A 228,719-nucleotide genomic window follows, 5' to 3' on the forward strand; every position below is an offset into this window, starting at 1 on the left:
CGCTGGTCGCTGCACCTGGCGATCGACGTGGTCGGCACCGATCCGGACACCGCCCAGCCGGGCCGCCCGGAGATCGTGGTCAGCCGGCACGCCGGCCCGGGTGACTCGTTCACCCTGATCCACGCGCTGGTCAACTGGTTCGCCCGGGAGCCGCGGATCGTGCTGAAGGCCGCGCTGCAGTGGGATCCGGCGGTCGACGTGCTGCTCAACCGCCTGCCGAACCGTTTCATCACCCCGGGGCGGACGGCGACGGAGACGCTTGAGGATCAGATCGGCGAGCTCGCCACCGGCCTGGACGACAACGACGCCTTCGTGATCTTCCCGGAGGGCGGCAACTTCACGCCGCGCCGCAAGGTCAAGGCGATCGCCCGGCTGCGGGCCAGCGGTCTGGACGACATGGCGGTCAAGGCGGAGAACCTGCACAACCTGCTGCCGCCGAAACCGGGTGGCCTGCTCGCGGCGATCGACGCCGCGCCCGACGCCGGCGTGATCTTCGTGGCCCACACCGGCCTCGACCGGATGGTCACGGTCGGCGACGTGTGGCGTGAGCTGCCGATGGACAAGCGCCTGGTGATGCGGTTCTGGAGTGTCCCGCCGGAGGAGGTGCCGGTCGGCGAGCAGGAGCGGATCGACTGGCTCTACGCCTGGTGGGCGCGCATCGACGCGTGGATCGACGAGAACCGGCCGGCGCCACGGCCGTTGTGGATCGACCGCGGCGCCGGCTGAGAAGGACTACTTGCCGCCCAGCGCCTGGTAGACGTTGTCCGGCGCCTCGACGATCTGACCGGCCGGGGGCTTCTCGGTGGTCACCGTCTGGCCGTAGTCGCTGTACTTGACGACCAGCGGCTGCGCCTCCCGGTTGTCGACCGCCGGCAGCCGCAGCGTCAGCGTCTCGAGCCGGTCCTGCGGGTCGAGCGTCGCCTCGAACGGCACCTTCTGCGCGTCCGCGCCGTACCCGTCGACGGTGACCTTGCTGATCCCGGCCACCCCGGCCGCCTTGGTCAGGTCGAGCGTGCCCGAGTAGGCGCCCTCACCGGCGGTGGTCACATCGGTGGTCGACTTGAGCAGGTCGGCGGTGTTGGCCGGGTCGATCTGCCCGGGCTTGAGGCCGATGTTGGCGCTGTCCGGCAGGCGGGCCATGTCCACGTGCGTCCAGGTGTCGCCCTGCGTGATGCCGGGGATCTGGGCGTACAGATCCTGCCCGAACAGCAGCGTCTTGACGGTCAGCGCGGTGTTGCTGCCCTTGGCGACCACCTCGGCGTTGCCGTTGCCGTGCGGCGCGTCGATGTTCGCGGTCAGCTGGAAGCCGGCGCCGTTCGTCATGGTCATCTTGAAGCTGGTGTTGCCCAGGGCCGCCGCCGCGTCCGACAGCGCCTTGACCGCGGCCGGGTCGGCGCTGGTGGAAGGTGCGGCCGAAGCCGCCGGGGCGCTCGATGACGAGGTCGCCGCTGTCCCGTTCGCGGTGCAGCCCGCCACCGCGATCGCGGCCGTGGCCACGGTGAGAGCGAGCCGTGTAGTCCGCATGGCTGTCCTTCCTGTCGGTGAGAACCGTCGATGGCGAAGGTTCCCGATCGTGGTGACGAGCAAACGGACACTCTCTGCCCGGTTGGCCGCTGCGACCATGGCCGGGGCATGATGAACCGATGTTGTTCAGACAGGGGGAGGACTCGTGAGATTCGAGGTCAGCAAGGTCCTCGACGCCATCGAGGCCCGGCTCACCACGGACCCGGCTCTCGCCCGGGCCGTGGTCGATCTGTCGGAGGTGGTGCGCTACGCCGACCTCGACGGCGGCCGCCCGGCCAGCCTGGTCCGGCTCGGCCTGCTGGTCGACGCGTTCGGGCGCTACGTCGCCGAGGAGAACGTCCCGGTCTACGTGATCGCCCCGCGCGGTCTGCTCTCCGACACCGACCTGACGTCCAACGAGCGCATGGTGGTGCGTCGCTGGGCCGACGACGGCAAGGTCGAGGTCGTGCCGCAGATGGACGACCGGGTGCTCGAGGTGGCCGAGATGCTCGGCCTGCCGGTGCTCACCCGCGACCGGGAGGATCGTTTCCGCGCCACCCGTCCGTGGGTCGCCGAGCCGGGCCGGTTGCTGGCCCTGGTGTCGCAGCAGGGTGGCCCGACGCTTGTCGCCCGCGTCGGCCGGGGCGAGGCGGTCAAGCCGTCGCCGCGGTCCCCGCTGGGTGAGCGGCTGCTCGCCCGGCTGTGGAAATGTCCGGACTTCAACTGCACCACGTTCGGCTCGGGCGGCGACTCGGACAGCCCGTTCGCCGACATGCGCACTTTCACCAGCCCGGTTGCCCAGCCGCCGCCCGCACTCCGGGCCGGCGTGCCGACCTGCCCGCGCCACGGCGAGCGCCTCAAGGACGCGGGTCCCCGCCCGGCCACCGAGGTGCTCTCGGTCCGCATCGACGGCGTGATCCGCCAGCGGTTCGCCGTCTCCGAGGACCAGCCGATCGTTGTCGGTCGCGCGCCGGAGGGCAACGGCGGCGTCATGCTGGGCCAGTGGCTCACCGCCGACGCCCGCAAATGGATCAGTCGCGGTCACGTCCGCTTCTCCCTGCGCGCCGGCGAGATCACCGCGAAGGACATCAGCACCAACGGCACCGGTGTCCGCCCGGGCGGCTCGCAGAACGACGACGAGCGGATCACCCTGCACCGGGACGAATCGCGCGTCCTCGCCCCGGACGACATCATCGAGCTCTACGCCGGCGTCCACGTCGGCCGCGCCAAGCTCTGGTCGAACGGCGGCGTCGTCCAACCGCAATCGGTCATGGCCGAAGCCCCGACGATGGCGATCCGCCCGGTCGGCCGCTGATCTGAAGCGGACATAGGACCGAAGATCAACTTCAAGATCTTCATGTCCTATGTCCGCCGTGGTCCAGATCGTCGCTCCCGCGGGGACCCTTCCGACCCTCGCAGGCCGCTGGCGCGGCCAAAACGCGAGGCCCGGAAGGGCGACGTGGTCTTTTGGTTGCGGTCAAACCAACCAAACCGTCGACGCCTCCTGAAGCCCCGGAGGTCCCGCTCCGAGCAACAGACCCCACCCACGCCCGAAACCATCCACCAGCGTCCCGTGCGTCAGCCCACGCACGGCTGCGGCCTACCCCAGCCCCAGCCGCGCTCCCGCCCGTCGGCTGGCGCTGAGGGCTGCAAAAACGGCCGGATACAACCCTCAGCACCAGCTGAGCCCGCAACCCGCGCCGCTGGCTGAACCTGGGTCGGCGCCGCGCGGGGTGGACGTCGCGCGGGGTGGACGTCGCGTCGGGTGGGCGTCGCGGGTGGTGACTGCGGCGCGGGGCCCGGCGGGGCTTGCGCCTCGCGTCGAGGCGAGCCTCAGGCGGGTGTCAGGCGGCCAGGACGGCGGCGAGCTGGGCGACCGCGTGGTCGAGGTCTTCCTCGGTGATCACCAGGGGCGGGGCGAGCCGGATGGTCGACCCGTGCGTGTCCTTGGCCAGGACGCCCCGCTCGGCCAGGCGCTCGCACGCCTCCCGCCCGGTCATCAGCGCCGGGTCGATGTCCACCCCGGCCCACAGCCCGCGGCAGCGCACCCCGACCAGGCCCTGGCCGATCAGCGCCGAGAGACCCGCTTCGAGCCGCTCGCCGAGGCGGGCCGAGCGCTCCTGGAACTCGCCGGTGCGCAGCAGCCCGACCACGGCACTGCCGACCGCGCAGGCCAGCGCGTTCCCGCCGAACGTGGAGCCGTGCTCGCCGGGCTTGAGGACGCCGAGCACGTCGCGGTTCGCGGCGACGGCCGAGACCGGCACGATGCCGCCGCCGAGCGCCTTGCCCAACACGTACATGTCAGGAATGACGTTCTCGTGGTCGATGGCGAAGGTCTTCCCGGTCCGGCCGAGCCCGGACTGGATCTCGTCGGCGATCAGCAGCACGTTGTTCGCGGTGCAGGCCTCGCGGACGGCCGTGAAGTACCCGGCCGGCGGGATCAGCACGCCGCCCTCGCCCTGGATCGGCTCGACCAGCACGGCGACCGTGTTCGGGGTGATCGCCGCGGCCAGCGCCTCGGCGTCGCCGTAGGGCACGATCACGAATCCGGGCGTGTACGGCCCGAAGTCGGCCCGCGCCTCCGGGTCGGTCGAGAAGCTGACGATCGTCGTGGTCCGGCCGTGGAAGTTGCCGTCGGCCACGATGATCTCGGCCTGGCCGTCCGGGACGCCCTTGACCTGGTAACCCCACTTGCGGGCCACCTTGATCGCGGTCTCCACGGCCTCGGCGCCGGTGTTCATCGGCAGCACCAGGTCCTTGCCGCACAGCTCGGCCAGCCCGCCGCAGAACGCCGCGAACTGGTCGTGCACGAACGCGCGGCTGGTCAGCGTGAGCCGGTCCAGCTGGGCGTGGGCGGCGCCGATGAGCGCCGGGTGCCGGTGCCCGAAGTTCAGTGCCGAGTACCCGGCCAGCATGTCGAGGAAGCGCCGGCCGTCGACGTCGGTGACCCAGGCGCCCTCGGCCTCGGCGACCACGACGGGCAGCGGGTGGTAGTTGTGCGCGGTCCAGCGCTCGGCCTCGGCCAGCGCGGAAGGCGTACGGAATTCAACAGTCGTCACGAGCGCACCTCCAACGTGCAGCACTTCGGGCCGCCGCCGGCCTTGCGCAGCTCGGAAACGTCGACCCCGATCGGGTGGTAGCCGCCCTTGCGCAGCGCCTCGGTGAGGTGCGTGGCCTGCACCGGCAGCACCACGTTGTGGCCGTCGCTGACCGCGTTGAGGCCGAGCACCTCGGCGTCCTCGGGCGTTGCGATGATCGCATTCGGGAACAGCTGCCGGAGGACGGATAACGAACCCGGCGAGAACGCCGACGGCAGGTACGCGATGTTCGTCTCGTCCAGCACGCAGAGCGCCGTGTCCAGGTGGTAGTACGCCGGGTCGACCAGCTGCAGCGTGATCACCGGCCGGCGCAGGAATTCCTGCGTCTCGGCGTGTGACGCGTGCGAGGTGCGGAACCCGGTCCCGGCCAGCAGCACGTCCCCGGCGAGCAGGATGTCGCCCTCGCCCTCGTTGGTGTGCTTGGGCATCTCGACCTCGAAGCCCGCCGCGGCGAACCAGGCCGCGTAGGCCGGCGCCTCGTCGGCCCGCTCGGCGTCCCGGAACTGCACGCCCAGCGCCCGCCCGTCGACGATCGTCCCGCCGTTGGCGGCGAAGACCATGTCGGGCAGCCCGGGCAGCGGGTCGACCAGGTCGACGGTGTGCCCGAGGTCCAGGAACGTCTGGCGCAGGCTTTCCCACTGGCGGACGGCGAGCGCGTTGTCGTACGGCGCGGTGGGGTCCATCCACGGGTTGATCCGGTAGGTGACGGCGAAATGGGTGGGCCGGCACATCAGATAGCGGCGCTTGGCGGTCATGGTGAAGACGCTAGGGGCGCTGGTCATCCACGTACCCCGGCGTGATGTTGCGTGCTCCGGCGGATCATTGCGTGATCCCGGGGGAGGCCGGCGAATCGTTGTGTGGATACCACACAGGCGCCGGGGGCGGCATTCTCATGCCACTCCCGGCGCCTGTGCGGGTCGACCGGCGAACCGCCGGACAGGCCCGGCGAACCGCCGGAGAATTCGGGGCGGGCCGACGAGGGGTCGTCCCGGTTCCGAAGGGTGTACCGACCACAGTATCGCTGTCGGTAAATGTCAGTTACCCGTCAGAACCGGTTTGCAAACTGTGCGTCAAGCCACTCCCGCAGGTTCGACGCCGGCTGGACGTCGGTGCCGAGCCAGCTCAGCTGACCGTTGAGGGCGAGCACGCCCAGCACGATCGCGCCGATCGAGACGGCGATACCGATCAGGGCGTCGCCCTTGCCGGCGACGTGCTGCTTGCGGGTGGCGCCCAGGCCGGCCAGGGACAGGAGCAGGCCGAGACCGGCGACGCCGATGCCGTAGCCGGCCATCGGGCCGGAGAGCACGAGCGCGATCCCGGCGATGCTGACGATCAGGCCGAGCGTGGCCAGGCCGCTGGTCCGCGGACGCCGGACGACGGCCGGCTTGACCGGCTCGGCCGGGCGGCCGACCGCGATCGGCTTGCGCTCGGCCGCCGTGGGCGGGGTGACCGTGCTGGTCCGCGGCTTCACGAGGGTCTGTGTGGTGCCCTCGTCGGTACGCGGCTTGGTGATGTTCTGAGTGGTGGGCTCGTCGTCCCGGCGGGGCTGCACCGGAACCCGGGCCGTCTCGTCGGTGTCGGTCGTCGCCGTACGCGAAAAGGTAGGCATCCTCACGTCAGCACCTCCTTCAACGGGGGGTCATCTGACGTGGCTCTATACCCGGGACATCCGGAAACGACACGAGGGACGCACCTTTCGTGCGCCCCTCGTAACAAAATCGCAGGTCAGACCAGCGAGGACACCGCGTTCACGTCGGACGCCTTGCTGATCACGTGGTCGACCAGCCCGTAGTCCTTCGCCTGCTGGGCGGTGAACCAGCGGTCCCGGTCGGAGTCACGCTCGATCTCCTCCGGGGTGTGCCCCGAGTGGAACGCGATCCGCTCGTTCATCACCTGCTTGATGTGCAGCATGCTCTCGGCCTGGATGGCGATGTCGGCGGCGGTGCCACCGATGCCGCCGGAGAGCTGGTGCATCATCACCCGGGCGTGGGGCAGTGCATACCGCTTGCCGGGGGTGCCGGCGCAGAGCAGGAACTGCCCCATCGAGGCGGCCATGCCCATCGCGATCGTGGCCACGTCGTTCTTGATGTACTGCATGGTGTCGTACACCGCCATCCCGGCGGAGATCGAGCCACCGGGGGAGTTGATGTACAGCGCGATGTCGCGGTCGGCATCCTCGGAGGCGAGCAGCAGCATCTGCGCACAGATCCGGTTGGTCACCTCGTCATTGACCTCGGAGCCGAGGAAAATGATCCGCTCTCGGAGCAGACGCTCGAAGACCTGGTCGTCGAAGGACGCGCCGCCGCCGCGCATGGTCGGTTCAACACTCATGGGTCAACCCTTTCGCATCCGCTCTTCTACGTCTCACACCTTCTCCCACAGGGCGTGTCGAAACCCAGCGATTCCCCTCAGGGCGAATCCGCTCACGGCAGAATGGTCGGGTCGTGGGTGGCACTGATCACGCTCGGCCGGGAGCCGGACGCGCTCCGGATACCTTTGGCGGGTGCCGGAGGGACATACCATTCACCGCCTCGCCACCCGCCATCGCGAGCTGTTCGCCGGCCGCGCGGTGGCCGTCTCCAGCCCGCAGGGCCGCTTCGCGAGCGGCGCCGCGCTGCTCGACGGGCTGGTGCTGCGCGACACCGAGGCGTACGGGAAGCACCTGCTGCACCACTACCAGGGCGATCGCACCCTGCACGTGCACCTCGGGCTCTACGGCAAGTTCACCGAGGGCGAGCCGCCGCTGCCCGACCCGGTTGGCCAGGTCCGGATGCGGATGGCCGGCCCCACGCACTGGCTCGACCTGCGCGGGCCGACCGCCTGCGAGGTGCTCGATCCGCCGGCCGTGGAGTCGCTGCGGGCCCGCCTCGGCGCCGACCCGTTGCGCGACGACGCCGACCCCGCGCGGGCGTACACGAAGGTCAGATCCAGCACCAAGCCGCTGTTCGCCCTGCTCCTGGACCAGTCCATCGTGGCCGGCTGCGGGCTGATCTACGCCAACGAGGTGCTGTTCCGGGCCGGCCTGTCGCCGCTCACCCCGGGCACCGCGATCGACCGGGAGCTGTGGTCGGCGCTCTGGGACGATCTGCGCGCGCTGATGAAGGAGGGTGTCGCCCGGGGCCGCATCGACACCGTGCACACCCGGCACACGCCGGAGGCGATGCGGCGGGCGCCGCGCGTCGACCGGCACGGCGGCGAGGTGTATGTCTACCGCCGCGCCGCCCAGCCGTGCCTGGTCTGCGGCACGGCCGTCGCGATCGGCCCGCTGGCCGGCCGGAACCTTTACTGGTGCCCGACCTGCCAGCCCGCTAGGAAGTAGCGGTCGGCGTCGCCGAGGCGCTGACCGTCGGCGTCGCACCCACGGGCGGTGCCTCCGTGCTGGCCGACGGGGACGGGGTGGCCGGGGTCGGCGCGGTCGTCACCGGGGTGCGCGGGGTCTCGCCGGTGCCGGAGGGGACACCCAGCTCGAAGTTCGCCTTCAGCCAGGGCAGCAGTTCCTTGTAGGCCGCGATGGTGTCCGGCTGGTTGAAGTCGTGCGAGAGGATCACCGCGCCCGGCTTGACGCCCTTCTTCACCGACGCCACGACCCGCTTGATGTGATCGGCGTCGGTCTCGTTCTCGGTGTGCTCCCAGTCGCGCGGGTCGACCTCCCAGTAGAGCGAGGCCATCCCGGCGCCGTGCGCCACCTGCACGAGCTTGTCGTTGAAGTTGCCGCCCGGGGCCCGGAAGAACGGGATCGACGCGCCCGGGACCGCGGCCCGGATGGCCGCGCTGGTCTTGGCCAGGTCGGCCCGGATCTGCTTCGGGGTCTTCTTGGCGATCGCCAGGTCGTGGTTGTACGTGTGGTTGCAGAGCGTGTGACCGGCCGCGACGATCTGCCGCACCATCTCCGGATGCTTGGCCGCCTGCTCGCCGACCAGGCAGAACGTGGCCTTCACGCCGTACTGATTCAGCATTGCCAGGATCTTGGGGGTCTGCTCCGGGTCCGGCCCGTCGTCGAAGGTCAGCGCGACCTGCTGACCGCCGGTGGTGAGCAGCGACTTGCCCGGGCCGGCGCCCTGGGGCAGGGGTGTGGCCGGGTTGAACTGGGCCGGCTTGCCGGTGACGGTCGCCTCCGGGGTCGGCTTGGCGGTGCTGCCGGCGACCGGGTCGGCCTGAGCCTCGCCCGGCTTCTCCCCGGCGTCGCCGGCCTTGCCGCGCTGCTGCGCCGCCTGGGCCGAGGCCGCGGCCTGCGCGGCGGCGGTCAGCGAGCCCGGGTCGCTCTTGCTCGGCTGCGACAGCGGCACCGCGGTGATCAGCAGACCGGCCACCACGAGCGTGCCGAGCACGGTCGTGGGCCGGTTCTTGGCCGCTTCCAGCCACGTCTCCAAGGGGAACGTGCCGGGCGCGCGGTGCGAACCGGTGACCGGTCGTTTCCCGCGGGACCGCTTCTTCTCCGCGGCGCGGCGCGAGCTTCGCGACGACGATTCCTTGACGGTACGGACGGTGCTGTACGACCCGGTGTCACCCGCTCGGTGGCGGGCCCGGGCGGCGCGGGTCGGAGCTTCGGCGACGGCGGGAGCGTCCACAGCGGAGCGCAGCGACGGCCCCAGGACCTCCGTGCGCGACCTCGGCCGGGGCACAGTCGTCTCCGAGCCGTCGGCAGAGTCCGGCCGACGGTGCCGCCCACCCGTCGCGGCTACGTCGCCGGAGCTCGTCAATTGCGGCGAGGTATACGGCGGCATTCGTCATGCCTACCGGTTGACAAGATCAGGCGCGATACCAGATCGGTCATCGCGCCGTCACTCATCGCTGTTTCAGCTGGTCACTCACCGTATTCCTGTGAGCAATATCTGTTGCCATTCAGCTGAGATTCTCGTCGCGTTCCGTCTCGCCGCGGGTCATCCGGGCCAGCCGGTCCACCACCCCGGCCACCGGAACACCCTTGGCAAGCAACGCCCGCTGGCGCGCGGCCCCCGTCCCGCGTGATCGCAATCGGTCGCTCAGCACGGTCACCAGTTCCGAGTCGCCGTGCCGTTCCAGCTCCGGCCGGACGTAGTCGACCAGCTGCCGCAACAGCTTCCAGGCGGGCCGCGGCTCCCGGCTGGCCATGTCCAGGCCGAGCCCGTCGAGACCGTCCTTGGCGGCCCGCCAGTGCGCGGCCATCAGCAGCGGATGCGGCACGTCGGGCGCGTCCACGCCGTCCCGCACCTCGTTCAGCAGCGTCGCGACGAGCGCCCGGGCCAGCGCGGCCAGCAGCATCGCGTCGTCCAGGGTGGGCGTCACGTCGCCCATCCGGATCTCCACGGTCGGATAGTTGGCCGACAACCGGGCGTACCAATAGAGCATTCCCGCGTCGAGCATCGCGCCGCTCGCCTCGAGATCCGCGATCAGGGTCAGATAATGATCATGCGATTGGAGGTACGGCGTGGGCCCGACCGTCGGCCAGCGCTCCCACATCATCGAGCGCCAGCTGGCGTACCCGGTGTCGCGCCCGCCGAACAGCGGCGAGTTCGCCGTCGCCGCCTGCAGCACCGGCAACCAGGGCCGCAGATGATTCAGGATGCGTACGCCGGTCTCGTCATCCGGAATGCTCACGTGCACGTGCGTCCCGCACAGGCCCTGCCCCGGCGACAGATCGCCGAACCGTTCACGCATCTGGTGGTAGCGCGGCTTGTCGACCAGGCGCGTGTTCGGCCCGGCGGCCGGCCCACAACCCACCGCGAGCAGCCGCGAACCGGCGCGCTCGGCCGCGTCGGCCAGCTCGGTCCGCAGCTTGGTCATCGCCTCGTAGAGGCCCATCAGTTCCAGCTGGGGTGGACTCGCCACCTCGATCTGGCTGCGCAGGTATTCGTGCTGCACGCTGGCCCGGAGATCCTCCGGGACCTCGGCCAGCACCGCCTCCACGGTCTCCACCCCGCGGGGCTCCACCGCGTCGACGAGCAGGTACTCCTCCTCGATCCCCAGTGTCAGAAGATCCCGTCGCTCGGCTCGTGCGGCCAATCGCGGGTCGATAGTCGTCGTGCCCTCGGCAGCGGCATCCATGGCCAGCGGATACCCTCCCGGTTCTTCCGGGAAACCGCAGCTCAGGGCCGGGTTGCCAGGTCGAGCTAGGCTTCATCCCATGCTGTTGGTCGGGTACTGGGCGCTGGCGGGCACCGCCCTGCTCGAACCCGGCCTGAGCAGCGGGCCCCGCCTGGTCCTGGCGCTCGCCCTGGTCACCGCCGCGCTGCTGGTCGTCGCCGCGGTCGCCGTCCCGGTCCTGTTCGCCGGCCTGATTCCCGGCCTGCGAGCCTTCGCCCGCCGCTCCCGCGCGTCGGCGCCCCGCCTCCTGGACCCGGACGCCGCCGGTCGCCCGCGCCCCAGAGCCCCGACCGCCAACCCCGCGGCCGCGTAGCTTCTCTCGCGCTGCCGCCTAGGTGTCCTACTCGTTCCGGACCCTTGGGGTACGTCCATGTCTGTCACCGGTCTGTTCCACGCTGTCGTCAACGCCGCCCACACCGCCATCACCGCCCTGGCCACGCACCTGGACCCGGTCGCCGGAAGCCTCGCCGCGGCCGTCGCCATCGTCGTCTTCACGCTGCTGGTCCGCGCGTCCCTGACCCCGCTCACCTATCTGCAGATCCGCACCGAGCGCCGCCGGGCCGTCCTCGCTCCGGACCTCGCCGCGCTCCGCAAGAAGCACAAGGATCCGATGGAGCTGGCCACGGCCACCCTCGCCCTGCAGCGTGAACACGGCATCGGCCCGTTCGCCGGCCTGCTCCCGGCGCTGGTCCAGGCCCCGTTCTTCATGGTCATGTACCGGGTCGCCCTGAACCCGCCGGCGGGCGCGATCGCCGGAGTCCCGCTGACCGCGCACCTCTCGGCCGGTCTCCCGGTCTTCGCCGTGCTGCTGGCCCTGTCCGCGGCCATCGCCTGGTGGTCCTCCCGCCGGGCCGTCCCGCCGGCCCCGGCCGACCCGGCCGACCCGACCCAGCAGGCGGCCGCGATGACCGCCAAGCTGCTCAAGTACCTCCCGTGGCTGAGCGTCCTGGCCGTCGCCTGGCTCCCCCTGGCCGGCGGCCTCTACCTGGTCACGTCCGCGGCCTGGACCGCCGCCGAGCAGGTGGTCCGCCGCCGCCTGGTCCCCGCCCCGCTCACCACCGCGAGCTAGCACTTCCGCAGCCGGCTCTCCGGGCTTCCTCTCACCACCGCGAGCTAGCACTTCCGCAGCAGGCTCTCCGGGGTTCCTCAACCGGCCCGACCCACCCTGAGCGCCAGCCGGAGAGTCCGAGCTGGTGTTCAGGGTCGTCTCAGGGGCCCGGAGGCAGCCCTGAGCGCCAGCCGACGACCGCGAGTCGTGGCTGGGGGCTGGGTGGGCCGCCGCCTCGCGGGCCGTGGGGCACGGGGCTCAGGCGGGTGGTCTCGGGGGTGGGCGGGTTTGTTGCTCTGAGCGTGACCAGAAGACCACGTCGCCCTTTCGGGCCTCGCGTTCTGGCCGCGCCAGCGGCCTGCGAGGGTCGGAAGGGTCCCCGCGGGAGCGACGATCTGTACCCCGGCGGACCGAGGCAATGAAGATCTTGATGGGTTATGACGTATCGACGTTCGTTGACAAGTTGCGGAAACAAGCGTGCAATCTTCTCCTGAGAGCGCTCTCACACACCCATCCCCCTCGAAAGGGCGTGTTCCCTCATGGCAGCTCCCCGGAGACTCCTCGCGACAGCCGCCGCGGCATTGACGATCGTGGCGTCCGTGACCTTTGTGAACTCTGCCGAGGCGGCCGTGCCGGCGCCGCCGAGCGGGATGTCGCTCGTCTTCAGCGACGACTTCACCGGCGCGGCCGGCACTGGGCTGAATCGGTCGAACTGGCTGTACGACATCGGCACCGGATATGCCGGCGGCGCGGCCAACTGGGGCACCGGCGAGGTCGAGACGATGACCGACTCGACCGCCAACGTCTACCAGGACGGCGGCGGCAACCTGGTGATCAAGCCGATCCGGAGTTCGTCCGGGGCGTGGACGTCGGGTCGGGTGGAGACGCAGCGGACCGATTTCGCGGCGCCGGCCGGTGGCAAGGTGCGGATCGAGTCGCGGATTCAGCAACCGAACGTGAGCGGTGCGGCGGCGGCCGGTTACTGGCCGGCGTTCTGGGCGCTGGGTGCCGCGGCGCGGCCGGTCGGGGCGACGAACTGGCCGGGCATCGGCGAGTGGGACATCATGGAGGACATCAACGGCCGGTCCTCGGTCTTCGCGGCGCTGCACTGCGGGACGAATCCGGGCGGTGTCTGCAACGAGACGACCGGCCTGACCAGCGGCGAGCGCGCGTGTTCGGGCTGCCAGACCGGCTTCCACACGTACGCGATCGAGTATGACCGCAGCACCTCCCCGGAGCAGCTGCGGTGGTATCTGGACGGCAACAACTACTTCACGCTGAACTCGTCCCAGGTCGACGCGACGACCTGGAACAACGCGACGCACCACGGCATGTTCGTGATCCTGAACGTGGCGATCGGCGGTGGTTTCCCGGCCGCGTTCGGGGGCGGGCCGACCTCGGCGACCCAGTCCGGGGTGCCGATGCTGGTCGACTACGTGGCGGTCTACCAGTCGTCGGGCGGCACCACGACCACGCCGCCGACCACGACGCCGCCGGCGAGCGGGACGCGGGACGCGTACGCGCAGATCCAGGCCGAGTCCTACAACGCGGCGGCCGGCGTGACGGTCGAGACGTGTTCCGAGGGTGGTCAGGACGTCGGTTACATCGCGAATGGTGACTGGCTGCAGTTCGACAACGTGAACTTCGGGTCCGGCGGGGTGAAGGACTTCGTGGGCCGGGTCGCCTCCGGTGCCGGAACCGCGATCAGTGGGCTGGTCGAGGTCCGGGTGGACAGCCGCAGCAACGCGCCGATCGGCAGCTTCGCGCTGGCCTCGACCGGCGGCTGGCAGACCTGGACGTCGGTACCGGCCAATGTGGCCAATGTGACGGGCACGCACACCGTGTACCTGACCTTCACCAGTGGCCAGCCGGCCGACTTCGTGAACGTGAACTGGATCCAGTTCCGCAAGTAGAAAAGATCGTCGATGAGCCGTGCCCGCTGACCAGCGGTCACGGCTCGTTGTCGCGCCATCACCACGGATCGAGATTTAAAGATATTTAAGGTTCATACCCCCTTTACTTTTACTGTTAACAGTCTTAAAGATTGAACCATCTCACCGGAGGCGCATGGAAGGACAGCTATGAAGCGCTCCCGATCGGTTCTTCTCGCGACGGTCACGGCGGTAGTCGCGGCCGGCACCGCCACCTGGTTCGCCGGCGATGCGTCGGCCGCCGCGGCCTGCGCCCCGGCCTGGAGTTCGACGGCCACGTACGTCAAGGACAACGTCGCCTCGCAGAGCGGCCACAACTTCACCGCGAAGTGGTGGACCCAGAACGAGTCGCCGGCCACCCACAGTGGCCAGTGGGACGTCTGGATCGACAACGGGACCTGCGGCGGGGGGACGACGCCGACGAGCAGTCCCACCAGCAGCCCGACCAGTAGCCCGACCACCAGTCCTTCCCCCAGTCCGACCGTGAGCACCAGCCCGACGACCCAGCCGACCGGCACCGGATCCCTCCCGGCGCACTTCCTCACCGGTTACTGGCAGAACTTCGTCAACGGCGCGGCCCCGCTCAAGCTGGCCGCCGTCCCCAGCACGTACGACCTGATCGCGGTCGCCTTCGCCGACGCCACCTCGACCCCGGGCGCAGTCAGCTTCACCCTCGACTCCGGCCTGGCCGGCGCGGTCGGCGGTTACACCGACGCGCAGTTCAAGGCCGACATCGCCACGCTGCACTCGCGCGGCAAGAAGGTGATCATCTCGGTCGGCGGCGAGAAGGGTTCGGTGAGCGTCTCCAGCGACGCCGCGGCCACCGCGTTCGCGAACTCGGTCTACTCGCTGATCCAGGCCTACGGCTTCGACGGCGTCGACATCGACCTGGAGAACGGGCTCAACGCCACCTACATGGCGAGCGCGCTGCGGTCGCTGCGGGCCAAGGCCGGCGCGAACCTGATCATCACGATGGCGCCGCAGACCATCGACATGCAGAGCACCGGGTCGTCGTACTTCGCGCTGGCACTGTCGATCAAGGACATCCTCACGGTCGTCCACACGCAGTTCTACAACTCGGGCGCGATGCTCGGCTGCGACCAGATGAACGCGTACAGCCAGGGCACCGAGAACTTCCTGACCGCGCTCGCCTGCATCCAGACCCAGAACGGCCTGCGGCCCGACCAGGTCTCGCTCGGCCTGCCGGCCAGCACGAGCGCGGCCGGGGGCGGATACGTCGCGCCGTCGGTGGTCAACGCCGCCCTGGACTGCCTGGCCCGCGGCACCAACTGCGGAACGTTCAAGCCGCCGGCGACCTACCCGGGCATCCGCGGCGCCATGACCTGGTCGATCAACTGGGACGTCACCAACGGCAGCAACTGGGCCAACACGATCGACCCGCACCTCGCCACCCTGCCCTGATCCGACCCCATCCCTCTCATCCCCCTCGGAGCTCCCATGCGCACGAGCAGGAAGATCGCCCTCGTCTCGGCGGTCCTGGCCACCAGTGCGGCCGCGGCCGTACTCCCGATGACCTTCGCCAGCGCGGCCACGGCCTGCGCCCCGGCCTGGAGTTCGTCCGCCACGTACGTCAAGGACAACGTCGCCTCGCAGAGCGGCCACAACTTCACCGCCAAGTGGTGGACCCAGAACGAGTCGCCGGCCACCCACAGTGGCCAGTGGGACGTCTGGATCGACAACGGCGCCTGTGGCGGCACGACCACCCCGACCACCACCCCGCCGACCGGGCCGACCACGAACCCGCCGACCACCGGCACGAAGATGGCCTCGGCGCCCTACGTCTACCCGGGCTGGGGCAACCCGCCGGCGCCGGCCACGGTCGTCAACGCCACCGGCATCAAGTCCTTCACGATGGCGTTCGTGCTGGCCAACGGCTGCAACCCGGTGTGGGACGGCGAGTCCGGCCTGACCGGTGGCGTGCACGCCAGCTACATCTCGCAGATCAAGGCGGCCGGCGCCGACGTCATCCCGTCGATCGGCGGCTACAGCGGCAACAAGCTCGGCCCGAACTGCACCACGGTCGACGCGCTGGCCGGCGCGTACCAGAAGGTGATCAACGCGTTCGGTCTCAAGGCGATCGACGTCGACATCGAGAACACCGACGAGTTCGAGAACACCGCGGTCCAGGACCGGATCCTCGGCGCCCTGAAGGTCATCAAGGCCAACAACCCGTCGGTGAAGACCATCATCACCTTCGGCACGCTGCCGACCGGCCCGAACTACTACGGCACCCGGCTGGTCCAGCAGGCCAAGGCGCTCGGCGCCAACATCGACATCTTCACCCAGATGCCGTTCGACTTCGGCGGCGGCGCGGACATGTACGCCTCCACCGTCGGCGCCACCGAGGGCCTGAAGAACCTGGTCAAGACCACCTTCGGCTACACCGACGCGCAGGCCTACTCGCACATCGGCATCTCCGGCATGAACGGTCTCTCCGACCAGCAGGAGCTGACCTCGGTCGACACCTGGACCCGCCTCCGGGACTACGCCAAGAACAACAACCTGGCCCGCTTCACCTTCTGGGCGGTCAACCGGGACCGCGGCTGCGCCGGCGGCGGCGTGGTCTCCGACTGCTCCGGCATTGCGCAGTCCGACTGGGCGTTCACCAAGATCAGCGCCGGTTTCTGAGCCCTTTTTTAAAGATCAACACCGATTTGCGCGTACGGCGTGAAGGAGCGCGGTCGTCCACCCGGGCGGCCGCGCTCCGCCGTTCCCGCACGTCTCAGGAAGCGCGAGCGCCCGCGCTCCGCCGTTTCCGCACCTTCTTCGTGATCCACCAGCCGACGGTGATCGCGAAGAAGGCCCAGACCCCGTAGTCGAACCAGTGGCTGTACTTCTCCACGTCCTGCCAGCGCGACCCGAGCGCATACCCGGCCCCGACGAACAGCGCGTTCCACACCCCGCTGCCGATCGCCGTGAACAGCGCGAATCGTCCGAGCGGCATGCGATTGGCCCCGGCCGGGATCGACACGAGACTGCGGACCACCGGAGCGCAGCGCCCGACCAGCACGGCCGCGTTCTCGTGGCGCTCGAACCACCGGTCGGCCTGATCGAGATCCTCGGCGTCGACCAGCGGGATCCGGTCCAGCCACCGCCGCAGCCGCTCCTCGCCGAGCCCGCGGCCCAGCCAGTAGAGCAGCAGCGCCCCGATCAGCGCGCCCAGCGTCGCGGCGGCCCAGACCAGGGTGAGGCTGACCCGCCCCTCACTGGCCAGATATCCGGCCATGGACAGCACGATCTCGCTGGGGATCGGCGGAACCAGGTTCTCCAGGGCCACAAGCAGGCCGACACCGGTTTCGCCGAGCGTGTCGATGACCGATGCGACCCAGCCGGCCAGTCCGCTCAGTTCTGCCATCCATCACTGGTACCCGGTGATCGCGACGGCAACCACTTCCGTATATACCGATGATCGGTATATTCTTCCGCCATGAGCGACGTTCCCATGCGGGAGCCCACCTTCCTGGTGCTCACCGCGCTGGCCGAGGAGCCGCGACACGGCTACGCCGTGATCGAGGACGTGGCCGCCATGACCGACGGGCGGGTCCGGCTGCGCGCCGGCACGCTCTACGCCGCCCTGGACCGTCTGCGGGTCGAGGGCCTGATCGAGGTCGACCGGGAAGAGGTCGTCCAGTCCCGGCTCCGGCGCTACTACCGGCTCACGGGGGCCGGCGAGCAGAGCCTGGCCGCCGAGACCGCCCGCCTGCGCCGGCAGGCCGCCATCGCCGAGCGCCGGTTGCGCGCTCGCCGCACCGAGCTCGGGGGAGCCCCGGCGTGACCACTTTGGAACAGCGTTATCGCAGGCTGCTGCGGTTCTACCCGCCCGCGCACCGGGACGTCTACGAGGAGGAGATGCTCGGCGTGCTGCTGGCCGCCGCGCCGCCGGGTCGTCGCTTTCCCGGCCCGGCCGATGCGTTCGACCTGGTCCGCGGGGCCCTCACGGTCCGCTTCGGGCGAGGATCAAAAGCCGATCACGGTACGGCGTGGCGCGACGCCGCCGCGCTCAGCGCCCTCCTCGTCGCCCTGCTGATCGGCGGCTTCGCCGTCGCGACGTTCACCGAGGCGGTCGCGGATCTGGCCCGCGGTGTCCCGCTGCGTCTGGCCGGCCCGGCCGGTCTGGCCGATCCGGCGTTGCGGTCCGTGGCCTGGCTCGCGGTCGCCGTGGTCGCGCTGACCGGGCGGTTTCGTGCCGCCGCCCTGCTCTCCGGCCTCACCCTGCTGGTCGAGTTGGGCACGCTGGCCTTCTGGCTGGGTGTGACCCCGTGGGCGGCGTCGCGTCTGGCCTGGACGCCGAGCATGGCGATCGTGGTGACCGTCGCGTTCGCCGTGGCCGCCCCGGCCCGCCCGATCCGGGTGTTGACCGGCCGGTTCGGTCTCGGGCTGATCGCCGTGGCCGCGGCGGTCACCCCGTTCGCGACGTGGGCGGTCGAGACGACCGCGTTGCAGCCCGACGATCTGTCGGTCTGGTTGCCCTTCGCGCTCTTCACCGGTGTGCTGGTCGGCACCGATCGGCCGGTGCGGTGGCGGGCGGCGCTGCTGTTCCTGGGGATGCTGCTGGCGCCGATCGTCCTGATGACGGGCTGGGACTCGACGGTGCTGGCGGGCATGACCTCACGGGTCCCGGAGGTGATCTCCCTGCGCGGGGTGGTGCTCTCCCTGGCACCGCTGGGGATCGTCGCGATTGCCGGGTTCTGGTTCGCCCGACGTTTTGCCGTCCGGGGGCGGGGACATGTAAAGGTGCATGAGTGACCGGTGGTACCAGCAGGCGGTCGTCTACTGCCTCGACATCGATACCTTCGCCGACTCGAACGGGGACGGCATCGGGGACATCCCCGGGCTGATCGGCCGGCTCGACTATCTGGCCCGGCTGGGGGTGACCTGCATCTGGCTGAACCCGATCCACCCGTCGCCGGACCGCGACGACGGTTACGACGTGGCCGACTTCTACAACGTCGACCCGCGGTTCGGCACCCTCGGGGACTTCGCCGAGCTGCTGCATCAGGCCGGCAACCGGGGCATCAAGGTGATCATCGACCTGGTGGTGAACCACACCTCGGACAAGCACCCGTGGTTCGTCTCGGCCCGGTCGTCGCCCGACTCTCCGTACCGTGATTGGTATGTCTGGAGCGAGACCGCGCCGCCGGACCGCAACCAGGGCATGGTTTTCCCCGGCGAACAGGCCGAGACCTGGAGTTACGACCGGACGGCCAAGCTCTGGTACTACCACCGGTTCTACAAGTTCCAGCCGGACCTGAACATCAAGAATCCCGAGGTCCGCGAGGAGATCAAGAAGATCTGCGCGTTCTGGCTGCAGCTCGGGGTCGCCGGGTTCCGGATGGACGCGGTGCCGTTCATCATCGAGGAGACCGTTCCCGGCAAGCCGGACGCGGCCAAGGATTTCGGCTACCTGACCGAGCTGCGCCAGCACCTGCAGTGGCGCAAGAGCGACGCGGTGCTGCTGGCCGAGGCCAATGTGGAGCCGGCGCAGCTGGTCACCTACTTCGGCGACGAGGGCGGCTCGGGCAACCGGATCCACATGCTGTTCGACTTCATGCTCAACGCGAAGATGGTGCTCGCGCTGGCCCGGGAGGACCCGGAGCCGATCATCGACGGGCTGCGGGACACCCCGGCGCTGCCGCCTGGCGGCCAGTGGGCGACGTTCCTGCGCAACCACGACGAGATCGACCTGTCCCGGCTGACCGCCGAGCAGCGGGCCGACGTCTTCGCGAAGTTCGGCCCGGACGAGGACATGCAGCTCTACGGCCGGGGCATCCGCCGGCGCCTGGCCCCGATGCTCGGCAACGATCGTCGGCGGCTCGAATTGGCGTACTCGCTGCAGTTCAGCCTCCGGGGAACCCCGGTGCTGAGGTACGGCGAGGAGATCGGCATGGGCGACGACCTGGCGCTTGAGGGCCGGGACGCGATCCGCACCCCGATGCAGTGGTCCGGCCTGGCCAACGGCGGGTTCTCCACCGCCCCCGCGGACCAGCTGGTCCGCCCGGTCGTCACCGACGACGGCTACGGGTACGAGCAGATCAACGTCACCCGGCAGCGCCACGACCCGGCCTCGCTGCTGTCGTGGTTCGAGCGCATGATCCGCACGCTGCGCGAGGCGCCCGAGGTCGGCGTCGGTTCGTGCACGCACGTCGACGTGCCCGCGCCCCGCAGCCTGCTCGTGCACCGGGCCGACGGGCCCGCCGGGAGCATGCTGTTCCTGCACAACCTCGGCCCCGACGACGTGACCGTGGACCTGAGCAGCCTGGAGGGCGAGGCGGAACTGCCCAACGACGTCCTGGCCGACTCGGAGTACCCGGAACCGGGCAAGCTCGACGACCTCAAGGTGTCCGGACATGGTTACCGCTGGATCCGACTCCACAGGACCGTGTGACGCGGATTAGAGTCACCCGTCAGGAGCAGCGAAGATCACAACGGGAGGCCGCAGTGTCGCAGTCCGCATCGTCGAGGGTCGCCATCGTCACCGGAGCCGCGCGCGGCATCGGTGAGGCCATCGCACTCAAGCTCGCCGCCGACGGCCTGTCCGTCGCGGTCGTCGACCTCGACGAGGGCGCCTGTGCGAACACGGTCACCGCGATTCACGACGCGGGCGGCACTGCGGTCGCCATCGGTGCCGACGTCGCCAAGCCGGAACAGGTGACGGCCGCGGTGGAGCGGGTCGTGGCCGAGCTCGGCCCGCCCACCGTGCTCGTCAACAACGCCGGGGTGCTCCGCGACAACCTGCTCTTCAAGATGACCGAGGACGACTGGGACATCGTGATGAGCGTGCACCTGAAGGGCTCGTTCCTGTTCAGCCGCGCGGTGCAGAAGCACATGGTCGACGCCGGCTTCGGCCGGATCGTCAGCCTGTCGAGCACGTCGGCGCTGGGCAATCGCGGTCAGGCCAACTACGCGGCGGCCAAGGCCGGTCTGCAGGGCTTCACCAAGACGCTGGCCATCGAGCTCGGCAAGTTCGGTATCACCGCGAACGCGGTCGCGCCCGGATTCATCGTCACCGACATGACCCGGGCCACCGCGGCGCGGATGGGCGTCGACTTCGCCGACTTCGAGAAGGCGTCGATCGGTCAGATCCCGGTGGCCCGCGCGGGCCGTCCCGAGGATGTGGCGAACACCGTCTCGTTCCTCGCGAGCGAGGGTGCCGGATTCGTGTCCGGTCAGGTGATTTATGTGGCCGGCGGGCCCAAAGATTAATACTGGCAACTTGCTGAGAGCGGCTACAAAGAAGTGATGAACCGACGCATGAGCTCCCGCAGCGTGTCGCTGACCAGCACATTTCTGCTGCTCGCGGCCGGTGGTGCGGCGGCTTGTGACAACGACCGCTATCACGACGAGGGCTTCTACTGCGCCGACGAGAACGGCGTGATCGTCGATGAGGACTACTGCGACGACAACGGCGGTTATCGCAACGGCGGGCCGTATTACATCTACCACTCACCGGGCTACCGGTCGGGCTATCGGGTCGGGCAGAAACTGCCGTCCGGCGGCAGCCGGTTCGCGTACAACGATGCTTCCTCGCGGAGCACGTACGGGCTGCCGTCGACCGGCCGGGTCGGCAACGGGACGGTCAAGACCGGCGTCGTCGGCAAGGGCGGCAGCGGCAGCAAGGGCTCCTCGGGCAGCCACGGCTCCTCAGGTGGATGATCAGTAGATGCGGCGGATTCCGTACGGGCCGGTCCGAGACGGTTGGCGACTGACCAATTTCAGTCTCGGACTGACGTACAACGACGACGTGCTCCCCGACGGGTCGATGTACTCGTACTGGCAGGAGGGGCCGTACTACGACTTCACGGCGGCCGAGATCGAAGAGCTGGAAACGGCCACGGCGACGCTGTACGACATGTGCCTCGAAGCCGGCGACTGGATGGTCGAGCAGTGCCCACGCCGTACCGTCGAAGGTCGTAAGAAAGGGTTTTTCGGTTCTGTCTGCACGCCCGAGGCCTGTTTCCTGAGCCGCATCGGCATCCCGGAATACACGCACGAGCAGATCATCCGGACCTGGTTCGACGGCGACGCGGAGACGTGGACGCACTACGACAAGGATCCGGACATGCGCACGCCGATGCAGACCCCGGACTTCTCGCCGACCGTCTACGGCCGCTTCGACCTCTGGTACAACGGCGCCGGCAGCACACCGCGGCTGCTCGAATTCAACGCGCAGACGCCGACGTCGCTGGTCGAGGCCGCGGTCATCCAATGGCACTGGATGGACCAGACCGGCATCACCCGGCACCCGTGGCGGCAGTGGAACTCCATCCACGACCGCCTGGTCGGCTGGGAGGCGACCCCGGACGGCGAGCCGGCCGAGCTCGGCGCCTGGAAACGCAACATCGCCAAGCTCCGCGAGGCCCGTCCGTGGCTCCCGGAAAAACCCAAGATCTTCTTTGCGTACGAGACGTCGGACACCTCCGGCGAGGACCGGATGAACGTGGCCTACCTGATGGCCACGGCCGAGGAGGCCGGCTTCCCGGTCGAGCTGATCGCGATGAGCCAGATCGGCTGGGACGTGGCCGGTGACCGCGTGCTGTTCGTCCCCGGCCCCGGCCGGGAGAACGAGGCCCAGCCCATCGACGTGATCTTCATGCTCTACCCGTGGGAATGGTTCTGGCACGAGGAGGGCGGCAAGGCCTTCTTCCGCAACATGGCCGACCCGGCCAAACGCGGCACGGTGTGGATCGAGCCGCCGTACAAGGCCGCGCTGCTCGGCAACAAGGCGCTGCTGCCGGTCCTGTGGAAACTCTTCGGCTCCGACCCCGAGCGCGGCAAGTACCTGCTGCCGGCCTACTTCGCGGAGTCCACCGCGGCGGCAAAACTCACGTCGTACGCGAAAAAGCCCGTCTGGGGCCGGGAAGGCGGCTCGGTCACCCTGGTCCGCGACGGGGTCCCGATCATCGACAACCCTTCCGAGTACGGATCGGACGGGCGCTACATCGTGCAGGAACTCTGCGAACTGCCGTCCTTCGACGGGCTGGAGGGCACGGTGCACCCGGTCATCGGTTCCTGGCTGATCGACGGCGAACCGGCCGGCATGGGAATCCGCGAGGGCATCGGCGTCGAAGGCCTGGTCACCAAGGACAACTGCAACTTCCTCCCGCATGCCGTCGAGTCCGAGAACTGACCGTTCAGATCTATCTTAAAAATAGACAAAGTGGTATGATCCCCCGGGAAGCTGCTTAATGTGTTCGGCGCCGCGCGGTCTCGTGCGGCGCCGTTCGCATCCCCGGAGGTTTCCGTGAGCTCCGTCGAGCAGTTCTTCGACACGTTCACCACGCTCGCCCCCGACCAGATCGGCGATTGCTTCGCCGACCACTTCCTCATCGCCGACCCGACCGGCGCCCGCCCGATCAGCCGGGCCGACTTCCTGCACGCCCTGCCTCGCCGAGCCGAGATGTTCGCCACCCTGGGAATCGGCCGCGCAGAACTGTCAGAACTCACCAGCACACGACTGGATCAGCACTATGTGCTGGCCCGGACAGAATGGACAGCCCCGCGTCTGACCGGAGGTGATCCCGTGACGATGATCTCCTCCTACCTGCTCCACGACGACGGCACGGGCCTCCAGGTAGTCCTCTACCTCAACCACAAGTCCCCACTAACCACCTGACCACCCCCACCCCACAACCATCACCACCAGCCGAACCCCGCAAGCTGGCGCTGACGGTTGTTCCGGACGCTCTTTGGAGCCCTGAGCGCCAGCCGATCCCCGCAAGCTGGCGCTGATGGTTGTTCCGGACGCTCTTTGGAGCCCTGAGCGCCAGCTGAACCCCTCGAGCTGGCGCTGGCGGTTGTTCCTGGCGTGTTTTGGAGCCGTGAGTGCCAGCTGGGCGCCGTGAGCTGGTGCTGATGGCTGTTCTGGGTGTGTTTTGGAGCCGTGAGTGCCAGCTGGCTGACTGCCTGCGGCGGTTCCTGACCTGAGGCGGCGGCCGTGCCCATCTGGCCACAGCTTGCGGCGGCAGCGACCTTGACCAGGGCGGAGGTGGCCTGGAATGCGAACAGTGCCCAGCAGCACCCGAGAGCCGCGAGGCGGCGGTGACCAGCCGCCGACATTGCGGGGTGGGCGGGATGCGGCCGAAAGCCGCGTGACGGCAGGCCGAGGGTCGCGTGGCGACAGGCAGCCACGGTCGTGGCGGTGGTGACGGGCCGCGGACGCGCGTCATGGCGGTGGCGGCGGGGCGTGGGCGGGCGTCGTGGCGGTGGTGACGGGCCGTGGGCGGGCGTCGTGGCGGTGGCGGCGGGGCGTGGGTGCGTGTTGTGAGGTGGGAGGGGCGTGGGCTGTAGGGGTGGCGTCCTACTGCATGACCCACCCTCCCTGGGGGGCCACCTCCACGACCGTAATTATCGCTCGGAACAGCGGCAACCGGCGGCCGCCCTGTGGACAACCGGCTTGTGTGGATAACCCCGATCCCCCCAGCAGGCCATGAAAGCCCAGCTCACCCCTGCGGCCGGTGACGCCAGATCCACCACAGCCCGATGAACGGCAGGATCAACGGCACGTACCCGTACCCGCTGCCGTACCGGGACCAGACCGTGTCATCGGGAAACGCCACCTTGTCGGCCACGCTGAGCGTGCCCACGACGAGCACCCCGACCAGTTCGATGCTGCAGCTCACCAGCGCGATCAGCCGCCCCCGGACGCCGCCCACGGCCAGCCCGACGGTCGCCGCGATGTAGACCACTCCGGCCAGGGCCGAGAGCAGGTAGGCGAGTGGTGCCTCGCCGAAGTGGGTGCTGATCTGGACCAGGGCGCGGGCGCTGGCGGAGAGCGCGAATGTCCCGTACACCAGCAGGAGGACCCGGCCGAGGCCGGTGCCGAGGGCCGCGTCGCGGGGTCGGGTGGAGGTGGTGGAGGGGGTTTCGTCAGGCACCGGTCACCGACGCGATCTGCTGCAGCCGCAGCACTAGGACGGGCAGGACGATGGCGCCGACGCCGAGGATGAGGCTGCCCCAGCGGGTCGGCTCCAGCTTGGCCAGCCAGGTGGCGGCCGGGGCGAAGCAGATGGTGGTGACCAGGTAGCCGCCGAACGTGGCGGTGTCGGACGGGCGGGTGCCGTCGAAGAGGCCGATCACGGCGACCACGACGAGGACTGCCACCAGGGCGCTGAGCGCGGTCATGGTGAGCAGGTCGAGGCGGCTCGGCGCGCGGTCGAGCGCGGAGCGCAGGAGGTACCACGCCGCGAGGAGGAGAGCGACGACGATGGTCGCCACCGAGAGGGGACCGTTCACCCGGCACAGGTTACTGACGTGGCTCTGGGCTGGTAACTTCCGGCCCCGGGAGATCTTTTCAGGAGAGTGGGCAAACAGTGCGCTTCGGATTGTTCGGTACGGGTCCCTGGGCACACATGGTGCACTCCGAGGCTCTGGCGCGGCACCCGGAAGTCGAGCTGGCCGGGGTGTGGGGGCGTAACCCGGCCAAGGCCGAGGAGTTGGCGGCCAAGCACGGCAGTCGCGCCTACGCGGACGCGGACGCGCTGCTCGCCGATGTGGACGCGGTCGCGATCGCGCTTCCGCCGGACGTGCAGGCGCCGATCGCCATCCGGGCCGCGCGGGCCGGGCGGCATCTGATCCTCGACAAGCCGGTTTCCCTCCGTACGGAGGAAGCCTCTGAATTGGCCTCGGCCGTCGCGGACGGTGACGTGGCGTCGGTGGTCTTCTTCACCCGGCGGTTCGTGCCGGAGACGGAGAAGTTCCTGGCCGAGGCCGTGGCCGCGGGCGGCTGGACCGAGGCGCGGATCGACCACCTCGGTTCGATCTTCACGCCGGACAACCCGTTCGGCGCGTCGGCCTGGCGGCGCGAGCGCGGCGGTCTGTGGGATGTCGGCCCGCACGCGTTGTCCCTGGTGTTGCCGGTGCTGGGTCCGGTGACCGAGGTGACCGGCCTGGCCGGCGACCACGACCTGACCGCGCTGGTGCTGCGCCACGAAAGTGGAGCGATCAGCCGTCTCACTCTTTCGGTGGACGCCCCGGCCGCGGCCGCGCGGCAGTCGGCCGAGTTCGCCGGTGAGGCCGGGGTGTGGCCGGTGCCGGCGGTCGAGTTCGACGCGGTGGAGATGTTCGGCCGGGCGATCGGTCAGCTGTTGTCGGCGGCCGCGGGCGGGCCGGCGTCGGCCGTGGACGTCCGGTTCGGGCTAAGGGTGACCGCGGTCCTGGCCGCGGCCGACGAGGCGATCGCGCAGGGGCGGACGGTCCGGCTCGGCTGAGCCGGCCGCCGCGCGTTTTCCCTGCTAGGGGACGGTGCGTTCGATTGCCGCGGCGCCGTCGCGTTCGAGTTCGGCGCGGGCTCGGGCGATGTTTTCCGGCGTCGGGTCCTTGCCCTGGGCCACGGCCAGATCCTCGGGGTCCCAGGGCTGCTCGGCGCCGGTGCGCCAGACGGGTGGCGCGCTCTCCTCCGACGTTGACCGGATCTTGCTCATGGTCCTCACCTCCGTGTGACCGACCGGGCTGTCTGCGTGCCCGCAGTCCCATTCTGTACGCCGGGTCGGGGCAAGGGGGCCCGAACTGAGCGCTAACTGGACAGAACCTGCGCGTTACGGATGGACGCAAAGTAGCGAGCCGAATACATTTTCGCCTGTCATGTACGCCCGGGGCGGACCGTCCCGACTTCCGGCCTGGCGGGCCGTGGGGTTCGGCGTGCGTGAGGTGAGGGGACTGGATCTGCATGTCGGACTGCACCGAGCGCGGTATTACGGGTGACGGCCGGGAGGGAACGCCGGAAGCCGGCGCGGCATGACCGGCCTCTGGGACGCCGAGCGGGACGCGGGCGAGGTGGTGCGGGCGCTGAACGGCCTGGCCGCCCTGCTGGGCCGGGATCCGGAGGCCTCGCCACCGGACGCGGACACTCTGCGGATCATGCGACAGCTGGTCGAGAGCGGCGTGACGTCGGCCGCCCGGGTGCAGGGCTATCTGCGGGATCTGCGCGGCCCGGGGGACGGGGACGCGGTCGCGCTGTCGCCTGTGCTGGCGCCGTGGCGGGACTGGACGCCGATCCACGGCCACATGTTCGGCGCGCATCGTGGGCCGGCGGCGCGGGGTGCCCGCCGGATCAACGAGGTGCCCCAGCCCCGGCGGTGTGACCCGGGGGAGTGATTTCTCAGCCGGGCCGGCGCAGGGTTTCCGAGGGGGAGACCCCGAACCGTGCCCGGTACGCCGAGGCGAACCGGCCCAGGTGCGCGAAGCCCCACCGGTTGGCCACCGCGGCCACCGTGACCAGGCCCGGGTCGGCTTCCCGCAGGGTCTCGTGCGCCCTGCTCAGGCGGGTCTGCTGCAGGTAGGCCATCGGCGTGCACCCGAGGTGGCGCCGGAATCCCTCCTGCAGCGAGCGCACGCTCATCCGCGCGATCCGGGCCAGGTCGCCCACGGTGAACGCCCGGTCCGGTTCGTCGTGGATCGCGTCCAGTGCCCGCCGGATCGCTCGGGGCGGACCGGCGCCGGCCGGCGTGATCAGTTCGTCGTGGTAGCGGTGCGGCACGCTCAGCAGCAGCCCGCTGAGCACGCTGCTGCACAGCTGCTCGGCGATCATCGGCTGGAAGATCAGGCTGGTCTCGTGCTCCAGTTCGTCGTGGAGCAGCCGGATCAGCCGGCTCCAGCTGTGCGCGGGGCCGGTGGTCAGGTCGAAGGCGGCCGGCAGGTCGATCGTTCCCTCGATCGGATGACCGAGCAGCGCCGCCAATTCACTCTCCAGGGCCCACCGTTCGATCCGTACGTCGATCTCCGCCGAGGGGGCTTCGGGTCGCAGGTAGACCGGGTCGCCGGGGCGGAACGCGACCGCGGTGGCCGGTCCGGCGGTGACGTCGTGCCCGTTGCGGCGGGCCAGGACGCGCCCGATCAGCGGCAGGGTGACGTGATAGGCGTCGGCCGCGGCGGCGACCAGGGTTACGCGTCCGGCGAACGAGAGATGACCGACGGTGAGCGGTCCGAGTTGGATCACTTCCACGCCGACCTTGGCGTCCGTGCTCTCCGGGGCGGCCAGGGACACCGGGTGATAGAAACGATTCAGGACGTCACGGGCCTCGTTAACGCCGACGCTGTCGAAGTAGACGGTGCCCGGGGCCGGCCTTGAGCCGGCACCAGGTACGGCCTCACCCATGCCGTCCGGTGCTCCATCGCATACGGTGAGTATTCGGCCAGATTCAGTGGACAGTCAACGTGGCCGCCACGCACTGACCGTTCCAGCACATTCCGGCCATATGAACTACTCTGGCGTTCCGCGCCTACGTGGCGTAACTTGCAGACCAGCGGATTGTTGTAGGAACGCGGGTTCCTGTGGCGTCTCCCAGCGAACGCCGCGTGCGTACGACCTCTTCTCCGGGCCGTCGCACCGTGTCCCGCGGAAAGTCGGTGTCGGACCTCCCGCCACCAGAAGAGAGGGCAGCTGTGTATCTGCCGATCACGACCCGCCAGCTGGCCGACGGCACTGTCGAGATCGCCCCGAGCGGCGAGATCGATCTGGACAACGCGCACGTCATGCGGGACGCCGTGAATGACGTCCTGACCACCATGACACCCAGCAAGATCTGTCTCGACCTGCAGCGCGTCATGCTGATCGACAGCATCGGGATCGGCATTCTGGTGGCGTGCTTCCACACCGCTGCGGCCAGCGGTATCAAACTCGTGGTGAGCCACCCCAGTGCCACGGTCTACCGGCAGCTCTGGGTCTCCGGCCTGGTCGGCCTGCTCGGCTGCGCCGAGCCACCCTCGCCGCGCACCTCGGTGGGCCTGCGGCCCAACTGAGAAGCCGCGCGCGATCCCACGGCCGTTTTACCCTCGCGGGTGGCGACGGCTGACCGATTTCGACATGAAAAAGGCGCGACCCCACGGTGGGGCCGCGCCTTTTTCCGACATTCCGACTGATCAGTGCAGGGCCGCGGTGGCCTGCTCCTGGGCCGCCCGCTCGTCGCCCGAGAGCGTGGAGAGCGGCTTCTCCTTGATGAACAGCACGGCGATCACGGCCAGGAACGCGACCGGCGCCCCGATCATGAACAGGTGGGCGGTCGCCGTACCGTAGATGTCCTGAACCACCGCGAGGACCTCGGGCGGCAGGGTGGCCAGGTCGGGGACCTTGGCCGTGCCCCCACCGGAGGCGGCGGCGCCGAACTTCTCGGCGAACAGCGACGTCACCTTGTCGGCCAGGACCGCGCCGAGCGCGCTGACCCCGATCGAGCCGCCCATGCTGCGGAAGAACGTGAGTGCCGACGTGGTGGCGCCCAGCTCGGTCGCGGGCACGTCGTTCTGGGCGGCCAGCACCAGGTTCTGCATCAGCATGCCGACGCCGATGCCCAGCACGGCCATGTAGGCCGAGATCAGCGGCACCGAGGTATCGGCCCCGATGGTGCTGAGCAGCAGCATCCCGCCGGTCATGATCACCGCGCCGGCGACCAGGTAGATCTTCCACCGGCCGAACTTGGTGATCAGCTGGCCGGCGATCGTGGAGGACACCAGGAGGCCGAAGATCATCGGCAGGCTCATCAGGCCGGCCACGGTCGGCGACTTGCCCAGCGAGATCTGGAAGTACTGCGACAGGAACACCGTTCCGCCGAACAGCGCGACGCCGACCAGCACGCTCGCGATGATCGACAGGCTGACCGTGCGGTGCCGGAAGATGGCCAACGGGATGATCGGCTCGGCCGCTCGCGACTCCACCCAGACGGCCAGGGCCAGCAGGACCACGCCACCGGCGACGAACGCGGCGGTCTCCGCGGACACCCAGGCGAAGTGCTGACCGGCCAGCGTGGACCAGATGAGCAGGGTGCTCACGCCGGCCGTGATCAGGAACGCGCCCAGCCAGTCGATCTTCACTTCCTTGCGGGTGACCGGCAGGTGCAGAGTCTTCTGCAGCATCAGGATGGCGGCGATCGAGAACGGCACGCCGACCAGGAAGCACCAGCGCCAGCCCAGCCAGGACGTGTCCACCAGGACGCCGCCGATCAGCGGGCCGGCGATGGTGGCGACGCCGAAGACCGCGCCGAACAGGCCGGAGTACCGCCCCAGCTCACGTGGCGGGATCATGGCGGCCATCACGATCATGGCCAGCGCGGACATGCCGCCCGCGCCCACGCCCTGGGCGATCCGGCTGATCAGCAGGACGCCGACGTTCGGGGCCAGGCCGGCGATGAGCGAGCCGAGCACGAACAGGCCGAGCGAGAGCTGGATCAGCAGCTTCTTGCTGTAGAGGTCGGCCATCTTGCCCCAGAGCGGGACGGTGGCGGTCATCGCGAGCAGCTCGGTGGTGACGATCCAGGTGTAGACGGACTGGCTGCCACCCAGCTCGGCGATGATCGTCGGCAGGGCGTTGGCGACCACGGTGGATGCCAGGATGCTGACGAACATGCCCAGCATCAGGCCGGACAGCGCCTGGACGACCTCGCGATGGGTCATCTTGCCGCTCGCCTCGGCGGTGTCGGAGGGTACGGGTACAGCGGTCATTCAGATCCTCGGTGCGTGGGGTGGGGTGGGTCGGTCAGACCGGCGGCGACCATGCCGAAGGCCTCGTGGACATGATCAGAAAGGCTTATTTCCCGTACGTCGGAAAGGCCGTTCTGTGCATCTGCCGCCCACCTCATGAGGGCGACGCGCAACGCGGCTCCGGTGACCGCGGCCAGCACCGGCGGATAGGCGTGACCCGGGTCGAGCCCGAGCCGCCCCGCGATCGCGGCGGTCATCTCCTGCTCGGCGGTCGCGGCGATGGCGGCCAGCCGGGGGAGCAGGTGCGGATTGTTGATGATCACGCGGAGCCGGAGCAGCCACAGCTCGCGATCGTCCTGGATCAGCCGGATCGCCGGGGCCAGCGCGGCCTCGACCGCGGCCAGCGCGGGGCCGGGCGGGGCGGCGAGCAGCAGCTCCCGGGGGTCGGTGAGGCCCTCCAGGGGGTCGCCGACGAGGGCGTCCTCCTTGGTGGCGAAGTAGTTGAAGAACGTGCGCGGGGAGACGCCGGCGGCCTCGCTGATCTCGTCGACCGTGACGCGATCGGCGCCGCGCTCGTCGGTGAGCCGGAGCGCGGCGCTGATCAGGGCGTGCCGGGTCTGCCGCCGCTTGTCGTCCCGGTTCATGCCCGGGAGGTTACGACAAACTTTGCAGTCTCTGCAAAGTTTTAAAGGGTCCGGCTCAGGAATTCCACAGTCTTCGCCACCGCGCGGGTGACGTGCTCGTCCACGTCGTACAGGTCGACGTGCCGGGTCGAGTCCAGCCAGAGCGTCTCGTCGGCCCGCATCGCCTCGGCCAGCTCCGGCGAGCAGTAGTCGTCCACCCGCCCGTGCACGATCAGGCTCGGCGGCAGCAGCGGGCGCACGCCCAGCACGTCGAGCGTCATCAGGCTGTGCAGCGACCCGCGGGTGACCCGGTTCTCCCAGTTCGGCGTGCCGATCCACTTCGAGTAGTACGACCACGGCTCCTCGCCGGGCATCGCCGCCTCGCCGTCCAGGGCGACGGCCGGGATCTCCTCGTCGTAGCGCTCGACCATGCCGATCAAGGCTTGCCGGTACGTCTCCCGGCCCATCCGCTCGGCGAACCAGGCGGGACTGTTGTACGCCCCGGCGATCCCGGCCACCGCCTTCACCCGGGGATCCGTGGCGGCGGCGCGCATCGCGTACCCGGCGCCCAGACAGATCCCCACCACGGCCCGGTCGTAGCCGTCCAGCAGGCCGACCGCGGCCCGCAGATCGGCCAGCTTGCCCTGACTGTCCTCGTGCCCGCGGCGGCCCGCACTGGCCCCGAAGCCACGGTGATCGAACGCCAGGGTGGTGATGCCGGCGGCGGTCAGCCGCTCCGCGTACTCGGCCACCACCTGTTCCTTCACGCCGCTGAACGGGCCGGTGAGCACGGCCGCGCGGTTGCCCGGGGCGGTACGCAGCACCCCTTCGAGGCGAAGCCCGTCACTGAAGAACGTCACTGTCTCGGTCACGCTCCGACGCTAGGCTGCTCCCGGCGGCGCGGACAGAGGGCACTTCCGGGTGCCCATGGGGAGTGTGAAGCGTGGACCTGGTCGTACCGGACGTGCTCGACGAGGGCTGTGTCACCCGGCAGGCGCTGGAACGGCTGGCCGTGAAGTGGCGGGTGCTGCTGATCTACGCACTGGCCGACGGGCCGCAGCGCCCGGCCCGGCTGCGGCGGCGCATCCCCGGCATCACCCCCAAGATGCTCACCGAGACGTTGCGCGGCATGGAGACCGACGGCCTGGTCAGCCGTCAGGTGTACAAGGCCGACCCGCCCCAGCACGTCGAGTACGAACTGACCGCCCTCGGCCGCACCCTGCGCGAGCCGCTGGCCGCGATCTGCGCCTGGGCCCGGGAGAACGGGTGACTCAATCGTTGAGCTGCGCGCGCTCGATCTCGGCCAGCGCGGCGGTCAGCCAGCCGGCCGGGTCCCGCCCGGCCAGCAGGTCGGTGAGCAGCAGCGCGGCGTTGCGGGCGAGCGCGTCCGTCCGCGGGGCCGGGACACCGTCCTCGTCCAGCACGCCGAGCGCGCCGGCCAGCAACCAGAGCACGACCTGCGGGTGGGCCTCCGGGTGGGCGCGGACACAGGAGGCGAGCACGCCCCGGATGTCGTCGGCGGCCAGCCCGTCCGGGTGCCCGTCCTCCAGCAGCAGGCGGACCGTGGTGCCGAGGATCAGGCCGGTGTGCGTGAGATCGAGGGCGGCCAGGTCGTTCACGGCCTCGTCGAGCGCCTCCGGCTCGCCCTTGCGGACGGCCTCGACGGCCGCGGTGGTGGCCGCCGCGACCGGGCGGGCCGGGGACGGCAGATGGCGCCAGCTGTCGGTCACGCGGTCGACCCTATCCGGCGCTCGGATCCGTACGCCGAAGGTGTTGGGCCTGGCGGTTTTCGAATGTCGATGCGAGAAGAGGGTGTGATGACGAGCCTGGACGCGGTGACCGCGTGGATCGACCGCTACCGCACAGCGTGGGAGAGCAACGACCCGGACGACATCCGGGACCTGTTCGCGGACGATGCGGCCTACTTCACCGAGCCCTACTCGCCGCCGTGGGTCGGGCGCGAGGCGATCGTGGCCGGCTGGCTGGAGCAGCGGGACGAGCCCGGCACGACCACGTTCACCTGGCAGCCGGTGATCATCACCGAGGAGTTGGCGGTGATCGAGGGCCGCACGGTCTACCCGGACCGGGAGTACCGCAACCTGTGGGTGCTGCGCCTGGACCACACCGGCCTGGCCCGCCAGTTCACCGAATGGTGGATGGAGGTGCCACCGCCACCGGCAGAATGAGCCGCGACCCGGCGACGTCCACGGTGTGCCGGGACGCGGCCAGCCCGGCGCCGTCCGTGCCCGGGTTGCGGTCGAAGCGCGGGAACGCGCCGCCGGAGATCTGCAGCCGCAGCCGGTGCCCGGCGGCCAGCCGGTGGAAGCACGGATCCAGGGTCAGCGTCAGCCGCTGCGGCTCACCGGCCGGTAGCGTCGCGTCGAGCCGGCGGTTCTGGTCGGCGAAGTTGCGCGAGTGGCCGCGCCCGTCCACGTCGCAGAGCCGCACGAACACGTCGGCCCGCGGGTTGTCCACGGTGACGGTCAACTCCAGCACCGGGTGGCCGCTCACATCGACCGCGGTCGGCAGCGGGTCGGTGGTGAACGTCAGCACGTCCCGCCGCGCCTCCAGAGCCCGGTTGTCCTTGACCCCCATCGAACCGATCAGCGTCCGCCCGCCGACCGACGGGGTCGGATCGGCCGGGTCGTAGCGGAACTCGGCGACACCCTCCGACCCCTCCGGCTCGGACGTGGTCAGCCGGCGACCGGCCCGCAGATGGAACGTGACCGGCTCGGTCGGCGGCGGCCACTCGGGCATCCCGTGCCAGGCGCGCTCGCCGGTCCGGAACGCTCGAACGGGTGATTTACGGGCCGCCGGGCCGTCCGCGAGGTGCTGATCGAGCCAGGCGACGCTCTCCCGGGTCAGAACCCCGCCGCCCTGCAGCCCGGCCTGCAGGTGTGTCCACGGTCCGACGGTCAGCGCGACGTCGACGCCGCGGGCGCGCAGGGCCTCGTACTGAATCATGGTCTGATCGAGGAAAAGGTCCTGCCAGCCGCCGATCAGCAGCACCGGGACGTCGAGGCCGGCCAGCGCCGCGCCCGCCCGGTACGGCGTCCACCACGGGTCCTCGCCGTCCGGATGCGCCAGCCACTCCCGGTACCAGGGCGCCCGCCCGAGCAGGGCCGCCTCGGCGGCGTCGGCCAGAGGCAGCCCCTCGTGCGCGGGCCGCAGCCGGCGCTTCGAAGCGGCCATGCTGAGCAGCCGGCCGCGCAGACCGTCCTCCTGGTGGGCGATCTGGTAACTCCAGCCGAGGAAGTCACCCAGAGTGAAGGCACCGGTCCCGAAGACCGCCTCCCGGAAGTCATGCGGCCCGACGTAGATCACCGCGGTGCGCAGCTCCGGCGGCGGATCCTGCAGCAGCGTCCACTGCGACCAGGCCAGGTAAGACGCCCCGAGCGTGGCCAGCTTGCCGTTGAACCAGGGCTGCTCGCGAAGCCACGCGACAGTGTCCTGGCCGTCCTCGGCCTCCTGCGCCATCGGCCGGAAGACACCCTCCGAACCGAACGTGCCGCGCACGCTCTGCAACAACACGTGATAGCCCCGGGCCGCGAAAATGCGACCGTCCATCACCGGATTGGGAAGATTTCTCCCGTACGGCGTCCGGATCAGCACCGTCCCCTTGGACTCGGCGACATCCGGGGCGAGATGGTCGCCGAGCAGGCGCACCCCGTCCCGCATCGGGGTCCGCACCGGCTCCGTCCGGTAGCCGTGCGTGGCCGGTGTCAGACCCAGCATCCGGCTCACCGCGGCACTGGCCAGCCGCTGCCGTCGGGAGATCGCCATACGCACCCCTTTGCCCAGGACACCTGAAGATATCCACACGCCGTGGAATATGAAAGATGAAATGCATTCGCGGGATTGCCGATGTGCGAATCGGCGAGCATTTCGGCAAACTGCGACGAGTGGACGAGGAACGCAAACTCGGAGGACGTTACCGGCTGCACGACGAGCTCGGCCGGGGCGGTATGGCCATGGTGTGGCGGGCCACCGACGAGGTGCTGAACCGGCCGGTCGCGGTGAAGGTGCTGGCCGGGCGGTACGCCGGCGACGAACGGTTCCGCACCCGGATCCTCCACGAGGCGCGTGCGGCGGCGACCCTGTCGCACCCCAACATCGCGCAGATCTACGACTTCGGCGAATCCGACGAGGACGGGACGCTCGTTCCGTACGTCGTCATGGAATTGATCAACGGGCCCACATTGCAGCAGCGTCTGGCCGAGGCCCCGATGCCGCCCCGGCGCGTTTTCCGGATCTGCGGCGAAGTGGCCGCCGGGCTCGCCGCCGCCCACGCCGACGGCCTGGTGCATCGTGACATCAAACTGGCCAACGTGATGGTCACCCCGGCCGGCGCGAAGGTGGTGGACTTCGGGATCGCCGCCGCCGCCGGACCCGCCGAACCCGAGGAAGGCCTGCTCGGGACCCCGGCCTACCTGGCCCCGGAACGGCTCACCGGCGGCGCGATCGAACCCGCGTCGGACGTGTACGCGCTCGGGGTGCTGCTCTACCGGCTGCTCGCCGACGAGTCGCCGTGGACGGTGGAGACGACCACGCAGATGCTGTCGGCCCACGTGTACGCCGAGCCGGCGCCCCTGCCCGAACTGCCCGGCGTGCCGGAAGCGGTGGCCGAGATGGTCGACCGGTGCCTGGCCAAGGAACCGTCGGAACGGCCGGACGCGGCCGAGGTGTCGGCGATCCTGGCCGACGCGGCCGAAGCTGCATCGGTGAAACCCGTCTCGGAGCCCCCGCCTCCGGATCCGGTCGCCTCGTCTCCGGTCGCCTCGTCTCCGGCCGCCGATGCGCATTTCGACGCGGGTGTGGCCGCGCCGGTGCTGCCGCCGACCCGGTTCGACGAGGAGACCGAACTGATCGCCGGGGCACGGCCGGTGCGCCCGCGGTACGACAACCGCAGGCTGATACTCGTCGGCACCGTCCTGGTCGCCCTGCTGATCGTCGTCACCGGATGGTGGGTCACCCGCTCGGATGAAACCGGCCCGGCGGCGGTCGACGCCGCCCCGACGAGCAGCCGTCCCGTCGATCTGCCCGGCGTGGCGAGGTCGGCCGGGGTCACGCCAAGCCCGTCGGCCACCCGGCACGCCCGGCAGCCGGCCGCGGTGACCAGCCAATTGCCGGTCGTCCCGGGCATCTCGGCGCTCCCCGGCTCGGCGCTGCCGTCGCCCGCCCCCGAACCCAGCGCCGGCGACTCGCCGCCGCCGGCCACCGACGGCCCGGAGAGCACCCGCCTGGAGTCGAAGGGCGGCGCGGTCAACGCCACCTGCGTCTCCGGGAACGCGCAGCTGCTCAGCTGGGAGCCGGCCGAAGGTTTCGTGGTGGAACGGGCCGACCCCGGGCCGGGCCTGACCGCATCGGTGGTCTTCGCGGGCGGCCTCAGCCGCTACCGGATGTCGATCACCTGCTTCGCCGGCAAGCCCTCGGCCGTGGTGCTCCCGTTGTAGGGCCGCGAGTTGCCGTGCCGGGCTTGATCGATCCGGGAGATGACGGGATGTCGACGGAACTCGCCGGCCAGCTCCTTCTCTCTTGCGACTGGGATTCACCTCGCACCAATGCCGAGCTCGCCGACGCTTTTGGGATCGGTGGATGAGACTCGTCGAGACCCTGACGACATCGAGGTCCCACAGGTGTGACCAGACCACTGCCTGCGGCTCGGAGTCAGGGGCCGGCCGCGGTGAGCAGGGTCTCGGCCGCCGGCGTGCGGGAGTTGAGCAGCGACCGCCCCGCCCGGTGGGTGGTGATCAGGCCGGCCGCGCGCAGGATCTGCAGGTGCTGGGAGATGCCGCCGGGCGTGATGCCGGTGCGGTGGGAGAGTTCGGTGGTCGACAGCGGGCTGCCCAGCTCGACCAGGATCCGGGCCCGGCCGGCGCCGAGCAGGGCGCCCAGCGCGTCCGGCAAGCGGGACGATTCCTCCCACAGGGTGGCGACGCCGGCGGCCGGGTAGGCGAGCTGCGGCGTCCCCCACGAGGACACGGTGAGCACCGACGGCCAGGCGAAGACGGACGGGACGAGGACCAGGCCGGTGCCGTCCGGGACGTCGGGGGCGGTGCAGTGCCGCTGGTCGACGAGCAGGGTGCCGTCGACCCACCGTACGTGATCATGAAGGTTGTTGAGGACCTCGGCGGCGCCGTCGGTGGCCAGGTGGTGGGCTCGGCGGCGGACGTCGGCGTCGAGCAGGGCGTGCATCCGGGGCCAGTCGGGGGCGATCGCCGTCGTCCAGTAGCCGGCGATCTCGTCGGCGAGACGATCCAGCCCGGACGCCGGGTTGCGGAACAGTTCGAGGTCGGTGCCGCCGGGCATCAGGGCGAGATGGGCGCGGATGATCGAAGGATCGGTGCGGCGCAGCGCCGACAGCTCGGTGGCCAGGTCGGCGGTCAGGCCGGCCGGCGGCGGCGTGAGGAAGTCCGGGGCATAGCCGCCGGTGGGTGGCACCAGCCGGGCGAGCAGGCCGTCCGGTCCGGGCCGTTTTTTCCGAGCCCATTTCCGATGTACGGACGGAACGCCCGGATCATGGAGCACGCGGAGACTCGCCAGCACCTCCCACAGGCAGGAGACGGCGAACCTGATGCGGGTGGCGGCGTCCGGCGGCAGTGCGATCGCGACCATCCTTTTAGTCTCCGCTAAATAGCTGCGCCGGGCGCGGCCGATCGCGAAGACTGCACGGTGTGACTGACTTCCGTTCCCTGCATCAGCCCGGTTCCCCGCTCGTCCTGGTCAACGCCTGGGATGCGGCGAGCGCCCGGATCGTCGCCGCGGCCGGGGCCGCCGCGGTCGCCACCACCAGCGCCGGGGTGGCCTGGAGCCTGGGGGCGCCGGACGGCGACACCCTGGCCCGTGAGCTGGCCGTCGAGGCCGCCCGCCGGGTTGTCGAGGCGGTGTCGGTGCCGGTCTCGGTGGACGTCGAGGCCGGGTACGGCGATCCGGCCCGCACCCTGCGCGAGGTCGCCGCGATCGGGGTGGCCGGCGTCAACCTGGAGGACGGCACCCGGTCGATCGACGAGCAGGTGGCCCGGATCGCGGCCGCGCACGAGGCCGCGCCGGACGTGTTCCTGAACGCGCGGATCGACACACTGCTGTTCGGGCTGGGTGACGTGGCCGAGGCGATCGCCCGGGGGCGGGCCTACCTGGACGCCGGCGCGGACGGGATCTTCGTGCCCGGCGTGACCGACCCGGCGGTCATCGGCGAGCTGGTCGGGGGCATTCCGGGGCCGGTGAACGTGATGACCGGGCCGGGGGCGCCGTCGATCGGTGAGCTGGCCGAGCTCGGGGTGGCCCGGATCAGCCTGGGCTCGTCGGTCGCGCAGGCGGCCTACGGCCTGGTCGAGCGCGCGGCTCGGGAGGTCTTCACAGCGGGCACCTACGAAGAGCTGGCCGGGGCGGTCGACTACGGCCGGATGAATGCTCTCAGTAATGGCGCCGCCGACAATTAGTGAGTATTTTGACAGAATTCGTCGGTGGGCGGCAAAGGTGATTCGTAGATTCCATTCCTAGGGTGGTCAGTGACCAATCGGAAGGAATCGGAAACGATGATTCGCACCCCTGTAATGCCCACCGAGGAAGGCACTCAGGTCTTCGTCGACGCGACCGGCCGGCGTAAGCGTCTGCTCGCCGTCCTGGGTTTCTTCGTCGCCCTGTTCGCCGCTCTCTACATGGGTGTGGTCGGCGCGAGCGTGGTCCAGGCCTCCGACGCGGCGCTGACCACCAAGGCCACCGTGTCGACGTCGGCCACCGCGAGTGCGTCGGCGACCGCCACGGCCACGTCGAGCGCCTCCGCGGGCTAATCCGCGTATGCCTGGAACTGGTCGGTGAACTGATATGTGGTCTGCGCGATACCACTGCAATTCGAGGCCACCGAGCCGTCGGTGCAGTTGCCGTTGTCCCGGTTCACCGACCAGAAACGGACGAATCCCACGCCCTTGCCGGCGGCCCAGTCGAGCAGATATTTCGCGTCCGCCGTCTTGGTGGTCCCGCCGCTGTTGTTCACGCCGATCATCGGGGTGACGCCGAGCATCTCGTACAGTTCCGCGTCGGACTTGTCGGTCCAGATGCTGTCCAGGTCGTCCTTGACCGCGTCGGCCGCGAGGGTCATCGCGCGACCCCAGCCGCCGCCGGCCGCGTCGAAGTTCATCGTCATCGCGTTGACGGTCACCTCGACGCCGGTGTCCTCGACCGCCTTGAGCAGTTCGATCCCGGCGTCGGCCAGACCCTGGGTGGTGCCGGCGACCGGCAGGGTCAGGGTGATCGCGGTGCCGCGGGCCTTCTGCAGCGCGGCCAGCGCCCCGGCCACCGTCTCCACGGTCACGGACTGCTCGATGTCCACGTCGAGGCGGTTGCTGCCGGCCGCGTCGAGCGCGGTCTCGTACGCCGTGACCAACTGGTCCTCCGAGCAGGCGCTCTCCAGGTACGTTCCGGTGGCGCCGCCCGTGGCGACGATCGAACTCCCGCCGGCCGCGTCGATCTTGTCGATCTCGGCGCCCACCGTGCTGTCGGTGATCGCCGTCTTGCCGCCCCAGGTCGGTGTGCACGTGCCCGCGCTGTCGGCCAGCACGAACGCCAGCGCGAAATCCTTCTGCCCGGTCTTGGCGGCCACGTCGGCGATGTCGACGCTGCCGCTGACGATGTCGATGTAGGGCGCCGCCTTCAATGTGGCCGGGATGGTCACCGCCGAGGCCGACGCGCTGGTGGTGGCCGACGCCGCGGGGGTCGCGGCGGTGTCGCTCCGGTCGTCGTCCCCGGAGCAGCCCCCGAGGAGCAGGAGGGCGGCGGTGGACACGTACGCCAAGCGGTGAAAGGCCACCCGAGCACTATCTCACCGGCAAAAGCCTCAGGTCTGGCGAATTCCGGCCGATAGTACCTATGAGCCAGCGCCGCGCCGCGAGGGGGAGATCGGTGTCCGTCGAGACGTCGAAGGAGGCGCGCCGGCGGCGTGTGCGAGTGCCCGTGCCCCCGCCGCGCTGGATCGTGCTGACCGTGGTGCTCGGCCTGTTCGCCTGCATCCTGCTGGTCAACGGCATCGTGCAGGGCGAGTTCACCCAGGACGGCGCGGCCGCGGCGACCGACGAGACCGGCCAGGTGCCGAGCACGGCGCTCAACGGCGGCCCGATCATCCAGACCGACGGCACGACCACGACCACGGTCACCGTGCCGGACAACCAGATCGTGCTCACCTTCGACGACGGGCCGTCCCCGAAGTACACGCCGGAGATCCTGGACGTGCTGAAGGAGTACGACGTCCCGGCCACCTTCTTCATGATCGGCTCGCAGATCAGCCAGTACCCGGCGCTGGTCAAACGGGTCAAGGACGCCGGGCACGAGATCGGCATCCACACGTTCACCCACCCCGAGATGTCGTCCAAGGGCGAGTGGCGGCGCGGCGTCGAGATGCAGGAGACCCAGTTCGCGCTGGCCGGGGCGGCCGGCGTGACCAGTCTGATCTTCCGTCCGCCGTACTCGTCGACGGTCAAGGCCCTGGACGACAAGACCTGGGACGTGATGGCCGACATGGGCGAACGCGGCTACCTGACCGTGGTCAACAACCTGGACAGCCGGGACTGGGAATCGGCCGCGACCATGGCCGACATCGAGGACGCGGTCATGCCCGACGACGGTGCCGGTGCCATCCTGCTCTTCCACGACGGCGGCGGGAACCGGGCCAAGACGGCGACCGCGCTCAAGACGGTGATCCCGGCCCTGCAGAAAGAGGGCTACACGTTCACCACGGTGGCCGCGCTCACCGGCAACACCACGATCAACCCCACGGCGAGCACCAAGGACCATGTCATCGGTACGGGACTGGTCGGCGCGATCCGGCTGGCCAAGGGGGTGACGATCGGATTCTCCTACCTGCTGCTCGTGCTCGGCGTGCTCACGGTCGTACGTCTGATTCTGATGTTGATTCTGGGTCGAAAGCATGCCAACCGCTACAAGAAGCACCCTGATCCGTGGGGCGGGACGTACACCGAGCCGGCAACCGTGATCGTGCCCGCCTACAACGAGAAGGAGTGCATCGCCGACACCCTGAAATCGCTGGTCGCGAGCACCCACCCGATCGAGATCGTGGTCGTCGACGACGGATCCGACGACGGCACGGCCGAGATCGCCGAAGCACTCGGCCACCCGAACGTGACAGTGATCCGGCAGCCCAACGGCGGCAAGTCGAGCGCGCTCAACAACGGCATCGCGCACGCCAGGACCGAGGTCGTCGTGATGATGGACGGCGACACCGTGTTCGAACCGGACACCGTGCGGCTGCTCGTCCAGCCGTTCGCCGACCCGGGGATCGGCGCGGTGGCCGGCAACGCCAAGGTCGCCAACCGGAACAGCATGGTCGCGCTCTGGCAGCACATCGAATACGTGGTCGGCTTCAGCATCGACCGCCGCGCCTACGACGTGATGCGCTGCATGGCCACCGTCCCGGGCGCGATCGGCGCGTTCCGCCGGGAAGCACTACGCCAGGTCGACGGCCTGAGCGAGGACACCCTGGCCGAGGACACCGACCTGACCGTGGCGATCATCCGGGCCGGCTGGCGGGTCGTCTACGAGGAACGGTCCCGGGCCTGGACCGAGGCGCCGGCGACGATGTCCCAGCTGTGGCGGCAGCGGTACCGGTGGAGCTACGGGACCATGCAGGCGATGTGGAAGCACCGCGGGGCCCTGTTCGAGAAGGGGCCGGGCGGCAAGTTCGGGCGGCGCGGGCTGCTCAACCTGGCCCTGTTCCAGACCGTGCTGCCGCTGCTCTCGCCGCTCATCGACGTGTTCCTGGTCTACGGCCTGTTCTTCCTCGACCCGGTCAAGACGGTGGCCGCCTGGGTGGCCATGCTCGCGGTCCAGATGTTCAGCACCTGGTACGCGTTCCGTCTGGACGGCGAGTCGATCAAGCCGTTGTGGCGGGTGCCGTTGCAGCAGTTCGTGTACCGGCAGCTGATGTACCTGGTGCTCATCCAGTCGACGCTGGCCGCGCTCGGCGGCATCCGGCTGGGCTGGCAGAAGCTGCGGCGCACCGGCGGGCTCAACGCCCTGATCGGCACGCCGCGCCCCTGACGTGGCCGGCGTCATCCAGGGCGCCGGAATCCCGCCGCGCCGGCGAGTTTCTTGACCATCGAACCGGGTTGCGGTTCGGTCACTCGGGTCCGGCGACGTTCAGCCACCGCCAGTCCAACGCCTGAGGGTGTGGCGACCGTGCCTCAACGCTCAGATTCGTCTTCGTCACCCGCAGAGCCGCGAGACCGTGGGGCGAGACCCATGCCCTGGTCGCGGGCTCCAGGCGCAGAACGCCGAGATCAAACCAGCGGTGATGGTTGCGGCAGAGCGGAATACCGTTCCACCACGCATCCTGCGCGTATCCGTGGTCGATGACGTGCGCCGCTTCCAGCACCCGCTCATCGTCGAGGTCACAAGCGGCGCATTCGACCCGCCCGTTGTCAGACCTACGGTAGGCGGAGAACACTTCGTGCCGGAAGACAGATCCGCCATCTCTGGCCGCGGTGAGGCGCTGACCGCGACTACGGCTGCCCGACACCGTGATGCCGCCGGGCGCGTCCGTCTGCGGGTGATCCGGAAGGACCTCGTCGAGGAGGGTGTCGGAATCGAAGGGGAGATAGCGGGCCTCGTAACGGAGCCCGGTGACGTAGGCACCCGGGGCCGAGAGCTTCTCGACCAGGTCGCGGAAATTCCGCGGGGTGAAGCTCTGGAACGGCCGGAAAATGACCACGTTCGGGTAGGGCGGCCCGTTGCTTCGCCAGGGCCGGCCGTTGACCTGAGCGGGCAGATCGGGCCGACCGGGGAAGAACGCCAGAACCTCGTAGAGGCGCTCTGTCCGCAGGTTCGGCTCGATCCGTAGACCGATGTCGCCCGGCCCGAGTTCCTGTCCGGCCCGGGCGACCAGGGACTCGGGCGAGAAACCCCACGCGTGTCCCCGGCCCTCGCCGGCATCGGGCAGGCCGATGCCGGCGAGGGTGGCCGCGATGGGAGCCAGCGGCCGGGACGCGTCCAGAGCGGGGGTGGCGTTCGGGATCGAGCGCCCGCTCTGTGTGGAGAACTGGAAGACTCTCGCCATTGTCAGGGGCTTCCTTCCGCGGAAATTCACGTGAGAAGCGATCTTGGCAGGGCGATAGTCAACTAGCTACCCCGTGGACGACATGGCGGCAACCTTCGATGGATGGAGCCGGCGGTCACGGGCGGCGGCGGGACACTCACCATCAGGCGAGGGCGGCCGCGGCGGCCTTGCCGGCCTGGCGGCCTGAGAAGAGGCAGCCGCCGAGGAAGGTGCCTTCCAGGGAGCGGTAGCCGTGCACCCCGCCACCGCCGAAACCGGACACCTCGCCGGCCGCGTAGAGGCCCGGAACGGGCGCCCCGGCGGCGTTGAGGACGCGGCCCGACAGGTCGGTCTGCAGCCCGCCCAGGGTTTTGCGGGTCAGCACGTTGAGGCGGACGGCGACCAGCGGCCCGGCCGAGGTGTCCAGGATCTTGTGGATCGAGGCGGTCCGGCTGATCTGGTCCCCGAGGTAGTCGAGCGCGTTGCGGATGCCCATGACCTGGGCGTCCTTGCTGTAGGCGTTGTCGATCTCCCGGTCCCGGGCGTCCACCTGCCGTTTCACGTCGGCCGGGTCGAGCAGGTTGTTCCCGGCCAGCCGGTTCATTCCGGCGACCAGTTCGGGCAGGGTCGCGGCCTGCACGAAGTCGGCGCCGTACTTCTGGAATTTCTGGATCGGCTCGGGTGTCTGCCAGATCCGGGACAGCAGCAACCAGAGGTTCTTCCCGGTCAGGTCCGGGTTCTGTTCGGAGCCGGAGAGCGCGAATTCCTTGTCCACGATCTTCTGTGTGGTGACGAACCACGAGTAGTCATAACCGGACGCGGTGATCGTGCCGAGCGTGTGCAGCGTGTCGTAGCCGGGCATGTCCGGCGCCGAGAACCGCTTCCCTTTGGCATCGAGCCAGATGGATGACGGGCCGGGCAGGATACGGATGCCGTGGTTGGGCCAGATCGGCGCGAAGTTCCGCAGCCCCTCGGTGTAGTGCCACATCCGGTCCGGGTTGACGATCCGCCCGCCGGCCTTCTGCGTGATCGCCAGCATCCGCCCGTCGACGTGCGCGGGCACCCCGGTGACCATGAAACCCGGGGGCGGGCCGAGCCGGGCCGGCCAGTTCTGCCGGATCAGGTCCTGGTTGGCGCCGATGCCGCCGGAGGTGACGATCACGATCGGGGCTTTCAGATCAAAATCGCCGATCACGGTACGGGAGGAAGGTGTCCCCCGGGCCGCCGAGCTCGCCTCCAGGATCGCCCCGCGCACCCCGGTGACCGCCCCGTTGGTGACCACGACCTCGTCCACCCGGTGCCGGAACTTGAACACCACCTTGCCCGCGGCGACCCCGGCCCGCACCTTCTTCTCGAACGGTTCGACGATGGCCGGCCCGGTTCCCCAGGTCACGTGGAAGCGCGGCACCGAGTTGCCGTGCCCGTCGGCCTTCCCGCCGCCACGTTCGGCCCAGCCGACCGCCGGGAACCATTGCAGCCCGAGCCCGGACAGCCAGGATCGTTTCTCGCCGGCGGCGAACTGCACGTAGGCCTGCGCCCACTTGTACGCCCAGTAGTCCGGCCCGGCCGGGTCGTCGACGCCCCGGTCGAAGCCGGCCGAGCCCAGCCAGTCCTGCCAGGCCAGGTCGTAGGAGTCCTTGACGCCCATCAGGCCCTGCTCGACCGAGTTGACGAAGAACAGCCCGCCGAACGACCACCACGCCTGCCCGCCCAGGCTCGCCTCCGGCTCCTGGTCCAGCAGCAGCACCTTGCGGCCGGCGGCGACCAGTTCGGCGGTGGCGACCAGGCCGGCCAGGCCGTGCCCGACCACGATCGCGTCGGCGTCGGCGGCCGCCGCGGCGCCGAAGGCGGGGGTCGCGTGCGCGGCTACGGCAGCTCCTGCGGTAGCGGCGAGAACGGTGCGCCGATTCATGAAGCCTCCTCGCATTCTGGGGCTTCGATCAGAACAAAGCGCGCGTACGCCGTGGTAGTCGCCGATCGCCAAAGCGGGAGTCACTCGTTGTCGCCCGTGACCGTTGCGTAGAGTTTTCCGGTGACCTCAACGACACCGGTGCCCGACAAGCCGACACTCGACGGGATCGAGCGGAAATGGCGCGAGGTATGGGCGTCGCGGGGCACCTACACGTTCGACCGTACGGCGCCGCGCTCCCGGGTCTTCTCGATCGACACGCCGCCGCCCACGGTCAGCGGCTCGCTGCACGTGGGGCACGTGTTCTCGTACACGCACGCCGACGCCATCGCCCGCTACCGCCGGATGACCGGGCGCGAGGTGTTCTACCCGATGGGGTGGGACGACAACGGGCTGCCGACCGAGCGGCGGGTGCAGAACTACTACGGGGTGCAGTGCGACCCCTCGCTGCCGTACGACCCGTCCTTCGAGCCGCCGGAGACGGTTCCGAAGCGCCCGATCCCGATCTCCCGGCGCAACTTCGTCGAGCTGTGCCAGCGGCTGACCGCGATCGACGAGCAGGCCTACGAGGACCTGTGGCGCCAGCTCGGGCTGTCGGTCGACTGGGCGCTGCAGTACAGCACGATCAACGACGTCAGCCGGGCCGTGTCACAGCGGGCGTTCCTGAACAACCTCGCGCGCGGCGAGGCGTACCTGGCCGACGCCCCGACGCTGTGGGACGTCTCGTTCCGTACGGCGGTGGCGCAGGCCGAGCTGGAGGATCGCGAGCGGCAGGGGGCCTACTACCGGCTCGCGTTCGGGCTGCCCGACGGCGGCACCGTGCACATCGAGACGACCCGGCCCGAGCTGCTCCCGGCCTGCGTGGCGCTCGTCGCGCACCCGGACGACGAGCGATTCAAGCCCCTTTTCGGTACGAACGCCACCACGCCCGTCTTCGGTGTCGAGGTGCCGATCAAGGCGCATCCGCTCGCGCAGCCGGACAAGGGCTCGGGCATCGCGATGATCTGCACGTTCGGCGACCTCACGGACGTGATCTGGTGGCGTGAGCTCGATCTGCCGACCCGCCCGATCATGGGCCGGGACGGCCGGCTGCTCCCCACGCCACCCGCGGGCATCGACGAGGCGGCCTACGCCCACCTGTCCGGGAAAACGGCGTTCTCGGCCAAGGAGGCGATGGTTTCGCTGCTCCGCGAGGCCGGCGCTCTCGACGGGGAGCCGCGACCGACCGTACAGCAAGTGAAGTTTTATGAAAAAGGCGATAAGCCGCTGGAAATCGTGACAACCCGCCAGTGGTACATCCGCAACGGTGGCCGGGACGCCGCGCTGCGTTCCGCCCTGATCGAACGCGGTCGGGAGATGACCTGGTCACCGGCGTTCATGCGGACCCGGTACGAGAACTGGGTGGACGGCCTGGCCGGTGACTGGATCATCTCCCGGCAGCGCTTCTTCGGTGTCCCGATCCCGATCTGGTACCCGCTCGACGCCGCCGGTGAGCCCGACTACGCGTCCCCGATCACCCCGGCCGCGCTGCCGGTCGACCCGAGCAGCGACACCCCGCCCGGCTACACCGAGGACCAGCGCGACCGGCCGGGCGGCTTCACCGGCGACCCGGACGTCATGGACACCTGGGCCACCTCCTCGCTCACCCCGGAGATCGCCGGCCGCTGGGGCACCGACGACGACCTGTTCCGGCGGGTCTTCCCGATGGACCTGCGCCCGCAGGCCCACGAGATCATCCGGACCTGGCTGTTCGCCACCGTGCTCCGGGCCCACCAGGAGTTCGACAGCCTGCCGTTCCACACCGCGCTGCTCTCCGGCTGGATCCTCGACCCGGACCGCAAGAAGATGTCGAAGTCCAAGGGCAACACGGTCACCCCGATGGGCCTGCTCGACGAGTTCGGCTCGGACGCGGTCCGCTACTGGGCGGTCAGCGGGCGGCCGGGCACCGACACCGCGTTCGACACCGGCCAGATGAAGGTCGGGCGCCGGCTCGCCATCAAGATCCTCAACGCGACGAAGTTCGTGCTGCTCTTCGGAGTTTCCTCGACCCCCACCGGCGACGCCGTCACCGAGCCGCTGGACCGGTCCATGCTCGCCGACCTCACGGCCGTCGTGGCCGACGCCACCAAACACTTCGAGGCGTACGACTATGCCCGCGCCCTGGAACGCACCGAGCAGTTCTTCTGGACGTTCTGCGACGACTACCTGGAACTGGTCAAGGAGCGGGCGTACGGGGACGCCGGCGACCCGGCCACCCGGTCCGCGCACGCCGCCCTGGCCATCGCCCTGCGCACCCTGCTGCGGCTGTTCGCGCCGATGCTCCCGTTCGTCACCGAGGAGGCGTGGTCCTGGTGGCAGGACGGCTCGGTGCACCGCGCGCCGTGGCCGTCGGCCGACGAGGACGCCCCGGCGCCGGACCCGTCCCTCCCGGCCGGCCTGCTCACTCTGGCCGGCACCGTGCTCGGTCTCGTCCGCAAGGCGAAATCGGAGGCCAAACAGTCCATGCGCAGCGAGGTCGCCCGCCTCGCGGTGCGCGGCCCGGCCGACGCCTTCGCCCTGGTCAGCCGCGATGTCCTGGCCGCCGGGGTGATCCGCTCGTTCGAGGCCGAGGCGGCCGACGGCCCGCTGACCGCCGAGATCGAACTGGCCTGATCGACAGTCACAGCCCGGCACTTTCCTGCCGGGCTGTGACGATTGATGTACGCTCCGCCCGTGTCCGAGGACAAGATCACCGGTCGTCCCTTTTACCGTTCCAAGGGCTTCGAGCTCCTGGTGCTCATCGTCGTGGGCGTCGTCGTCGCCGCCGGCGTGCGCACCTATCTGCTCCAGACCTTCTACATCCCGTCCGGGTCGATGGAGAACACCCTGCTCCTGAACGACAAGGTGCTGGTGAACAAACTCATCTACCGCTTCCGGGACCCGCACCGCGGCGAGGTGATCGTCTTCGAGCCGCCCACCTCGTGGGGCGCCGGCCCCGGCGAGCAGGAGTACATCAAGCGGATCGTCGGCACCCCCGGCGACCACGTGATCTGCTGCGACCCGCAGAAGCGGATCACCGTCAACGGCCAGGCCCTGGACGAGGACTACCTCTATCCCGGCGACGCCCCCTCGGACGACACGTTCGACGTGACCGTCCCGGCCGGCCGCCTGTTCGTGATGGGCGACCACCGCTCGGACTCGGCCGACTCCCGTGCCCACCTCGACTCCGACCTGGGCACGGTCCCGATCAGCCGGGTCGCCGGCCGCGCCTTCGCCATCTACTGGCCGGCCTCGCGCTGGACGTCCCTCTCAGTCCCCAAGACTTTCGCCGCCGTCCCCGCCGCCGGCTGACCGCCCCCCACGGCCGGCACGGACTTCCCCGAGCCGGCCGCCGCGGACTCTCCCAGGCCGGCCGCCGCGGACGCGCCGACGGGCACGGCCGAGATCAGTCGCGCGGAGATCACGCTGTCCCCGACGGAGCCCCGCTCACGCCGTACCAAAGCAGGTCTTGAAGCAAGCAAGCAAAAGCGACCCAAGCCAAAAAGCAAAGATCTCCACAAGCGACCCGATGGGGCTCCGGGGTATCCCCGGCGTGGGGTCTGGGGCTCGGGCCCCAGGTCAGAAAGCACGATGGGCACCGGTTCGCGCTTTCCGCGAACACAGGTGCCCAATCCCAATCGTGCCCCCGGCAGGATTCGAACCTGCGCTTTCGCCTCCGGAGGGCGACGCTCTATCCCCTGAGCTACGGGGGCCCAGTGATTCGAAAGCCTAGCAGGCTGTCCGCAACCACCGCCAACCGGTACCGGTCAGCTCGCCTGGGCCTGCTTGAGCAGGTCGTCGATCAACTGGATCTCGCCCTGCTGGGCTTTGACCATGCTGTCGGCGATCCAGTCGACGTTCTTGTTGTCGGACAGGTCTTCGGCTTCCTGGGCCATGTGGATGCCGCCGAGGTGGTGGGCCCGCATCAGGGTGAGGAACTGCACGTCCAGCTCTTTGCCGGTGGCCTTGCGGAGCGTGGCGAGTTGTTCGGGGGTGGCCATGCCGGGCATGAGGCCGTTGACGACCGAGCCGGCAGCGTCGGGCATCCAGGTCATGGCCGGCTGGTCGCCGGTGGGGTCGAGGTCCCAGTCGCGCAGCCAGGCCTGCATGTAGCCGATCTGGGCCTGCTGGGTGGTGGCGATGTCGGCGGCCAGGGTGACGATGCCCGGGGTGTCCGAGCCGGCGTGGGCGATCATCGCCATTTCGACGGCTTGGGCGTGGTGGGTGGACATGTCGCGCAGGAAGCCGGCTTCGACCGAGTCGGTGCCGGGGGTCCGGAAGCGGGGGATGACCAGGCCGATCGCGGCGCCGAGGACGATCCCGGCGAGGAGCAGGGCGACCGCGGCGTATCCGAACCGGGTCCGGGTGGGGGCCTCCCCGGTCGCCGTGTCGGCGTCCGAGGAGGTGACGTCCGAGATCATCAGCTACCGCTGGTGCTTCCGGTGGTGGCGCTGTCCATGCTGGCGCCGTTGCTGGTGGCCGAGGTGACCGGGCCGGTGGTGGTGTTGCCGCTGGAGCAGGCCGCGCCGGGTTCCATGGACGCCTTGAGGCGGGCCGCGGAGATGAAGGCGTCGATCGACGCGTCGTTGACGTCGTCGGTCTTGTACTGGTAGCCCCAGACCTGGACGGACACGTTCTTGTCGAGGCCGGTGTACGGGGACATGAACATGTAGTCCTTGCCCTCGACCTTCTTCTGCAGCACGGCCACCTGGTCGGCGGCGAGGCCCTGCTTGTACGTCACCCAGACCGCACCGTGCTCGAGGCTGTGCACCGCGTGCTCGTTGGCGATCGGTTCGGTGTAGACGTCACCCATGCAGTTCTGCCAGGTGGGGTTGTGGGCGCCACCGACGGGCGGGCTGGTCACGTACGTCAGCGCGCCGTCCTTGTGGGTGCGGTCGTCGAGCGTCGCGTTCTTCTGCGCGCGGTAGTTGACGACGCCCTTGATGTCGGCGAGTTTGTCGGTCCAGTCGCGGGAGCCCTGGACGGAGGCGTACACGCCGTACCCGATGATGCCGGCGGCGATCAGGACGACCGCGCCCGCGACGGCGATGGGGCCCCAGTTGCGCCCGCCGCTCACCTTGACCGGGGTGACCGGCTTGCGGCCCTTCTTGCCGCTCTGGCCTTTGCCGGCCGGTCGGTTCGCGCCCGGTTTACCGGTCGGCGGCTTACCCTGACCGGTGGTCTTGCCGACCTTCACGGTGGACGGGACCCGTTCGGGCCCCGGCGTGCTCATACTCATCGCGCCTCGTCGATTCTTCAAAAAGGGGAAGGGCGGGGCTCGGGTGGCCGCCGAACGCAGAAGTCTACCCCCGATAGCATGGCCCAGTGACTCCCGCCAACCTTGCTGACACCGTTCTCTCAGCTGCTCGTGCCGTATTCGAGACGCGCGGCCTCGACCTGACCGCGCTGCCCGCGACGATCACGCTGGAGCGCCCGCGCAATCCCGAGCACGGCGACTACGCCTCGACGCTCGCGTTGCAGCTGGGCAAGAAGGTCGGCGTGGCGCCGCGCGAGCTGGCCGCCGCGCTCGCCGAGGAGCTGGGCCGGCGCGACGGGATCAAGACGGTGGAGATCGCCGGCCCGGGCTTCCTGAACATCCGGCTGGACGCCGCGGTGACCGGGACGATCGCCCGGACCGTGGTCGACGCGGGCCCGGCCTACGGGCGGAACAGCCAGCTCGCCGGTCAGAAGATCAACCTGGAGTTCGTCTCGGCCAACCCGACCGGGCCGATCCACCTGGGGCACACCCGGTGGGCCGCGGTCGGTGACTCGCTGCGCCGCGTGTTCGCGGCGGCGGGCGCCGAGGTGACCAGTGAGTACTACATCAACGACGCGGGCGCCCAGGTCGACCGGTTCGCCCGGTCGCTGTTCGCGGCGGCCAACGGTCAGCCGGCGCCCGAGGACGGTTACGGCGGCGACTACATCGCCGAGATCGCCCAGCGCATTCTCGCTGAGGACCCGGAGCTGGCCGGTCAGCCGGCCGAGACCGCGTTGCCGGCCTTCTGGTCGCGGGGCTACGCGCTGATGCTGACCGAGATCCGGGAGAGCCTGGAACGCTTCGGCGTGCACTTCGACGTCTGGTTCTCGGAGAAGGAGCTGCACGACGGGGGTGCGGTCGAGCACGCCATCGAGACGCTGCGCAAGCAGGGGCACATCTTCGAGGAGGGTGGGGCGATCTGGCTGCGCACCACCGACTTCACCGACGACAAGGACCGGGTGCTGATCCGGTCGAACGGTGAGAAGACGTATTTCGCGGCCGACGCGGCGTACTACATCAACAAGCGCGAGCGCGGCTTCGACCGCTGCGTCTACCTGCTCGGGGCCGACCACCACGGCTACATCGGCCGGCTCAAGGCGATCGCGGCGTGTGCCGGCGACGACCCGCAGCAGAACATCGAGATCCTGATCGGCCAGCTGGTCAACCTGGTCCGGGCCGGGCAGCCGGTGCGGCTGTCCAAGCGGGCCGGCAACATCATCACGCTGGACGAGCTGCTGGAGGCGGTCGGCAAGGACGCCGCCCGGTATTCGCTGGCCCGTTCCTCGACCGACTCGATGCTGACGCTGGACATCGAGGAGATCACCAAGCACTCGAACGACAACCCGGTGCACTACGTGCAGTACGCGCATGCCCGGATCTCCTCGATCCTGCGGGTCGCGGCCGAGCGGGGCATCAGCAAGGGCGAGACGTACGATCCGTCGCTGCTCGCCCACGAGCGGGAGAACAACCTGCTCAAGACGCTCGGCCAGTTCCCGGCGGTGGTGGCCACCGCGGCCGAGCTGCGCGAGCCGCACCGGATCGCGGTCTACCTGGAGGAGCGGGTCGCCACCGACTGGCACCGGTTCTACGACGTCTGCCAGGTGGTGCCCAAGCCGGAGGAGCCGGTCGAGGCCGTGAACCTGGCCCGCCTGTGGCTGGCCGAGGCCACCCGTACGGTGATCGCGAACGGTTTGGACCTGCTCGGCGTGTCCGCGCCGGAGAGGATGTAGAGCATGCGCGCACACGAGGCCGGGGCGCTGCACGGCGACCTCGGCAACCGCGGGCCGGCCTGGTTGCGTACGCCGGAGGACGTGAACGCCCTCCTGCCGGGGCTGTGGCCGCGCACGGTGACCCGTACCGATTCCGGGCCCCTGCAGATCGGCGGTGTCGCGGTGACCGATCTGGCCGCCGACTACGGCACCCCGGCCTACTTCCTGGACGAGGACGACCTGCGGGCCCGGTGCCGGGACTTCGCGGCGGCGTTCGCGGGCGCCGACGTCTACTACGCCGGCAAGTCGTTCCTCTGCAAGGCGGTCGTCCGGATCGTCGAGGAGGAGGGCCTGTTCCTCGACGTCTGTTCGGGTGGTGAGCTGGCCGTGGCGCTGGCCGCGGGGTTCCCGCCGGAGCGGATGGGCTTCCACGGCAACAACAAGTCGGTCGCCGAGCTGTCCCGCGCACTCGACGCCGGCGTCGGCCGGATCATCGTCGACTCCTTCGACGAGATAAGCCGTTTGACCGAGCTGGCCCGGTCCAGGAGCAAGCGGCCCGGCGTGCTGGTCCGGGTCACGGTCGGCGTCGAGGCGCACACCCACGAGTTCATCGCGACCGCCCACGAGGACCAGAAGTTCGGCTTCTCGCTGGCCGGGGGCGCGGCGTTCGCGGCCTGCGCGCAGATCCTCGACGACGACGTGCTGGACCTGCGCGGGTTGCACTCGCACATCGGCTCGCAGATCTTCGACACCAGCGGGTTCGAGGTGGCCGCCCGGCGGATCCTGGAGCTGCAGGGGCAGGTCCGGGACGCCCGCGGGGTGGAGCTGCCCGAGCTCGACCTGGGTGGCGGGTTCGGTATCGCGTACACCACGCAGGACGACCCGTCGACGCCCGGTGACCTGGCCAAGCGGATCAACAAGATCGTCGAGTCGGAGTGCGAGCTGGCCTCGCTGCGGGTGCCGAAGCTGTCGATCGAGCCGGGCCGGGCCATCGTCGGGCCGTCGGTCTTCACGTTGTACGAGGTCGGCACGGTCAAGGACGTCGACGGCATCCGGACGTACGTGAGCGTCGACGGCGGGATGAGCGACAACATCCGGACCGCGCTGTACGACGCCTCGTACTCGGCGACGCTGGCCAACCGGAACTCCGCGGCCGAGCCGATGCTCGCCCGCGTTGTGGGAAAACATTGTGAGTCCGGGGACATCGTCGTGAAGGATGAATTCCTGCCCGCCGACGTGCAGCCCGGAGATCTTGTTGCCGTTCCGGGCACCGGTGCCTACTGCCGGAGCATGGCCAGCAACTACAACCACGTTCCTCGGCCGCCTGTGGTGGCAGTGCGCGACGGCGCGGCCCGCGTCATCGTGCGGCGCGAGACCGAGGACGACCTGCTTGCATTGGATGTTGGATGAGCCCAACGAGACCGGTCCGCCTCGCCCTGCTCGGCTGCGGCACCGTCGGTACTGAAGTGGTCCGGCTGCTGCACGAGCAGGCCGACGATCTGACCGCCCGGATCGGTGCCCCGCTGGAGCTGGCCGGCATCGCCGTGCGCCGGCTCGGCCGTGAGCGCGGCGACCTACCGATCGACCCGGCCCTGTTCACCTCGGACGCGCTCGGCCTGATCAAGCGCGACGACGTGGACGTGGTGATCGAGGTCGTCGGCGGCATCGAGCCGGCCCGGACCTGGCTGGTCGAGGCGTTGCGGGCCGGTAAGAGCGTGGTCACCGCCAACAAGGCGCTGCTGGCCGAGGACGGCGGCACCCTGCACGACGCGGCCGCCGAGGGCGGCGCCGACCTGTACTACGAGGCTTCGGTGGCGGGCGCGATCCCGCTGCTGCGGCCGCTGCGCGAGTCGCTGCACGGGGACCGGGTCACCGCGGTGACCGGCATCGTGAACGGCACCACCAACTTCATCCTCTCCTCGATGGCCTCGACCGGGGCCGGCTTCAACGAGGCCCTTGAGGAGGCCACCGAGCTGGGGTACGCCGAGGCCGATCCGACCGCCGACGTGGAGGGCTTCGACGCCGCCGCCAAGGCCGCGATCCTGGCCTCGCTGGCATTCCACACCCGGGTGACCGCGGCCGACGTGTTCCGCGAGGGCATGACCGGCGTGACCGCCGGTGACATGGCCAGCGCCAAGGAGATGGGCTGCACGATCAAGCTGCTGTGCATCGCCCAGCGCCGGGAGGACTCGGTGAGTGTCCGGGTGCACCCGGCGATGATCCCGCTGAGCCACCCGCTGGCCGGGGTCGGCGACGCGTTCAACGCGGTGTTCGTGGAGACCGAGGCGGCCGGCCCGCTGATGTTCTACGGCCGGGGCGCCGGTGGCCGCCCGACGGCCAGCGCGGTGCTCGGCGACATCGTCGCGGCGGCCCGCAACAAGCTGACCGGCACCCGGGCGCCCAGCGAGAGCAACTACGCCGAGCTGACCGTGCGCCCGATCGGCGAGTCGATGACCAGGTACCACATCAGTCTCGACGTGGCCGAGCGGCCGGGCGTCCTGGCCACCGTGGCCGGGGTCTTCGCCCAGCACGAGGTGTCGATCGCCACGGTTCGCCAGTCGGGCCGGGCCGACGACGCGAAACTGGTCATCGTCACCCACAGCGCACCGGATGCCGCGCTTGCGGCTACCGTCGATGCCTTGGCGCGTCTGGACATCGTTCGCTCGATCGCGAGCGTGCTGCGCGTCGAGGGAGGAGCCGGCTAGTGCTCGACCACGTGGGTTTCCAGTGCACCGATCTGGCCGCCAGCGCCGCGTTCTACGACGCCGCGCTGGTGCCGCTGGGCGTGACCCGGCAGATGGATTTCCAGGTCGCGATCGGCTACGGGAGCGGTGACCACGCCGACTTCTGGATCGGGGTGCTGAGCGAGGGCGACGGTTTTCGCGAGTCGCACATCGCGTTCGCGGCCGGTGATCGCGCTGCGGTCGACGCGTTCTTCGCCGCCGCCGTGACGGCCGGGGCCGAGGTGCTGCACGAGCCGAAACTGCATCCGGAGTACCACGAGAACTACTACGGCGCTTTCGTACGGGATCCGGACGGCAACAACGTCGAAGCCGTCTGCCACCGTCCTGAATAATGGGCATCCGGTCCCAAAGATCGGATCAGTGCGGCACGCTGTGCGCGAATGCCCAGCTCGAGTGAGGAGTAACGGCCATGTGGCGGGGTCTGATCGAGGCGTACCGGGACCGACTCCCGGTGACCGAGGCCACCCCGGTGGTCACGTTGCACGAGGGCAACACGCCGCTGGTGCCGGCGCCGGTGCTGTCCCAGCGGATCGGGGCGGACGTCTACCTGAAGGTGGAGGGCGCCAACCCGACCGGTTCGTTCAAGGACCGGGGCATGACCATGGCCGTCTCCAAGGCGGTCGAGGAGGGCGCGAAGACGATCATCTGCGCGTCCACCGGCAACACGTCGGCGTCGGCGGCGGCCTACGCGGCCCGGGCCGGGATCGGCTGTGCCGTGCTCGTGCCGCAGGGCAAGATCGCGCTCGGCAAGCTGTCCCAGGCCCTGGTCCACGGGGCCCGGCTGCTGCAGGTCGAGGGCAACTTCGACGACTGTCTCGCGCTGGCCTCGAAGCTCTCCCAGGACTTCCCGGTCGCGCTGGTCAACTCGGTGAACATCTTCCGCCTGCACGGGCAGAAGACGGCCGCGTTCGAGATCGTCGAGGCGCTCGGTGACGCACCCGACATCCACTGCCTCCCGGTCGGCAACGCCGGCAACATCTCGGCGTACTGGATGGGTTACCAGGAGGACAAGGAGGCCGGCAACAGCACGCGACTGCCGAAGATGTACGGCTTCCAGGCCTCCGGCGCCGCCCCGATCGTCAACGGCAAGGTGGTGGAGCAGCCGTCCACCATCGCCACTGCGATCCGCATCGGCAACCCGGCCAGCTGGACCAAGGCGCTCGACGCGCGTGACTCGTCGGGTGGCCTGATCGCCGCCGTGACCGATCGGGACATCCTGAACGCGTACCGTCTGCTCGCCCGTGAGGTCGGCGTCTTCGTCGAGCTGGGCAGCGCGGCCAGCGTCGCCGGTCTGCTCCAGCAGGCCGAGGCCGGCAAGATCCCGGCCGGGTCGCGGGTGGTCTGCACGGTCACCGGGCACGGCCTGAAGGACCCGGAGTGGGCCATCTCGACCGCGCCCTCGCCGACCGTGATCCCGAACGACGCCCTGACCGCGGCCAAGGCGCTAGACCTGGCCTGATTCCTCCTGGGTCCGGGCGGCGGCCGCTTCCCGGACCAGGATCGCCGACGCCCGGGACACCACCGCGAGCTCTTCAGCTGTGAGACGGCTGAGGAGCTCGCGCTGTTTGGTCATCCCCGCCGTGATGATGCTCTCGATGAGCTCGGTGCCCGCTTTCGTGAGGCCGATCCGGCGGATGCGCCGGTCGTTCAGATCCTCCGTGCGCGTGACCAGATCCTGCACGACGAGCCGGTCGATCATGCCGCTGAGCGCGGCGGCGCCGACGCCCACCACGCGGGCCAGCTCTCCGCCCGGCAACGTCCCGTGCCGGGCCAGCAACAAGAGTATTTTCAACTGGGACATCGTCAGATGTGACGAGAAGAGCGGATCGGATCGGTCGTCCGCGAACAGGTGCTGCAACCGGATCTGCGCGCCCATGATCTCCGCGATGAGCTGTTCTTTCTCGCTCAGCGCCCACTCCTTTTGTGACGAGCCGATGGCCGCGTTGAGTCCATCTGATGACGGACGGTACCAGCGGACCCCCATCGAAAACCATTTGTTCGCATCAGGCAAACTATCAGTGTCGGACGAAATTATCTCGGGGGAGCGCCCATGTCAGCTCTGACACGGCTAAGCCTTGCCAACCGAGGTCTGGTCGCCCTGATCGCGATTGTGATCAGCGGCTTCGGCCTCTATGCGATCCCGTCCTTGAAGCAGCAGCTGTTCCCGTCGATCGAGCTGCCCGCCGCGTTCGTCAGCGCGGTCCTGCCCGGTGCCTCCCCGGAGACGGTCGAGGCGCAGGTCACCAAGCCGATCGAGGACGCTGTCAAGGGCATCGACGGCATCGACACGGTCACCTCCACCTCGCGGGAGAACGTGTCGAGCGTCGTGGTCATGTTCGACTACGGCACGGACATCCAGTCCGCCGTCAACCAGGTCACCACCTCGCTGAACCGGATCCAGTCCCAGTTGCCGGACGACGTCGACCCGCAGGTCTTCGCCGGCGGCACCGACGACATCCCGGCCATCGTGCTGGCCGCCTCGGGCGGCAGCGACGAGAGCGACCTGCTCAACAAGCTGAACGAAACCGTCGTCCCGGAGCTGAACGGGATCACCGGGGTGCGTGACACCCAGGTCACCGGCGCGCGCAGCAAGCAGGTCGTGATCACGCCGGATCTGGCCAAGATGGGCGCTCAGGGGATCTCCCCGGCCTCGCTGACCACGGTGCTGCAGGCCAACGGCGTGTCGATCCCGGCCGGCGCGGTCACCGACGGCAGCAAGTCGCTGACCGTGCAGGTGGGCACCCCGATCACCACGGTCGAGCAGCTGCAGGACGTGTATCTGACCGGTTCGCGCGGGCCGGTGCGCCTGGGTGACGTCGCCGCGGTGGAGAGCAAGCTGCCGGCCGCCGACTCCTACACCCGCACCGACGGCGCCGACAGCCTGGGCATCGCGGTCACCGCGCGGCCCGACGGCAACCCGGTCGAGATCTCCCACCAGGTCCGCGACAAGCTGGCCGACCTGGAGAAGGACTCCGGCGCCAAGCTCACCGTCATCACCGACCAGGCGCCCTACGTCGAGCGCTCGATCAAGAGCCTGACCATCGAGGGCCTGCTCGGCCTGGCGATGGCGGTCGTGGTCATCCTGATCTTCCTGCTGAGCATCCGCTCGACCCTCGTCACCGCGGTCTCCATCCCGCTGTCGGTGCTGATCGCGCTCATCGCGCTCTGGGTCGGCGACTACACGCTGAACCTGCTCACCCTGGGCGCGTTGACCATCGCGGTGGGCCGGGTGGTCGACGACTCGATCGTCGTCCTGGAGAACATCAAACGACATCTGGAGTACGGCGAGGAGAAACTCCACGCCATCGTGGCCGCGGTTCGCGAGGTCTCGGGCGCGGTCACCGCCTCCACCCTCACCACGGTCGCCGTCTTCGCCCCGATCGCTCTGGTCGGCGGTCTGGTCGGGCAGATCTTCGCGTCCTTCGCCATCACCGTGACGGTGGCCCTGCTGGCGTCGCTGTTCGTGGCCCTGACCGTGGTCCCGGTCCTGGCCTACTGGTTCCTGCGCCCGCCCAAGGGTGGGGCCGAGCAGGCCGAGGCGATCCGCCGGGCCGCCGAGGAGAAGGAACTGCGCAGCCCGCTGCAGCGCGGCTACCTGCCGGTCATCAAGTTCGCCACGACCCGCCGCTGGACCACGGTGCTGATCGGCATCGTGGTGCTGATCGGCACGTTCGTGCTCTCCACCGGCCTGAAGACGAACTTCCTGGACTCGTCCGGGCAGGACAGCATCACCGTCACCCAAGAGCTGCCGGTCGGCACCAGCCTGGCGGCCACCGACGAGGCGGCCAAGAAGGTCGAGGCGATCATCGCCGACCGCGACGACGTGGCGACGTACCAGGTGACCGTCGGCGGCAACTCGGCCAACCCGTTCGCCGGGGGCGGCGGCGCCGGCACCGCGTCCTTCCAGGTCGGCCTGAACGAGGACGCCGACGCCGAGCAGGTCTCGGACCAGCTGCGGGACGAGTTCAAGAAGCTCACCGACGCCGGCGACATCAAGATCGGTCAAGAGAGCTCGGGGCTGGGCAGCACCGAGCTGTCGGTCGAGGTCACCGCGGCCGACAACGACACCCTGGCCACCGCGACCGACCAGGTCAAGACCGCGATGGCCGGGCTGGCCGGCGTCACCGACGTGGACTCGACGCTGGCCGCCAGCGTGCCGCGCCTGGACGTGGTGGTGAACCGCAAGGCCGCCGCGGCCGCCGGCCTCACCGAGGGCCAGATCGGCCAGTCCGTGGCCGGCGTGTTCCGCTCGGCCCCGGCCGGGAAGATCACCATCGACGGCGTCAGCCAGGACGTGGTCATCTCGTTCGGCTCGGCCCCGGCCGACACCGCCGCGCTCAAGGCGCTGCCGCTGACCACCGCCAAGGGTCTCGTGCCGCTGAGCACGGTCGCCGAGGTCAAGGAGGTCAACGGCCCGGAGGCGGTGACCCGGACGGACGGGAACCGCACCGCCACGGTCACCGGTACGGTCACCGGCTCGGACCTCAGCAAGGTCACCAAGGACCTGAACACGAAGCTGGACGGGCTCTCCCTGCCGGCCGGCGCGTCGACCTCGGTCGGTGGCGTCAGCGCCGACCAGGCGGAGGCGTTCAAGCAGCTCGGCCTGGCCGTGCTGGCCGCCATCGCGATCGTCTTCATCATCATGGTGGCGACGTTCCGCAGCATCGTTCAGCCGATCATCCTGCTGGTCTCCATCCCGTTCGCGTCGACCGGCGCGATCGGCCTGCTGCTGGCCACCGGCACCCCGCTGGGCGTTCCCGCGCTGATCGGTGTGCTGATGCTCGTCGGCATCGTGGTGACCAACGCCATCGTGCTGATGGACCTGATCAACCACTACCGGGCCGAGGGCATGGGCGTGCAGGAGGCGGTGATCGAGGGCGGCCGGCACCGGCTGCGGCCGATCCTGATGACCGCCATCGCGACGATCTTCGCGCTCATCCCGATGGCGCTCGGCCTGACCGGCGAGGGTGGTTTCATCTCCCAGCCGCTGGCCATCGTGGTGATCGGCGGCCTGGTCAGCTCGACACTGCTGACCTTGGTGCTGGTGCCGACGCTGTACACCATGGTGGAGTCCGGCAAGGAGCGGCGGCGGGGCAAGCGTGAGGTGAGGCGGGCCCGCAAGGCCGGCGCCCCCGAGGTCGCGGAGACTCCGGAGATCCCGGAGACCCCGGCGGAGGAGCCGGTCACCGTGCCCGACGACGCTCCGGCGCCCAACGGCGCGCTGCGCGGGTACACCGACCAGTTCGAGGTGCTGAAGATGCCGAAGGGGCCGGAGAAGCCCCAGGAAAAATAACCAAGAAATAAGGATTGCGATGCCCGGCCACACACGGCCGGGCATCGGCCTTTTTCCGGCCACGACTAGATTCCGTACGTGCCAGCAACGCTCTCGGTCCTTACCCGCAATCGCGACTTCCGCCGTCTGTTCGCCGCTGAGCTGGTGGTCTTCGGGGCCGACTGGTTCGTCATGGTCCCGCTGCTGGTGCTGCTGCCGGAGCTCACCGGGCACGGCTTCTGGGGCGGTCTGGTGCTGGCCGTGGACACCGGGATCAACGCGCTGCTGCTGCCGTACACCGGGACGATCGCCGACCGCCTGGACCGCCGCAAGATCCTGATCGGCGCCAATCTCGCCTCGTTCGCCGCGGTGCTGGTGCTCTTCGCGGTCCGCTCGGCCGCCACCGCGCCGCTGGCCCTGGTCGCGATCGGGGCGATGGCCGTGGCCAAGGCGTTCTACCAGCCGGCCAGCTCGGCCGCCCTGCCCAACGTGGTCGAGCCGGCCGACCTGCCGGCCGCCAACGCGATCTCCGGCTCGGCCTGGGGCACCATGACCGTGCTCGGCGCGTCGCTGGGCGGCGTGGTCAGCAACGCCTTCGGGCCGTACGCGTGCTTCTCGGTCACCGCCGCCTGTCTGCTGGCCGGCAGCCTGTTCACCGCCCTGGTCCGCCGCCCGCTGCAGGCCGGTCACGCCGTCGAGGGCGAGCATCCGCGGCCGTTGCGGGCGCTGCGCGAGGCGCTCGCCTACATCCGGGCCCGCCCGCGGATCACCGCCCTGGTCACGGTCAAGTCGGCGGTCGGGCTCGGCAACGGTGTCCTGACCGTGTTCCCGCTGATCGCGGTCGCGCACGGGGCCGGGGCGCTCGGCGCCGGGCTGCTCTTCGCCGTCCGCGGCGCCGGCGCCCTGTTCGGCCCGTTCCTGATGCGCCCGGTGCTGACCCGCCGTTCCTGGTTGCTGCCCGGCCTGGCGCTGTCGATGGCGCTCTACGGTCTCGGCTACATCGGGGTCGCGTTCAGCCCGTGGTTCCCGGCGGTGTTGCTGCTGGTCTTCGTCGCGCACTTCGCCGGCGGCACGAACTGGTTCCTCTCCAACTTCGTGCTGCAGGCCGAGGTTCCGGACCGGCTCCGCGGCCGGGTCTTCGCCACCGATCTGATGCTGGCCACACTCTCCATCGCGGTCAGCCAGCTCGCCGCCAGCGCCGTCGTCGACCACGTCGACATGTCGGTCGTGCTGGCCGGGTGCGGGCTGATCACGGTGGTCTACGCGATCGGCTGGTGGCTGGGCACACGCCGGATGGCGGGATTGTCCGGGCGCGACGATCACCCTGAGATGATCAAGCCCTAGCATGTGGCGATGGGCCTGACCTTCGTCACCGATCCGGTTTCCGTCAGCACCCCGGCGACCAGCGCGAACCTGGGCCCGGGCTTCGACGCGCTGGGCCTCGCGCTGACCCTGCACGACGATCTGACCGCCCGGGTCACCGACGGCGGCTTCACCGTCGAGGTGAGCGGGCAGGGCGCCGGTGAGCTGCCGATCGGCGAGGATCACCTGGTCGTGCGGGCCATGCTGCACACGTTCGACGAGTTCGGCGAGCGTCCGCCCGGCCTGGCCGTGCGCTGCCTCAACCGCATCCCGCAGGCTCGCGGCCTGGGCAGTTCCTCGGCGGCCATCGTCGGCGGCGTGCAACTGGCCCGTGGTCTGGTCCGGGACGGTTTCGAGCTGATCGACGACGAGGCCGCGCTGCGCATCGCGGCGAAGATCGAGGGGCATCCCGACAACGTCGCGCCGTGCCTGCTCGGCGGTTTCACCGTCGCGTGGACCGAGGGAACAGGCGCGCGGGCCGTGCGGTTGAACCCGGCCGAGGGCGTACGCCCCACGGTCTTCATCCCGTCCGAGCGTGGTTACACCGCGACCGCGCGGGCCGCGCTGCCGGCCGACGTGCCGCACCGCGACGCCGCCTTCAACGCGGGCCGGTCGGCCCTGCTCACGCATGCTCTGACGAGTGATCCGGCGCTGCTGTTCCCGGCCACCGAGGATCGCCTGCACCAGGGTTATCGGGCCAGTGGCATGCCGGGCACGGCGTCGCTGGTGTCGGCCCTGCGCTCGGTCGGCGTGGCCGCCGTGGTCAGTGGCGCCGGTCCCACCGTCCTGGCATTGACCGAGGTCCCGGGCGATTTCCACCCGGGCGCGCACTGGCACAGCGAAGTGCTGGGCGTGGACGGCGCCGGTGCTGTTGTGAAAGGGGGTATGGTGGAACACGCCGAGCGGGGTCCTGTTGCCGCAGGTCGCAAGAGTTGATTACGCTCTAGACCTAGCACAGCCGCGAAGCAAGCGATCTCTGCGGTTCGGCGCACCCCCGAGATTTCTGGGCCGTCCTGGCTCATCTCACTTCTCATCAAGGCATACGCCGGGCAGCAGTGCATAGATCGCTGCACTCGCCGAGACCTACCCGTCAAGGTATGACGGGCAGGGAAACCGTCGAGCTGCCGTGCAGTACGAAAAACCCCGCGCCGCTGCTGCGAAGCGGGTTTCCGAGGGCACCCGGCCCAGGCTGCAGTTCCGGGTGATCTCGGGTATTTCCGACGGAAGGAATCCATTGAGCGACACCACCGACGTGACGTCGGGTGTTTCTGACGTCGCTGACGGCGCCGGCACCACCGCGACCGCCACGAAGCGCCGCCGCGGCGGCACCGGGCTGTCCGCGATGCTGCTGCCCGAGTTGCAGAGCCTCGCCGCTTCCCTCGGCATCTCCGGCACCGCCCGGATGCGCAAGGGTGAGCTGATCACCGCGATCTCCGAGCGGCAGAGCGGCGGCTCGTCCGCCGCCGAGCCGGCCCCGCGTCCGCGGAGCGAGGCCGTCGCCCCGGCCCAGCCGGCCCCGGTCCAGGCGCCCGCTCAGCCGGCTCCGGCCGAGACGCCGCAAACCGCAGCCCCGGCCGAGACCACTCCGGCCGCCCCACCGGCCGCCGAGACCGCCCCGGCCGCGGAGCGCCCGTCCCGGCGCAGCCGCGAGCGGGCCGCCCGTGACACGACGCCCCGCGAGTCGGCGCCCCGTGACACGGCACCTCGTGAGGCCGCCCCGGTGCAGGCCGAGGCCGCACCCGCCGTCATCGAGGCCCCGGCCGCACCGGTCGCCCCGGCCGACACCACCGAGCGGGCCGAGCGCCCGGAGCGTGGTGACCGCAACCGTGACCGGCAGCGCAACCCGCGCGACGGCGAGCGTCCGGAGCGCGGCGAGCGTTCCGAGCGCACCGAGCGTGGTCCGCGGGACAACGACCGCACCGAGCGTGGTCCGCGCGACAACGACCGCACCGAGCGTGGTCCGCGGGACAACGACCGTAACGACCGCGGTCCGCGCGACAACGACCGCAACGACCGTGGCCCGCGGGACAACGACCGCACCGGCGGCGACCGGGGTCCCCGCGCCGACCAGGGTCACGACGACGACGACAACGACGGCGAGGGTGGCCGCCGGAGCCGGCGCAGCCGCTTCCGTGACCGTCGCCGCGGCCGTGACCGCGACGACGCGCCGCAGCGTGAGGACAACCGTCGTGACGGCGGTGGCCGCGAGCCGCACGTGACCGACGACGAGGTTCTCGTCCCGGTCGCCGGCATCCTGGACGTGCTGGACAACTACGCGTTCGTCCGCACCACCGGTTACCTCTCCGGGCCGAACGACGTCTACGTCTCGATGTCGCAGGTCAAGAAGTACGGGCTGCGCCGCGGCGACGCGGTCACCGGCGCCGTGCGGTCGGCTCCGCGTGACGGTGACGGGCAGCGGCGGGACAAGTACAACCCGCTGGTCCGCCTGGACACCATCAACGGCATGGAGCCCGACGAGGCCCGCCGGCGTCCCGAGTTCTACAAGCTGACGCCGCTCTACCCGCAGGAGCGTCTGCGGCTGGAGACCGAGCCGCACATCCTCACGACCCGCATCATCGACCTGGTGATGCCGATCGGTAAGGGCCAGCGCGCGCTCATCGTCTCCCCGCCGAAGGCCGGTAAGACGATGGTCCTGCAGGCTCTGGCCAACGCCATCACCCGCAACAACCCCGAGTGCCACTTGATGGTCGTGCTCGTGGACGAGCGGCCGGAAGAGGTCACCGACATGCAGCGCACGGTGAAGGGCGAGGTCATCGCGGCCACGTTCGACCGTCCGCCGCAGGACCACACCACGGTCGCCGAGCTCGCCATCGAGCGGGCCAAGCGGCTGGTCGAGCTGGGCCACGACGTGGTCGTGCTGCTCGACTCGGTGACGCGTCTGGGCCGCTCGTACAACCTGGCCGCGCCCGCCTCGGGCCGCATCATGTCCGGTGGTATCGACTCGACCGCCCTTTACCCGCCGAAGCGCTTCCTCGGCGCGGCGCGCAACATCGAGAACGGTGGCTCGCTCACCATTCTCGCGACCGCGCTGGTGGAGACCGGGTCGATGATGGACACGGTCATCTTCGAGGAGTTCAAGGGCACGGGTAACGCCGAGCTCAAGCTCGACCGGAAGATCGCCGACAAGCGGGTCTTCCCGGCCGTGGACGTCTCCGCCTCCAGCACCCGTAAGGAAGAGATCCTGCTGGGCAAGGAGGAGCTGGCGATCATCCACAAGCTCCGCAAGGTGCTCAGCTCGCTGGAGTCCGGCGCCGCTCTGGACCTGTTGATGGACCGGCTCAAGCAGACCCGGACCAACATCGAGTTCCTGATGCAGATCGCCAAGTCCACTCCTGGCGAATAAACGCACAAAAACGACGAGCCCCACCCGATCGGGTGGGGCTCGTCGCGTTTATCGCACACGTTGTCTGATTCGCCCCGTACGGGGTCGTGCGAACCTCCGGTATCCCCATCCCTCGATTCTCCGGAGGCAATCAGATGCTCGTGCCCGGATACCGGGACCACCCCACCGAGCCCTGGGATCCGGACGCACCCGCCGACCCCGCCGAGGCGGAGGATTTCCTGCGCCGCTGCTACACCGAGAATCCACGACTCGGGCCGGTCGAGCCACGCCTGGCCATCGTCCGCGCGCAGATCGCCGCCACCGGCACCTACGTGCACACCCCGGACGAGCTGACCCACGGCGCCCGGATGGCCTGGCGCAACGCGAGCCGCTGCATCGGCCGGCTCTACTGGCGCAGCCTGCTCGTGCTCGACCGCCGCCGGGCCCGGACCGCCGACGAGATCTACTCGCTTCTCGTTCAGCACCTGCAGACCGCCGGGGACGGACAGATCCGGCCGGTGATCAGTGTCTTTGCGCCGGCTCGCCCCGGCCAGCCGTACGCGCGGGTCTGGAATGAGCAGTTGATCCGCTACGCCGGTTACCGGGCCGAGGACGGGGTGCCGATCGGCGACCCGCGGCTGCGGGAGTTCACCACCGCGGTGCGGGCCTTCGGCTGGCAGGGCAAGGGGGAGGCATTCGACGTGCTCCCGCTGGTGATCGAGACCCCGGCCGACGGGATCCGCCTCTACGAGCTGCCCGAACGCGCCATCCGGGAGGTGCCGATCACCCACCCCGAGTACTCCTGGTTCACCGAGCTGGGCCTGCGCTGGCACGCGGTCCCGGCGATCTCCAACATGCGCCTGACCATCGGCGGCGTGCACTACCCGCTCGCCCCGTTCAACGGCTGGTACCTGGGCACCGAGATCGGCGCCCGCAACCTCGCCGACGAGGACCGCTACGACCTGCTGCCGGTGATCGCCGCGCGTCTGAACCTGGACACCACCCGCGAATCGTCGCTCTGGCGCGACCGCGCGCTGCTCGAACTCAACCTCGCCGTGCTGCACAGCTTCGAACAGGCCGGCGTCAAGATGAGCGACCACCACACCGAGTCCCGGCGCTTCCTCAAGCACCTCGACAACGAGCGCAGGGCCGGCCGCCCGGTCCCGGCCGACTGGAGCTGGATCGTGCCGCCCATGTCCGGCGGCATCACCCCGGTCTTCCACCGCTACTACGAGGAGATGGACCTGCGCCCGGCCTTCTACCTCGACGACGAGGCGGCCGCCCTGGCCAGCGAGGGCATGCGCCGCTGCCCCCATCGAGGCTGAAAAATCAAGATCAAATTCCTCATTGCCCCGGTCCGCGGTGGTCCAGATCGTCGCTCCCGCGGGGACCCTTCCGGTCCTCGCAGGGCGCTGGCGCGCCCAGAACGCGAGGCCCGCAAGGGCGATGTGGTCGGGTGGTTGCGGTCAGAGCAACAACCCCATTCACGGGATCCCACGGCTCGTCCGAGCCCTGCCCGCCGGCCCCGCAACGCCGCTGCCACCCCGGCCCCAGCCGCGCTCCCGGGCTCGGCTGGTGCTCACGGCTCCAAAAAGCCCGTTTTGCAGCCGTGAGCACCAGCCCAACCCCGGAGCCGCGGCCGGGCCCGGACCCCAGGCGGCATCGCGTCGGGTGGAGGCGGGCGCTGGCTCACGACGTACGGGAAAAAGGGGTTTTCAGGCGAACTCGTTGACCGCGAAGTCGTCGCGGTGGCGCCAGGCCGCCTCGGTGCGGACGTGCTCGGCGCGGACCCATTTGAGCTGCTTGAGCGGGAATTCGGCGGCCGGGATGCGACCGGCCGCGCGGACCACGAAGCCCTCGGACGACTTCTCCTCGCGCTGCGCGGCCCAGGCGGCGCGGGCCTCGGACAGGCTGCCGCCGCGATACAGCACCGGCACCACCGGCAACTCCAGACGCCGCGCCCAGTCGACCGTGTCGTCCCAGCCCAGCAGCGTGTCCGTCTCGTCCCAGATGCCGAAGACCAGGAACACCCCGGGCAGATCGGCGTAGGCGACACTGCGGCGAGCCCACATCGACTCGCCGCAGACCCGCCACTCGTCCGGGATCTTGTACGCCGTCATCGCCCACAACGCCTTGGCCGGCCGATCCCACGGGTGGGTGCCGGAGTCGACCGAACGCGCGTACATGGCGTCGCGGGTGAAGGTGAGGTTCCCGCCGTCCATCTTCTCGGTCACCACGAGTTCGCCGTCCAGCCACGACAGATCCGTCTGGATCCGGTCGTCGCCGGACGCGCCCGGAGAATCCGGCAGATGGAACGTACGCGGATACTTCACCACCTCAGAAGTCCCCCTCCGCCACCTGAAACACCGTCAGGCCGAGCGCACGCCACATACGTACCACCTGCTGCCGGTCGTCGAAAACCCCCACGACCCGCCATCGGTCCCGGATCTTCTCGTCGAAGATCTCGCGCTTGACCACCGAGTCCTTACGGCTGTCCCCTTCCGGCCGCATGAACAGAGCCTCGTACGGCACGTCGACGAACAGGTCGAGCCACGCCTGCGTCTCGGCCCGGCACACCTCGTCGCGCCCCGAGCAGAAGACGATCGCGTGCCCGGCCGCGTGCATCGCCCGGACCGCCGCGATCACCGACGGATTCGGCTCGTCCGAACCGACCCGATGCCAGTCGTACGGGCTCCGGCCGGCCATCAGCGCGACCGTCCCGTCGATGTCCACCAGCACCACCGGCGGCAGCCCCGGATCCGGGTCGTAGATCACACCCGGCCCGCCCGGGTCGACGAACGGCACCGGCAGCGGCAGGTTCCGTCCGGCCAGGAAACGCTCGTGCATCCGGCGGATCGCGGCCTCGCCGACCCGGTCGTCCTCCGGCCGTCCGGCGTCCCGCCGGAGACACTCCTCCAGCGGGACGTCGGTGAAGTCGTGCACCTCGAACGACGCGTTGTACCGGGCGGCCATCTCGGCCCACTCCCGTACGGTCCGGGACCGCAGATTCGTGTCGTCCACGATCACCGACCCGCGGGTCCGCAGCAGCGCCTCCACCGCGGCCCGCTGCGCGTGCGTGACCTGCGACTCGGCCGCCTGCGTGAACAGGCGCCGCCCGTGCAGCATCCGCCGCAGGTCGTCCCGGTTCACCCGGACCACACCCGGCTGCAGCTTGCGCGCGAACGTGGTCTTCCCGGACGCGGGCAGGCCCCGCGTGATCAGCAGTCGTGTCATTCCTCGGCTCCTCGTACGGCCGGCCCGTCCACCGACGGGCGCGCCCGCTGCCACAGGCCCGGACGGTAGTCGTGACCGTCCAGACGCTGGAACAACTCGCCCCGGTGCGGGCTGCGCACCGCGGCGAGCGCGAACTCCTTGCGACCCCAGCCCGCCGGCAGGGCCGCGACCAGGGCGTCGTACGCCGCCTCGACCGCCGCGGCGCGCTCGTCGACCTCGGCCGTCAGCTGCGCGGCGATGCCCCGGGCCCAGACGTGGAACTCGTCCGGGAGCGGCGCCAGCAGCGCGTCCAGGCTGCCGCCGGTGGCCAGGATCTCCCAGACGGTACGCGAGGTGAGACCGGTCACCAGCCGGTGGAGACGTACGTAATCGGCGTACTTGATCTTCACTCGCTGGTCGGTCGCGGTGAAGTGCACGACCAGCCCCTCCCGGCCGTCCCGCGGGGGAGCGGCGAGCGCCTCGGCCAGCGTCGCGTACCCGAACGTCTCGACCACCGGGCCCGGCCAGTCCGGCACCGCCTCCGGCCCGTGCGAGCGGCCGGTGGCGATCTCCACCGCTCCGAGCAGCACCAGGTCGTCCAGCCCCCGGTAGTCCACGACGATCTTGTTGGCCGGGTAGATGATCTCCACCAGAACGGTCAGTCCGTCCGGCGGGACGAACGACGGGTAGCGCGCACGCAGCGTCCGCGTCGCATGAATCGCCTGGTCAGAGGCGAACGACCCGCGCGTGGCGACGGCCCACCCGGTCCCGTCGTGGTAGACGATCCCCAGGCTCCCGTCGACCTTGTCGGTCACCGTCACCGCCGCCCCCGGCGCGAGCGTCGGGGCCTGGCTCTCCGTGTGGTTGAAGAACTTGCCGTACCCGCGCGCGACGAGCCTCAGGTCGGCGTCCACGATCAGGCCGCGGCAGGCGAGCGTGACCGGCGACCAGGCGCCGCTGTACTGACAGGCCTCGGTGTAGTTGTAGATCGTGAACGGCCGGCTCGGATGACGCTGCGTCCGGATCAGCCCGTGATCGACCGCTTCGGCCAGCGTGACCGGATCGAATACGTCGTGGAGCAGCGTCATGACAGGTTCCTCGGTGAGCGGGAATTACCGGACGGGCGCTCACGTTATGACGCACGAAACCAGTTGCACCTCCTGATTTCCGGCAGCTACCGGGGATCTGGCAGACTGGTACATCGGCCAGTAAGGGTTCCGGTTCCCGTCCTCATTCATCACAGGGCGACCCGGCGACCCGCATCATCGAGAGGGACCGAGAAGACATGAAGAGCGGCATCCACCCGGAGTACACGACCACCGAGGTCATCTGCTCCTGCGGCGAGACCTTCACGACCCGTAGCACCGCCAAGGGCGGCGAGATCCGCGTCGAGACCTGCAGCGCCTGCCACCCGTTCTACACCGGCAAGCAGCGCGTCCTCGACACCGCGGGCCGGGTTGCGAAGTTCCAGGCGAAGTACGCCAAGGTCAACGCCGCGAAGAAGAAGTAACTGCTTCAACGGCGCCCGTCCCGGATTCCGGGGCGGGCGCCGTTCGCGTGTGCGTCCGTTTTTTCATGTCCAGCCCGGGAGAGACCGATGAGCAACGACCGTTTGAACATGCTTCTCGCCGAGTACGCGGACCTGGAGAAGCGGATGGAGGACCCGTCCATCCACTCCGACCAGGCGCTGGTCCGCCGGGTCGGCCGGCGTTTCGCCGAGCTGGCGCCGATCTATTCGGCCAACGCGGAGCTGGAGGCGGCCCGGGAGGACCTGGCCGCGGCCCGGGAACTGGCGGCCGAGGACTCGGCGTTCGCGTCCGAGGTCGAGGCGGTCGCCGCGACGATCCCGGTGCTGGAGGAGAAGCTCGGCGAGATGCTCATGCCGCGCGACCCGAGCGACGCCAAGGACGTGATCATCGAGATCAAGGCGGGCGAGGGCGGCCAGGAGTCGGCGCTGTTCGCCGGTGACCTGCTGCGCATGTACACCCGCTACGCGGAGCGGCACGGCTGGGTGGTCGAGGTGATCGACTCGCAGGAGTCGGACCTCGGCGGCGTCAAGGACATCTCGGTGGCGGTGAAGACGAAGGGCGTGCCCGAGGGCGGTCACGGCGTCTGGTCCCGGATGAAGTGGGAGGGCGGCGTGCACCGGGTGCAGCGTGTCCCGGTCACCGAGTCGCAGGGCCGGATCCACACCTCGGCGGCCGGCGTGCTGGTGCTGCCCGAGGCCGAGGACGTCGACGTCCAGATCGAGCCGGGTGACCTGCGGATCGACGTCTACCGTTCGTCCGGTCCGGGTGGGCAGTCGGTCAACACCACCGACTCGGCCGTGCGGATCACCCACCTGCCGACCGGGACGGTGGTGAGCTGCCAGAACGAGAAGAGCCAGCTGCAGAACAAGGAATCGGCGATGCGCATCCTGCGGTCCCGGCTGCTGGCCCAGGCCCAGGAGGCGGCGGACGCGGCGGCCGGTGACGCCCGCAAGGCGCAGGTGCGCACGGTGGACCGCTCCGAGCGCGTACGGACCTACAACTTCCCGCAGAACCGGATCACCGACCACCGGATCGGCTACACCGCGTACAACCTGGATCTGGTGCTCGGCGGCGAGCTCGACGGGGTACTGGACGCGCTGGCCGCGGCCGACCGCGAGGCCCGTCTGGCCGGTGACTCCGAGGTCATCCGACGTCAGTGACGCCGAGCCGGCCGGAGCTGGTGCAGATCAGCCGTTGCCCGTGGGCCTGGCAGGTGTCGGATCGTCCGGGGACCGCGCCGATCAGTTCGCTGCGGCCGGTCACCGGGTCCCAGCGGGAGATCGTCACCCGGTAGGGCGCGGTTCTGGTGTCGCCGAGCGCGAACAGGCGCCCGTCGTCCAGGGCGACGGCCTGGGTGCCGTGCGGCGCGGTACCGATCGTGCGGCCGGTGACCGCGTCGACCACCGAGCTCTCGGTGGCCATATCGCGGCTGCCGCCGAACAGCAGGCGGCCGTGGTCGAGTGGGGTGACGTTGCCGCTGGGGAGCTTCCATTTCCGTACGCCGGTGGCCGGGTCGACGCCATTGGTCAGGTGGATGTCGTTGACGCAGAGGACCGGCCCGCAGTCCTGGACGTAGACCTCGCCGGTGTCCTGGTAGCGCCACAGTTCGGTGAGGGTGTCGGTCCGGTACGCGATCACGGTGGTGTCGGGTGCGTCGGTCCGTACGTCGTAGAACTGGTCGCCCAGAACCTGCGGACCCCAGCCGAGCGTGCCGTCCGGCCGGCTGCCCTGGCGGCGGGCCAGCGTGACACCGTCCGACCAGCGCAGCGTGCTCAGCTCGCCGGTCTCGCTCTTGGCGACGATCCGCGCGGTCTCGGCCGGGCCCTCGGAGACGACCAGGTTGTCGGTGACGGCGATCGCGCGGTCCCAGATCGAGGTGCCGTCGGCGGCCCGGACCAGGTGCAGCCCGGTGACCCGGCCCTGGTCGTCGCGGTCACCGAGCAGGACCTGGTCGGCGGTGGCGGCCAGTTCGTTGCCGGAGCGCTGCCAGAGTGTCCGGCCGGTGTGGGCGTCCACGGCCCGGGTGTCGAGGCCGAAGACCATGTTGCCGTCGGGGAGCACGACCTGACGGACGGTTGCCGGGGCGTAGAGCTGCTGACTGTCCGGGTCCGGGTTGAGCCACTGGGTGATCTGGTCGTCGTGCCCGGTCCACAACACGCGGCCGGTGACCACGTCGTACGCGGCGATGTCGGGGGTGGTGCCGGGTGTGCCGCTGCTGACCAGCACGATGTCACCGAACACGTACGGCCAGGTCTCCAGGCCGATCTCGGCCGACCAGCTCTCGGTCACCGACGGCGGGGACGGCTGCCCGGAGCCGGTGAGGGCGAGCGCGCAGATCACCGCGAGGGCGGCCGCGATCGGTCGGACGAACCCGAAGCGGTGGCGCGAGGACGCCGGCACGAGCGGCTCCTCGGCGAATTCCGGCGCGCTGACGTCGCCCAGCTCGATGATGGCCATGGTGCCGCCGATCCTAGGACGCCGCGTCACCCCAGCGCAGTCACCACGAGCGCGTCCGGGCGACGGCAGAGCAGGAACCGGCCGCCACCCGAGCAGGGGCCGGTGGCCGGGGAGGCGATCGTGCCGATCGGGATGATCCGCCCGGCGGCCGAGTCGATCCGGCTGACCACGCTGCGGTCCGGGTCGGTGGTGCTGGCCCGGATCAGGGTGTCCGTCCCGTCGGAGCCGCCGGTGGGCGTCGGCCACCCCGGGGCGGGCCGGCCGAGCACCTGGCCGGTCGCCGCGTCCATCAGGGCGTGCTCGGGCGACTCGGACGTGCTGTACGCCAGCAGCCGGCCCGATCCGGCCACGTCGACACCGGCCCACCCGGTCCTGGACCAGCGGGTCGTGCCGGTGGCCGCGTCCAGGCCGGACAGTTCGGCGCCGCTGGACAGGCAGATGACCGGGCCGCACCCGGTCACGTCGGCGCCCCGGAGGGTCCGCCGGCTCCAGAGCGTGCTCAGGTCGTCCAGCCGGTACGCCGTGATCGTCGCGCCGCGCGGGTCGGCCCGGGTCACGAAGAGCCGGTCGTCGTCGAGCAGGGTGGCGCTGTTCTGCCAGTCGTCGCCGGTCTCGATGGGGCGGGTGGCGATCGGCGTGCCGTCGTCGTAGCGGTACGTCGCGATCTCGCCGATGGCCGTGGCCACGATCTGCCCCGGCCCGGGTCGCAGATCGAGCGCGCGGGTCAGCGGCCGGGTCCAGCGGACGACGCCGTCGCGGGCGCCGACCATCCGCATCGTGTGCAGTTCGCCGTGCGCGTCCCGGTCGGCCAGCAGCACCGCGTCGGGGGTGGTCCGGAACACCTCGCCGGGTGAGCGCCAGCGGTCGGCGCCGGTGGCCGCGTCCAGGGCGATCAGCTCGGTCGGGAAGGCCATCGCGGCCGACGGGTAGCCGGGGGCGGTGACGAACTCGGGCGGGCCGCCCAGCAGCACCATGCCGTCGGTGACCTGCATCGTGGTCAGGTCGCCGTAGCGCAGGGGCGAGGCCCGGCGCCAGCGGACAGCGCCGGTGGCCAGGTCGTACGCGGTCATTCCGGTCCGGCGGACGACGTAGACGGCGTCGGCGCCGATCGCGAAACCGTCCTGCTCGGTCGCGCCGGTCGTCCACAGCTGCCGGACCAGCGGCGGCGGGGGAGCGGCGGACGCGCCCAGCGCGAGCGCGCAGAGCAGCGCCACGACCAGCGGCCATCCACGGAAACGCGCCGCCGGCCGGGACGACGGTGGCGGCGGGTCGGCGGTCGGCGAACTGAGATCCCCGAGCTCGATCACGGACATGCGGGTCCCGTCCGGCGGATCCGGTTCGGGATGATCCACCAGGCCGACCCTACGTCGGTTTCCGGCTCGCCGCCGCCGAGGCCAGGGCGGCGCTGAGCCCCCGGCCGTTGGTGCCCACCTCGGACCAGCCGGCGGCCAGCCCGATCGGCGTGCCCGGGACCAGGACCTGCCAGTTCTCCGAGGAGGCGGCCGAGCTGATCCGGCGGGACACCTCGGCCGCGTGGTGCGGGCCGGCGCCCGGCAGGACCAGGACGAACTCGTCGCCGGCGAACCGGGCCACGAAGTCGCCGCGGCGCATCACCCGGGCCAGCACGCCGGCGATCCGCTGCAGGACCAGGTCGCCGCAGTGCCGGCCGTGGCGCATGTTGACCGTGGTGAAGCCGACGATGTCGCAGACCCCGACCGCGGCCCGCTCGCCCCGGGCCAGCAGCGCGTCCACGTAGTGCTCCAGCTGGCGGCGGTTGGGCAGCCCGGTGAGCGGGTCGGTGAGCGTCTCGTCGCCGTAGCGGTGCGGGTCGCGCTGGGTCTCCTGGGCGTCCAGACGGGCGGCGACACCGTCCAGGTAGCCGTCGCGGAGCTGGTCTATGCGCTGGGCGGCGAGGCGGAACGCGTACCGGTCGGCGGCGTGCGCGGCGGCGTGATCACCGGCGCTGGCGTGGCAGATGCTGCGTAACCGGGCCGGTTCCGGGGCGCCGAGCACCTCGGCCGAGACCGGGATCGCCTCCAGCATGGTCAGCGCCCGTTCGGGTTTGCCGGCCGCGATGGTCAGGCACACCGAGCCGAGATGCCGCAGGTCCCGGGTGCGGGCGCTGTCCCCGCCGCCGGTCAGCCACTTGGCCGCGCCGTCCTCGGTCGGCTCGCCCAGGGCGGCCCGGCGGGCCAGCGCGTAGCCGTACACCGCGCGGCTGCCCGGGCGCAGCTGGTCGGTCGCCACGTACCGGGAGCGCTCGGCGTCGATGTCGCGCAGCACCCGCAGGCAGCCGTCGGTGTCGCCCCAGTGGTCCAGGGAGACCGCGTTGCGCAGCCGGATGCCGGGGGCGGCGAACACCTCCGGGCTCAGGCCGGCGCTCGCGCCGACCTCCCGGGCCTGCTCGATCGCGGTCAGCGCCTGGCCGTGGAAACCCAGGTAGGAGTAGGCCATGGCCAGGTCGTGCCAGCCCCAGGCGGTCTCCATGTCACGCTCGGGCACCGCGGCCAGCGCCCGGGACGCCTGGACCAGGTGGGTGACACCCCGGTCCAGATTGCTCTGCAGGTGGGCGCCGAGGGCGGCGAAGGCGTGCATCTGCCCGCGCAGGTAGGGGTCGGGCACCTCGCGGACGGCCTCGGCGGCGACGGCCATCGCGGTGGCCAGCTCGGCGACCCGGCCGAGGTTGATCAGAGCGCCGAAGCGCTGTATCAGCGCGTAGGCCCGGGTGGTGGGATCGGCGCTGGTGTCCAGCACGGCGTCCAGGATCGGCAGGGCCTGCGCGGAGCGGCCGTTCTGCTGGAGCTCACCGGCCCGGCGCAGGTCATCGACATGTTCCGCGAGCTGGTCCAACCAACCCACCAGGCGCCTCCCACGGCCTCGGCGCGGCGCTGGGCGACCCGGCCGATCCTCAGCGTGCGCGACGTCTCATGATTATGCCGTGACGCCGTCTGATGAACACCCCCGCCGGACCCGGCTGGCACCCGAGTTGGCATCGGCGACGGCCGAACTCTCGGCGTCCGGTGTGTCCTCCCCGCGCGTCGACGCCGAACTGCTCGCCGCCCACGTGCTGGATGTGCCGCGCGGGCGGCTCATATTGATCGACGCGATCCTGGAGGACGAGGCCGCGCGGCTGCGGGAAATCGTCGCGAAGCGGGCCGGCCGGATTCCGTTGCAATATCTGATCGGTACGGCCGCGTTCCGCCATGTGGACCTCGCGGTCGGCGACGGCGTGTTCGTCCCGCGCCCGGAGACCGAGTTGCTGGCCGGCTGGGGGATCGAGCGGACCGGGCCGGGCGCGACGGTGGTCGACCTGTGCAGCGGCAGCGGGGCGATCGCGGTGTCGCTGGCCGACGAGTCGAAGGCCGGCCGGGTGATCGCCGTCGAGCGCTCACCGGAGGCGCTGCCGTGGCTGCGGCGCAACGCCTCGGGCTATTCGCAGATCGAGGTCGTCGAGGGCGACGTGACCGATCCTGACCTGCTGTCCGATCTGCAGGGTCGGGTGGATGTGCTGCTCTGCAACCCGCCCTACGTGCCCGAGGGGACTCCGGTGCCGCCCGAGGTGTCCGATCACGACCCGGCCGAGGCGGTGTTCGGCGGGGCCGACGGGCTGAGCGTGATCCGGCCGGTGGTCGCGCTTGCCGCCGTACTTCTCGCATCGGGTGGATGGGTCGGCATCGAACACGACGACGTGCACGGGACGGCCGTCCCCGCGTTGCTCCGCGAGGACGGCCGGTTCACCGAGGTGACGGCCCACGACGATCTCACCGGCCGCCCGCGATACGCGACCGCCCGTCGCGCGTAACGGCATGGCAGACTGCACGTCGTGATGCTCTACGACTGCGCTGCCATCGCCGATCGTGATCGCGGTATTGCCGCGGCCGTCGAGGCGGCCAAGAGCGGTGAGCTCGTTGTCATGCCCACCGACACGGTGTACGGGGTCGGCGCCGACGCGTTCACCGCGCACGCGATCACCCAGTTGCACCACGCCCGCGGGTCGGACCGCCGAGTGCCGCCCCCGGTGCTGGTCGGCTCCCGCCACACGCTCGACGGGCTGGTCTACTCCCTGCCCCGGGCCGCGCGGGACCTGGCCGACGCGTTCTGGCCGGGCGCGCTGACCATCATCGTGGAGCACTCGCCGAGCCTGCAGTGGGATCTGGGCGAGACCGGCGGCGTGATCGCGGTGCGGATGCCGTTGCACCCGGTCGCCCTCGAAGTGCTGCGCGAGGTCGGCCCGATGGCCGTGACCACGGCCAACAAGGTCGGCTCGCCCTCCCCGCTGACCGCCGAGGAAGCCCGCGACCAGCTGGAGTATTCGGTGCGCGTCTACCTGGAGGCCGGCCCGGCGGTCGACCCCTGGCCGAGCACGGTGGTCGACGTGACCGGCGACGTGCCGCGGGTGCTGCGGGTCGGCTCGATCCCGGTGGAGAAGCTGCGCGACGTGGTTCCCGAGATCATCGAGGGCGAGGCCTGAGGTGGCGCCGTTCACCGTCCTGCACGTCTGTATGGGCAACATCTGCCGCTCCCCGATGGCCGAGCGCCTGCTCGACCGGGCCGTCCGGGACCGCGCCGGCAGCGACGAGCAGCTCCTGCGCAGCGTCAGCGCCGGCACCGGCGGCTGGCACGAGGGCGAGGAGATGAACCCGCCGGCCGCCCGCCAGGTCCGGGCCCGGCGCGGCTCGGCCGACGGCTTCGCGGCCCGCAAGCTGCGCGGCGACTTCATCGACGAGGCCGACCTGATCCTGACCGCCACCGCGGATCAGTACGACTACGTGGTCGCCCTGCGCCCGGAGGCGGCCGACCACACGTTCGTCCTCGGTGAGTTCGGCCGGCTGCTCAACGGCATCGACAAGGGCGCCCTGCCGCCGGCCGAGGCCAAGCCGGACGCGGTGCGCCAGCGCGGCGCGGCCATCGTCGAGGCCGTGCACCGGCTCCGCGGCAGCGAGACACCCCTGCTCACCGATGACCTGGACGACCCGTGGGGCCGCGGCGACCAGACGTTCCAGCGGGTCGGCGACGAGATCGAGGACACCACGGTCCCGTTCGCCACGTTGTTGCTTCCGTGACCTCTTTCTCCACGATCGCCCAGCCGGACGCCGAAGGGCTGCGCCGGGCCGTCGAGATCCTGCGCGCCGACTCGGTCGTCGCCTTCCCCACCGAAACCGTGTACGGGCTGGGCGCCAACGCGTTCGCCGAACAGGCCGTCGCCGAGATCTACCGCCTGAAGAACCGCCCGTCCTGGAACCCGCTGATCGTGCACGTCGCCACGGTCGCCGCCGCCCGGGACCTGGCCGCCGCATGGCCCGAAGTCGCCGACCGGCTGGCCGCGGCGTTCTGGCCGGGCCCGCTCACCCTCGTCGTGCGCCGGGCCGCGCACCTGGCCGGGGTCGGCGCCGACAACGACACCATCGCGATCCGCATCCCCGCCCACGACGTGGCGTTGGCCCTGCTCGAAGCGTCCGGACTCCCGCTCGCCGCGCCCAGCGCCAACCGCTCCGAGTCGATCTCGCCGACCACCGCCGAACACGTCGTGCGCAGCCTGCCCGACGTGCCCCTGGTCCTCGACGGCGGCCCCTGCTCGTGGGGCATCGAATCCACCGTCCTCGACCTGACCACACCGGTGCCCACCCTGCTGCGCCCCGGCGCGCTGCCGCTGCGCACCCTGCGCGACGTGACCGGGTCGATCGCGCTGCGCGAGATCGAGACCAGCGACGGCACGGCCCGGTCGTCACCCGGCATGAGCCGGCGACACTATGCGCCGCGGGCGAAAACCCTGCTCATGCGGGACTTGCGCGAGGCCGATCGGTCCGGCCTGCCGGCGCCTTCGGCGATTCTGACGTACGAGGGAGCACCGCCCCCGCCGTACGGCGAAATGGTCGAAGTTCTTTCCGCCGACCCCCGTGAGTATGCGGCCGATCTGTACGCGGCCCTGCACCGCCTCGACGACGCGGGCGCCGCCAGCATCCTGATCCAGGAACCGCCGCGGGCGGAGGACTGGCTGGCGGTCCGCGACCGCCTATCACGCGCCGCGGCGTGAGCCGGAGTTATCCACACTACGGCTCTGTCCACAGCCCCCCGAACGATCTTGCGATCCCGAACTAAACTTCGCCTCGTGGAGGTGGCCCCCCAGTGGTGCGGTGGGTTCTATTCCGCGGTGGGTTGTATTCCGCGGTGGGGGTCCTACTCCTCGGCACCACGGGCGATGTTGCGGGCCATGCCGCTGAACACGATCCCGTGGAAGGGCCAGACGGACGCCCAGTACAGGTGCCCGGCCAGCCCCCGAGGCAGGAACACGGCCCGCTGCCGATAAACCGAACCCCCATCACCGTCCGGTTCCGCACACATCTCCAGCCACGCCCGCCCGGGCACCCGCATCTCGGCCCGCAGCCGCAGCAGTGACCCGGGCACGATTTCTTCGACGCGCCACCAGTCCAGGGCCTCGCCGACCCGCAGCCGATGTTTGTCGCGTCGTCCTCGGCGCAGCCCGACGCCGCCGACCAGGCGGTCGAGCCAGCCGCGGACCGACCACGCGAGCGGGAACGAGTACCACCCGTTGTCGCCGCCGACGCCTTCGATGACCCGCCACAGCCGGTCGGCCGGGGCGTGCACCGGCCGTTTGCGTTCGTCGGTGTAGACGCTGCCGCCGGACCAGGCCGGGTCGCTGGGCAGGGGCTCGGCCGCGGCGTCCCGGCCGGATGCGCTGGACCAGCGGGTTTCCACGTTGGCGTCGCGGATGCGGCCGAGGGCCAGGCGCACCGATTCGTCGAAGCCGAGCGGTTCGACGCCGGGCAGGAGGCCGGCCAGGTCGTTCTCGCGGGCCACGGCTTCGTGGACGAGGCTGGCGACGAGCGGGCGGGCGATGGCGTTGGGCACCGGGGTGACCAGGCCGACCCAGTGCGCGGAGAGCCACGGGCTGAGCACCCGGGTCGGCACGATGATGCGGCGGGGGAGTCCGGCGACCCGGGCGTAGCGGCGCATCATCTCGGCGTAGGTGAGCACGTCGGCGCCGCCGATGTCGAAGCCGCGGTGGATCTCCGGGGGCAGTCCGGCCGCGCCGATCAGGTAGTGGAGCACGTCGCGGACGGCGATCGGTTGGATCCGGTTGTCGACCCAGCGCGGGCACACCATGGCCGGCAGCCGTTCAGTGAGGTAGCGGAGCATCTCGAACGACGCCGAGCCGGAACCGATGATCACCGGGGCGCGCAGCACTGCGGTCGGCACGCCACTGGCCAGCAGGATCCGGGCGACCTCGGCGCGGGAGCGCAGGTGCGGGGAGGGCCGGTCGCCGGGCGGGGGTTCGGGTCCGCCCAGGTAGATGATGCGATGTACGCCGGCTGCCCGCGCCGCCGCGGCGAAGTTGGCGGCGGCTTCCCGGTCGCGGCGCTCGAAGTCGGGCTGCCCGAGCGAGTGCATCAGGAAGTAGGCGACCTCGACGTCGGCGAAGGCGGCGGGCAGGGTGGCCGGGTCGGCCAGGTCGGCTTCGACGATCTCGACCTGGCCGGCCCAGGGGACGTCGCGCAGGCGGGCCGCGCTGCGCGACAGGCAACGCACCTGGTGACCGGATTCGACCAGTCTGGGGGCCAGTCGTCCCCCGATGTATCCGGTAGCTCCCGTGACAAGACAGCGCATGCCGAGCCCTTCGAAGAAAACCCGATAAACCGTTAAGTAGAGACTGTGCCCCGATTGGAGGTGATTCAGCCATATGCTCGATCAGGCCGCGTTCACCGAGCTCGGGGAGGCCCAGGTGAGCACCTTCTGGGGACCGGACTTCGCCGCGCTTGAGCGCGACGACCCGGAGATCGCCGACGTGCTCCTCGACGAGCTGGACCGGCAGCGGGACACGCTCAATCTGATCGCCGGGGAGAGCTTCACCTCGCCGGCCGTGCTGGCCGCACTCGGGTCGACCCTCGCCAACAAGTATGCCGAGGGTTACCCGGGCAACCGCTACTACGGCGGCTGCGCCCAGGCCGACCGGGCCGAGACGCTGGCCGTCGAGCGGGCCAAGGCGCTGTTCGGGGCCGAGCACGCGAACGTGCAGCCGCACTCCGGGGCGTCGGCCAACCTGGCCGCCTACGCGGCTCTGGCCGAGCCCGGCGACGCGGTGCTGGCCATGGGCCTGCCGCACGGCGGGCACCTGACGCACGGGAGCCGGGCCAACTTCTCGGGGAAGTGGTTCCACCCGATCTCGTACCGGGTGGATCCGGTCTCGGAATTGATCGACTACGACGAGGTACGGGATCTCGCGCTCGCGCACCGTCCGAAACTGATTATCTGCGGGGCGACCTCGTACCCCCGCCGGATCGACTTCGCCCGGTTCCGGGAGATCGCCGACGAGGTGGGCGCCTACCTGATGGTCGATGCCGCGCACTTCATCGGGCTGGTCGCGGGACGGGCCATCCCGTCGCCGGTGCCCTGGGCCGACGTGGTCACCTGCACCACCCACAAGGCGTTGCGCGGCCCTCGCGGCGGCATGATCCTTTGCCGTACGGACCTGGCCCGGCGCGTGGACAAGGCGGTCTTCCCGTTCGCCCAGGGCGGTCCGATGATGCACGCGGTCGCAGCCAAGGCGGTGGCCCTCCGCGAGGCGGGGACGGCCGCCTTCCAGGGGTACGCTTCGCAGACCGTGCGCAACGCACAGGCGCTCGCCTCCTGGCTGACCGCCGAGGGGATGCGCCCGGTGACCGGTGGCACCGACACCCATCTCGCCGTGCTCGATCTGCGCGAGCTGGGCGTCAGCGGCCGGGAGGCGGAGGCACGCTGTGCCGCCGCCGGGATCGCCCTCAACAAGAACGCTATTCCGTACGACCCGGAGAGACCTGCCGTGGCGTCCGGGATCCGGGTCGGCGCGCCGAGTGTCACCTCGCAGGGACTGCGGGAGACCGAGATGCGCCGGGTCGCGGAGCTGATCGGCGTGGCGGTGCGGTGCGATCCGGAGACGGCCGACGGGGTGTCCCGGCTGGCCGCTGTCGGCGAGGAGGTGACCGGCCTGGTGCGGCGCTTCCCGTTCTACGTTGACCAGGAGGTCATGGCATGAGCGACTGCACCGCGGCGAAGCAAGGGCCAGGAGGGCTTGCCCGATGAAGCCCGGCGTGACTGGTGCCCCGCAGGAGGCGACTCCCGGCGCGTTCGGGGAGATCCCCGGCGTACCGGAGAAGGATTTTGATCCTCCGCTGCCCGATCTGCCGCCTTTGCCGAAGGACCCGCGCTGGAAGGTCGAGCACCTCGGCTTCATGACCGCGGTCTCGACGGCGCTGCTGCTCTGCGCCGCGTCGGCCGGTTTCCTGCTCAGCGGCCCGACCGCCGCCCTCGCGGCGGCCGCCGGCGTCCTGATCGTGCTGGTCAGTCACACCCTCACCACGCTGGTCGTGGCCTGGGCTGACACGGTGCGCCCGGCCCTGGTGATGCCGTTGGGAATGTTGACGTATGTCGTCAAATATTCTTTGCTCGGGATTATCCTGGCGGTTGGCGTCTCGTCCGATTGGTCGGGTAAGAAGGCGCTCGGCCTCGGTGTTGTCGCCGGGGTCGTGGTGTGGACCGGTGTGCAGGCCTGGTGGGTGACGCGCCGGACACTCCGGAAGTGATCTGAAGCACCGGCATCTCCCCTGCTCAGCGGAGGTTTGACTGCTCAACTGCCACGATCCGGTGATGTGTCCGCTCGTGCCTTGTTCCGTTTTGGCGGGACAGGAGTACCGTGTGCTTCCAGTTGCGAGACCCCTGACGCCTGGACAACTGCGGTTGTGCGGGGGGTCCCGCTCATCCTTGTATTTCCGGCTGATATCGTTCGGGCCGTCATGACCGGCCAAGAACCCCCCCACGACAACCGCGGTGACGAAGGCCCTCCCCCGCCCGACACAGGTGCGGGCATGACGGCGGTCACCTACCTCATCGCGGGCATGTTGGTGTGGGGCGGGATCGGTTGGCTGGTCGACCACTACGTCGGAACCCCGGGCATCTTCACCGGCATCGGCTCGGTGCTCGGTATCGGCCTAGGTGTGTACCTCATCGTGCGCCGTCTCGGCGCCTGACAGGAAAGGGCCCTGGTGATCGCTCAGTCGGTGGTCCTCGCGGCGGAATTCCCGCCCAGCGTCGAGGACTTCTACCTGCCCAGCATCCTGCCGTGGGGCGCCCACGACAATTACTGGTTCACCAAGATCACGTTCCTGGTGTGGGTAGCGGTCGCGGCGATTATCATCTTCTTCCTGGTCGCGTACCGGAAGCCCGAGCTCGTCCCGACCAAGCGTCAGTGGATCGCCGAGAGCATCTACGGCTTCGTGCGGAACAACATCGCGGTCGAGATGATCGGCCCGAAGGGTGTGGCCTTCGCGCCGTACCTGACGACGTTGTTCATGTTCGTCATCCTGAACAACTTCTGGGGCATCGTGCCGTTCGTGCAGCTCTCGCCGAACTCGCACATCGCCTTCCCGGCGGTTCTCGCCGTCATCAGTTACGTGATGTTCATCTACGTCGGCATCCGTAAGCACGGCTTCTTCAAGTACTTCAAGACTGCTCTGATCCCGCCGGCGCCGGCCTTCATCCTGCCGCTGCTGATCCCGATCGAGTTCTTCTCGAACTTCCTGGTCCGGCCGTTCTCGCTGGCCGTCCGTCTCTTCGCCAACATGTTCGCCGGCCACATTCTGCTGCTGGTGTTCACGCTGGGTGGATTCGCGATGATCAGCGCGACGCCGCTGCTCGCCCCGGTGTCGCTGCTGTCCTGGGCGCTGAGCATTGCCCTGACCTTCCTCGAGTTCCTGGTCATCTGTCTCCAGGCCTACGTCTTCACGGTGCTGACGGCGAGCTACGTCCAGGGCGCGCTCGCCGACGAGCACTGATTTTGCTCCACCTGTTTCGAGTCACACCCCGTTTGTCGTCCCGCGTGGCAGTCACGCGAGATACCAGGAGGAACTGAGAAATGCCACTCGCCGAAGTTGTTGGTAGCACCGCCGCCATCGGTTACGGCCTCGCCGCGATCGGCCCCGGCATCGGTGTTGGTCTGGTCTTCTCTGCTTACATCCAGTCCACCGCTCGTCAGCCGGAGTCGTCCCGCCTGACCCTGCCGTACGTCTGGATCGGCTTCGCCGTCGTCGAGGCGCTCGCGCTGCTGGGTATCGCGTTCGGTTTCGTCTGGGCCGGCCAGGTCTGATCTTCAACCTCGACAGGAGGTTCCCGTGATCAACATCGTTGTTCTGGCCGAGGCAGCCAAGACGACCCCGCACAACCCGATCATCCCCGCGTGGGAAGAGATCGTGGTCGGTACGGTCGCCTTCGCGGTGCTCTGCTTCGTCCTGATGAAGTTCGTCTTCCCGCAGATGGAGAAGACGTTCCGCGCCCGTGTGGACGCGATCGAGGGCGGTATCAAGCGCGCCGAGGCGGCCCAGGCAGAGGCGAACGAGCTGCTCGAGCAGTACCGTGCGCAGCTCGCCGAGGCCCGGACCGAGGCCGCTCGCATCCGCGACGAGGCCCGGGCCGACGCCGAGGGCATCCGGCAGGACGTGCTGGCCAAGGCTCGCGAGGAGTCGGACCGCATCATCGCGGCCGGCAACGAGCAGCTCGCGGCCCAGCGTGAGTCGATCGTCCGGGAGCTCCGGGCCGAGGTCGGGACGCTCGCGGTCGACCTGGCCGGCAAGATCGTCGGTGAGGCGCTGGCCGACGAGGCCCGCACCCGCGGCACCGTCGAGCGCTTCATCGCGGACCTCGACACCGCCGGCACGGCGGGCGGGCGCTGATGGCGTCCGGCGTCACCAACCAGGCCTACGCCGACGCGGCGGAGCGGCTTCACGCCGACACCGCCACGTCGACGGGCGCGCAGCTGGCCTCGGTCGCCGACGAGCTTCTGTCGGTGGCCGGCCTGCTGCGCGGCCAGCCCCGGCTGCGCCGGGCGCTGACCGATCCGTCCCGGCCGGGCGACGACCGTTCCGATCTGTTCCGCTCGCTGCTGGCCGCCAAGGTCGCCGAGGTGACCGTCGACGCGCTGGCCGCGCTGGTGGCCGGCCGGTTCTCCAGGCCCAGTGACCTGCTGGACGCGACCGAGCGGCTGGGTGTCGACACCCTGCTCGCCTCGGCGCAGAAGGACGGCGCGCTGGCCGAGATCGAGGACGAGCTCTTCCGGTTCTCGCAGATCGTCTCCGGCACGCCGCAGCTCGCGGCCACGCTCAGTGACATCGGTGCCCCGGTCGCACCCCGGGCTAAGCTGGTCGGGGATCTTCTCGACGGCAAGGCCCAGGCAGTGACGGTCCGGCTGGTCCGGGTCGCGCTGGAGGGTTTCGGCGGCCGCGGTTTCGAGGCCTCGCTGATCCGCCTGGTCGAGTTGACCGCCGCGCAGCGCGACCGCGAGGTGGCGTATGTGACGGTGGCGAAGCCGCTCGGCGACGCCGAGGAGACCGCGCTGGCAGCCAAGCTGGCCGCGATCTACGGCCGCGAGGTCTCGCTGAAGGTGGACGTGAACCCCGCGATCATCGGCGGTGTCAGCGTCCGCGTCGGCTCGGATCTTTACGACGGCACGATCCTGCGCCGGTTGAACGCCGCCAAGCAGGCGTTCGCTAAATAGTCCTTTCCCCTCGATCTCCTGATCGAGAAGCCCCTCGGTGGCGGCGACGTCCCGAGCTAGACAGAGAAGGCAGAGGATGGCCGAGCTGACCATCTCCTCGGACGAGATCCGGGGGGCGCTAGAGCGCTACGTCTCGTCCTATTCGCCCGAGGTCTCCCGCGAGGAGGTCGGCATCGTCTCCGATGCGGGCGACGGTATCGCGCACGTCGAGGGCCTGCCCTCGACGATGGCGAACGAACTGCTGGAATTCGCCGACGGCACGCTGGGCGTCGCGCTGAACCTGGACGTCCGTGAGATCGGCGCCGTGATCCTGGGTGACTTCGCCGCCATCGAGGAGGGCCAGCCGGTCAAGCGCACCGGTCGCGTCCTCTCGGTGCCGGTCGGCGACGCCTTCCTGGGCCGCGTCGTGGACGCCCTGGGCAACCCGATCGACGACCGTGGCGAGATCGCGAACGAAGGCTTCCGCGAGCTCGAGCTGCAGGCGCCGAACGTCATGGCCCGCCAGCCGGTGAAGCAGCCGCTGCAGACCGGCATCAAGGCGATCGACGCCATGACGCCGATCGGCCGCGGCCAGCGCCAGCTGATCATCGGTGACCGTAAGACCGGCAAGACCACGGTCGCGCTCGACACGATCATCAACCAGAAGGCCAACTGGGAGTCCGGCGACCCGGAGAAGCAGGTTCGCTGCATCTACGTCGCCATCGGCCAGAAGGCGTCGACGATCGCCAGCATCCGGGGCGTCCTCGAGGCCCAGGGCGCGCTGGAGTACACGACGATCGTCGCGGCCCCGGCGTCCGACCCGGCCGGCTTCAAGTACATCGCGCCGTACACCGGTTCCTCGATCGGTCAGCACTGGATGTACAACGGCAAGCACGTCCTGATCGTCTTCGACGACCTGACCAAGCAGGCCGAGGCGTACCGTTCGGTGTCGCTGCTGCTGCGCCGCCCGCCGGGTCGCGAGGCCTACCCGGGCGACGTCTTCTACTTGCACTCCCGTCTGCTGGAGCGCTGCGCCAAGCTCTCCAACGAGATGGGCGGCGGTTCGATGACGGGTCTGCCGATCATCGAGACCAAGGCCAACGACATCTCGGCCTACATCCCGACCAACGTCATCTCGATCACCGACGGCCAGATCTTCCTGGAGTCCGACCTGTTCGCCTCGGGTGTCCGCCCGGCGATCAACGTCGGCACCTCGGTGTCCCGGGTCGGCGGTTCGGCGCAGGTCCGGGCCATGCGCTCGGTCTCCGGCCGTCTGCGTCTCGACCTGGCCCAGTTCCGTGAGCTGGAGGCCTTCTCGGCCTTCGCCTCCGACCTGGACCGGGCGTCGCGCGCCCAGCTGGAGAAGGGCATCCGCCTGGTCGAGCTGCTCAAGCAGCCGCAGTACTCGCCGTACGCGACTGTCGAGCAGGTCATCTCGATCTGGGCCGGCACCACCGGTCAGCTCGACGACATCCCGGTCGCCGACGTGCGTCGCTTCGAGCAGGAATTCCTGCAGTGGTTCAAGCAGCACGACAGTGACGTCTGGACCGCGATCGAGTCGACCAACCTGCTCAGCGACGACAACGTCGAGAGCCTGAAGACCGGCGTGGTCGAGTTCAAGAAGGTCTTCCAGAGCAGCGCGACCGGCGAAAGCGGTAGCTAGTCATGGCCGGTCAGGTACAGGCGCTGCGGCGGCGCATCCGCACCGTCAAGTCGACCAAGAAGATCGCCAAGGCGCAGGAGCTGGTCGCCACCAGCCGCATCGCCAAGGCGCAGGAGCGGGTCAACGCCTCCCGGCCGTACTCGGTGGCGATCACCAAGGTGCTGGGCGCGCTGGCCTCGAACGCTTCGGTCGACAACCCGCTGCTGGTCGCGCGTGAGCGCGTCCAGCGGGCGGGTGTCCTGCTGATCACCAGTGACCGGGGCCTGGCCGGCGCCTACAACGCCAACGCCCTCCGCACCGCCGAGCAGCTGATCACTCGGCTCCGCTCGGAGGGTAAAGAGGTGGCGGTGTACGTGGTGGGCCGCAAGGGCACCGGCTACTACCGGTTCCGTAACCGGGAGATCGCGGCCAGCTGGACCGGCTTCTCGGAGCGTCCGACCTTCGCCGACGCCAAGAAGATCGGTGACGGTCTGATCGAGGCGTTCGCGGCCGGTTCGGCGACCGAGGGGACGTTCGGTCCCGAGGGCATCGCGGGCGTGGACGAGCTGCACATCGTGAGCACCGAGTTCAAGTCCCTGATGACGCAGACCGCGAATGCGAAGCCCCTCGCCCCGGTTCAGGTCGATGAGCAGGCGGAGGAGCAGACCGAAGGCCTGCGTCCCGCTTACGAATTCGAGCCGGACGCCGACGAGCTGCTCGACGCGCTCCTGCCGAAGTACCTCAACACGCGGATCTACGCGGCGTTGCTGGACTCGGCGGCGAGCGAGTCGGCCTCCCGGCGACGGGCGATGAAGAGTGCGTCGGACAACGCCGACGACCTCCTCAAGCGGTACACGCGCGAGATGAACTCCGCGCGGCAGGCTGCGATCACCCAGGAAATCAGTGAGATCGTCGGCGGCGCCAACGCGCTGGCCGCGGCGGGAAGTGATGTGTGATGACTGCTGTTGCTGAGCCCACCAAGGCGGAGACCGCTGTCGGCCGTGTCGTCCGGGTCATCGGCCCGGTCGTCGACGTCGAGTTTCCCCGTGACGCCATGCCCCCGATCTTCAACGCGCTGCACGTCGAGGTCACCCTCTCCGAGGGCACCAAGACGCTGACGCTGGAGGTCGCCCAGCACCTGGGTGACAACCTGCTCCGCGCGATCTCGATGCAGCCGACCGATGGTCTGGTCCGTGGCAAGGAGGTCGTCAACACCGGCGCCCCGATCTCGGTGCCCGTCGGTGACGTGACCAAGGGCCACGTGTTCAACGCCCTCGGCGAGGTGCTCAACGTCGACCCGTCGACGCTGGACATCCAGGAGCGCTGGTCGATCCACCGCAAGCCCCCGGCGTTCGCGGACCTCGAGCCGAAGACCGAGATGCTGGAGACCGGCATCAAGGTGCTCGACCTGATCGCGCCGTACGTGCGTGGTGGCAAGATCGGCCTGTTCGGCGGCGCGGGCGTCGGCAAGACCGTTCTGATCCAGGAGATGATCATCCGGGTCGCCCGGAACTTCGGTGGCACCTCGGTGTTCGCCGGCGTCGGCGAGCGCACCCGTGAGGGCAACGACCTCATCCTGGAGATGGAGGAGGGTGGCGTTCTCGACAAGACCGCCCTCGTCTTCGGCCAGATGGACGAGCCGCCGGGCACCCGCCTGCGGGTCGCCCTGACCGCCCTGACCATGGCGGAGTACTTCCGGGACGTCCAGAACCAGGAGGTGCTGCTCTTCATCGACAACATCTTCCGGTTCACCCAGGCCGGTTCCGAGGTCTCCACACTGCTCGGCCGTATGCCGTCCGCGGTGGGTTACCAGCCCACCCTGGCCGACGAGATGGGCCAGCTGCAGGAGCGGATCACCTCGGTCCGGGGCAAGGCGATCACCTCGCTGCAGGCGATCTACGTGCCCGCCGACGACTACACCGACCCGGCGCCGGCCACCACGTTTGCCCACCTGGACGCGACGACCAACCTTGAGCGGTCGATCTCCGACAAGGGCATCTACCCGGCCGTGGACCCGCTGGCCTCGAACTCGCGGATCCTGGCCCCGGAGTTCGTCGGCGCCGAGCACTACGCGGTCGCCCGTGAGGTCCAGCGGATCCTCCAGAAGTACAAGGACCTGCAGGACATCATCGCCATCCTCGGTATGGACGAGCTGTCCGAGGAGGACAAGGTCACGGTCGCCCGGGCCCGCCGCATCGAGCGGTTCCTGTCGCAGAACACGTACGCGGCGGAGCAGTTCACCGGTGTTCCCGGCTCGACGGTCCCGCTGAAGGAGACCATCGAGGCGTTCAAGAAGATCGCCGAGGGTGAGTACGACAACTACCCCGAGCAGGCGTTCTTCATGTGCGGTGGCCTCGAGGACCTCGAGAAGAACGCGCACGAGCTGATGAAGGGCTGACCTCAGCCTTTTCGCATCTCTGACGAACAGGAAGCCGTGCCGGTGTCGACCGGCACGGCTTCTCGTTGTTCCAGGGGTGAATCACGGCTGGGGGATCGGGTGACCAAATCCGCGCAACGCCGGACGCCGCTGTGGGCCAGGCTGTCGGCGGTCTTCGGCGCCGTGCTGATGCTGACGAGCGGAGTGGTCCTGGTGACCGGCTCGGCTCTGATCGCCGAGTACACCGGCTCGATCGAGGCCGACGGCAGCCTGATCGGCGCGCCCGCGGCGGGCGCCACCCGCGGCTCAGCCGAGATCAAGGGCCCGATGAACATCCTGATGGCCGGCATCGATCCGCGTGACGACCACACCGCGCCGCTGTCCGACTCGATCATCGTGGCGCACATCCCGGCCAGCATGGATCAGGTCTACATGTTCTCCATCCCGCGTGACCTCTACGTGGACATCCCGGCCTTCGCCCCGACCGGCTTCACCGGGGGCAGTTCGAAGATCAACGCCGCGATGTCGTACGGAAGTTCGACCGGCGACGGCAAGCACGACGTCAAGCAGGGCTTCCAACTGCTCGCGAAGACGGTCACCCAGCTGACCGGCATCCAGACGTTCGCCGCGGGCGCGATCATCAACTTCGGCGGCTTCAAGAACATCGTCGAGGCGATGGGCGGCGTGACGATGAAGATCGACATGCGCGTACGGTCCGAGCACCTCCAGCCGAGCGGACAGCCGCGGCACCGGCGCCCCGAGTGCGCCGACAACTCGTGCGCGCACCCGTACATCGGGCCGCAGAAGACCTACAAGCCCGGCACCTACCACCTGAAGGCCTGGGAAGCGCTGGACTACGTGCGGCAGCGCTACGGCCTGCCCCACAGCGACTACGACCGGCAGCGGCACCAGCAGCAGTTCATCAAGGCGATGGCCAAGGAAGTGATGAGCAAGGGCGTCGTCACCAACCCGGCCAAGATGACCCGGATCCTGGGCGCGGCCGGCGACGCGCTCACCTTCGACGGCAACGGGCACAGCGTGCTCGACTGGGGTCTCGCGCTGAAGGACCTGAACACCGACAGCATGGTCTCGATCAAGTTGTCCGGTGGGGCGCTCTACGACGGCAAGAACTACCTGGGGGAGAAGCTCGCGCCCGGGTCGGACGAGTTCTTCGAAGCGGTCCGGCAGGACAGGATCCAGGAGTTTCTGCTGGCCCACCCGGAGTTCGTGAACAAGAACAGCTAGCCCCGGCCGAACGGTCCGGGCGAGCGCCGATTAGACTTTCACCCATTCGGTTCGCAGCGTCAGAGGGAGACAGCGTGGCCAACCAGCTTCACGTCGAGGTTGTCGCCGTCGAGGAGAAGGTCTGGGCCGGTGAGGCCGAGATGCTCGTCGCGCGCACCACCGAGGGTGAGATCGGTGTGCTGCCGGGCCACTCTCCGCTTCTGGGCCTGCTCAAGGAGCCGTCCCAGGTCCGGGTCAAGCTCGCCGGTGGCGAGCAGCTGACCTATGACGTCGCCGGTGGGTTCCTCTCCATCGACGCCAACGGCGTCACGGTGCTCGCCGAGAGCGCCACGCCGGCCACGCCCGAGCAGCACTGATCACCGGCGATGCGGGTTCTGGAAGTCTTCGGAATCTGCGTCGTCGCGCTGCTCGCGCTCCTCTTCGCCATCTTCTTCCGCCGCCGCCTGCTCATGCTCGGCGGCGGAACCATTCGCCTGCAGGTCCGCACCAGCACGATGGTGCCGGGCCGGGGATGGTCGCCCGGGCTGGGCCAGTTCGTCGGTGACGAGCTCCGCTTTCACAAGATGTTCAGCCTGGCGATCCGGCCCAAGCGGGTGCTCGACCGGCGGTTGCTGACGATCGCCGAGCGGCGCCTGCCGACCGGGCCGGAACGGCTGACCATGCCCGGCCACTGGGTGGTGCTGCGCTGCGCCACCGGGGACACCCAGCTCGAGATCGCCATGGCCGAGACCACGGTGACCGGGTTCCTGTCCTGGCTCGAGGCCGGGCCGCCGCGGGACCCGGGGAGTTCGCCCGGGCGCTCGATCTTCGGCCCCCGCCAGCTCGAAGGCTGACCACCACTTCCGGATTGGCCGTCGCCCGGGGCCGGGTGCGGGCCTAGCGTCGGCGGTATGCGGATTCGAATCGTCGACGCGTTCACCGATCGTCCCTTCGCCGGGAACCCGGCCGGCGTCCTGATCCTCGACGGGGACACGTTCCCGGACGACGACTGGCTGCAGCGGATCGCCGTCGAGGTCAACCACTCCGAGACCGCCTTCCTGCACCGCCTGCCCGAGGGCGGCGACGCCGACTGGGCGCTGCGCTGGTTCACCCCGGGCGTCGAGGTCGCCCTCTGCGGCCACGCCACCCTGGCCACCGCGCACGTGCTGCACCAGGCCGGGCTGGTCAGCGGGCGGGTGCGTTTCCGGACCGTCCGCAGCGGCATCCTCACCGCCGACGTGGCCGAGGACGGCCTGATCACCCTGGACTTCCCGGCCTCCCCGCTGAGCCCGCTCGACGTCGACCCGGAGCTGACCGCGGCCCTCGGCGTCAACGCGGTGGCCACCCACTGGACCGGGCCGATCACCGACGACGTGCTGGTCGAGGTCGCCGACGAGAAGACGGTCCGCGGGCTCACCCCGGACCTGGGGGCGCTGGCCCGGCTGACCCGGCGCGGCGTGCTGGTGACCGCGGCGGCCGAGGACCCGGCGGCCGGCTACGACTTCGTCTCCCGGTTCTTCGCCCCGGCGGTCGGGGTGGCCGAGGACCCGGTGACCGGTTCTGCCCACACGTCGCTGACCCCGTTCTGGACCGCGCGGCTGGGCCGGGACGAGCTGGTCGGCTACCAGGCGTCGGCCCGTGGCGGCCTGGTCCGGGTGGCCCTCCGGGGTGACCGGACACTGCTGGGCGGCTACGCGGTCACCACGATCGACGGCGAACTCCAGGTGGCACTCCCGGCCGCGTAAAAACGGTCCGGCCGCGTAAAAACGATCCGGCGGCGCCAAGCGGCCCAGCGGCGCCAAAGGACCGGCGGCGTAAGAGCGGTCAGGTGGCCAGCTCGGCCTCGTAACCCCAGGCGTCCTCGAGGTAGGCGGCGTAGCTGTCCGGCCCACCGGCGTACGGGTGCCGATCCGCGAACATCAGCGCCCACCCGTGCGCGGTGCAGGCCGCCGGTGGTCATCGGGAGCCGCCGGGGACCCATTTCACGTCGCCGTCCGGGTTGGCCACCCGGGACAGGATGAACAGCAGGTCGGACAGCCGGTTCAAATACTTCGCGGGTAGCACCGACGTCCGCGCGGCGTCCGCCTCGATCAGGGCCCACGACGACCGTTCGGCCCGGCGGGCGATCGTCCGGGCCACGTGCAGCAGCGCCGCGCCCGGGGTGCCACCCGGCAGGATGAAACTGTCCAGTGCGGCGAGCCGTTCGTTGAACGAGTCGCACCAGCCTTCGAGGCGGGTCACGTACTCCTCGGTGATCCGCAGGGGCGGGTACGGCGGGTTCTCGTCGAGCGGGTTCCCGAGATCCGCCCCGAGGTCGAACAGGTCGTTCTGGATGTGGCCGAGCACCGCCCGTACGTCATCGGGAAGTGAACCGAGAGCCAGAGCGGCGCCGAGAGCCGCGTTGCACTCGTCCGCGTCGGCGTAGGCCGCGATCCGTGGGTCGGTCTTCGCGGCCACCTCGTTGTTGACCAGACGGGTCTGTCCGGCGTCGCCGGTACGGGTGTAGATCCGGGTGAGATGCACAGCCATGCAGACACCCTATGCAGCCGGAGTGGGTTACGGCCCATACGATGGCCCGCGTGGATGTGATCAGGGTCAAGGGCGGCGCTCCGCTCGCCGGTGACGTCACGGTCGGTGGCGCGAAGAATTCGGCACTCAAGCTGATGGCGGTGGCCCTGCTCGGTGAGGGCCGCAGCGTCGTGGAGAACGTGCCCCGGATCACCGACATCGCGATCATGGCCGAGGTGCTGCGCCGGCTGGGCTGCGACGTCGTGCTGGACGGCACCGAGGCGATCATCGACGTGCCGCTGGAGCCGGGCGCCGAGGCCGACTACGACCTGGTCCGCCGCCTGCGCGCGTCGATCTGTGTGCTCGGCCCGCTGCTGGCCCGGCGTGGTTATGTGCGGGTCGCGCTCCCGGGCGGCGACATGATCGGTTCCCGCGGCCTCGACATGCACGTCTCCGGCCTGGCCCGGATGGGTGCGGAGATCTCCAATGAGCACGGTTTCGTGATCGCCTCGGCCCCGGCCGGCCTGCGCGGTTCCAAGATCTGGCTGGATTTCCCGAGTGTCGGCGCCACCGAGAACCTGCTGATGGCCGCCGTCCTGGCCAAGGGGGTCACCGAGATCGACAACGCGGCCCGGGAGCCGGAGATCGTGGACATCTGCGAGATGCTGACCGCGATGGGCGCCCGGATCGACGGCGCCGGCACGTCGACGCTGGTCATCGAGGGGGTCGACGGCCCGCTGAAGCCGGTCCGGCACCGCACGGTGGGTGACCGGATCGTCGGCGGCACCTGGGCCTACGGCGCGGCCATGACCCGCGGCGACGTCACGATCCACGGCGTGCGGCCGGAGTTCCTCGACATCGCGCTGGACAAGCTGGTGTCGGCCGGGGCGGTCGTCGACCCGGGGGACAACAAGTTCCGGGTCCGGATGGCCGACCGGCCCAAGCACGTCGACATCGTCACGCTGCCGTACCCGGGCTTCGCCACCGACCTGCTGCCGATGGCGATCGGGCTGGCCGCGGTCGCCGAGGGCGCGTCGCTGATCACCGAGAACATCTTCGACGGCCGGTTCATGTTCGTGAACGAGATGGTGCGCCTGGGCGCGGACATCCGCACCGACGGGCATCACGCGGTCGTCAACGGGCGGGAGCGGCTCTCCGGTGCCCCGGTGCGGGCCACCGACATCCGGGCCGGCGCCGGGCTGGTCATCGCCGGTCTGTGCGCGGACGGGGTGACCGAGGTCGGCGAGGTGCACCACATCGACCGGGGGTACCCGGACTTCGTCGCCGACCTGGCGCGGCTCGGTGTCGAGGTGGAGCGCACCGACGTACCGGAGCCGACTTTCGATTTTTAGGTTTTTCAGCTCGAACCGACGAGGCGTCGCGCCTCCTCGACCTCCTCGGCGAAGACCAGCACGCAGACCCGGCCGTCGCGCCGGGTCGCGTGGGTCGCCCGGATGCCCGCCTCGGAGAGCAGCCGCCGGATCTCGTCGGCGATCTCCGGTTCGTCGGTGACCGCGGCCGGCGACAGCAGGCCGTAGTCCTCCCGCTCGCCGAAGATCGCGAGCCCGTCCGCGTAACCGTCTTGTCCGGTGGGTTGCAGGCCCATGCGCCAGAACACGGCGCCGAGGAAGCCGACCAGACCGACGGCGATCAACGGTCCGATGAGGTACCAGCCGTCGCTCGTGGCCATGCGCACAGTGTGGCACCGCCGCGAGCGCTTTTCTGGCGCTTTGCCCCGAACGGGAACGGGCCTAAGTTTCCGTTCAGTAACCCCGTTAGACTGTGCCCGCATTCGACGAAGGGGTGGGATTATGGCTGGTCGTCTCGCGGTCATCGGGTCCGGTCTGATGGGCTCCGGCATCGCACAGGTCTCGGCGCAGGCCGGCTGGCAGGTCACGATGCGGGACGTCGACGACGCCTCGCTCAAGCGCGGTCTCGGTGCGATCCGTGAGTCCCTGACCCGCTTCGCGGCCAAGGGCAAGATCGCCGAGGAGGACGTCGAGGCCACCCTCCAGCGGATCACCCCGACCACCGACCTGGACGCGGTCGCCGAGGCCGACATCGTGGTCGAGGCCATCTTCGAGAAGGTCGAGGCCAAGCACGACGTCTTCAAGCAGCTCGACAAGATCTGCAAGTCGGGCGCGATCCTCGGCACCAACACCTCGGCCATCCCGATCACCCAGATCGCCACGGTCACGTCGCGACCGGAATCGGTCGTCGGCATCCACTTCTTCTCGCCGGTCCCGATGATGAAGCTGGTCGAGCTGGTCCGCGGCTACCAGACCTCGGACGAGACGCTGGCCACCGCGCGCGACTTCGCCGAGGAGGTCGGCAAGACGTGTGTCGAGGTCAAGCGCGACGTCGCCGGCTTCGTCTCCAACCGGCTCTTCTCGGTCCTGCTCGTCGAGGCCATCAAGCTGGTCGAGTCCGGCGTCGTCTCGGCCGCCGATCTGGACACCGTCATGAAGCTCGGATTCGGTCACGCCATGGGCCCGCTGGCCACGATCGACCTGACCGGCCTGGACGTCATGCTCAACGCGGCCGGCAACATCTACCGCGACACCCAGGACGAGAAATTCTTCCCGCCGGAGCTCCTGCAGCGCATGGTCACGGCCGGCGACCTGGGCCGCAAAACGGGCAAGGGCTTCTACAGCTACTGACCAAAACCCCGATTTGGTACGTCGTGAGCCCGCCCCCGCTCCACCCGCCGCGCCGCCCGCCCCAGCTGGCGACGCGCCCAGGGGCGGGTGGCCCGCGACGTCCGCCGCACTCCCACCTCGCAGAGCGCTCCCGGCCTCAGCTGGCGCTGACGGCTGCTTTCCGGCCGTTTTGGAGCCGTCAGCACCAGCCGGCCGGCGTGAGTCGCGCTGCCCGCTCGGGGTCGGCGGCTTCGCGCGCTCTCGGCTGGCGCTGACGGCTGTTCTTCGGCTGTTTTGGAGCCGTCAGCACCAGCCGGCCGGCGTGAGTCGCGCTGCCCGCTCGGGGTCGGCGGCTTCGCGCGCTCTCGGCTGGCGCTGACGGTTGTTCTTCGGTCGTTTTGGAGCCGTGAGCGCCAGCCGGGGGTGCGGGGCGCGGCTGGGCCGGGACCACGGCGGGGGTCGCGGAGGGGTGGACCGGGGCCGGGCTCACGGCGTACGCGCAAATGGGTCTTATTTGGTGGCGAACGAGACCGACAGGAAGGTGGCGGCGATCATGCCGCCCAGGAGGGTCAGGCCGATGCCGCCGACGTCGAGGCGGCAGCGCAGGCGGCGGTGGGCCAGGAACGCGGCGGCGGGAACGCCCGCGGACGGCGCGATCACGAACGCGAGCCAGCCCACGCCGCGGATCAGCAGCCCGCCGAAGACCGTCGTGTGACCGAAAGTGACCAGTCCGGCGGCGACCAGTCCGGCCATCGTCGATGCGATCGCGCCGATCACCGGGAGCAGTGCGAGGGCCCAGCGCGGCAGCGGGCGACGGCCTCCGGGGCGGACGCGGTCGTCGATGCGATCGGCGGCCCGGGCCAGCAGGGCGCGCGGCGACTGACGCCCCTGACCGGTGACGACCGCATCGGCCGAGAGGTCCGAGGACGGCCGGCGCTGCAGGGCGACCCGGGGCAGGGCCTCGACCGGCGCCGGGTCGGGCACCTCTCCGAGAGCACGAACCCGCAGGCCACGGGCCCGGCGCAGCTGGGACCAGAGGCGCGATGCCTCCCGGTCCACGTCGAGCACCTGGGCCGCGGCGGCCCCGGCCCAGCGGTCGGCGGCCAGCGCGTCGTTCTCGGCGCGGGCCAGTTCACCGGCCGCGCGGGCGGCGCTGTCCTGGTAGGCCTGCTCGGCGTCGTCCAGTTCGGCGTCGCGCCGCCGGGTCACCTCGGCCAGGGCGCTCACCATCAACTGGTAGTCGCGGGAGGGCGGCTGCCGGTCACGTGTGGTCACTGTTCACCTCGTACGGGATGATGACTTCGGGTGTGCGGTGGACCGAGCGATCGAAGAACAGCGCTCGCCGGGGCCGCGGATACCAGACCGGGCCCCCGGGCTGGGGATAGAGCGGGCTCAGGTCGGCCCCCTGCACGTCCAGGGCGACCCAGGCGCCGATGGTGTCGAACCGGGCGCCGATGCCGCCCAGGTCGTCGCGCAGGCGGGGCACCGACCGCCACCAGCCGAGTACGTGGATCCGCTGTTCCGGACCCTCGGCCAGCAGTTTCCGCAGCCCCGGGTCGCGGGCGGCGTCCAGCGCGTAGCCGACGACGTAGTGCGGGATGTCGCGCGGGGCCAGGGCGAAGTCGAGGTCGCCGACGTCGTACCAGTCGGCCGACGGCAGTTCGGCGAAGAGCCGGGTCGCGGCCGGGCCGGCCGTCGGGTCCAGGCACATCACACTGAAGTGGGCCGGTCCCTGCGCGGCCAGGCTCAATGCGGCGGCGGCCAGGACATCACAGGCTTCTTCGGTACGTGTTCCCAGGATGGCGAGATTGCGCCCGGGCATCCGTCCGAGCCGCAGCCGAGCCGGCTGGGCGGCCACGTCGATGCGCTCGCCCAGCACCGCGCCGGGCGACGACCCGACCGGTGCGTCGGTGGACGGCACCCGCCCGGACGGCCGCAACGCCGCCGGCAGGGTGGGCACCGCGTCGCCGTCGAAGAGCCGTGGTTCCGCGCAGCCGGCCGGCCGGTCCCGCCACAGCCGCCGCTGCACGCCGCGCCACAGGTTCCGGTCGCCGGCGTCGGGCAGGCGCACGATCCGGTTCGCCCCGGACATCCCGGACTCGGTGTTGACCACCGCGTGGAAGCGCGGGATGACGGCCGCGGCCAGGTTGTCGTCGGCCAGGATGCGGCGGGCCTTGGGCAGCGCGATCCGGAGCGTGAACTGGGCGATCAGCCCGGCCCGGCCCCACAGCGCCTGGATCCCGGCCACGTCCTGCGACGCCAGGATCAGGTGGATGCCCTGCGAACGGCCCCGCCGGGCCAGGTCCTCGAGCAGCGCGACCGCCTCGTCGGCGACCGCGTCCCGCCCGTCCAGCAGCACCTGGAACTCGTCGATGACCGCGACGATCCGCGGCCAGTGCCCGGTCGGGTCCTCGGCCCGCAGCTCGGCGAGCTTGCCCGCGTCGTAACGCTTGGCTGCCTGGGCCCGCAGCCGCAGTTCTTCGCTCAGGTGCCGGAGCATGGCCAGGCCGAACTCGCGGTCGCCGTTGACGTTGAGGCCGGCCAGCCGGACCTGGGGGAGCCAGGCCGGGTCGTGCGGGCCGGGCACGTACCGGGCGAAGGACACGCCCTCCTTGAAGTCGAGCAGGTAGAGGGCCAGTTCCTCGGGGCCGTACCGGGTGGCCAGCGAACCGAGCCAGGTGTAGATCAGGTTGGTCTTGCCCGACCCGGACGGGCCGCCGATCAGCGCGTGCGGTGGATCGTCGCCGAGCGGCACCTCGACCAGCGAGCCGTCGGTGCTGTCGCCGATCGGCGCGACCAGGCCGTCGATCGAGGACTCGGCCCAGTACTTGGCCGGTTCCAGGTCGGCCAGCCGGGCCGGGTCCGGGCCGGCCCGCAGCCGCTCGGCGGTGGTCCGGCAGAACGCGGCGATCCGCTCGGGCGGGGGCGGCGGGTCCAGCCGGATCTCCAGGCTGCCCAGTGAGTCGCAGGTGGCGACCTGGTCACGGACCACGATCCGCTCGACCGTCGGGTCGTCCTCCAGCGCCAGCCCACGGACGACCAGGTGCACCCCGCAGGCCACCCCGGTACGCACGATCCGGTCCAGTTGCGCCCGCTGCGCCGTGGTCATCTCGACCGAGGTGGCCCGGTCGGCCAGCAGCACCACGAGCTTCCACGGTTCGGGGCGCGGCCCGGGACGGGCGGCGGCCAGCTCGGCCAGCGACGGGTACTGCCCGCCGAGCGACTCGTTGACCCGGCAGATGTGGTCGGCCAGGTCGTCGAGCAGCGAGCCGAGCCCGCCCGGCCCGACGAAGGTCGGGTTCAGCGGCGCGAACGGCGCGAGGGTGCCGCCCAGGTTCTCCGGGTCGTAGACGGTCAGGTGCACGTCACCGGCCCGGGTGCTGCCCAACGCCCGCAGCAGCACCCCGGTGATCAGGTCGTCGACCTGCGGGGACGGCCCGCTGACGTGCAGGTGCACGGCGTCCAGCAGCGGGACCAGGCCGGGCAGGGCGGCGGTCTCCTCGAACGTGATGGCGCCGATCCGCAGCAGGCCGGGGCGGCTGCCCGGGTCCGGCTCGCTGGGCGACCACAACCGCCAGGGTGCGCCGGCCGCGCCGGTGGCGCTGGTCGTGGCCAGCCCGCGCAGGTGCCCGGCGAGCCGGGTGGCCTCGCTCTGGAAGCGTCGCTGCACGTCGTCGCGGGCCGCCTCGCGGGCGGCGGTGAGCTGGCTCAGACAGGTGGCGTACGCGTCCCGGACCAGGCGGCGCCGGTTCTGCGCCTCACCCCGGGCCGACTCGGCGGCGGCCAGCAACGCCCGCGCGGAGCCCCGGGCCTCGGCGAGTTCCTGCCGGACCACGGCGACCAGCGCGTTGCGGTGACTACCCACGCGACCCCCCGGAATCCATGTGGGGGGATTTTAGCGATTTTCCACCATTACGACGGATTAGGCATTGCGTGTCGTGATATGTCGCTCGAAAAGGCCTCGGTCCACAGCCGGCCGGCGACCACCATCGCCGCCTCCCGCTGCCACTGCCGCATGACGTCGCGCGGAACATGACGCCGGAACCAGTCGACCGCCATCCGCGCCTCCCGGCTCAACCCGTCCAGCCGCAGCCGCCGCGCGTACGGATTGAGCCCCAGCACCCCGCAGAACTGCAGCGTGTTGTAGTACCGCCAGTCCTCACCGGTGTCGAACGGGCCGGCCGGACGCAGCGCCGACACCGACTCGCGCAGCACCGCCCGCAACTCCCGGGCCCGGGCCCGCGGCTGGTCGTCGCCGCGCCCGGCCACACGCCGGGCCACCACCGGCAGATCGGTCAGCGGGCTGCGGGACAACCGGTTCAGATCGTTGAAATCGTCGAGCGCACGCCGGGTCAGCCGCAGGAACTCCGGCTCGCCGACCTCGGCCAGCCGCCGGCGCTCCCGCAGCCGCAGCAGCGCATCCGCGTTCAGGAACAGCGCCGCCCGGTCGTTGCGCAGCCGCTTGTCACCCGACAGCGCGACCCGGTCGATCAGCCGGCTCAACCGCCCGGTCAGGCCGGCCGCGGTCGCGGCCACCGCCAGCGGGACGAACTGCAACACCGTGACCAGATCGTTGCCGCGGGTCTCGTACATGGTCAGCATCGCCGGGAGACCGACCAGCACCAGCACGCCCAGCCCGGCGACGAGCGAACGGCGCAGATCCGGCCGGAGACGCTCGCCGCCGCCCATCGCGTGCGCGACCGCGACCAGATAGCCGAAGACCAGCAGGTCCAGCCCGTTCGCGGCGAGCGCGGGCACCGGGCCGCCGGCGTCGAGCGGCAGCAGAAGGACAGCCAGGCTCGCCGCGTACAGGAAAGCCATGCCGCTCAACGCGAGCGGCAGACTCCGCGGAACCACCTGATCATGGTTTCTCCACAGCAGGATCAGCGCGCCGACCAGCGGGGTGAGCGCCACCAGCTTCCCGGCCCCCGGCAGCGCCACCACCATCAACTGGAAACTGACACCGAGAACCAGCGCGCCGATGTCGATCGGGCGGCGCTCCGCCGGCGACAGCGGCAGCAGCGCGACGACACTCCCGGCCCAGGCCAGAGCCGGGAGGCAGATCAGGATCTCCGCCGTTCGCGAACCCGGCGCCGTGGTCCAGGAGACGACCCCGATCGCGTACGCGACGAGGCCGGCGCTCGCCCAGCGCAACGCCGGCCGCCCCGGATCACGCCCGATCAGATATCCGGCGAGCCACCAGGTAAGGGCGAAAGCGGGGACGGCGAACGCGGGCACCCGCAGAGTCAACCAAACAGTCGACGCGTTTCGACACCCGCCAGTTTCGCTTCCTTACGCCGGTTGCGGCGCTGGAACACCCACACCGCGGCCCAGACCAGCAGAACCAGCCCGACCAGAACCAGAACCGGAAGGAGAATTGCCAGCACGGAGAGCAGGACACTGCTGATGTCCTCGACCGTGCTGGCCACCGGAGCGCCGAAACCGGCAGTGGTGACATTGACCACCGGGCGGGCCGCCGCCTTCACCCCGTGCACGCTGAGCGCGATGAGCGTGCCGGTCAGCACCGGCACCCACTGGTGCGAGCTGAAGAACGTGCCCGGGTCGGAGACGGTCACCGTCTGCGAGGCCGAACCGGCACCGAACACCAGGCCGCCGGCGGTGGGCCGGATGAAGGTCTGAACCACGTCGTTCACATGGTCGACCACCGGCACCTTGTCGGCGACCACCTCGACGGCCAGCAGAATCGCCAGGATCAGGATCGTCCAGCCGTTGGTGATCCAGGACCAGCTGTTCGGCAGATCGATGGCGTCGGTGTAGCGGGCCAGCAGGGCCATGGTGAGCAGGGGGATGTAGGCATTCAGTCCGGCGGATGCCGCGAGACCGGTGCCGGTCAATGCTTCTAACACGAAGTCAGCATGGCACCGGCGTGCGACATTTTCGCTTCGGGGCGGCTCGGATAGTGTCGTCCGGTGCGCCTGGTCATCGCGAAATGCTCCGTCGACTACGTCGGACGGCTCTCCGCCCATCTTCCGCTCGCCACCCGGCTGCTCATGGTCAAGGCCGACGGCTCGGTGTCGATCCACGCCGACGACCGTGCCTACAAGCCGCTGAACTGGATGAGCCCGCCCTGCAAGCTGCAGGAGGCGCCCGGCGTGTGGAAGGTGGTGAACAAGGCCGGCGAAGAGCTCCGGATCACCCTGGAGGAGATCTTCCAGGATTATTCGTACGAGTTGGGTGTGGACCCCGGCCTGGTCAAGGACGGAGTCGAGGCGCACCTGCAGGAGCTGCTGGCCGAGCACCCGGAAACCTTCGGCGAGGGCCACACCCTCGTCCGCCGCGAGTTCATGACCGCCATCGGCCCGGTCGACCTGCTCCTCAAGGACGCGGCCGGCGCCTCGGTCGCCGTCGAGGTCAAACGCCGCGGCGAGATCGACGGCGTCGAACAGCTCACCCGATACCTCGAACTGATGAACCGGGACCCGCTGCTCGCCCCGGTCCAGGGCGTCTTCGCCGCCCAGGAGATCAAGCCGCAGGCCCGCGTCCTGGCCACCGACCGTGGCATCCGCTGCGTGGTCGTCGACTACGACAAGCTGCGCGGCATGGAACGCGACGAGCTGACCCTTTTCTGAGACCTTCTTCGGTACGGCCGTAGAACCCCGCCGGGCGACCGAAAACGGTCACCCGGCGGGCCCGTAGCGGTGGCTACGTCGCCGGGCGGTCGAACTCACCGTCCTGAACGCCGCCGACAAAGGCGTCCCACTCGGCGGCGGTGAAGACCATGATCGGTCCGCGGCCCTGATCTTTGGTGTCACGCACAGCAACCTCGCCCGCGTCGAGGAAAGCGACCTCGACGCAGGCGTTCTGATCGTTGCTGCGGCTGCTCTTGAACCACTTGGCTGTCGCCAGCCGGTCGATGCTCACTGTCTTAGCTCCCCTCGTCACCACGTTCTACGAATACCCGGACGGCACCCTCTCCGGCATCGCAAAATTTGCGGACTCCATGGGAAAGGTCGGCGCCCGTCACGTGATGGTTCCGACCCTGCGACACATTTCCGCCCACCCGATCATGCGCGCGCTGCTGCTCGACCGCCTCGACGAGCACGAGTTCGAGATCCTCTTCCTGGACGACGACCGGGAGTTCACCGCGGCCCGCCCGGTCGCGGAGGCCGGTAGCGGACGTCGAGTGCTCTGATCCCGCGGGTCGCGGATCAGTTGCCTGTGAGCTGCTCGGCGGTTGCGGGTCAGCTGCCCGTGAGGTGGGCGGCCACCCGTTCGGCGGCCTGGCGGCCGGCGCGCTGCTTGATCAGGCCCTCCTTGGCCACCCCGCGGACGTGCACGGTGGTCGAACCGTCCCCGGCCACGGTGAGGGTCACCGTGACGACGGCCGGGTTCAGGTTCATGGCGCCGGCGCCCAGAACCGTGCGCAGCGGCCCGCCGGGGACGCCGAGCACCTGCCGGACCCGCGCCTCGACCTCGGCGACCGGCAGCGGCAGGGTCACCTCGGTCTCGAAGATGTCGGCGGGCATCAGTTTGGCGGCCAGCCGTGCTCCCCAGCCGGCCCCGTTGTTCACGATGGCACCGACCCGCCCCAGCCCGTTGACCAGCAGCGCGTTCTCTTCCGAAGTCACCTCGTCGGCCACGTCGATCATCGTCGCAGCCCATCGAGATCTTGCCCAGCCCCGAGCGGGTGTTGCGGGCCGGGAACATACTGCGGCAGTGAAGATCCTCAAAGTTCTGGGCGGGATCGTCGCGGTGGTTCTTGTGGTCGTGGCCGGTGGGCTGGCCTGGCTGCTGTACCGGCTGAACACTTACGACCCGGCCTGGGGGTCCGTCGACGGCACCGCCGCGGTGGTCGCCCGCAATGTCGATCTGGCGGTGGCCGACCTCAGCCCGGGGCAGTATCCGACGGTCGGCTTCGGGGCGTTGACCTCCGCGATCGGGAACTACGGCGGGACCGTTCGCGATTCACGGGTCGGTGACTACGACGATCTGTCCGATCTGCATTCCTGGGCCGACGCCGAGTTCCTCGGTGGCGCCGACGGTCAGAAGGACGTGGCCGTCTGTGTGCGCTTCGAGCTGCGCTGGAACGACGTTGAGAGGTCGACGACCTACCACCGGATCGACTGCTCCTGAGTCAGGCCTGGAGATCGACTCGTTCGGGGTCGGTGGTGCCGACGAGGTAGGCGCGGGCACCGATCAACGCCAGCGCCGTCTGGAACAACAGCAACGTCCACGTCAAGGGCGTCCCCTGGCCGATGGCGATCAGCGTGGGGATGCCCAGGATGAGGGCGTCCGGCCCGGCGAAGGCGTAGACCAGCGGCCCGGTCGAGACCGTGCCCATCGGGGTGTCCAGCGGCAGCAGGTCGTTGCGGACGAAGCCGGCTCGGGCGCGGCGGACCGCGGCCAGGCCGCCGGTCACGCCGAGGGGGATGCTGAGCAGGGTCCACGGGCCGGCCGGGAGGTCGCCGGCCAGCTGCATCAGGGTCAGGGCGAGCAGGGACCACGCGAAGGCGAGCACGCCCGGGATCCACAGTCGTTGCAGCAGGGCCTGGCGGGAGCTGAGTCCGAGCAGGCGCAGCAGTACCGGGTTCCCGGCGTCGGTGTTGACCGTGCGGGTGGTGGTGCCGCCGGCGATCATGGCGCCGAGCAGCAGGGCGAGGCCGGTCACCCAGGGCGGGGCGGCGGTCAGCAGCAGCGGGATCGGGGTGGCGGCGAGCAGCCACAGCAGGCGGGGTGCACGGCGGCGCAGCATCAGGTAGTCCTGGCCGGTGAGGGCCGGGAGCCGGGCCGGTGGGCGGGTGCTTTTCAGCCGTCGCCGGGTCCAGTAGCGCCGGGCCACCATGTCGGTGACGAACGAGGGTTCCATCCCGAACGCGGTGTCGAAGATGGTTCCGGTGGTCTTGGCGGCTTCCAGGATGCGGTCGTCCGGGGTGCGGGCCAGATTCCGTACGATCAAAGCAGTCCCGAGCCCCACGACGACCGCGAGTGATCCGGCCAGGGTGACCAGCAGCGGCCTCGCCGGCCAGCCGTCGACCGTGGGCCGGTCGCCGACCACGAGGTTGTCGAGGATCAGCAGGAGCAGGCCGCCGACCGCGATGAGCGTGGCCGCCCCGTCGGCGACGGTGGCCCAGAGTTTCACCCGCTGGGCGACGACCGCCACCAGCAGCAGTCCGATCCCGATCAGGGCGCCGCCGGCGATCAGCGGCCCGGCGAGCCGGTGCGGTGCGGCGTGTCCGGCGATCGCGGTGGTGATCAGCGCGGCGACGGCGGCGGCGGCCAGCGCGGCCAGCCGCAGGGACGGCAGCAGCAGGCGGCGGCGGCTGACCGGGGCGGTGAGCAGGAAGTATGCCGCCGGGCGGCCGAGTGTGACCGGGCCGACCGCCCGCATGATCATCAGTAGGAAGCCGGCGCCGAGCAGGCTCAGGCTCAGGGCCGGTAGCGCGCCCAGATCGGGGGCCGGCGGCCAGAAGATCTTGGCGATCTGCTTGTGGGTCATCGCGCCGACGACGGCGATCAGCAGCGCGGCGAAGTAGAGGTTGCCCAGCGTCGCGCCGCGTTCCCGGTGGGACACCTGGCGCTGGTGGATCCAACGGCGCACCGGCCGCAGCGGGACGATGACGGTCATGGAATCAACGACTCCATGGTGGTGAGCTCGGCCCCGGAGGCGACCGCGAACTTGTCGTCGTGGCTGGCCATCAGCAGCGAGCCGCCGCCGGCCCGGTAGTCGACCAGCATCGCGGCGACCGCGGCCCGGCCCTCCGGGTCGAGGCGCTGTTCCGGCTCGTCCAGGATGAGCAGCGAGCTCGGCCGGATCAGGGCCAGCGCGAGCGTGAGCCGCTGCTTCTGCCCGGACGAGAGGGACGGCGGGATGGCGTCGGCGTGCCCGATCAGCCCGAAACGTTCCAGGGCCTCGTCGACGCCGGCCTCGTCCGGGTCCTGCCCGTGGGCCCGGCAGATCAGCTCGGCGTGCTCGCGGGTGGTGAGCCCGGGATACCAGGTCGGCGGCTCCACGGTGGTGACCACGGCGGCCCAGAACTCGGGGCTGGAGCCGGGCGTCGCGCCGAAGACCCGGATGCGGCCCTCGTCCGGCCGCTGCAGGCCACTGACGCAGCGCAGCAGGGTGGACTTGCCGATGCCGTTCTCCCCGGTCACGCAGACGCCCGTGCCGGCCGGGACGGTCAGCGCGACACCGGCCAGGACCGGTGTCGAGCCGTAGCTCACCGTGAGATCGCTTACCTCAACCGCGGGGTGGTCGGCCACCCGGACAGACTACGGTTTACGTCCGTAGAGCAGACGCAGGGCCTTGACGATCTGCCTGACCTGGGCCGGCGTGCGTTCGAAGGTCATCGCCGGGAGCAGCGACTTCGCGCGGCGCACGGTGATCGCCTTGGACCGGGCGAACTCGCGCAGCCCGTCCTCGCCGTGGATGCGCCCGAAGCCGGACTCGCCGACGCCGCCGAACGGCAGGTTGCCCATCCCGACGAACGTCAGGGTGCCGTTGACCGCCACCATGCCGGAGCGCAGCCGCCGGGCGATGCGGATCGCGTTCTTCTTGCCGAAAACCGAGCCACCGAGCCCGTACGGGGAATCGTTGGCCTTCTGGATCGCCTCGTCGGCGTCGCGAACCTTGGTGATGGTCAGCGTCGGCCCGAACGTCTCCTCGCGGATCTCGGTGGAGTCCTCCGGCACGTCGACCAGCACCGTGGGCGAGACGTACGGAGCCTGCACCGCCTCGGCCCCGCCGAGCACCGCCCGACCGCCCTTGGCCAGCGCGTCCTCGATGTGATCGCGGATGATGTCGAGCTGCTTGGGCATGGTGATCGGCCCGATCTCCTCGCCGGTGCGCAGCTTGCCGGCCTTCTCCACGACGGCCTCGACGAAGCGGTCGTAGACCGGCTCGACCGCGTACACCCGCTCGATCCCGATGCACGTCTGACCGGCATTGGTCATCGCGCCCCAGACCGCGGCCTCGGCCGCCGCCCGGATGTCGGCGTCGGCGTCGACGATCAGCGCGTCCTTGCCGCCGGCCTCGATGACGACCGGCACCAGGTTCTCCGCGCAGGCGGCCATCACCTTCTTGCCGGTGGCGGTGGAGCCGGTGAAGCTGACCTTGCCGACGCCGGAGCGGCAGAGCGCACCGCCGACGTCGCCCAGCCCGTGCACCGCCTGCAGCACCGGCTGCTCGGGGACGACCTCGGCGAACGTGTCGACCAGCCACTGGCCGACGACCGGGGTGTACTCACTGGGTTTGAAGACGACCGCGTTGCCGGCGGCGAGCGCGCCGGAGATCGGGCCGATCGGCGTGACGATCGGATAGTTCCACGGGCCGATCACGCCGACGACGCCGTACGGCTGGTACTCCAGATGGCCGACGTGCTCGGCCAGCAGCAGGCGGGTGCGCATCTTGCGCGGGCCGAGGACCCGCTTGGCGTTCTTGGCCGCCCAGTCCAGGTGCTCGACGGCCGCGGTGATCTCGATGATCCCGTCGTTGATCGGCTTGCCGCTCTCGGACCGGGTGAGCTCGGCCAGCTCCTCGATCCGTTCGACGAGCAGGCTGCGCCAGCGCAGCATCCGGATCTTGCGCCCCTCCCAGCCGAGGCCCTGCCACCAGGCCGCGGCCTCGCGGGCGCGCTCGACGACGGCGATCACCGCCTTCTCGTCGGCGGCCGGGACGCGCCCGGCCTCCTCGCCGGTGGCCGGGTTGGTGGAGATCAGCTGGCCGTCCTCGATCACGGGCAGGCCGGGAACGTGAGTCGCCGTCATGTCGGGAGTCTAGGCCGAATGTTACCGGCGAGTCACTACGTACGATTGACGTTGTGAGCCCCCGCCGCAATCGCCCTCGCCGCCATGACGCGGTAGAGCCGAACTCCGACCGTCCCGGCATCACCGAACAGCGCGTCCAGCAATGGCAGGACGGCGAGTGGATGGTGCGCAACATCTTCGGGGCGGCGGCCGTGAAGACGTACCTGTGCCCGGGGTGCATGCAGGACATCCGGCCCGGCGTGGCCCACGTGGTGGCCTGGCCGGCCGACGACCTCGGTGACGGCGCCGACCGGCGGCACTGGCACACCGGTTGCTGGCGCGCACGTGACCGCCGCGGCCCGGGGGTGGAGCGGTCGAGAAACGCTCCCCGCTATGGGTGAGACTTCTTCCATGAGCAACCAGATCCGGGCCAACTCGATCCTGCCGGCCAAACGGGAGGACATCGAGCTGCACACCGCGGACGGCGTCACCCTCGTCGGCGAGCTGGCCGTGCCGCTGGACCGCGAGCCGGTGGCCACCCTCGTCTGCCTGCACCCGCTGCCCACCCACGGCGGGATGATGGACAGCCACGTCTTCCGCAAGGCCGCGTGGCGACTTCCGGCGCTGGCCGGGCTCGCGGTGCTGCGCTTCAACACGCGCGGCACCGGCAGTGTCCGCGGCACCAGCGGCGGCACGTTCTCCTCCGGGGTCGACGAGCGGTTCGACGTCGCCGCCGCGATCGAGTACGCGGAGTTCGCCGACCTGCCGAACATCTGGCTCGTCGGCTGGTCCTTCGGCACCGACCTGACCCTGATGTACGGCCTGGAGCCGGCCGTCACCGGCGCGGTCCTGCTCTCCCCGCCGCTGCGGTTCTCCCAGCCCGAGCACCTGGCCGCGTGGGCCGCCGACGGCAAGCCGCTGACCGCGCTGATCCCCGAGTTCGACGACTATCTGCGCCCCGAGGCCGCTCAGGAACGGTTCGCGGCCATCCCGCAGGCCGAGGTCGTGGCCATGACCGGCGCCAAACACCTGTGGGTCGGCGACGCCGAGAAGGTGCTCGACCGGATCGTCGCGCGGGTCGCGCCCGAGGTGCCGGTCCCGCTGCCGCGGACCTGGGACGGTCCGATGGAGACGGGCGACATGAACGCCTACGCCGACCGCACGGTGGCCGCCTTCGCCGACGTCGAAGTGCCAAAACCCCTCAAAGACTGATTTCGGCGTACGGCGATGGCGGCGCGCCTATCGCCGTACGCGCAAAGGGTTGTGAATCAACGCTGATCCATGCTCGGAACCAGGACCTCGCGCATGATCAGCTGGATGGCGGCGACCATCGGAATGGCGACCAGCGCGCCGACCACGCCGAACAGCGCCACGCCGAGCAATGCGGCCACGACCGCGGCCACGTCGCTGACCTTGACCGAGCGCCGCATCACGCCCGGGGTAGATCAGATAGTTTTCGATCTGCTGGTAGACGATGAAGAACACGATGCAGATCACGCCGTCGCTGACCGAGGAGGCCAGACCGACCAGGCTGACGATGACCGCGCCGATGGTGGCGCCGATCTGCGGGATCAGGTCACAGACGGCGACGACGACGGCCAGCGCGAACGGGTAGGGCAGGCCGAGCAGCATCGCCGCCACGAACGTGCTCAGGCCGGCCAGCACGGCGATCGAGATGGCCCCGACCATGTACGCGCCGACCTTGGTCAGGATCTCGTCGGTGAGCAGCCGCACCCGCTGCCGGCGCGTGGACGGGACCAGCGAATACCCGGCCTCCTTGATCCGCTCGAAGGACGCCATGAAATAGATGGTCAGCACCAGCACGGTCAGGACGTTGAAGATCGTCCCGAAGATCAGCTTGGCCCCGCCGACCACCCCGCCGAGCGCGTTGCCGATGGTGCCGGCGTTCACCGCGCTCTGCACCTTGTTCACGATGTCGTAGCGCTGCACCAGATCGTTGACGGTCTCACTGCGGCGCAGGTCGTCGATCGTCTGCGGCGCGTTGTTGATCAGCTCGGTGGTCTGCGTCACCAGCGGCGGGATCAGGGCGATGATGCCGCCGGCGAGCAGGGCCACGACCAGCAGCGAGACGATCGCCACAGCCACACCGCGGGGCAGGCCCCAGCGGGTGAGCCGGACCACGGCCGGGTTCAGCCCGATCGCCAGGAACAGCGCGATGAAGATCAGAACGAGGATCGAGGCGGCATTCCGGACCCCCAGGAACAGCGCGTACGCCACGATGACGCCCAGCCCGAACAGGAAGCCGAACAGGAACGGGCTGCGCCGGTTCAGCGGCTGGCCGGGAGCACCGAACCGGCTCTTGCCGACCACGGCGGGCGCCGGATCCGGATCCGGACCCGGCGCGGGTTCGGCCGCCGGCGCCTCCACGGGCTCGGATGACATGCGGAACCTCCACAGCGAACGGGAAGACCCGGACGTTATCGCTGTGGCGCAAGAGCCGCCAGCCCGTTACTCCGCGTCCGCGGACACCCGGCTCGCCTGCGGGACCGTCACCTTGGCCGACGCGGTCACCTTGGCCGGGGACGCCGGCTTCTCGTCCAGCTCGACCGCCGCGTGCCCGGTCGCCTTGGCCTCCGGCTCGGGCTCCGGCTCGGGCGACGCGGCGGCGGCCAGCACCGCGGCCGCGGCCAGCTCGGCCACCCGTTTCGCCTCCAGCTGCACCTGACGGCGGACGTCGGTGGCGTGCCGCTCGGCCGCCTCACCGGCCCGCTTTGCGTCGGCGACCCGCTGCAACTCGCTCTCCAGCTGCGTGCGGGCCTCGTCCAGCCGCTGCTCGACGACCTCGGTCTCCTTCTCCGCGGCCCGGGCGTGGTCCTGCGCGGTGGCCAGACGACGCTCGGCCTCGGCGACCTTGGCCTCGGCCGCCTCGAACTCCCGGCCGGCCTGGGCGATCTTCTCCTGCTGGGCCGAGAGCTCCTTGCGGGTGGCCGTGGCCTGCTCGTCCGAGCGGCGGAGCACCTCCTCCGCATACTTGTCGGCCTCGCTGCGCAGGTCGGCGCACTGCTTCTCGACACCGGCGCGCATCTGGCCGAGCTCCTCGATCACCGCGTGCCGGCGCAGCGCCAGCTCGTGCTCGACGGCCGCCTTCAGGTCGGACTGCTCGCGCTCGGCGTCCGTCCGGCGGGTGGTGATCTCCTGGTTCGTCTTCTCGCGCAGCGCCTTCAGCTCCTGCTCGGCCTGCACGCGGGTGGACTGCACGTAACCGTCCACCTCGGCGCGGGCCCGCTGGGCCTCCTGCGTCGCCTTGTCACCCAGGTGCTGGGCCTCGGCGCGGGCGCGGGCCAGCAGCGCCTCGCTCTCGCTGCGGATCTGCTCGGCGGTCTGCCGGGCGGTGGCGACGGCCTTGTCGGCCGCGGCCCGCTTGGCCGTATCCGCCTTCTCCTCCTCGGCGCGACGGCTGGCCAGGGCGACCTCGAAGTCGCGCACCGCGTCGTGCGCGTGCGCCTCGGCCTCGGCCCGGATCCGTTCCGCCTCGGCCAGCCGGCCGGCGATGTCGTCGGTGGCCGACGCCTTGATCACCTCGGCCTGCTCCTCGGCCAGCGCGAGGATCTGCTCGACCCGGGGCCCGAGATGCCGGAAGGAGATCTCGCCGGTCATGCCGTTGTTCCGCCGAGCCGCGGTGATCTCCTGCTGGAGCCGCTCGATCTGCGCGGCCATCGCCTGGATCTGCGAATAGGCCTGCTCGCGCTCGGCGGCCAGGGCGGAGATCTCGTTCTCGGCACGGGCGACGTATCTCTCGACCTGCTTCCGCTCATAACCTCGCAGAGCGAACTCGAAGCTCGGCTCGGTGGCCGGGTCTCCGCCGAGGCCGAAGATTTCACCGCCGTGCGACATGCTGTCCATCCTCACATACGCCTAGTCCTGCGGCATGTCGTTACACACCGGCTTGAGCGGGACTATGCGGGTAGTTGCGAATTGTCCGACCGGGTGCCGCGCGGAACCCAGGCTACGCGCCAAAACGATTCAGGCCGTGCCGGAGAAACTCCGGTACGGCCTGCGTCACAAAAGCCGCCGACCGGTCCCACGGTCGCGCACTCCCGGGGAGTACGCAACCGGAGGAGCCGGGACGGATCGTTACGAGTTCGTCTTGGCCGCCACCGGCTCGTCGTCGGACTCGGCCTCGGCGGGCGCGGCCGGCTGAGCGGGCTTAGGGGCCTCGGCCTGCTTGGGAGCAGCCGCCGCGGCGGCCGCGGCCGCCGCCGGAGCGCCACCCACACCGGGCACCAGCCCGGAGAGGCCGGACAACATCTGACCGAGCTGGTTGGTGACCGCGTCCTTCTGCCGGGTGAGATCCTCGACCTCGCGGCGGGCGGCCTGGGTGGTCAGCTCGGCCTCGGTGCGGGCCTCGCTGAGCAGACGAGTCGCCTCGGACCGAGCCTCGGAGACCGTCTTCTCGGCGAGGGCGCGCGCCTTCTCCACGGTCTCGGCGGCGCTGCGCTCGGACTCGATGCGGCGGCTCTCGGCGCGCTGCTCGATCTCCTTCGCCCGGTCCTCCGCGGCGCGGGCCCGGCCCTCGCCCTCGGTCACCATCTTCTGCGTGGCCTGGAGCTGGGCGGCGTGCCGCTGCGACTCCTCGGTCTCCGCCTTCTCCCGGCGCTCGGCGATCTCCAGCGCCAGGGCCTGCAGGTCCTTCTCGCGCTTGTCGCGGGCGTCGGCCAGCATCTTGGTGGCCTCGGCGCGCTTCTCCTCGGCCTCGCGGCCGGCCTTGGCCCGGGCCTGGGTGATCTCCCGCTCGGCGGTGGCGCGCAGCGAGGAGACCTCGCGCTCGACCGTCGACTTGAGCTCGGCCACCTCGTGGGCGGTGACCGTGCGCAGCTGCTTGGTCTCCCGGTCGGCGTCCGACCGGAGGGTGTCGGCCTCGCGCCGGGCCTGGACGCGCGTCTCCGCGGCCTCCCGCTCGGCGTGGGTGCGCACCTGGCCGGCCTCGCGCTCGGCGGTCGCCTTCATCGCGGCGGCCTCGGCACGAGCCTTGTCGGTGATCTCACGAGCTTCGAGCCGTGCGGCGGAGAGGATGCCCTCGCTCTCCCGCTTGGCCTCGCTGCGGTGATCGTTCGCCTGCTCCTCGGCGAGCCGGAGGATCTGCTCGACCCGGGTGCCCAGCCCGGAGAGCGTCGGCCGATTGTTCTCCTCGAGCAGCTTGTTGCTGTCGGCGAGCTTCTGCTCCAGCACGTTCAGCCGCTGCTCGGCCTGGCGGAGCCGGCGCTGGGCGTCGTTCATGCGCTGCTCGGCCTCGCCACGGGCCTGATAGGCCTGGTTCAGCGCGGCTAGCAGCCGGCCGATGTGGCCGTCGACCTGCTGTCGGTCGTAACCACGCAGGACGACGGTGAAGTCGTGCTGGGTATTCGCGGTTTCGAAGAAGTCCACGTGCTGATCCTGCTGCTGGGGCATTGCGCCATCCTGGCGAGAAGGGGGCGGACATGCAAGGGCGAAGTGTCTGTGGAACCCCAATGTAGATCAGCTTTGAGCTGGTGCGCGGGCGGGTGCCGGGCCGTTCGGGGGACCGTCGCCACTCACCGGCCGGTCCGGCGTCATCCCGTCGCTACCTGCTGACTCGGGGCAACGGACGATCGCCACCCGGCCGATGAGGTCGTCGGACCTGCTCAATGGCACCGATCCTGCCAGGTGGCCGGGCTCACGTCAGTCCGAATCACCCGCTCGGGGTACGCCCCCGGCCGGCTCGACCAGCTCGACGAGTACCCCACCGGCGTCCTTCGGATGGACAAAATTGATCCGCGAACCGGCCGTACCGCGCTTCGGCGTGTCGTACAGCAGCCGCAGCCCGCGGGCCCGGAGAGTGGCCGCCGCGGCCTCCACGTCGGCCACCGTGTAGGCGAGTTGCTGCAGGCCAGGACCGCTGCGGTCGAGGAACTTGGCGATCGCCGAGTCGGGCCGGGCCGGGGCCAGCAGTTGAATCCGCGGTCCGGTGCCGTCGCCGACGGCGAGCATCGCCTCCCGGACTCCCTGTTCGTCATTGGTCTCTTGGTGCACACAGGTCAAACCGAACGTTTCCTGGTAAAAACGGATGGCATCGTCCAGATCGGGCACGGCGATGCCGACGTGGTCGATCCGCAGCAATTCGAGGCCCGCGAGTGTGACATTCTCGGAATGGCCGGTACTCGATGTGTGCTCAGTCATCCCGATAGTCTCGGACCTGACTCATCGTTAAGCCCGGGTGACCCACCACACCCTCGCCGATCGGACGTGACCCCGTGACCAGCTCCGTGATCATCAGTGGCGCCCGCACCCCGATGGGGCGGCTGCTCGGCAACCTCAAGCACCTCAGCGGCAGCGCCCTCGGAGCGCACGCCATCGCCGCCGCCCTGGAGCGCGGCGGCGTCGCCCCCGACCAGGTGCAGTACGTGATCATGGGCCAGGTCCTGCAGGCCGGCGGCGGGCAGATCACCGCCCGTCAGGCCGCCGTCGCGGCCGGCATCCCGATGAGCGTCCCGGCCGTCACCGTCAACAAGGTGTGCCTGTCCGGGCTCGACGCGATCGCGCTGGCCGACCAGCTGATCCGGGCCGGCGAGTTCGACATCGTGGTGGCCGGCGGCATGGAATCCATGACCAACGCCCCGCACCTGCTGATGGATCAGCGCAAGGGCACCAAGTTCGGCGACACCGTGGTCAAGGACCACATGGCGCTGGACGGGCTGACCGACCCGTGGGCCGGCGTCTCCATGGGCGCCTCCACCGAGGAGTCCGGCGCCAGGCTGAACATCAGCCGCGCCGAGCAGGACGCGTTCGCCGCCCTCAGCCACCAGCGGGCCGCCGCCGCCCAGCGCGAGGGCCGCTTCGCCGAGGAGATCGCGCCCCTGCCCTCGGGCGACCGCAAGGCCCCCGGCCCGATCGACACCGACGAGGGTGTCCGGCCCGACACCACCGCCGAGTCGCTGGCCAAGCTGCGCCCCGCGTTCAGCCCCGAGGGCACGATCACGGCGGCCACCTCGTCCCCGATCTCCGACGGCGCCGCCGCGGTCGTGGTGATGAGCCGGGCCAAGGCCGAGGAGCTGGGCCTGACCTGGCTGGCCGAGATCACCGCCCACGGCAACGTCGCCGGGCCGGACAGCTCCCTGCAGTCCCAGCCGGCCAACGCCATCCGGCACGCGCTCGACAAGGCCCACCTCACCGTCGACGACCTCGACCTGATCGAGATCAACGAGGCGTTCGCGCAGGTCGCCATCCAGTCGATGCGCGAGCTGAAGGTCGACGAGAGCAAGGTGAACGTGAACGGCGGGGCGATCGCCCTCGGTCACCCGATCGGCATGTCCGGCGCCCGCCTGGTCCTGACCCTGGCCCTGGAACTCAAGCGCCGCGGCGGCGGCACCGGCGCGGCCTCCCTCTGCGGCGGCGGCGGCCAGGGCGACGCCCTGATCATCAAGGTCCCGGCCGCCTGACCGGTCGACTCAACCGGTGAACCGGGCCATGGTCTCCTCGATCATGGCCCGGTCCCATGTGAGGGTGCCGTTGTCGAGGTCGGCGACGACGCCGCGCAGCCAGGACAACTCGGCTCCCAGCATCGCCGCGCGGTACTCGTCCTCGATCAGGAACAACCTCGGTAGGCCGGGTGGGGCCTGGGCGTCGATCGCCGCCACCTTTTCCGCGACCGTTTCGGCGCGGCGTTGCAGCAGCTCGCGGGTCTCGGCCGGGGCGAGCAGGGCCAGGAAGGCCAGGGCGACCGGGAACTCGGGGAACTCGCGGGCCGGCGTGGGCAGCATCTCGACCAGCCAGCGACGCAGCGTGGCCGATCCTTCCTCGGTGACCTCGTAGACGGTCCGTTCCGGCCGGCCGGACTCGCGGGTCGTCTCGCCGGCGCGCGCCAAACCTTCCCGGACCAGGCGATCCAGCGCCTGGTAGACGCTGTTGCGCTGGGCGACGTTGACCAACTGGTCCTGCCCGCGCTCCTTGATCACCTGCTGCATCCGGTACGGGTGCATCGGCGTCTCCACGAGCAGCGCCAGCAGCAGCATCGCCAGTGGAGACCGTTTCATGCCAAGCAGCGTACGGCCCCTTGACGGACCTTAGTCATTTTATGGATAGTCATTACATGACTAAAACTGCTGTCGTGATCGGTGGAGGCGTCGCGGGCACCGCCGCGGCCATCGCCCTGCGGAGTGCCGGCTTCGAACCGGTGATCCACGAGCGCTACGAGCGCGGTGTCGCGGACGAGCGCGGCGCGTTCCTGACCGTCGCCGTGAACGGGCTGCACGCGCTGCGCTCGCTCGGCCTCGACCCGGCGAAAGTGCTGGCCCAGGGCTTCGCGACCCCGGTCATGGCCCTGCACGGGCGGACCGGGCGGCTGCTCGCCGAGCTGCCGCTGGGCGGGCCGGACGCGGACGGGACGGTCACCACGACGATCCGGCGGTCGGACTTCTACGCGGCGCTGCGGGCGGAAGCCGAGGCGCGGGGGATTCCGGTGACCTACGGCGCGACGCTGACCAGGGCGGTCACCGGGCGGGACGCGGTCGAGGCCGAGTTCGCCGACGGGCGGCGCGTGCGGGCGGATCTTCTCGTGGGGGCGGACGGGCTTCGATCCCGTACGCGCAAATCTCTTGATCTGAATGCGCCGGAACCGCATTACCTGGGATTGCTGAATGCCGGTGGATTCACTGCGGGGCCGGCCGACGGGCCGCCGCCGGGAATGATGCGGATGTCATTCGGGCGGCGGGCGTTCTTCGGCTGGGCGACCGCACCCGACGGGTCGGTCTGGTGGTTCGCGAATCCGCCGAGCAAGCAGCCGATCGACGCGCGCTCGTTCACCCCGGAATCGTGGAAAGCCCATCTGCTCGAACTGTTCGACGGGGAACCGGCGGCTGATCTCATCCGGTCCAGCGACGACGTGGTCGGACCCTGGAACACCGAGGACCTCGGGCCGGTCAAGGTCTGGCACGACGACCGGATCGTGCTGGTCGGCGACGCCGCGCACGCGCTCGCGCCGACCTCCGGGCAGGGCGCGTCGCAGGCCCTTGAGGACGCGGTCGTTCTCGGTCACAGCCTTCGGCAGAACCCCGAGATCAAAACCGGATTGATTTCGTACGAGGCAATCCGGCGGCCCCGCGTCGAGAAAGTCGCCGCCTACGGCCGCCGGGGCAACAGCGGAAAGGTCCTCGGGCCGGTCGGCGCGGCGATCCGCGACGCCATGATGCCCGCCGTCTTCCGCCTGCTCATGCGCAACGGCGACCCGCAGTCCTGGATTCTGAACCACCGCCTGCCCACACTCGCGGCGGCGTGATCCGCCCGCACCCCGGCAGAGTGGCGGGCTCTGCCGGGGCGGTGGGGATGGAAGGGTTCGACGACGACTCTCCCGCCTCCGCCCACCCGGCGGTAGTGGGGAAAACCCTTGTCGTGCCGCGCCCCGTTGCTGGTCTGACCGCTCCTACCACGCATTGCGCCCGCCGACGTCGAGAAGCCCGAAAACGGCTAGCGAAGCGAGGGCGTTTTCGGGCTTCTCGACGTCGGCCGCCAAGGGCGCAATGCCTGCGAGCCGGAGGCGACGCCGATAAGCACTGTGACGGCGGATAACGCCCGCCCGGCGGCGGCGCTAAGAGGCAGTACTGCGTGCGAGACTAGATAACCATGAGCGACCCACGGACCACTCCGTCGATCTTCACCCGCGGCGCGGTCGATCTCAGCGCGCTGCGTAGCCCGGCACCGGCCAAGCCCGCCGCGCCGAGCCGTCCCGCCGCCACCGACGGCGCGCCTTCCGGCACCGCGCCCGGCAGCCTTCCGGGCCTGGCCCCGGAGACCATCGTCGACGTCACCGAGGCCAACTTCGAGAGCACCGTGCTGCAGCGGTCGCTCACCACGCCGGTGGTTCTCGACTTCTGGGCCGACTGGTGCGGGCCGTGCAAGCAGCTCTCCCCGGTGCTGGAGAAGCTGGCCGTCGAGGGCCAGGGCGCCTGGGTGCTCGGCAAGGTCGATGTGGACGCGAACCCGCGGCTCGCCCAGGCCTTCCGGGTGCAGGGCATCCCGATGGTCCTGGCCGTGATCGGCGGCCAGCCGGTCGAGGGCTTCACCGGTGTGCTGCCCGAGGTGCAGGTCAAGCAGTACATCGACGCGGTCCTCAAGGCGGCCGGGGTCGGTGGCGGCGAGGCGCCGGAGGACCCGCGGCTCGACGCCGCCGACGACGCGCTGATGGACGGCGACCTGGACGCGGCCGAGGCGGCGTACCGGAAGATTCTGGCCGAGTCCCCGGCCGACGCGGCCGCCGAGGCCGGTCTGGCGCAGGTCGAGCTCTACCGCCGGATCGGCGGCGAGGACCCGGCGGCCGTGCTGGCCCGGGCCGACGCCAACCCGGACGACTTCGAGGCGCAGCGGCTGGCCGCCGACATCGAGGTGCTGAGCGGGCAGGCCGCTGACGCATATGCGCGGCTCATCGCTCTGGTCAAGCGGACCAGCGGAGAGGATCGTGACGTCGTGCGCAAGCACCTGCTGTCGCTGTTCTCCGTCGCCGGGCCGGAAGACCCGGCGGTGGCCGGCGCCCGCAGGGCCCTGGCGAGCGCACTCTTCTAGACCCGGCAGATTCGACCGACTCGACAACAGCGGGAGGGCGTCGTGCGACGCATCGCCGTTCTGGACGCGCCGTCCAATCTCGGCCTGCGCCCGCCGACGCCCACGTCGGTGCCGGGCTGCGCCAAAGCGCCCGGCGCCCTCCGCGATCACGGACTGCTGCCCCGGCTGGCCGCCCGGGACGCCGGCTGCCTGACCCCGCCGCGCTACGACCCGGGCGACTGGCGGCCCGGCGACGGTGTCGCGCACGCGGCCGAGATCGCGGCCTACTCGCGCGCGCTGGCCGACCGGATCGGCGCGATCATCGACGGCGGCGAGTTCCCGGTGGTGCTGGGCGGGGACTGTTCCATCCTGATCGGCTCCGGGCTGGCCATGCACCGGCTCGGCGAGGCGGTCGGCGGGCGGATCGGTCTCGTGTTCGTGGACGGGCACTCCGACTTCCGGCACCCGGGCAACGCGTCGTACGTGGGCGCGGCCGCCGGGGAGGACCTCGCGCTGGTCACCGGCCGTGGGCAGGCGAACCTGGCCGCGATCGAGTCCCGCCGGCCGTACTTCCGCGACATCGACGTGGTGGTGCTCGGCATCCGGGCGCAGGACGAGTACCGGCTGGATCTGCAGGCGGCCGGGATAGTGACCCGGCCGGTGCCGATGCTGCGGGCCGAAGGGGCGGCGCGCAGCGCGCAGTGGGCCCGGGACCAGCTCGTCGACTGCGCGGGGTACTGGGTGCACGTCGACGTGGACGTCCTCGACCCGGCGGTGATGCCGGCGGTGGACGCCCCCGATCCGGGTGGCATCGCCTTCCCGGAACTGGAACTGCTGCTCACCGGGCTGGTGGAGTCGCCCCACTGCCTCGGGGTGGAGATCACCGTCTTCGACCCGGACTACGACCCGGACGGGCGGTACGCCGCCGAGATCACGTCGGCGGTGGTGAGCGGGCTGGCGCCGGTGCGGACGGTGACGCCCCGGCCCGATCTGATCGCCGCGCGGCGTGACCTGGCCAATCAGCCGGGGCCGGCGGTGGCCGCGGTCGTGCCGGAAGCCGATCCGGTCGCCGGCGACGTCGATCCGGTGGCCGCGGTCGTCTCGCCGGCCGACCCGGCCGACGCGGTTGTCTCGAAGGCTGATCCGGCGGCTCTGGTCGGGTCGGATGTCGACCCGGCCGCCGAGATCGTCTCGGACTCCGATCCTGCGGAGGCCGTCGTCTTCGGTCCGGATCCGGCTGATGCGGTCGTCGAGGATGTCGAGGACGTCGAGCTTGCCGATGCCGAGGGCGAAGACGAGCTCGAAGTCGATGCTGTGGAGGCGGCCGAGATCGAGGATCTCGACGAGACTGACAATTCGGCTTATGTCGAGGCCCTGGCCGAGCCGGACGACGTGCTGGAGCCGGTCGAGCCCGAGGATGCGATCAAGGCCGAGGCCCCGGTCGAACCGGACGCCGTGCCGATGGAGGCCGAGGACTCGACCGAGCCGGATGACGAGCCGGTGGAGGCCGAGCCTTCGGTGGAGGCCGAGCCGGAGGTGGCCGTCGAGCCGGCGTTCGAGGTCGAGTCGGTGGTGGAGGTCGAGCCGGCGGTCACGGTGGCTCAGACGGCCACCGAGGTGCGGCTGCTGTCACGGCCGCTGGGCTCGGCGCCGCTGCTGGACTCCGAGCCGCTGCCGGCCACCCGCCCGGGGATGCTGCGTCCCCGGCCGCCGGCCGATCCGCCGGCCGCCGGGGAGTACACGCCGCACACGCCGCGGTTCGGGAAGTTCCCGCCCGGCGCGGCCTGACCGGTTACTTGTTCAGAGCGGTCAGGAAGCTCTTCACGATCGGGACGGCCGCCTCGGCGCCGGCCCCGCCCTTCTGCACCATCACGGCGAACGCGATGTCGCCCTGGTAACCGACGAACCACGAGTGCGTCTGGTCCGAGCCGTCGGCGAACTCGGCGGTGCCGGTCTTGCCGTACACCGGCTTGCCCGGAACGCTCTTGAGGGCCGTGCCGGTGCCCCCGGTGACCACCTCGCGCATCATCGCCCGCAGCGCGTCCAGCGCCTTCGCGTCCAGGGGCGCGCTCGTGCCGGCCGCCGCCGGGGCCGGATCGAGCACCAGTTTCGGCGGCTGGAACCCGCCCTTGGCCACGGCCGCGGTGGCCGCCGCCATCGCGATCGGGCTGACCGCGGTGCTGCCCTGGCCGAACGTCGCCGCGGCCAGTTCGGTCGAGGTCGCGCCGTCGGAGACCTTGCCGGTGAACGCGTCGACGCCGATGTTCCAGTTTCCGCCGATGCCGAGCGCGCTCGACGCGTTCTTCAGCCCGTCGGCGCCCAGTTTCGGGGCCAGCCCGACGAACGCGGTGTTGCAGCTCTTGGCGAAGTCGACGTGGAACGGAACCTTCCCGAGTTCCTCGCCGGCCGAATTCTTGAACGTACGGCCGTCCACGGTCACCGTCTTCGGGCAGTTCACCGCCGTGTCCCCGGTGACCGCGCCGGACTGCAGCAGCCCGTAGGCGGAGACCATCTTGTACGTCGACCCGGGCGGAACCTGCCCGGTCAGCGCCGTGTCCACCCCGTTCGCGTCGGGCCCGTTGGCCACGGCCAGCACCGAGCCGTCGCTGACCCGCAGCGCCACCATCGAGCTGGGCAGCTTCTGCGCGCCGATCGCCTGGTCGGCCGCGTTCTGCGTGGCGGTGTCGATGCTGACCTTGATGTCCTTGCCGTCGACCGGCTTGGAGGTGAAGACCGGCTCGTCGGTGGTGGTCTCGTCGGCGGCCTCGGCCGACACCACGACGGACAGGCCGGGGGCGCCGCGCAGTTCCTTGTCGTACTTCTCCTGCAGGCCGCCGTGGCCGACCTGATCACTCGCGGTCAGCTCGCTGGGGCGTTTGTCCAGGTCGTCCTTGGTGGCCGGCTCGACGGCGCCGAGCAGGGCGCGGGCGAACACCCGGGTGGGGGCGAGCTGGCGGGTCTCCTCGCGGAACACGGTGCCGGGCAATGGCCGTACGTCATCGCGGATTTTGTCGTAATCGGCACGGCGGAGCGAGACGAGATCCAGGAACGCGCCCTCGTCGGCCTTGGCGACCCGGTCCTTGAGGTCGGTGAGGTCGACGTCGACCTTGATCTTCTTGAACGCGGCCGTGAGCGACTTGGTGAGCGAGGTCAGGTCCTTGATCTTCACCGGGCTGACGCCGACGACGACCACCTGCTGGGGGCCGACCAGGGCTTTTCCGCTCGCGTCGAGGACCGTGCCGCGTTGCGCGGGGATCCGCTTGAGCCGGAACTTCTCGCCCTTCTCCAGGTCGGGCTGCAGCACGGCCGGTTCCCAGATGACCTGCCAGCCGTCGCCGCTGCGCTTGGTCATCCGGACGGAGGACTTGTAATCCCAGGTCACGTTGCCGGGCAGGGTCCACTTCAGGTCGATCGGGGTGGTCGCGATGTCGCCGGACTCCTTGGGGTCGCCGGCCACCGAGACGGCGAGCGGCTGGTCCTTGAGGTCGCCGTAGAAGCCCTTGATCTCGGTGAGCACGTCGGCCGAGGCGATTTTGCCGCCGTCGGCCGTGATGAAGCCCACTTTGCTCAGGTCGCCGTTCTTCCAGCCGTTGATGAAGTCGACCACGGTGTCCTGTGGCTCGTCCCCGGAGCATCCGGCGAGACCGCTCGTGACCAGCACGAGCAGGGTCGTCAATCCGATTGAGGCGCGGCGCATGAGGTTTCCCCCTGTGGGTACGTCTAGCTGGGTTGATCGAACGGTAGCCGCCGGATGCCCCCACGCGCCGCCCCGCACCGTGCGAAACCTCGCATATCAGCCCACCTGTCGGGCTGGCACACCCTGGGTGTGAAGCAGCCGCGCCCGGTGGTTCTAGGCTGTGCCCGACACGTTCGAACCCACAGTGTCGTGGGTGAGGGGAGCGCCGGACATGCCTGTCGCAGACGAGGCAGCGACCGATTCTGATCAGATCGGGCCCGAGTCATCGGGGCTCGGTCCTGGGCTGGCCCTCACGGGCCGGCTCGGTGCGTCCAGTGATGACGGAGAGCTCGACGAGCCGCTCCCGGACGCCGAGCGCCTGGTCGCTCAGGCGGTCGAGCGGGCCGGCGAGGATCACGGCACCGCGTTGCTGGTGGACCGCTTCTGGCGCTTCGCGCCCGACGAGGAGCTGGTCGGCTACACGCCGGAGGAGATGTTCTCGGCCGCGGTCGAGCATCGTGAGCTGGCCCGCAACCGGCTTCCCGGCGAGCTGAAGCTGGACCTCACCGAGCCCCGCGGCTCGCAGGCGCACACCGTGCTGCAGATCGTCACCGACGACATGCCGTTCCTGGTCGACTCGGTGATAGCGCTTCTCACCGCCCACAACCTGCAGGTCTACCTGATGGTGCACCCGCTGATCGTGGTCCGCCGGGAGCCGCTGGGCGCGCTCAGCGAGCTGGAGGCCGAGGTCGAGCCGGACGACGCCATCGAGGGCGACCTGGTCGAGAGCTGGATCCGGATCGAGATCGACCCGGTCCGCCGGGCCGACGCCCGTGAGCAGCTGCTCAACGAGGTCCGCCGGGTGCTCACCGACGTGCGCGAAGCCGTCGAGGACTGGCCGCGGATGCGTCAGCGGGCCATGGTCATCTCCGACGAGCTGGCCGCCGCCCGCGGGTCCGAGCGCCGGCTGCCGGTCCCGGAGAAGGACGTCACCGACTCGATCGAGCTGCTCAAGTGGCTGGCCAACGATCACTTCACGTTCCTGGGCTACCGGGAGTACCGGCTGGACGACGACGGGGTCCTCCACACGGTGCACGGGACCGGGCTGGGCATCCTGCGCGGCGACAGCCGGCCGCGGCGGCTCGACAGCATGGCCCCGGAGGCGTACCAGCGGGCCATGGAACGGCGCCTGCTGGTGATCACCAAGGCGAACTCGCGGGCCACCGTGCACCGCTCGGCCTACCTCGACTACATCAGCGTCAAGGTCTTCGACGACAACGGGAACGTGGCCGGCGAGAAGCGCTTCCTCGGCCTGTTCTCCAGCTCGGCCTACCGGACCAGCGTGCGCGAACTGCCCGTGGTCAAGCGCAAGGTCACCGAGGTGATGGACCGCTCCGGCCTGTCGCCGCGCGGGCACTCCGGCAAGGACCTGCTGCAGATCCTGGAGACCTACCCCCGGGACGAGCTCTTCCAGATCAAGACCGATGATCTGTACGAGGCGGTCATCGGCGTGCTCCGGATGGCCGGCCGTCGTCAGCTGCGCCTGTTCCTGCGCCGGGACGGGTACGGCCGCTTCATCTCGTGCCTGATCTACCTGCCCCGCGACCGGTTCACCACCGGCAACCGGCTGCGCATGCAGGAGATCCTGCTGCGCGAGCTGAACGGCGTCGGCGTCGACTACACCACCCGGGTGACCGAGCGGATGCTCGCGCGGGTGCACTTCATCGTGCGCACCGACCCGGCCGCGCCGCCCGGGCAGCTCGACCCCAACGTGCTGGCCGAGCTGCTGGCCGACGCCACCCGGATGTGGGACGACGACTTCAGCCTCGTGCTGGAACGCAAGCTCGGTGACGAACCGGCGAAGGACCTGTTCGCGCGGTACGCGCACGCCTACCCGGAGAGCTACAAGAACGGGCATACGCCGTACGAGGGAATGCAGGATCTCGCCAAACTGGAACTGCTCGAAGAGCCGGGACAGTTGGAGATGCACCTCTACCGGCGCCGCAAGCTCGGGGCCGGTGGGGCGCCCGAGCCGGACGACCACGACATCCGGTTCAAGGTCTACCGGTTCGGCGAGCCGATGATGCTCTCGGCCGTGCTGCCGGTCCTGCACTCGCTCGGCGTGCAGGTCAGCGACGAGCGGCCGTACGAGATCCGCCGCGACGACGGCCTGGTCTACCTGTACGACTTCGGGCTGACCCCGCCCAAGGTGCACCGCGACCTGTCCGAGGTGCGACCACAGGTGGAGAACGCGTTCGCGTCCACCTGGCGCGGCGAGGCCGAGGTGGACGGGTTCAACGAGCTGGTGCTGCGGGCCGGGCTGACCTGGCGGCAGGTCGTCGTGCTGCGGGCCTACGCGAAGTACCTGCGCCAGGCCGGCAACGTCTTCTCCCAGCGGTACGTCGAGTCGACCTTCATCGCGTACCCGGAGATCGCCCGGCTGCTGCTGGAACTCTTCGAGGTCCGGTTCTCCCCGGCGCTGCAGATCGGCGAGACGGAACGCGGACGGCGCTCGGGCGAGGTCGCCGGGCGGATCACCGAACTGCTCGACCAGGTGGACAGCCTGGACCAGGACCGGATCCTGCGCTCCTACCTGACCCTGATCGAGGCGACGCTGCGGACCAGCTTCTACCAGCGCGGGGCGGACGGGCGGCCCAAGTCGTACGTGGCCTTCAAGCTGAACCCGGAGGCCATCCCCGACCTGCCGCAACCCCGCCCGAAGTACGAGATCTTCGTCTACTCGCCGCGCTTCGAGGGCGTGCACCTGCGCTTCGGTGCCGTCGCCCGCGGTGGCCTGCGCTGGTCGGACCGGCGCGAGGACTTCCGGACCGAGGTGCTCGGCCTGGTCAAAGCCCAGATGGTGAAGAACTCGGTGATCGTGCCGGTCGGCGCCAAGGGCGGCTTCGTCCTCAAGCAGAAACCGGGCGACCGGGACGAGGCGGTCGAGTGCTACAAGCGCTTCGTCACCGCGCTGATGGACGTCACCGACAACATCCTCAGCGGCAAGATCGTGCCGCCGCGGGACGTGGTCCGGCACGACGGCGACGACCCGTACCTGGTGGTCGCCGCCGACAAGGGCACGGCCACGTTCAGCGACATCGCCAACGAGATCTCGGTCGGCAAGGAGTTCTGGCTCGGCGACGCGTTCGCCAGCGGCGGCTCGGTCGGCTACGACCACAAGAAGATGGGGATCACCGCCCGGGGCGCCTGGGAATCGGTCAAGAAACACTTCCGGGACTTGGGCACGGACACCCAGACCGAGGACTTCACCGTGGTCGGCGTCGGCGACATGTCCGGCGACGTCTTCGGCAACGGCATGCTGCTGTCCGAGCACATCCGATTGGTCGCCGCATTCGACCACCGGCACATCTTCCTCGACCCGAACCCGGACGCGGCGTCGTCCTTCGCCGAGCGCCGGCGCCTGTTCGACCTGCCGCGGTCGTCCTGGGCCGACTACTCGACCGACCTGATCTCCGCGGGTGGTGGCATCTACCCCCGCTCGGCCAAGTCGATCCCGGTCACCCCCGAGGTGCGCGCCGCCCTGGAACTGCCCGAAACGGTCTCCGCGGTGAGCCCCGGCGAACTGATGCGCGCCATCCTCAAAGCGCCTGTTGATCTCCTTTTCAACGGCGGCATCGGTACGTACGTGAAAGCGGGCTCCGAGTCGCACGCCGACGTCGGCGACAAGGGCAACGACGCGATCCGGGTCAACGGCTCCGAACTGCGCGTCAAAGTCGTCGGCGAGGGCGGCAACCTCGGACTCACCCAAAAAGGCCGGATCGAGTTCGCCCGAGCCGGCGGCCGGGTGTTCACCGACTTCATCGACAACTCCGCTGGCGTGGACTGCTCCGACCACGAGGTCAACATCAAGATCCTGCTCGGCGGGGCGGTCGTCGACGGCGAACTGACCATGCCCGAACGCGACGAACTGCTGGCCGCCATGACCGACGAGGTCGGTGCGCTCGTCCTGCGGGACAACTACGAGCAGGCGACCGCGCTCGGCAACGCCCGCGCCCAGGCGCACTCGCTGCTGCCGGTGCACCGGCGGATGCTCATCGCACTCGAACAGCGCGGCGAACTCAACCGCGAACTCGAAGCGCTGCCGACCGACAAGGAGCTGGCCCTCCGCTACGAGAACGGCGAAGGACTCAGCGCACCGGAGTTCGCGGTGCTGCTCGCGTACGTCAAGATCAGCCTGGAACGCGAGGTGCTCGCCGACGAACTGGTCGACGAGGCGTGGACGAACACGGTGCTGCACCGGTACTTCCCGACACCGCTGCGCGAGCGCTACGCCGTCCGGATGGCCGGTCACCGGCTGCGCCGCGAGATCATCTCGACCGCGCTGGTCAACGAGGTGGTCAACCGGGGCGGTACGTCGTTCGTCTTCCGCGCCATGGAGGAGAGCGGCGCCTCCGCCGCCGATGTCATCCGCGCGTACGTCGTCATCCGCGACGTCTACGGCCTGCGCGACATCTGGGCGGCCGCCGAAGCGCTGGACAACAAGGTGCCCACGCCCGCGCAGACCCTGGCCTTCCTGGAGACCCGGCGCCTGCTCGACCGGGCCGTCCGCTGGCTCGTCAGCACCCGGCGCTCGCCCATCGACGTGGCCGGCGAGATCGCCAAACTGCGCCCCGGCGTCGCCACACTGCTCCCGCGCCTGCCCGAAGTGATCGTCGGCGCCGAACGCCGGGCCTTCGAAGAACGCGTCGCCACCCTGGCCGGCAAGGGCGTCCCCGACGACCTGGCCGACAAGGTGGCCCGGGTGTTCTACGGCTTCGGCCTGCTGGACATCCTGGAGACGGCCACCGCCATCGACCGGGACGTCACCGAAGTGGCCCAGGTCTACTTCGTCCTCTCCGAACGCTTCGGCGTCGACGCCCTCCTGTCCCACATCTCCCGCCTCCCGCGCGGCGACCGCTGGCAGACCCTCGCCCGGATGGCCCTCCGCTACGACCTGTACGCGGCCCTGGCCGCCCTCACCGCCGAGGTATTGCAATCCACCCCGGCGACGGCGGCCCCCGAGGACCGCGTCTCCCAGTGGGAACAGGTCAACGCGGCATCCATCGCCCGAGCCTCCAACGCGATGGGCGACGTGGACGAGTCGCCGGCGGACCTGGCGGCACTGTCGGTGCTGCTCCGGCAGATCCGCACGCTGGTCAAGACCTCGTCGGCCGGCTGAGGGCGGTCCACTCCCGGCCGCGGGCCCAGTAGGCCCGCGGCCGTCGGCCGGCGCCGCCACCTGGGGTCGCCGGCCCGGCGCCACCATCCGGGCCGCCGGGCGTTATCTCGCGGGTGGAATCGGACGGGGTTCGGTGGTCGGCCGGGGTGAGGACCCGGCCGACCGTCCGGGATCGTTCCCTCCCGGAGTGTTGCCCGGTACACCGCTACCGGGCCTGCCGGTTGCCGCCGGCAGATGCTGTCATCCCCTCCATCAGTCGATAAGTGGCTCCTTTCTCGAGACTTCCGGAACAAAGGCCGCGCGATGAATCGGGGGACGATCGGCTCGCGCGGCCGGGCACGGGGCCGGCCAGGGCGGGAGTGTCGAGGTGTAGCCGGCGGCGTTGATGAGCAGGGCGAACAGCGCGTGGCGGCGGAACAGTTGGGGGCGGTCGGCGAGGGCGTCCGCTATCCGGTCCGGCGTGGTGAACCGCTGGGCGCAGGCGGAAGTGATCCAGGTCAGGGCCTCCTTCGCGTCGGCGGCGGCCGAGGCCAGGTCCAGGACGGTGTGTTCCACCCGGGTCCGGGGCGGACTTCGGCGAGGGTGCCGACGGGACGCGGCGTGGCGGGAACGGTGGACCACCAGGCCGGGATGGGGACGCACCCGGCGTCGCTCCGGGATCAGGACGTGGACCGGGCCGGGTAGGGGCTCGGCCAGGCCGGCCTCCTCGGCCGCGGAACGGTGGCTGAGCATGGCGCCGGAACCGGCATAGAGGATCGCGGCCCAGCGCATCGCCGCTGGTGGTGGGCGGCCGGTGAACGTCGCGTAGATCCGGGGCATCAAGCGCTGCCAGTCGGCGGTCCGGACCAGGCGCTGCAGCTGGTCGGCGGAGAGCCCGTTCTGAAGAGCCTGCCGGCGGGTCACGACCCCGTGCTGGCGTCGGCTGATCTCGTCGAGTTGTGCCATGGCCGGGACTTTGCCGGTTTGCGGCGGCGCGTGCTTCGGGGCCTGTGGACAGACGCACAGTGTGGATAACTCGAACAGCGAGAACCCCAGGTGGCGGGGTTTTCGGCCGTACACGTCGTGGGACGTAAGCGCGGGAAGGCGCGCCTTGAGACCGGATCAGGCTCGCGGGAGACAAGGGTGCTGCCGGAACCGGGCCAGGCGGAACCATGAGAAGTAAAGGAACGGAGCCGGGCCGCAAGAAGCGAGAGTCGACGCGGTGGGGAGCGCGGCCGGGAAACGCAAGAAGAACGTGTAGCCGGGCGCGGTTGCGGTGAGGTTCTGCAAGAACCGGGCAGGCCGGGTGATGCTGGTGAGCCGGGCCTTGACGGGGGACTGCTCCCGTAGTCTCGCCGGGCCCGGCTCACCTGATGCGTCGCGGGCGCATTTTCCCGATGGCATCCCGCGACGACTCCCCAGATCCACCTGCGAGCATGACGCTACGTGATGTTCATGGTGGGGAGGAAGTGCTGAGCGTGGGCTCTGGCCGTTCGTATGAGCTGATTTATCCGTCAGTTGTCCGCTTTTTCGGATATCCGCTACTCGGTGTGACGAAGCGCGGGCGTAACGTTCAGTAATCGATCGGCTCGACGGAGGCCGGGCGGGGCAGGCCCAGGGCCTCGGCCGCCACCTGAGCGCTGGCCAGGCTGGCGCCGTGCGTGACCAGGAAGCCTTTGGCGCCGTCGGGGCGCCAGGGCGACGGCCAGCCCATCTCGACGACCGTGGTGGGCCAGGCGGCGGACAGCTTCTCGGCGAGGTCGCGGGTCACGGACGACTGATGAACCCGGCGGCCGACCAGGACGATCGGACGGCCGGCGGCGAGTTCGATCAGTTCGTCGGCGGTGATTTCCGTGGCGATGACGTCGATTTGCTCGACGCTGCCGAGGAACGGGCGTAGTCCCCACGGGATTTTGCCCTCGGCGATCGAGTGCCCGCTCATGAATTGGACCACCAGCGGGTCGGCCGCCGTCGCCGGCTCGCCCTCGACGAGCAGCGCCCGCCTCGCCGCGAGAAGCCCCAGCTCGACACCATCGACGGGAGCGGCGGCCAGGGGTGCGGCGCCGGGTGAAGTGGCGGCCGGGGGAGCGGCGGCAAGCGAGACGGCCGGGCGGGGAGCTGTGGACCGAGGATCGGGAGACGGGCTGGTGGCGCGCGCATGCGCCACCCACGACGCCAGCTCCGAGTTGCGGTCGGCGGCCTGCTCAAGCCGTACGAGAGCAAGCCGGCCGTCACCGGCCGCGGCCGCGACCTCGTCGGCGACCGCGAGCACCAGGTCTTGATCCACCAGCGCGCCGATGCAGAGCAGGTCGGCGCCGGCGGCGAGGGCGGCGACCGCGGCCTGCGGGATTCCGCCGGCGGCACCGGCCGCGCCGCGCATCTCCAGGGCGTCGGTGACGATGACGCCCCGGAAGCCGAATTCGGTGCGCAGCAGCCCTTCGAGTGCGGCCCGGCTGAAGGTGGCCGGCCCGTCGCCGGTCAGTGCGGGCACGCGGATGTGGGCGCTCATCACCGCGCGGGTTCCGGCCGCGACGGCGGCCGCAAACGGGGGCAGGTCGCGTTCCCGGAGCACGTCGATCGGTTCGTCGACGGTCGGAAGCTCCAGGTGGGAGTCGGTCACGGTAGCGCCGTGGCCGGGGAAGTGTTTGGCGCAGGCGGCGACGCCGGCCGATTGGAGGCCGGTGACCGCGGCCGCGCTGTGCCGGGCCACGAGTGCCGGGTCGGCGCCGAACGAGCGGGTTCCGATGATCGGGTTCTCGGCGGCCGTGTTGACGTCGACGGTGGGCGCGAGGTCCAGGTTGACGCCGGCCGCGGCCAGGTCGCGGCCCATCGCGGCGTACACCAGGCGGGTGAGTTCGACGTCGTCGACCGCTCCCAGGGCGGAATTTCCGGGATACGGGCTGCCGGTGCGATGGCCCAGCCGGGTGACGTCGCCGCCCTCCTCGTCGATGGCGATGAGCGCGTCGGAGCGCACCGACCGTAGCCGTGCGGTGAGCCGCGACAGCTGGTCGACCGAGTCGACATTCGTACCGAAGAGGGTGAATCCGGCCAGTCCGTCGGCGAGCAGGTCGAGCGCCCAGTCCGGCGCGGACGGCCCGGGGAAGGCGGCGAGCAGGGTGCGCAGGGCGAGGCGGCGGAGCCCGGGGTCGACGGTCATGGTGTCCTTCCGGTGACGTTGCTCTGGCCAGCGGAGGCGGCGAGCTGCCATGATCGCTCGGAGTCGATAGCCACCGTACGGACGGGCAACATTGCCGACCGTTACGCTGCGGCTGCATGCCGAGCGCCGCCACTGTAACAGGAAACAATCTTTATTATTAGGGGTACGACCATGGCCGCCACTCGCCTTCCGGGCACACCCCGGTTGCTGCGCGCACTCAACGACCGCGCGGCACTGGATCTGCTGCTCTCCCGAGGTCCGCTGACCCGGGCCCAGCTCGGCGAGCTGACCGGTCTCAGCAAGGTCACCGCCTCCCAGCTCGTCGAGCGGCTGGAGGAGCGCGGGCTGGTCCGGCGCGTCGGCGAGCAGGCCGGCGGCCGCGGGCCGAACGCCCAGCTCTACGCGGTCACCCCGGGCAGCGCGCACGTCATCGGCATCGACATCGGGCCCGACTCGGTGGTCGCCGCCTGCGCCGACATCACCGGTGCGGTGATCGGCCGCTCGGAGCTGAGCACCAAGGACACCGACGACCCGGTCGGCGTCGTGCACCAGGCCGTGGTCCACGCCGCGAGCGACGCCGGCACCGACATCACCTCGGTCCGGCGGGTCGTGCTCGGCACCCCCGGCCTGGTCGACCCGCAGTCGGGCGAGATCTCCTTCGCCTGGGACCTGCCCCGCTGGCACCGGGGACTCCTGGCCGACCTGCGGCGGGACCTGAGCACCCCGGTCGTGTTCGGCAACGACGTGAACCTGGCCGCGGTCGCCGAGTCGATCAGCGGTGCGGCCACCGGTGTGTCCGACTTCGCGCTGGTCTGGATCGGTCGCGGCGTCGGCCTGGCCAGCGTCATCGCCGGTCGGCTGCACCAGGGAGCGACCGGGGCCGCCGGCGAGATCGGATACCTGCCGGTCGGTGGCGCCGAGGTGCCGCACAACGCGTCCAAGCGGGGCGTGAAGGGCGCGTTCCAGACCCTGGCGGCGGCCGAGGCGGTCAAGGCGATCGGCAAGCAGCACGGGTTCAAGGGCGCCGAGGCGGCCGATGTGGTGCGGGCCGCGGTGGACGCCGGTACGGCCGGTGAGCCGGTGCTGGACGAGCTGGCCCGGCGCCTCGCGCTCGGTGTGGCCGCGACCTGCCTGGTGCTCGACCCGCCGCTGGTCGTGCTGGCCGGCGAGGTGGGCCGGGCCGGTGGCGAGGCGCTGGCCGACCGGGTGGAACGGGAGGTCGCCGCGATAACGCTGGTCTCGCCGAAGGTCGTGGTGACCGGGGTGGAGGCCGAGCCGGTGCTGCACGGGGCGCTGCACACCGCCCTGGACGCGGTCCGCGACGAGGTCTTCGGCTCGACCACCGACTGAGCGCGCGACCGGCCGGGCGACCGCGCGCAGAGAGACAACCGGCCGAGCGTGCGGCCGGCCGGGTGACCGCGCGTGGGGAGACAACCGGCCGAGGGGTGTAACTCCCGGCACGCCGCCGAATTGCCAGGCCGACCACATGGTTGGATGGACGGCGTGCCGGAAGCTGCCGTAACCGTTCCGCCCGACGAGGACACCGTCATCGCGTTCGACCGCGTCAGCGTGGTCCGCAGCGGGAATCACCTGATCAACAGCCTGTCCTGGCAGGTCGAGCTGGACGAGCGATGGGTGGTGCTGGGCCCCAACGGCGCCGGCAAGACCACCCTGCTCAACATCGCGTCCGGCCGGCTGCACCCGACCCGCGGTCAGGCGTGGGTGCTGGGTGATCGGCTGGGCCGGGTCGACGTCAACGAGTTGCGTACCCGGGTCGGGATCACCACCGGCCGGTTGGCCGACCGGATCCCGCCGGACGAGAAGGTGCTCGACGTCGTGGTCACCGCCGCCTGGTCGGTGGTCGGCCGCTGGCGGGAGGAGTATGACCCGCAGGACGTCGCCCGGGCCCGGGAGCTGCTCGCCCAGCTGGGCATGAGCGCGTTCGCCGACCGCGAGTTCGGCACCCTGTCCGAGGGTGAGCGCAAGCGCACCCAGATCGCCCGCGCGCTGATGACCGACCCCGAGCTGATGCTGCTCGACGAGCCGACCGCGGGCCTCGACCTGGGCGGCCGGGAAACCCTGATCGGGCACCTGACCGAGCTTGCGCTGGACCCCGACGCGCCGGCCATGGTCCTGGTCACCCACCACGTGGAGGAGATCCCGCCCGGCTTCACCCACGCGCTGCTGCTGCGCGAGGGCAGCGTGGTCGCGGCCGGCCTGCTCGGCGAGGTGATGACCGCGGAGAACCTGACCAAGACGTTCGGGCTGCCGCTGGTCGTGGACCGGTTCGGCGATCGGTACACCGCCCGGGCGGCCTGACGTGTCCGCCCCCAAGCGCGTGGCGGTCGTCGGCAGCGCCAACATGGACCTGGTCGGCCTGGCCGAGAACCTGCCCCGGCCGGGGGAGACCGTGCTCGGGGACGACTTCGTGATGACCCCGGGCGGCAAGGGGGCGAATCAGGCGATCGCCGCCGCCCGTGCCGGTGGGGCGACGACGTTCCTGGGGGCGATCGGGTCGGACTCGTTCGGGGTCACGCTCGGCTCGCGGCTGGCCGCGACCGGGGTCGACACGACGCACCTGCGGACCAGTTACGGGTCGTCCGGCGTCGCGGTGATCATGGTGGACCGGGCCGGGGAGAACTCGATCCTGGTCAGCCCGGGCGCCAACCGGACGTTCCTCGACCTGACCGATGACGAGCGGGCCTGCGTGGCCGAGGCCGACGTGCTGCTCTGTCAGCAGGAGATCCCGCTGGCCACGGTGGCCGCGGCGCTGGCCGCCGGCCGGGCCGCCGGTACCCGGACGATCCTGAACGCGGCCCCGGCCCGGGAGCTGCCGCCCGGCCTGCTCGATCAGGTGGATCTGCTGGTGGTGAACGAGACCGAGGCGCGGGCGATCACCGGCGGGTCGGCTTCGGACATGGGCGCGCTGCTGGCCCTGGTGCCCCGGGTGGTGCTGACGTTGAGCGGCAACGGGTCGCGCTACGCCGATCGCGACGGGCAGGATGTGCACGTTCCGGCATTTCCCGTCGAAGTCGCCGATACCACCGCCGCGGGGGATGCGTTCTGCGGCGCGCTGGCCGTGGCCTGGGCCGAAGGTCGCGACCTGATCGAGGCGGTGCGCTGGGCCAACGCGGCCGGCGCGGCCTCGGTCCGCAAGGTCGGCGCCAGCAACGGCCTGCCGGAGCGCTCCGAGATCGAGGCGATCTACGCGGGCTGATCCTCAGGACTGCCGGGCCGTGCTCAGGAAGCGTGTGACCTCGGCCCGCAGGACCTCGGCCAGCTGCGACAACCCGGTCGTCCCGGACGCACCACCGCCGTCGACCGCGACCGCGATCCCGTCGATCAGGTTGTTGATCTCGCGGAAGCTGCGGCTCACGGCCTCCAGCACGCCGACCGCGTCGGCCGCCGCCTGCTGGACCGTGTTGACCTGCCCCATGATCTCCTCGCTGGACGCGCTCGTCTCGTTGGCGAGTTCCTTGACCTCGTTGGCGACCACGGCGAAGCCGCGACCGGCCTCACCGGCCCGGGCCGCCTCGATCGTCGCGTTCAGTGCCAGCAACCGGGTCTGCGAGGCCACCTGGTTGATCAGGTCGACCGCGTGCCGGATCTCCTCGGACGCGCTGCGCAGCGAGGTGACCGTGCCCAGGCCGCGCTCGGCGTCGCTGACCGCGCCGCGGGCGAAGCGGGCCAGGTCGTTGGCCGACGCGCCCATCTCGGTGGCCGCGGTCGCCACCTGCTCGGAGACGGTGAGCACGGCCGACTCCAGCTCGTCGGCGAGCCCGAGCCGGGCCCGGGTGGCGGCGGCGATCTGATCGGCGTTGCGGCGCATCGCGGTCACCGACGCGTTGATCTGCTCGGCCGCCAGCTTGAACGTGCCCTGCAGCCCGGTGGTCAGAAATCGCCGGTAGAAGCGTCCGTCGGCGGCCGCGGCGGAGGCGGCGCCGGCCTCCCGGGCGAACGCGTCGAGCCGGTCCAGCAGGGCGTTCACGGCGCTGCGGGTGGCCACCGCGGTCTCCGACTCGCCGATCGGGCCGAGCCGGGCCTCGAAGTCGCCGGCCGTCATGCGCCGGCACGTGTCGGCGATGGCCGACAGGGCCGACTCGTCGTGGGCCTCCGGTTTCCGGGCCGGGCGGTCGTCGACCCTCCTCATCGGCCGGGGCCGTTCGTGAGCGACCAGACCAGCTCGTCGTAGTCCATGCCGCGCTCGTCCAGGGTGTCCTGCAGCGCCTGGAACCCGGCGGCGACCGCGTCCGGGGTGTGGTTCTCGCGGGCCTCGGCGGCGCGGAGCTTCGCGTAGAGGTCGGCGACCGCGGCGACCGCGGCGGGCGCGGGCCGGCGGCGGTTCGAGTGGTAGCCGACGATCCGGCCGCCGGCGTCGTAGGAGGGCGTGACGTGGGCCAGGACCCAGTAGTGGGCGCCGTCGGCGGCGAGGTTCAGGACGTACGCGAAGATCTCTTTCTGCTCTTCGAGGGTGTCCCAGAGCAGTTTGAAGACGGCGCGCGGCATGTCCGGATGGCGGATGACGTTGTGCGGCTGCCCGACCGCCTCGTGCTCCGGGATCGCCGAGACCCGCAGGAACACGTCGTTGGCATAGGTGATCACGCCACGCGGATCGGTCTTGGTGACGATCATCTCGTGATCGCCGAAGGTGCGCTCGATCCCGGTGGGTCGCGTCCGCGTCGTTCTCATGATGTCTTGATCGTGCCGGTTTCGGTCCGTCATTTATGACGAATCAGCGAGAAATCCGCATCCCCCAGGCGATCAGCGGGGCCTGCAACGGCAATCGTCCATAGGCGATCGCGCGCTTCGCCGGGGACGCGTGCCGCCAATCCCAGGCCATCTTGACGTTGGCCGGGAAAACCGCTGCGAACAGGGCGGCGGCGGCCAAGCCGCCGACCTTCCGGGTCCGGGGATGCGCGATCGCCGCGGCCACTGCCAATTCACAAAATCCGCTTATGTACGTCCATTGCCGCGCTGTCCCCGGCAACGCGCGCGGCACGATCGAGTCGAACGGCTTCGGCGCCACGAAATGCAGCACGCCCGATGTGGCAAGCAGGGCCGACAGCCCCATGGATTCCGCCCGCCGATGTCGAGAGGCTCGAAAACGGCTAGCGAAGCGAGGGCGTTTTCGGGCCTCTCGACATCGGCTCCACCGGGGCGGGATCCCGCCGAGCGGAGCGAGGCCATCAGGCTCAGCGTCCTTTTTCATCTATGAACCGCCGGCTCCATCGCTCGTTGCAGTGCCCGGTAGATGCGGCCGAAGCGCTGCGCGTTCGTCGTGCGCAGTAGTAGAACATTCCCGCCGCGAACCCGGCCCCAGATCTCGATGGTGCGGCTGCCGGCGTCGTACGAGCGGTCGACCCGCTCCAGCACCAGATCGGCCACCGGCACCACGGCCAGGCCGACCAGCACCCCGCCGATCACCAGCGCGAGCGTGTGGGCGGTGTCCATGTGCACGAGCAGCGCGATGCCGATGGCCAGCGCACCGGCCAGCACCGGAATCAGGATGGCCAGGCCGAGCACGCCGCGCTTGGCGATCACCGACCACGAGCGGCCGCCCTTGGTGTGCCAGACCTCGATCAGGTCGGACAGGCGGAAGTCGCGGCCGTTCATACGAATGCCGGACGAGGTGATCAGCACGTCCGGATCCCGGTAGTACGTGGTCATCTCTCCTCCCCAGGGCCCCCAATCTATCCGGTACCCGTCGTAGGCTGGCGCCCAAACGGCTACCAACGGAGGTCGGCGTGAGTGAGTTCGTACGGCTGGAGATCGCGGACGGGATCGGCACGATCCGGCTCGAACGGCCGCCCATGAACGCGCTCAACACGCAGGTCCAGGAGGAACTGCGGGCCGCCGCCACGGCCGCGGCCGATGACCCTCTCGTCCGGGCCGTCGTGGTGTGGGGCGGGGAGGCGGTGTTCGCCGCCGGCGCCGACATCAACGAATTCACGACTGTCAGCTATCAGCACATGGTGGGCCGGGCGGCGGCGCTCTCCGGGGCGTTCGACGCGGTCGCCCGCATCCCCAAGCCGGTCGTCGCCGCGATCACCCGGTTCGCCCTCGGCGGCGGCTGCGAGCTGGCCCTGGCCTGCGACTTCCGGGTCGTCGCGGAGGACGCGCGACTCGGCCAGCCGGAGATCAAGCTCGGCCTCATCCCGGGCGCCGGCGGCACCCAGCGGCTGGCCCGCCTGGTCGGCCCGGCCCGGGCCAAGGAGCTGATCTTCTCCGGCCGGATGGTCGAGGCCGACGAGGCGCTGCGGATCGGCCTGGCCGACCGGGTCGTCCCGGCCGACCGGGTGTACGACACCGCCGTCGAGATGGTCCGGCCCTATGTGACCGGTCCGGCCCTCGCGCTGCGCGCCGCCAAACAGGCGGTCGACGCCGGCCTCGGCATGGACCTCGCGTCCGGCCTGGCGCTGGAGTCGCACCTGTTCGCCGGGCTGTTCGCCACCGACGATCGGGTGGAGGGGACCACCGCTTTCGTCGAGAAGCGCAAGCCGAAGTTCACCGGACAGTAGTCACGCCCTCTACCGGTCACAGGCACCGCCTAGACTGCGCACATGTCCATCGACCAGGGTGGTCCGAAGTACGCCCTCGGCATCGACTTCGGCACCTCGAACACCGTCGCCGTCGCGCGGTGGCCGGACGGACGGGCGCGGCCGATCCTGGTCGACGGCTCCCCGTTGCTGCCGTCCGCCGTCTACGCCGACGCCGAGGGCAACCTGCTCGTCGGCCGCGACGCGGTGCACAGCGCCCGGCTCGAACCGGCCCGCTTCGAGCCGAACCCGAAACGCCGCGTCGACGACGGTCTGGTCCTGCTCGGCGAGCGGGAGTTCGACGTCGTCGACCTGATCACCGGGGTGCTCGCGCGAGTCGTCGAGGAGTGGCATCGCGCCGTCGGGCCGTACCGGCCGGAGACCACGCTCACCTGCCCGGCCACCTGGGGCGCGGCCCGGCGGACCCTGCTCGCCGAGGCGGCCGCCCGGGCCGGGCTGTCCGGCGCGCGGCTGGTCGCCGAGCCGGTCGCCGCCGCCACCTACTTCGCCGAGGTGCTCGGGCGGGACGTGCCGATCGGGTCGGTGCTGATGGTGCACGACTTCGGGGCCGGCACGTTCGACGCCAGCCTGGTGTCGCGTACGTCCACCGGCTTCGAGGTGCTGGCCGTCGACGGCCGCGACGACCTCGGCGGGCTGGACGTGGACGCGGCCCTGGTCGAGCACCTGCGGACCGACGCGTGGCAGCGACTGCTGGAGCCGTCCACGGTCGAGGAACGCCGGGCCCGGCGCCAGCTCTGGGACGACGTGCGGATCGCCAAGGAACGGCTCTCCCGCGCCCAGTCGGCCGACTTCGTGGTGCCGCTGCTCGACGTCGAGGTGCACCTGACCCGGGACGAGCTGGAACAGGTGGCCCGCCCGGTGCTGGAGCAGACCGTCCGCATCACGCAGAACCTGCTGAAGTTCGCCGACCTGCCGGACGGCCGGCTGGCCGGGGTGTTCCTGGTCGGCGGGGCCAGCCGGATCCCGCTGATGGCGACGCTGCTGCACCGGGAGCTGGGTGAGCCGCCGGTCGTCATCGAACAGCCGGAACTCGTCGTGGCCGAAGGAAGCGTGCTGGCCGAGGCGGCGCTGCTGACCTCCGAGCCGGCGGCGCCCGGGCCGACTGCGCAGTTGCAGCTGCCGTCGCAGATCCGGCTGCTCGCGCAGAATCGGCCGCAGTCGCCGGCCCCGGTCGCGCCGTCTTCGGAGGTCTCGTCTCCGGGCGGCTCGTCTTCGGCCGGGCAGTCTTCGGACAGGCAGTCTTCGGACAGGCAGTCTTCGGACGGGCCGTCTTCGGGGGGCGTCGAGGTTCAGGCGGCGACCCAGCCGGTGGCGGCACAGTCGATTCCGGAGGCGGCCGGGGCGACCGAGGTCGCGGCTCTACCGGCGGCGACCGGCCAGTCCGGTTTGCCCGGCCGGCCCGGGTCGTCAGGCTCGTTCGGGTCGCCCGATTCCTCAGGCTCGTCCAGCTCCTCAGGCTCGTCTGCGGAATCTTTCTCGGAGCCGACCGAGGAGGGGCCGGTGCCCTCGCGCGCCGGCGGCCTGCCGTCGCGGAAACCCGGTGCGGCGGTGGCCTCCGCGGAGACCGTGGTCGCCCCGGCCGAAGCGGGCCCGCGCAAGGCGGCCGGTGCGGCCGTCGCCGAGAAGAGTGCCGCGAAGTCGGTGGACAACCGGGAGACCGAGATCCGGCCCGAGCTGGTCGTGCCGCCGCACATGCGGCCGCCGGTCGACCCGTGGCCGGACGCCGACCCGCCGCACTGGCGTCCGGACCCGGACGCGACCATGCCGACCAGCCCGCCCCCGCACGAGGGCCGCACGCCAGTTCCTCGGCAGGGCCCGCACGAGGGACGCACACCGGCGCGGCCGAGTCCGCACGAGGGGCGCACGCCGCCGCGGCAGAATGCCGCACCGAAGAAGGCTCCGAAGCCGACCCAGCCGGTGATGGCGCACGCCCGGACGGTCTCGCCGCCCACCCCGGTGTCGGGCCGGGTCGTCTCGCCGTCCACGCCGGTCTCGGGCCGGGCCGTGGTGGCGCCGCCGGCCGCGCGGGTCGCGGAGCAGAAGAAGCGGAAGCAGAAGGCGCCGAAACCGGTCCGGCAGCAGCGCCCGCCGAAGCGCCGGCGGAACCCGTTCCTACGGTTCTTGCAGGTGCTGCTCAGCATTCTGACGATGATCTGCGTGCCGCTGGCCGCGCTGATCCTGGCCTACGGTTACGGCAACGGCATCTCCTGGACGCAGGACGCGATAAACGTCTTCAACGACATCGCGAGCCTGCTGCACCTGAAGACGAAGTGAGGGCCGCCTAGCCGCGGTCCTCGTCCCGGGCCTGCGGCTTGTCGTCGTGGGCCGGGGGCTCGTCGTCCTTGTGCAGCTCGCGCTCCCACTGGGCCAGCAACTCGCGGTCGCGGCGGGACTGCTCGGTGTCCATCGAACGCAGGAAGTCCGGGTCGTCGTCGGGGGAGGACGGGCGAGCGGACGGGCGGCGGCCCGGATCGACCGGACGGCCCCACAGGAAATACGCGATCGGGCCGGCCAGCGGGATCACCACGACGACCAGGACCCAGAGCACCCGCGGCATTGCCCGCACGCGCTCCGCCGACAGGCACCCGATGAGTGCCAGGATCAGCAGCACGAGCGCGACCGCGGCCAAGAAGATGAACAACCGGACCATGGGGCAATGATGCCCCGCCCACGGCCGCCCGGCGACGATCAGAGCATGACAACCAGCCCGCCGATGACGGCGAAGGCCGCGGTGATCAACGCGTAGGCGCGGATCGACCGGCCCGCGGGCCGTGGCGGGCGGACCCGGAGGCCGGGCGAGCGGTGCAGGGCGAGCCCGATCAGCGCGGCCCAGCCGGCCATCGCGGCGGCCGCGATCAGCCACTCGGCCGGGCCGGCGCCGGGGTGGAAGGCGGGCCGGGCGGCCAGCAGGGCGACCGCGGCGGCCGACATGCCGGTGCGGCGCCAGGCCAGCCGGGTGCGTTCCGGGGAGGCCCCCGGATCCCTGGTCACGCGATGATCCGGTAGACCACCGTGACGACCAGGACCAGGGCGCCGGCCGCGACCGCGATGGCCAGGACGGCCGGGAACCGGGAGCGGGGAAGATCACGTCCGAGCCGCATGGCCCGCTCGGCCCGGGCCCAGTGATCAACGGCACGTAGCGCGACGACACCGCCGAGCACCAGCAACGAGATCGCGATGATCTCGCGCAGCCGGGCGATCGGCAGCGGCGGCAGGAACTGGGCACAGGCCAGCCCGCCGGCGATCAGGGCCAGGCCGGTCCGGATCCAGGCCAGGAACGTCCGTTCGTTGGCCAGGGAGAACCGGTAGTCCGGAGTGGTGCCCTCGACATGGGCACTCTCCGGGTCGAACCACTGACTCAGGCCACCGAACACCCGCCGATTATTGACCTGTGGGGTCAAGAATCGGGGTGCCACAGATTGCGTACTTCGTCACTCACGCACGCTTCCCGTGGACGGCCGCAGCGGCACCAGGGAGAGTCGGGACCGGATCGGCCGTGGGACTGCGGCTCCGCGCTCTTCACCTTTGGGAGAAGATGAGAGCCGGGCAGGTTCACAGCGTCCAATAGTGATGCGTTTTGGCCGGACATGTCATGAGACCTCCTCGTTGGCATGGTAGTGAGGTGTGTCACTCCGGGTGGCCGGCAACAGCAAAGCTACTGGCGGGTAACCTTCACGACACGGTTCTCAGCAAGGCACGGCGCGGCCAGGCGAAGCCGGCCGACGGAACGGCTCGACCGCAACGGTGCGTTCAATACAGGAGGGTCAATAGCGCGATGAATATCGTCGTACTGGTGAAGCAGGTGCCCGACTCCGGTGCCGAGCGCACCCTGAGCGCGAGCGACAACACCGTCGAGCGCGGCTCGGCGAGCAACGTCATCAACGAGATGGACGAATACGCCATCGAGGAGGCGTTGAAGATCAAGGAGGCGCACGGCGGCGAGGTGACCGTGCTGACGGTCGGCCCGTCCGGCGCGACCGACTCGATCCGCAAGGCGCTCTCCATGGGGCCCGACAAGGCCGTCCACGTGTCGGACGACGCCCTGCACGGCTCCTGCGCGGTGTCCACCTCCAAGGTGCTGGCCGCCGCCCTCGGGCAGCTGAACGCCGACCTGATCCTGTGTGGCGCGGAGTCGACCGACGGTCGCGTCCAGGTCGTCCCGCACATGCTCGCCGAGCGTCTCGGCGTGGCCGCGCTGACCGGCGCCCGCAAGCTCACGGTGGACGGCTCGCAGCTGACCATCGAGCGGCAGACCGACGAGGGGTACGAGGTGGTCACCGCCGCCACGCCCGCCATCGTCAGCGTCTGGGACACCATCAACGAGCCGCGGTACCCGTCCTTCAAGGGGATCATGGCCGCGAAGAAGAAGCCGCTGCAGAGCCTGTCCCTGGGTGACCTGGGCGTGGCGGCCGACGAGGTCGGCGCGGCCGGCGCGACCAGCCAGGTGCTGGAGTGGACCAAGCGTCCGGCCCGCAACGGTGGGGCCAAGGTCGTCGACGAGGGCAACGGCGGCGAGCAGCTCGTCGCGTACCTCGCCACCGAGAAGTTCGTCTGAGAAGGGGTCTCGTCATGGCTGAAGTACTCGTTGTCGTCGAGGCCGGCGTCAAGAAGGTCACGCTCGAGATGCTCACGATCGCTCGTGGGCTCGGCGAGGTGTCCGCGGTCGTGTTCGGCGAGGCCGACCAGGCCAAGCTGGCCGAGTTCGGCGCGGCCAAGATCTACACCGCGTCCGGTGCGGACGTTCTCGACCACGGCGCCGCTCCGAAGGCGACCGCCGTCGCCGAGCTGGTGAAGCGCGTCTCCCCGGCCGCCGTGCTGCTCGCCTCCACCCAGGAGGGCAAGGAGATCGCTGGTCGCCTGGCCGTCAAGCTGGACAACGGCCTGCTCACCGACGCGGTCGACGTGGCCGCCGACGGCACCGCCACCCAGGTGGTCTTCGCCGGCTCCATGATCGTCAAGTCCAAGGTCACCAAGGGCCTGCCGATCGTGACCATCCGTCCGAACTCGACGACGCCGGTCGCCGCCGCGGCCACCCCGGCCGTCGAGGAGCTGACGGTTGCCGTCTCGGACAGCGACAAGCTGACCACGGTCACCGAGCGGGTCGCCGAGCAGAAGGGTTCGCGCCCGGAGCTCACCGAGGCCGGCATCGTCGTCTCCGGCGGTCGTGGCGTCGGCAACGCCGACAACTTCAAGCTGGTCGAGGAGCTGGCCGACCTGCTCGGCGGCGCCGTCGGCGCGTCGCGTGCGGCCGTCGACTCGGGTTACTACCCGCACCAGTTCCAGGTCGGCCAGACCGGCAAGACGGTGTCCCCGCAGCTCTACGTGGCGCTGGGCATCTCCGGGGCGATCCAGCACCGGGCCGGCATGCAGACCTCGAAGACGATCGTCGCGGTCAACAAGGACGCCGAGGCGCCGATCTTCGAGCTCGCCGACTTCGGCGTGGTCGGCGACCTGTTCAAGGTCGTCCCGCAGGCCGCCGAGGAGATCCGCAAGCGTAAGTAAGACCCGCTTTTGATCACGGCCCGGCGGTCCTCCGCCGGGCCGTTGGTTTTTGATGGTGTACGGCCATGGCCCCCGCCCCGCCGTCGTGGCGATCGCGAGGCAGCGCGCGTGCGCAGGTTCGGTGGGTTGACCGCGACCAAAAGACCACGTCGCCCTTCCGGGCCTCGCGTTCTGGCCGCGCCAGCGGCCTGCGAGGGTCGGAAGGGTCCCCGCGGGAGCGACGATCCGGACCACGGCGGACCTGGGACATGAAGAATTTGATCTTCTGTATTGATCTTGTTCTAGATTGCCGGGGAGGCGCCGTCGGCCGGTCGGGCGGCGGCGGGAATGCGCGGTAGTGCGGCGAAGGTTGCTTCGAGAAACAGGTTCTAGAGTGGGAAAAATGGCCTACCTCGATCATGCGGCGACCACGCCGATGCTTCCCGCCGCGCTGGACGCCTATGCGGCCGCGGCGCGGGAGATCGGCAATCCGTCATCCCTGCACGCGGCCGGGCGGGGCGCGCGGAGGCTGGTCGAGGAGTCGCGGGAGCGGATCGCCGCGGTGATCGGGGCGCGGCCGTCCGAGGTGATCTTCACCGGGGGCGGGACCGAGGCCGACAACCTGGCCACCAAGGGTGTCTTCTGGGCGCGGCGGGACGAGGATCCCGGGCGGCTGCGCGTGGTGGCCTCGGCGGTCGAGCACCACGCGGTGCTGGACGCGGTCGACTGGCTGGGGCGGCACGAGGGCGCGGAAGTGACCTATCTGCCGGTGGACCCGGCCGGACGCGTCGACCCGGCGGGGTTCGCGGAACTGGTGCGCGGGCACGGCGACGGGATCGCCGTGGTCAGCGTGCAGTGGGCCAACAACGAGGTGGGCACCGTGCAGCCGATCGCCGAGCTGGCCGCGCTGGCCGCCTCGGCCGGCATCCCGTTCCACACCGACGCCGTGCAGGCGGTCGGGCAGGTGCCGGTCGACTTCGCCGAGAGCGGTGTGTCGGCGCTCACGCTCACCGGGCACAAACTGGGCGGGCCGGTCGGGGTCGGCGCGCTGGTGCTGGGCCGGGACGTGAGCTGCACGCCGCTGCTGCACGGCGGTGGCCAGGAGCGCGACGTGCGGTCCGGGACGCTGGACACACCGGGTGTGGTGGCGTTCGCGGTGGCGGTCGAGACGACCGTGCGGGCCCGGCTGGAATATGCCGACCGGGTCGCCGCCCTGCGCGACGAACTGGTCCGGCGGGTGCTGGCCGCGGTGCCGGACGCGATCTACAACGGCGACCCGGTGCGGCGGCTGCCGGGCAACGCCCACTTCTCCTTCCCCGGCTGCGAGGGCGACGCGTTGTTGCTGCTCCTGGACGCGCAGGGGATCTACTGCTCGACCGGTTCGGCCTGCTCGGCCGGGGTCGCCCAGCCCAGCCACGTGCTGCTGGCGATGGGGGCCGACGACGCGCGGGCCCGGTCGTCGCTGCGGTTCTCGCTCGGGCACGACAGCACCGAGGCCGACCTGGCCGCGCTGCTGGCCGCGCTGCCGGGTGTGGTCGAGCGGGCCCGCCGGGCCGGTGCGTGGAAGACGCCCAGATAAACCCGGCGGACGCCCGGATAGGCTTGGGGGTATGCGAGTTCTTGCGGCAATGTCCGGCGGTGTCGACTCCGCGGTCGCCGCGGCCCGTGCCAAGGAGGCCGGGCACGACGTGACCGGCGTCCACCTGGCGCTGGCCCGTAATCCACAGGCGTACCGGACCGGTGCGCGCGGGTGCTGCACGCTGGAGGACTCGCGCGACGCGCGGCGGGCCGCCGACGTGATCGGCATCCCGTTCTACGTGTGGGACATGGCCGAGGAGTTCCACGCCGGCGTCGTCGACGACTTCGTCGCCGAGTACGCGGCCGGTCGCACCCCCAACCCGTGCCTGCGCTGCAACGAGAAGATCAAGTTCGAGGCGGTGCTGGACCGGGCCGTCGCGCTCGGCTTCGACGCGGTCGTGACCGGGCACCACGCGCGACTGGGGGCCGACGGCCTGCTGCGGCGCAGCGTGGACCTGGCCAAGGACCAGTCGTACGTGCTGGCCGTGCTGACCCGCGCGCAGCTGGACCGGGCCATGTTCCCGCTGGGGGACTGGACCAAGGAGCGCGTGCGGGCCGAGGCGGCCGCTCGTGGCCTAGCCGTGGCCGACAAGCCGGATTCGCACGACATCTGCTTTATCGCGGATGGCGACACCCGGGGGTTCCTGGAGGAGCGGCTCGGATCCGCGCCCGGGGACATCGTCGACGGCCGCAGCGGGGAGAAGCTCGGAACCCACAACGGGGCGTACGGGTACACGATCGGCCAGCGCAAGGGGCTGAACCTGCGGGTGCCCGCGGCGGACGGCCGGCCTCGGTATGTGCTTTCGATCACTCCGGTGACGAATACGGTGACGGTCGGGCCGCGTGAGGATCTTGAGGTCGACACGGTCACAGCGGCCCGGCCGATCTGGCACGAGATCTCGGCCGACGTCCGTTGCGAGGTTCAGCTTCGCGCGCATGGCGAGGTCGTCCCGGCCTCGGTGAGCGTCTCGGCCGACGGGCTGACGGCGATCCTGGAAACTCCCGCGCGGGGTGTGGCGGCCGGCCAGGCGATCGTGGCCTACCGGCCCGACCCGGACGGTGACATCGTGCTCGGCTCGGCCACGATCACCGCCGGCACGCGGGAGTCAGCGCATGCCTGAGTTCCCGTGGCCGGCCGGCGCGGCCACCGGCATCGGCTCGCTGCCCGGCACCGACGTCGCCGAGGCCCAGCGCATCGTGCTCGGCGAGCTGCCCGACCTGCCGCACCTGCCCGAGCTGCCGGAACGCGGCCCGGGGGCGGACATCATCGGCCGCAGCGCCGGATTCCTGGTCGAGCTGCCGGTGCAGCTCTACGCCGGGCGCTGGCAGATCGCCGCCCGGCCCGGCCAGGACCTTCGACGCACCGCCGACCTGCTGGAACGTGACCTGGACCAGCTCACCGAGCAGGCCGACGGCTTCACCGGCACGGTCAAGATCCAGGCGGCCGGGCCGTGGACGCTGGCCGCCTCGCTCGACCTGCCGATCGGCGGGCGGATGCTGCGCGACCCGGGCGCGGTCCGGGACCTGACCGACTCGCTCGCCGAGGGACTTCGCCGGCACGTCGCCGACGTGCGCAAACGGCTTCCCGGGGCGACCGTGCTGCTGCAGCTCGACGAGCCGTCGCTACCGGCCGTGCTGGCCGGTCACGTGGCGACCGAGAGCGGCCTGAGTGCGTACCGGGCGGTCGACGGGCCGGACGCCGCGACCGGGCTGCGGACCGTGGCCGCGGCCGTGGACGCGCCCGTCGTGGTGCACTGCTGCGCACCCGACCTGCCGTGGCCGGTGATCCGGGACTCGTCCGCGGTGGCCGTCGCATTCGACCTGTCGCTGCTCAAGGACCTGGACCCGGTGGGCGAGGCGATCGAGGCCGGGCTCGGGCTGTTCGTCGGTGCGGCCCCGACCCGGCCGGTGGGCGACCGCCGGCCCGAGTCCAAGCAGATCGCCGAGCGGGTCCAGAAGCTGTGGGGCCGGCTGGGCTTCCCGGCCGCGCAACTGCCCCGGCAGGTGGTCGTCACGCCGGCCTGCGGGCTGGCCGGGGCCACCCCGGGCTACGTCCGGGCGCTGCTGAAGGCCTGTCAGGAAGCGGGCCGGCGGATCTCCGAGGTGTGAGTCCCGAAATTGTCAGGGGTGGCGACTAACGTGCCCCTTAGGTTTCGCAGACACGGAGGTTCCGGTGACGTCACCCAGCGCTGAGGCCAGCGCCCGCCACGCTGAGCTCGCCGAGGAGATTCGCGGTCATCAGTATCGCTACTACGTTCTCGACGCGCCCACGATCTCCGACGCGGAGTTCGACAAGCAGCTGCGCGAGCTGGAGGCGCTGGAGACCGAGTTTCCCGAGCTGCGCACCCCCGACTCGCCGACGCAGAACGTCGGCGGCACGTTCTCCACGCTCTTCACCCCGGTCGCGCACGCCGAGCGGATGATGTCGCTGGACAACGTCTTCAACTTCGACGAGCTGAACGACTGGGCCGAGAAGACGGTCCGCGACGCCGGCGGGCCGGTCCAGTTCCTCTGCGAGCTCAAGGTCGACGGCCTGGCCATCAACCTGACCTATGAGAAGGGCAAGCTCGTCCGGGGCGCCACCCGGGGCGACGGGCGCACCGGTGAGGACGTGACCGGCAACGTGCGCACGATCCGGGAGATCCCCGAGCGGCTGGCCGGCGACGACGTGCCCGAGCTGCTCGAGGTGCGCGGCGAGATCTACTTCCCGGCCGAGGCGTTCGCCGATCTGAACGCTTCGCTGGTCGAACAGGGCAAGGCCCCGTTCGCCAATCCGCGCAACGCCGCGGCCGGCAGCCTCCGGCAGAAGGACCCGCGGGTGACGGCCTCCCGCGGCCTGCGGATGGTCGTGCACGGCATCGGCGCGCGGGAGGGTTTCAGCCCCACGTCGCAATCGCATGCGTACGAGGCGTTGAAGGCCTGGGGTCTGCCCACGAGCTCGCGGTGGAAGCTCGTCGACGACATGGCCGGTGTGCGCGAGTTCATCGATTATTACGGGGAGCACCGGCACGACGTCGAGCACGAGATCGACGGCGTCGTGGTCAAGGTGGACTCGGTCGGCATCCAGGGGCGGCTCGGGTCGACCAGCCGGGCGCCCCGCTGGGCGATCGCGTTCAAGTACCCGCCCGAGGAGGTCACCACCAAGCTCCTCGACATCGCGGTCAACGTGGGGCGGACGGGGCGCGTGACGCCGTTCGCGATCCTCGAACCGGTGCCGGTGGCCGGCTCGGTGGTCGGGCAGGCGACGCTGCACAACGCTCAGGAAGTGGTCCGCAAGGGCGTGCTGATCGGCGACACCGTGGTGCTGCGCAAGGCCGGGGACGTGATCCCCGAGGTGCTCGGGCCGGTCATCGACCTGCGGCCGGCCGACGCGCGGGCGTTCGTGATGCCGACCGAGTGCCCGTCCTGCGGGACACCGCTGGCGCCGGCCAAGGAGAACGACGTCGACATCCGCTGTCCGAACAGTGAGTCCTGCCCCGGGCAGCTCGTCGAACGATTGTCGACGCTGGCCGGCCGGGACGTGCTGGACATCGAGGTGCTCGGCTACAAGGCGGCGAAAGCGCTGCTCGACTCCGGTGTGCTGCGCAACGAGGGTGACCTGTTCACGCTGACCGAGGACGACCTGCTGCAGGTGCCGTTCTTCGTGAACAAGGGTGGGACCCTCGGCACCAACGCCGGGAAGATGCTGGCCTCGCTGGAGGACACGAAGTCCCGGCCGTTCGCGAAGGTTCTCGTCGCGCTCTCGATCCGGCACGTGGGGCCGACGGCGGCGACCGCGCTGGCGTTGGAGTACGGGTCGATGGAGCGGCTGGAGGCGGAACTCACCCGCACGGCCGCGGATCCGGAAGCAGTGGCCGCCAGTGCGGAGGCCGCGTCGCTGGAGGCTTCGCTGACCGGGGACGACTCGGCCGCGGAGGAGGCGTCGGTGTCCTCGTCCTCGGAGGGGGCGCCGGAGTCCGTGGAAGTCGCGGCGGTGGAGAAGGCGAAACGTAAGGCGAAGGCGGTCGATCCGATCGCGGCGGTGGACGGCGTGGGGCCGATCATCGCGGACAGTCTGCGGGAATGGTTCACCGTGCCGTGGCACCGGGAGATCGTGCGGAAGTGGCGCGAGGCCGGGGTCAGGATGGCCGACGAGCGGGTGGTGACCGGGCCGCGTCCGCTGGACGGGCTGACCGTGGTGGTGACCGGGACGCTGGCCGGCTTCACCCGGGATCAGGCGGCCGAGGCGGTCACGTCGCGGGGCGGCAAGGTGAGCGGCTCGGTCTCCAAGAAGACCGGGTTCGTGGTGGTGGGGGAGAACCCCGGGAGCAAGTACGACAAGGCGCTCAGCCTCAAGGTGCCGGTGCTCGACGAGGCGGGCTTCGACGTGCTGCTGGCCGACGGGCCGGAGGCGGCGCGCGAGGTCGCGGAGGTCACGCCCGAGGGCTGACCGGGGTGGAGCGCCTTGTAAGGCTCTCGGGTGAAATGAGGGTTTGGCGGCCTATGTCGGTTTGATAACAGCTAAGTGCATTAGCGGCAAATGCGACATGTGGATCTATCGTGTAGGCGCACGGTGATCGAGGCCAATCGTGGAGGTCGCATGGATGCCGTTCGTCTCCGCACGACCTCCGGACCCCGGTTGCGCCGTGCCCTCGTCGTCACCGCGGGCCTGACCGTGGCCGTCGACCTGGCACTCTGGGCGGCCTGGCCCGGCACGTTCCGGGCCATGCCGCCGGTGTACTGGATCATGGCGGCACTGGCCGTGGTGGCCGACGCCCGGCCGCACCCGCTGCCCGGGCGGCGGGTCAGCCGGGTGATCCTGCCGTCCATCTGCTTCACCTTCGCCATCGCGCTGGCCTGGGGTTTCGTGCCCGCGCTGGCCGTGCAGCTGATCGCCGTGACCGTGGCCGGGGTCCGGATGCGCCACCCGGTGCCCCGGAGCATCCACCTCGCGCTGCAACACGCGGCCGGGCTGGGCGCGGCGGCGCTCGTCGCCGGGCTCGTCTCGTGGCGGATCGGGCCGCGGCCGGACCTGCGCGACGCGGCGCTGACCTGCGCGGCCGCCGGCGCGTGGATCGCCGCCCGGTACGCGGTGGCCGCCGTGGTGCGGCACTGGACGGCGGACCGGCGCACCCGGCATCGGCGCCGCGCCCCGGCCGATCTGCTGGCCACCGCCGCGCTCCTGCTGCTCGCCCCCGTGCTGCTGGTCGCCGCGCAGGTCAGCCCGGCGCTGCTGCCGCTGGCCCTGCTCGCGCTGCACGCCGTGCACCGCATGGTCCGGTGGGCCGGCGAGTCCGAACGGGCCACCCGCGTCGACCCGCTCACCGGCCTGCCCAACCGGCGCGCGCTGCAGTCCACCATGTCCGAACGCGGCCCGGACCGGCAGCGGGCGCTGATCCTGCTCGACCTCGACCGGTTCCGGACCGTCAACGACGCGCTCGGGCACGGCGCCGGGGACCGGCTGCTGGCCCGGGTCGCCGACCGGCTGACCGACGCGGTGCCCCGGCACGACCTGGTGGTCCGGCTCGGCGGCGACGAGTTCGCGGTGCTCGCGACCCGGGTCGAGGGCGCCGCGTCGGCCCGGCGGATCGCCGAACACCTGACCGAGGCGCTGAGCCGGCCGTTCCCGATGGACGGCACCCCGGTCGAGCTGACTGCGTCGATCGGGATCGCCCTGCAGTCCGGCCGGCGCGACGGGGCCACGCTGCTGCGCGAGGCCGAGACCGCGATGTACGAGGCCAAACAGCGCGGTGACCAGGTCGCCGTGCACGGCCCGGACGCGCCGCACGACTCGCCGGACCGCCTGGCCCTGCTGGCCGACCTGCGCGCCGCGCTGCGCCGCGACCCGCCCGACGACGGGATAGTGCTCTTCTACCAGCCGCAGATCGCCATCGCGACCGGCGAGGTGGTCGGCGTCGAGGCGCTGCTGCGCTGGCGGCACCCGAAACGCGGGCTGGTCGGCCCCGAGGAACTGCTGCGGGTGGCCGAGCCGACCCCGGTGATGCGGCTGCTCACCGCCCGGGTGCTGGACGAGGTGGTCGCGCAGCTGGCCCGGTGGCGGTTCGCCGGGATGCCGCTGCGGGCCGCGGTCAACGTCAGCGCCCGCGACCTGCACGCCGGGGACATCGCCGACCGGGTCGGCCGGCTGCTGCGCGACCACGAGGTCCCGGCCGACCTGCTGCAACTGGAGATCACCGAGAGCGCGCTGATGACCGACCCGCACCGGGTGCTGGACACCATCACCCGGCTGGACCGGATGGGCGTGGCGATCTCCCTGGACGACTTCGGCACCGGCTTCTCGTCACTGCAGCACCTGCGGCGGCTCCCGCTGACCGAGGTGAAGATCGACCGCTCGTTCGTGCTGGGCATGGCGAGCGACCGCGGCGACGCGGCGATCGTGCGGTCGGTGATCGGGCTGGCCGAGTCGCTCGGCCTGCGCGCGGTCGCCGAAGGCGTCGAGGACGAGGTGACCTGGCGGCTGCTCGCGGCGGCCGGATGCCACGCCGCGCAGGGCTGGTTCCACGCCCGGCCGATGCCCGCCGCGGAGCTCGCCGAGTGGCTTTCGCGCTATCGGCCCATTCGGCCCGGGGTTCTTCGCGGGCCATGGATCCCGGCCAAATAGACTCATCGTCTACATGTTTGCTGTCAAGTAACGAGGGGGCAGGATGGCCGCCATCTCCCGCGAAGAGGTCGCGCACCTGGCGCGCCTGTCGCGGCTCGCCGTGACCGAAGAGGAGCTCGACCGGTTCGCAGGACAGCTCGACGTGATCCTGCAGTCGGTCGCCCGGGTCGGTGAGGTGGCCGCGGAGGACATCCCGCCGACCTCGCACTCGGTTCCGCTGACCAACGTGTACCGCGACGACGTCCCCCAGCCGTGCCTGACGCAGGAGGAGGCGCTCTCCGGCGCGCCCGACGCCTACGAGGGCCGGTTCCGGGTGCCGCGCATCCTGGACGAGGAGGAATGACCGTGAGCGACCTGACCCGGAAGACCGCGGTCGAGCTCCGCGGGCTGCTCGACACCAAGGAGGTCTCGGCCGTCGAGGTGGCGACCGCCCACCTGGACCGGATCGAGGCCGTCGACGAGCGGGTGCACGCGTTCCTGCACGTCGACCGGGAGGGCGCGCTCGCCGCGGCCCGCCGGGTCGACGCCGGCGAGATCACCGGGCCGCTGGCCGGTGTGCCGATCGCGGTCAAGGACGTGGTGACCACCAAGGGCGTGCCGACCACGGCCGCGTCCAAGATCCTTGAGGGCTGGAAGCCGCCGTACGACGCGACCATCGTCGAACGGCTGAAGAACGCCGGCATGCCGATCCTCGGCAAGACCAACATGGACGAGTTCGCCATGGGCTCCTCCACCGAATATTCGGCGTACGGACCCACGAACAACCCGTGGGACCTGGGGCGCATCCCGGGCGGCTCGGGCGGTGGCTCGGCCGCCGCCCTCGCGGCCTACGAGGCGCCGCTCGCCATCGGCACCGACACCGGCGGCTCGATCCGTCAGCCCGGCGCGGTCACCGGCACGGTCGGGGCCAAGCCGACGTACGGCGGCACGTCCCGCTACGGCCTGATCGCGTTCTCGTCCTCGCTCGACACGCCCGGCCCCTGCGGCCGCACGGTCGAGGACACCGCGCTGCTGCACGCCGCGATCGCCGGCCACGACCCGCGCGACTCCACCTCCATCGCCCAGCCGGTGCCCGACGTCGTCGCGGCCGCCCGCCTCGGCCTGCGCGGCGACCTCACCGGCGTCAAGCTGGGCCTGGTCAAGGAATTCGCCGGCGACGGCTCCGAGCCGGGTGTGCTGGCCGCCTTCCACGAGTCGCTGGAAGCGCTGGTCAAGCTGGGCGCCGAGGTCGTCGAGGTGTCCTGCCCGCACTTCCAGTACGCACTGCCCGCCTACTACCTGATCGCCCCGAGCGAGGCCTCGTCCAACCTGGCCCGCTTCGACGGCGTCCGGTACGGCCTGCGCACCGGCGACGACGGCCGGCACTCGCTGGAAGAGGTCATGTCGCTGACCCGGGAAGCCGGCTTCGGCCCCGAGGTCAAGCGCCGGATCATCCTGGGGACGTATGCGTTGTCGAGCGGTTACTACGACGCGTACTACGGGCAGGCGCAGAAGGTCCGCACCCTGATCACGCGCGACTTCCAGGCCGCGTTCGAGAAGGTGGACGTGCTCGTCTCCCCGACCACGCCGTTCGTGGCGTTCCCGTTCGGGTCGCGCACCTCGGATCCGTACCAGATGTACCTGGCCGACCTTTTCACCATCCCCACCAACCTGTACGGCGGCCCGGCCATCTCGGTCCCGTGCGGTCTCTCCGAGGGCCTGCCGGTCGGCTTCCAGATCATGGCCCCGACCATGGCCGACGACCGGATGTACCGGGTCGCCGGCGCCCTGGAGTCGGCCATCGGCACCTTCACCCCGCCGGCCCTGTAAACAGCGGACCCGCCCGGCCGTCGACGTGGAACTTGTCGAGGCCGGGCGGGCTGAGGTCGTACGGGAAAATTGGGGTTGATCTGGTTTTACTTCGGGGTGGTCTTGGAGTCCAGCCAGGTGTTGATCAGCTTGCTGAAGTCCTTGCCGGTGTTCTGGTTGACGAAGGCGATGAACGCGGCCCGGTCCTGGTTGGTGTCCTTGTGCTCGGCCACCCAGGCGGTCATCAGGGCGAAGAACTTCTTGTCGCCGAGGGCGTCGTTGAGTTCCTTGAGCATGGCGGCGCCGCAGACGTAGACGTTGCTCTCGGCGAAGTTGGCGGCCTTCGGCTTGCCGGGCGGGCCGACCGATTTGCGCAGTTCGGCGTCGCGCTTGCGGAGGAACGTCTCCAGTTCGGCGTCGCCGAACTTGTAGAGCTTCTGCTCGTAGAGGTACTGCAGGTACTGTGCGAAGCCCTCGTTGAGCCACAGGTCGGTCCAGGTACTGGGCGTGACCGTGTCGCCGAACCACTGGTGGGCGTACTCGTGGACGAGGGTCTCCTCGACGTACGACAGGTCGTCCTTGGTGCCCTTCCCGACGAGCGACCGGCCGATGCTCAGCATCTGCTGGGTCTCCATGGCCGAGACCGAACCGTTGAGCAGGGCGCCGCCGGTCTCGAACGGGTACTTCCCGAGCCGCTCCTCCAGCCACGTCAGCAGCTGCGGCGACTTCTTCAGCACGGGCAGCAGCTTGTCGTCGGTCTTCGGCATCACGAAGTAGGTCAGCTTCACGCCGTGCGGGCCGGCCTGGGTGACCTTCTTGTACTTGTCGACGGCGAGCGTGGTCAGGTACGCCGCGGTCGGAACCGTCGAGGTGTAGCGGTACGTGTTGCCCTCGACCGGGCCGGGCGTGCCGTTGGCGGCGGCGACCCAGCCGGTCGGCACGGTGATCGCGATGTCGTACATGGCCTTGTCGGAGACCAGCTCGTTCGCCGGGTACCAGGTCATCGCGCCCCACGGCTCCTGCATGGTCCACAGGCCGCCGTTCGCGGCCGGGCGCAGACCCAGCCCCTCCTTGGCGTCGGTGCGGTGCGACGGGAACGCCACCTGCTTGGGCGTGCCGTGGTAGTCGACGACCAGGGTGACCGGCTGATCGGCGACCAGCTGGGCCGGGACGGTCAGCTTCTGCTTGGCCAGGGTGCCGGTGGCCGGCGCGTCGTCGACGGTGACCTTGTCGACGGACAGGTTCGCGAAGTCCAGCTTGATCTCACTGGCCGCGGCGGTCGGACGGATGCGGAGGGTGGCCGTACCCGTAAGAATTTTCTTGGTGGGGTTCCAGTCGAGCTTCAGGTCGTACTGGAGTACGTCGAGCCCGGCATTGCCGTGCTCGGGGTACAACTTGTCGGCGACCGTGGTGGACTTGCCGGCCTGCCAGGCCGTGTAGTCGATGGCCGGTGCGGCGCTCGACGAAGCCGACGGGGCCGTCGTCGGCGCTGCGGTGGGTTTGTCTGTGCAGGCCCCGCACAGAACCGTCGCGGCCACGGCCACGGCGGTGAAGGATCGACGCATGCGCGGACGTTATCGTGAAGATCGTTTTCTGTGGGGGCATTAATCGGCCGGTGAGTAAACCCGGCGACGTCGCGTCATACCGGGCGACTAGGCTTGACGTCTGTCCGTATCCCGATGCCGCAGTGAGCCGGAGCCGAAGCACATGACGACCATCGCGCTGCCGTCCTACGACGACGCCCTCAGCCGTTACGAGCCGGTCATCGGCCTGGAGACGCACGTCGAGCTGGGCACGCAGACCAAGATGTTCTGCGGCTGCAAGACCGAGTTCGGCGCCGAGCCGAACACGCAGGTCTGCCCGGTCTGCCTGGCCCTCCCGGGCGCCCTGCCGGTGATGAACCGGGCCGCCATCGAGGCGACCATCCGGATCGGTCTGGCGCTGAACTGTGACATCGCGCAGTGGTGCCGGATGGCCCGGAAGAACTACTTCTACCCGGACATGCCGAAGAACTTCCAGACCTCGCAGTACGACGAGCCGCTCTGTGTGGACGGCTACGTCGACGTGACGGTCGACGGCAAGGAGTACCGGGTCGAGATCGAGCGGGTCCACATCGAGGAGGACACCGGCAAGACCCTGCACGTGGGCGGGGCCACCGGTCGCATCCACGGCGCCACCGAGTCGCTCGTCGACTACAACCGGGCCGGCATCCCGCTGGTCGAGATCGTCACCAAGCCGGTTCCCGGCCTCGGCGCCGACGCGCCCGAGATCGCCAAGGCGTACGTGGCCGAGCTGCGCGACATCATCCGGGCGCTCGGCGTCTCCGACGTCCGCATGGAGCAGGGCTCGATGCGCTGCGACGTCAACACCTCGCTGAACAAGCCCGGCGAGGAGTGGGGCACCCGCACCGAGACGAAGAACGTGAACTCGCTGCGCTCGGTCGAGCGCGCGGTCCGCTCCGAGATCATCCGGCAGGCCGGGCTCCTCGACGAGGGCACCCGGATCTTCCAGGAGACCCGCCACTTCCAGGAGACGACCGGCGACACCCGCCCGGGCCGCTCCAAGGAGACCGCGACCGACTACCGCTACTTCCCCGAGCCCGACCTGGTCCCGATCGCGCCCGACCCGGCCTGGGTCGAGCAGCTGCGCGCCTCCCAGCCGGAAAAGCCCAGCGTGAAGCGGGCCCGCCTGCGTGAGGAGTGGGGCATCACCGAGGTCGAGATGCAGTCGGCGACCAACGCCGGCGCGATCGAGCTGATCGAGGAGACCATCGCCGCCGGCGCCAGCCCGGCCGGTGCCCGCAAGTGGTGGCTGGGCGAGCTGGCCCGGCGCTCCAACGAGCTGGGCGTTGACCTGGCCGAGGTCGGCGCCACCCCGGCGCAGGTCGCCGAGCTGCAGAAACTGGTCGACGACGGCAAGCTCAACGACAAGCTGGCCCGCCAGGTGCTTGAGGGCGTCGTGGGCGGCGAGGGCTCGCCGGCCGAGGTCATGGCCGCGCGCGGCCTCGAGGTCGTGTCCGACACCGGCGCGCTGCAGGCCGCGGTCGACGAGGCCATCGCCGCCAACCCGGGCATCGCCGACAAGATCCGTGACGGCAAGGTGGCGGCGGCCGGCGCGCTCGTCGGCGCGGTCATGAAAACCACGCGAGGCCAGGCCGACGCCAAGACCGTCCGCGACTTGATCTTGTCCCGGCTCGGCGTTTCTTAATTCCGACGTACGGATTTCTCGCCCGGCCCGCTCCACGGCGGACCGGGCGACGTCGTTCCGGGGCAATCGTGGGCGTCGATTAGAGTCGGTCGGCGATCATCCGTTCGCCTCGATGACGGGGAAGCCGCCATGACCGACGTCCCGCCCGGCCCCGAATCGGTCGCTGCGACCGCCCCGAGTTCCGAGCCGGTGGCCCAGGCCGCGCCCGAGTCGTTCGTTCCGCCCGCGGCCGGTTCTTCCGAGCCGCCCGCGGCCGGTTCTTCCGAGCCGCCGGTCGCGCCCGGCTCGGAGGTTCTGGCGTGGCCGGCGCCGTCCGGTGCGCCCGCGATGCCGGCCGCCGACCCGGTCGCGGCGGCCCCGGTCCTGCCCGTGCCCTACGGACCGCAGGTGGGCGGCCCGGGCGAGGCCCACTGGCTGGCCCAGGGAGAGCCGCCGCTGGTCGCCGCGGCCCACGCGGCGGTCGACGAGCTGCGGTACACGGACGCGGTCCGGCTGCTGGAAGAATTCCTGCGGGCCAACCCGGCCGACGTGCGAGGCTGGCACCGGCTGGCCGGCGCCCGGATCGGCCTCAACCAGTACGAGGCCGCCCTGGCCGACGCCGGTCGATCCCTCGACCTGGACCCGGACTGCGTGCCGGCGATCCGGATGCGCGCGCTCGCCCTGTACTTCCTGCTCCGCTGGAGCGAGATGGAACAGCTCGCGCTCCGGGCCACCCAGCTCGCCCCGGAGGACGCCGACGCGCACGCGCTGCTCGCCGCGGCGTACTCCAACCAGGGCCGGCACGAGGAAGCGCACGCCGCCGCCCGCGCCGCGCTGGCCATCGACCCAGGTCAGCAGGCGGCCATCCGGATCCTGGCCGGGAACACGACGTCGATCGCCCGCTGGCTGCCGCTCGTGTCGGCCGGCGCGTTCCCGGCCGGAGTCGTCCTGGCCGTCATGACCCTGATGCTGCTGGGCTCGCCCGAGGCCGCGATCTTCGGCGGGTTCGCCGTGGCGGCGTTCCTGCCGCTGTTCACCGCCGTCCTCCGGTGGGCCCTGCGCAGCGGCGGACCCGGGGCGGGCCCGGCGCTGCCGCGCCGCGACTTCCTGAAGGTCCCGATCCTGGCCACCGCCTTCGTAGCCATCCCGGTCCTGATCACCGGCACCCAATGGCCCGGCGCGGGCGCCGTGCTACTGCTGACCGCCGCCTTCGCCACCTCCTGCACCCTAGGCCTCTACCGCCGCCTCCAAACCCCCCGCTGACCACCCCCACCCCACGCGCACCACGCCCACCCCCGCGGTTGCGCGCGCCAAGCCCCCAGCTGGCGCTCACGGCTGCTTCGCACCCGGATGACAGCCGTGAGCACCAGCCCAGGCCCGCCGCCACGCATCGCGTGCATGTCGTGGTCCCAGCTGGTGCTGGCGGCTGTTTCCTGGCGGTTTGGCAGCCGTGAGCGCCAGCTGAGCCCCGGCGTGCTCAGCATCGCGTGCGCGTCGCGGTCTTGGCTGGTGCTGGCGGCTGTTTCGTGGCCGTTTGGCAGCCGTGAGCACCAGCTGAGCCCCGGCGGGCTCAGCATCGCGTGCGCGTCGCGGTCTCGGCTGGTGCTCACGGCTGTCTCAGGGGCTGCGAAGCAGCCGTGAGCACCAGCTGGGTGAGTGAACCGTGGGGCGAGCTGATGGGGCAGCGGGGTGGACGGGGTGGACGGTCAGCGGCTGGGCTGGCTGACCGGGGTGCCGGCCGAGACCGAGGGCGTCGGCGACCCGACCGGCGCGGACGACGTGGCGGACGACGTGGGGGTGACGACCGGGTCCTTGTCGTCCAGGCCGACCACGTTCCGCTGCATCTCGACGTTGGACTGGCCGGTGCCGCCGAGCTGGATGTCGTCGTACGCCTTCAGGTCGTGATTCTCGTCGAAGTAGAGCACCGACAACGACAGCGGCGTCGGTTCCTCGTTCTCCAGCCCGCGCAGCCCGGCGCCACCGGTCGAGCCCTCGATCATCAGCCGGGTCGGCATCGGTGCCTGCAGGGTGGCCGACGCGGCCGGTGACGGCGTGGGTGACGCCGACGCGGACCGGTCGGGTGTGGGCGCGGCCGGCGCCGGCAGCATCTCGACCGAGCGTTTGTGTTTGTGCCCGGCCAGCACGAGGGGCACCACCCCGGAGAGCGGCTGGGCCATCGCCGGGTCGTGGACGAGGGCGATGTCCACCTTCTTGCCGGAGTCCCGGATCGTCGTGGCCAGGCGTTCCCCGGCCGCGGTGAGCAGTTCGGCGCCCGAGTTGTCGCCGGCCGTGTTGGTCTCGCTCTTGTCCGGTGTGAACTGGGGGTCGCCGATCCCGGCGATGGTCAGACCGTTCTGCAGGATGATCTTGTCGTCGAGGACGATCGCATTGCGCTGCTTGGAGACGGCGGTCTGGATGGCCACCGAGTCGTGGTTGCCGCGGACGTAGATGTAGGGCACGTTCAGCGACGGGATCGAGGAGACGTACGACGTCTCGGCGCTGCTGCCCCAGTCGACCATGTCCCCGGTGTCGATCACCGCGTCGATGTCGAAGGTCTGCACGACGGTGCGGATCAGGCCCCACGACGACGGGTTCAGATGCAGGTCGGAGACGTGCAGGATGCGCGTGGTGTTCCCGGCCGGCTCGTAGACGGGCAGCGCCGACACGGTGGTGTAGATCCGGCTGACGTTGCTGACGATCTGCTGGAGCTGCTCGGCGTACCGCCCGTAGTTGTCGGCGATCCGCCGGGCGTCACCGACCACGGCCGGGGCGTTGACCAGCAGTCCCTCATACCGCGGCTCGCTGATCGCGTTGGGCCGGATGGTGGCCGCGGCGATCCCGATGCTGCCGGCCGCGGCGACCAGCGCGGTGAGCCCGGCCGCGGCGGTGCGCCGGACGTTGCGGAAGATCAGCGCGGCGGCGAGGATCGCGCTGAGCACGGCCAGCCCGACCGTACGCAGAGCGAGCTGGGTCACCCCGGCGGTGACCTCGTCGACGGCGCGGTCACCGGCCGAGCTGATCGCGGTCGGGTTGTCGATCAGCTCCTCGGTGCGGCTCTGGTCGAGCGAGCCGAGCGCCACCTTCAGGTGCAGGGTGCCCCGGTGACTGTCCAGGTGCAGGGAGCCGAGCGGCGGGATGTCCACCTCGGTGCCGCCGACCACGGTGGGGCGCAGCGACATCTCGGCCCGGAACGGCCCCACGTTGATCTCGGTGTGCGCGAACAGCATCACGCCGATCACCGCCGCCGTGAGGCCGACCAGGCCGACCGCCGCGGCGACCCGGGAGTTGCGGAACCAGCGGTGCTTCCACACCCGTACGGAAAAATCGGTCGTCGACCGCAGTCGACGGCGCCATGGCGCCGCGAGCTCACTCATCGGGCCCCCACCTGCCCAGCCCGGCTCGCCGCGAAACAGTCATGCGCGTCTCATCAGCTCCGGCCGGCGCCGCCGTCGGAGAAGACGAGCCGGATCAGCCGGTCGTCCTCCGGGTCCGGCTCGCCGGCGTCCTCCTGGTTGGAGGTGCTGACCCAGAGCGACCCGTCCGGCGCCGCGACCAGGGCCCGCAGCCGCCCGTACTTGCCGGTGAGCAGCTCCTGCGGGTTGCCCAGCACGGTGCCGTTGCCGGTCACGTTGAGCAGGTAGAGCCGCTTGCCGAGCAGGCAGGCGGTGGCCACCGTGGTCTCGAAGCTGGCCACCCCGCCGCAGGACGACGCGGCGGCCGGCCAGGCGACCAGCGGGTCGGTGAACTTCGCGTCCCCGGCCTTGCCGTCGGCCTGGGGCCAGCCGTAGTCCTTGCCCTTGACGATCACGTTCAGCTCGGAGAACTTGGGCTGCGAATTCTCGGTGGCGAACATGCGCTTGGTCTTGTCCCAGGTCAGGCCCTGCACGTTGCGGTGGCCGGAGGACCAGACGAGGGAGGTCTTGACCGGGTTGCCCGGGGCCGGCTTGCCGTCCGTGGTCATCCGGAGGATCTTGCCGCCGAGGCTCTTCGGATTCTGCGCCTGGGTGCCGGTGGCGGTGCCGTCGCCGGTGCCGGCGTAAAGGTAGCCGTCCGGGCCGAAGGCCAGCGCACCACCGTTCTCCTCGGCCGAGCGGGGGATTCCGGTGAGGATGGGCTCGATCGCCTTGCCCAGGATCAGCTTCCCGATCCGGTTGTCGGCGGCGGTGGAGTAGTAGACGTAGACGGTCTTGTCGGTCGCATACTTCGGCGAGACGGCGATGCCCATCAGGCCGCTGTCGCCCGACGCGCGCACCTCGGCCAGGCGGGAGACCTCGGAGACCTTCAGCCCGTCGGCGTCCGACTCCGGGCCGACCTTCAGGATGCGGGCCGTGTCACGCTCGGTGACCAGGGCCGACCCGTCCGGCAGGAAGGCGATGCCCCACGGGACCTCAAGGCCCTTGGCCAGCACGGTGACCGCGATCTCCTGGTCGTCGGCCCCGGCGCTGGCGGTGGCGGCGATCGACGGGCCGGGCAGGTTGGGCGCGCTGCCGGCCTGATCCGGCCCCGGCGGCCCGAAGCTGCAGCCCGAGGTCAGGCCCAGCACGACGGCCAGTGTCGCGACCGCGGCACGGCCCCGGCGGGAACGCACGGCTGAACCACCCCCTAGCTTTGTCTGCCGATCAGGGTAACCGCGGCGTCTGACAGTTCCCCGGAAAGCTCACGGCTCCACGGCGGCGTCGGTCTCCGAAGTGGCCGCGGGCTTGCCCACCGCTTCCAGCACCAGGTGCAGGTTCTCCCGGGTGACGCCGGTCAGCCGGATCACGTTCCCGTTGTCCAGCAGGGCGGAGACCCGGCCCCGCTCGTCCGGCGCGAGCTCGATGATCCGGCTCCAGGGCACCCGGTTGCCGCCGAAGAGGGCGCGGACCCGTACCTCGTCCTGATAGATGTCGGTGCCCGCGCGCCACGACCAGACCAGCGCGGCGAGCGGGATCACCAGCACCAACGCCCACGCCCGGGAGACGCCGGCCAGCGGCACCGCGCCGACGAACGCGATCCCGGAGGCCACCAGCGCGGTGCCGGACTTGCGTACGCGGAGAAGGGGACGTCTGCTCACGTCCTTATCCTCCCACCTGGCACCGGGCGAGTTATCCACAGCCCCGAGTTGACCGCCGACCGTCCATGGTCGACGATCCGGGAAGAGGCCGCCCGTAACCGGATCCGCCGATGGATCGTTGTCCCGGTGCAACGACCTCTTGCTCCGCCCCGCCCGTCGGGGGCCGACCCCCCCGGCGCCAACGCAGAGGACCTGTCGTGGCCGTGCCGCCCCTCGCGCCGGCCCGGCCCAGCACCAATGGCCGGGCTGTCCTGCTCACCGTCTCCGCGACGGCTGTTCTGATCCTGCTCGCCGGCGCCGCCGGCCTGCTGCCCGGTGCGGCGGCGCTCGCCCTGGGCGTCGGTGCCGCCGGTGTCGGCGCGTCGGCCTACCTGGTGCGCTCCGCCCTCGACATCCATCACGCCGACGGCACGTTCGTGGCTTGCCGCGGCGCCGGTTTCGTCGGCCTGGGTGCCCTGGCCACCGCGCTGACCGTGCTGGTGCCCGGGTGGTCCCCGCCGGGTGCGGTGACGTGGCTGACCGTGGGCCTGGGCGTGGCCGCGGGGTGTTACGTGCTGGGCGCCTCGCTGCTGCCGGGCGCCGCGCGCAACTGGCCGATCCGGCTGCGGCGCGGCTTCGACGGGGTCGGGCTCGGCATCAGCCTGGGCTTCGCGGCCTACCTGATCCCGCCGGACGGGCAGGCCCATCCGGCCGCGCTGCCGGCCCTGCTGATCACCGCCGGCGGCGTGTCGATCGTGACCGTGATCGTGCTGCGGGCCCGGCCGCGTCCGGTCCCGGCGGTCTGGTGTTCGGCCGGGGCCGGGCTGGTGCTGATCTCGCTGGCCGCGCTGGCCGAGGTGATGGCGCTCGGCGTGACCGGCCCGGCCGTCCCGCTGCTGGGTCTGCCGATGGTGGCCGGCCTGGCCGCGGCGGCCGGGGGCGGCTCGCGCCGGGGCCTGCCGGTCCCGCCCGCCGAGCCGGTCAACCCGGATCGGTACCTGGCGAGTTATCCGCTGCTGGCCGTCCCGGCCGCGGTCGGGGTGGTGGCCGCGGTGTGGCACCTGCTGACCTCGCCCGGCTTCGACACCGAGGGTGTCGTCTTCGCCGTGATCATGATCAGTGTCCTGGTCATGCGCGAGCTGCTGGTGGTCCGCGACATCCGGCTGTACGCGGGCCGGCTGCGCGTCACCGAGGCGCATTTCCGTTCCCTGGTCGCCGGCGCCACCGATCTGACCCTGGTGCTGGACGAGCGGCTCACCGTGCGCTGGCAGTCCCCGGCCGCGGCCCGGCTGTTCGGGCTGCGCGACGATCAGGTGCTGGGCCGCGCGTTCGGCGAGATGATCCACCCGGAGGACGCCGGTGACGCGCTCGCGGTGATCCGCTCGGTGCTCGCCGGTGAGCACGAGGGCGGTCCACCGGTGCTGGTCAGCGCCCGGATGCGGGACGGCGCGAAGCTCTGGCGGGACACCGAGTCGACCATCTCCGACCAGCGTTCGGTGCCCGAGGTGGCCGCCCTGGTGGTGCACGTGCGGGACGTCGGCGAGCGCCGCCACCTGGAGCGCACCCTGCACCGGCTGGCCTATCTGGATCAGCTCACCGGCCTGGCCAACCGGCAGGCCCTGATGCGCGACCTGCTGGCTTTCCGCCGCCGCCCCGGGCCGCACGGCACGCTGCTCGTCCTCGACCTGCACGGGCTGGCCGAGGTCAACGACGTGCACGGCCGTGAGGTCGGCGACGCCGTGCTGACCGAGATGGCCCGCCGGCTGCGCGCGCTGACCGGGGAGGGTGACGTGCCCGCCCGGCTCGCCGGTGACGAGTTCGCGGTGCTCACACCCCGGTCCGCCGTCCCGGCCTACGCGCTGGCCACCCGCATCGTCGCCACCCTGGCCGACCCGTTCCAGGTGCCCGGCGCGCAGGTCCGCCTGCACACCAGCGTCGGCCTGGCCGAGCTGGCCGGCGCCCCGGGGCCGGACGAGGTGCTCCGGCACGCCGACCTGGCCCGGCAGCGGGCCGATCAGCTGGGCCGCGACGCCGTGGAGTGGTATGACCCGGACGTCGAGCTCATGCTCCAGCGCCGGATGGGGCTGGAACGCCAGCTGCCCGGCGCGGCCGGTCGCGGTGAGCTGGACCTGGTCTTCCAGCCGGTCGCGGCCCTGCGCGACGGCCGCCCGGCCGGGGTCGAGGCGCTGCTGCGCTGGCGGCACCCGGAGCTCGGCACGATCCTGCCCGAGGAGTTCCTGCCGATTGCCGAGGCGCAGGGCATCATCGCCGACCTGAACGACTGGGCGCTCGACGAGGCCAGCCGCCACCTGCGGAACTGGGCCGGCGACGACGGCGAGTTCTGGGTCTCGGTCAACGTCGGGCCGCGCGAGCTGCTCACCGCCCGCTTCCCGGAGCAGATCGCGAGCACCCTGCGGCGTTACGGCATCGCCCCGGACCGGCTGGTCGTCGAGATCGCCGAGACGTGGATCGCCGAGGATCTGCCGGCCATCGTGGCCGCCCTCTCCGGCCTGCGCAAACTCGGCGTCCGGGCCGCGCTCGACGACTTCGGCTCCAGCCAGACGTCGCTGGCCAACCTGCGCCGCCTCCCGGTTGACATGCTCAAGCTCAACGCGTCCCTGGCCCAGCTGGAGTCCGAGGCGGCGACGCTCGGGGTCGTCGTCGGGCTGGCCCGCCGGATCGGCCTCGACCTGGTCGCCAAGGGCCTGGAGACCCCGGAGAGCATCGACCGCGCCCTGGCCGCGGGCTGCCGTTTCGGCCAGGGCCTGGCTGTCGCCCACCCGGCCCCGGCCGAGCGCATCGAGGCCTACCTGGAAAGCCACCGAGTCGACCGAAATCCCTGAAAACCCCCAAAATCCCTTTCCCGTACGGCGTGAGCCCCGTTGCCTGCCTGCACGCCATCCGGCAAATCCGAGACCTTGTCAGAGTTGATCTACCGTGATCGAATCTGTCGCCCGGTCGGCCGCTGAGGACAGCATCAGCGGGCGGGAATCGTGTTCCCGAGCCGGCCGGCGCGGATGATCGTCACGGGGGATTCAAAAGAACATGTCAGTGATACCGGCTGCCCGGACCGCGCCCACGCCGTCCGCGCCGCCGCAGCGCCGTCCGCGCCTGGTGGCCCTGGACGGCCTGCGGTTCATCGCCGCGCTGGCCGTCATCGCGGCCCACTTCGTCGGGCTGAACTCGCATGTGTGGCAGGACACGAACAAGGCGACGTTCCCGTCCATCCACTACGCCTCGGTCTACGGGATCTTCGGCGTCGAGTTCTTCTTCCTGATCAGCGGCTTCGTCATCTGTATGAGCTGCTGGGGCCGGTCGCTCGGGGAGTTCTTCGTCTCCCGCATCGTCCGCCTCTACCCGGTCTACTGGGCGGCCATCCTGTTGATCGCGGTGACCCAGATCAGGTATCCGCAGCCCGGCACCGAGCCGCCCAAGATCGGCACGATCTTGGTCAACCTGACCATGTTCAACATGCCGGCGATGGCTCCCGGTATGACCGTGGTGGTCTGGACGCTCTGGCAGGAGATGCGGTTCTACCTGCTGTTCTGTCTGGTGGTGTGGCGTGGCCTGACCTACCGCCGGGTGACCATGTTCTGCCTGCTGTGGCTGGTCGGCTCGTTCATCGCCAACAGCGCGGACGACAAGACGCTCAAGCTGATCTTCCAGCCGGAGTACGCCGAGTACTTCATCGCCGGCATCGCCATCTACCTGATGCACCGCTTCGGGCCGACCATGCTGACCGGGGGGATCGTCGTCTGCTGCTGGGCGCTGGCGATGTTCGCCGTGGAGCATCGGGTCACCGAGAACATGCGCTCGATGGGCCGTAACGATCTGGCCTGGTGGCCGGCGCAGGTCGTGATCACCGGCTGCTTCCTGGTGATCATCGCGTTGGCGCTCGGCTGGCTGAACTGGGTCCGCGGTGGGTGGATCACCACGCTGGGCGCGATGACGTACCCGATCTATCTGATCCACCACGCGGTCGGGCTGACGGTCATCCGGGAGCTCTCACCGACGATCGGCCCCTGGAAACTTCTGTTCGGCACGACTCTGCTGATGATGCTGCTCGCCTGGCTGGTCCATCGGTTCGTGGAGCGGCCGCTCGTGCCGATCCTCAAGCGCGGGCTGACCCGGGCGATCGCCGAGATGAACACCAAGGGCGACCAGTTCGGCCGGTCGAAGCAGGCCGAGCCGCCCGCTCCCGTACCGGCCACCCCTGAACCGGCCCGGCCGTCGGACGGGTCGGCCGAGGACACGCTCGTGCTCGACCTGTCCGGCCGCTGGCCCGAGGGGCCGCGACCGGGGTCGATGCGGTACTGACCCAGGAGCCCGGCCCGGAAAGACCGCCGGGCCGGGCCGGGATCAGCTCGCGGGGGAGCGCCCCGGGACCGTGCTCAACGCCGTACGCGCAAGGGTTTATGACCTTGGTGGGGCGGTGCTGCCGCGAGGGGTGAGGTGGGCGGTCTGGGCCTTCACGTTGCCGACCTTCTTGCCGTCGACGGCGTTGAGCAGCTCGCGAGCGGCCTGCGCGCCGTAGCCGGAGACGTCGCGGCTGAGCGCGGTCAGCGGCGGGTGGACCAGGCTGCACAGCGGCGAGTCGTCCCAGGCCACGATCGACAGGTCGCCCGGGACGGACAGGCCCATCTCCTGCGCCACGGCCAGCCCGGCGACCGCCATCACGTCATTGTCGTAGATGATCGCGGTCGGCCGGTCGCCGCCGATGAGCAGGCGGCGGGTGGCCCGGCTGCCCTCCTCGCCGGTGTAGTCGGCCGGCACGGTGACCGCGTCGCCGAGGCCGAGGGAGACGCAGACCTCGTTGAACGCCTTGGTCCGGACCTGGGTGTGCAGCAGGTCGGGCACGCCGCTGACCCGGGCGATGCGGGAGTGGCCGAGCGCGACGAGGTAGCGCACCGCCTCGGTGATGGCGCCGCCGTCGTCGGACCAGATCTGGGTGACCGGGCTGGGCTCGCCGGAACCGCCGATCACCACGGCCGGCAGCTGGAGCTGCTGCAGGACCGGGATGCGGACGTCGTTCTCCCGGAGGTCGGTGACGATCACGCCGTCGATGCGGCGCTCGCCCCACCAGCGGCGGTAGACCTCGACCTCCTGCTCCGGGGTGGCCACCACCTGGAGGGTCAGCGCGTAGGACTGCGCGCCCAGCTCGGCCTCGAAACCGCTGATCAGGCCCATGAACCAGGGCTCGATGCCGAGTATCCGGGCCGGTCGGCAGAGGGTGAGGCCGACCGCGCGGGCGCGGGCGCCGGAGAGGGCCCGGGCGGCGCTGTTGGCGTTGAAGCCGATCTCCTGCGCGATGGCGAGAATCCGTTTACGGGTGGCCTCGGAGACGCCGGGCTGACCGTTCAGCGCGTAGGACACGGCGCCTTTGGACACACCCGCACGCCGGGCGATGTCGGCGATGGTGGGCCGTTTCACTCAGTCTCCTCTGTCCCCGCCGGCGCGGAGCTGTCGCTGCGCGGCGGAGATGTCCCGGCCGGCGGCGGCGCGGAGTGATCTGCCGCCCCGAAAATGTTGCCGCTGAGCTTATCGGGCGTGGGTCCGGCGTAACCGAACCGGCATCCAGAGTGTACTTGACCGGTTAAGTCAGCGGGAGATCAACCGTGATCCCTCTCGTGGCCGGCCGAGCAGAATGTCGTGCGTGGTGCGATCGCCGGCCAGCTCGACCCGCCCGGCCACCGGCGGGTAGCCGGTCGCGGTGACCGTGTAGACGCCGGGCGTCAGGTCCGGGAAGGCATACCGGCCGTCGGCACCGGTCCAGGTGGTGGCCACCACCGCGCCGGACTCGTCGACCGCGGTCACCGACGCCTCGGGCACGGGCCGCCCGGACGCGGCCGCCCGGACCTGCCCGCTGAGGGTGCCGTTGCCGGCCAGGACCAGGTCGGCCCGGGACACCCCACCGGCATCGAGGACGACGGTACGAGCGGCCGGCCGAGCCCCGGGCGCCGAGGCGGTCACCGTGTACTCGGCCGGGTAGAGGCCGGCCAGCACGTACCCGCCGTCCGGCCCGGTCACCGCGCTGCCCACCACCGTCCCCTCGCCGTCGGTCACCGTGACCGTCGCCGACGGCACCGGCTGTTCGTGCTGGTCGACCGCGGCGCCCTCGATCCGTCCGGCGGCGGCCAGGGTCAGGTCGCGCCGCTCGGCCCCGGTCAGGGTCAGCTGGACCGCGGCCGGCTGGTGCCGGTCGGCCGAGCAGATCAGCAGGTACGCCCCGGGCGCGTCGGTCGCCAGCCGGTACGACCCGTCGGCCCCGGCCACCGCCCGCGCCGCCTGCGCCCCGCCGAAGTCGGCCAGGGTGAGCCGCGCCCCGGCCAGCGGACGCTGATCAGCTCCGGTCACCTGCCCGCTGAGCGTGGTCGACCCGGCCGGGGCCGGCGACACCGGGGCGGCGGCCGGTGCCGAGCCGCGCAGCGGGACCTGCGGCAGGAACAGGAACAGCACCAGCGCGACGGCCAGCACCCCGCCGGCGAGCAGGCAGATGTCCCCGATGGCGTCGGCGAACCCGGCCTGGAACGGGCGGGCCAGCACCGGGTCGGCGTGGGCGAGGAACGAGGTGTCGTTGATCGAGCCGGCCGCGGACCCGTGCAGCATGTCCAGCAGCCCGCGGTTGTCCGGGTCGGCGGCGACCGCCGGGTCGTTCATCGCCCGCTGGAACTCCGGGCTCGTCGCGGCGACCCGGAATGCTGATCCGATCCGGTCACCGACCCAGGTGAAGAGCAGGGTCAGGAAGACCGCGGTGCCGGCCGTCGCCCCCATCTGACGGAAGAACGTGGCCGACGCGGTGGCCACGCCCATGTCCTGCGGCGGCATCGCGTTCTGCACGGCCAGGGTCACCGGCTGCAGCACGAAACCCAGACCGAGACCGAAAAGACCCATGAAGATCCCGGTACGCCAGTACGGGGTGTCCACCGCCAGCCCGTGCATCAGCCCCATCCCGCCGATCATCAGCGCCGCCCCGAGCACCGGCCAGATCTTGTAGCGCCCGGTCGCGCTGATCGCCCGCCCGGAGACCAGCGAGCCCAGCATGATCCCGGCGGTCAGCGGCAGCAGCTGCAGCCCGGAGCGGGTCGGTGAGGCCCCGTGCACGATCTGCAGGTAGAGCGGCAGCAGCGCCAGCCCGCCGAACATCCCCATGCCGACCACGAACCCGGCCAGCGACGTGACACCGAACGTCGGGTTCCGGAAGAACCGCAGCGGGATCAGCGCCTCGGCGCCCATCACGGCCTCGACGATCAGGAACAGCACCAGGCCGGCCCCGCCGATCACGTAACAGGCCAGGGTCCGCGGGGCGCCCCAGCCCCACTCCCGGCCCTGCTCGGCGGCGATCAGCAGCGGCACCAGGAACAGGCACAGGGTGACCGCGCCCCACCAGTCGATCCGGTGGTCGCGGCGGGTGTGCCTGAGCTTGAGGACCTTGGCCACCACGGCCAGCGCGGCCACCCCGACCGGCACGTTGACCAGGAACACCCAGCGCCAGCCGGCCAGCCCGAGGATCTCGTCGGCGCCCGCGAAGAAGCCGCCGATGACCGGGCCGAGCACGCTCGACGCGCCGAACACGGCCAGGAAGTAGGCCTGGTAGCGGGACCGTTCCCGGGGCGGCACCAGGTCCCCGATGATGGCCAGGGCCAGCGAGAACAGGCCGCCCGCGCCCAGCCCCTGGACCGCCCGGAACGCCGCCAGCTGGTACATCGACTGGGCGAAGGAGCAGGCGGCCGAGCCGAGCACGAAGATCGTGATGGCGGCGACGAAGAAGCGCTTGCGGCCGTAGATGTCGGAGAGCTTGCCGTACAACGGGGTGCTGATCGTGGCCGTGATCAGGTAGGCCGTGGTGACCCAGGCCTGCATGCTCAGCCCGTGCAGGTCGTCGCCGATGGTCCGGATGGCCGACGCGACGATGGTCTGGTCGAGCGCCGCCAGGAACATGCCCAGCATCAGCCCGGAGAGCACTTGAAGTATCTGACGGTGGCTCAGCGGCTCGCCGGTGGCACTCATGTTCAGTTGACTCCTCGCGACAACGGTTCTCTGCATCGATACCGAGGAGCGGGGCGGAAAAGTTACCTGGGAAGTACGAATTCCGTACCCCAAGGGATTTGCCAGAGAGGACTCAGCTTTTACTCAGGTTTCCGTGAGCCGGGCCTACGAGGGCGCCGCGATCGTGTCGGATCTCGATGACAACGAGGAGTCCGATGAAAAACCATCTGGTCCGATGGTCGGTAGCGGCGGGGGTGACACTGACGGTTGTCACCTCGCTCGCCGCGAGCGCGAACGCCACCGTCGTCACCCCGCCGACCGCCCGGGACGGCCGGCTCACCCAGGTCGGCCCGATCGCCGAAGCCGGGTTCCCGGCCTGGTACCGGGACAGCACGGGGGCCCGGCTGGAACCCTGCTTCACCATGGACGACCCGCTCTGCGCGGTTCTGCCCGACGAGGTCCCCAACCCGGACCTGCCCGTCTCGTACCCGGACAACTTCCCGGGCGAGTTCTTCTACCAGCTGGCCGACGCCACCCTGACGCTCACCGACGGCACCAAGGCCGTGATCGGCCTGAACGTCGAGGGCGCCTGGGCCAACGACGCGGTGATCCCCGGCGACCAGATGGTCTTCGGTCGCGTCCGCATCCGCTTCGCGGCCGCCGCCGGGCGGCGATTCAGAATCACCCATCCGTACGGCATCGACGACCTCACCGCCGACGACAAGGGCGTCCGGATGACCGAGGACGTCGGCACCATCCCGGGCGCGTTCGGTGGCGTGCTCAACGGCCGGGTCGGCCCGTTCCTGAAGTGGGACCCGGCGGTCACACCGTCCGCGCCGGCCGGTTACGTCGGTGACCCGGGCGTCGACCACAAGGTCGTCGGCAGCCCGTACGGCACCAACTTCATCCGAATCGAGGAGCTGAACCCGCAGACCGGCGCGGTCATCTCCCAGGTCGGGTTCACCGATACGTTCAGCGTCCAGGGGCGGTACGCCACCAACGCCGGCGTCGACGTCGACCAGGCCACCTACACCACCGGCCCGGACGGCACCGGCGCGATCGAGGTCTACGCGACCAGTGAGCCGGGCCAGGCCATCGAGATCGCCGCGAACCCGGCCCTGGGCATCCGCGGCACCCGGCTGCGCGGCGCCAACGGCCACTACTACGGCCGATTCCCGATCAGCGGCCCGCTGCCGGCCGGCGCGAGCGTCGACATCGTCAACGCCTCGGACCGGCCGGTCGCCAAGAAGACCCGGGCCCTGGTCGACGTCGTGCAGGTCACCAAGGCCACGTACGACGCCGACGCGCGCACGCTGACGGTCGCCGCCACCAGCAGCGACCAGGACGCGCACCCGGGCGTGCTGAGCGTCGCCGGCTACGGCCCGATCACCGGCCAGCCGTTCACGCACGTCGAGGTGCCGCCCGCGGCGATCACCGTCACCTCCACCTCGGGCGGTTCGGCGACCGCGTCGCTGCTCGGCTCGGGTGCGGTGTTCGGCCCGGAGGCCCCGATCGCCGGGGCCACCGCGGACGCGACGGCGGTCGTCGGCCAGACCGTGAAACTGGACGGCACCGGATCCACCGGCGAGATCGACTCGTACGCCTGGACCCAGACCGCGGGCCCGGCGGCGATCCTGACCGGTGGGACCACGGCATCGGCCTCGTTCGTGCCGCCGGTGCCCGGCAGTTACACGTTCTCGCTGGTCCTGACCGGTCCCGGCGGGACGAGCAAGCCGGCCACGGTGACCGTCACCGCGGTTCCCGCGTCGAAGCCGATCGCCGAGGCCGGGCCGGACCAGACGGTCCTGCGCGGCAAGACGGTCACGCTGGACAGCGCGGGGTCGGCCGGCGTCGAGTCGTACAGCTGGAAGCAGGTCTCCGGACCGGCCGTGACCCTGGCCGGGGCCACCGCGGCCAAGCCGACGTTCACGTTCCCGGCCCAGGCCCTGCCGGCCTCGCCCGGGCCCAACGCGTCCTTCGTCTACGACAACGACCCGGTGGTGTTCGAGCTGACCGTGACCAACCCGAACGGGACGGCCACCGACCGGGTCACCATCCGGCCGACCGCCGAGACGTTCCCGGGCGGCGTGACGGTTCGCTACCGGACCGGCAACAACGAATGGCGGATCACGGGCACGAGCAGCCTGATCGCCGGGCAGCGGATCACCGCGGTCCTGGGTGACACGCTCGGCGGCCGGGTCATCGGCACGGCGGCGGTGGACGCCTCGGGCGCCTACAGCATCCGGGTCACCGGCCCGGCGCCGGGCACCGTCCGCACGATCAGCGTGGTCACCACGACCGGCGGCCGCGCGCTCGCCGTCCCGGTCACGGTCACCAACTGACTCCGGCTGGCGCTGAGGGTCGTTCCGGCAGCCCGGACACAGCCCTCAGCGCCAGCCGACAGCCTTCAGCTGGTGCTGAGGGCTGTTTCGGGGGTCCGGACACAACCCTCAGCGCCAGCTGAGTGCTTGCGGTTGCGGCGGCGGTCTCCCTCAGGGGGCCGCCGCCGACTGTTGTGCGGGTCTCGGGAGGGCGGGCCGGTCAGGAGGCCGCGGCCAGCTGTTTGCGGAGGTAGAGGACGGTGGCCGAGGAGACCTGGCCGGCTACGGCGTCGCGGACCAGGACGCTCGCGTGGCCGACCTTGCCGTCCCGGCACTCGCGCAGCAGGTGCGCGTGCACCAGCGCGTCCACGCAGCCCAGCACGTCGAGCACCGGCTGCCCGGTGAGCGTGGCCAGTTCGGCCGCACCCAGGTCGCCCAGGACCGCGCAGACCCGCAGCAGCTCCCAGGCCAGCGGCGGCATCCACTCGGTGCGCTGCCGGGCGACCTGCATGGCCACCGCGCTCGCCACCGGGGCCGGCCGCCGGGCCACCGCGACCAGGGCCGGGATGCCGCCGGTCAGTTTGCGCAGGCCGGGCTCGCCCAGCGGTTCCAGTTCCTGTTCGGTGAGCGGGCTGAGCCGCATCACGACGGGGGTGCCCAGGCCGGCCAGTGGCCGTCCGGACAGCTGGGACGGGTAGTCGTAGGTCAGCACGATCCGCAGGCCCGGGCAGTGCCCGCTGAGCCAGGCGAGTTCGGCGACGCTGGCCGCGTCCAGGTCGCGGGCGTCGTCGACGGCCAGGAACACCTGCTCGGGCCGGTCGAAGGTGGCCGCGATCAGCTCCAGTTCGGCCTGGCCCAGCGGCTGGTCGGGGCGGGCCCGGTCGACCGCCTCGATCGCCTCGGGGGCGGCGTCCAGGCCGGTCAGGACGCTGCGCAGCCAGGCCAGGCGGAGCACGCCGACGGCCGGCCCGGCGTCGCCGATGCCGATCCGGCCGGGCGTGTGCCGGCCCAGTTCGGCCAGGAACGCGGACTTGCCGGAGCCGTTCGGCCCGACGATGTGAACCACCGGCGGGGTGCCCGGCTCGACCATCAGCCGGATCTCGGTGAGCCGGCCCAGGAACCGTTCGCCGCCCCGGTTCACGGCCGGTACGACGGCGGCCGGGGCCGGCGCCGGTGCGCTCTCCGCGACGGCCGAGCGGCCGGCCAGCACCGACTGCTTGATCATGGCGAGTTCGGCCGACGGCGCCACGCCCAGCTCGCTGTCGAGGACCTGGCGGCAGCGCTCGAAGATGCGCAGGGCGTCGTCCGGGCGGCCCATCGCCACCGCGGCGGTCATCGCGGCGTGGTAGCCGGACTCCAGGAACGGGTTGAGCTCGATCGCCTCGGTGGCCAGCCGGAACGACCGCGGCGCATCCTCGGCCAGGGCCGACGCGGCCAGCCTGAGCAGGGCGTTCACGGCGGCGACGGCGACCTCGGAGCGGACCGGCTCGGCCCAGTCGGCGTACGGGTCCTCGGGGAACGGCAGGTGCCGGGCCAGTTCGAGGATCTCCTCGTGGACCCGGAGCTCGTCCGGCCCCGACGCATTCAGCTGACGTACGAGAACCCGTAGGTCAGCCAGGTCGAGCGCGGCCCGCGACGTGTCGAAGAGGTACCCGCCGGACCGGGTGACGATGAACCAGTTGGCCGGCCCGCCGGTCGGCTGCAACCGGCGGCGGATCACCGAGACGTAGTGCTCCAGCGCCCCCGCGTGGTTGCCCGGCAGGTCCTCGCCCCACACGGCGTCGGCCAGTGCGTCCTTGGACTGGATCCGGTCGTGCCGGGCGGCCAGGACGGCCAGCACCTGGCGGGCGCGGCGGGGCAGCTCACCGGCGGGCAGCAGGCCGCCCGCACCGTCGACGACGGTGAGTTGTCCCAGCACGCTGACCCGCAGTCCCACGTTCTGGTGATCGCCCGAACCCGGCCCGAGTTGAGAAACAGCAGACCTCAGCATCGCCAACGGAACACCTCAGCACGTCTCTCTAGGTTTCGGCTCCCTGTGCAAACCCTGGGAAGAAGAGGTATCCGATGGCACGCGGGAGTCTGAGTCGGCGCGACCTGCTCAAGGGCACGCTCGCCCTCGGTGGCGGTGGATTGATCGTGATGACGGCAGGCGGCGAGGTTGTCGCGGCGTCCAGCAAGCTCTCGTCCAAGAACACGCCGACGCCGTACACGAACATGTTCCGCCGACCGCCGGTGCTCATGCCGAGCGAGGAGGGCGTGGACGACATGGGCCCGTACCAGAAGTACCGGCTCACCCAGAAGCTCGGGAAGGCCAGCATCCTGCCCGGCCTGACCACGACGATCGCCGGCTACAACGGGATCTTCCCGGGGCCGACCATCCGGGTGAAGCAGGGGACCCGCACCGAGGTCCGGATCTGCAACGCCCTCTCGGATGTGAACACGCTCAACGGGCGTCCGTTCAGCACGGTCACCCACCTGCACGGTTCCGCCTCCCTGCCGCAGTACGACGGTTATGCCAACGATCAGACAAAACCTGGTCAGGTGAAGACGTACAAGTACCCGAACTGGCAGCAGGGTCGGACCCTTTGGTACCACGATCACAACCATGGGGACACCGCGCAGAACGTCTACTCGGGTCTGGCCGCCCAGTATCACCTGAAAGACCCGTACGAAACGGCGCAGTTGCCGCAGGATGAATATGACGTTCCGCTGGTGATCAGTGACGTCGCGTTCAACGCGGACGGCTCGGTCGCCTTCGAGCCGGACGGCAACGCCGGCTTCATGGGCGACATCGTCATGGTCAACGGTGTGCCGTGGCCGAAGATGAAGGTCAAGCCGCGGGTCTACCGATTCCGGGTGCTCGCGGCCACGATCTCCCGTTCGTGGCGGTTCGCGCTGAGCACCGGCGAGCCGTTCTACATCGTCGGCAACGACGCCGGCATGACGCCCAAGGTGAACGCGGTCAAGTCGTGGCGGCAGGGCGGCGCCGAGCGCTACGAGGTGCTGATCGACTTCCGGAAGTACAAGGTCGGCACGAAGATCGAGCTGCAGAACCTGAGCAACAAGAACAACGTCGACTTCGCCAACACCGGCAAGGTCATGCAGTTCGAGGTGGTCGCCGACTCGGGCCCCGCCGACACGTACCAGATCCCGACGACCTTGGATCTCGGACCGCAGCCGTACGCCAACCGGGGCGCCGTCGAGGTCAACAAGCTCAAGCCGGAGATGGCCACCGCCCGCCGCCGCCTGCGCGTCGAACGCAAACACGGCGAGTGGACCGTCAACGGGGAGACCTGGGCCGACGTCGAGGAGTCGGGGTTCAAGCGGGTGTTCGGCAACCCGAAGCCGTACGACGTGGAGATCTGGGAGCTGGTGAACGAGTCCGGTGGCTGGTACCACTCGTTCCACATCCACCTGATCGACGCCCAGATCATCGCGCGCAACACGACCTCGGACGGCAAGGCGCACCCGTGGGAGGGCGGCGGCAAGGACGTCTTCTACCTGGGCGAGAACGAGACGGTCACCGCGCTCATGCAGTTCACCACCGGGGACGGCAACGTCGGCGGCCGGTACATGACGCACTGCCACAACCTGGTCCACGAGGACAGCGACATGATGATCCAGTTCGCGGTCGGCGACCTGGAGAACAACAACCCGATCAGCATGGACCCGGCCAGGGCCGAGACCGAGTCCGAGATGCCGGTGACGTACGCGCCGAGCTACCCGCTGGGCACCTGATGCCGGCGAAGTTCCGGGGGCCGGCCCTCAGCCTGGCCCTGGTACTGGTCGCCTTCGCGGTGGCGGCCTGGTCGGGTGGCTGGTTCGCCGCGCCCCCGGCCGGGACGCCGGCGCAGGCGGCCACGGTCAGCGACGACGCCGGGGACGAGCCGGCCACCACCACCTTCGACGGGGCGCTGGTGCGCAAGCGGGCGGCGATCGCCGTGCACCCGGCCAAGGACGCCGACCGGGCGCACGTCGCCGCCGAACTGCGGGCCGCGGCCAAGGCGGCCGGCCTGGGCGAACTGACCGACGCGACGTTCGCGGTGTTCAGTGCCGACCTGCTGAAGTACATGGTGCCCGAGCTGACCCTGGTGCTGCCCGAGGGCGTGAGCGTGCAGCGGGCCGAGGCGTTCATGCGCGATCACGAGCCCGGCGACGTCGCGTTCTACGTGGCCCAGACCGTGCTGGTGCACGACCTCACGTTCGCCGTGGTCACCGACGGGGTCACGCCGGCCGCGGCGGCCGCGGCCGAGGACGCCGAGGGGATCCTCAGCGACTCGCTCAACCACTACGTCACCACCGTGCAACCGGCCGGGCTGACCGTCCGGTACTTCGGGGCACTGCTCAGCGACGGGCAGATCGCGACGGTACGGGCGGCGATGGCCCGCTCGGCCGGAACGACGCCCGAGCGGGTGACCGTCGAGGCGGTCGAGCCGGGGCCGGGCGTGGACCTGTCCGGCGGCTTCCCGGACCTGGACGAGGGTGCGGAGCACCACGGGCACTGAGGGCTTTGTCCGTACCGAATCGGGATTTTGATCGTGAAACGGGCCATCTCGCGAAGCGGGGTGGCCCGCTTCAGTCCGGCTAGAGCCGGACCTCAGCGACTGATCCCAGCATGTACCGAAATTCCCGTACTGATCGGGCATCGTCCTTGGAGGGCGTCCGTGCCGAAGCTCCGTTCCGTCGCCGCCGTGGCCGCCGTGCTGGTCTCGGTGATCCTGATCGCTCCGGCCGCCCAGGCCGCACCGATCGGCCAGGGGTTCACCGTGACCGCGGCCGACCTGGCCCACATCCTCGCGCAGATCAAGATCGCCGAGGCGCACGTCGCGAACACCACGAGCGCCACCGGCCCGTGCGGCGCCCTGGCCATCGGCCCGACCCAGCCGCTCGGCCTGCGGACCGTCGACGGCAGCTGCAACCACCTGGGCGCCGGGCAGGCCACCTTCGGCGCGGCCGACCAGGCGTTTCCGCGGCTCGTCCCGGCGCAGACCCGAACCGGGTACGCCGGGCGCAACGCCACCGACGCCGAGCCGCGGCTGATCAGCAACCTGATCGCCGACCAGAGCGTGAACAACCCGGCCGCGGTCGCGGCGGCGCGCGGCGGCGACCCGGCGGCCGGCATCCCCAACGTGACACCCGACGCCGGACTCTCCGCGCCCTACAACTCCTGGTTCACGCTCTTCGGGCAGTTCTTCGACCACGGCATCGACCAGACGGCCAAGGGCGGCGGCGCGGTGATCATCCCGCTCGCGGCCGACGACCCGCTGGTGATCAGCGAGAAACTGCCGCCGTCGCTGCGGTTCATGGTGCTGAGCCGGGCCTCGGCCGGGAACACCGTCACGCCGTACGCGGACAACTCCCAGACCTACACGTCACACGCCGCCCACCAGGTGTTCCTGCGCGAGTACGACGACCGGGCGCGCGACACCGGCCGGCTGCTCGCCGGGGCCGCGGGCGGCCTCCCGACCTGGGACGACGTGAAGCGCCAGGCGGCCTCGACGCTCGGGCTGAAACTGACCGACGCCGACGTGGCCAACGTGCCGCAGGTGCTGGCCGACGCGTACGGGAACTTCGTCCCCGGCCCGGCCCGCGGCCTCCCGCAGTACGTGACCAACGCCGGCCTGGTCGAGGGCGACACCGCCGCCCCGGTCGCCGTCCCGTCGACCGTGCTGCGCGTCGGCACGCCGTTCCTGTCCGACATCGCCCACGCGGCCGACCCGGCGCAGCCCGGTTACGACGCCGCCCTGCTGGGCCGCCACTACGTGGCCGGGGACGGCCGGGTCAACGAGAACATCGGACTGACCGCGATCCATCAGATCTTCCACTCCGAGCACAACCGCCTGGTCGGCGACATCGAGCGGATCATCGGAGACTCCCCCTCCTCGGCGGAATGGACCGGTTCGCGGATTTTCCAGGCGGCCAAGTTCATCGACGAGATGGAGTACCAGCACATCGTCTTCGAGGAGTTCGCCCGCAAGATCCAGCCGGCCATCGCCCCGTTCGAGTCCTACCAGGACGAGATCAACCCGGCCGTCTACGCCGAGTTCGCGCACGCCGTCTACCGCTTCGGGCACTCGATGCTGACCGAGACGATCGCGCGGACCGCGGCCGACGGCAGCGACGACTCGGTGCCGCTGCTCGACGGATTCCTCAACCCGGACGCGTTCACCGACAACGGCACGCTCAGCCCGGAACAGGCCGCCGGCGAAGTCGTGACCGGGATGTCGCAGCAGGTCGGCAACGAGATCGACGAATTCGTGACCGAGACCCTGCGCAACAAACTGCTCGGGCTGCCCAGCGACCTGGCCGCCATCAACATCGCCCGGGGACGATCGGAGAGCGTGCCGCCGCTCAACGCGTTCCGCCGCGGGGTGCGGCTCACGCCGTACGTGAACTGGGTCGACTTCGGTGAACACCTGAAACACCCGGATTCCCTGGTCAACTTCATCGCCGCGTACGGCACCGACCCGTCGATCACGTCGGCGTCCGGCGTCACCGCGAAACGGGCGGCCGCCCAGGCGCTGATGGACTCGCCCGACTTCCTCTACGCGCCGGCCGCCTCGTCCGGGCTCGACGACGTCGACCTGTGGATCGGCGGGCTGGCCGAGGAGGGCGAACCGTTCGGGGGGCTGCTCGGCAGCACGTTCGACTACGTGTTCACCAAGCAGCTGACCATGCTGCAGAACGGCGACCGCTTCTACTACCTGGCCCGGACCCCCGGAATGAACCTGCGCAGCCAGCTCGAAGGCAACAGCTTCGCCGAGCTGATCATGCGGAACAGCAGCGCGCAGGGACTCGGCGCGGACGCGTTCGCGACCAGCGACTGCACCTACGACCTGACCCGCATCACCTGGTCCGGCACCCGCGTCCTGGACGACCCGCAATCCGGGTGCGACGAGTCGGCGATGCTGCTGCGCATGCCCGACGGCACCCTCAAACAGCGCGGACAGGCCGCCGCTCAGGCGGTCTGGCTCGGCGGCGAGGACCGCGACCGGATCATCGCCGGCCGCGACGACGACAGCGTCTGGGGCGCCGAAGGCGACGACATCCTCGACGGCGGCACCGGGAACGACACGGTAACCGGCGGCGAGGGCGACGACGTCCTGACCGATTCCGGCGGGGCCGACGTGATGCGCGGCGGTCCCGGCAACGACGCCGTCGACGCCGGACCCGGGGCCGACGTGGTACTCGGCGGAGACGGCGACGACTTCACCGACGGCGGCGCCGGAGCCAACGAGACGTTCGCCGGGGAGGGCGACGACGTCGTCATCGCCGGCGGCGGTGCGGACACCGTGTGGGGCGACTCGGGCGACGACTGGGAAGAAGGCGGCGACGGGAACGACCTGCTCCAGGGCGACAGCGGCAACCCGTTCTTCCTCGACGACGCCAACCGGCCCGGCCACGACATCCTCGTCGGGCAGGGCGGGGACGACGACTACGACATGGAGGGCGGCGACGACATCGGGGTCTCCGGACCGGGGGTCGACCGGTACAACGGGGGCTCCGGCTACGACTGGTCCATCGCGACGTCCGATTCTGATCTGTCCCTGGCGCCCGTCGAGGAGGTGACTCCCGACACCCGCGACCGCTTCCGGGAGGTGGAGGCGCTCTCCGGCGGTGCCGGCAACGACGTACTGCAGGGCGATGACCTCGTGCCGGCCACCGACGGCATCCTCGGCTGCGACGCACTCGACGCGGCCGGCATCGCCCGGATCCGAGGCCTCGACCAGGTCGTGACGTCGCTGACCACCCCGGTCTCGGCGGTCGCCAACCACACCGGGCGGGCCTGCGACCTGCACGGGAACGTCTGGGGAGCCGGGAACGTGCTGCTCGGCGGGCCCGGGAACGACACCCTGCAAGGGCGCGGCGGCGACGACATCATCGACGGGGATCGCTACCTGACCGTGCGGCTCAGCGTCCGCGACGCGAACGGCAACGAGATCCGGTCGGCCTCGACCGCGGCCGAACTCGAACCCGACGTCCTGGCCGGCAAGATCAACCCCAAGGACATCTATTCGGTACGGGAGATTGCCGCGTCGCCGACGCCGGACGTGGACACCGCGGTGTTCGCCGGGAGCCGGGCGGCGTACACGATCACCGTGATCGGTGGGGGAGTGCGGGTCTCCGGGCCGGACGGCGTGGACACCGTGCGCAACGTCGAACGGCTGAAGTTCGACGACCAGGTGATCGACGTGTCGACCCCCGAGGTCACACCGACGCCGACCGCCACCGCCACGCCGACTGACACGGCCACTCCCACCCCCACCCCCACGCCGACCCCGACTCCCACGCCGACTCCGGTCGCCACGACGGCTGCTCCTCCGGTGACGACGCCGACGCGGCCGGTTGTACCGGTGGCGCCGGACGCCCCGGTGATCGGGTCGGCCACGGCCGGGGACGAGAGCGCCCTGGTCCGTTGGACAGCTCCGGGCAACAATGGAGGAACACCGATTTATGGGTACGAAGTACAGGCCCTCGACGACGAGACCGGCATCGTCGTCGGAGTAGACGCCACCGGCCCCGAGGCCACCGAGCTCACCATGACCGGCCTCACCAACGGCCAGTCGTACTCGTTCTGGGTCCGCGCCATGAACGCCGCCGGCGCCAGCGAGTTCTCCACCCCCTCCAACCGCGTCACCCCGTCCGCCGCAGCCGGAACCCCCAGCTCAGGCCCGGTCACCTCCCCCGGAACGGGCTCGCCGGGCTCGGGATCGGGCGGCTCGCCGACCACGTCACCGTCCCCGACCACGTCACCGTCCCCGACCGTTTCCGCGACGCCCGGCAACCCGACGACTCCTCCGACGTCACCGCCCACCCGGACGGTCCCCGGCGCGGCCCGGATCGGCACCCCCACCGCGGGCAACTCCCAGGCCGTAGCCCGCTGGACCGCACCTGCCAGCAACGGCGGCTCCCCGATCCTGCGCTACGAGATCCGCGTCCTGAACCCCGGGAACCACCAGGTCGGCGCCCTGCGAACCGCCCCGGCCACCGCCTCGACCCAGACGATCACCCGACTGACCAACGGAACCGCCTACCGCTTCCAGGTCCGAGCCGTGAACCAGCTCGGCGCCGGCCCGTGGTCCACCCCGAGCAAGCCGGTAACCCCACGCACAACCCCAACCGCGCCCCGCACCCTGACCGCGACCCCCGGCCACCCCGGCGGCCCCCGAACGACAACCCTCCACTGGACACCCCCGTCCTCGACCGGCGGCGCCCCGATCACGCGGTACCGCCTCACGATCCAACGCCTGACCAGCAAAGGAACCCCGACCGGCACCCCCGTGGTGATCCTCCTCCCACCCTCCACCCGATCAACGACCTTCACCGCCCCCACGGGTGTCCCCACCAACACCCGCTACCGCTTCACCCTCCAGGCCACCAACACAGCCGGCCCCGGCCCAGCCCGCTCCACCACCGCCCCCGTCCGCTGACCACCCACGCCCACCCCCGGCGCCGGGGGTGGGCGTGGGGCGGTCGTGGAGATCGATGGGTATTAGCCTGCGGGGATGGCACTGCGACCTGACGAGTTCTATGAGCGCGCGCTCGCCGCTACCGATGACGAGCAGCGGCTGCCGCTGGCGCGGATGACGATGTGGGACATCAGTCCGTTCGAGCAGGAGGGGCTGCGGGTCACTCCGCTGCGGCCGCCGGTGATGCCGGAGAAGGCGCGGCACGGGGAGGATCCGGCCGACTGTGACGGATGCCGGAACCGGGACAAGGGGATCTGGTTCGACGAGCACTGGCGGCTGACCCGGATCTCCGGGAGCGGGGTGCCGATCGTGCTGATGCTTCACCCGCGGGAGCACTACGACCTGGCTGATCTGCCGGATGCGCGGGCCGCCGAGCTGGGGGTGCTCACCAAGCACATCGCCGGGCACATGCAGGCGTTGCCGTATGTGGCGCGGGCTCACGTCTACCGGTTCGGGGACGGGGCGGCGCATCTGCACGTCTGGTTCTTCGGGCGGCCGGAGGGGCAGGGGCAGTTCTACGGTTCGTGGCTGCCGGTCTGGGACGATCTGCTGCCGGTGTACCCGGACGATGTGGCCGAGGCCGACGCCGTGAAGGTCGCGGAGGCGCTGACCAAGTCCTACGGCGGACACCGCTGACCGCGGAGGCGCGGCGGGAAAACGCAAGACGGGGCTGACCCCGTACGTCTCAATCGGTTTTTGAAACGGGAAGCGGCCGGGACCGAAGCCCCGGCCGCGCTGCCCGCAGGTTTTTCCGGAGGGTTTACTCCGGGACGAGGCGGTACGCCCCGTCGCTGGCGCTGGTGGCCATCGAGGCGTAGGCGCGCAGCGCCGCCGAGACCGGACGCTGCCGGTCGACCGGCGTGTACGGCTTCGGCCGGCGCTCCTCCTCGTGCCGGCGCTGGGCCAGCACGTCGTCGTGCACGTTGAGCGTGATGCTGCGGCCCGGGATGTCGATGGTGATCTCGTCGCCGGTCTGGACGAGGGCGATGAGGCCGCCGCCGGCCGCTTCGGGGGAGACGTGGCCGATCGACAGGCCGCTGGTGCCGCCGGAGAACCGGCCGTCGGTGATCAGCGCGCACGCCTTGCCCAGGCCACGGCCTTTCAGGAACGAGGTCGGGTAGAGCATCTCCTGCATGCCGGGCCCGCCCTTCGGACCCTCGTAGCGGATGATCACGACGTCGCCCTCGACGACCTCTTTGCCGAGGATGCCGGTGACCGCGTCGTCCTGCGACTCGTAGACGCGGGCCGGGCCGGTGAACTTCCAGATCGACTCGTCGACGCCGGCGGTCTTGACGACGCACCCGTCCGGCGCCAGGTTGCCGAAGAGGATGGCCAGGCCGCCATCGACCGTGTACGCGTGCTCGACCGACCGGATGCAGCCGCTCTCGGCGTCGGTGTCGAGCTTGGCCCAACGGTTCTGCGTGGAGAACGCCTGGGTGGTGCGCACCCCGCCGGGCGCCGCGTGGAACAGCTCCAGCGCCTCGGCCGACGGCGACCCGCCACGGATGTCCCACTTGTCGAGCCAGGAGGACAGATCGGGGGAGTGCACGGCGCGGACGTCGGTCTTGAGGGCGCCGCCCCGGTTCAGCTCGCCGAGCAGGGCGGGGATGCCGCCGGCCCGGTGCACGTCCTCCATGTGGTACTTCGGGCTGTTCGGCGCGACCTTGCTCAGGCACGGCACCCGGCGCGAGATGGCGTCGATGTCGGAGACGCTGAAGTCCAGCCCGGCCTCGCGGGCGGCAGCCAGCAGGTGCAGCACCGTGTTGGTGGAGCCGCCCATGGCGACGTCCAGGGCGACCGCGTTCTCGAACGCGCTCAGGTTGGCGATCGAGCGCGGCAGGACCGACTCGTCGTCCTTCTCGTAGTAGTCCTTGGCGATCTCGACGATCAGCCGGCCGGCCTCCTCGAAGAGCGCCTTGCGGGAGGCGTGCGTGGCCAGCGTCGACCCGTTGCCGGGCAGGGACAGGCCGATCGCCTCGGTAAGGCAGTTCATCGAGTTGGCGGTGAACATGCCGGAGCACGAGCCGCAGGTCGGGCAGGCCGAGCGCTCGATGGTGTCGAGCTGGGCGTCGGTGACGTTGTCGTTGGCGGCGGCGCTCATCGCGTCGACCAGGTCCAGCTTCTCGTGGACGATGCCCTCGATGGCGACCGTCTTGCCGGCCTCCATCGGGCCGCCGGAGACGAAGACGGTCGGGATGTTGAGCCGCAGCGCGGCGATCAGCATGCCGGGGGTGATCTTGTCGCAGTTCGAGATGCAGACCAGGGCGTCGGCGCAGTGCGCGTTCACCATGTACTCCACCGCGTCGGCGATCAGCTCACGGCTGGGCAGCGAGTAGAGCATGCCGCCGTGGCCCATCGCGATGCCGTCGTCGACCGCGATGGTGTTGAACTCGCGGCCGATCCCACCGGCCTCGAAGATCGAGTCGGCGACCAGGCCGCCGAGGTCCTTGAGGTGCACATGCCCCGGTACGAACTGGGTGTAGCTGTTGGCGATGGCGACGATCGGCTTGCCGAAGTCGTTGTCGGTCATACCGGTGGCCCGCCACAGGGCGCGGGCGCCGGCCATCGTTCGACCGTGGGTCGAGGTCCGGGAGCGCAGCTCAGGCATTTCCCCATAGTGCCACCGGCCAGGGCGTCGATCGCCAGTGACGTCCACAGCGCGGGACGCGAACTCTTTCGCGATAGATGAAGATCAGGCAGAGTGTGTGCGTGCACTCACCGTCCGGTATGGAGCTGGCGGGCCTGGCCGGCCTGCTCGCCGCGGTCCCGGCGGTCGCGCTGCTCGGGCGCTCGGGTCGCCGCCACACCGGCGTCGCCCGCCGGGCACATGTGCTGCTGGCCGTCGGTGGGGCGCTGGTCACCGCGGCCGCGCTGGCCGGCCTGGCCACCGCCGTGCTCACCGAGCACCACCAGCACATGTCGTCCGGCAGCAAGACCCTGGCCACGCTGATGGCGATCGGCATGGGCTTCGGCACGCTCACCCTGCTGGCCGGTACGGTCGCGATGCCCGGCGCCGCCCGCGGGCCCGCCGCCGCGCTCCGGCACGTGCTGGACGGGCTGGTCATCGCCGCGTCGGTGTGGTTCGTGGGCTGGGTGCTGGTGGCCCACCCGACGCACATTCTCGGCGAGGCGACGCCGTACCGGTGCGCCGCCGTGATCATCCCGGCCGTGCTCGGGGTGATCGCGCTCGGCCTCACCGGCGTGCTGGCGCTGCACGCGCACCGGCCGCGGCGGCACACCGTACGGGTCGGCCTGGGTGTGAGCCTGACCGCGATCGCGTCGGCCGGGGTGTCCAGCGGCATCTGCCGGCAGGGTGACGAGCTCGTGCTGACCGCGGTGCTGCTGCTCAGTGCCGGGCTGATCACCGTGGCCTGGGCGGTGCGGGCGGCCGACCGGCCGGTCCGGGTGACCGGCGACGTGCTGGAGCGCGGCGGGGCGTACGCGGTGGTCCCGATGCTCTTCGTCGTGGCCGCTCTCGGTTATCACCTGGCCCAGGGCGGGACGCTCGACCCGTACGGATATTTCGGCATCAGCGTGGAAGGTCTCGCCCTGGTCGCCCGGCAGTTCCTGGCCCTGGACGACGTCCGGCGCTACACGGTGCAGCTGCGGCAGCGCGAGAAGCACTTCCGCGACCTGGCCCACACCGACCCGCTGACCGGCCTGGCCAACCGTCGCGGCCTGCAGCTGGCCCTCAAGGACGACGCGGGCCCGACCGCCCTGATCGGCATCGACATGGACGGTTTCAAGACCGTCAACGACCTGCGCGGGCACGACGTCGGCGACGCGGTCCTGGCCGAGGTCGGCGCCCGGCTCCGGCGCAACCTGCTGGACGGCGACGTGGCCGCCCGGCTCGGCGGTGACGAGTTCGCGGTGCTGATGCACGGCGACGCCGACGAGGCCGTGCTGGCCGCGCACCGGCTGCTGGCCGTGCTGGGGGAGCCCTACGACGTGGACGGCGGGCAGATCTTCCTCTCGGCCAGTGTCGGCGTGGCCTCCACCGGCGAGCTGCTGCACGACGCCGACCTGGCCCTGCGCTACGCCAAGCAGCGCGGGAAGAACCGGGTCGAGCAGTACCAGGCCGGCTATGACGAGCTGCTGCGCCGCCGCGGCACGCTGACCGGCGAGCTGCGGCACGCGATCGACCGTGACCAGCTGCGCCTGGTGTTCCAGCCGGTGGTGGCGTTGCCGTCGATGCGGCCGGTGGGCGCCGAGGCGCTGCTCCGCTGGACCCATCCGGAGCTGGGCCCGGTCCGCCCGGACGAGTTCATCCCGGTCGCCGAGGAGTCCGGCCTGATCAACCGGATCGGCGCCTGGGTGCTGGAGAACGCGTGCCGCCAGCTGGCCGACTGGCTGGCCGCCGGGCACGACATCTGGATGTCGGTGAACCTGTCGCCCAAGGAGTTGCACAACGCCGACTACGCCGCGCAGGTCGCCGACATCCTCACCGAGCTCGGCGTCCCGCCGCAGCGCCTGGTGCTGGAGGTGACCGAGCACGCGGTCGCCACCGACATGGAGGAGCTGGTCCGGCGGCTGGCCGAGCTGCGTGAGACCGGGGTGCGGATCGCGCTGGACGACTTCGGTGCCGGTTACTCGTCGCTCACCCAGTTGCGGACCCTTCCGGTGGACATCCTGAAGATCGACCACGCTCTGGTGGCCGAGCCGGAGTCGCGTACCGGCACGGCCGCGCCGCTGGTCGACGTGGTCGTCCGGCTGGGCCACCGGCTCGGGCTGGAGGTGCTGGCCGAGGGGATCGGCACGCCGGCCCAGCGCGAGGTGGTCGAGGAGGCCGGTTGCCGCCTCGGTCAGGGCTCACTCTTCGGGTGGGGAGTGCCGGCCGAGCACTTCGAATCGCGTCTCGAATCGTTGCGTCCGACGGGTCCGCGACCGCTCCCGGCCCCGCGCACGGGCCCGCAGTCGAACGCGCCGGCACGCAGTCAGGTGGTTCGCCTCGGTCCCGGAATGCGGCAGCTCAGAGCGTTGTTGCCGACCGATCCGGAGTTTTCGGCGTCGGCCGTTGATCAAAATGTGGGATCAGTTGACTCAGGCCGTGAGATGGGGCAAGGTTAGCCGCATGTGCTTCGCGTCCCGAGTACTTATCTGAGCGCACCACTCCTCACCGAGGAGGGTGCGCTAGGTCCCGTGCATTCGCACGAGGACCTTTTTTGTTGCTCGAGTGCCGGACGCCAAACCGAAAAGGTCTGAACTGCCATGACTAGACCCACGCCTGAATCCCTTGCCCATCGAGCCACTCCGGCCACCGTCGCGGCGGCCGTGAACACCGCCCCGGTCGTCACGGCACCGGTAGCCACCACGGGCGCCGGCGCGCTCGTCCGGTCGCTTGAGGCGCTCGGCGTGGAGGTCGTGTTCGGCATTCCCGGTGGGACCATCCTGCCGGCGTACGACCCGCTGTTCGACTCGAAGGTCCGGCACATCCTGGTCCGGCACGAGCAGGGCGCGGGGCACGCGGCGACCGGGTTCGCGCAGGCCACCGGCAAGGTCGGCGTCTGCATGGCGACCAGTGGCCCGGGCGCGACCAACCTGGTGACCGCGATCGCCGACGCGTACATGGACTCGGTGCCGATCGTGGCGATCACCGGTCAGGTCTCCCGCGCGGCGATCGGCACGGACGCCTTCCAGGAGGCCGACATCCAGGGCATCACGCTGCCCATCACCAAGCACAACTTCCTGGTCCAGACGCCGGAGGAGCTGCCCCGGATCATGGCCGAGGCGTTCCACCTGGCGTCCACCGGCCGGCCCGGCCCGGTCCTGGTCGACATCCCGAAGGACGTCCAGCAGGCCCAGACCACGTTCAGCTGGCCGCCGACCCTGGATCTGCCCGGTTACCGGCCGACCCTGCACCCGCACGGCAAGCAGATCCGCGAGGCGGCCCGGCTCATCGCCCAGGCCAAACGCCCGGTCCTGTACGTCGGTGGCGGCGTCCTCAAGGCCGGCGCGACCGACGGGCTGCGCAAGCTGGCCGAGCTGACCGGCATGCCGGTCGTGACCACGCTGATGGCGCTCGGCGCGTTCCCCGACTCGCACCCGCAGCACCTGGGCATGCCCGGTATGCACGGCACCGTCCCGGCGGTCTACGCGCTGCAGAAGTCCGACCTGCTGGTCACCCTGGGGGCCCGGTTCGACGACCGGGTGACCGGGCAGCTGGACTCGTTCGCCCCGGACGCCAAGATCGTGCACGCCGACATCGACCCGGCCGAGATCGGCAAGAACCGGCACGCCGACGTCCCGATCGTCGGTGACGCCCGGCACGTGATCGACGAGCTGATCGCCGCGGTCTCGGCGACCGCCGGTGGCGTCGAGCAGTACCCGGGCTGGTGGAACACGCTCAACGACCTGCGTGAGCGGTACCCGCTGGGTTACGACGAGCCGACCGACGGCACCCTGGCCCCGCAGTACGTGATCGAGCGGATCGGCGAGCTGGTCGGCCCGGACGCGATCTACTGCGCCGGTGTCGGGCAGCACCAGATGTGGGCGTCCCAGTTCATCAAGTTCGAGAAGCCGGGTTCCTGGCTGAACTCGGGCGGTGCCGGGACCATGGGTTACGCGGTTCCGGCGGCGATGGGCGCCAAGGTCGCGCAGCCGGACACCCAGGTCTGGGCGATCGACGGCGACGGCTGCTTCCAGATGACCAACCAGGAGCTGGCCACCTGCGCGCTGGAGGGCATCCCGGTCAAGATCGCCATCATCAACAACGGCAACCTGGGCATGGTCCGCCAGTGGCAGACCCTGTTCTACGACGGCCGGTACTCGAACACCGAGCTGGGCACCCACAAGCACCGGATCCCGGATTTTGTGAAGCTGGCCGAGGCGCTCGGCTGCATCGGCCTGCGCTGCGAGTCGAAGGACGACGTCGACAAGGTCATCAAGCAGGCCATGGAGATCAACGACGCGCCGGTCGTCATCGACTTCACGGTCGGCAAGGACGCCATGGTGTGGCCGATGGTCGCAGCCGGCACCAGCAACGACGAGATCATGTTCGCCCGGGACGTGCGCCCGGCCTTCGAAGAGGATGACCTCTAGGTCATGGCCAACTGCACCGAGCGGCAACCAGCCGCACCTGACAGCGGCCTCGCAGGCGAGGGCCGGGCGGGCATGACAAAGGAGGCACAGTGACCAACAAGCACACGCTGAGCGTGCTGGTCGAGAACAAGCCCGGCGTCCTCGCCCGGGTGAGCGGGCTGTTCTCCCGGCGCAGCTTCAACATCGACTCCCTGGCGGTCGGCGAGACGGAGAACCCGGACGTCAGCCGCATCACGATCGTGGTCAACGCCGACTCCTCACCCCTGGAGCAGGTGACCAAGCAGCTGAACAAGCTGGTCAACGTCCTGAAGATCGTGGAGCTGGACCCGACGCAGTCGGTTCAGCGTGAGCTCCTGCTGGTCAAGGTGCGCGCCGACCGGGCGCAGCGTGGCCAGGTGCTCGAGACCGTCGAGCTGTTCCGGGCGCGAGTGATCGACGTCGCTCCGGACACCCTGACGATCGAGGCCACCGGCAACCCCGACAAACTGGATGCGCTGCTGCGCGACCTCGAGCCGTACGGCATCAAAGAGATGGTTCAGTCCGGCCTGGTCGCCATCGGCCGAGGCTCCCGTTCCATCACCACCGGCCCGGCGCTCCGCGCCGCCTAGAAAGGCTAGTAATGACCGCCGAAGTTTTCTACGACGACGACGCCGACCTGTCGATCATCCAGGGCAAGAAGGTGGCCGTCATCGGCTACGGCAGCCAGGGTCACGCGCACTCCCTCTCGCTGCGTGACTCGGGCGTCGAGGTCGTCGTCGGCCTGCAGGAGGGCTCCAAGAGCCGTCCGAAGGCCGAGGAGCAGGGCCTGACCGTGAAGACCCCGGCCGAGGCGTCGGCCTGGGCCGACGTGATCATGGTGCTGGCGCCGGACACCGCCCAGCGCAAGATCTACGCCGAGTCGATCGCGCCGCACCTGACCGCCGGCAAGGCGCTCTTCTTCGGCCACGGCCTGAACATCCGCTTCGAGCTGATCAAGCCCCCGGCCGACGTGACCGTGGCCATGGTCGCCCCGAAGGGCCCGGGCCACCTGGTCCGCCGTCAGTATGTCGACGGCAAGGGCGTGCCCGCCCTGATCGCGGTCGAGCAGGACCCGACCGGCGACGGCCAGGCGCTCGCCCTGTCGTACGCGAAGGCGATCGGCGGCACCCGCGCCGGCGTCATCAAGACGACGTTCAAGGAGGAGACCGAGACCGACCTGTTCGGCGAGCAGGCCGTGCTCTGCGGCGGCACCGCCGCCCTGGTCCAGACCGGTTTCGAGGTGCTCACCGAGGCCGGCTACGCGCCGGAGATCGCGTACTTCGAGTGCCTGCACGAGCTCAAGCTGATCGTCGACCTCATGTATGAGGGCGGCATCTCCCGGATGCGTTACAGCGTCTCGGACACCGCCGAGTTCGGTGACTACGTCTCCGGCCCGCGCGTGATCAACGCCGAGACCAAGAAGGAGATGAAGGCGATCCTGGCCGACATCCAGTCCGGCGAGTTCACCCGCCACCTGATCGCCGACGACGAGGCCGGCGGCCCCGAGCTCAAGAAGTACCGCGAGCAGGGCGCCCAGCACCCGATCGAGATCACCGGCAAGAAGCTGCGCGACATGATGAGCTGGGTCGACCGCCCGATCACCGAAACCGCCTAGTTTCGCGTAAAAGCGCCTGATCAATAATGGTCAGGCGCTTTTTCATGCCCAAATTCTTTATATACGCCGGCCCAGCCCGGTCCAGGCCGCATGCTCCCGCGCGGGCCGGGCCCGGCGATCTGGCCGCTGCGCGTCCAAAACAATCGCCGCGCCCTTCACTGTCCGCTTTGGGTTCCGGAAATCATCGATTCCGTGAGTGAACTGAACCACAGTCCGCGAAGCTCCGTACCATCTAGGTCCGTCAATGCCGACGAACCTGGATGGAGAGTCGATGACTTCCGTCGTCCTGGTAACTGAGGAATTGGCGCCCGCTGCGATCGATGTGCTCACCATGGACTTCGAGGTCCGCACGGTGGACGGCACCGACCGGCCCGCGCTGCTCACCGCCCTGCAAGAGGCCGAGGCGGTGATCGTCCGGAGCGCCACCCGGATCGACGCCGAGGCCCTGGGCTCGGCACCTCGTCTGCGCGTCGTGGCGCGGGCCGGGGTCGGGCTCGACAACGTCGACATCCCCGCCGCGACCGCCCGCGGGGTCCTCGTGGTCAACGCGCCCACCAGCAACATCATCTCGGCCGCGGAGCAGGCGGTGGCCCTGCTGCTGACCACGGCCCGGAACACCGCGAGCGCCAGCGCGGCGCTCAAGTCCGGCCGGTGGAAACGGTCACTGGGCGTCGAGCTGTTCGGGAAGACCGTCGGCGTGGTCGGTCTGGGCCGGATCGGCGTGCTGGTGGCGCAACGGATGGCCGCCTTCGGGACGAACCTGATCGCGTACGACCCGTACGTCCAGCCGGCCCGCGCCGCGCAACTGGGCGTCCGGCTGGTGACGCTGGACGAGCTCATCCGGGAGAGCGACTTCATCTCGGTGCACCTGCCCCGCACCCCGGAGACGCTCGGCCTGATCGGGGAGAAGGAGCTGGCCCAGGTCAAACCCGGAGTACGGATCGTCAACGCGGCCCGCGGCGGCCTGGTCGACGAACGCGCGCTGGCCGACGCGATCGCCGACGGACGGGTCGCCGGCGCCGGACTCGACGTGTTCGAGACCGAGCCGCTCACCGAGTCGCCGCTGTTCGCGTTCGACACCGTCACGGTCACCCCGCACCTGGGCGCGTCCACGGTCGAGGCGCAGGACAAGGCCGGGCTGGCCGTGGCCCGCAGCGTCCGGCTGGCCCTGCGCGGCGAGTTCGTGCCCGAAGCGGTGAACGTACGGGCCGGCGGGGCGGTCGACGAGGACGTACGCCCGCTGCTGCCGTTGGCCGAGAAACTCGGGCGGGTGTTCACCGCGGTCGCCGGTGGGGTGGCGGCCCGGGTCACCGTCGAGGTGCGGGGCGAGGTCGCCACCCACGACGTCGGGGTGCTCGGGCTGGCCACGACCAAGGGCCTGTTCACGTCCGTGGTGGCCGAACGGGTCACCTACGTGAACGCGCCCCAGCTGGCCGCCGACAAGGGCGTGGTGGTGGAGCTGGCGACGTCGGAGGACGCCGGCGAGCACGCCAGCCTGATCGCGGTGCGCGGCGCGCTGGCCGACGGCCGGACCATCTCGGTGGCCGGGGCCGGCGGGAAACTCGTCGAGGTGGACGGGTTCGAGCTGGACCTGCCGGCCGACGGGGTGCTGCTGTTCTTCCGCTACCGGGACCGGCCCGGCGTGGTCGGCCGGATCGGCACGACCCTGGGCCGGGCCGGGGTGAACATCGCGGCGATGCAGGTGGCGCGGCGGGCGGCCGGCGGTGAGGCCCTGATGACCCTCACCGTCGACTCCTCCGTCGACCCTGACCTGCTGGCCCGGGTCGCCACCGAGATCGGCTCCTCGAACTCAGCCGTTGTTGACTTGAGGGCTGACTAGTGTCGACACCGCCGGGTAGACGGTGCCGTCCTGGAGGTCCAGCAGGTCCAGATTCAGCTCGGCGGCCAGCCGCTCGATCGTCTCCAGCACCGCGTCCGGGCAGTTCTCGTCCAGCCGCATCTGGATGTGGTCGGCCGCCGCGTGCAACGGCGAACTCGCCCACGGCGACCCGGGCGCCGTCGCCCGCGGCCCCCGATCGGGATAGGTGCTGGTCAGGGCATCATAAAAGGCGACGACGCGGGGGTCGGCCGGGCGCTGCGGGTGTACGCCCTCGGCACACTGCGCATTGGCGGCGCGCACCTCGTCGGGGGTCGCCGCGGGGTTCATCGCCCACACCACTAGGTCGAAACTCACCGGCGCATGGTGCCATCACCACGGCCTGACGTTGAGAACCCGTGGGCCGACACGCGGGGATGCGTCTTGCGCGTCTTTAGTCCGCATCGCTAGCGTTGGTCCCAGCCGCACGTCTTGGGCGGGCTCGTCTTCGGGTGACGGAGTCTGTCACGGGCCGCGCGGTGCAGGAAGTTCGGCGGGACCGAGCCACGCGTACTCGTCACAACAACCCCCGTGATCGTTTGCCGCGATCCGGGGGTTGTTCGTTTCCGGCGACGTCCAGCTTTCAAAGAATGGGACTGTCGTTCCGGAGATCGGGATCGCGCGTTACCGTGTGTTGTTGATTATCCGGTACGTGGCAGGGAGTCGAACGTGAGCGTGGCGCGGATCGCGGTGGTGGCCGGCGACGGCATCGGAACCGAGGTGACCGCGCAGGCGCGCAAGGTGATCGACGCGGTTCTCCCTGGTGTCGACTACAACGAGTATGACCTGGGTGCCCGCTTCTACAACCGCACCGGCGAGGTCCTCCCGCAGTCGATCCAGACCGAGCTGGCCGGCCACGACGCGATCCTGCTGGGCGCGATCGGCGACCCGAGCGTTCCCCCGGGCGTCCTGGAGCGCGGCCTGCTGCTGAAGCTCCGCTTCGACTTCGATCAGTATGTGAACCTGCGCCCGTCCAAGCTCTGGCCGGGCACCACCAGCCCGCTCGCCGGTCTGAAGCCCGGCGAGATCGACATGGTCGTGGTCCGCGAGGGCACCGAGGGTCTCTACGTCGGTGCCGGCGGCGTCCTGCACAAGGACACTCCCGCCGAGATCGCCACCGAGGAGAGCCTGAACACCCGGCACGGCGTCGAGCGCGTGATCCGCGACGCGTTCGACCGCGCCCAGCGCCGCGAGCGCCGTCACCTGACCCTGGTCCACAAGACCAACGTGCTCACCCACGCGGGCAACCTGTGGTCGCGCGCCTTCGCCGCGGTCGCCGCCGAGTTCCCCGACGTGACCACGGAATACCAGCACATCGACGCGGCCAGCATGTTCATGGTGAGCAACCCGCAGCGGTATGACGTGATCGTCACCGACAACCTGTTCGGCGACATCCTGACCGACATCGCCGCCGCCGTCACCGGTGGCATCGGCATGGCGGCCAGCGGCTCGGTCAACCCGGAGCGCAAGTTCCCGTCGACCTTCGAGCCGGTCCACGGCTCCGCGCCGGACATCGCCGGCCAGGGCATCGCCGACCCGGCCGCCGCCATCCTCTCGGCCGCGCTGCTGCTGGAGCACCTGGGCAAGCACGCCGAGGCCGCCCGAGTAACCGAGGCGGTCGCGGCCGAGGTCGCGTCCCGTCAGACGGGCGCGCCGCTGCGTACCGCCGAGGTCGGCGACCGGGTCGCCGCCGCTCTCTGAGCCTGGCGCAACACCGCCGGCGGTCGTGGTTTTAACGACCGTTCGGGGTACATTCATGGGCGCACCACGGGTGCCCCTCGCGTGCTTATCTTCGCTGCAGAAAGCAGGTCCCTTTGTCATGAGCGGTGGTGACAGCCTCGATTTCGAGATCCGCCCGAACCCGGCTCCCGTGTCGGACGCCGAGCGTGCCGCGCTGCTGGCCAACCCCGGTTTCGGACGGATCTTCACGGACCACATGGTCACCGTGCGTTATGCCGACGGCAAGGGGTGGTATGAGCCTCGCGTCGAGGCCCGCGCGCCGATCCCGATGGATCCGGCCAGCGCCGTGCTGCACTACGCGCAGGAGATCTTCGAGGGTCTGAAGGCGTACACGTTGCCCGACGGCGGTGTCGCGATGTTCCGCCCCGAGGCCAATGCCGCGCGGTTCGCCCAGTCGGCCCAGCGGATGGCCATGCCGGCGCTGCCGGAGGAGATCTTCCTCAAGTCGCTGCACGAGATCATCTCGATCGACCGGAAGTGGATCCCCGAGGGTGAGGACGGCAGCCTCTACCTGCGTCCGTTCGCCTACGCCAGCGAGGTCTTCCTCGGCGTGCGCCCGTCGACGGAGTACCTCTACCTGGTGATCGCGTCCCCGGTCGGCCCGTATTTCTCCGGTGGCGTCAAGCCGGTCTCGGTCTGGGTCACCCCGGACTACACCCGCGCGGCCCCCGGCGGCACCGGCGCGGCCAAGTGCGGCGGCAACTACGCGGCCGGCCTCTCGGCGCAGGCCGAAGCCATCGAGCACGGCTGTGACCAGGTCGTCTACCTGGACGCGGTCGAGCGGAAGTACATCGACGAGCTCGGCGGCATGAACGTCTTCCTCGTCCTGGACGACGGCACCCTGGTCACCCCGCCGCTGACCGGCACGATCCTGCCCGGCATCACCCGCGACTCGGTGATCAAGCTGGCCGAGCGGGCCGGCCGCCGCGTCGAGGAGCGCGCGATCAGCCTGCAGGAGTGGCGCGAGGGCGCCGCCTCCGGCCGCGTCCGCGAGGCGTTCGCCTGCGGCACGGCCGCGGTGATCACCCCGATCGGCACGATCAAGAGCCTCGACGGCGACTTCACGATCGGCGGCGGCGGCTCGGGCGACGTGACGATGGGCCTCCGCAAGGAACTGGTCGACATCCAGCGCGGCCGCGCCGACGACACGTTCGGCTGGGTCCACCGCGTCTTCTGACGCCACCTTCGCTCCACCTGCATCGCCTGCCGCGACCGCCGACCAGCGGTCGCGGCAGGCTTTTTTTCCGGGTACGGACACCCGCCTCCTTTTATGTCTGTGACGCCCGTGACACCCTGTCGTGCGACTAGTGTTTGCGCGACAAGTTGGCTAGCGTCTATGTCATGCCCTCGCTTTTACGTGAGACGCTGATCGAGATGTTCCGGGACCGGCCGGCATTCGCCGCTGACCTGCTCGATCAGGCTCTGCACATCGACGTGCCGACGTTCGACGAGGCACGCCTTTCCTCCGGCGACCTGACCGATGTCGCCCCCACCGAGTACCGGGCCGACGCGGTCGTCACCCTGGATCAAGCCGGCGCCCCCGTGTTCGCCGTCATCGTCGAGGTGCAGCTTTCCGCCGACAGGCGCAAGCGCTTCACCTGGCCGGCATACGTGGCCACCCTCTACGCCCGTCTGCGATGTCCGGTCGCGCTGCTGGTGCTCTGTTCGGAAAAGGCGCATGCCGTGTGGGCCTCGGTGCCCATCGCCATCGGGCCGCCCGGGTCGACCGTCACTCCGGTCGTTCTCGGTCCACAGCAGGTTCCGGTCGTCACCGAGCCCGATGTCGCCTGTCGGCAGCCCGAGATGGCCGTGCTGTCGACTCTCGCCCACGCGGCCGGACCGGATGCGACAGCCCTGTTCGAAGCCCTGTTCACCGCACTCGACACCATCAACCCCGACCGTGCCGCTCTATACACTGACCTCATGCTCGCGGTTCTGCCGCAAGCTGCCCGGGAGTCCCTGGAGGAGTTCATGACCACCATGAGTCACCGATACCAGAGCGATTATTTCCGCCGGCTGTACTCCGAGGGGGAGGCCCACGGCAAGGCAGAGGGCAAAGCCGAAGCCGTGCTCGCCATCCTCGAAGCCCGGGGGATCGAAACGCCCCAGTTGTTTCGCGAGAAGCTGATCGCTTGCACCGATCAGGACAGGCTCGCCAGCCTGATTCAGCAGGCGGCCACCGCCGACGAACTGGACGACTTGGACTTCATGGACGATCTGTTCCGCTGGCGCGAAGCTGATATTTAACCCACAGCGGGCTGAAGGTGTCCGCGCCCGACTTGGGCGCGGACGGTCAGTCCTCCAGCAGGTGGGCGCGCAGCGACGTGATCTCCGGGTCGGTGAGGCCGATCTCGCGGACGTAGTCCTCGACCGTGCCGTGCAACGCCCGCAGGTCGTCCAGGAACAGGAGCATGGCGGCGGGCGGGGAGTCGAACATGTGCTCGTTGCCGAGGACCGCCGCCGGGTCGGTTTTCAGCAGGTATTCGGTCAGGGGGGCCATCGCCTCGGTGGTCAGCGCGTAGTCCGCGGCGATGTCGGCGTCCGTGACCCCGAGCAGTGACAGCGTGAGGGCGCAGATCGTGCCGGTCCGGTCCTTGCCGGCCATGCAGTGCACGACGACCGGCGCGGCGGCCGGGTCGGCGATCAGGCGCAGCGAGTCCAGGATGGCCTCGCGCCCGTCCTCGGCGAAGTTGAGGTAGCGGTCGGCCAGCCAGCGCTCGTGCACGGTCCCTTCGGCGTGCTCGACCTCTTCCCAGTCGACGTGTTTGAGGGCCAGGTTCCGGTAGTCGGTGCCGTACCGCTCGTGGACGCGGCCGAATTTCTCGACCTCGAACGGGCGGCGCAGGTCGATCACGGTCCGGATGCCGAGCGCGGTGAACGCGGCGGCGTCGGCGTCGCCGATCCGGTGCAGGGAGTCGGCCCGGAAGAGGCGGCGCCATCGCACCCGCCGGCCGTCGGCCCCGGTGTATCCGCCGACGTCGCGGAAGTTGTAAGTGGAGGAGAACCCGAGATTTCGCGAGTAAGATTCGGCAACCACGGATTGAACTTAGTCTCGAAACGTGGAACCGCGCTTCCCTCGAAGCCGGATAGTGGCATGCTTCATCTCGTGACCCACCTCGTGCTGATTATTCGCACCTAGCGCGCCGGCTGACTTCCGCCGACGCGCAGACCTCCCGCATCCGCGGGGGGTCTTTTTGTTGTGGTGTGGGTGACCGACTGAAAGGACCTCCCGATGGACTATCAGGTGTTCGACACGACGCTGCGCGACGGTGGGCAGCGCGAGGGAATCAGCTACACGGTCGCCGACAAGCTCGCCGTCGCGCGGTTGCTGGACGAGTTCGGTGTCGGCTTCATCGAGGGTGGCTGGCCGGGCGCCATGCCCAAGGACACCGAGTTCTTCGAACGGGCGAAGACCGAGCTGGAGTTGAAGCACGCGGTTCTTGTCGCGTTCGGCGCGACCCGCAAGGCCGGTGTCGACGTGGCCAAGGACGCGCAGGTCAAGGCGCTGCTGGACGCTGGTACCCCGGTGGTCTGCGTGGTCGCCAAGTCGGACGTCCGGCATGTGGAGCGCGCGCTGCGCACCACGCCGGAGGAGAACCTGGCGATGGTCCGGGACACGGTTCAGCACCTGGTCGCGAACGGCCGCCGCGCGTTCGTGGACTGTGAGCACTTCTTCGACGGTTTCCGCTTCGACCCGGAGTACACGGCCAGTGTCGTGAAGACGGCGATCGACGCCGGCGCCGAGCGGGTGGTCATGTGTGACACCAACGGCGGCATGCTCCCCTCGATGATCACCGCGGCGGTGAACGAGGTGGTCGAGCGCACCGGTGTGAGCGCGGACCGGCTCGGCATCCACTGCCAGAACGACACCGCCTGCGCGGTGGCCAACACGATCGCCGCGGTCGAGGCCGGGGTGGAGCACTTCCAGTGCACCGCGAACGGGTACGGCGAGCGCCCCGGCAACGCCGACCTGTTCGCCGTGGTCAGCAACCTGCAACTGAAGCTCGGGCTGAAGGTCCTACCGGACGGATGCCTGGAGAAGGCGACGCGGGTCTCGACCGCGCTCGCCGAGATCGCCAATATCGCCCCCGACACCCACCAGGCCTATGTCGGGGCCGCGGCGTTCGCCCACAAGGCGGGCCTGCACGCGAGTGCGATCAAGGTGGATCCGCTGCTGTACAACCACGTCGACCCGTCGGTTGTCGGCAATGACATGCGGATCCTGGTGACCGAGATGGCCGGCCGGGCCAGCATCGAGCTCAAGAGCCGCGAGCTCGGGATCGACCTGGCCGGCCATCCGGACACGCTCTCCTCGGTCACCCGGAAGGTGAAGGACCTGGAGGCGGGCGGCTGGTCGTTCGAGGCCGCCGACGCCTCGTTCGAGCTGCTGGTGCGTAGTGAGCTGCCGGGCAGCGAGGTCACCACGCCGTTCACCCTGGAGTCGTACCGGGTGCTGGTCGAGCACCGTGAGGACGGCAAGGTGATCTCCGAGGCGACCGTCAAGATCCGGGTCAAGGGCGAGCGCGTGATCGCCACGGCCGAGGGCAACGGTCCGGTCAACGCGCTGGACGAGGCGTTGCGGGGTGCGCTCGCCAACTCCTTCCCGGCGCTGAAGTCGTTCGAGCTGACCGATTTCAAGGTACGGATCCTGGAAGGCACTCACGGCACCAACGCGATCACCCGTGTCCTGCTGGACACGGGCGACCACCAGCGTGAGTGGACCACGGTCGGCGTCCACGAGAACATCGTCGAGGCCAGCTGGACCGCTCTCGTCGACGCGTTGACCTACGGCCTGAGCAAGAGCTGATCCGGGATGCGGGCGGCGGCGACCGCGCTAATCATCGCGATCGCCTCCGCCCCCGGCATCGGGTCGAGCTGCTGCCCGCCCCGCAGCCGCAACGAGACCAGTCCGTCCGCGGCTTCCCGCTCGCCGATCACCGCGATGTAGGGAACCTTGGCCGCGGCTCTGATCCGAGCGCCGAGCGAACCCTCGTGATGTTCCTCGACCCGCAGCCCGGCCGCGACCGCCTCCCGGACGAACGCCGAGTCGACGCCGAGGGGCAGCACGGCCAGCTGGACCGGGGCGTACCAGACCGGGAACGCCCCCTCGTGCTCCTCGATGAGCTGGGCGAACAGCCGCTCCATGGACCCGGCCAGACTCCGGTGCACCATCACCGGCCGGACCTTGGCGCCGGACGCGTCGACGTACGACAGGTCGAACCGCTCCGGCTGGTGGAAGTCGATCTGGACGGTGGCGATGGTCCATTCCCGTCCGGCCGCGTCCAGGACCTGCACGTCGATCTTGGGGCCGTAGAACGCCGCCTCTCCGGCCTTCACCTCGTACCCGATCGAAGCGTCGGAAAGCGCGCCCCGCAGCAAGGTCTCCGATAAAGCCCAGCTTTCCTCGTCGCCGCCGTATTTCTTTCCGGTTCCGCGCAGCGAGAGCTGATAGGACGCCGGCCGCAGGCCGAGTGCGTCGTGCGCCTCGCGCATCAGCCGCAGAATGCTCGCGACCTCACCCGACACCTGTTCCGGCGCGCAGAAGACGTGTGAGTCGTTGAGTGCGATCGATCGGACCCGGGCGAGTCCGCCGAGCACGCCGGAGCGCTCCTGGCGATACATCTGACCGAGTTCGGCAATTCGCAAAGGCATTTCCCGGTACGACCGTTGCCGCGCCTTGAAGATCAGCGCGTGATGCGGGCACAGGCTCGGTCGCAGCATCAGCTCGTCGTCGCCCACCGGCATCGGCGGGAACATGTCGCCGGCGAAATTGGCCAGGTGACCGGAGAGCTCGTACATCTGGCGTTTTCCGAGCACGGGGGAGTAGACGTGCTGGTAGCCGTTGCGGCGTTCGAGGTCGAACAGATAGTTCTCGACCTCGCGGCGCGCGGCGGCGCCGGCCGGGAGCCAGAACGGCAGCCCGGCGCCGATGAGCGGATCGGAGTCGAAGAGGTCCAGCTCGCGGCCGAGCCGGCGGTGGTCGATCATCACGGGTCTCCTTGGAGAAAAAAGGGCGACCCGCACCGAAAAAGGCCCCGGGCTGGTCGCCCGAGGCCGAATTCGTCAGCGCGAATCGACGCCGGGATTCCCCGGCGTGGTCGTCAGCGCGCTGTTTCGCATGCCGCCGAGGTTATTTCTCCCGGCGCGAAAGCTCCACCCAGTTTTCCGCGACGATCTGGTACAGGTGGTGGTCCTGCCACTCGCCGGCGATCTTGAGGTAGCGCGGCGCCGTCCCGAACCGGACGAACCCGTTCTTGAGCAGCACCCGCTGTGACCGCACGTTGTGCAGCAGCGTGCCCGCCTCGACCCGGTGCAGGTCGTACTCGGTGAAGGCGCGTCGCAGGATCTCGGCCACCGCGAACGACGCGACACCCCGGCCGGCGTGCCCGGCCGACACCCAGTAGCCCAGGCTGGACGACTGGAACGGGCCGCGGACCAGGTTGTTCAGGTTGACCCGGCCGGCCAGACGGCCGTCGACCAGGATCACGTGCGGCAATGAGCCGCCCCCGCGCAGCACATCGGAGACGATCTTGTGCTGGCCGTCGGCCGTGTAGAAACTGTCGTCGCGGATCGGATCCCACGGCGCCAGGTACTCCCGGTTGGCGGCCAGCACCTCGGCCAGCGCGGGAACGTCGTCCAAGGTCAGCGGGCGGATGGTGACGCTCATGACGCCGCCGGAAGGGTCAGCTCGGCGACCACCGAGCGGTGGTCGGAATCCTTCACCCCGTGCACGGACACTTCTCGTACTCCGATCTGATCATCGACAAGAACGTGATCGATGATGACCGGTGGGATGAGATCGCCGTCGTACGGCCCCCAGGTCCCGATCCACCCCTCGCCGACGGTGTCGGCCGCGTCCCGGTAACCGTGCGAGATCAACTCCCGCAGCGCGGCGTGGTCCAGGGTCGAGTTGAAGTCGCCGAGCAGGATCCGCCGCGGACCGTCCGCGTCCGAACGCGGCTCGTTCGCCAGGTCACTGCGCCAGCCGGAGAACGTGTCCGGCGCCGACGGGGCCAGCGGATGCACCGACTCGACGAAGACCGGGCCCGCGCCCGGCGCCTGCACCGTCCCGAACGCCTGCAGGAACCCGCCGACGTTGCGTTTCGAACCCGGGTCGGCCAGCGGAAACCGCGAATACAGTCCGGAGCCGCTGGCCCCCGGCTCGGCCGCCAGCGAATGGTAGGGCAGCAGCCGGTCGATCCCGGCCGCGGCCAGCCCGGCCTCCGCCCTCGGCGAGAACTCCTGCAGGGCCAGGACGGCGACGTCGTTCTCCTCGACCAGGCGGACGATCTCGGCCGTGTCGGCGCCGCCGAGCAGCAGGTTCGCCGTCATGAACCGCGCCCGGACGCCGTCCCCCGGACCTTTGTCGCGGTCGGGCAGCGCGCGGGGCAGAACACACGCGGCCAGCGCCACGGCGACCAGCGAGGCCACCGCACCCGCGGTCCACCGGCGGCAAACCAAGATCAAAATCGCAACAACAAAAGACCCGATTGCGACGTACGGCGTGAAGGCCATCAGCTGAATGAGCCGCCCCGGCTCCCAGCCCCCGAGCCGCAGAACCGTCCACACGAGCCCCGGAGTCAACAGGATCCACAGCAGAACCGTGACTCCCGTGCGCTCTCGTTTCTCCACGGGCGCGGCGGTGATCGTCATGGCCGCGACGTTAGTAGGTCTCTGCCAGCTTTGCTCCGCTTCGCTCCGCGGCAAAACGCCTTGTAACCGGTGAGGAGTCAGCTGATTTTCCGCCACCCGCAAACCCCACGGGCGTCGAAAAATCAGCCGCCTCCTCACCGGCGGCGTTTTGCGGAGTGTGGAGTTACTCGGTGACGAAAGCCTCGCTCAGATCGCCGAATTCGGACAGGTCTTCGCGGATCTTTTCTCCGTCGCCCTCGACCACCAGGGTCAGGCCGTCGACCGCGAGGTGCTTGGACGCGGCCTCGGAAACCTGCTCGACCGTGGCTTCCAGGTACTCCTTGCGGAGGGTCTCGTAGTAGTTGTCCGGCAGGCCGTGCACGACCATGCTGGCCATGGCGCCGGCGATCGCGCCCGGCGTCTGCATCTCCACCGAGAGCTGGCCGGCCCGCCACGAGCGCGCCACCGCCAGTTCCTCCTCGGTGACCCCCTCGTCCTGGGTGCGCCGGATCTCGCCCAGCGTGTCCTTGACCGCCGGGCCGGTCACCGCCGTCTGCACGCCGGCGGCCACCTCGAAACGGCCGGCCCGGCGGGTCATCGCGTAGGAGCCGCGAATCCCGTACGTGTAGCCCTTGACCTCGCGGATCAGGTGATTCAGCCGGGACGTGAACGCCCCGCCGAGCACCGTCGCGGCCAGCGTCATCGGCACGTAGTCGGGGGTGGCGCGCTCCGGCGCCCGATGCCCGAGCCGCAGCGTCGACTGCACCGAACCGGGCCGGTCGACCAGGATCACGTGCGGCTTCGCCGGGACGGCCAGGGTCAGCGGCGCGTCCAGGGTCAACGCCTCCCCGCCGGTGCCCGCGAACGCGGCCTCGGCCAGCTCGGACAGGTCCAGCCCGTCCAGATCCCCGGCGACCAGCAGCACACCCGGCCGCAGCATCCACTGCTGGTGGAAGGCGAGCACGTCGTCCACGGTCACCGCGGCCACCGACGCCGGGTCGCCGTGCAGCGGCTTGCTGTACCGCCCCTCGGCGCCGAACAGGTCGCCGCGCAGCGCCGCGTCGGCCCGCGGGCCGGGCTGCGCCCAGTCCATCCGCAGCGCGGTCACCTCGTCGTCGCGGACCCGGATCACGTCCTCCGGGTCCAGCTTCGGCGTGCGGGCCGCCTCGGCCGCCAACCGCAGCGCGCCGACCAGCAGCGGAGCCGGGGCGGAGACGCCGATCCGGAACGCGTCCCAGTCCACCGACGGCGAGAGCTCGGCGCCGAGACCTTCCAGAGCCAGCGCGTACGCCGCCGAATCGCGCTTCTTGGTGCCCTCCTCCAGCGACTTCGCCAGGACGGTGGCGGTGCCCTCGCGACCCGGCGACTCGCGGGCGGCGCTGGCGTCCAGCAGCAGCACCGCGGTGGCCAGCACCTGGCCGGGCAGGTGCGCGGCGACGACCGTGCCACCGTGCGCGGTGACCCGGCGCAGGGCCGGGAACGCGTACGGCCGGGCGGTTCCTGGCTCGGGGCGAGTGGTGACGAGGCTCATGCCTTCTCCTCCGGCAGGTAGGTCAGGGTGACGCGGGAATCCTTCCGCAGCGTCCGGGTGGCCGCCTCGACGATGTCGTCCGCGGTCACCGCCTGCCACGACGGAAGCCGATACCCCGCCGACGCCGGATCGCCGAGCTGGGTCGTGTACCGCCCCAGCGTGTCGGCCCGGCCGCCGACCGTGGACACCTGCCGCCACCAGCTGGTGGTCAGCAGCGCCTTGGCCCGGTTCAGCTCCTCGTCGGTCACCGGCTCGTCGATCAGGCTCTGCAGCACCTCGTCGAGCCCGGCCTCCAGCGTCTCCAGGTCCACGCCGTCCTTCGCGGTGGCCGTGATGATCAACGGGGCCGGCGCGTGCGCCAGGTCCACCCCGTACGACCCGATGTAGTCGGGCTGGGCGATCCGCTTGCCGTCGGCCAGCCGCTGGTAGAGACGGCTGCCGCGACCACTGCCGAGCACGGTGGCGAGCACGGTGATCGCGTCGTAGCCGGCCGTGCCGAACGGGTACGTCCGGTGCGACAGGTAGATCCGCGGGGCCGGCACGGCGGCCGTGACCGTCTCCCGGACCGGCTCGGTGGCCGGGCCGGCCAGGTGCCCGTTCGGCGCCGCCGGGATGCCCGGGACCGGCTCGATCGCCCCGAAATACTTCTCGGCCAGCGCGAACACCTCGGCCGGAGACGCATCCCCGGCGACCGTGAGCACACAGTTGTTGGGCGCGTAGTACTGCGCGTGGAACGCCTTGAAAGTGTCCAGGGCGGCCCCGTTCAGATCCTCCATCGACCCGATCGTCGAGTGGTGATACGGATGACCCTCCGGGTAGAGCAGCGGCAACAGGCGCAGCCAGGCATCCCCGTACGGCACGTTGTCGTACCGCTGGCGGCGCTCGTTCTTCACCACCTCGCGCTGGTTGTCCAGCGTCTCCTGGGTGAGCGCCGGCACCAGACCGCCCATCCGGTCCGCCTCGAGCCAGAGCGCCAGTTCCAGGTGCTCCGACGGCATCGACTCGAAGTAGTTCGTCCGGTCCGGGTTCGTCGTGGCGTTCAGCGAACCGCCGTTACCCTGCACGAGCCGCATGTGCTCGGTCTTCTTGACGTGCTCCGAACCCTCGAACATCAGGTGCTCGAAGAGGTGCGCGAAACCGGTCTGACCGGGCGGTTCGTGCCGGGAGCCGACGTCGTACCAGAGATTGACGCAGACGACCGGAGCGGTCCGATCCTCGCTGACGACGACACGCAGGCCATTCGCCAGCCGCGTGGTTTCGATGGGCCACGGATACCCGGTCGTGGCGACCGGTGCGGTTGGGGACGTCACCCGACCCATCATGCCCTGTAAGTCCGTGCTTCGGCCCCGGTGCGCGGCTCCGTTCGCTGTAGGCGTCCCTCCCGATACCTCCACCGGCGCCGCCCCGCTCGCCTCGACCTCTCCGCCCGGCTCGCCTCGCCCTCTCCGCCGCGCCCATCTCGCCGGCCGCCCGGTGCTCCCGCCGCGGCCCTCTCGGCCGGTGTCGATCTATAACCGGATGGCGGCCGGAACGGTCCGGGTGCGATGCTGGGCGGCGTGCTTGAGGACGTACGGGTGAACGACCGCCTGACCATCCCGGCGGCGGAACTCGCTTGGCGTTTCTCCCGCTCCGGTGGCCCGGGCGGCCAAGGCGTGAACACCACCGACTCCCGGGTCGAGCTGTCCTGGGACCTGCTCGGCTCCGAACTGCTGCCCACCTCCCTGCGCGAACGCGCGGTCGAACGGCTCGGCGCCCGCCTGGTCTCCGGCGTGCTCACCGTCACCGCCTCCGAACACCGCTCCCAGCTGCGCAACCGGGAGGCCGCCGCCGCCCGGCTGGGCTCCCTGGTCGCCGCCGCCATCGCCGCCCCGCCCCGGGCCCGCCGCGCGACCCGCCCGACGAAGGGCTCGGTCGAACGCCGCATCACCGCCAAGAAGCAGCGCGGCGAGACCAAACGCAACCGCCGCAACTTCCCCACCGACTGACCCCAACTCAGCCGGGTGCTGCTTGCTCTTGATCACCACCGCGAGTGCCGCCTGACGCCCACGGTCGTTGCCCGCCCTCCAACACCACCCTCAGCGCCAGCTGGCTGCTCTCAGCTGGTGCTGACGGTCGTTGTGCGACCCCGGTGACCGCCATGACCGCCAGCCGGCTGCTCTCAGCTGGCGCTGACGGCTGTTGTCCGACCTCGGTGCCCGCCATGACCGCCAGCCGGCTGCTCTCAGCTGGCGCTGACGGCTGTTGTCCGGCCCCGGTGCCCGCCGTGACTGCCAGCTGGCTGCTCTCAGCTGGTGCTGGCGGCTGTTGCGCGGCCTTGAGGGCGACCGTCAGTGCCAGCTGGTGGGGCTTGGCTGGTGGTGGGGGCTGTCGGTGGGGTGGTTGGCCGCTCTCGGCGCCGGCCGGGTCGGGAGCGGGGGGCGGGCTTGAGCGCGACGGATGGGCGGACCAGGGTGAGGGGGCGCATCAGCCCGGATGCGGCCCAGCGGCCCGGACGGGCCGCATCGCCGGCGCTGTGGAGGCGGGAGTGCGGCTGGTGTGGTCGGGGGGTGGTGACCCCGTACTTATTAGGGGTTATCGGTGGTTGTGCGGGGCGACGGCCTCGCGGTTGCGGGCGGCGCCCTCGGGGCCGAGGAGGGCTTCGCAGACGCGGATGAGGCGGCTGCGCAGGCCGGCGGCGCGGCGGGCCAGTTCGCGTTGGCGGCCGACGTATTCGGCCTTGCCGTCCGGGGTTTCGATCTTGACCGGGGGGTGACCGTAAGAGGTCAGGTCGTAGGGGCTGGCCTGCATGTCCAGCAGGCGGATCTCGCCGGCCAGGGCGAAGCAGTCCAGCGCGAGGGCGCCGGGGACCGCGGGGCCCAGTTTCTGGGCCCATTTGTGCACGTCCATGGCCGCGTGCAGGCAGCCCGGCTGGTCCAAGTCGACCTGGGTGGCGCGGGTGGGCTGCAGGCGGTTGAGGCCGACGGCCTCCGGGGTGAAGAAGCGGAACGCGTCGTAGTGCGTGCAGCGGATGGTGTGCTGCTCGACGACCTTGTCCGTTTCGGATTGGCCGAGGCGCAGCGGGAGCGGGTGGCGGTGCTCGGGGTCGCGGTAGACCATGGCCCACTCGTGCAGGCCGAAGCAGCCGGAGAAGACCGGCCGGGACGCGGTCGCCGTGAGCAGGCCGTGGATGTAGCGAACGCTCTCGCCGCGAGCGTGGACGAACGCGTCCTCGTCGAGGGCGACGACGCCGTCCTCGTGGGTCGCGTAGAACTTCCAGCCGGCGTGCTCGGCCAGGCCGTCGGGGGCCGAGGACAGGCCGGCGCCGACGCCCGGGTGCCAGCGGCGCAGCATCGCCGGGCGCGTGCCGTAGTAGTCGTAGAGGAAATCCTCGATGGCGTGTTTCTCACCCGTCGCCCGGCGGGCACGGTGGCCCGCGGTCATCTGGTCGGCGCGCTCGGCGTGCGCCCGGGCGAGGGGTATCCAGGTGACCGAGGGCAGCGTGGTGGTGAGTGCCCTCACCTGCTTGATCCCCATCGCACCAATGTATCTAGCCGAAGCGATCAACACGATCACCGTTAGGCGCGAATGAGGTCCGCCACGGCATGTTCTTTCGGATCGGCCGCGGCATCGATTCCGTCTTCTTGGGATTTGGGTGGGTTTCGGAGCGCTGGGAGCCGGCCGAGCCCGGGTGCGCCGGGCAGCGCGAACCCCAGCCGGGGGCCCAGCCCCAGCGTCAGGACAACGACAGAAGCCATACGAAGCAATGTAGTACATCTACTACAAACTTGATAGCGTGATGGATATGACGGAGGCGGTAATGAAGAGCATCGGCGAGGAGCCGCTGGTCGCCGAGCCGGTCATCGAGGTCCGGGACCTGCGGATGGCGTACGGGGCGAAGGAAGTCCTGAACGGCATCGGCTTCTCGGCGAGTCCCGGCGAGGTGATCGCGCTCCTCGGGCCGAACGGCGCGGGCAAGACCACCACCATCGAGATCCTCGAAGGGTTCCGGCGGCGCTCGGCCGGGCACGTGCGGGTGCTCGGCGTCGACCCGGACGCACGGCAACGAGCGTTGGCGGGCCCGGCTCGGCGTGGTCCTGCAGTCCTGGCGCGATCACGGCAAATGGCAGGTGCGTGAGTTGCTGGACCACATCGGCCAGCACTTCGCGCCGTTCACCACCGACCGGATCGTGCGGCCCTGGCCGGTCGACGACCTGCTGGCCGCGGTCGGCCTGACCGAGTCCGGGCGCACCCGGGTGAGCAAACTCTCCGGCGGCCAGCGTCGCCGGCTGGACGTGGCGATCGGCATCGTCGGCCGCCCCGAGCTGCTGTTCCTGGACGAGCCGACCGTCGGGTTCGACCCGGCCGCGCGGCGTGAGTTCCACGAGCTGATCCACGAGCTGACCGACATGGCCGACACCACGGTCCTGCTCACCACCCACGACCTGGACGAGGCGGAAAAACTGGCCGACCGGATCCTGATCCTGGCCGGCGGGCAGATCATCGCCGAGGGGTCGGCCGACGAGCTGTCCCGGCAGGTGGCCGGCGAGACCGAGATCCGCTGGACCCGGGACGGGCAGCGCTTCGTGCACTCCACCGGGGACGCCACGGCGTATGTGCGGGAGCTCTTCCGGCAGTACGGCGAGGCGATCGGCGACCTGGAGGTGCGCCGGTCCAGTCTGGAGGACACGTACATGAAGCTGGTCCACGAGGCGGAGGCGAGCCGATGACCCCCATTCGGATGGGCTTTCGCCGGGGCTGGATCGAGATCCGGCACACACTGACCAACGGGACCGATCTGTGGTCGTACCTGTTCCCGGCGATCCTGCTGCTCGGCACGGTGTTCTTCATGCGCAACTCGACGGTGCCCGGCACCTCGTTCTCGCTCGGGGCGCGCACCCTGCCCAGCGTCTTCGGCATGGGCATGGCGATGGGCGGCCTGATGACCACCGCCCAGCAGCTGATCATGGATCGGGAGGACGGCACGCTGCTGCGGGCCAAGGCGGTCCCGAGCGGGATGACCAGCTATCTGGCCGGCAAGGTGGTGCTGATCGGTGGGATGACGCTGGTCGGCTTCCTGATTCAGCTGATCCCCGGGCTGTTCCTGGTGGACGGGTTGTCGGTCGACGCCGGCGGCTGGCTGACCCTGCTCTGGCTGATCCCGGTCGGCTTCGCGGCGACCCTGCCGCTGGGCGCGGCGATCGGCTCGCTCTTCGACGACCCGCGCAACATGGCCCTGGTCGTGCTGCCGATCTTCGGGACCATCGCGATCTCCGGCATCTTCTATCCGATCAGCGGCCTCCCGGGCTGGCTGCAGGGCCTGGCGCAGATCCTCCCGATGTACTGGCTAGGGTTGGGCATGCGCTCGGTCTTCCTGCCCGATTCCCTGGCCGCGGTGGAGATCGGGCACTCCTGGCGGCACCTGGAGACGTTCGGGGTGCTCACCGGCTGGGCGATCCTCGGGCTGGTGCTGGCCCCGATCCTGCTGCGGAGGATGGCCGCGCGGGAGTCCGGCTCGGCCGTCGAGGCACGGCGGGAGCGGGCGCTGTCCCGAGTGGGGCGCTGATGGCGAGCGAGATCACGTACAACCGGATCGCGATGCTGCGCGCCGAGCGCGGCATCTCCCGGCGGCAGCTGGCCGACGCGCTCGGCGTGCACTATCAGACGGTCGGCTACCTGGAGCGCGGCGAGTTCAGCCCGTCGCTCCACCTGGCGCTGCGCATCTGTCAGTACTTCGAGGTCCCGGTCGAGGTGGTGTTCGCCCTGGAGCCGTTCCCGCGGCTCGGTGCGGCCTCCCACCCGGCGTAGATTTCAGGGGAGTCCGTCTTCAGAGGGGATAACCCGTGCGCTTCGCCCGCTTTGTTCATGCCAAGGGAGTGTCCTTCGGCGTCGTCGAGGGTGACGGCGCCTCCGGCCTCACGGTGGCCGAGATCAGCAGCCTCCCGTTCGAACAGGTGGCCTTCACCGGGCAGCGCTGGGCGCTCCCGGACGTGCGACTGCTCGCCCCGATCTTCTCCAGCAAGGTCATCGGGATCGGCCGCAACTACGCCGACCACGCCGCCGAGATGGGCAACGAGGTGCCCAAGGAGCCGCTGATCTTCATCAAGCCGTCCACCTCGGTGATCGGGCCCAACGACGCGATCCGGATCCCGTCGGTGACGACCCAGGTCGAGGAGGAGGCCGAGCTGGCCGTCGTGATCGGCGCCACCGGTGCCCGGCGCGTCGACCGGGCCGGCGCCGAGAAGGCGATCTTCGGCTACACCTGCGCCAACGACGTCACCGCTCGGGACCTGCAGCGCAAGGATCCGCAGTGGACCCGGGCCAAGGGCTTCGACTCGTTCTGCCCGCTCGGGCCGTGGATCGAGACCGACCTCGACGTCAGCGACCTGGAGGTGCGGTGCGAGGTCGGCCGCAACCCGGAGAACATGGAGGTCCGGCAGATCGGGCGCACCAAGGACATGGTGTTCGACATCCCGAGCCTGGTCTCGTACGTGTCGCACGTCATGACCCTGCTGCCCGGCGACGTGATCCTGACCGGCACCCCGGCCGGCGTCAGCAAGATCGAGCCCGGCGACACCGTCTCGGTGACCGTGCAGGGAATCGGTGAGCTGCGCAACACTGTGGTGGCCCTGGACTGAGATGTCGCAGCCGGTGATCGGCTCTTTCGGAGGTCTCCATGAAGATCCTGGTCACCGGCGCCACCGGCAACGTCGGGCGGATGGTCGTCGACGAGCTGCTCGCACTCGGCGCGACCGATGTGCGGGCGCTCACCGCCGACCCGGTCAAGGCCGACCTGCCCGACGGTGTCGAGGTGGTGCGCGGCCACTTCGGCCGGCTCGCCACCGTCGCCGACGCCCTGACGGGCGCCGACAAGCTTTACCTGGCTCCCCATCCGCCGTCGGCCGCCGGCATTTCCCGGCTCGCTGCTGATTTCGGCGTACGGCACATCGTCGACATGTCCGGGCCCAAAGGCGCCCACTGGCAGGCGGTCGAGGACGGGGTCGAGGCGTCCGGGGTTCCGTTCACGCATCTGGAGCCGGGCGAGTTCATGGCCAACGGACTGCACTGGGCGGGCCAGATCCGGGCCGGTGACGTGGTGCGGGACGCATACCCCGAGGTGGTGAACGCGGCGATCGCCCAGGAAGACATCGCGGCCGTGGCGGCCCGGGTGCTGCTCACCGGCGATCATGCGGGGCAGTCGTACGTGCTGACCGGGCCGGAGGCGCTGTCCCGGCGCGAGAAGGTGGCGGCGATCGGGGCGGCCCTCGGGCGGGCGCTGATCTACGAGGAAATGACCGGTGAGGCGGCCCGGGCCCACTTCCGGGCGGCGATGGGCGAGGCGGCCGGGGACTGGTACCTCGACGGGCTGGAGCGGTCCGTCGGCTATCCACAGCCGGTCACATCGACGGTGAACGACCTGCTCGGGCGGCCGGCGATGGGCTACCGAGAGTGGGCCCACCGTCACGCGGACCAGTTTCGGTAACCCGATTTGGTGGGCGGAGGAGGGTCGGGTAAAGTTCTCAACGGCTCGGCAAGCCGGGCCAAATGGGGTATGGGGTAATTGGCAGCCCGACTGATTCTGGTTCAGTTAGTCTAGGTTCGAGTCCTGGTACCCCAGCGGTGTCAACCTGCTGGTTTGGTTGGCTCTCGCTGGAGCGCTTCGGCGCGCAAGGCAGTTCTGGTCCCGTCGTCTAGCGGCCTAGGACGCCGCCCTCTCAAGGCGGTAGCGAGGGTTCGAATCCCTTCGGGACTACGTTCTGAGAAACGGCCCGCATCCACCGGATGCGGGCCGTTCCACATCCCACCCCGTCCTCGCCGCCGGCCGCCCGCAGCTGGCCTTCGCCACCCGCCAGCCCCCAGCCGGCCTTCGCCACCCGCCAGCCTCGGGTCGGCCTCCGCAGCCTCGGCTTTTCTTCGTAGCCCGGCGACTCCGGCTTTTCTTCGTCGCTCCGGCGACCGCAACTCTTCGTCGCTCCGGCGATCGCAGCCTGGGCTCGCCGCCTCGCGCCGGCGGCCTGGGTCCGCGGCTCGGGGGCCACAATCCGGGGTTCGCTGCTCGCCCGCCGGCAGCCGGATTTGTCACCTGGCCGATCCGCCGGCCGCTGGCTCGCGCCCAGCTGGCGCTGGCGGCTGGTTCCCAAGCCGATTCGCAGCCATGAGCACCAGCTGGTTGGTCTCGGCTGGCGCTCACGGCTGGTCCCAGGCCGGTTTGTAGCCGTGAGTGCCAGCTGGTTGGTCTCGGCTGGTGGTGGCGGCTGGTTCCTGGCCGGTTTGTAGCCGTGAGTGCCAGCTGGCTGGTCTTGGCTGGGGCTCACGGCTGGGGTTGGGTGTGGTGGCAGCCGTCAGCGCCAGCTGCGGTGTTTGGGTGGTTGTGGGGGTGGTCACGGTGGGGCTGAGGGGAGGCGGGCGATTCGGGGATTCGTTAAAGGTGCTGATAGAGTTCAGCGCGCCGCTCGGGTGAGCGTTGTAACGGAAAGTTCTTGGTCCCGTCGTCTAGCGGCCTAGGACGCCGCCCTCTCAAGGCGGTAGCGAGGGTTCGAATCCCTTCGGGACTACCACGGATTGTGGCCCGCACCGATCATGGTGCGGGCCACTGTCGTTTCGGGTCAGCCCCACGATCTGGTCGCTTCAGCCTCCGGCTCGCCTCACGGTATGGGTCGCTGTCGTTCGGGTTCGTTCCGCGGGTCTGGGCTGCTGTTGTTCCGGGTTCGTCTTGCGGTCTGTTGCTGTTGTTCCGGGCTCGGCTGGGATTCTGGGGGGTTGTCTGCTGGGAGCAGAGTTCTGGTGGGGGACGGGTGCGTCGTGGGGATACTGCGACGATGACCGATATCGCGGTTCGGCGGGTGGACTTCGGATACTTTGTGCGCCCGGCCGAGGAGACCGGCACCGGTGTTGCACGGGCTGAGCCGGTTCTGGGCTACCTGATCGATCATCCGGGCGGGGCGATCCTGGTTGACACCGGTATGGGCCACGCCCCGGGTGTTGACGATCACTATCGGCCGCGCCGGGTTGGGATGGGTGAGGCGCTCGCGGGGGTCGGGGCCGGGGCTGAGGGGATCAGGTACGTCGTCAACTGTCACCTGCACTTCGATCACTGCGGTGGGAACGCGGATCTGCCCGGCGTTCCGGTCTTCGCTCAGCGCACCGAGTTGGTGCTGGCGCGCAGCTCCGAGGAGTATCTGGCCGCCCTGGTCGATCATCCTGGGGCGGTGCTTCAGGAGCTCGACGGGGAGGCGGAGATCGCGCCAGGCGTGCTGGTTGTGCCGACTCCCGGGCATACGGCCGGCCATCAGTCCGTGATCGTCACCACCGGCGATGGGACGGTGATCGTTGCCGGTCAGAGTCACGATCATGCGACCGCGTTCTCGGGTGACGTGCTGGGTCGGCGGGCCGGTGTCGGGCTGCCGCCGGCTTGGCTGGACCGGCTGCTCGCCTTCGATCCACGGCGCGTGCTCTTCGCCCACGACAACGCCGTGTGGACCCCCTGAGCAAAGCGCCACCCGCGCCGATGTGAGCCACCCGCGCTGAAGGGGATGTGCGACAGGAAAAGAGGGCGCCGCCGGGCTGAAACGTCGCGGGCGGAGGGAGGGGCGGCCTGCGGGAGGTGCTCTGAGGAGAGCGGCGCCCGCGACAGGGACCGGCGGCCCACGGTGCGGGAAGGGCGGCGGGCGCGCTTCCGGCCGTACGGGAAAATCGGTGTTGGCCGCCGGAGGCGGTGATGCCCGGCGAGCGATCCGCTGAAGCAGATCGCCGAGCCGGGCATCGAAAGGTGAACCGAGGGAAGCGAACCCAGGAAGGGCCTGGGGAAGGCGCTGGTTACAGGCCGGAGAGGCGCTGGCCGGCGCGGACGACGGCCATGGCGTGGCGTTCGCCGGGGCGGCGGCCGAGGCGTTCGATCGGACCGCTTATCGAGATGGAGGCGATGACCCGCCCGGTCCGGTCGCGGATCGGTGCGGAGACGCTGGCCACGCCCGGTTCGCGTTCGGCGACGCTCTGGGCCCAGCCGCGGCGGCGGACCTCGGCCAGGGTGCGGCCGGTGAACTTGCAGCGCGGCAGGAGCGGCATCACGGCCTCGGGGGGCTCCCAGGCGAGCAGGATCTGGGCGGCCGAGCCGGCGACCATCGGGAGGACCGAGCCGACCGGAACGGTGTCGCGCAGGCCGCTCGCGCGTTCGGCCGCGGCGACGCAGATCCGCTCGTCGGCTCGGCGCAAGTAAAGCTGTGCGCTTTCACCGGTCGCGTCCCGCAATGCGGAAAGCAGGGGTTCGGCGGCGGTCAGCAGAACGTCGGGTGCGGCGTTCGCCAACTCGCCCAATCGGGGTCCTGGGCGCCACCTTCCCTGCGTGTCCCGGACCAGCATCCGATGGATCTCCAGGGCCTGGGCCAGGCGATGTGCGGTCGCCCGGGGAAGCTTGGTGCGCTCGACCAACTCGGCCAGGCTCGCGCCGTCGACACATGCGGCGAGAATGACAACCGCCTTGTCGAGAACGCCTACGCCGCTCATACTGTGTCCCACAAGCCGAAACATACATTCCAGAATTTAGGATGTCCAGATGGTGGGAGTCACTCCCCGGGGCGGGAAACCCAGGACCCTGGCCGAGAAGGTCTGGGATGACCACGTGGTGCGCACGGCCGAGGGCGAGCCGGACCTGCTCTTCATCGACCTGCACCTGCTGCACGAGGTCACCAGTCCGCAGGCGTTCGACGGCCTGCGGATGGCCGGCCGGCCCGTTCGACGGACCGACCTCACGCTCGCGACGGAAGACCACAACACCCCGACCGGGTATGCGGATCCGTCGTTCAACACCCGTCGTGGCGATCTTCTGACGATCACCGACACCGTCTCTCGTACGCAGATCGAGACGCTCCGCAAGAACTGTGCCGAGTTCGGCGTGCAGATCCGCCCGCTCGGTGACGTGAACCAGGGCATCGTCCACGTGATCGGCCCGCAGCTGGGCCTGACCCAGCCGGGCACGACGATCGTCTGCGGTGACTCGCACACCGCGACCCACGGCGCGTTCGGCGCGCTGGCCTTCGGCATCGGCACCAGCGAGGTCGAGCACGTGCTGGCCACCCAGACGCTGCCGCAGTCGAAGCCGAAGACGATGGCCGTCACGGTCGTCGGTGAGCTGCGTCCCGGCGTGAGCGCGAAGGACCTGATCCTGGCGCTGATCACGCAGACCGGCACCGGCGGCGGCAACGGCCACATCGTGGAGTACCGGGGTGACGCGATCCGGAACCTCTCGATGGAGGGCCGGATGACGATCTGCAACATGTCGATCGAGTGGGGCGCCAAGGCCGGCATGATCGCGCCGGACGAGACCACGTTCGCGTACCTGAAGGGTCGCAAGCACGCGCCGCAGGGCGCCGACTGGGACGCCGCGGTCGAGTACTGGCAGACCCTGGCCACCGACGAGGGCGCCGAGTACGACACCGAGATCATCCTGGACGCGGCCGCGATCAGCCCGTTCATCACCTGGGGGACCAACCCGGGGCAGGGCGCGGCCCTGGACAGCGTGGTGCCCAGCCCCGAGGACTTCCTGGACGAGCAGGAGCGCAGCGCCGCCGAGCGCGCGCTGACGTACATGGACCTGACCCCGGGCACGCCGTTCCGGGACGTCCCGGTCGACGTGGTCTTCGTCGGCTCCTGCACCAACGGCCGGCTGGAGGACCTGCGGGCCGCGGCCGACGTGATCCGCGGTCACAAGGTCGCCGACGGCGTCCGGATGATGATCGTCCCCGGGTCGTACGTGGTGCGTGAGCAGGCCGAGGCCGAGGGCCTGGACAAGATCTTCACCGATGCCGGCGCCGAGTGGCGGTTCGCCGGTTGCTCGATGTGCCTCGGCATGAACCCGGACACGCTGAGCCCCGGGCAGCGCGCAGCGTCCACGTCCAACCGCAACTTCGAGGGCCGGCAGGGCAAGGGCGGACGTACGCACCTGGTCTCGCCGCAGGTCGCCGCCGCCACCGCCGTGGTCGGCAAGCTGGCCGCCCCCGCCGACCTCTGAGACTTCCGGAGAGATTGATGGACAAGTTCGTCACCCACAGCGGCAAGGTCATGCCGCTGCGCCGCTCCGATGTGGACACCGACCAGATCATCCCGGCGGTCTACCTGAAGCGGGTCACCCGTACCGGCTTCGAGGACGGTCTCTTCAGCGCCTGGCGCGAGGACCCGAACTTCGTGCTGCACAACCCGGCCCACAACGGCGCCACCATCCTGGTCGCCGGGCCGAACTTCGGCACCGGCTCGTCCCGGCAGCACGCCGTCTGGGCGTTGCGCGACTGGGGCTTCAAGGTCGTGATCGCGGCCCGGTTCGGTGACATCTTCCGGGGCAACGCGCTCAAGGAGGGTCTGCTCCCGGTCCAGCTGGACCAGAAGATCGTGGAGAGCCTCTGGGATCTGGCCGAGAGCGAGCCGGAAAAGCAGATCACGGTCGACCTGGCCGAGCGTGTGGTTCGCGTGGACGACGCGGCCTACCCGTTCCCGATCGACGATTTCAGCCGTTGGCGCCTCTTGGAGGGGCTCGACGACATCGGACTGACGTTGCGCCACGAGGACGCGATTAGCGCGTACGAGAAGGGCCGTCCGTCTTTCAAGCCGGTCGTCGTTCTTTAACCCAAGACTGAATTCGCCCCCGTCGGTGTCGCCGATGGGGGCGAATTTCGTTGGGACACAACGGATTTTTGCCACGAATGTTTGTGTCTCCAGGTCAGAGGGCATACGGTGCGCGCAGAATGGCCTGCGACGGGCCAGTTCTCACGTCCGGGAGGAAACCGTGAACAAGGCCGAGCTCATTGAGGCGCTCGCCGTCAAGCTGGGCGATAGGAAGACGGCGACCACTGCGCTGGACGCGTTCATCAGTGAGGTGCAGAACGCCGTCGCCAAGGGAGACAAAGTCTCCCTCACCGGCTTCGGATCCTGGGAGAAGCGGACGCGTAATGCGCGCACCGCACGGAATCCGCGAACCGGTGAGCCGGTCAAGGTGAAGAAGACGTCGGTCGCCGCATTCCGGCCCGGCAACACCTTCCGGGAACTGGTCGCCAGTGGAAAGCCGGCCAAGGCCGCGACGGCGAAGAAGACCGCCACCGCGTCCAAGACGGCAGCCGCCCCAGCCAAGACGACGACCGCACGGAAGTCCGCGACCGCGACCAAGGCGGCTCCGGCCAAGACGGCCGCGGTGAAGAAGACCGCCACGGCCACCAAGGCCGCGCCGGTGAAGAGCACCGCCAAGAAGACGGCCACCACCGCGGCGGCCGCGAAGAAGACCACGGCCACGACGGCGGCGAAGAAGACGGCCACGAAGGCGCCCGCCACCAAGACCACGGCCACCAAGAAGGCGGCCACGCCGGCCAAGAAGACCACGGCTCGCAAGACCGTGGCGCCGGCCGCCGCCCCGGCCCGGGCCAAGAGCACGACGACCGCGCGAGCGACGTCGAGCCGCAAAGCCCGCTGACCCTTCGAGAATCAGGAAAGGCGTCCACCCGTACGGGTGGACGCCTTTTTGTTCGAGAACGACGTCCCGCGGGCGGGGCCTACGGTCCGGGCATGGAACGCGGACCGAGAGGACTGGTCGCCCGGGCGAGCATCGCCGCCGGCCTGTTCGCTGTGGCGGTCGTACCCGGGTGGACGCTCGGTGACCTGGCCGAGCAGGCAACCGGCCGGCCGATGCTGGACTGGCTGGTCACCTGCGGCTGGTCCGGTCTGGCGGTGGCCGGTTTCGCGCCGTGGTCGTCCTACCGGGCCCGGGACGGACTGGCCGGCGCCGTCCCGCTCTACGGCTGGTATCTGCTCGGGGTGCTGACCTGGCGGGTCGCGATGCTGCCCTATCGGGACTGGGAGCCGCGCCGCGACGAGCTGTGGCGGGCCCGCTGGCTCACCGGTGATCTGATCGGTTTCTGGCGGGCCGATCAGATCACCAGCGGGAGAGCCCCAGCAATTTCTCGCCGGACCAGGTGAGCAGCCAGCCCTCGCCCTTGCGGGTCTTGTACGCGTCCACATCCGGGTCCCGGCTCAGCGCGGCGAGCAGCGCCGGGATGAGTTTGCCCTGGCTGCACACGACGACCCGGCCGGCCGTGCGCACCTGGGCGAGCCGGGCGCGGGCCGCGGCCAGCTTGGCCGGCAGCCCTTCGGCGGTTTCCGGCTCGGCGAACGCCGCGTCGACCACGAGCGGCAACCGGGTCGTCTTGGCCAGTGGCTGCAACGTCTGCGAGCAGCGCAGCGGGGTGGCCGCGATCAGCCGGTGCGGGCGGAACGTGGCCAGCCGCTCGGCGACCCGGGCGCTCTGCCGGACCCCTTTCGGACTGATCGGGCGCAGCGAATCCGGCCCGTCCCAGTGCTTCCGCTGGCCGGCGTGCGCGTGCCGGACCAGCGCCACCACCGATGTGACCGGGGGCAGGGCGGCCACCCGGTCGAGCAGCGCGCGCTCGTCCGGGTAGGTGAGCCGCAGCGCGGCCTCCGGCAGCGGCAGCCAGGCCAGCTTGTCCACCTCGTCGGTGTCCTGGATGGGCCCGGTGCCGTCAGCCCGCATCAGCCAGTAACGCACGGTCTTCGGGCGCCCGTCGGGCAACCGGTAGGCCACCTCGGGCAGCCCGAACTCGGGGATACCGGCCGTGCCGGTCTCCTCGGTCACCTCGCGGATCGCCGCCGCCAGCGCCGGCTCGTCGTGGTTGACCGTGCCCTTGGGCAGGCTCCAGTCGTCGTACCGCGGCCGGTGCACCAGGCAGACCTCGGGCACGCCGCTCGCGCCGGGACGGTAGAGGACCCCGCCCGCGGCACGCATCGGATCGGGCATCAGCTCTTCTTGCCGATGACGCGCCGGAGCAGGGCCTCCTGCAGGTGCAGCTGCGGCTTGCCGGCGGTGCCGACGTTGCGCTGCCAGATGCCCTCGCCGTCCAGGTCCCAGCCCTCGGTGCCCTCGGCCATGGACAGCTCCAGCACGTACCGCAGCTCGTCGCGGGCCGACGGCAGAGTGACCTTGACCAGCGCCTCGACCCGGCGGTCGAGGTTGCGGTGCATGAGGTCGGCCGAGCCCATCCAGTACTCCGCGTCGTCGCCGGCGCCGAACCGGAAGATCCGCGAGTGCTCCAGGAAACGGCCGACGATCGAGCGGACCCGGATGTTCTCCGACAGGCCGGGGACGCCCGGGCGGACCGCGCACATGCCGCGGATGATCAGGTCGATCTTCACGCCGTCCTGCGAGGCGCGGTAGAGCGCGTCCGTCGTCTCCTCGTCGACCAGCGAGTTCACCTTGAACTGGACGAGCGCCTGGCCGCCCGAGCGGGCGATCTTGGCCTGCTCCTCCAAGCGCTCCAGGAGACCCTTGCGGACGCCGTGCGGGGCGACCAGCAGGCGCCGGAAGGTCGTCTGCCGGCTGTAGCCGGTGAGCACGTTGAACAGGTCGGTGACGTCCGCACCCACTTCGGGGTCGGCCGTCAGCATGCCGAAATCCTCGTACAGTCGCGCGGTCTTGGGGTGGTAGTTGCCGGTGCCGATGTGGCAGTAACGCCGCAGCTGGTTGCCCTCCTGCCGGACCACCAGGGCGGTCTTGCAGTGCGTCTTCAGGCCGACCAGGCCGTAGACGACGTGGCAGCCGGCCCGCTCCAGGGTGCGCGCCCAGGCGATGTTGGCCACCTCGTCGAAGCGGGCCTTGACCTCGACCAGCACCACCACCTGCTTGCCGGCGGCGGCCGCGTCGACCAGCGCGTCCACGATCGGGGAGTCACCCGACGTCCGGTACAGCGTCTGCTTGATGGCCAGCACGTTCGGATCGGCCGCGGCCTGCTCGATGAAGCGCTGCACGCTGGTCGAGAACGAGTGGTACGGGTGGTGGACCAGGATGTCCGACTCCCGCAGCCGGTTGAACACGCTGCGCGGCACCTCGCCGTCGGCCAGCTGCGGGTGCGTGGCCGGGACGAACGGGCGGTCCTTCAGATCGTCGCGGTCGCACTCGCCGAAGACCTGCCAGAGCGCCGACAGGTCGAGCAGGCCGGGCACCCGCAGCACGTCGTGGCTGTCCATGTCCAGCTCGCGGACCAGCAGGTCGAGCACGTGATCGCTGATCGAGGCGGCCACTTCGAGCCGGACCGGCGGGCCGAAGCGGCGCTGCGCCAGCTCCCGCTCCAGGGCCTGCAGCAGGTCCTCGTCGCGGTCCTCGTCGACCTCCAGCTCGGCGTTGCGCGTCACCCGGAACGCGTGCGTCTCCAGGATCTGCATGCCCGGGAAGAGCTGGTCGAGGTGGTTGGCGATCAACTCCTCGATGGGCAGGAAACGCACACCACGGCTGTCGTTCTGCACCGTGACGAAGCGCGGCACGTTGTTCGGCACCTTGATCCGGGCGAACAACTCGGGATTGTCCCCGTCCGGATAGCGAAGGGCCACGGCCAAATTCAAGGACCTGCTTGAGATGTACGGGAACGGGTGCGCGGGATCCACGGCCAGCGGCGTGAGCACGGGGAACACCTGCTCGCGGAAGAAGGTGCGCAGCCGCCCCTGCTCCGGCGCGTCCAGTTCCTTCCAGCTGACGACCTCGATGCTCTCCGCGGCCAGCTTGGGCCGGACCTCGTCGGCGAAGCAGGCGGCATGCCGGGTGACCAGGTCGGCCGTGCGGCCGGTGATCATCTCGATCTGCATGCGCAGCGGGGAACGGTCACCGCCACGGACCGGCAGACCGGCGCTCAGGCGACGCTTCAGCCCGGCGACCCGCACCATGTAGAACTCGTCGAGATTGCTGGCGAAGATCGCCAGGAATTTCGCCCGCTCCAGCAGCGGGGTGCCCGGATCCTCGGCCAGGGCCAGCACCCGCGCGTTGAAGTCGAGCCAGGACAGTTCCCGGTTCAGGAAACGATCCTCGGGCAGGTAGTAGGCCTCGGCCTCCTCCGCCTCGGTGTCGGGCTCGGCGATCTCCGCCACCTCGGTGCTCTCCACTGCGACCTCCACCTGGGGCTCCTCCGGATCGGCGCTCGGCTCGCTGCTGACATCGATGTCGGCGGGCTCGGGACGGGGGAGGAAGCGGCCGTTCGGGCCACGCCGGCGGGTCTCGGGGGTCCGGGGCGGGTTCATGCGTACATTCTTGCCGCTCCGAGCGGAACGTGAAACGAACTACCGGATGATCAACTCAGGCGATTCCAGGAATTAACACACGGTGTATCCGGCCGTCCGGTTCCGCCTCGATGGATACGCGTTGCCCCAGTCTCAGCAGCCGCAGGCCCGAACGGGCGAACGCGTCCGCCCCGAACGCCAGCTCAGAGCCGTCGTCGAGGAGCAGCGTGCCGCTGTGGGAGCCCGGGTCGAAAGTGGCGATGGTGCCCTGCATGAACCTGACGCTACCCGGCGCAGGCGGCCGACGTGCACGCCTGGCTGAGTCCGAGATCACGTAACAGTGATCGGGTCCTCACTCCGGCGCCCAGGCCGAGCACCGTCTCCAGGTCGGCCGCGGTGTCCACGTCCTGCCGCAGGCCCGGCCAGTCACCGGTCAACGGGATCGCGCCCGAGGTCAGATGGGCCGACGCCGAGTGCGGGCCGAAGCGCGGATCGAGCGGCTCCCGCGGCGGGACGGCGAGCAGCACGGTGCCGGTGCCGGCCGCGTCCGGCACGAACGCGCGCCGGGTCGCCTCGCGCAGGGCCGCATCCAGATCGGCCGGGCGCAGCGCCGGCAGATCACCGGTGAGGACCGCCCGGTAGGCGGCGAGCCCGGCGACCTCGTCGGCGCCGAAACGCAGCGCGGCGTTCAGCCCGGCGCCCGGGTCCGGGGCCACCTTCGCGCCGATCTCCCGGACCGCCTCGGCCACCACCGGGTCGTCCGTGACGACGATCAACTCGGCGACGGTGGTGGCGCTCAACACAGCCGTAGCGGTGTCGCGCACCATCGCGAGCGCCAGCTCCGGATGCCGCTCCTCGGGCACGGCGCCCCGCAGGCGGCTTTTCGCCGCACTCAAGCGCTTGACCGGCACGACCGTCATCCACTTCCGAGTCACCACCCCGCAAGTTTGCACGAGTTAACTGGCAATACCCCTGCCTGGTACGCGGCGCGGGGAAGGGGCATGATTTCGTCGCAGGTGACGGGCGACGTGGTCGCCGATCGAGGGACGGGGGATGCCGTGGCGCAGCGCGGGCTCGGATTCTGGCAGCGTTTCGCGGTGATGCTGGTGATTCCCACTATGACTTTCTGGACGAAGCGGACCTGGCTCGGCCGGGAGAAGCTGCCCAAGTCCGGCGGCGTGATCCTGGTGCCCAACCACGTCTCCCACTTCGACCCGCTGGTCGTGGCCCACTACATCTACAAGACCGGCCGCTGGCCCCGCTTCCTCGGCAAGGCCAGCCTCTGGCGGGTCCCGATCGTGGGACCGCTGCTGGTCAAGACCCTGCAGGTGCCGGTCGAACGCGGCAGTGTGGAGGCGGTGAAGTCGCTGGAGGCGCTCGTCGCCGCGCTGAGCGAGGGCGGCGCCGTCGTGGTCTACCCGGAAGGCACCACCACCCGCGAGCCCGACCTGTGGCCGATGCGCGGCAAGACCGGCGCGGCCCGGCTGGCCCTGCTGACCGGCGCCCCGGTGGTGCCGATCGCCAACTGGGGGGCCCAGCAGGTCTTCGACCCGCGGACCAACAAGTTCAAGGCGACCCGGGCCCACGTGACGGTCACCACCGGCGACCCGATCGACCTGAGTCACTGGGCCGGCGCCGAGCCGACCCGCCAGGTGCTCGAAGAGATGACCGAGAAGATCATGCTCGGCATCCGTGACCTGCTCGGCACGATCCGCGACGGCGAACCGCCGGCGCTCTACGACCGGCCCGCGCGGCGGGTCACGAAATCGGAGGACGCGTCATGAGGGCGGCCGTCATCGGATCCGGAGCCTGGGGCACGGCGTTCGCCAAGGTGCTGGGCGACGCCGGCTCGGAGGTGACCATGCGCGCGCGCCGCGAGTCGGTCGCCGCCGAGATCCGGGACCAGCACGGGAACGAGGGATCGCTGCCCGGCATCCGGCTGTCCAAGCGGGTCACCGCGACGACCGACCTGGCCGAGGCGGTGGCCGGCGCCGAGCTGATCGCGATCGCCGTACCCTCGCAGACCCTGCGGGGGAACCTGGCCGACTGGGCCGAGTTCTTCCCGAAGGACGCCACCGTCGTCTCCCTGATGAAGGGCATCGAGCTCGGCACGCTCAAGCGCATGAGCGAGGTGATCGTCGAGACCGCCGGGGTCGCGGCCGACCGGGTCGTCGTCGTCTCCGGGCCCAACCTGGCCCCCGAGATCGCCGCCGAGCAGCCCACCGCGACCGTCGTCGCCTGCACCGACGAGGACCGGGCCCGCCAGGTCCAGCACGCCCTCGCGACGCCCTACTTCCGGCCCTACACCAGCGACGACGTGCTCGGCTGCGAGCTCGGCGGCGCGGTCAAGAACGTGATCGCCCTGGCCTACGGGATGGCGTCGGCGATCGGCCTCGGCGACAACACCAAGGCGTCCCTGATCACTCGCGGACTGGCCGAGACGTCCCGCCTCGGCGTGGCCCTCGGCGCCGACCCGCTCACCTTCGCCGGCCTGGCCGGGCTCGGCGACCTGGTCGCCTCCTGCTCGTCCCGGCTGTCCCGGAACCGGACCTTCGGCGAGCACCTGGGCCGCGGCGAGAGCCTGGAGCAGGCGCAGGCGGCCACCCGGCAGACCGCCGAGGGCGTGAAGAGCTGCCTGTCCATCCGCGACCTGGCCCGCGCGCACGGCGTCGAGATGCCCATCGTCGAGCAGGTCGAGAAGGTCTGTCACGAGGGTGCCGACCCGCGCGTCGCCGTCAAGCTGCTCATGACCCGAGAGATGAAACCAGAATAATGACGTACGCCGATGGAACTCGTTCCGTGCATGCGGGTCTGCCGGAGCCCACGGTGGGTCAGCCGTTCCTGCCCGGGCCGGTCTTCGCCGCGCCCTACCACCTGGACCCGGTGACCGGGCCGGGCGAGCACGGCTACGCGCGCACCGAGCAGCCCACCCGCGAGGCCCTCGAAGCCGCGATCGGCGAACTGGAGGGCGGTTCCGCGCTCGCCTTCGCCAGCGGTCAGGCGGCCGTCACGGCCATGCTGCTGTCCGTGCTCAAGACCGGGGACAAGGTTCTGCTCCCGGGCGACGGCTATTTCCCCGTACGGGCATTCGCCCGCGGAGCCCTGGCCGACCTGGGCGTCGAGAGCGTGCTGGTGCCCACCGCGGGCCCGTACCCGGACCTCACCGGCCTGCGGCTGGTCATGCTGGAGACCCCGGCCAACCCCGGCCTGGACGTCGCCGACATCGCCGCCCTGGCCGACGCCGCGCACGCCGCCGGGGCCCTGCTGGCCGTCGACAACACCGCCGCCACCCCACTCGGGCAGAACCCCCTCGCCCTCGGCGCGGACCTCGTCGTCGCGTCCGGCACCAAAGCCCTGACCGGCCACTCCGACCTGCTCCTGGGCTACGTCGCCGCCCGCGACCCCGAACTGCTGGCCAAGGTCGAGAACTGGCGGAAGCTGACCGGCGGGGTGCCCGGCGCGTTCGACTGCTGGCTGGCCCACCGCTCGATCGCGACGATGGACCTGCGGCTGGCCCGGCAGAGCGAGAACGCCGCCGCCGTCGCGACACTGCTGGCCGGGCGCACCGACGTGACCGGGGTGCGCTGGCCCGGGCTGGACGGCGACCCGTCGTACGAGATCGCCCGCAAACAGATGCGCCGGATCCCCGGGATCGTCGCGTTCGACCTGGGCAGCGCCGAACGGGTCGCCCGGTTCCTGCAGGCGGCCCGGCTCGTGTTCGCCGCCACCTCGTTCGGCGGCGTACACACCACGGCCGACCGGCGGGCCCAGTTCGGCGACGACACCGCCCCCGGGTTCGTCCGGTTCTCCTGCGGCATCGAGGACACCGCCGACCTCGTCGCCGACGTGAGCCAGGCCCTGGACGCCTCGAAATGACCGCCTGGGCCACGTTCAGCGGCGACGAGGTCGCGGCGCTGACCCGCGGCGACAGCTTCTTCGCGGCCCCCGGCGAACGGGACTGCCCGGGGTGCGGCGAACACCGGCTGCGGGCGTACTTCACCACTCCGGCCACCGCCCGGCGGCCGACACTCGTCAGCTACGTGTGGTGCTCGGGGTGCGGCAAGTTCGTCGGGACGCGGGCCAAGCATCCCGAGGGGCTGATCTTCTCCGATCCGCTGGCCGCCCTGCCCGTACGGGAAAGGCAGGAGCTGGAGCGAAGCCTGAGTGGGTTTCTCGCCCACCTGGACCAGTTGTGGGATGCCGGCGCCCTACCACAGACCTTTGCCGCCTGAAGGTTTTCCACACTGCCCGGTCGTCCACAGGCATGCCCCATGATCTTGGCGCCGGCCGGGACAATGCTGGGTGGGCGGTAAGCCCCCATGGTTGGGGTGGGGAGGGTGTGTAGGGCGGGCCCGATGCTTAAGGGCGCAATGTCGGGATTTATCCCGACACGAAATCGTGCAGCCAATCCTGCGGGACCGGCTGGCCCGGCCCGACGCCGATCCGGCGCAGGGCCTCGCCCGGGCGGATGCCCAGCAACGCCAGGGTCATCGTCGCCAGCAGGGTCGTGCGGCCGAGCTCAGCACTGGACTGGGTGACCACGAATCGGCCGGAACGGACCTCCTGAGCGAGCCGGGTGGCCAGCGCGACCATCTCGGTGGCCTCTTTGCGCGGGGCCTTCTCGTCCGGGTCGGGGTAGTCGATCAGTTCGATCCCGGCGCTGTCGGCGGCGCCCGGTCGATGTCTCGCGCTGCACACCAGGATCTGGACGCCGGCTCGGGCCAGCGCTCCCATCTCGGCGGGCGACCACGGGTCGTCACGGGGGCGGGCCATGGTCGCCAATTGCCCTGGCCCCGGCCCCGCGATCACGTGGAGTGCTGGTCCCATGAACTGTTCGTCTCCCCTGCAAGGGCCGCGCTTGCCGCTCTCGGTGAATCTGGCTTACGCAGAGTAGGGTCACCCCCGGCATGCCCGCTAGCGAGAGGCGCAGAGAAGAGTGACAACCCCCCGGAAGACCCGTGTCGCGATCGTGTTCGGCGGGCGAAGCACTGAGCACGCCATTTCCTGCGTGAGCGCGGGGGCCATCCTGGGCGCCCTGGACCCGGATCAGTACGAGGCGGTCCCGGTCGGAATCACCCGTGAGGGTCGCTGGGTGCTGGCCGGCAACGACCCGTCCGAGCTCTCGATCGCGGAGCGGAAGCTGCCGGAGATCACCGCCGCGTCGGGCAGCGCGGTCGTGCTGGCCGCCGACCCGACGTCGACCGAGCTGATCGTGCGCGACCCGGCCGACGGCGTGTCCGAGCTGGCCGGTGTCGACGTGGTCTTCCCGGTGCTCCACGGGGCGTACGGGGAGGACGGCACGATCCAGGGGATGCTGGAGATGGCCGGGATCCCGTATGTGGGGGCGAACGTGTTCGCCTCGGCCGCGGCCATGGACAAGGAGTTCACCAAGAAGCTCGCGGCCGCCGAGGGCATCCCGGTCGGGCCGTACGTGGTGCTGCGGGCCGGTGTCTCGTTCTCGGAGGCGGACAAGGAGCGGCTGGGCCTGCCGGTCTTCGTGAAGCCGTCCCGGGCCGGCTCGTCCACCGGCATCACCAAGGTCACCGACTGGGCCGATCTGGAGTCGGCGATCGCGACGGCCCGCGAGATCGACCCGAAGGTGCTTGTCGAGGCCGCGATCGTCGGTCGTGAGATCGAGTGCGGGGTGCTCGAGGGTGAGGCCGGCGGGTCACCCGAGGCGTCGCTGCTGGCCGAGATCCACGTGGACGACGCCGACTGGTACGACTTCGAGACGAAGTACCTGGTGGGCAGCCGTTACACGATTCCGGCCGAGCTTCCGGCCGACATCTTCAAGAAGGTTCAGGAGTTCGCGCTGCGCACGTTCACCGCGCTGGACTGTGCCGGCCTGGCCCGGGTCGACTTCTTCGTGACGGCCGACGGCGAGATCTTCCTGAACGAGATCAACACGATGCCGGGGATGACGCCGACGTCGATGTTCCCGCAGATGTGGGCGGCCACCGGCCTGGAGTACCCGAAGGTGGTCGACCGTCTCATCCGCACGGCGCTGCGTCGCGGCACCGGCCTTCACTGACCGGGGTTGCACCCGCTCGGCACGCCCTCGGTGATCGACTTGTCGGTCTCCACCACGATGTCGGAGAACTCGTTGGCCCACTGGGCGCGGTTGTCGTAGGCCGTCGGGACCACCACCTGCACCGGGACCTCGCGGTCCATCGTGGTGAACGTGGTCCCGCCGGTCTTCTCCTGGTAGTACCAGCACACGCGGTTCATCAGCAGCAGGTCGGCGACCAGCGGCACGCACGTGCCGGACGTGTCGTCGACCGTCGCGCACATCCGGGGCTGGGCGACCCCGCAGGAGACGGTGAGCGGGGGCTCCCCGTAGGCCGCGTTCTGCTCCGGGCCGGTGCTGACCTTGCGGGCCGGCAGGTTCCGCACCTGGTTGGGCAGCTGAGAGGTGACCGCCAGGCAGACCTGGGCGGCCCGGGCGGACAGTTTCGGTGCGGCGACCTCGACCGCCGTGCTGGGCACGGCGATCGGGCCGCTCGCGGTCGGCGCCGGGTCGGCCTCCGGCGCCGTTGACTTGCTGATCTGCGAAAAAGCGACGAGCCCCACGATCAGAACGATCGGCACGGCCACCGCGGTCGCCCAGACGGCGGCGATCCGAGTGGTGTTGTCCGGCTTCTTGTCCCCCTGGGTGGGGGCGTCCTGAGGAGTGTCGACGTCGACCATGCTCAGAGGTTTACCACGGAGCATGTGAGGGTCCGGGTGATGCCCGGCACGTACTGGACCTTGCTCACAATCAGGCTGCCGAGCTCGTCCACGGTGTGGGCTTCGGTGAGCACGACCACGTCATAGGGGCCGGTCACCGCGTCGACACGGACGACCCCCGGTATTTTCTCGATCGCGGCGGCCACGTCACGGGCCTTCCCGACCTCCGTTTGAATGAGGATGTATGCCTGGACCACGATCGACTCCTATCCGCCACCGTCGGTGATCCCCGATCGTGAAACTACCGTACGAAGCGACCCGGCAGCGGGACGCCACCATCGAAGGGCGTGCACGTGAGCATCGCAGAGTCCGGTGAATTCGGACTAATAGGCCGAATCGTGTCGCGCCTCGGCGCGGGTTCGGCCACCCTGCTCGGTCCCGGCGACGACGCCGCCGTGGTGCGCGCGGCCGACGGCCGGGTGGTGGCGTCCACCGACGTGCTCGTCGAGGGCCGGCATTTCCGGCGTGACTGGTGCGGCCCGGTCGACGTCGGTCACCGCGCGGCGGCGGCGAATCTGGCCGACATCGCCGCCATGGGAGCCACTCCGACCGCGTTGCTCGTCGCGCTCTGCGTGCCCGGCACCCTGGAGGAGTCCTGGGCCGAGGGCCTGGCCGACGGCCTGACCGCTGAGGCGGCGCTCTGCGGGGCGAGCGTGGTCGGCGGGGACACGTCCTCCAGTCCGACGCTCACGGTCGCTGTGACGGCTCTGGGGGACCTGGGAGGCCTTGATCCGGTACGACGTAACGGGGCGCAGCCCGGCGACGTCCTGGCGCTCTCCGGGCGGATCGGGTACGCGGCCGCCGGGTACACCGTGCTGTCGCGCGGTTTCCGGACGCCGAAGATGCTCGTGGAGGCGTACCGGCGGCCCGAGGTGCGCTACGCGGCCGGCCCGGAGGCGGCCCGGCTCGGCGCGACCTCGATGATCGACGTGTCCGACGGCCTGCTGCAGGACGTCGGTCACCTGGCCTCGGCCAGCGTGGTCGGCATCGACATCCGGTCGGACGCGTTCGAGGTGCCCGATCAGATGCGGGACGCGGCCAAGGCGCTCGGGGTGGACCCGTACCAGTGGGTGCTGGCCGGTGGCGATGATCACCCGTTCGCCGCGACGTTCCCGGCCGGTACGCGGCTGCCCGGCGGCTGGCAGGAGATCGGCTCGGTGCACGACGGCACCGGCGTCACCGTGGACCGTAAGCCGTGGTCCGGGCCACTGGGGTGGGATCACTTCCGCTGACGCTGATTACGCTGGCGGGGTGGGACAGATCAAGATCAGATCGGCTCGTTTCGACGAGCCGGAGGTGGTGGAGCTGGTCGCGGAGAACATGCGCGACCTCTCCGAGCGGTATGGCGGCAGCGGCGACGACACCCCGATCGTCGCGGCCGACTTCCTGCCGCCCGACGGCGCCTTCCTCGTGGCCGTTCAGGACGACGGCGTGCTGGCCGGCAGCGCGGGCTGGCGGCGGCACGGGTCGGACGCCGAGCTCAAGCGGATGTTCACCCGGGCCGCGGCGCGCGGGCAGGGCGTGGCCCGGCGGATGCTGGCCGCTGTCGAGGAATCAGCACGCGAGGCCGGTTGCGAGCGGGTCATCCTCGAGACCGGGGACCGGCAGCCCGAGGCGATCGCGCTCTACGAGTCCGCGGGGTACGAGCGGATCGAGGACTTCGGCTACTACAAGGGGCATGCGGGCGTGTTGTCGTACGCGAAGAAGATCTGAGAAAGCAAGAAGCCGCCGGGTCGATGACTCGGCGGCTCCTCGGAAGCGAAAGCTCAGGCGCGGGTGACCTTGCCGGCCTTGATGCACGAGGTGCAGACCTGAAGCTTCTTGGTCGTCCCGCCACCGGCCGGGGTACGCACCGACTGGATGTTCGGGTTCCAGCGGCGGTTGGTCCGCCGGTGCGAGAAGGACACGTTGTGGCCGAAGCCCGGTCCCTTGCCACAGACGTCGCACACGCTAGCCACGGGATACTCCTGGGTTTGATTCGAAGATCTGAAGACGCCCAGGAGCAATACTCGCCAGGCAACCCGGCGAGCTTACCCGACTCGGGGGCCGGACAGCCAATCGCCCCCGGTCAGGGTGCGTACCCTGCGATTGTCAGGGGTGGTTAGTACGATTTTCGCGTGCTGGAGACCCTCGATGCCGCTGCCGTGCACCGCTGGTGCGACGGTGGGCTGGAGGCGCTCCGTGCCCACCAGCGTGAGATCGACGACCTGAACGTCTACCCCGTGCCCGACGGTGACACCGGGACCAACCTCGTGCTCACCCTCGCCGCGGCGCAGGAGGCGGTCGAGTCCGCCCTGCACGAGGAGCCGCGGACCCCGCTGGGCCGGCTGATGGGCCGGATGGCGCGCGGGGCCCTGCTCGGCGCCCGCGGCAACTCCGGGGTGATCGTGTCGCAGATCCTGCGCGGCATGGCCGACTCGTTCGCCACCGCGGTCACCGTCCGGGGCGGCGAGCTGGCCCGGGCGTTGCGCCAGGCCACCGACGCGGCCTACGGGGCGGTCGCCCGCCCGGTCGAGGGCACCGTGCTGTCGGTGGTCGCGGCCGCGGCCGAGGGGGCCGGGCGGATCAAGTCCGACAATCTGGTGGCCGTGGCGCGGGCGGCGGCTCGGGCGGCCGCGGAAGCGCTCGCGCGCACCCCGCAGCAGCTGCCGGTGCTGGCCCGGGCCGGGGTGGTGGATGCCGGCGGGCGAGGGCTCTGCGTGCTGCTGGACGCGCTGGTCGACACCGTGGAGGGCAGCGTGTTCGAGCAGCCGTTGTTGCCGGTGGTCACGCCGTCGCACAGGCACGACGAAGAAAAGAACTGCGAAGGCTTCGGGTACGAGGTGCAGTACCTGCTGGACGCCACCCCCGAGGCGGTCGAGAAACTTCGCACGACCCTGGCCGGGCTGGGGGAGTCGCTGGTCGTGGTCGGTACCGGGGACGGCACGTGGAACGTGCACGTTCACGTCGACGAGATCGGGCCGGCGATCGAGGCCGGCGTCGAGGCCGGGCGGCCGTACAAAATCAATGTCACCCCCCTGGAGGAGAAGCGGCCCGGCGCCGATTCGCGCGGCGCGGTCGTCGTCGCCGCCGGCGACGGGCTGACCGCGCTGTTCGAGGCCGAGGGCGCGGTGGTCGTCGACCGGAATCCGTCCACCGCCGAGATGCTGGCCGCCGTCCACGCGTGCGGCGCCTCGGCCGTGGTCCTGCTGCCCAACGACGCGAACACGCAGGCCGTCGCCGTCTCCGCGGCCCGCGAGGCCGAGGCGGCCGGTGTCCGGGTCAGCGTGGTCCCGACCCGCTCCCCGGTGCAGGCCCTGGCCGCTCTCGCCGTGCGCGACCACGGCCGCCCGTTCGCCGACGACGTGATCGCGATGGCCGAGGCCGCCGGCGCATGTCGGTACGGCGAGGTCTGCACCGCCCAGCGCGACGCGCTCACGGTCGCCGGCCCGTGCCGCGCCGGTGATCTGCTCGGCCTGGTCGACGGCGAGGTGCACGTGATCGGCCGCGACCTGGCCGACGTCAGCCACCGTCTGCTCGACCGGATGCTCGGCGGCGGCGGCGAGCTGGTCACCCTGGTCCTCGGCGCCGACGCCTCCCCGGATCTGGAGGAGGACCTGCGTGGTCACGTGCACCGCACCTGGCCGTTCATCGAGTTGCAGTGCTACGCGGGCGGTCAGCCCCGTTATCACCTGTTGGCAGGAGTCGAATGACCACGACCGAGAATCCGGTGACCAGGGTCACGACGGACGTCCCGCTGACCAAGGTGCTCGGCGCGCGTACGGCCAAGGCCCTGGCCGAACATCTCGACCTGCACACCGCGGGCGACCTGATCTACCACTTCCCCCGGCGCTACGACGAGCGCGGCGAGCACACCGACCTGCGTCAGCTGGAGGTCGGTGAGCAGGTCACGGTGCTGGCCCAGGTGCAGGGGATCGGTGTCAAACCGATGCGCCAGCGCAAGGGCAACATGCTCGAGGTCACCATCGGCGACGGCTCCGGGGCGACGCTGACCTGCACGTTCTTCAACCAGGCGTGGCGCGAGCGGGAGCTGACCCGGGGCCGCTGGGGGCTGTTCGCCGGCAAGGTGACCGAGTTCCGCGGCAAGCGGCAGCTCAACGGTCCGGCCTATCAGCTGCTCAAGGCCGACGCGACGCAGGACGAGGCGGCCGAGGAGATCGAGGAGTTCGCCGGCGCCCTGATCCCGGTCTACCCGGCCGCGCAGGCGGTGCCGACCTGGACGATCGCCAAGTGCGTGCGGACCCTGCTGGACGTGTTCGACCCGCCGGCCGACCCGATGCCGGCGTCGGTGCGGGCCGCACGGAATCTGGTCGGCATCGGCACCGCCCTTCGGGAGATCCACCGGCCCACCTCCGAGGCCACCCTGTACTCGGCCAAGCACCGTCTGAAGTGGGACGAGGCGTTCGCCGTGCAGCTGACCCTGGCGCAACGCCGGGCCCGGGCGGCGGCCGCGCCCGGCACCGCCCGCCCCCGCGCCGAGGGCCGGCTGCTGGACCGGTTCGACGCCGCTCTGCCGTACGAGTTGACCGAGGGCCAGGCGTCGGTCGGTGAGGAGATCGCCGCCGACCTGGGCCGCGCCCACCCGATGCACCGGCTGCTGCAGGGCGAGGTCGGCTCCGGCAAGACGCTCGTCTCGGTGCGCGCGATGCTGCAGGTGGTGGACGCGGGCGGCCAGGCCGCGCTGCTCGCCCCGACCGAGGTCCTGGCCACCCAGCACTTCCGCGGGATCAGCGGGCAGCTCGGCGCCCTGGGCCGGGCCGGCGAGCTCGACGGCGATCCCGAGGGGACGCAGTTGACCCTGGTCACCGGCTCGCTGGGGGCCGCGGCCCGGCGTGCGGCGCTGGCCAAGGTCGCCGACGGGACCGCC

Annotated in this window: 199 protein-coding genes, 4 tRNA genes and 3 pseudogenes (2 of these 206 running past the window's edge); 123 read left to right on the plus strand and 83 right to left on the minus strand. The window is 70.5% G+C overall.

The genetic code is table 11. The annotated features are described in order from the left end of the window. Positions 1-726, plus strand: the 3' portion of a protein-coding gene (locus tag ACSHV8_RS45750; protein WP_436526714.1) for a 1-acyl-sn-glycerol-3-phosphate acyltransferase. Its footprint begins 318 nt before the window's first position; only the last 726 of its 1,044 coding nucleotides appear in the window; its start codon lies off the left edge, out of view; its stop codon occupies positions 724-726. A 6-nt stretch (positions 727-732) separates the two neighbouring features. Here ACSHV8_RS45750 and ACSHV8_RS45755 read toward each other — a convergent pair whose 3' ends face one another. Further along, positions 733-1,524, minus strand: coding sequence for a hypothetical protein (locus ACSHV8_RS45755; RefSeq protein WP_436526716.1), 792 nt, complete (start codon positions 1,522-1,524; stop codon positions 733-735). Between the two features lie 145 nt (positions 1,525-1,669). On the opposite strand from ACSHV8_RS45755, the gene ACSHV8_RS45760 reads away from it, so the two are divergent. After that, positions 1,670-2,818, plus strand: a complete 1,149-nt coding sequence (locus ACSHV8_RS45760) for an FHA domain-containing protein (RefSeq protein ID WP_436526718.1) — start codon at positions 1,670-1,672, stop codon at positions 2,816-2,818. Between the two features lie 529 nt (positions 2,819-3,347). Here the strand turns inward: ACSHV8_RS45760 and rocD are convergent. The 4 genes from rocD to ACSHV8_RS45780 all read right to left on the minus strand — a co-directional run bounded on the left by rocD (position 3,348) and on the right by ACSHV8_RS45780 (position 6,932). Continuing rightward, complete coding sequence (rocD, locus tag ACSHV8_RS45765) at positions 3,348-4,562, minus strand: ornithine--oxo-acid transaminase (RefSeq protein WP_436526720.1); 1,215 nt, start codon at positions 4,560-4,562, stop codon at positions 3,348-3,350. Next, positions 4,559-5,383, minus strand: coding sequence for a dimethylargininase (ddaH, locus tag ACSHV8_RS45770; protein WP_436526722.1), 825 nt, complete (start codon positions 5,381-5,383; stop codon positions 4,559-4,561). Before ddaH ends, rocD begins: the two co-directional genes overlap by 4 nt. 263 nt (positions 5,384-5,646) lie before the next feature. Next, the gene (locus ACSHV8_RS45775) at positions 5,647-6,210 is read right to left on the minus strand and encodes a hypothetical protein (RefSeq protein WP_436526724.1); all 564 of its coding nucleotides are present in this window, start codon (positions 6,208-6,210) and stop codon (positions 5,647-5,649) included. A gap of 116 nt (positions 6,211-6,326) precedes the next feature. After that, on the minus strand, positions 6,327-6,932 hold the full coding sequence (locus ACSHV8_RS45780; protein ID WP_436526725.1) for an ATP-dependent Clp protease proteolytic subunit: 606 nt from the start codon (positions 6,930-6,932) through the stop codon (positions 6,327-6,329). Between the two features lie 172 nt (positions 6,933-7,104). Here ACSHV8_RS45780 and ACSHV8_RS45785 point away from each other — a divergent pair, with 172 nt between their 5' ends. After that, entirely contained in the window at positions 7,105-7,920 is an 816-nt protein-coding gene (locus ACSHV8_RS45785) for an Fpg/Nei family DNA glycosylase (protein ID WP_436526727.1), read from the plus strand. On the opposite strand, the gene ACSHV8_RS45790 is transcribed toward ACSHV8_RS45785, so the two are convergent. Beyond that, positions 7,910-9,223, minus strand: coding sequence for a polysaccharide deacetylase family protein (locus ACSHV8_RS45790; protein ID WP_436526729.1), 1,314 nt, complete (start codon positions 9,221-9,223; stop codon positions 7,910-7,912). The genes ACSHV8_RS45785 and ACSHV8_RS45790 overlap by 11 nt on opposite strands. A 220-nt stretch (positions 9,224-9,443) precedes the next feature. Further along, the gene (locus tag ACSHV8_RS45795) at positions 9,444-10,625 is read right to left on the minus strand and encodes a carboxylate-amine ligase (protein ID WP_436526731.1); all 1,182 of its coding nucleotides are present in this window, start codon (positions 10,623-10,625) and stop codon (positions 9,444-9,446) included. Positions 10,626-10,704: 79 nt separating this feature from the next. Between ACSHV8_RS45795 and ACSHV8_RS45800 the strand changes: the two genes are divergently transcribed. From ACSHV8_RS45800 to ACSHV8_RS45820, 5 genes are all read left to right on the plus strand, one after another. Further along, the gene (locus ACSHV8_RS45800; protein WP_436526733.1) at positions 10,705-10,977 is read left to right on the plus strand and encodes a DUF6412 domain-containing protein; all 273 of its coding nucleotides are present in this window, start codon (positions 10,705-10,707) and stop codon (positions 10,975-10,977) included. A 57-nt stretch (positions 10,978-11,034) separates the two neighbouring features. Continuing rightward, entirely contained in the window at positions 11,035-11,733 is a 699-nt protein-coding gene (locus tag ACSHV8_RS45805; protein WP_436526735.1) for a YidC/Oxa1 family membrane protein insertase, read from the plus strand. 518 nt (positions 11,734-12,251) lie between these two features. After that, positions 12,252-13,625 carry a carbohydrate-binding protein gene (locus tag ACSHV8_RS45810; RefSeq protein WP_436526737.1) on the plus strand — a complete coding sequence of 458 codons (1,374 nt, stop codon included), beginning with the start codon at positions 12,252-12,254 and terminating at the stop codon, positions 13,623-13,625. A gap of 168 nt (positions 13,626-13,793) precedes the next feature. Next, entirely contained in the window at positions 13,794-15,065 is a 1,272-nt protein-coding gene (locus ACSHV8_RS45815) for a chitinase (protein WP_436526739.1), read from the plus strand. A 36-nt stretch (positions 15,066-15,101) separates the two neighbouring features. Further along, positions 15,102-16,292, plus strand: a complete 1,191-nt coding sequence (locus ACSHV8_RS45820; RefSeq protein WP_436526741.1) for a chitinase — start codon at positions 15,102-15,104, stop codon at positions 16,290-16,292. 94 nt (positions 16,293-16,386) lie between these two features. On the opposite strand, the gene ACSHV8_RS45825 is transcribed toward ACSHV8_RS45820, so the two are convergent. Further along, on the minus strand, positions 16,387-17,019 hold the full coding sequence (locus ACSHV8_RS45825) for a DedA family protein (protein WP_436526743.1): 633 nt from the start codon (positions 17,017-17,019) through the stop codon (positions 16,387-16,389). Positions 17,020-17,091: 72 nt separating this feature from the next. Between ACSHV8_RS45825 and ACSHV8_RS45830 the strand changes: the two genes are divergently transcribed. The 7 genes from ACSHV8_RS45830 to ACSHV8_RS45860 all read left to right on the plus strand — a co-directional run bounded on the left by ACSHV8_RS45830 (position 17,092) and on the right by ACSHV8_RS45860 (position 23,277). Next, on the plus strand, positions 17,092-17,439 hold the full coding sequence (locus ACSHV8_RS45830) for a PadR family transcriptional regulator (RefSeq protein ID WP_436526745.1): 348 nt from the start codon (positions 17,092-17,094) through the stop codon (positions 17,437-17,439). Beyond that, on the plus strand, positions 17,436-18,410 hold the full coding sequence (locus ACSHV8_RS45835) for a hypothetical protein (protein WP_436526747.1): 975 nt from the start codon (positions 17,436-17,438) through the stop codon (positions 18,408-18,410). The genes ACSHV8_RS45830 and ACSHV8_RS45835 overlap by 4 nt, the downstream gene beginning before the upstream one ends. Beyond that, positions 18,403-20,049, plus strand: coding sequence for an alpha-amylase family protein (locus ACSHV8_RS45840; RefSeq protein WP_436526749.1), 1,647 nt, complete (start codon positions 18,403-18,405; stop codon positions 20,047-20,049). The genes ACSHV8_RS45835 and ACSHV8_RS45840 overlap by 8 nt, the downstream gene beginning before the upstream one ends. Positions 20,050-20,102: 53 nt before the next feature. Then, positions 20,103-20,867 (plus strand): 3-oxoacyl-ACP reductase FabG, encoded by a 765-nt coding sequence (gene fabG, locus ACSHV8_RS45845; protein WP_436526751.1) that lies wholly within the window; start codon positions 20,103-20,105, stop codon positions 20,865-20,867. A gap of 36 nt (positions 20,868-20,903) precedes the next feature. After that, complete coding sequence (locus tag ACSHV8_RS45850; protein ID WP_436526753.1) at positions 20,904-21,317, plus strand: hypothetical protein; 414 nt, start codon at positions 20,904-20,906, stop codon at positions 21,315-21,317. A 7-nt stretch (positions 21,318-21,324) separates the two neighbouring features. Then, positions 21,325-22,791, plus strand: coding sequence for a glutathionylspermidine synthase family protein (locus ACSHV8_RS45855; protein ID WP_436526755.1), 1,467 nt, complete (start codon positions 21,325-21,327; stop codon positions 22,789-22,791). Between the two features lie 114 nt (positions 22,792-22,905). Further along, positions 22,906-23,277 carry a nuclear transport factor 2 family protein gene (locus ACSHV8_RS45860; protein ID WP_436526757.1) on the plus strand — a complete coding sequence of 124 codons (372 nt, stop codon included), beginning with the start codon at positions 22,906-22,908 and terminating at the stop codon, positions 23,275-23,277. An 826-nt stretch (positions 23,278-24,103) separates the two neighbouring features. Here ACSHV8_RS45860 and ACSHV8_RS45865 read toward each other — a convergent pair. Beyond that, complete coding sequence (locus ACSHV8_RS45865; RefSeq protein ID WP_436526759.1) at positions 24,104-24,538, minus strand: hypothetical protein; 435 nt, start codon at positions 24,536-24,538, stop codon at positions 24,104-24,106. Further along, the gene (locus tag ACSHV8_RS45870) at positions 24,531-24,896 is read right to left on the minus strand and encodes a hypothetical protein (protein WP_436526761.1); all 366 of its coding nucleotides are present in this window, start codon (positions 24,894-24,896) and stop codon (positions 24,531-24,533) included. The genes ACSHV8_RS45865 and ACSHV8_RS45870 overlap by 8 nt, the downstream gene beginning before the upstream one ends. A 77-nt stretch (positions 24,897-24,973) precedes the next feature. Between ACSHV8_RS45870 and ACSHV8_RS45875 the strand changes: the two genes are divergently transcribed. Continuing rightward, positions 24,974-25,870 (plus strand): Gfo/Idh/MocA family protein, encoded by an 897-nt coding sequence (locus ACSHV8_RS45875; RefSeq protein WP_436526763.1) that lies wholly within the window; start codon positions 24,974-24,976, stop codon positions 25,868-25,870. A gap of 24 nt (positions 25,871-25,894) precedes the next feature. On the opposite strand, the gene ACSHV8_RS45880 is transcribed toward ACSHV8_RS45875, so the two are convergent. Beyond that, the gene (locus ACSHV8_RS45880; RefSeq protein ID WP_436537372.1) at positions 25,895-26,083 is read right to left on the minus strand and encodes a hypothetical protein; all 189 of its coding nucleotides are present in this window, start codon (positions 26,081-26,083) and stop codon (positions 25,895-25,897) included. A gap of 313 nt (positions 26,084-26,396) precedes the next feature. On the opposite strand from ACSHV8_RS45880, the gene ACSHV8_RS45885 reads away from it, so the two are divergent. Continuing rightward, positions 26,397-26,756 (plus strand): hypothetical protein, encoded by a 360-nt coding sequence (locus ACSHV8_RS45885; protein ID WP_436526765.1) that lies wholly within the window; start codon positions 26,397-26,399, stop codon positions 26,754-26,756. Positions 26,757-26,760: 4 nt separating this feature from the next. On the opposite strand, the gene ACSHV8_RS45890 is transcribed toward ACSHV8_RS45885, so the two are convergent. Then, the gene (locus ACSHV8_RS45890) at positions 26,761-27,756 is read right to left on the minus strand and encodes an AraC family transcriptional regulator (protein WP_436526767.1); all 996 of its coding nucleotides are present in this window, start codon (positions 27,754-27,756) and stop codon (positions 26,761-26,763) included. 287 nt (positions 27,757-28,043) lie between these two features. On the opposite strand from ACSHV8_RS45890, the gene ACSHV8_RS45895 reads away from it, so the two are divergent. Further along, positions 28,044-28,400 (plus strand): STAS domain-containing protein, encoded by a 357-nt coding sequence (locus ACSHV8_RS45895; protein ID WP_436526769.1) that lies wholly within the window; start codon positions 28,044-28,046, stop codon positions 28,398-28,400. Positions 28,401-28,520: 120 nt separating this feature from the next. Here ACSHV8_RS45895 and ACSHV8_RS45900 read toward each other — a convergent pair whose 3' ends face one another. From ACSHV8_RS45900 to ACSHV8_RS45910, 3 genes are read right to left on the minus strand one after another with little or no spacing between them, the layout of a single operon-like run. Next, positions 28,521-30,092: an MDR family MFS transporter gene (locus ACSHV8_RS45900; protein ID WP_436526772.1), complete on the minus strand. Its 1,572-nt coding sequence runs from the start codon at positions 30,090-30,092 to the stop codon at positions 28,521-28,523. Then, positions 30,089-30,715, minus strand: a complete 627-nt coding sequence (locus ACSHV8_RS45905) for a TetR family transcriptional regulator (RefSeq protein WP_436526774.1) — start codon at positions 30,713-30,715, stop codon at positions 30,089-30,091. The genes ACSHV8_RS45900 and ACSHV8_RS45905 overlap by 4 nt, the downstream gene beginning before the upstream one ends. A 41-nt stretch (positions 30,716-30,756) precedes the next feature. After that, positions 30,757-31,566: an alpha/beta hydrolase gene (locus ACSHV8_RS45910; RefSeq protein WP_436526776.1), complete on the minus strand. Its 810-nt coding sequence runs from the start codon at positions 31,564-31,566 to the stop codon at positions 30,757-30,759. Positions 31,567-31,637: 71 nt separating this feature from the next. On the opposite strand from ACSHV8_RS45910, the gene ACSHV8_RS45915 reads away from it, so the two are divergent. Beyond that, complete coding sequence (locus ACSHV8_RS45915; protein ID WP_436526778.1) at positions 31,638-31,964, plus strand: winged helix-turn-helix transcriptional regulator; 327 nt, start codon at positions 31,638-31,640, stop codon at positions 31,962-31,964. 1 nt (position 31,965) lies between these two features. Here ACSHV8_RS45915 and ACSHV8_RS45920 read toward each other — a convergent pair whose 3' ends face one another. Continuing rightward, positions 31,966-32,424 (minus strand): hypothetical protein, encoded by a 459-nt coding sequence (locus ACSHV8_RS45920; RefSeq protein ID WP_436526780.1) that lies wholly within the window; start codon positions 32,422-32,424, stop codon positions 31,966-31,968. Between the two features lie 87 nt (positions 32,425-32,511). On the opposite strand from ACSHV8_RS45920, the gene ACSHV8_RS45925 reads away from it, so the two are divergent. Next, on the plus strand, positions 32,512-32,880 hold the full coding sequence (locus ACSHV8_RS45925) for a YybH family protein (RefSeq protein WP_436526782.1): 369 nt from the start codon (positions 32,512-32,514) through the stop codon (positions 32,878-32,880). Here the strand turns inward: ACSHV8_RS45925 and ACSHV8_RS45930 are convergent. Beyond that, entirely contained in the window at positions 32,837-34,477 is a 1,641-nt protein-coding gene (locus ACSHV8_RS45930) for a CocE/NonD family hydrolase (protein ID WP_436526784.1), read from the minus strand. The genes ACSHV8_RS45925 and ACSHV8_RS45930 overlap by 44 nt on opposite strands. A gap of 119 nt (positions 34,478-34,596) precedes the next feature. On the opposite strand from ACSHV8_RS45930, the gene ACSHV8_RS45935 reads away from it, so the two are divergent. After that, positions 34,597-36,147: a protein kinase domain-containing protein gene (locus ACSHV8_RS45935; protein WP_436526786.1), complete on the plus strand. Its 1,551-nt coding sequence runs from the start codon at positions 34,597-34,599 to the stop codon at positions 36,145-36,147. A gap of 214 nt (positions 36,148-36,361) precedes the next feature. Here ACSHV8_RS45935 and ACSHV8_RS45940 read toward each other — a convergent pair whose 3' ends face one another. Continuing rightward, a complete protein-coding gene (locus ACSHV8_RS45940; RefSeq protein WP_436526788.1) occupies positions 36,362-37,309 on the minus strand; it encodes a DUF5937 family protein in 948 nt (315 codons plus the stop codon). A gap of 59 nt (positions 37,310-37,368) precedes the next feature. Between ACSHV8_RS45940 and ACSHV8_RS45945 the strand changes: the two genes are divergently transcribed. Next, entirely contained in the window at positions 37,369-38,133 is a 765-nt protein-coding gene (locus tag ACSHV8_RS45945) for an isocitrate lyase/PEP mutase family protein (protein ID WP_436526790.1), read from the plus strand. Positions 38,134-38,247: 114 nt separating this feature from the next. Next, a complete protein-coding gene (locus ACSHV8_RS45950) occupies positions 38,248-38,484 on the plus strand; it encodes a hypothetical protein (RefSeq protein ID WP_436526792.1) in 237 nt (78 codons plus the stop codon). On the opposite strand, the gene ACSHV8_RS45955 is transcribed toward ACSHV8_RS45950, so the two are convergent. Next, positions 38,481-39,500, minus strand: coding sequence for a glycosyl hydrolase (locus ACSHV8_RS45955; RefSeq protein WP_436526794.1), 1,020 nt, complete (start codon positions 39,498-39,500; stop codon positions 38,481-38,483). The genes ACSHV8_RS45950 and ACSHV8_RS45955 overlap by 4 nt on opposite strands. Positions 39,501-39,592: 92 nt before the next feature. Between ACSHV8_RS45955 and ACSHV8_RS45960 the strand changes: the two genes are divergently transcribed. Beyond that, a complete protein-coding gene (locus ACSHV8_RS45960; RefSeq protein ID WP_436526796.1) occupies positions 39,593-41,743 on the plus strand; it encodes a bifunctional polysaccharide deacetylase/glycosyltransferase family 2 protein in 2,151 nt (716 codons plus the stop codon). 79 nt (positions 41,744-41,822) lie between these two features. Here ACSHV8_RS45960 and ACSHV8_RS45965 read toward each other — a convergent pair whose 3' ends face one another. After that, positions 41,823-42,788: an HNH endonuclease gene (locus ACSHV8_RS45965; RefSeq protein ID WP_436526798.1), complete on the minus strand. Its 966-nt coding sequence runs from the start codon at positions 42,786-42,788 to the stop codon at positions 41,823-41,825. 112 nt (positions 42,789-42,900) lie between these two features. After that, on the minus strand, positions 42,901-44,649 hold the full coding sequence (locus ACSHV8_RS45970; protein ID WP_436526800.1) for an FAD-binding dehydrogenase: 1,749 nt from the start codon (positions 44,647-44,649) through the stop codon (positions 42,901-42,903). A gap of 138 nt (positions 44,650-44,787) precedes the next feature. Here ACSHV8_RS45970 and valS point away from each other — a divergent pair, with 138 nt between their 5' ends. Together valS and lepB are read left to right on the plus strand one after the other, a co-directional pair. Further along, positions 44,788-47,298 carry a valine--tRNA ligase gene (gene valS / locus ACSHV8_RS45975; protein ID WP_436537260.1) on the plus strand — a complete coding sequence of 837 codons (2,511 nt, stop codon included), beginning with the start codon at positions 44,788-44,790 and terminating at the stop codon, positions 47,296-47,298. A 45-nt stretch (positions 47,299-47,343) separates the two neighbouring features. Beyond that, the gene (gene lepB, locus ACSHV8_RS45980) at positions 47,344-47,976 is read left to right on the plus strand and encodes a signal peptidase I (protein WP_436526802.1); all 633 of its coding nucleotides are present in this window, start codon (positions 47,344-47,346) and stop codon (positions 47,974-47,976) included. A gap of 329 nt (positions 47,977-48,305) precedes the next feature. Here lepB and ACSHV8_RS45985 read toward each other — a convergent pair. From ACSHV8_RS45985 to ACSHV8_RS45995, 3 genes are all read right to left on the minus strand, one after another. Continuing rightward, positions 48,306-48,377 (minus strand) — tRNA-Arg (locus tag ACSHV8_RS45985). Between the two features lie 54 nt (positions 48,378-48,431). Continuing rightward, the gene (locus ACSHV8_RS45990; RefSeq protein WP_436526804.1) at positions 48,432-49,085 is read right to left on the minus strand and encodes a DUF305 domain-containing protein; all 654 of its coding nucleotides are present in this window, start codon (positions 49,083-49,085) and stop codon (positions 48,432-48,434) included. Further along, a complete protein-coding gene (locus ACSHV8_RS45995) occupies positions 49,085-49,903 on the minus strand; it encodes a DUF3105 domain-containing protein (RefSeq protein ID WP_436526806.1) in 819 nt (272 codons plus the stop codon). Before ACSHV8_RS45995 ends, ACSHV8_RS45990 begins: the two co-directional genes overlap by 1 nt. Before the next feature lie 86 nt (positions 49,904-49,989). Here ACSHV8_RS45995 and argS point away from each other — a divergent pair, with 86 nt between their 5' ends. From argS to thrC, 5 genes are all read left to right on the plus strand, one after another. Continuing rightward, entirely contained in the window at positions 49,990-51,651 is a 1,662-nt protein-coding gene (gene argS / locus ACSHV8_RS46000) for an arginine--tRNA ligase (protein WP_436526808.1), read from the plus strand. A gap of 3 nt (positions 51,652-51,654) precedes the next feature. Further along, entirely contained in the window at positions 51,655-53,040 is a 1,386-nt protein-coding gene (gene lysA / locus ACSHV8_RS46005) for a diaminopimelate decarboxylase (RefSeq protein ID WP_436526810.1), read from the plus strand. Then, positions 53,037-54,335, plus strand: a complete 1,299-nt coding sequence (locus ACSHV8_RS46010) for a homoserine dehydrogenase (protein WP_436526812.1) — start codon at positions 53,037-53,039, stop codon at positions 54,333-54,335. The genes lysA and ACSHV8_RS46010 overlap by 4 nt, the downstream gene beginning before the upstream one ends. Further along, positions 54,335-54,706 (plus strand): VOC family protein, encoded by a 372-nt coding sequence (locus ACSHV8_RS46015; RefSeq protein WP_436526814.1) that lies wholly within the window; start codon positions 54,335-54,337, stop codon positions 54,704-54,706. Before ACSHV8_RS46010 ends, ACSHV8_RS46015 begins: the two co-directional genes overlap by 1 nt. A 77-nt stretch (positions 54,707-54,783) precedes the next feature. Beyond that, positions 54,784-55,833 carry a threonine synthase gene (gene thrC, locus ACSHV8_RS46020; protein ID WP_436526815.1) on the plus strand — a complete coding sequence of 350 codons (1,050 nt, stop codon included), beginning with the start codon at positions 54,784-54,786 and terminating at the stop codon, positions 55,831-55,833. On the opposite strand, the gene ACSHV8_RS46025 is transcribed toward thrC, so the two are convergent. Then, on the minus strand, positions 55,819-56,385 hold the full coding sequence (locus ACSHV8_RS46025; protein WP_436526816.1) for a MarR family transcriptional regulator: 567 nt from the start codon (positions 56,383-56,385) through the stop codon (positions 55,819-55,821). The genes thrC and ACSHV8_RS46025 overlap by 15 nt on opposite strands. A gap of 39 nt (positions 56,386-56,424) precedes the next feature. Here ACSHV8_RS46025 and ACSHV8_RS46030 point away from each other — a divergent pair, with 39 nt between their 5' ends. The 5 genes from ACSHV8_RS46030 (at position 56,425) to ACSHV8_RS46050 (ending at position 65,676) form a co-directional block, all read left to right on the plus strand. Continuing rightward, the gene (locus ACSHV8_RS46030; protein WP_436526817.1) at positions 56,425-59,667 is read left to right on the plus strand and encodes an efflux RND transporter permease subunit; all 3,243 of its coding nucleotides are present in this window, start codon (positions 56,425-56,427) and stop codon (positions 59,665-59,667) included. A gap of 78 nt (positions 59,668-59,745) precedes the next feature. Next, a complete protein-coding gene (locus ACSHV8_RS46035; protein WP_436526818.1) occupies positions 59,746-60,990 on the plus strand; it encodes an MFS transporter in 1,245 nt (414 codons plus the stop codon). A gap of 9 nt (positions 60,991-60,999) precedes the next feature. Beyond that, positions 61,000-61,944 carry a homoserine kinase gene (gene thrB, locus ACSHV8_RS46040; RefSeq protein WP_436526819.1) on the plus strand — a complete coding sequence of 315 codons (945 nt, stop codon included), beginning with the start codon at positions 61,000-61,002 and terminating at the stop codon, positions 61,942-61,944. A 298-nt stretch (positions 61,945-62,242) separates the two neighbouring features. Further along, the gene (gene rho / locus ACSHV8_RS46045; RefSeq protein ID WP_436526820.1) at positions 62,243-64,372 is read left to right on the plus strand and encodes a transcription termination factor Rho; all 2,130 of its coding nucleotides are present in this window, start codon (positions 62,243-62,245) and stop codon (positions 64,370-64,372) included. Positions 64,373-64,506: 134 nt separating this feature from the next. Next, positions 64,507-65,676 carry a nitric oxide synthase oxygenase gene (locus ACSHV8_RS46050; protein WP_436526821.1) on the plus strand — a complete coding sequence of 390 codons (1,170 nt, stop codon included), beginning with the start codon at positions 64,507-64,509 and terminating at the stop codon, positions 65,674-65,676. A 390-nt stretch (positions 65,677-66,066) separates the two neighbouring features. Here the strand turns inward: ACSHV8_RS46050 and ACSHV8_RS46055 are convergent, their stop codons facing one another. The 3 genes from ACSHV8_RS46055 to ACSHV8_RS46065 are packed head-to-tail and all read right to left on the minus strand — an operon-like array spanning position 66,067 to position 68,652. After that, positions 66,067-66,687 carry an RNA ligase family protein gene (locus ACSHV8_RS46055; RefSeq protein ID WP_436526822.1) on the minus strand — a complete coding sequence of 207 codons (621 nt, stop codon included), beginning with the start codon at positions 66,685-66,687 and terminating at the stop codon, positions 66,067-66,069. A gap of 1 nt (position 66,688) precedes the next feature. Further along, positions 66,689-67,585 carry an AAA family ATPase gene (locus ACSHV8_RS46060; RefSeq protein ID WP_436526823.1) on the minus strand — a complete coding sequence of 299 codons (897 nt, stop codon included), beginning with the start codon at positions 67,583-67,585 and terminating at the stop codon, positions 66,689-66,691. Then, on the minus strand, positions 67,582-68,652 hold the full coding sequence (locus ACSHV8_RS46065; RefSeq protein WP_436526824.1) for an RNA ligase: 1,071 nt from the start codon (positions 68,650-68,652) through the stop codon (positions 67,582-67,584). Before ACSHV8_RS46065 ends, ACSHV8_RS46060 begins: the two co-directional genes overlap by 4 nt. Before the next feature lie 197 nt (positions 68,653-68,849). On the opposite strand from ACSHV8_RS46065, the gene rpmE reads away from it, so the two are divergent. Together rpmE and prfA are read left to right on the plus strand one after the other, a co-directional pair. Then, positions 68,850-69,074: a 50S ribosomal protein L31 gene (gene rpmE, locus ACSHV8_RS46070; protein WP_221324145.1), complete on the plus strand. Its 225-nt coding sequence runs from the start codon at positions 68,850-68,852 to the stop codon at positions 69,072-69,074. Positions 69,075-69,161: 87 nt separating this feature from the next. Further along, positions 69,162-70,253 carry a peptide chain release factor 1 gene (gene prfA / locus ACSHV8_RS46075; RefSeq protein ID WP_436526825.1) on the plus strand — a complete coding sequence of 364 codons (1,092 nt, stop codon included), beginning with the start codon at positions 69,162-69,164 and terminating at the stop codon, positions 70,251-70,253. Here prfA and ACSHV8_RS46080 read toward each other — a convergent pair. Genes ACSHV8_RS46080 through ACSHV8_RS46090 form a run of 3 tightly spaced genes read right to left on the minus strand, consistent with a single transcriptional unit; the run spans position 70,237 to position 74,409 of the window. Continuing rightward, positions 70,237-71,550, minus strand: a complete 1,314-nt coding sequence (locus ACSHV8_RS46080; RefSeq protein ID WP_436526826.1) for a hypothetical protein — start codon at positions 71,548-71,550, stop codon at positions 70,237-70,239. The genes prfA and ACSHV8_RS46080 overlap by 17 nt on opposite strands. A gap of 26 nt (positions 71,551-71,576) precedes the next feature. Next, positions 71,577-72,902 (minus strand): outer membrane protein assembly factor BamB family protein, encoded by a 1,326-nt coding sequence (locus ACSHV8_RS46085; protein ID WP_436526827.1) that lies wholly within the window; start codon positions 72,900-72,902, stop codon positions 71,577-71,579. Positions 72,903-72,912: 10 nt separating this feature from the next. Continuing rightward, positions 72,913-74,409, minus strand: coding sequence for a diguanylate cyclase domain-containing protein (locus ACSHV8_RS46090; RefSeq protein ID WP_436526828.1), 1,497 nt, complete (start codon positions 74,407-74,409; stop codon positions 72,913-72,915). 79 nt (positions 74,410-74,488) lie between these two features. On the opposite strand from ACSHV8_RS46090, the gene prmC reads away from it, so the two are divergent. The 4 genes from prmC to ACSHV8_RS46110 are packed head-to-tail and all read left to right on the plus strand — an operon-like array spanning position 74,489 to position 77,584. After that, entirely contained in the window at positions 74,489-75,352 is an 864-nt protein-coding gene (prmC, locus tag ACSHV8_RS46095) for a peptide chain release factor N(5)-glutamine methyltransferase (RefSeq protein WP_436526829.1), read from the plus strand. A gap of 24 nt (positions 75,353-75,376) precedes the next feature. Continuing rightward, positions 75,377-76,021: an L-threonylcarbamoyladenylate synthase gene (locus tag ACSHV8_RS46100; RefSeq protein ID WP_436537262.1), complete on the plus strand. Its 645-nt coding sequence runs from the start codon at positions 75,377-75,379 to the stop codon at positions 76,019-76,021. Between the two features lies 1 nt (position 76,022). Then, positions 76,023-76,613: a phosphotyrosine protein phosphatase gene (locus ACSHV8_RS46105; RefSeq protein WP_436526830.1), complete on the plus strand. Its 591-nt coding sequence runs from the start codon at positions 76,023-76,025 to the stop codon at positions 76,611-76,613. Continuing rightward, positions 76,610-77,584 carry an L-threonylcarbamoyladenylate synthase gene (locus tag ACSHV8_RS46110; protein WP_436526831.1) on the plus strand — a complete coding sequence of 325 codons (975 nt, stop codon included), beginning with the start codon at positions 76,610-76,612 and terminating at the stop codon, positions 77,582-77,584. The genes ACSHV8_RS46105 and ACSHV8_RS46110 overlap by 4 nt, the downstream gene beginning before the upstream one ends. Before the next feature lie 143 nt (positions 77,585-77,727). Here the strand turns inward: ACSHV8_RS46110 and ACSHV8_RS46115 are convergent, their stop codons facing one another. Then, positions 77,728-79,176 (minus strand): SDR family oxidoreductase, encoded by a 1,449-nt coding sequence (locus ACSHV8_RS46115; protein WP_436526832.1) that lies wholly within the window; start codon positions 79,174-79,176, stop codon positions 77,728-77,730. 73 nt (positions 79,177-79,249) lie between these two features. Between ACSHV8_RS46115 and glyA the strand changes: the two genes are divergently transcribed. From glyA to ACSHV8_RS46185, 14 genes are all read left to right on the plus strand, one after another. Beyond that, positions 79,250-80,581 (plus strand): serine hydroxymethyltransferase, encoded by a 1,332-nt coding sequence (glyA, locus tag ACSHV8_RS46120; RefSeq protein WP_436526833.1) that lies wholly within the window; start codon positions 79,250-79,252, stop codon positions 80,579-80,581. 55 nt (positions 80,582-80,636) lie between these two features. Further along, a complete protein-coding gene (locus ACSHV8_RS46125; protein ID WP_436526834.1) occupies positions 80,637-81,128 on the plus strand; it encodes a hypothetical protein in 492 nt (163 codons plus the stop codon). A gap of 282 nt (positions 81,129-81,410) precedes the next feature. After that, on the plus strand, positions 81,411-81,572 hold the full coding sequence (locus ACSHV8_RS46130) for an AtpZ/AtpI family protein (protein WP_239175333.1): 162 nt from the start codon (positions 81,411-81,413) through the stop codon (positions 81,570-81,572). Between the two features lie 12 nt (positions 81,573-81,584). Then, complete coding sequence (gene atpB, locus ACSHV8_RS46135; RefSeq protein WP_436537264.1) at positions 81,585-82,376, plus strand: F0F1 ATP synthase subunit A; 792 nt, start codon at positions 81,585-81,587, stop codon at positions 82,374-82,376. Positions 82,377-82,456: 80 nt separating this feature from the next. Next, positions 82,457-82,687, plus strand: coding sequence for a F0F1 ATP synthase subunit C (locus tag ACSHV8_RS46140; RefSeq protein WP_436526835.1), 231 nt, complete (start codon positions 82,457-82,459; stop codon positions 82,685-82,687). A gap of 34 nt (positions 82,688-82,721) precedes the next feature. Continuing rightward, a complete protein-coding gene (locus tag ACSHV8_RS46145; RefSeq protein WP_436537266.1) occupies positions 82,722-83,270 on the plus strand; it encodes a F0F1 ATP synthase subunit B in 549 nt (182 codons plus the stop codon). Then, on the plus strand, positions 83,270-84,091 hold the full coding sequence (locus tag ACSHV8_RS46150) for a F0F1 ATP synthase subunit delta (protein WP_436526836.1): 822 nt from the start codon (positions 83,270-83,272) through the stop codon (positions 84,089-84,091). Before ACSHV8_RS46145 ends, ACSHV8_RS46150 begins: the two co-directional genes overlap by 1 nt. A gap of 76 nt (positions 84,092-84,167) precedes the next feature. Beyond that, positions 84,168-85,733 carry a F0F1 ATP synthase subunit alpha gene (gene atpA / locus ACSHV8_RS46155; protein ID WP_436526837.1) on the plus strand — a complete coding sequence of 522 codons (1,566 nt, stop codon included), beginning with the start codon at positions 84,168-84,170 and terminating at the stop codon, positions 85,731-85,733. Between the two features lie 2 nt (positions 85,734-85,735). Next, positions 85,736-86,668, plus strand: a complete 933-nt coding sequence (locus tag ACSHV8_RS46160; RefSeq protein ID WP_436526838.1) for a F0F1 ATP synthase subunit gamma — start codon at positions 85,736-85,738, stop codon at positions 86,666-86,668. Then, a complete protein-coding gene (gene atpD, locus ACSHV8_RS46165) occupies positions 86,668-88,110 on the plus strand; it encodes a F0F1 ATP synthase subunit beta (RefSeq protein WP_436526839.1) in 1,443 nt (480 codons plus the stop codon). The genes ACSHV8_RS46160 and atpD overlap by 1 nt, the downstream gene beginning before the upstream one ends. 99 nt (positions 88,111-88,209) lie before the next feature. After that, positions 88,210-89,334, plus strand: a complete 1,125-nt coding sequence (locus tag ACSHV8_RS46170; protein WP_436526840.1) for an LCP family protein — start codon at positions 88,210-88,212, stop codon at positions 89,332-89,334. A 74-nt stretch (positions 89,335-89,408) separates the two neighbouring features. Beyond that, positions 89,409-89,690 (plus strand): F0F1 ATP synthase subunit epsilon, encoded by a 282-nt coding sequence (locus ACSHV8_RS46175; RefSeq protein WP_014694384.1) that lies wholly within the window; start codon positions 89,409-89,411, stop codon positions 89,688-89,690. 9 nt (positions 89,691-89,699) lie between these two features. After that, positions 89,700-90,167, plus strand: coding sequence for a DUF2550 domain-containing protein (locus ACSHV8_RS46180; RefSeq protein ID WP_436526841.1), 468 nt, complete (start codon positions 89,700-89,702; stop codon positions 90,165-90,167). A gap of 57 nt (positions 90,168-90,224) precedes the next feature. Next, complete coding sequence (locus ACSHV8_RS46185) at positions 90,225-91,058, plus strand: PhzF family phenazine biosynthesis protein (protein ID WP_436526842.1); 834 nt, start codon at positions 90,225-90,227, stop codon at positions 91,056-91,058. Positions 91,059-91,269: 211 nt separating this feature from the next. Here the strand turns inward: ACSHV8_RS46185 and ACSHV8_RS46190 are convergent, their stop codons facing one another. Then, positions 91,270-91,842, minus strand: a complete 573-nt coding sequence (locus ACSHV8_RS46190) for a cob(I)yrinic acid a,c-diamide adenosyltransferase (protein WP_436526843.1) — start codon at positions 91,840-91,842, stop codon at positions 91,270-91,272. A 41-nt stretch (positions 91,843-91,883) separates the two neighbouring features. On the opposite strand from ACSHV8_RS46190, the gene murA reads away from it, so the two are divergent. Beyond that, positions 91,884-93,173 (plus strand): UDP-N-acetylglucosamine 1-carboxyvinyltransferase, encoded by a 1,290-nt coding sequence (murA, locus tag ACSHV8_RS46195; protein WP_436526844.1) that lies wholly within the window; start codon positions 91,884-91,886, stop codon positions 93,171-93,173. A 5-nt stretch (positions 93,174-93,178) separates the two neighbouring features. Here the strand turns inward: murA and ACSHV8_RS46200 are convergent, their stop codons facing one another. Then, positions 93,179-93,511: a hypothetical protein gene (locus ACSHV8_RS46200; protein ID WP_436526845.1), complete on the minus strand. Its 333-nt coding sequence runs from the start codon at positions 93,509-93,511 to the stop codon at positions 93,179-93,181. 121 nt (positions 93,512-93,632) lie between these two features. Here ACSHV8_RS46200 and ACSHV8_RS46205 point away from each other — a divergent pair, with 121 nt between their 5' ends. Beyond that, complete coding sequence (locus tag ACSHV8_RS46205; RefSeq protein WP_436526846.1) at positions 93,633-94,481, plus strand: 3-hydroxyacyl-CoA dehydrogenase family protein; 849 nt, start codon at positions 93,633-93,635, stop codon at positions 94,479-94,481. 489 nt (positions 94,482-94,970) lie between these two features. Here ACSHV8_RS46205 and ACSHV8_RS46210 read toward each other — a convergent pair whose 3' ends face one another. The 4 genes from ACSHV8_RS46210 to ACSHV8_RS46225 are packed head-to-tail and all read right to left on the minus strand — an operon-like array spanning position 94,971 to position 100,327. Beyond that, positions 94,971-95,735, minus strand: coding sequence for a hypothetical protein (locus ACSHV8_RS46210; protein WP_436526847.1), 765 nt, complete (start codon positions 95,733-95,735; stop codon positions 94,971-94,973). Further along, positions 95,722-98,325, minus strand: coding sequence for an FtsK/SpoIIIE domain-containing protein (locus ACSHV8_RS46215; RefSeq protein ID WP_436526848.1), 2,604 nt, complete (start codon positions 98,323-98,325; stop codon positions 95,722-95,724). Before ACSHV8_RS46215 ends, ACSHV8_RS46210 begins: the two co-directional genes overlap by 14 nt. A 47-nt stretch (positions 98,326-98,372) precedes the next feature. After that, positions 98,373-99,710: a hypothetical protein gene (locus ACSHV8_RS46220; RefSeq protein ID WP_436526849.1), complete on the minus strand. Its 1,338-nt coding sequence runs from the start codon at positions 99,708-99,710 to the stop codon at positions 98,373-98,375. Continuing rightward, a complete protein-coding gene (locus tag ACSHV8_RS46225) occupies positions 99,707-100,327 on the minus strand; it encodes a DUF4126 domain-containing protein (RefSeq protein ID WP_436526850.1) in 621 nt (206 codons plus the stop codon). The genes ACSHV8_RS46220 and ACSHV8_RS46225 overlap by 4 nt, the downstream gene beginning before the upstream one ends. A gap of 63 nt (positions 100,328-100,390) precedes the next feature. Between ACSHV8_RS46225 and nucS the strand changes: the two genes are divergently transcribed. Beyond that, positions 100,391-101,050 carry an endonuclease NucS gene (nucS, locus tag ACSHV8_RS46230; protein ID WP_436526851.1) on the plus strand — a complete coding sequence of 220 codons (660 nt, stop codon included), beginning with the start codon at positions 100,391-100,393 and terminating at the stop codon, positions 101,048-101,050. 73 nt (positions 101,051-101,123) lie between these two features. On the opposite strand, the gene ACSHV8_RS46235 is transcribed toward nucS, so the two are convergent. Next, positions 101,124-101,342 carry a DUF397 domain-containing protein gene (locus ACSHV8_RS46235; protein WP_436526852.1) on the minus strand — a complete coding sequence of 73 codons (219 nt, stop codon included), beginning with the start codon at positions 101,340-101,342 and terminating at the stop codon, positions 101,124-101,126. On the opposite strand from ACSHV8_RS46235, the gene ACSHV8_RS46240 reads away from it, so the two are divergent. Next, positions 101,335-101,613, plus strand: a complete 279-nt coding sequence (locus tag ACSHV8_RS46240) for a hypothetical protein (protein ID WP_436526853.1) — start codon at positions 101,335-101,337, stop codon at positions 101,611-101,613. The two genes, ACSHV8_RS46235 and ACSHV8_RS46240, sit on opposite strands and share 8 nt — an antisense overlap. A 49-nt stretch (positions 101,614-101,662) precedes the next feature. Here ACSHV8_RS46240 and ACSHV8_RS46245 read toward each other — a convergent pair whose 3' ends face one another. Continuing rightward, positions 101,663-102,070, minus strand: a complete 408-nt coding sequence (locus ACSHV8_RS46245) for a hypothetical protein (protein WP_436526854.1) — start codon at positions 102,068-102,070, stop codon at positions 101,663-101,665. 67 nt (positions 102,071-102,137) lie between these two features. On the opposite strand from ACSHV8_RS46245, the gene ACSHV8_RS46250 reads away from it, so the two are divergent. Further along, positions 102,138-102,554 carry a hypothetical protein gene (locus ACSHV8_RS46250; protein ID WP_436526855.1) on the plus strand — a complete coding sequence of 139 codons (417 nt, stop codon included), beginning with the start codon at positions 102,138-102,140 and terminating at the stop codon, positions 102,552-102,554. 1 nt (position 102,555) lies between these two features. On the opposite strand, the gene ACSHV8_RS46255 is transcribed toward ACSHV8_RS46250, so the two are convergent. The 3 genes from ACSHV8_RS46255 to ACSHV8_RS46265 are packed head-to-tail and all read right to left on the minus strand — an operon-like array spanning position 102,556 to position 106,184. Beyond that, positions 102,556-104,046 (minus strand): DUF6297 family protein, encoded by a 1,491-nt coding sequence (locus tag ACSHV8_RS46255; RefSeq protein WP_436526856.1) that lies wholly within the window; start codon positions 104,044-104,046, stop codon positions 102,556-102,558. Next, complete coding sequence (locus ACSHV8_RS46260) at positions 104,043-104,681, minus strand: ABC transporter ATP-binding protein (protein WP_436526857.1); 639 nt, start codon at positions 104,679-104,681, stop codon at positions 104,043-104,045. The genes ACSHV8_RS46255 and ACSHV8_RS46260 overlap by 4 nt, the downstream gene beginning before the upstream one ends. A 9-nt stretch (positions 104,682-104,690) precedes the next feature. Next, the gene (locus ACSHV8_RS46265; protein ID WP_436526858.1) at positions 104,691-106,184 is read right to left on the minus strand and encodes an aldehyde dehydrogenase family protein; all 1,494 of its coding nucleotides are present in this window, start codon (positions 106,182-106,184) and stop codon (positions 104,691-104,693) included. Between the two features lie 53 nt (positions 106,185-106,237). Here ACSHV8_RS46265 and ACSHV8_RS46270 point away from each other — a divergent pair, with 53 nt between their 5' ends. After that, on the plus strand, positions 106,238-106,564 hold the full coding sequence (locus tag ACSHV8_RS46270; RefSeq protein ID WP_436526859.1) for a hypothetical protein: 327 nt from the start codon (positions 106,238-106,240) through the stop codon (positions 106,562-106,564). A 10-nt stretch (positions 106,565-106,574) separates the two neighbouring features. Then, entirely contained in the window at positions 106,575-107,375 is an 801-nt protein-coding gene (locus ACSHV8_RS46275) for an alpha/beta hydrolase (RefSeq protein WP_436526860.1), read from the plus strand. A 56-nt stretch (positions 107,376-107,431) separates the two neighbouring features. Here the strand turns inward: ACSHV8_RS46275 and ACSHV8_RS46280 are convergent. The 4 genes and pseudogenes from ACSHV8_RS46280 to mce all read right to left on the minus strand — a co-directional run bounded on the left by ACSHV8_RS46280 (position 107,432) and on the right by mce (position 112,319). After that, a pseudogene (locus tag ACSHV8_RS46280) lies at positions 107,432-108,566 on the minus strand (AI-2E family transporter). A 66-nt stretch (positions 108,567-108,632) separates the two neighbouring features. Continuing rightward, on the minus strand, positions 108,633-110,018 hold the full coding sequence (locus ACSHV8_RS46285) for a Laminin subunit beta-1 (RefSeq protein WP_436526861.1): 1,386 nt from the start codon (positions 110,016-110,018) through the stop codon (positions 108,633-108,635). A gap of 240 nt (positions 110,019-110,258) precedes the next feature. Then, positions 110,259-111,572, minus strand: a complete 1,314-nt coding sequence (locus tag ACSHV8_RS46290) for a cell division protein DivIVA (RefSeq protein WP_436526862.1) — start codon at positions 111,570-111,572, stop codon at positions 110,259-110,261. Positions 111,573-111,821: 249 nt separating this feature from the next. Then, a complete protein-coding gene (gene mce / locus ACSHV8_RS46295) occupies positions 111,822-112,319 on the minus strand; it encodes a methylmalonyl-CoA epimerase (RefSeq protein ID WP_436526863.1) in 498 nt (165 codons plus the stop codon). Between the two features lie 74 nt (positions 112,320-112,393). Between mce and ACSHV8_RS46300 the strand changes: the two genes are divergently transcribed. Then, complete coding sequence (locus ACSHV8_RS46300) at positions 112,394-113,578, plus strand: acetyl-CoA C-acetyltransferase (RefSeq protein ID WP_436526864.1); 1,185 nt, start codon at positions 112,394-112,396, stop codon at positions 113,576-113,578. Positions 113,579-113,587: 9 nt separating this feature from the next. Here ACSHV8_RS46300 and ACSHV8_RS46305 read toward each other — a convergent pair whose 3' ends face one another. Then, on the minus strand, positions 113,588-114,172 hold the full coding sequence (locus tag ACSHV8_RS46305) for a PadR family transcriptional regulator (protein WP_436526865.1): 585 nt from the start codon (positions 114,170-114,172) through the stop codon (positions 113,588-113,590). Between the two features lie 56 nt (positions 114,173-114,228). On the opposite strand from ACSHV8_RS46305, the gene ACSHV8_RS46310 reads away from it, so the two are divergent. The 3 genes and pseudogenes from ACSHV8_RS46310 to ACSHV8_RS46320 all read left to right on the plus strand — a co-directional run. Next, on the plus strand, positions 114,229-115,413 hold the full coding sequence (locus tag ACSHV8_RS46310) for an FAD-dependent oxidoreductase (RefSeq protein ID WP_436526866.1): 1,185 nt from the start codon (positions 114,229-114,231) through the stop codon (positions 115,411-115,413). 344 nt (positions 115,414-115,757) lie between these two features. Further along, a complete protein-coding gene (locus ACSHV8_RS46315) occupies positions 115,758-116,693 on the plus strand; it encodes a tetratricopeptide repeat protein (RefSeq protein ID WP_436526867.1) in 936 nt (311 codons plus the stop codon). Between the two features lie 42 nt (positions 116,694-116,735). Beyond that, a pseudogene (locus ACSHV8_RS46320) lies at positions 116,736-117,639 on the plus strand (arginase family protein); the annotation flags it as partial. Positions 117,640-118,464: 825 nt separating this feature from the next. On the opposite strand, the gene ACSHV8_RS46325 reads toward ACSHV8_RS46320, so the two are convergent. After that, entirely contained in the window at positions 118,465-120,369 is a 1,905-nt protein-coding gene (locus ACSHV8_RS46325; RefSeq protein ID WP_436526868.1) for a penicillin-binding transpeptidase domain-containing protein, read from the minus strand. Between the two features lie 211 nt (positions 120,370-120,580). Here ACSHV8_RS46325 and ACSHV8_RS46330 point away from each other — a divergent pair, with 211 nt between their 5' ends. Beyond that, entirely contained in the window at positions 120,581-125,527 is a 4,947-nt protein-coding gene (locus ACSHV8_RS46330) for an NAD-glutamate dehydrogenase (RefSeq protein ID WP_436526869.1), read from the plus strand. Between the two features lie 252 nt (positions 125,528-125,779). Here the strand turns inward: ACSHV8_RS46330 and ACSHV8_RS46335 are convergent, their stop codons facing one another. Then, positions 125,780-126,472 carry a hypothetical protein gene (locus tag ACSHV8_RS46335; RefSeq protein ID WP_436526870.1) on the minus strand — a complete coding sequence of 231 codons (693 nt, stop codon included), beginning with the start codon at positions 126,470-126,472 and terminating at the stop codon, positions 125,780-125,782. A 607-nt stretch (positions 126,473-127,079) separates the two neighbouring features. Further along, positions 127,080-128,663 (minus strand): glycoside hydrolase family 3 N-terminal domain-containing protein, encoded by a 1,584-nt coding sequence (locus ACSHV8_RS46340; protein WP_436526871.1) that lies wholly within the window; start codon positions 128,661-128,663, stop codon positions 127,080-127,082. A gap of 171 nt (positions 128,664-128,834) precedes the next feature. Here ACSHV8_RS46340 and ACSHV8_RS46345 point away from each other — a divergent pair, with 171 nt between their 5' ends. From ACSHV8_RS46345 to ACSHV8_RS46355, 3 genes are all read left to right on the plus strand, one after another. Next, entirely contained in the window at positions 128,835-130,013 is a 1,179-nt protein-coding gene (locus ACSHV8_RS46345; RefSeq protein WP_436526872.1) for an ROK family transcriptional regulator, read from the plus strand. Between the two features lie 144 nt (positions 130,014-130,157). After that, the gene (locus ACSHV8_RS46350; RefSeq protein ID WP_436526873.1) at positions 130,158-130,982 is read left to right on the plus strand and encodes an ABC transporter ATP-binding protein; all 825 of its coding nucleotides are present in this window, start codon (positions 130,158-130,160) and stop codon (positions 130,980-130,982) included. A 1-nt stretch (position 130,983) separates the two neighbouring features. Next, positions 130,984-131,880: a ribokinase gene (locus ACSHV8_RS46355; protein WP_436526874.1), complete on the plus strand. Its 897-nt coding sequence runs from the start codon at positions 130,984-130,986 to the stop codon at positions 131,878-131,880. A gap of 3 nt (positions 131,881-131,883) precedes the next feature. On the opposite strand, the gene ACSHV8_RS46360 is transcribed toward ACSHV8_RS46355, so the two are convergent. The 4 genes from ACSHV8_RS46360 to ACSHV8_RS46375 form a co-directional block, all read right to left on the minus strand. Then, the gene (locus ACSHV8_RS46360; RefSeq protein WP_436526875.1) at positions 131,884-132,813 is read right to left on the minus strand and encodes a methyl-accepting chemotaxis protein; all 930 of its coding nucleotides are present in this window, start codon (positions 132,811-132,813) and stop codon (positions 131,884-131,886) included. After that, positions 132,810-133,352 carry a PAS domain-containing protein gene (locus ACSHV8_RS46365; protein WP_436526876.1) on the minus strand — a complete coding sequence of 181 codons (543 nt, stop codon included), beginning with the start codon at positions 133,350-133,352 and terminating at the stop codon, positions 132,810-132,812. The genes ACSHV8_RS46360 and ACSHV8_RS46365 overlap by 4 nt, the downstream gene beginning before the upstream one ends. 43 nt (positions 133,353-133,395) lie before the next feature. After that, the gene (locus tag ACSHV8_RS46370; RefSeq protein ID WP_436526877.1) at positions 133,396-133,734 is read right to left on the minus strand and encodes a DoxX family protein; all 339 of its coding nucleotides are present in this window, start codon (positions 133,732-133,734) and stop codon (positions 133,396-133,398) included. Positions 133,735-133,868: 134 nt separating this feature from the next. After that, complete coding sequence (locus tag ACSHV8_RS46375) at positions 133,869-134,330, minus strand: DUF6232 family protein (RefSeq protein WP_436526878.1); 462 nt, start codon at positions 134,328-134,330, stop codon at positions 133,869-133,871. Positions 134,331-134,407: 77 nt separating this feature from the next. Between ACSHV8_RS46375 and ACSHV8_RS46380 the strand changes: the two genes are divergently transcribed. Then, a complete protein-coding gene (locus ACSHV8_RS46380) occupies positions 134,408-135,181 on the plus strand; it encodes an enoyl-CoA hydratase/isomerase family protein (RefSeq protein WP_436526879.1) in 774 nt (257 codons plus the stop codon). Positions 135,182-135,223: 42 nt separating this feature from the next. Beyond that, on the plus strand, positions 135,224-137,494 hold the full coding sequence (locus tag ACSHV8_RS46385) for an Hsp70 family protein (protein WP_436526880.1): 2,271 nt from the start codon (positions 135,224-135,226) through the stop codon (positions 137,492-137,494). Positions 137,495-137,501: 7 nt separating this feature from the next. On the opposite strand, the gene ACSHV8_RS46390 is transcribed toward ACSHV8_RS46385, so the two are convergent. Genes ACSHV8_RS46390 through ACSHV8_RS46400 form a run of 3 tightly spaced genes read right to left on the minus strand, consistent with a single transcriptional unit; the run spans position 137,502 to position 138,594 of the window. Further along, positions 137,502-137,870, minus strand: a complete 369-nt coding sequence (locus ACSHV8_RS46390; protein WP_436526881.1) for a PLDc N-terminal domain-containing protein — start codon at positions 137,868-137,870, stop codon at positions 137,502-137,504. A 38-nt stretch (positions 137,871-137,908) separates the two neighbouring features. Further along, a complete protein-coding gene (locus tag ACSHV8_RS46395; protein WP_436526882.1) occupies positions 137,909-138,211 on the minus strand; it encodes a DUF202 domain-containing protein in 303 nt (100 codons plus the stop codon). Further along, positions 138,208-138,594 (minus strand): YidH family protein, encoded by a 387-nt coding sequence (locus tag ACSHV8_RS46400; protein ID WP_436526883.1) that lies wholly within the window; start codon positions 138,592-138,594, stop codon positions 138,208-138,210. The genes ACSHV8_RS46395 and ACSHV8_RS46400 overlap by 4 nt, the downstream gene beginning before the upstream one ends. Positions 138,595-138,995: 401 nt before the next feature. Between ACSHV8_RS46400 and ACSHV8_RS46405 the strand changes: the two genes are divergently transcribed. From ACSHV8_RS46405 to gatA, 9 genes are all read left to right on the plus strand, one after another. After that, the gene (locus ACSHV8_RS46405) at positions 138,996-139,775 is read left to right on the plus strand and encodes an electron transfer flavoprotein subunit beta/FixA family protein (protein ID WP_436526884.1); all 780 of its coding nucleotides are present in this window, start codon (positions 138,996-138,998) and stop codon (positions 139,773-139,775) included. 14 nt (positions 139,776-139,789) lie between these two features. Further along, the gene (locus tag ACSHV8_RS46410; RefSeq protein ID WP_436526885.1) at positions 139,790-140,722 is read left to right on the plus strand and encodes an electron transfer flavoprotein subunit alpha/FixB family protein; all 933 of its coding nucleotides are present in this window, start codon (positions 139,790-139,792) and stop codon (positions 140,720-140,722) included. Positions 140,723-141,104: 382 nt separating this feature from the next. Further along, positions 141,105-142,280 (plus strand): cysteine desulfurase family protein, encoded by a 1,176-nt coding sequence (locus ACSHV8_RS46415; protein WP_436526886.1) that lies wholly within the window; start codon positions 141,105-141,107, stop codon positions 142,278-142,280. A 31-nt stretch (positions 142,281-142,311) separates the two neighbouring features. Further along, entirely contained in the window at positions 142,312-143,400 is a 1,089-nt protein-coding gene (gene mnmA / locus ACSHV8_RS46420) for a tRNA 2-thiouridine(34) synthase MnmA (RefSeq protein WP_436526887.1), read from the plus strand. Beyond that, a complete protein-coding gene (locus tag ACSHV8_RS46425; protein WP_436526888.1) occupies positions 143,393-144,388 on the plus strand; it encodes a methionine synthase in 996 nt (331 codons plus the stop codon). The genes mnmA and ACSHV8_RS46425 overlap by 8 nt, the downstream gene beginning before the upstream one ends. A gap of 64 nt (positions 144,389-144,452) precedes the next feature. Beyond that, on the plus strand, positions 144,453-146,708 hold the full coding sequence (ligA, locus tag ACSHV8_RS46430; protein WP_436526889.1) for an NAD-dependent DNA ligase LigA: 2,256 nt from the start codon (positions 144,453-144,455) through the stop codon (positions 146,706-146,708). A 150-nt stretch (positions 146,709-146,858) separates the two neighbouring features. Next, positions 146,859-148,880: a putative bifunctional diguanylate cyclase/phosphodiesterase gene (locus tag ACSHV8_RS46435; protein ID WP_436526890.1), complete on the plus strand. Its 2,022-nt coding sequence runs from the start codon at positions 146,859-146,861 to the stop codon at positions 148,878-148,880. A gap of 43 nt (positions 148,881-148,923) precedes the next feature. Beyond that, positions 148,924-149,223, plus strand: coding sequence for an Asp-tRNA(Asn)/Glu-tRNA(Gln) amidotransferase subunit GatC (gene gatC, locus ACSHV8_RS46440; protein ID WP_436526891.1), 300 nt, complete (start codon positions 148,924-148,926; stop codon positions 149,221-149,223). A gap of 2 nt (positions 149,224-149,225) precedes the next feature. After that, positions 149,226-150,689 (plus strand): Asp-tRNA(Asn)/Glu-tRNA(Gln) amidotransferase subunit GatA, encoded by a 1,464-nt coding sequence (gene gatA / locus ACSHV8_RS46445; RefSeq protein WP_436526892.1) that lies wholly within the window; start codon positions 149,226-149,228, stop codon positions 150,687-150,689. Positions 150,690-150,775: 86 nt separating this feature from the next. Here gatA and ACSHV8_RS46450 read toward each other — a convergent pair whose 3' ends face one another. Beyond that, on the minus strand, positions 150,776-152,233 hold the full coding sequence (locus ACSHV8_RS46450) for a M1 family metallopeptidase (RefSeq protein ID WP_436526893.1): 1,458 nt from the start codon (positions 152,231-152,233) through the stop codon (positions 150,776-150,778). Positions 152,234-152,375: 142 nt separating this feature from the next. Between ACSHV8_RS46450 and gatB the strand changes: the two genes are divergently transcribed. Both gatB and ACSHV8_RS46460 read left to right on the plus strand, forming a co-directional pair. Continuing rightward, a complete protein-coding gene (gene gatB / locus ACSHV8_RS46455; protein WP_436526894.1) occupies positions 152,376-153,875 on the plus strand; it encodes an Asp-tRNA(Asn)/Glu-tRNA(Gln) amidotransferase subunit GatB in 1,500 nt (499 codons plus the stop codon). 129 nt (positions 153,876-154,004) lie between these two features. After that, positions 154,005-155,117, plus strand: a complete 1,113-nt coding sequence (locus tag ACSHV8_RS46460) for a tetratricopeptide repeat protein (protein ID WP_436526895.1) — start codon at positions 154,005-154,007, stop codon at positions 155,115-155,117. Positions 155,118-155,560: 443 nt separating this feature from the next. Here ACSHV8_RS46460 and ACSHV8_RS46465 read toward each other — a convergent pair whose 3' ends face one another. The 3 genes from ACSHV8_RS46465 to ACSHV8_RS46475 all read right to left on the minus strand — a co-directional run bounded on the left by ACSHV8_RS46465 (position 155,561) and on the right by ACSHV8_RS46475 (position 158,907). Next, the gene (locus tag ACSHV8_RS46465; protein WP_436526896.1) at positions 155,561-157,228 is read right to left on the minus strand and encodes a metallophosphoesterase; all 1,668 of its coding nucleotides are present in this window, start codon (positions 157,226-157,228) and stop codon (positions 155,561-155,563) included. Between the two features lie 53 nt (positions 157,229-157,281). Next, positions 157,282-158,442 carry a PQQ-dependent sugar dehydrogenase gene (locus ACSHV8_RS46470; RefSeq protein WP_436526897.1) on the minus strand — a complete coding sequence of 387 codons (1,161 nt, stop codon included), beginning with the start codon at positions 158,440-158,442 and terminating at the stop codon, positions 157,282-157,284. Between the two features lie 69 nt (positions 158,443-158,511). Beyond that, a complete protein-coding gene (locus tag ACSHV8_RS46475) occupies positions 158,512-158,907 on the minus strand; it encodes a PH domain-containing protein (RefSeq protein ID WP_436526898.1) in 396 nt (131 codons plus the stop codon). 197 nt (positions 158,908-159,104) lie between these two features. On the opposite strand from ACSHV8_RS46475, the gene ACSHV8_RS46480 reads away from it, so the two are divergent. Beyond that, positions 159,105-161,729: a putative bifunctional diguanylate cyclase/phosphodiesterase gene (locus ACSHV8_RS46480; RefSeq protein WP_436526899.1), complete on the plus strand. Its 2,625-nt coding sequence runs from the start codon at positions 159,105-159,107 to the stop codon at positions 161,727-161,729. Positions 161,730-161,931: 202 nt separating this feature from the next. Further along, entirely contained in the window at positions 161,932-163,203 is a 1,272-nt protein-coding gene (locus ACSHV8_RS46485) for an acyltransferase family protein (protein WP_436526900.1), read from the plus strand. A gap of 96 nt (positions 163,204-163,299) precedes the next feature. Here the strand turns inward: ACSHV8_RS46485 and ACSHV8_RS46490 are convergent, their stop codons facing one another. Continuing rightward, the gene (locus ACSHV8_RS46490) at positions 163,300-164,316 is read right to left on the minus strand and encodes a LacI family DNA-binding transcriptional regulator (protein WP_436526901.1); all 1,017 of its coding nucleotides are present in this window, start codon (positions 164,314-164,316) and stop codon (positions 163,300-163,302) included. Between the two features lie 168 nt (positions 164,317-164,484). After that, on the minus strand, positions 164,485-166,893 hold the full coding sequence (locus ACSHV8_RS46495; protein WP_436526902.1) for an MFS transporter: 2,409 nt from the start codon (positions 166,891-166,893) through the stop codon (positions 164,485-164,487). Between the two features lie 233 nt (positions 166,894-167,126). Here ACSHV8_RS46495 and ACSHV8_RS46500 point away from each other — a divergent pair, with 233 nt between their 5' ends. Then, positions 167,127-169,214 carry a PKD domain-containing protein gene (locus tag ACSHV8_RS46500; RefSeq protein ID WP_436526903.1) on the plus strand — a complete coding sequence of 696 codons (2,088 nt, stop codon included), beginning with the start codon at positions 167,127-167,129 and terminating at the stop codon, positions 169,212-169,214. 199 nt (positions 169,215-169,413) lie between these two features. On the opposite strand, the gene ACSHV8_RS46505 is transcribed toward ACSHV8_RS46500, so the two are convergent. Further along, positions 169,414-171,183, minus strand: a complete 1,770-nt coding sequence (locus ACSHV8_RS46505; RefSeq protein WP_436526904.1) for a BTAD domain-containing putative transcriptional regulator — start codon at positions 171,181-171,183, stop codon at positions 169,414-169,416. 74 nt (positions 171,184-171,257) lie between these two features. On the opposite strand from ACSHV8_RS46505, the gene ACSHV8_RS46510 reads away from it, so the two are divergent. From ACSHV8_RS46510 to ACSHV8_RS46525, 4 genes are all read left to right on the plus strand, one after another. Continuing rightward, on the plus strand, positions 171,258-172,931 hold the full coding sequence (locus ACSHV8_RS46510; RefSeq protein ID WP_436526905.1) for a multicopper oxidase family protein: 1,674 nt from the start codon (positions 171,258-171,260) through the stop codon (positions 172,929-172,931). Next, entirely contained in the window at positions 172,931-173,698 is a 768-nt protein-coding gene (locus ACSHV8_RS46515) for a hypothetical protein (RefSeq protein WP_436526906.1), read from the plus strand. Before ACSHV8_RS46510 ends, ACSHV8_RS46515 begins: the two co-directional genes overlap by 1 nt. Positions 173,699-173,857: 159 nt before the next feature. Next, entirely contained in the window at positions 173,858-178,624 is a 4,767-nt protein-coding gene (locus ACSHV8_RS46520) for a peroxidase family protein (protein ID WP_436526907.1), read from the plus strand. A 75-nt stretch (positions 178,625-178,699) separates the two neighbouring features. After that, positions 178,700-179,299 carry a hypothetical protein gene (locus ACSHV8_RS46525; RefSeq protein ID WP_436526908.1) on the plus strand — a complete coding sequence of 200 codons (600 nt, stop codon included), beginning with the start codon at positions 178,700-178,702 and terminating at the stop codon, positions 179,297-179,299. A 124-nt stretch (positions 179,300-179,423) separates the two neighbouring features. On the opposite strand, the gene ilvD is transcribed toward ACSHV8_RS46525, so the two are convergent. Beyond that, complete coding sequence (ilvD, locus tag ACSHV8_RS46530; RefSeq protein ID WP_436526909.1) at positions 179,424-181,271, minus strand: dihydroxy-acid dehydratase; 1,848 nt, start codon at positions 181,269-181,271, stop codon at positions 179,424-179,426. A 77-nt stretch (positions 181,272-181,348) separates the two neighbouring features. On the opposite strand from ilvD, the gene ACSHV8_RS46535 reads away from it, so the two are divergent. The 5 genes from ACSHV8_RS46535 to serA all read left to right on the plus strand — a co-directional run bounded on the left by ACSHV8_RS46535 (position 181,349) and on the right by serA (position 189,174). Beyond that, a complete protein-coding gene (locus ACSHV8_RS46535; RefSeq protein WP_436526910.1) occupies positions 181,349-183,730 on the plus strand; it encodes a putative bifunctional diguanylate cyclase/phosphodiesterase in 2,382 nt (793 codons plus the stop codon). A gap of 141 nt (positions 183,731-183,871) precedes the next feature. After that, on the plus strand, positions 183,872-185,701 hold the full coding sequence (locus tag ACSHV8_RS46540) for an acetolactate synthase large subunit (RefSeq protein ID WP_436526911.1): 1,830 nt from the start codon (positions 183,872-183,874) through the stop codon (positions 185,699-185,701). An 89-nt stretch (positions 185,702-185,790) separates the two neighbouring features. Further along, complete coding sequence (gene ilvN, locus ACSHV8_RS46545; RefSeq protein ID WP_378032446.1) at positions 185,791-186,309, plus strand: acetolactate synthase small subunit; 519 nt, start codon at positions 185,791-185,793, stop codon at positions 186,307-186,309. Between the two features lie 11 nt (positions 186,310-186,320). Continuing rightward, the gene (gene ilvC, locus ACSHV8_RS46550) at positions 186,321-187,334 is read left to right on the plus strand and encodes a ketol-acid reductoisomerase (protein WP_436526912.1); all 1,014 of its coding nucleotides are present in this window, start codon (positions 186,321-186,323) and stop codon (positions 187,332-187,334) included. Positions 187,335-187,605: 271 nt separating this feature from the next. Continuing rightward, positions 187,606-189,174 carry a phosphoglycerate dehydrogenase gene (gene serA, locus ACSHV8_RS46555; RefSeq protein WP_436526913.1) on the plus strand — a complete coding sequence of 523 codons (1,569 nt, stop codon included), beginning with the start codon at positions 187,606-187,608 and terminating at the stop codon, positions 189,172-189,174. Here serA and ACSHV8_RS46560 read toward each other — a convergent pair. Then, positions 189,145-189,501, minus strand: a complete 357-nt coding sequence (locus ACSHV8_RS46560; protein ID WP_436537268.1) for a hypothetical protein — start codon at positions 189,499-189,501, stop codon at positions 189,145-189,147. The two genes, serA and ACSHV8_RS46560, sit on opposite strands and share 30 nt — an antisense overlap. 384 nt (positions 189,502-189,885) lie before the next feature. Here ACSHV8_RS46560 and ACSHV8_RS46565 point away from each other — a divergent pair, with 384 nt between their 5' ends. The 3 genes from ACSHV8_RS46565 (at position 189,886) to ACSHV8_RS46575 (ending at position 193,197) form a co-directional block, all read left to right on the plus strand. Continuing rightward, entirely contained in the window at positions 189,886-190,911 is a 1,026-nt protein-coding gene (locus ACSHV8_RS46565) for a 3-isopropylmalate dehydrogenase (RefSeq protein WP_436537270.1), read from the plus strand. 118 nt (positions 190,912-191,029) lie between these two features. Next, a complete protein-coding gene (locus ACSHV8_RS46570; protein WP_436526914.1) occupies positions 191,030-192,127 on the plus strand; it encodes a branched-chain amino acid aminotransferase in 1,098 nt (365 codons plus the stop codon). Positions 192,128-192,291: 164 nt separating this feature from the next. Then, positions 192,292-193,197, plus strand: coding sequence for a hypothetical protein (locus ACSHV8_RS46575; RefSeq protein WP_436526915.1), 906 nt, complete (start codon positions 192,292-192,294; stop codon positions 193,195-193,197). Between the two features lie 46 nt (positions 193,198-193,243). Here the strand turns inward: ACSHV8_RS46575 and ACSHV8_RS46580 are convergent, their stop codons facing one another. Then, entirely contained in the window at positions 193,244-193,987 is a 744-nt protein-coding gene (locus ACSHV8_RS46580) for a tyrosine-protein phosphatase (protein WP_436526916.1), read from the minus strand. A gap of 195 nt (positions 193,988-194,182) precedes the next feature. Here ACSHV8_RS46580 and cimA point away from each other — a divergent pair, with 195 nt between their 5' ends. Beyond that, positions 194,183-195,757 (plus strand): citramalate synthase, encoded by a 1,575-nt coding sequence (cimA, locus tag ACSHV8_RS46585; protein WP_436526917.1) that lies wholly within the window; start codon positions 194,183-194,185, stop codon positions 195,755-195,757. Here the strand turns inward: cimA and thrS are convergent. The 5 genes from thrS to ACSHV8_RS46610 all read right to left on the minus strand — a co-directional run bounded on the left by thrS (position 195,736) and on the right by ACSHV8_RS46610 (position 201,432). Further along, positions 195,736-196,938, minus strand: coding sequence for a threonine--tRNA ligase (gene thrS, locus ACSHV8_RS46590; RefSeq protein ID WP_436526918.1), 1,203 nt, complete (start codon positions 196,936-196,938; stop codon positions 195,736-195,738). The genes cimA and thrS overlap by 22 nt on opposite strands. Positions 196,939-197,080: 142 nt before the next feature. Continuing rightward, complete coding sequence (locus ACSHV8_RS46595) at positions 197,081-197,617, minus strand: GNAT family N-acetyltransferase (RefSeq protein WP_436526919.1); 537 nt, start codon at positions 197,615-197,617, stop codon at positions 197,081-197,083. Then, positions 197,614-198,603, minus strand: coding sequence for an endonuclease/exonuclease/phosphatase family protein (locus ACSHV8_RS46600; protein ID WP_436526920.1), 990 nt, complete (start codon positions 198,601-198,603; stop codon positions 197,614-197,616). Before ACSHV8_RS46600 ends, ACSHV8_RS46595 begins: the two co-directional genes overlap by 4 nt. A gap of 163 nt (positions 198,604-198,766) precedes the next feature. Beyond that, complete coding sequence (locus ACSHV8_RS46605) at positions 198,767-200,113, minus strand: M16 family metallopeptidase (protein WP_436526921.1); 1,347 nt, start codon at positions 200,111-200,113, stop codon at positions 198,767-198,769. Further along, a complete protein-coding gene (locus tag ACSHV8_RS46610) occupies positions 200,110-201,432 on the minus strand; it encodes a M16 family metallopeptidase (protein WP_436537272.1) in 1,323 nt (440 codons plus the stop codon). The genes ACSHV8_RS46605 and ACSHV8_RS46610 overlap by 4 nt, the downstream gene beginning before the upstream one ends. A 225-nt stretch (positions 201,433-201,657) precedes the next feature. Here ACSHV8_RS46610 and arfB point away from each other — a divergent pair, with 225 nt between their 5' ends. Next, positions 201,658-202,098 carry an alternative ribosome rescue aminoacyl-tRNA hydrolase ArfB gene (gene arfB, locus ACSHV8_RS46615; protein WP_436526922.1) on the plus strand — a complete coding sequence of 147 codons (441 nt, stop codon included), beginning with the start codon at positions 201,658-201,660 and terminating at the stop codon, positions 202,096-202,098. 586 nt (positions 202,099-202,684) lie between these two features. Here arfB and ACSHV8_RS46620 read toward each other — a convergent pair. Beyond that, a complete protein-coding gene (locus ACSHV8_RS46620) occupies positions 202,685-203,626 on the minus strand; it encodes a 3-methyladenine DNA glycosylase (protein WP_436526923.1) in 942 nt (313 codons plus the stop codon). Positions 203,627-203,972: 346 nt separating this feature from the next. On the opposite strand from ACSHV8_RS46620, the pseudogene ACSHV8_RS46625 reads away from it, so the two are divergent. The 9 genes and pseudogenes from ACSHV8_RS46625 to ACSHV8_RS46665 all read left to right on the plus strand — a co-directional run bounded on the left by ACSHV8_RS46625 (position 203,973) and on the right by ACSHV8_RS46665 (position 209,577). After that, positions 203,973-204,819, plus strand: a pseudogene (locus ACSHV8_RS46625) (ABC transporter ATP-binding protein). After that, positions 204,816-205,655, plus strand: coding sequence for an ABC transporter permease (locus ACSHV8_RS46630; protein WP_436526924.1), 840 nt, complete (start codon positions 204,816-204,818; stop codon positions 205,653-205,655). Before ACSHV8_RS46625 ends, ACSHV8_RS46630 begins: the two are co-directional and overlap by 4 nt. Next, positions 205,655-205,897 carry a helix-turn-helix transcriptional regulator gene (locus tag ACSHV8_RS46635; RefSeq protein ID WP_396337337.1) on the plus strand — a complete coding sequence of 81 codons (243 nt, stop codon included), beginning with the start codon at positions 205,655-205,657 and terminating at the stop codon, positions 205,895-205,897. The genes ACSHV8_RS46630 and ACSHV8_RS46635 overlap by 1 nt, the downstream gene beginning before the upstream one ends. Positions 205,898-205,932: 35 nt before the next feature. Further along, the gene (locus ACSHV8_RS46640) at positions 205,933-206,727 is read left to right on the plus strand and encodes a fumarylacetoacetate hydrolase family protein (RefSeq protein ID WP_436526925.1); all 795 of its coding nucleotides are present in this window, start codon (positions 205,933-205,935) and stop codon (positions 206,725-206,727) included. A gap of 38 nt (positions 206,728-206,765) precedes the next feature. Next, positions 206,766-207,572: an SDR family oxidoreductase gene (locus tag ACSHV8_RS46645; protein WP_436526926.1), complete on the plus strand. Its 807-nt coding sequence runs from the start codon at positions 206,766-206,768 to the stop codon at positions 207,570-207,572. 63 nt (positions 207,573-207,635) lie between these two features. Then, a tRNA-Gln gene (locus tag ACSHV8_RS46650) sits at positions 207,636-207,707 on the plus strand. A gap of 62 nt (positions 207,708-207,769) precedes the next feature. Then, positions 207,770-207,842 (plus strand) — tRNA-Glu (locus tag ACSHV8_RS46655). A 729-nt stretch (positions 207,843-208,571) separates the two neighbouring features. Further along, a tRNA-Glu gene (locus tag ACSHV8_RS46660) sits at positions 208,572-208,647 on the plus strand. A 261-nt stretch (positions 208,648-208,908) separates the two neighbouring features. Next, positions 208,909-209,577, plus strand: a complete 669-nt coding sequence (locus ACSHV8_RS46665) for an N-acyl homoserine lactonase family protein (protein ID WP_436526927.1) — start codon at positions 208,909-208,911, stop codon at positions 209,575-209,577. Between the two features lie 328 nt (positions 209,578-209,905). Here the strand turns inward: ACSHV8_RS46665 and ACSHV8_RS46670 are convergent, their stop codons facing one another. Next, the gene (locus ACSHV8_RS46670) at positions 209,906-210,592 is read right to left on the minus strand and encodes an IclR family transcriptional regulator (RefSeq protein ID WP_014447202.1); all 687 of its coding nucleotides are present in this window, start codon (positions 210,590-210,592) and stop codon (positions 209,906-209,908) included. Positions 210,593-210,641: 49 nt separating this feature from the next. Between ACSHV8_RS46670 and leuC the strand changes: the two genes are divergently transcribed. The 4 genes from leuC to ACSHV8_RS46690 all read left to right on the plus strand — a co-directional run bounded on the left by leuC (position 210,642) and on the right by ACSHV8_RS46690 (position 214,045). After that, positions 210,642-212,096 carry a 3-isopropylmalate dehydratase large subunit gene (gene leuC / locus ACSHV8_RS46675; RefSeq protein ID WP_436526928.1) on the plus strand — a complete coding sequence of 485 codons (1,455 nt, stop codon included), beginning with the start codon at positions 210,642-210,644 and terminating at the stop codon, positions 212,094-212,096. A gap of 17 nt (positions 212,097-212,113) precedes the next feature. After that, positions 212,114-212,704, plus strand: coding sequence for a 3-isopropylmalate dehydratase small subunit (gene leuD, locus ACSHV8_RS46680; RefSeq protein WP_436526929.1), 591 nt, complete (start codon positions 212,114-212,116; stop codon positions 212,702-212,704). A 160-nt stretch (positions 212,705-212,864) separates the two neighbouring features. Further along, the gene (locus tag ACSHV8_RS46685; protein WP_436526930.1) at positions 212,865-213,542 is read left to right on the plus strand and encodes an HU family DNA-binding protein; all 678 of its coding nucleotides are present in this window, start codon (positions 212,865-212,867) and stop codon (positions 213,540-213,542) included. A gap of 92 nt (positions 213,543-213,634) precedes the next feature. Then, on the plus strand, positions 213,635-214,045 hold the full coding sequence (locus tag ACSHV8_RS46690; protein WP_436526931.1) for a hypothetical protein: 411 nt from the start codon (positions 213,635-213,637) through the stop codon (positions 214,043-214,045). On the opposite strand, the gene ACSHV8_RS46695 is transcribed toward ACSHV8_RS46690, so the two are convergent. The 4 genes from ACSHV8_RS46695 to cofC are packed head-to-tail and all read right to left on the minus strand — an operon-like array spanning position 214,002 to position 218,061. Next, on the minus strand, positions 214,002-214,880 hold the full coding sequence (locus ACSHV8_RS46695; protein ID WP_436526932.1) for an NUDIX hydrolase: 879 nt from the start codon (positions 214,878-214,880) through the stop codon (positions 214,002-214,004). The genes ACSHV8_RS46690 and ACSHV8_RS46695 overlap by 44 nt on opposite strands. Continuing rightward, positions 214,880-217,147: an RNA degradosome polyphosphate kinase gene (locus tag ACSHV8_RS46700; protein WP_436526933.1), complete on the minus strand. Its 2,268-nt coding sequence runs from the start codon at positions 217,145-217,147 to the stop codon at positions 214,880-214,882. The genes ACSHV8_RS46695 and ACSHV8_RS46700 overlap by 1 nt, the downstream gene beginning before the upstream one ends. 55 nt (positions 217,148-217,202) lie before the next feature. Next, the gene (locus tag ACSHV8_RS46705) at positions 217,203-217,400 is read right to left on the minus strand and encodes a cold-shock protein (RefSeq protein WP_436526934.1); all 198 of its coding nucleotides are present in this window, start codon (positions 217,398-217,400) and stop codon (positions 217,203-217,205) included. A gap of 10 nt (positions 217,401-217,410) precedes the next feature. Continuing rightward, positions 217,411-218,061 carry a 2-phospho-L-lactate guanylyltransferase gene (cofC, locus tag ACSHV8_RS46710; RefSeq protein ID WP_436537274.1) on the minus strand — a complete coding sequence of 217 codons (651 nt, stop codon included), beginning with the start codon at positions 218,059-218,061 and terminating at the stop codon, positions 217,411-217,413. Positions 218,062-218,184: 123 nt separating this feature from the next. On the opposite strand from cofC, the gene ACSHV8_RS46715 reads away from it, so the two are divergent. The 4 genes from ACSHV8_RS46715 to ACSHV8_RS46730 are packed head-to-tail and all read left to right on the plus strand — an operon-like array spanning position 218,185 to position 221,358. Beyond that, a complete protein-coding gene (locus ACSHV8_RS46715; RefSeq protein WP_436537276.1) occupies positions 218,185-218,910 on the plus strand; it encodes a lysophospholipid acyltransferase family protein in 726 nt (241 codons plus the stop codon). Continuing rightward, on the plus strand, positions 218,907-219,899 hold the full coding sequence (locus ACSHV8_RS46720) for an NAD(P)H-dependent glycerol-3-phosphate dehydrogenase (protein WP_436526935.1): 993 nt from the start codon (positions 218,907-218,909) through the stop codon (positions 219,897-219,899). Before ACSHV8_RS46715 ends, ACSHV8_RS46720 begins: the two co-directional genes overlap by 4 nt. After that, a complete protein-coding gene (locus ACSHV8_RS46725; RefSeq protein ID WP_436526936.1) occupies positions 219,899-221,002 on the plus strand; it encodes a cystathionine gamma-lyase in 1,104 nt (367 codons plus the stop codon). The genes ACSHV8_RS46720 and ACSHV8_RS46725 overlap by 1 nt, the downstream gene beginning before the upstream one ends. Continuing rightward, positions 220,999-221,358 (plus strand): hypothetical protein, encoded by a 360-nt coding sequence (locus tag ACSHV8_RS46730; RefSeq protein WP_436526937.1) that lies wholly within the window; start codon positions 220,999-221,001, stop codon positions 221,356-221,358. The genes ACSHV8_RS46725 and ACSHV8_RS46730 overlap by 4 nt, the downstream gene beginning before the upstream one ends. A gap of 148 nt (positions 221,359-221,506) precedes the next feature. Here ACSHV8_RS46730 and ACSHV8_RS46735 read toward each other — a convergent pair whose 3' ends face one another. Further along, positions 221,507-221,899: a hypothetical protein gene (locus ACSHV8_RS46735; RefSeq protein ID WP_436526938.1), complete on the minus strand. Its 393-nt coding sequence runs from the start codon at positions 221,897-221,899 to the stop codon at positions 221,507-221,509. A gap of 163 nt (positions 221,900-222,062) precedes the next feature. Between ACSHV8_RS46735 and ACSHV8_RS46740 the strand changes: the two genes are divergently transcribed. Continuing rightward, a complete protein-coding gene (locus tag ACSHV8_RS46740) occupies positions 222,063-223,157 on the plus strand; it encodes a D-alanine--D-alanine ligase family protein (RefSeq protein WP_436526939.1) in 1,095 nt (364 codons plus the stop codon). Here the strand turns inward: ACSHV8_RS46740 and ACSHV8_RS46745 are convergent. After that, positions 223,151-223,813 carry a DUF3515 family protein gene (locus ACSHV8_RS46745; RefSeq protein ID WP_436526940.1) on the minus strand — a complete coding sequence of 221 codons (663 nt, stop codon included), beginning with the start codon at positions 223,811-223,813 and terminating at the stop codon, positions 223,151-223,153. The two genes, ACSHV8_RS46740 and ACSHV8_RS46745, sit on opposite strands and share 7 nt — an antisense overlap. A gap of 2 nt (positions 223,814-223,815) precedes the next feature. Continuing rightward, positions 223,816-224,049 (minus strand): Lrp/AsnC family transcriptional regulator, encoded by a 234-nt coding sequence (locus ACSHV8_RS46750; protein WP_067685920.1) that lies wholly within the window; start codon positions 224,047-224,049, stop codon positions 223,816-223,818. Positions 224,050-224,145: 96 nt separating this feature from the next. Between ACSHV8_RS46750 and ACSHV8_RS46755 the strand changes: the two genes are divergently transcribed. Both ACSHV8_RS46755 and ACSHV8_RS46760 read left to right on the plus strand, forming a co-directional pair. Beyond that, positions 224,146-225,084: a thiamine-phosphate kinase gene (locus tag ACSHV8_RS46755; protein WP_436526941.1), complete on the plus strand. Its 939-nt coding sequence runs from the start codon at positions 224,146-224,148 to the stop codon at positions 225,082-225,084. A 19-nt stretch (positions 225,085-225,103) separates the two neighbouring features. After that, positions 225,104-225,565, plus strand: a complete 462-nt coding sequence (locus tag ACSHV8_RS46760; RefSeq protein ID WP_436526942.1) for a GNAT family N-acetyltransferase — start codon at positions 225,104-225,106, stop codon at positions 225,563-225,565. A 53-nt stretch (positions 225,566-225,618) separates the two neighbouring features. Here the strand turns inward: ACSHV8_RS46760 and rpmB are convergent, their stop codons facing one another. Continuing rightward, the gene (rpmB, locus tag ACSHV8_RS46765) at positions 225,619-225,810 is read right to left on the minus strand and encodes a 50S ribosomal protein L28 (RefSeq protein WP_089010699.1); all 192 of its coding nucleotides are present in this window, start codon (positions 225,808-225,810) and stop codon (positions 225,619-225,621) included. A 159-nt stretch (positions 225,811-225,969) separates the two neighbouring features. On the opposite strand from rpmB, the gene ACSHV8_RS46770 reads away from it, so the two are divergent. Together ACSHV8_RS46770 and recG are read left to right on the plus strand one after the other, a co-directional pair. Then, positions 225,970-227,544 carry a DAK2 domain-containing protein gene (locus tag ACSHV8_RS46770; RefSeq protein ID WP_436526943.1) on the plus strand — a complete coding sequence of 525 codons (1,575 nt, stop codon included), beginning with the start codon at positions 225,970-225,972 and terminating at the stop codon, positions 227,542-227,544. Beyond that, a protein-coding gene (gene recG, locus ACSHV8_RS46775; protein WP_436526944.1) for an ATP-dependent DNA helicase RecG crosses the window boundary here: on the plus strand, positions 227,541-228,719 show its 5' portion. The gene runs 1,044 nt beyond the window's last position; the window shows 1,179 of its 2,223 coding nt (coding positions 1-1,179); its start codon is at positions 227,541-227,543; its stop codon lies beyond the right edge, outside the window. Before ACSHV8_RS46770 ends, recG begins: the two co-directional genes overlap by 4 nt.

The sequence above is a fragment of the Actinoplanes sp. HUAS TT8 genome, from assembly GCF_051380535.1.
In the GTDB taxonomy this organism is placed as follows: Bacteria; Actinomycetota; Actinomycetes; order Mycobacteriales; family Micromonosporaceae; genus Actinoplanes.

What these genes read in the sequence shown, in the direction of transcription:
- cimA (WP_436526917.1), top strand. Translation starts at nt 194,183, where the DNA reads ATGGACTATCAGGTGTTCGACACGACGCTGCGCGACGGTGGGCAGCGC.
- ACSHV8_RS46030 (WP_436526817.1), top strand. Translation starts at nt 56,425, where the DNA reads ATGTCAGCTCTGACACGGCTAAGCCTTGCCAACCGAGGTCTGGTCGCC.
- ACSHV8_RS46335 (WP_436526870.1), bottom strand. Translation starts at nt 126,472, where the DNA reads ATGGCACAACTCGACGAGATCAGCCGACGCCAGCACGGGGTCGTGACC.
- ACSHV8_RS46610 (WP_436537272.1), bottom strand. Translation starts at nt 201,432, where the DNA reads ATGGGTCGGGTGACGTCCCCAACCGCACCGGTCGCCACGACCGGGTAT.
- lysA (WP_436526810.1), top strand. Translation starts at nt 51,655, where the DNA reads ATGCGCGCACACGAGGCCGGGGCGCTGCACGGCGACCTCGGCAACCGC.
- ACSHV8_RS46560 (WP_436537268.1), bottom strand. Translation starts at nt 189,501, where the DNA reads ATGAACCCCGCGGCGACCCCCGACGAGGTGCGCGCCGCCAATGCGCAG.
- ACSHV8_RS45830 (WP_436526745.1), top strand. Translation starts at nt 17,092, where the DNA reads ATGAGCGACGTTCCCATGCGGGAGCCCACCTTCCTGGTGCTCACCGCG.
- ilvD (WP_436526909.1), bottom strand. Translation starts at nt 181,271, where the DNA reads ATGCCTGAGCTGCGCTCCCGGACCTCGACCCACGGTCGAACGATGGCC.
- ACSHV8_RS45925 (WP_436526782.1), top strand. Translation starts at nt 32,512, where the DNA reads ATGACGAGCCTGGACGCGGTGACCGCGTGGATCGACCGCTACCGCACA.
- ilvC (WP_436526912.1), top strand. Translation starts at nt 186,321, where the DNA reads ATGACCGCCGAAGTTTTCTACGACGACGACGCCGACCTGTCGATCATC.
- ACSHV8_RS46285 (WP_436526861.1), bottom strand. Translation starts at nt 110,018, where the DNA reads ATGTCGCACGGCGGTGAAATCTTCGGCCTCGGCGGAGACCCGGCCACC.
- ACSHV8_RS45850 (WP_436526753.1), top strand. Translation starts at nt 20,904, where the DNA reads ATGAACCGACGCATGAGCTCCCGCAGCGTGTCGCTGACCAGCACATTT.
- ACSHV8_RS46150 (WP_436526836.1), top strand. Translation starts at nt 83,270, where the DNA reads ATGGCGTCCGGCGTCACCAACCAGGCCTACGCCGACGCGGCGGAGCGG.
- ACSHV8_RS46275 (WP_436526860.1), top strand. Translation starts at nt 106,575, where the DNA reads ATGAGCAACCAGATCCGGGCCAACTCGATCCTGCCGGCCAAACGGGAG.
- ACSHV8_RS46115 (WP_436526832.1), bottom strand. Translation starts at nt 79,176, where the DNA reads ATGCGCTGTCTTGTCACGGGAGCTACCGGATACATCGGGGGACGACTG.
- ACSHV8_RS46205 (WP_436526846.1), top strand. Translation starts at nt 93,633, where the DNA reads ATGGCTGGTCGTCTCGCGGTCATCGGGTCCGGTCTGATGGGCTCCGGC.
- ACSHV8_RS45950 (WP_436526792.1), top strand. Translation starts at nt 38,248, where the DNA reads ATGCCCACCGAGGAAGGCACTCAGGTCTTCGTCGACGCGACCGGCCGG.
- thrB (WP_436526819.1), top strand. Translation starts at nt 61,000, where the DNA reads ATGGGCCTGACCTTCGTCACCGATCCGGTTTCCGTCAGCACCCCGGCG.
- ACSHV8_RS45885 (WP_436526765.1), top strand. Translation starts at nt 26,397, where the DNA reads ATGACCGGCCTCTGGGACGCCGAGCGGGACGCGGGCGAGGTGGTGCGG.
- ACSHV8_RS46375 (WP_436526878.1), bottom strand. Translation starts at nt 134,330, where the DNA reads ATGACCACGTACTACCGGGATCCGGACGTGCTGATCACCTCGTCCGGC.
- ACSHV8_RS45900 (WP_436526772.1), bottom strand. Translation starts at nt 30,092, where the DNA reads ATGACCGCTGTACCCGTACCCTCCGACACCGCCGAGGCGAGCGGCAAG.
- ACSHV8_RS46525 (WP_436526908.1), top strand. Translation starts at nt 178,700, where the DNA reads ATGGCACTGCGACCTGACGAGTTCTATGAGCGCGCGCTCGCCGCTACC.
- ACSHV8_RS46595 (WP_436526919.1), bottom strand. Translation starts at nt 197,617, where the DNA reads ATGAGCGTCACCATCCGCCCGCTGACCTTGGACGACGTTCCCGCGCTG.
- prfA (WP_436526825.1), top strand. Translation starts at nt 69,162, where the DNA reads ATGAGCAACGACCGTTTGAACATGCTTCTCGCCGAGTACGCGGACCTG.
- atpA (WP_436526837.1), top strand. Translation starts at nt 84,168, where the DNA reads ATGGCCGAGCTGACCATCTCCTCGGACGAGATCCGGGGGGCGCTAGAG.
- ACSHV8_RS46725 (WP_436526936.1), top strand. Translation starts at nt 219,899, where the DNA reads ATGACGTACGCCGATGGAACTCGTTCCGTGCATGCGGGTCTGCCGGAG.
- ACSHV8_RS46570 (WP_436526914.1), top strand. Translation starts at nt 191,030, where the DNA reads ATGAGCGGTGGTGACAGCCTCGATTTCGAGATCCGCCCGAACCCGGCT.
- ACSHV8_RS46065 (WP_436526824.1), bottom strand. Translation starts at nt 68,652, where the DNA reads ATGACGCTGCTCCACGACGTATTCGATCCGGTCACGCTGGCCGAAGCG.
- ACSHV8_RS46465 (WP_436526896.1), bottom strand. Translation starts at nt 157,228, where the DNA reads ATGAGTGAGCTCGCGGCGCCATGGCGCCGTCGACTGCGGTCGACGACC.
- ACSHV8_RS46485 (WP_436526900.1), top strand. Translation starts at nt 161,932, where the DNA reads ATGTCAGTGATACCGGCTGCCCGGACCGCGCCCACGCCGTCCGCGCCG.
- ACSHV8_RS46200 (WP_436526845.1), bottom strand. Translation starts at nt 93,511, where the DNA reads ATGGCCACGAGCGACGGCTGGTACCTCATCGGACCGTTGATCGCCGTC.
- ACSHV8_RS45815 (WP_436526739.1), top strand. Translation starts at nt 13,794, where the DNA reads ATGAAGCGCTCCCGATCGGTTCTTCTCGCGACGGTCACGGCGGTAGTC.
- ACSHV8_RS45780 (WP_436526725.1), bottom strand. Translation starts at nt 6,932, where the DNA reads ATGAGTGTTGAACCGACCATGCGCGGCGGCGGCGCGTCCTTCGACGAC.
- ACSHV8_RS46325 (WP_436526868.1), bottom strand. Translation starts at nt 120,369, where the DNA reads ATGCGCCGCGCCTCAATCGGATTGACGACCCTGCTCGTGCTGGTCACG.
- ACSHV8_RS46310 (WP_436526866.1), top strand. Translation starts at nt 114,229, where the DNA reads ATGACTAAAACTGCTGTCGTGATCGGTGGAGGCGTCGCGGGCACCGCC.
- ACSHV8_RS46575 (WP_436526915.1), top strand. Translation starts at nt 192,292, where the DNA reads ATGCCCTCGCTTTTACGTGAGACGCTGATCGAGATGTTCCGGGACCGG.
- ACSHV8_RS45840 (WP_436526749.1), top strand. Translation starts at nt 18,403, where the DNA reads ATGAGTGACCGGTGGTACCAGCAGGCGGTCGTCTACTGCCTCGACATC.
- ACSHV8_RS45990 (WP_436526804.1), bottom strand. Translation starts at nt 49,085, where the DNA reads ATGATCTCGGACGTCACCTCCTCGGACGCCGACACGGCGACCGGGGAG.
- ACSHV8_RS46510 (WP_436526905.1), top strand. Translation starts at nt 171,258, where the DNA reads ATGGCACGCGGGAGTCTGAGTCGGCGCGACCTGCTCAAGGGCACGCTC.
- ACSHV8_RS46245 (WP_436526854.1), bottom strand. Translation starts at nt 102,070, where the DNA reads ATGATCGACGTGGCCGACGAGGTGACTTCGGAAGAGAACGCGCTGCTG.
- ACSHV8_RS46535 (WP_436526910.1), top strand. Translation starts at nt 181,349, where the DNA reads ATGAAGATCAGGCAGAGTGTGTGCGTGCACTCACCGTCCGGTATGGAG.
- ACSHV8_RS46695 (WP_436526932.1), bottom strand. Translation starts at nt 214,880, where the DNA reads ATGCCCGATCCGATGCGTGCCGCGGGCGGGGTCCTCTACCGTCCCGGC.
- ACSHV8_RS46385 (WP_436526880.1), top strand. Translation starts at nt 135,224, where the DNA reads ATGTCCATCGACCAGGGTGGTCCGAAGTACGCCCTCGGCATCGACTTC.
- ACSHV8_RS46255 (WP_436526856.1), bottom strand. Translation starts at nt 104,046, where the DNA reads ATGACCGTCATCGTCCCGCTGCGGCCGGTGCGCCGTTGGATCCACCAG.
- ACSHV8_RS46665 (WP_436526927.1), top strand. Translation starts at nt 208,909, where the DNA reads ATGACCGATATCGCGGTTCGGCGGGTGGACTTCGGATACTTTGTGCGC.
- ACSHV8_RS46460 (WP_436526895.1), top strand. Translation starts at nt 154,005, where the DNA reads ATGACCGACGTCCCGCCCGGCCCCGAATCGGTCGCTGCGACCGCCCCG.
- ACSHV8_RS45820 (WP_436526741.1), top strand. Translation starts at nt 15,102, where the DNA reads ATGCGCACGAGCAGGAAGATCGCCCTCGTCTCGGCGGTCCTGGCCACC.
- ACSHV8_RS46670 (WP_014447202.1), bottom strand. Translation starts at nt 210,592, where the DNA reads ATGAGCGGCGTAGGCGTTCTCGACAAGGCGGTTGTCATTCTCGCCGCA.
- ACSHV8_RS46100 (WP_436537262.1), top strand. Translation starts at nt 75,377, where the DNA reads ATGCTCTACGACTGCGCTGCCATCGCCGATCGTGATCGCGGTATTGCC.
- gatC (WP_436526891.1), top strand. Translation starts at nt 148,924, where the DNA reads ATGGCCGCCATCTCCCGCGAAGAGGTCGCGCACCTGGCGCGCCTGTCG.
- ACSHV8_RS46130 (WP_239175333.1), top strand. Translation starts at nt 81,411, where the DNA reads ATGACGGCGGTCACCTACCTCATCGCGGGCATGTTGGTGTGGGGCGGG.
- ACSHV8_RS46415 (WP_436526886.1), top strand. Translation starts at nt 141,105, where the DNA reads ATGGCCTACCTCGATCATGCGGCGACCACGCCGATGCTTCCCGCCGCG.
- ACSHV8_RS46720 (WP_436526935.1), top strand. Translation starts at nt 218,907, where the DNA reads ATGAGGGCGGCCGTCATCGGATCCGGAGCCTGGGGCACGGCGTTCGCC.
- thrC (WP_436526815.1), top strand. Translation starts at nt 54,784, where the DNA reads ATGTGGCGGGGTCTGATCGAGGCGTACCGGGACCGACTCCCGGTGACC.
- serA (WP_436526913.1), top strand. Translation starts at nt 187,606, where the DNA reads ATGACTTCCGTCGTCCTGGTAACTGAGGAATTGGCGCCCGCTGCGATC.
- ACSHV8_RS46630 (WP_436526924.1), top strand. Translation starts at nt 204,816, where the DNA reads ATGACCCCCATTCGGATGGGCTTTCGCCGGGGCTGGATCGAGATCCGG.
- ACSHV8_RS46515 (WP_436526906.1), top strand. Translation starts at nt 172,931, where the DNA reads ATGCCGGCGAAGTTCCGGGGGCCGGCCCTCAGCCTGGCCCTGGTACTG.
- gatB (WP_436526894.1), top strand. Translation starts at nt 152,376, where the DNA reads ATGACGACCATCGCGCTGCCGTCCTACGACGACGCCCTCAGCCGTTAC.
- ACSHV8_RS46700 (WP_436526933.1), bottom strand. Translation starts at nt 217,147, where the DNA reads ATGAACCCGCCCCGGACCCCCGAGACCCGCCGGCGTGGCCCGAACGGC.
- ACSHV8_RS45810 (WP_436526737.1), top strand. Translation starts at nt 12,252, where the DNA reads ATGGCAGCTCCCCGGAGACTCCTCGCGACAGCCGCCGCGGCATTGACG.
- ACSHV8_RS45755 (WP_436526716.1), bottom strand. Translation starts at nt 1,524, where the DNA reads ATGCGGACTACACGGCTCGCTCTCACCGTGGCCACGGCCGCGATCGCG.
- ACSHV8_RS46315 (WP_436526867.1), top strand. Translation starts at nt 115,758, where the DNA reads ATGAGCGACCCACGGACCACTCCGTCGATCTTCACCCGCGGCGCGGTC.
- ACSHV8_RS46495 (WP_436526902.1), bottom strand. Translation starts at nt 166,893, where the DNA reads ATGAGTGCCACCGGCGAGCCGCTGAGCCACCGTCAGATACTTCAAGTG.
- ACSHV8_RS46290 (WP_436526862.1), bottom strand. Translation starts at nt 111,572, where the DNA reads ATGCCCCAGCAGCAGGATCAGCACGTGGACTTCTTCGAAACCGCGAAT.
- ACSHV8_RS45995 (WP_436526806.1), bottom strand. Translation starts at nt 49,903, where the DNA reads ATGAGTATGAGCACGCCGGGGCCCGAACGGGTCCCGTCCACCGTGAAG.
- ACSHV8_RS46425 (WP_436526888.1), top strand. Translation starts at nt 143,393, where the DNA reads ATGCCTGAGTTCCCGTGGCCGGCCGGCGCGGCCACCGGCATCGGCTCG.
- ACSHV8_RS46390 (WP_436526881.1), bottom strand. Translation starts at nt 137,870, where the DNA reads ATGGTCCGGTTGTTCATCTTCTTGGCCGCGGTCGCGCTCGTGCTGCTG.
- ACSHV8_RS46730 (WP_436526937.1), top strand. Translation starts at nt 220,999, where the DNA reads ATGACCGCCTGGGCCACGTTCAGCGGCGACGAGGTCGCGGCGCTGACC.
- ACSHV8_RS45905 (WP_436526774.1), bottom strand. Translation starts at nt 30,715, where the DNA reads ATGAACCGGGACGACAAGCGGCGGCAGACCCGGCACGCCCTGATCAGC.
- ACSHV8_RS46330 (WP_436526869.1), top strand. Translation starts at nt 120,581, where the DNA reads ATGCCTGTCGCAGACGAGGCAGCGACCGATTCTGATCAGATCGGGCCC.
- ACSHV8_RS46185 (WP_436526842.1), top strand. Translation starts at nt 90,225, where the DNA reads ATGCGGATTCGAATCGTCGACGCGTTCACCGATCGTCCCTTCGCCGGG.
- ACSHV8_RS46060 (WP_436526823.1), bottom strand. Translation starts at nt 67,585, where the DNA reads ATGACACGACTGCTGATCACGCGGGGCCTGCCCGCGTCCGGGAAGACC.
- ACSHV8_RS46010 (WP_436526812.1), top strand. Translation starts at nt 53,037, where the DNA reads ATGAGCCCAACGAGACCGGTCCGCCTCGCCCTGCTCGGCTGCGGCACC.
- ACSHV8_RS46360 (WP_436526875.1), bottom strand. Translation starts at nt 132,813, where the DNA reads ATGAGGAGGGTCGACGACCGCCCGGCCCGGAAACCGGAGGCCCACGAC.
- ACSHV8_RS46435 (WP_436526890.1), top strand. Translation starts at nt 146,859, where the DNA reads ATGGATGCCGTTCGTCTCCGCACGACCTCCGGACCCCGGTTGCGCCGT.
- arfB (WP_436526922.1), top strand. Translation starts at nt 201,658, where the DNA reads ATGCTGGGCGGCGTGCTTGAGGACGTACGGGTGAACGACCGCCTGACC.
- ACSHV8_RS46265 (WP_436526858.1), bottom strand. Translation starts at nt 106,184, where the DNA reads ATGACGGCGACTCACGTTCCCGGCCTGCCCGTGATCGAGGACGGCCAG.
- ACSHV8_RS46305 (WP_436526865.1), bottom strand. Translation starts at nt 114,172, where the DNA reads ATGAAACGGTCTCCACTGGCGATGCTGCTGCTGGCGCTGCTCGTGGAG.
- ACSHV8_RS45825 (WP_436526743.1), bottom strand. Translation starts at nt 17,019, where the DNA reads ATGGCAGAACTGAGCGGACTGGCCGGCTGGGTCGCATCGGTCATCGAC.
- ACSHV8_RS46345 (WP_436526872.1), top strand. Translation starts at nt 128,835, where the DNA reads ATGGCCGCCACTCGCCTTCCGGGCACACCCCGGTTGCTGCGCGCACTC.
- ACSHV8_RS46600 (WP_436526920.1), bottom strand. Translation starts at nt 198,603, where the DNA reads ATGACGATCACCGCCGCGCCCGTGGAGAAACGAGAGCGCACGGGAGTC.
- ACSHV8_RS45775 (WP_436526724.1), bottom strand. Translation starts at nt 6,210, where the DNA reads ATGCCTACCTTTTCGCGTACGGCGACGACCGACACCGACGAGACGGCC.
- ACSHV8_RS46405 (WP_436526884.1), top strand. Translation starts at nt 138,996, where the DNA reads ATGAATATCGTCGTACTGGTGAAGCAGGTGCCCGACTCCGGTGCCGAG.
- ACSHV8_RS46745 (WP_436526940.1), bottom strand. Translation starts at nt 223,813, where the DNA reads ATGGTCGACGTCGACACTCCTCAGGACGCCCCCACCCAGGGGGACAAG.
- ACSHV8_RS46140 (WP_436526835.1), top strand. Translation starts at nt 82,457, where the DNA reads ATGCCACTCGCCGAAGTTGTTGGTAGCACCGCCGCCATCGGTTACGGC.
- thrS (WP_436526918.1), bottom strand. Translation starts at nt 196,938, where the DNA reads ATGATCGACCACCGCCGGCTCGGCCGCGAGCTGGACCTCTTCGACTCC.
- atpD (WP_436526839.1), top strand. Translation starts at nt 86,668, where the DNA reads ATGACTGCTGTTGCTGAGCCCACCAAGGCGGAGACCGCTGTCGGCCGT.
- ACSHV8_RS45940 (WP_436526788.1), bottom strand. Translation starts at nt 37,309, where the DNA reads ATGGTCGCGATCGCACTGCCGCCGGACGCCGCCACCCGCATCAGGTTC.
- mce (WP_436526863.1), bottom strand. Translation starts at nt 112,319, where the DNA reads ATGACTGAGCACACATCGAGTACCGGCCATTCCGAGAATGTCACACTC.
- murA (WP_436526844.1), top strand. Translation starts at nt 91,884, where the DNA reads ATGGCCCGCGTGGATGTGATCAGGGTCAAGGGCGGCGCTCCGCTCGCC.
- ACSHV8_RS46705 (WP_436526934.1), bottom strand. Translation starts at nt 217,400, where the DNA reads ATGCAGGGCACCATCGCCACTTTCGACCCGGGCTCCCACAGCGGCACG.
- mnmA (WP_436526887.1), top strand. Translation starts at nt 142,312, where the DNA reads ATGCGAGTTCTTGCGGCAATGTCCGGCGGTGTCGACTCCGCGGTCGCC.
- ACSHV8_RS45795 (WP_436526731.1), bottom strand. Translation starts at nt 10,625, where the DNA reads ATGGATGCCGCTGCCGAGGGCACGACGACTATCGACCCGCGATTGGCC.
- ACSHV8_RS46350 (WP_436526873.1), top strand. Translation starts at nt 130,158, where the DNA reads ATGGACGGCGTGCCGGAAGCTGCCGTAACCGTTCCGCCCGACGAGGAC.
- ACSHV8_RS46645 (WP_436526926.1), top strand. Translation starts at nt 206,766, where the DNA reads ATGAAGATCCTGGTCACCGGCGCCACCGGCAACGTCGGGCGGATGGTC.
- ACSHV8_RS45805 (WP_436526735.1), top strand. Translation starts at nt 11,035, where the DNA reads ATGTCTGTCACCGGTCTGTTCCACGCTGTCGTCAACGCCGCCCACACC.
- ACSHV8_RS45970 (WP_436526800.1), bottom strand. Translation starts at nt 44,649, where the DNA reads ATGAATCGGCGCACCGTTCTCGCCGCTACCGCAGGAGCTGCCGTAGCC.
- ACSHV8_RS45890 (WP_436526767.1), bottom strand. Translation starts at nt 27,756, where the DNA reads ATGGGTGAGGCCGTACCTGGTGCCGGCTCAAGGCCGGCCCCGGGCACC.
- ACSHV8_RS45855 (WP_436526755.1), top strand. Translation starts at nt 21,325, where the DNA reads ATGCGGCGGATTCCGTACGGGCCGGTCCGAGACGGTTGGCGACTGACC.
- lepB (WP_436526802.1), top strand. Translation starts at nt 47,344, where the DNA reads ATGTACGCTCCGCCCGTGTCCGAGGACAAGATCACCGGTCGTCCCTTT.
- ACSHV8_RS46410 (WP_436526885.1), top strand. Translation starts at nt 139,790, where the DNA reads ATGGCTGAAGTACTCGTTGTCGTCGAGGCCGGCGTCAAGAAGGTCACG.
- glyA (WP_436526833.1), top strand. Translation starts at nt 79,250, where the DNA reads ATGCTCGATCAGGCCGCGTTCACCGAGCTCGGGGAGGCCCAGGTGAGC.
- ACSHV8_RS46505 (WP_436526904.1), bottom strand. Translation starts at nt 171,183, where the DNA reads ATGCTGAGGTCTGCTGTTTCTCAACTCGGGCCGGGTTCGGGCGATCAC.
- ACSHV8_RS46240 (WP_436526853.1), top strand. Translation starts at nt 101,335, where the DNA reads ATGCTCACTGTCTTAGCTCCCCTCGTCACCACGTTCTACGAATACCCG.
- ACSHV8_RS46190 (WP_436526843.1), bottom strand. Translation starts at nt 91,842, where the DNA reads ATGGCTGTGCATCTCACCCGGATCTACACCCGTACCGGCGACGCCGGA.
- ACSHV8_RS46450 (WP_436526893.1), bottom strand. Translation starts at nt 152,233, where the DNA reads ATGCGTCGATCCTTCACCGCCGTGGCCGTGGCCGCGACGGTTCTGTGC.
- ACSHV8_RS46540 (WP_436526911.1), top strand. Translation starts at nt 183,872, where the DNA reads ATGACTAGACCCACGCCTGAATCCCTTGCCCATCGAGCCACTCCGGCC.
- ACSHV8_RS45880 (WP_436537372.1), bottom strand. Translation starts at nt 26,083, where the DNA reads ATGAGCAAGATCCGGTCAACGTCGGAGGAGAGCGCGCCACCCGTCTGG.
- ACSHV8_RS46635 (WP_396337337.1), top strand. Translation starts at nt 205,655, where the DNA reads ATGGCGAGCGAGATCACGTACAACCGGATCGCGATGCTGCGCGCCGAG.
- ACSHV8_RS46180 (WP_436526841.1), top strand. Translation starts at nt 89,700, where the DNA reads ATGCGGGTTCTGGAAGTCTTCGGAATCTGCGTCGTCGCGCTGCTCGCG.
- ACSHV8_RS46080 (WP_436526826.1), bottom strand. Translation starts at nt 71,550, where the DNA reads ATGGCCATCATCGAGCTGGGCGACGTCAGCGCGCCGGAATTCGCCGAG.
- ACSHV8_RS45930 (WP_436526784.1), bottom strand. Translation starts at nt 34,477, where the DNA reads ATGGCGATCTCCCGACGGCAGCGGCTGGCCAGTGCCGCGGTGAGCCGG.
- leuD (WP_436526929.1), top strand. Translation starts at nt 212,114, where the DNA reads ATGGACAAGTTCGTCACCCACAGCGGCAAGGTCATGCCGCTGCGCCGC.
- rpmE (WP_221324145.1), top strand. Translation starts at nt 68,850, where the DNA reads ATGAAGAGCGGCATCCACCCGGAGTACACGACCACCGAGGTCATCTGC.
- ACSHV8_RS46620 (WP_436526923.1), bottom strand. Translation starts at nt 203,626, where the DNA reads ATGGGGATCAAGCAGGTGAGGGCACTCACCACCACGCTGCCCTCGGTC.
- ACSHV8_RS46370 (WP_436526877.1), bottom strand. Translation starts at nt 133,734, where the DNA reads ATGGGGCTGTCGGCCCTGCTTGCCACATCGGGCGTGCTGCATTTCGTG.
- ddaH (WP_436526722.1), bottom strand. Translation starts at nt 5,383, where the DNA reads ATGACCAGCGCCCCTAGCGTCTTCACCATGACCGCCAAGCGCCGCTAT.
- ACSHV8_RS46050 (WP_436526821.1), top strand. Translation starts at nt 64,507, where the DNA reads ATGCTCGTGCCCGGATACCGGGACCACCCCACCGAGCCCTGGGATCCG.
- ACSHV8_RS46690 (WP_436526931.1), top strand. Translation starts at nt 213,635, where the DNA reads ATGGAACGCGGACCGAGAGGACTGGTCGCCCGGGCGAGCATCGCCGCC.
- ACSHV8_RS46605 (WP_436526921.1), bottom strand. Translation starts at nt 200,113, where the DNA reads ATGAGCCTCGTCACCACTCGCCCCGAGCCAGGAACCGCCCGGCCGTAC.
- ACSHV8_RS46340 (WP_436526871.1), bottom strand. Translation starts at nt 128,663, where the DNA reads ATGACCGTCGACCCCGGGCTCCGCCGCCTCGCCCTGCGCACCCTGCTC.
- leuC (WP_436526928.1), top strand. Translation starts at nt 210,642, where the DNA reads ATGGTGGGAGTCACTCCCCGGGGCGGGAAACCCAGGACCCTGGCCGAG.
- ACSHV8_RS46365 (WP_436526876.1), bottom strand. Translation starts at nt 133,352, where the DNA reads ATGAGAACGACGCGGACGCGACCCACCGGGATCGAGCGCACCTTCGGC.
- ACSHV8_RS45800 (WP_436526733.1), top strand. Translation starts at nt 10,705, where the DNA reads ATGCTGTTGGTCGGGTACTGGGCGCTGGCGGGCACCGCCCTGCTCGAA.
- ACSHV8_RS46735 (WP_436526938.1), bottom strand. Translation starts at nt 221,899, where the DNA reads ATGGCCCGCCCCCGTGACGACCCGTGGTCGCCCGCCGAGATGGGAGCG.
- ACSHV8_RS46160 (WP_436526838.1), top strand. Translation starts at nt 85,736, where the DNA reads ATGGCCGGTCAGGTACAGGCGCTGCGGCGGCGCATCCGCACCGTCAAG.